Here is a 162429-nt window from a genome sequence, read left to right as displayed (position 1 = left end):
TATAAGTTAGTAGAAAAACCGAAAAATGCTGAAGGAAAGTATGAAGAAGGAACGCAAGAGGTAATCTACGTATACGAAAAAGTAGAAGGAAATGTTGTAACGAAATACGTGGATAAGGATGGAAACGAGTTAGTTCCGGGAACGAGTACAACGGATCAAGTAGGAAAAGACTACAAAACAGAGTCAAAGGAGATTCCGGGCTATAAGTTAGTAGAAAAACCGAAAAATGCTGAAGGAAAGTATGAAGAAGGAACGCAAGAGGTAATCTACGTATACGAAAAAGTAGAAGGAAATGTTGTAACGAAATACGTGGATAAGGATGGAAACGAGTTAGTTCCGGGAACGAGTACAACGGATCAAGTAGGAAAAGACTACAAAACAGAGTCAAAGGAGATTCCGGGCTATAAGTTAGTAGAAAAACCGAAAAATGCTGAAGGAAAGTATGAAGAAGGAACGCAAGAGGTAATCTACGTATACGAAAAAGTAGAAGGAAATGTTGTAACGAAATACGTGGATAAGGATGGAAACGAGTTAGTTCCGGGAACGAGTACAACGGATCAAGTAGGAAAAGACTACAAAACAGAGTCAAAGGAGATTCCGGGCTATAAGTTAGTAGAAAAACCGAAAAATGCTGAAGGTAAATATGCAGAGGGAACGAAGGAAGTAACCTATGTATATGAAAAGGTAGGAGAATTGAATTCCTCAAAGGAACCGAAAGGTTCAATCGACCCAAAAGGGCCAATGAAAGATGAATCTCTGAATAAAGAAAAGCATATGTTACCAAACACAGGAGCTAAAGAAGATTCCTTATTCTGGGCAATTTTATGTATCATATCAGGATTATTAATGATTTCTTATAGGACTAAAAAGAATTTCTAACATACGAAAGTTGGAAATATTACTTGTAAATCATTTTTATGATGTAGCAATATAGTTAATTTATTATAACTTAAGGATATGAATTCAATAATAAGTTGAATTCATATCCTTTTAATTTTAAAGTAATTCGAAGGAAACAGAATGGAACATCTGGCTTTTATGATTATAAAAATTGTAATTGATGAAACAAAAGTCCACCTTTTTGAATAAAAGGGATTTTAGTGAAACTATCCAGATAAAAGGACAGAAATTTTATTAAAAGAAAAATAAGTTGAACGTTGGTTTGATATCTAGTATAGTAGTTTAATTTTTAAATTAATAACAGGAATAGAGTTTCTTTTAAATGTATTACTACTGTGTTTTCTGCTGCTGAAATTAAGAAAGGTAATGTTAATGAAACAATATTGGCATAAGCTATCGTTTCTCCAAAAAAATGTATTACTAACGGTATTAGTAATTTTGAGGCTTGTTGGAAGTATGGGGGTGTTGAGTTTTAATATGTTTCAAAATAGTATGATGTCTATATTTGAGGAGCAGTCTTTTGAAACAGGAGATACAGTATTAAATCAATTAATAGTAGATACATATTAAATAGCAGCATCAATGGTGGAAATAGATTTTATGATGGAGCAAAAAGCTTAAATAGCTTTGATAAAAGCGCATCAGAATTTACTCGTATTTTAGAATCGTTGACAGGTAGAAATGATATAAAAGAGACAACACTGAGAGAAATTAAAGATTTGATTGCATCAAGGAACTTATTAAAAAACAACTTAGCTTGGTGTCCGCTATGTTTAAATCAATGGAAAGAAGACGCTTATTATTCATTGATTTGGATGCTGAAAAATATATAAATTTCGAGATATTGTCGTATGGATATCTTTATATCTTGGTGCAAACTGATAACCCAAAACCCCCATATGGAGTAGTGTCTGTACTTAATAAACCATATAGTTTCGTAAAGTAGATAAATCATCCATAAATGTTCACAAAGTATCGTTTGATAAATATATGTTACTTAAAAACTTCAAGTATAATGGCCCTTCTTGGTGCTTTTTAGAGGTTGATTAAGTTAAAATTCTTAGTTTCTTAAGCATTGGAAAACTTATGATTGATTTTTATTATTCTTATAGTTGAAGTCACATGTATGATATGGACCATAATTTTGCCATTGTGGCAAGGTCATGGTTCTTTTTGTTTGTGGCAAAGTTATGGTTCTTTCAATTCCCTTCTCAATGCATCTTGTGTGTTATCCCCTAACGATCACAATTTTATCCCGCTATTTGCTAGGTAGTAAAACTCCCACATCAAAATTCGGCTGAAGCAAAGAAGTTAGGTGGGTGTCGGACTGCCCATAAACACCCGATTGGTGAGGGCTGATAATCAGTGGGGGATGGAAAAAAACCACTGATTAAAGTTTCATTTTATTTAAATCTTCATATATTTTGTGTTTTTGTCTATATCTATTGTAAGATTATATAGAGTTCTCCTAATAAGCTGTTATAATGACTTTTTTTAGGAGTTTAATACTTATAAATCTTAAATTGTTTTTTCAGATAGTTTTTTATCTAACTAAGTTATCTTGAAGTAGAGGTGAACCATCGGTGAGGCAGGTGTTAGTAATTAAGAATGAACGGTCTTTAGCAAAGAAAATCGTAAGCGGTTTAACCGAAGAAGGCCATTTCATTTTAAAACTTCACAATGAAAACGAAGGTTTAAATATAATATATGAACAAGATTGGGATATTATCATATTAGATTGGGATTCATTAAGCATATCCGGGCCAGAAATTTGCAGACAAATACGACTTGTTAAAATGACACCGATCATTATTGTGACTGACAATATTTCTAGTAAGGATTGCGTGGTAGGGTTACAAGCAGGAGCTGATGATTATATAAGAAAACCATTTGCGAAAGAAGAACTAGTAGCAAGGGTGCAAGCTATTTTAAGGAGAAGTGACTGTAACCAGCAACATGAGACAACCTTTTTTCAGTTTAAAGATCTCTTTGTTGATGCATCTAGCAATATTGTGAAAAAAGGTGGTAAAAATCTCTCGCTTACGAAGCGTGAGTACGATTTACTTGTATTTTTAATTAAGAATAAAAATACAATATTGAGCCGTGAAATGCTTTTGAACCAAGTTTGGGGACATAACGTAGTCGTAAATCCAAATGTAGTAGACTTATATATTGGGTATATAAGAAAAAAGTTAAAGTGTGAGAAGAAAAACAGATATATTCAAACGATACATGGCAGAGGATATTCAATGGTTGAATGATAAAAATAAGATAATAGAAAAAACGAGTAAAACGTTTCATTTAGTTTTACTCGTTTTTTTCTTTAAATCAATAATCAAATAGTTTTTGAGAAGTATGAAAAAGATGTAAAAAGTATATTTCTATCAGGCGAGGGATTATGAAAATACTAGCTATTAATGAGCCGGTTTTGTAGGGAAAACCATAGCTAGTCAACATGCCGGACTTCAAATGTTACTTTTGCCATTTAATTTATGCTTGGTTTTTTTTATTCGCACCATTCACAAGATTTTCACAGAATTAATGATTATACTAATTAACAGGATGTTCAATTGAAAATGATTATCAATATTGGTTTAGGCGGATAGCAGTTACTATCTAATTCAACCTATGGACATTATCATTTTCGAAATAAATTACATAATAAGGAGTATACGTATGAAAAAAACTATGCTTTTAAAATTAGTAAGTATTCTAGCAATTTTCACTTTAATGTTAGTAGCTTGCTCAGATTCAGGTAAAGAAACTTCGAAAGCTACTAAAGATAATAGTAGTGATAAGCCAAAAACGGTTGAAATCACTGATGCACATGGAAAGGTTACTGTTCCTGTAAATCCAAAGAATGTAGTTGCTTTAGATAATAGAACGTTTGAAACTTTAGCTGATTGGGGAATTAAATTAGCGGCTGCTCCAAAGGATATCATGCCTGCTGATTCAGCATATAAAAAGGATGAAAAAGTTCAAAATATTGGGAATCACCGTGAACCAAATCTTGAAATTATTGCAGCTGCAAACCCTGACCTTGTAATCGTTGGTCAAAGATTTGCTGATCATTACGAAGAAATCAAAAAATTAGTGCCAAATGCAGCTGTTATTGATCTTAATTTTGATGTTTCTGAGAAATCTACTACGCCTGGAAAAAATTTAGTAGATGGACTTAAAAATTCTACAACTACTTTAGGAAAAATCTTTGATAAAGATAAAGAAGCTAAACAATTAGTAGCTGATTTCGATAAATCTATTGAAAAAGCAAAATCTGCTTATAACGGAAAAGATAAAGTTATGAGTGTTATCGTTACTGGTGGGAATATTGGTTTTGCTGCTCCACATTCTGGTCGTGTTTGGGGACCAATGTATGAAATTTTCGGTTGGACACCAGCATTAGAAGTTTCGAATTCTACTGCAGGTCATAAAGGTGATGACGTTTCTGTTGAAGCTATTGCACAAACAAATCCTGATTGGCTTTTCGTATTAGATCGTGATGCTGCAACATCTGATGCAGCTAAGTCAGCTCCTGCTAAGGATGTTATTTCTAAATCACCAGCTCTTCAAAACACAACTGCTGTTTCTAAAAAACAAGTTGTTTATGCACCAGAAGATACTTACACAAATGAATCAATTCAGACTTATGTAGAGTTATTTGGAAATCTTGCAAAAACTTTAGCTAAGTAGTGTAAAGGGGTACGAAACAGTGTCAAAAAATATGATTTCTAGGGTTGAGAATATTTCTCAACCCCAGTTTTATAATCACAATAAAATATGGACAAAACCTTTTATAATAGCAGTTATAGTTGTTATAATTTTAGGGATTATATCACTGTTTACTGGAGTTTATGATATACGTGGACAAGAGGACGGAATGGAGATGTTTTTCATCACTCGTGTTCCGAGAACAGTTGCATTAATGCTTACTGGAGCTGCAATGGCGATGGCAGGGCTCGTCATGCAATTAATTACACAGAATCGTTTTGTTGAACCGACTACAACGGGGACGATTGAATGGTCAGGCTTAGGCCTGCTTTTTGTGTATTTATTATTTCCTGCCCCGACTTTAGTTCAAAGAATGACTGGTGCAATCATTTTTTCTTTTATAGGAACTATGATTTTCTTTCTATTTTTAAGAAGAGTTAAGCTTCGTTCGTCTTTAATTGTCCCGATTATTGGATTGATGCTCGGAGCAGTTATTTCTGCAGTGTCTACTTTTATGGGACTTCTTTTTCAAATGACGCAAAGTATTGAAACTTGGTTCGTAGGTTCATTTGCTAACATTCAGGTAGGAAGATACGAATATTTATGGCTGATTGTTATCATTACTTTGCTTATTTTTATGTATGCGAATAGATTGACGTTAGCTGGGCTAGGAGAAGATGTCGCAACAAGCCTTGGAGTTAATTACAATCGAATTGTTCTTTTTGGGACTGCTCTTATCTCTGTTGCAGTTGGAATTGTTGCAGCTGTTATTGGGCACTTACCTTTCTTAGGATTAATTGTGCCAAATATTGTTTCCATGTTTAGAGGTGATGATCTTAGAAGTAATTTACCTTGGGTGTGTGTAATCGGAATGGGGACAATAACTGCTTGTGACATCATTTCTCGAACAATTATAAAGCCTTTTGAACTACCTGTTTCTTTAATACTTGCAACAGTGGGAGCGGTTGTGTTTATTACTATTTTATTGAGACAAAGAAAACCAAGGAGGCTACGATGATCACATTAGAATATAAAAATAAAGAAAATGTCGAAATCGATTCTAGCCTTCATAATGAAAGTAGGTCAGCTAGCGCTTTTCGTTCTAAGAAGGAAGCAAGACGTTATTGGATTTTACTGATTACATTGATTGCTTTAGGCCTTCTTTCTTCATATGGACTTTTAGTGTATAACAATCCAGTTCCGATAGATTCACCTTCTTTTATCCCAGTTGTTAAGAGAAGGATAGTAGCTATTGTTGCAATGATTATTGCTGCAGTTTGCCATAGCTTATCGACAGTTGCTTTCCAATCTATTACGAATAATAAGATTATTACTCCTTCACTTTTAGGTTTCGAATCACTTTATTCAGCAATTCAAACGAGTACAGTATTCTTCTTTGGTGCTAGTGCATTGATCAATTTTAATGGAATTGGATCATTTTTATTTCAAGTCGTTGTTATGGTCTTCATGAGTTTGATACTTTATGGATGGTTGCTTTCCGGTAAATACGGGAACTTACAACTTATGCTTTTAGTTGGAATTATTATTGGTACCGGGCTAAATTCTGTGTCAACTTTCATGAGAAAACTACTTGCGCCTTCAGAATTTGATATTTTACAAGCGAGATTATTTGGTTCTGTTAATCATGCAGACCCTGCATATTTTCCTATTGTAATTCCAATGATCATAATTGTAGCGTTATTAATTTTTACTCATTCTAAGAAGTTGAATGTTTTGTCACTAGGAAAGGATGTTGCTACTTCTTTTGGGGTTAAATATCAACCTAGTGTCATTTATACGCTTGTATTAGTAGCTATTTTAATGTCCATTTCAACAGCTCTAATTGGGCCGCTTACTTTCTATGGATTTTTAGTAGCAACTTTGAGTTATCAGGCGGCAGCAACGTATGATCATAGATATATTTTCCCAATGGCTTTTGCGATAGGATTTTTAATAATGACGAGTGCATACTTTTTAATGTATCATGTATTCCATGCTCAAGGTGTAGTTTCAGTTATTATTGAATTGTTTGGTGGAATTATATTCTTAACTATAGTTTTAAGGAAGAGGGCTTTATGATAAAAATTGATAATGTTAAAAAGTTCTATACGGATAAGGTAAAAATAGGACCTTTGGATATTGAAATACCAAAAGCAGGCTTTACTTCTTTAATCGGACCAAATGGTGCTGGAAAGTCAACGACACTTTTAATGATTGGTAGACTTTTAGATATGGACGAAGGTCAAATCCAGGTAGCAAATATGGATGTTTCTGAATCTAAATCAAAAGACTTAGCAAAAGTTTTGACTATATTGCGACAAGAAAATCATTTTGTAACGAGGCTTACTGTTAGACAATTAGTTGGATTCGGGCGCTTTCCTTATTCAAAGGGAAGATTAACGAAAGAGGATGAAGTTATAATTTCTAAATATATTGACTTCCTAGATTTAACTAATTTAGAGAATAGATATTTAGATGAGCTTTCTGGTGGGCAAAGACAAAGGGCATACGTAGCGATGGTATTGTGCCAAGAGACTGAATATGTACTTTTGGACGAGCCGCTAAATAATCTGGATGTTGCTCGATCTGTCCAAATGATGGAGCACTTGAGACGTGCGGCTAATGAATTTGGAAGAACAATTTTGACTGTCATGCATGATATAAATTTTGCGGCTAAATACTCTGATAAAATTTGTGCGATGAAAGATGGACAAATTGCTGCTTTTGGAACAGTAGAAGAAGTTATGGACTCAACACTTTTGACAGATATTTTTGAAACAAGAATAGAAATTATCAAGGGTCCTTATGGGCCGATCGCCGTTTATTAGTTAGAAAATGTATACTGTAGCTGCTGCCTGTATTTTATAGGTAGCAGCTTTTTTTATTGTCCATGATGTTCATTTGTGATGCTTTGAGCGCTCGCAATATGAGGTTGTACTTATAAAAAAGTTTTTTTACACATTGTGAATGCTATTCTCTCATTTTTAAAATGTCGTAATCGAAAGGTCTGATTCATATTATGCTTACAGTGCGATTTTCGGTGTGGTGATATACTATTTATGAGTGTTTGTATTGTCGGTTTTTGTCGGTAAGTCGATATATTTCGAAAATCGCTGATATAATTGGAGTTGCGCTGATATATTTCGAAAATCGCCGATATAATTGGAGTTGCGCTGATATATTTGAAAAATCGCTGATATATTTTGGAGGGGGATAAAAATGATTGTGAAAGAGCGGAAAAAGCCCGTACATTTGCTTCAATTAGAAGCTTTACTTAGAAGATTGCCTGCCCATCATCCAAAAAGGAATGTGGTGGTTGAAAGTCTAGCGAAATTTATGGCTGGCTATAAAGGAGAGCAGGCAATTGAATATCCGCTTAGTTTTCTATCTGAAACAAAATATAGCATTTTACATGACATCAGATTGTTTGATCAGAAACATTATTTCCAAATTGATGCCCTCATAGTTTCCTCATGTTTTCTTCTTTTTCTTGAAATAAAAAATATCATTGGTACGTTAATTTTTGATACAAAGTTTAATCAACTCATTCGAACCGCAGATGGTACTTCTGAAGAAGGTTTTCCAGATCCGCTTTTGCAACTGAAACGGCAAGAGATGCAGCTGAAAAAATGGCTGAGTTTGCATGGTTTATATAATATTCCGATTGAATCTCTCGTTGTAATTAGTTCTCCTCGTACAATTATTAAAACTTCAGATGAAATGCTTCCTAATAAAATTATCCACGGTGCAAATTTACCTAATAGAATCAAACAAATGGAAGGTCAATATAAAGAAGACGTAATTGGTAATGTAGATAGACTCATAAATCAAATTATGAATAAGCACATTCCGCAGCGACAAAATATTCTTGCTCAATATAAAGTGAAAAAAGAGGAATTGCTAAAGGGCGTGCAGTGTGAGGAATGTTTTGCAATGGCAATGTTAAAAGAAAAACAGGGATGGCGTTGCTCAAACTGTAATAGTACGTCTAAACATGCTCATTTACGTGCTTTACAAGACTACACATTTCTGTTTGGAACAATAACTACTAATAGTAAATTGAGGGACTTTCTTAATATGCAATCTAGTTCTGCGGTCAAAAGACTCCTCCAAACAATGAACATCCCCCATACCGGCACTAATAAAGGACGAAAATATGATTTAACTTCTTTCCAATTATAATTTTGCTATAATAAATACGTACTTATACGAAGGGGAGTTTAAAGAGAAAATGAAGTCATTTAATATTGATCATTTTATCGCAAGCGTTTTACAATGGATATTAAATATAGCGTTAATTATATTATCCATTGTCTTATCTATTTTTTTAATTAATGAGACGATTACTTTTATTCAATACATATTTTCAGCGAAGAAGTATACGTCATATAAGTTAGTTGAAAGTATTATTGTCTATTTCTTATACTTCGAGTTCATTGCATTAATTATTAAGTATTTTAAATCGAACTATCATTTCCCGTTACGTTATTTCATCTATATTGGAATTACAGCGTTAATCCGTTTAATTATCGTATCTCATGAGGAACCGATGGAGACGTTATTATACGCAGGAGCAATTCTTGTTTTAGTCATTGCGTTATACATATCGAATATGAGAGATTTGAGAAAAGAGTAGTAGTGCAGACATAAGTTTGCACTACTTTTTTATTTGCAATTTTCCACCCTATAATTAGGGGGCTGTAATCAAATGAATAGTGTCAGGACATTCTAATTTATAAGTTACTTTGTTGTCTTCAATATCTTTTGTGATCTTTTGACATGTATTGTTCGAATATTGAATCTCTTGATTTTCATTATGTTTCTCACTTGTTTTTGTATAGTCAACATCATAATAGACGGAGGTAGATTCCTTTTCTTTTTTTACAGTTAAATCAATAATAATAGGCTCGTTCTTGGTATTAAATTTAGTAATTCTAACGGAATCGTCTTTATTTGAATTATAGTTTTTTACGAAAGTATCTAATTTCTCTATGTTATAAATTTTATCGTTTTTTTCAATAACATCACCACGTTTTTTAGAAGCCTCAAAAGTATATGTCTCTTTTTTATTATTTTTTTTCTCGTTATTAGTACAACCAATAAGAGTAAAAGTAAATAAGGCTAGCGAGATTACAGATAACGCATGCTTTTTATATTGCATTCTCATAGATTCATCTCCTTTTCTTAATTTTTAGAAAAACATTCACAATAATATTTTAGCCTACATGGATCTAGGGTAGGTTAAGGGTAATTTGTTTTTTTATTAACTTACCGTAAATATCTGCATTTTTTTCATTTTTTCGTTAATAAGTTGTAAATTTCGACATTAAATTTTTATATTAGTTTATGATGTTTTTGTAACAAAAAATCTAAAAAGGAGTGATGTGATTCATGTTTAACAAATTTTTTGGGAATCCAAGGGTAAAAAAGATTTGTGGGATTGGGGCATTAGCAACTTTTATAGGTTTTTCGTCTTTAGGGTCAGTTAGTGCAGGTAGTTATGTTGATAAGTATAAACAGTATAATGTTGGATCTAGTGGTGGTTCTTATACAAATAGTGCTGGTTTTTCTGGCGGTGGTAGTGGGAATCTATCAATGATAAGTACTATTAGTAAAGACAAACGTTTAATAGCGATAAAGTTACGCACCAGTATTGAGTCTGGTGACCCTTATATACAAAGTTTTTGGGCGCAAAGTAAAACGAGTTCCAATGTGCACTATCCTTTAAGTGCTTATAATAAAATGTTACGAAATAATCCAGAACCATTTTTGGGACTTAATTTACCCAATGTAACATCTTCTAACTTGCATATAAATACAGATGCTCGTAGTTCTGGAGCTGGTAATGGAGTTCAATACAGATATGTGCAGATCTTTAAATATTAATTTAATATTATGAAAAGGTGGGGATCTAAATGAAATTTAATAAAAAGTTACTAGCTGTGATTTTATTTGGTGGATTAGCTACTAGTATGTGTTTAGTCAGTGGAATGGAAGACAAAGTACAGGCTAGCGAAGAAAAAGTAGAAGCATATGCTTTGAATACAGATAAGGAATTATATAAGTCGGTATCTAAAGATGTAAAGCTTCCTAAGAAAGTAATCTTTAGAGATGAACAGAAAAATCAAGGTATGTTAGAAGAAATAAATTATGGCATTACTAATTTTATGGACAATAGAGCTGGAGAATATATAGCAACATCTCTATCTGAGTCTTCAGAGGGAACAAAATTTTATACTCACAGATACGAGAATAACGATGCTTCTCAAAGAATAACTTTTAATGTAATAGGGACTGAAACAAATATTGATACAACGGGTTATGATACGGAAATTGTAAGACTGAGTAATGGTATAGAAGCAACCTATGCAGAAGGTGATGCAGCTCAAGTCCTGGCATTCAATAGTCCAAAAGATAATTTATATTATGCTTTAATAGGTGAAAAAGATGTAGGTAAGTTTACTACTGAAGAGTTGATTGGAATTGCTAACTCGATAGAATAATAAAAAGAAACAAATTAGAGAAAGAATACCCTGGATTGTGGGTGCTTTAAAAAGGCCTATAATTCAGGGTATTTCTATTTTTATAAGATAGTTTTATTTTTTAACGAGAAGGTCTGTAGAACTGTAATTTAAAACTGGTCTAATCTATGTGGATTTTTTAAAAGTTCAATTAAATTTCTTGTTTGTACTGGTTTATCGCATTAATTATTAAGTATTTTAAATCGAACTATCATTTCCCGTTACGTTATTTCATTTATATCGGAATCACGGCGTTAATTCGTTTAATTATCGTATCTCATGAGGAACCGATGGAGACGTTATTATACGCAGGAGCAATTCTTGTTTTAGTTATTGCGTTATACATATCGAATATGAGAGATTTGAGAAAAGAGTAGTAAAAAACCCCTATATTTAGGGGTTTTTGCTTTATATAATATGAAATCCGATTAATAAAATAACGATGAACGTGATAGCAAATACACCCCACCATAACGTGTGAGTTTGTCCTCTTCTTTTTCTTGCTACGAGAATTTCCATCGACATAATAAGGATAAGAGCGAATACTGCTTTTATCATAGAAATGACAGGGAAGTTTTTAATAACTACCATTCCGATTCCTGAACCTAACATAAGAACATAAAATGCACGTTGACCCCACAGTGTAAATTCTTGTTTGTTAAGCATGTAACTCATAATAAATAAGATGATAAGAATTGCCCATGATCCCGCGTGAATTTGATAAAAAGTATTAAGCATTACAGTTCACTCCCGTATGTATGTTGTTTTTTTGAAAATAGGATTACGAATCCGATAGAAAGCATCGTTATCATGCCGCCTACTATGAAAGATATTGCCCCTTGTGATGTAAATATCATTGTGAAAAATATTGGTCCGATAATTCTTCCTAAACTGTCAAATGAATAATTTAAGCCTGAAATGGTACCGTGGTCGCTTTTTATTTGTTTTGTTAAAAAGGATAGGGTACATGTTCGTACGAGTGCGTTTCCAGCTGTGAAGATGGATAAACAAATACCAGCCCATAGTAAGTTTGTAATGAATGGGATTAAAAATAAGCCTGTTGCAGCGGTGTATAATGCACCTGCAAACAATCCATTTAGGCTTCGTGCGATGTATAAGCCAGTTAAATTATCAATTAGTAAACCTGTTAAGAAAAAACTAATGGAATATCCGAGTATACCAATTAGCAGTACAGGACGCCGACCTGCTCGATCAGAAATCTTTCCCCAAAGTGGAGCAGTTAAGAATGAAGCAAGCGAATAAGAAGATAACAGCATTCCTAAATGATGTGACGGCACATGTAAATTTGTAATGATTTCCGGTAGAACAGGGATAATCATACCGAATCCTAAAAAGATGAAAAATTGAACAACCATTAACGGAACTATATTTCCCTTCATCATATCCTCCTTTCCTCTTATTGTTTAAGTGTCATATGACTAAATAGTCATATGGTTATAATAATGGTTTATTAAAAGTAGTACAATCGATATAATAAAATTGAAACAAATTATTCATAATTTCAAAGTCCAGTTAGGAGAATTAAGAATGTCTATTCGTTATGCATTACTTGGACTACTTTCAAAAAAAGAACAAACTGGTTATGACTTGTATCATACTTTTCAAGAACAACTCATTTATTTTTGGAATTCAAGTCATTCACAAGTGTATAAAGAATTATCAAAAATGGAGCAGGATAACCTGGTTACGTTCGAATATATTTATCAAGAAGGAAGTCCAAATAAAAAAATATATTCTTTGACGAAAGAGGGCGAAAAGGCTCTTGTTGAATGGATTATTCATTCGAAAACGAAGCCTCAACGTATAAAGGATGAGTTTTTATTAAAAGCCTCAAGTTTTAATGTTATTTCAGTAAGTGAAGCTATTTCACTATTACAGAAGATAATTGATAGAGAAACACATGTAATGCGGGAAACTCAAAAATGGAAAGATTATAGTTTTCCGGATCAGTCGTCTATTCGTAAACAGGTGATCGGAGAGTATATTACTGTTGAATATGGAATAAGGTATTCAAAAATGTACATCGACTGGTGTGAATGGGCAATTGAAGTGTTAGAAACATTACGAGAAGAAGAGTAAGAGAAAGTAGTGCAGACATAAGTTTGCACTACTTTTTTATATCTTGACCTTAAAGTTACTTGAAAGTTTACAATGAAATTAGGGCGTTTGAAATTGAAAAAAATTGAGAAATTAAATGAAGAGATTTCTTTTACTTGGAGGTTATAGAAATGAGTCAGGAATTGAAATTGCGTCCATTAGAGCGAGAAGATTTAAAGTTTGTACACGAACTGAATAATAATGCACATATTATGTCGTATTGGTTTGAAGAGCCGTATGAGGCATTCGTGGAGCTGCAAGACTTATACGATAAACATATACATGATCAAAGTGAACGCCGATTTATCGTTGAAAAAGATAATGAAATGGTTGGGTTAGTTGAGTTAGTGGAAATCGATTATATTCACCGTAGAACGGAATTCCAAATTATTATTGATCCGAATTATCAAGGATATGGTTATGCAGCGGAAGCGACGCGTTTAGCGATGGATTACGCTTTTTCTGTACTAAATATGCATAAGATTTATTTAGTGGTGGATAAGGAAAATGAAAAAGCGGTACATGTTTATAAAAAGGTTGGATTTATGGTAGAAGGTGAACTGTTAGATGAGTTTTTCGTTGATGGTAACTATCATAATGCGATAAGAATGTGTATGTTCCAAAAGGCATACTTTGGCACAAAATAACTGATTGGAAGAGCTATAGATAATATTTTATCTATAGCTTTTTTGTCATGCGAACAACAGTGTTTTTATTGCTAAACAATAAATTATTATTGACTTATGATATTACCAGGCTTATTATGATGGTAATAAGATCAGTGAGAATTAAAGGAGAGTATATGATGAAAAACAAATACGTAGTAGCTATTTCTTTCATGATTTTAGCGATTATTTCTTTAACTATACATGCTTCAAACAGTAAGGTAGGAGCGAATGGATTCCTTGAAGAACCTTTCTTTTTCCTAGTACCGATAAGTTATGTATTGTTCCTAAGTGGTATTGGTGTATTATTATTTGGATTTATTACTTCGAAGCTGAAAAAGAGCAATAGATAGGGGCTACCAATAGGGACAAAACACTCACCACGAAATAGAAACATACGATATGGAAGAAAAATCATAAGTGAGTTGAATCATGATGAATCATTATTTTTATAGTGGTAGACAAGTGGGAGCAGCTATTACTTTGGCTGGGGCACAGGGAACTATTCATGCTGTGAATCAAGTGATTCAAATGCAGCAACAAGCACAATTTGCAAAAATGATGCAGGGGCAGTACATGCCGTATTCACAGTTTCCAATGCAAATTGTACATTATAATGTGTATCCAGCTAGTTTCTTTTCCATTCCATATGGCGGGACTTACTTCTTATAAAAAAAAGCGACTAATAAGAGTCGCTTTTTTATATTCCGCCTAGCTTCATTCCAAGGAATGCGAAGAGGATACCCACTATGTAAGTAGCGCTTAAGTATAAAAGGAATGTGCTAAAGTTTTTACGATTGAGAAGCTGAACAGATTCTAGTTTGAACGTCGAAAATGTAGTGAAGGCACCCATAAATCCAGTACCTAATAATAATTGCCAACCTGTAGTGACTCCGTTGCCAATTATATATCCGAGTAAAAACGCTCCTGTTATATTAATGAGAAATGTAGCGATTGGAAAGGAAATCTTATTTCTTTTTTTAAACCAATTGCTAATTGCAAATCGTGTAATCGCACCGAAAAATCCTCCTGTGGCTACTAATAAAGCTTCTATCATAAGTGATCACCTTCCGTAAGATGTTTCTTAAGTAAGAAATCACCTAGTGTATAGCCAAGTCCAGACATAATGAGGCCACCAAGTATGCTGCATGATACATATAAGAAGGCTATGCCCCACTCAAAATGATTAATCAATTGAATAGTCTCTACACTAAATGTTGAAAACGTCGTAAAAGAACCGATGAATCCAGTCCCGATGCCTGTGATTACATCTGAAGGTAAGATGTTGAGCTTAGCGATATACGTAGTCAGCCATGCTAATAAGAAGCATCCGGCTAAGTTAATAAGTAATGTAGCTAGTGGAAATGTATGATGCCAAAATTCATGAATAGTAAGACCTAAATAATAACGAGAAAGGGCTCCTAATATACCGGCAATGCCGACGATAATATAAATCAATTTTCTCACCTCTTTAAATAGCTTGCTCAAAAAAATAGACTCCTACCAGTAGTTATACTGGTAGGAGTCATTAGCTAAGCAGCGTTTATGGCGAACTCCATCGCCTATGATTATTACATATAGTGTACTAAACATTACGCTTGATTTCCAGTGAAGGAGTCGGAGTTTTGATCATTTAAAGGCAAGAATAATTATTTATAAACTAAATATAATGATATAAGGTTTTTGTTGTGATAAAATATTTCGTATGTTGTCATTCAGTTTTAGTTAACTGAAAATAAAGATAATTAAGTTGTGTGTTTTAGAAAAGGGGCGTTTATTTGAAGAAATTATTAAAAATAGTACTTATATGTATTTTAGTAGGGGTGGGAGTGGTAGGTGTTTTTTTAGCGTATATGACACTTACTAAAGAACAGCCTGCTGATGTTATAAGTTTGCAGGTGGAAAATAATAAAGAGCGCGTATTAGCGACAGGAAATGAATTTAAAGTTACAACATTTAATATTGGATATGCTGGATTAGATAAGGATCAAGATTTCTTTATGGATGGGGGAAAGGGATCTGGTTCAAGTAGTAAAGAGCAAACGGAAGTTAACCTAAAGAATATGCTTTCGTTTTTACAAAATGAGAATAGTGATTTTGCGTTATTACAAGAAGTTGATATAAAATCAATGCGGTCTTTTGATGTAAATGGGCATGAATTTTTGAAAAAAGGATTACCTGATTATGCTTCGTCGTTCGGAAAGAACTACGATACAAAATGGGTTCCCGTTCCAATTACAAGTCCAATGGGATATGCGGAGGCTGGATTAAGTACATTTTCTAAATATACAGTTCAAACAGCGAAGAGATTCCAGCTCCCTGGAATGGAGCCTTGGCCGAAGCGTTTATTCGATTTAGATCGAGCGATTGTTGAACATACAATCCCTGTTAATAATGGAAAGCATGTTAGACTTGTAAACTTACATTTGTCTGCGTACGATGAAGGCGGGAAAATTAGAAAACAGCAAGTAGAATATTTAAAAGCATATATGAACAAGCATTATGAAAAAGGTGATTACGTAATAATGGGCGGAGATTGGAATCAATTAGTTTCTGACGTTCAATTAAGTGATCCGAAGTTTGTGAAGGAGCGTCCTGACTGGTTAGTAGAGTTACCGAAGGACTTTACTGATGGTGGCTTTAAATGGGCTGTAGATCCGTCTGTGATGACGGTGAGAGACGATGTGAAGAAATATGTAGAAGGTGAAAACTTCGTCACGATTATTGATGGCTTTATCGTTTCACCGAATGTTGAGATTGTAGATGTGCAAGGAAAAGATTTAAAGTTTGAGAATAGTGATCATAACCCAGTGAGTGCGGTATTTAAGTTGAAGTAATTAAAGGCAGAAGGTGGGACTGTATATATGGAATGGTTAAAGAAAACTTGTTTTTCTAACCTGGAGAAAGAATCACAGAAAAATCATTTATTGCTGTTTATTACGATTTGTAGTTTCTTCCTTGGAATCATCGCGATTGGGTATTACGGATATATTTTTACAGAGAGAGCAATCGCGTTTTGGGTTTGTGGTATTTCTGTCGTTGTATTTGGAACGCTTTTTACTTTTATAAAAAGTATGGAATCAATGTATAAATACATCATGACGTTTATGTTGCTTATGATGTCTTTCATTATGGTACAAGCATTTAATGAAAGCCCGGCTGTATTTCAAATGGTTTATTTTACACTAGCGGTTTCACTTATTTATTTAAGTGAGCGTCTCGTTGTAATTCTCGGCGGAGTGGCAGTTGTTCTTACATTTATCCTTTGTAGTTATTGGCCGGAGCAATTTTTTGCTTATACAGCTGCATCTGAAGCTGCAAACTTCGCAAGCTTGTTAGCGATCGTAACAATCGCTATGTGGGGCGTCACGAAAATTGGTTCTAACCTACTGGCTCGTTTAAGTGATGAGAAGCAAGAAGTAATGAGAAAAGCTCAGGAGTTAGAAGAAACGCAAAGACTTATTGAGGAAACAGTTGTGAAACTAGATAGTAATTTCAATTGTTTAAGAGAAAATATGAATACATCGATGGAGTCGATGAGTGACATTAATTTTGCTTTTGAAGAGGTGGCAGTTGGTACACAATCACAATCAGAGATGATGTCACGTTCAGTAGAAGTATTGAACGATATGGAAGGAAATATTGAACAAATCATTTCTCAAGTAAGAAATGCATCCATTCGTGTGGATGAAAGCTTAGAGATTTCAAAGGATAGTGTACATACTTTAAGAAACTTTGAAGCAAATATGAAAAGTTTAAATGATGTTGTTTCACAATCAGGAGTTATATTTAGAGATTTAATGATGCAATCGAAGCAAATTAATGAGATTGTAGATGTAATAACGAATATTTCAAGTCAGACGAGTTTACTAGCTTTAAATGCAAATATTGAAGCTGCAAGAGCAGGCGAACATGGAAAAGGATTTGCGATTGTAGCGAATGAAGTATTAAAGCTTGCAGAAGAATCGAATCGTTCTGCGGGAAGAATTCAAGGGATTTTGAAGGAGTTTAGTAATCAAGCAAGTAAGGTAGAAGTGCAGGTAGAGAAATCAGAAAGAGTACAAGAAGAGTGTAACGAAATGTTAGCAAGTGTTTTAACAAATGTAACGGATTTAGGAAAGTTTATTGATGCAATTAATGATGTAATGAGAGAAATTGTTGGTCATCAAGAAAATTTCCAAGTTAAAACGACGAATATCGTAAAGGATGTTACACATGCTTCTAATGTAATTCAGCAAACTTCTGCGGCGACAGAAGAAGTGTTAGCAAGTGTGGAAGAAGAAAAACATCGAAATGATACATCGGTGAAGACATTACATACTGTTAGCGAGCAAGTGAAATTGTTAGAAGATATTTTAGAAAAGTAATATCACTTAAAAAGAGCACAACGTGTGCTCTTTTTTCATTTAAAAGAAGACTTGCTCGGATTTTAATTGCTTTTCTGCTCGTTTTCTGCCAAGCTTAAGGAGATAAAATTCAGCTAATAGCGGAATTAAAATACTTCAAAGAAAGAATTAAATAGGTGACGCATATGATCGAAGTTAAGACTTCTGAACTTAGTGATGGAGAATTTAATAGAGGTGTATTTGCAACTCGTGATATTAAAAAAGGTGAGTTGATACACGCAGCGCCAGTTATCTCTTATCCGAATGAACAGCATGAACACATTGAGAAAACATTACTTGCTGACTACGCATTTGAGTATGGGATTAATCATACGGCAATCCTTTTAGGATACGGTATGTTATTCAATCATTCATATACACCGAATGCAACGTATGATATTGTCTTTGAGAACCATACGTTTAACTTCTATGCTTATAAAGATATAAAAGCGGGAGAAGAAATCTTAATCAATTATAATGGTGAAGTGGATAACGATGAACTGCTATGGTTTGATAAAGAAAAAGAAGAGAACGAAAAGTAATTTAAAATAAGTAATGAAAAGGATGCTTTTACATAGGTAAAAGCATCCTTTTTGTTGATGAAAATAAAGTAAAGATTACAAAAAAATACCACTTTATTTTCATGTGGTATAGTAAGATACTGAAGGGTAGTGTTTTGAAAAAGTAATATATTTTACAAATTGTTGTCTTTCTGATGACATGTCAAGTTTAGTAGCCCATTTGGGTTGCTTTATTATGCAATATATATTTTAATATGAGTGGCACCTCTTATAAATTAAGAGGTTAATAGGTGTCTCGAATTGATTTTGGGTACACTGTATCCACCACTTTAGGTTCGTTCATGTATGTGGGGATATTATGGGCCCGTATAACGGGATAAAAAGAATATAGAAATAGAGGAATCGTAAAATGAATATGCAAGAGGTTTATGAATATTTAAGTACGGTATTGCCTGAAGGTCATGTGAAACAAGATGAAATGTTAAAGAATCATACGCATATTAAAGTTGGTGGAAAAGCAGATGTGTTCGTTGCACCGACAAATTATGATGAAATTCAAGAAGTTATTAAATATGCTAACAAATATAATATTCCAGTTACGTTTTTAGGGAACGGATCGAATGTCATTATTAAAGACGGTGGAATTCGCGGGATTACAGTAAGTTTAATTCATATTACAGGTGTTACTGTAACAGGAACGACAATTGTAGCACAGTGCGGTGCAGCAATTATTGACGTATCACGTATTGCGTTAGACCATAACTTAACGGGTCTTGAGTTCGCCTGTGGTATTCCAGGCTCAGTTGGCGGAGCATTATATATGAATGCAGGTGCATACGGCGGTGAAATTTCGTATGTATTAACAGAAGCTGTTGTAATGACAGGTGATGGAGAGCTACGTACTTTGACGAAAGAAGCATTTGAATTTGGATATCGTAAGAGTGTATTTGCGAACAACCATTACATTATTCTGGAAGCGAGATTTGAACTTGAAGAAGGTGTATATGAAGAAATTAAAGCAAAAATGGATGATTTAACGTTTAAACGTGAGTCAAAACAACCTCTAGAATATCCTTCATGTGGTAGCGTATTTAAACGCCCACCAAATAACTTTGCTGGTAAATTGATTCAAGAATCAGGGCTACAAGGTAAGCGAATTGGTGGAGTGGAAGTTTCTTTAAAACACGCTGGATTTATGGTAAATGTTGATAACGGAACAGCACAAGATTACATCGATTTAATTCACTTCGTACAAAAAACAGTTGAAGAAAAATTTGGCGTGAAGTTAGAGCGTGAAGTAAGGATTATTGGAGAAGATAAAGAATAATATATACGTATGAAGTTGCGAATTATTTTAAAATAATATTTGGGTATTGTTGACAATTTGTTTTCAATTCAATATAATGGCTAATAATTTAACAAATAACATACGTTGAAAGAGCCCAGTAGCAGTTTGTCACTGTTAACGAGAGAGCTAGGGGATGCTGGAACCTAGCACAAACAAACTTGCGAATTACACTCTGGAGTATCTTAGGTAATGCTAAGCGGATTGGCAATCGATATTATTGCTAAGAGTGGTATGAGTAGCTATGCTATTTATACAAACTGGGTGGTAACACGGTGAATAATCGTCCCTATGTCATAGACATAGGGATTTTTTGTTTTTAAAAAATAAAGGGGATGACAAAAGATGAATATCATTGATGAATTAGAATGGCGCGGTGCTGTTAATCAGCAGACTGACGAAGAAGGTTTACGTAAGCTAGTAGAAGAGAAAAAGATTTCGCTATACTGCGGAGTTGATCCGACTGGTGATAGTATGCATATCGGACATTTGATTCCATTTATGATGATGAAAAGATTCCAGTTAGCCGGCCATCATCCAGTTATTTTAATTGGCGGCGCAACAGGAACAATTGGTGATCCGAGTGGACGTCAATCAGAACGTCAACTGCAAACGTTAGAAGTAGTTCAGCATAATGTGGATGCATTAACGGCGCAAATGAAAAAGCTATTTGATTTTGGCGGAAATAGCGAAGTGAAGATGGTAAATAACTACGACTGGACACATGAAATAAATATTATTGAGTTTTTACGTGATTACGGGAAAAACTTTAGCATTAATAGCATGTTAGCAAAAGACATCGTAGCAAGTCGTTTAGATACAGGAATTTCTTTCACAGAATTTACGTACCAAATCTTGCAAGCGATGGACTTTCATCATTTATACACGAAAGAAGATGTTCAACTGCAAATTGGCGGTAGTGACCAATGGGGAAATATTACGAGTGGTTTAGATTTAATTCGTAAGTTAGAAGGGCACGAAGCAAAAGTATTCGGATTGACGATTCCGTTACTATTGAAATCAGATGGTACGAAGTTTGGTAAATCAGCAGGTGGTGCAGTTTGGCTTGATCCTGAAAAAACAACACCATTTGAATTTTACCAGTTCTGGGTGAATACCGATGACCGTGATGTCGTTAAATACTTAAAATACTTTACGTTCTTAACGAAAGAGCGCATCGATGAGTTGGCAGCGAAGGTAGAAACGGAGCCTCATAAACGTGAAGCACAAAAAGTATTAGCGGAAGAAATGACGAAATTCGTTCATGGAGAGGAAGCATTGCTGCAAGCTGTGAAAATTACAGCAGCGTTATTTAGCGGAGATATTAAATCGTTAACAGCTGATGAAATTGAGCAAGGCTTTAAAGAAATGCCAACATTCCAGTCTTCAAAAGAGACGAAAAACATCGTAGAATGGCTAGTTGATTTAGGAATTGAACCTTCTAGACGACAAGCGCGTGAAGATATTAATAACGGAGCTATTTCTATGAATGGCGAAAAAGTAACGGATGTAGGTACGGATGTTACGGTAGAAAATTCCTTTGATGGACGATTTATTATTATTCGTAAAGGGAAGAAGAACTACAGCCTTGTGAAGTTAGGATAATGAAGAAGGTGGAAAAATTATATCGGCGATTTTCGAAATATATCAGCGATTTTCCCGATATATCGATTTACCGACAAAAAGCGTCAATAAAGCTGTTCCGAACGGGACAGCTTTCATCATAAAAAAGTCAGTATATTTAGATAAATTTAAAGGGTATATAATTTTTTTGCCGAATAAATAAGTTAGAGAAAATTTCGGATAAAAATAGCCCGAACCATGCAGGGCATGATTCGGGCTTATATTCAGATTAGTAAGCTAAGCTGAATAGACCTTTAATGTGTGATAAGTAACGAACGTTACTTGCTTCTTTCATTAATGATGCTGGTAAACCTTTAAGTGGAGTATTGCTTGCTCCAATTGTAGCAACAGCATCTTTACGGCCTAGACTAGCAAGTGTTCCAGAGTTTACAGGTGCGAACTCTTCGAATGCTTTGCCTTCTAGTGCAGCGTATAAGTTGTATCCAATTAACTCACCCATTTGCCAAGCGATTTGTGCAGTTGGTGGGTATGGACGTCCGTCTGGAGCGAAGACAACAGCGCTGTCTCCAGCAACGAATACGTTTTTGTGAGAAGTAGATTGTAGGTATGCATCAACTGTTGCACGACCACGGTTTACTTCAAGACCTGATTCACCGATTAGTGGGTTACCTTGAACGCCGCCCGTCCAAACGAATGTGTTAGCAACAAGTTTTTGACCGTCTTTTAAGTCGATTTCATTGCCAGCAACGTTTGTTACAGGAAGACCAGTTAAGAATGTAACGCCGCGTGCTTCTAGGCTAGTAGTTGCACGTTCGATTAAGTGGTCTGGTAATACTGGAAGGATTTTTGGACCTGCTTCAACAAGAAGAAGTTTCACTTCTTTTGGATTTACGCCGTGGCTTTTTGCAAGTTTAGGCATAATGTCAGCAAGCTCACCAACTAGCTCAACGCCAGTTAATCCGCCACCACCGATTACGATTGTAGCATCAGCTTCGTTTTTCGTTTTCGCGTATTCACGAATACGGTCTTCAACGTGTTTGTAGATTTTGTTTGCATCAGCAGCAGATTTTAATACCATGCTGTTTTCTTCTAGTCCTGGAATACCGAAGTAAGCAGTTTTACTTCCTAAAGCAACTACAAGTGCATCGTAAGATAAAGTAGTGCCGCCAGCTAATTTGATTTCTTTGCTATCAACTGAGAATGACTCAACTGTTGCGATTTTAAGATCGATATCTTTACCTTTGAAAAGCTTTGTAAGTGGCATTGCAACTGCTTGCTCAGACACGTTACCAGCTGCAAGGCGGTGTAGTTCAGTGATGATTTGGTGTGTTGGGTATTGGTTAATCACTGTAACTTGTGCTTCTGATTTGCTGTAATATTTACGTACGTTTAAAGCGGCAAGAAGACCGCCATAACCAGCGCCTAAGATGACAATTTGTTTTGACATAGTATGATATCCCCCGTCTTTACTAATTGTTGTTATAAGTTAACTTATTTATTGTTACGTTCTGCACTAATTTGAAGATATGCGTTCACAAAGCGGAACATTTTTTGTGCTTGTGGATCTTTTAGTAATTTTAAAAGACCGAATAGGCCGATAACTTCGTTGCTTTCGTCAGCACGATCTTTCGCTTCGATTGCAGTAGCAGCCATGCTTTTCACTGTATCTTTTACAGGTTCTACAAGCTCTGTGATTGCACCAACAGTGTCGCTTTTTAATACTTCATCAGTAGCAACAGTTTGAGCGAAGTCATAAGACTTAGTTAAAATGTTAACAAGCTCAGTTAATTTTGGAAGCTGTTCTACTAGTGTTGTTAATGATTCTTGTACCTCAGGTTTTAACAACTGATCAAGTACATCAAGTTGTCCTTGGCTAGCAGAAATTTGTACAGTTTCTTGTTCTGGCTTTGTTTGAGTCATAGTTTCTGGCATCTCCAATTCTCCTTTACGATAGCAATACTCTTATTTTTGATAAGTAAGATAGTAAACGGTTACGAAACTTTATACAAAGTTTCACAAAACACAATAAAATGCCTTTAAATTTATGACAGCAACTAAGCTGCAAACATAAATCTAAAACCATAACGTCTTACTTATTATTTATGAACTGTCCGATACATGGCTTGTCCGCATAATGGAAAAGCTCCGTTACCGGAAAGTGTATATAATATATATCCTATATTATATACTATATACACCTATGTTAACATAAAAATGATTCCTAATTATTTGATATTGAGTGTATAACGTAGTACTGACAAGGTGTGAAAGCGTATAAAATATTTTGTTTCAGTTAGAAATGTACATATATAATAAGAAAAAAAGAAAAAATGAACAAATTCATGTTCGTTTTTTCCTTTTTCCTATTATTCACCTTCCGCAATTAGCATCGATGTCTTACCTTCTTTTTCAAGATGGCATTCGCCCCAAGAACAAAGAGAATCAAGAATGGACTCTAAAGACCAACCGTAATCAGTAAGGGAATATTCTACTTTTGGTGGGACTTGATTGTATACTTTTCTTTGAATAACGCCGTCGTCTTCTAATTCACGTAATTGCTGTGTTAACATTTTTTGTGTAATACCAGGCATTAAACGTTTTAGTTCACTCGTTCTCTTTGTACCTTTCGTTAAGTGACAAAGGATAACAACCTTCCATTTTCCGCCGATAACTTCTAAAGTCGCCTCTACAGGAATATTGTATTTCTTCATGTAAAGCCCTCCTTTTTTGAGTAAAGTAAGCTAAGTCATACAAATGTTACTTTTTAGTACCTATAGCACTTTAAAGTACGTACTTTTTATCATGTTAAATATGTTTCATAATAGCACATGTAAGAGGCAAATGAGTAGTACGGTACTGAAAAGTGACTATGTTACTTTTTGGTGCCTATCGTACTTTAAAGTGCGTTCTTCAAAAAAAGAATGAAACCATTCATAATAGCATTTGTGGAGATTAAATATATTTTTTAGAAAATAAAAGGGCCTTTTTATCGCACTATTATGATTGGATTTCTTGTAATAAGGAGGAATTCAATTGAGTTCATATACAGTACCATCTTCGGAAGTTCAGACGAATCGAAGAAGTATGTTTGCTTTATTAGCACTAGCAATTAGTGCGTTTGGGATTGGGACAACCGAATTTATTAGTGTTGGTTTATTACCATCCATTTCAAAAGATTTAAATGTTTCGGTTACAACAGCTGGTTTAACTGTTTCCCTATATGCGTTAGGGGCGGCAGTAGGAGCTCCTGTTTTAACAGCGTTAACGGCTAGTATGTCGAGAAAGACATTATTAATGTGGATTATGGTTATTTTCATTATTGGTAATGGTATTGCGGCAGTAGCAACAAGTTTCACTATATTAATTATCGCAAGAATTGTATCTGCTTTTGCACATGGTGTGTTTATGTCGATAGGATCTACAATTGCGGCCGCAATCGTCCCAGAGAATAAACGTGCTAGTGCCATTGCGATTATGTTTACTGGATTAACAGTTGCGACTATTACAGGTGTGCCAATTGGAACGTTTATCGGTCAACAATTTGGCTGGAGAGCGTCATTTATGGCGATTGTCGTAATTGGAATTATTGCTTTTATCGCAAACAGCATACTCGTCCCATCTAATTTAAAAAATGGTGTACCTGTATCGTTTCGTGATCAATTTAAATTAATTAAAAATGGAAGACTATTACTTGTGTTCATTATTACTGCACTTGGATATGGCGGTACATTCGTAACATTTACGTATTTATCACCGCTATTACAAGAAGTAACAGGATTTGAAGCAAGTACCGTTACCATCATTTTATTAGTGTATGGAATTGCCATTGCGATAGGGAATATGGTCGGCGGAAAATTATCGAATCATAATCCGATTCGAGCGCTATTTTACATGTTCTTTATACAAGCGATTATATTATTTGTTTTAACATTTACAGCGCCATTTAAAGTAGTTGGATTCATCACAATTATTTTCATGGGACTATTCGCATTTATGAATGTTCCGGGGCTACAAGTATATGTAGTTATATTGGCAGAGCGCTTTGTTCCAAGTGCGGTTGATGTTGCTTCAGCAATTAATATTGCCGCATTTAACGGAGGAATCGCTTTAGGTTCTTATATAGGTGGCCTTGTAACGAATTCTTTAGGATTAATCCATACTGCTTGGGTAGGCGGCCTTATGGTAGTAGCTGCTGTGATTTTAACAGCGTGGAGCATGGCATTAGAAAAACGAGATCAAGTAAAATAAAGGAGAAAAATAAAATGAAAAACTTACAAAGTAAAGCAGTATTAAATAACGGTGTAGAAATGCCTTGGTTCGGTTTAGGTGTATTTAAAGTAGAAGAAGGACCAGAACTTGTAGAAGCTGTAAAATCAGCGATTAAAGCAGGATACCGCAGCATCGATACAGCTGCAATTTACGGAAATGAAAAAGCTGTAGGTGAAGGAATTCGTGCAGGTATTGAAGCGACTGGCATTGCAAGAGAAGAATTATTTATTACTTCAAAAGTATGGAACGCAGATCAAGGATATGAAGAAACAATTGCTGCATATGAAGAGAGTTTAAAGAAATTAGAACTAGATTATTTAGATCTATATCTTGTTCACTGGCCTGTAGAAGGAAAATATAAAGATACATGGAGAGCGTTAGAAACACTTTATAAAGAAAAGCGCGTACGTGCAATTGGTGTAAGTAACTTCCAAATCCATCACTTACAAGATGTAATGAAAGATGCAGAAATTAAACCAATGATTAACCAAGTAGAATACCACCCTCGTTTAACACAAAAAGAACTACAAGCTTTCTGTAAAGAACAAGGTATTCAAATGGAAGCATGGTCACCATTAATGCAAGGTCAATTATTAGATAACGAAACATTACAAGAGATTGCTGAGAAACACGGCAAAACGACAGCTCAAGTGATTTTACGTTGGGATCTTCAAAATGGAGTAATTACAATTCCAAAATCAACGAAAGAACACCGTATTATTGCAAATGCTGATGTATTTAACTTTGAATTAACGAAAGAAGAGATGGAAAAAATCGATGCGTTAAATCAAAATCACCGCGTTGGTCCAGATCCTGATAACTTCGATTTCTAAGATTAAAGTAAGAAAGAAGAGTGCGTAAAGCACTCTTTTTTTGTGCATAAAAATATTTTCTAATTAAATACTACTTAGTATTAAGTTTGTTATAAGGGGCTGTAAACATGAATATAAAGCAATCGTTCAAACTTTTAGCTATGTTTTTAAGTATTTTATTTGTGTTATTCCCACTTCAAAAAGCATTTGCAGAAGTTATGGACCATACAAAGTATCAAATGGATTGGAGTTATAGTAAGTCTAAGAAGAAACCAATCCGAACAGAGCTTATTAAAACGGCAGATGGCAAAATTGCTTTTTGCTTAAATGTAGATTTAAAATCTCCAAGCGGTCAAGATTTACCGGAAATGGGGAAAGTGGATATTAACGTATACCGTGTATTATTGAATGGATATCCACAAAAGAGCCCGCAAGAATTAGGTGTTTCTGATTGGAGAGAAGCACATTATGCAACGCAGCTTGCAGTATGGAATGCGTTAAAACAAATCGATATTAATGATTTAGATTTCCGTAATAAAAATGTAGAAAAAGTAACGAAAGATATCGTTGCAAAAGCAAGCGCTAGTGAAGAGTTACAAGAAATTACGATGAGTGTAACTCCTACAGAAGAACAACAAGCAGTATTAAAAAATGATTTCTTTGAAACAGGTTTATATACAGTAGAAACAAATGCAAAAAGCGGAACGTATAAAGTGCAAGCAACAGGTGCACCAGCGGGCGCGAAATTTGTAAATGAAAAAGGTGAAACAAAAACAGAATTTAATGTAGGAGAAAAGTTCCGCATTTTAATTCCGAAACAAACACCAGCTGGTGGCTTTAGCTTTAAAGTAATGGGGAAATTAACGAAGCTACAAGGGATTGCACATAAAGGTACACCAACAATTCAAAATGCAGTTGTATTACTTGAGCGTAGTGAAGAAGAAACAAGTCCGGAGTTATCAGTGAGTTGGAAAAAAGGAAATGGTCATGATAATAATAAACCACATACTCCAAACGAACCGCATAAACCGAATCAATATAAAAGATAAGGATGAAAGCATTGGTATGAACCAATGCTTTTTATATATGAAATTTAAAATTATATCAAGATAATTATTAACTAAATAAAACACTGTTTTTATTTGATAAAAGTTATTTGGAAATAACAAAATATAATAAAATCCAAACGTTAAGATTAATAGATTAAATTCACAAAATTGTAACATTATTCTAATTGAAAAGTCTATCAAACGAAGTGTAAAGCGTGTACAATTCAGTTGAAAAAACTACCTATAGATGGTCATATATGAAGAAATTGTAAGATTCTATTACTATTTAGATGTATAGATGACAAGACTAAAACATATCATTTACTATACCCTTTTTATGTAGAAAGAGAACTCATCACACGAGGAAAGAAGTGAAGAGGATACAGTACATCAAAATTTTATAATGTAAGAAAGCGAATAAATAGGAAGAAATGCGGTAGTAATTGATATAGGTGCGCGAAGTGTTAGTCTATTCATTACATGTTTTTATAAAAATAATAGGATTACTTATTAAATGAATATATATAGGATAGTTTCTCTAAATAAAGGAACAGGGGACACAGATTATGTCGAAGAAAAAGACGAGTAGGGTATTAGTAGCTGGTATATGTATATCTACATTATTATCACCAGTAGCTTTTGAAGCATCAAAAGGATATGCGGCGCCTTTGGAAGAGAATAAGGGCGGGAAGTTAGAAGAGAGTAATTTTGAGCAGAGAGTATTTCATCTGCTGGGGAAAGGTAGTGTAGATGCAGAACATGAACGCTTAAGAGTTAGTTGGAAACTTTCTGCCAATGAGCCGACTGGAATTTATGCGGCGCCAAATGAAGAGATTACAATTGATATAAAAGGAACTCAGTCTATTCAAGCTTTCATAGGAACGAGATCTTATGATGAAAAGGATCCAGAAGAGTTTGATTTAAAACCAGGGAAAAACGTTATTTCATCTCCAAGAGGCGGCATTTTATATTTTTATAATATGAATAATGAAGGGGAAGTAATAGCTTCCGTTACGAATGGCGGTAGCCACTTTCCTTTGTTTATCTTAGGTAAACATACGAAAAAAGATTGGGATGAAATGTTAAAAAAATATAAGGATCCCTATGCAGTTGAATTAAAAGGTGAGAGAAGCTTAATTACTACTACTTACGATTCTGTGCAGAAATATATGAAGGATACGGATCTAACAGATTTAATGAAATTGCATGATAAGATTATTCGTTTGGAAAATGCAGTGGCAGGATTATATGAGGACGGTGCTGGGGTTGCAAAGTCTCCAACTCATTATGTTCAGTTTGTTGAAAAACGGAAGCCTGCTGAAGGGAACTTTATGTTTGCGACACATTATCATACAGGGTATATTCCAACGGCGATGAATAGAGTTTTAGATTTAGAAGTACTTGAGAAGGATGGATGGGGACCGTGGCATGAAGTTGGTCATTTACATCAGCAAGAACCTTGGAAGTGGTCTAAAGTAAGGGAGGTCACAGTAAATATTTACTCATTAGCCGTTCAAAAGGCGTTAGGGAATCAATTAGAAATGGATGAGCACTATAAAAAATCATTTGAGTATTTAGAGAAACCTATAGAAGAAAGAGTAATTGATGAAATTAATCCACTTACGATGTTTTGGCAATTAAATATTGTTTATGGGGAACATTTTTATCCTAAATTACATCAAGCTTATCGCTTGTTATCTGAAGAGGAAATGTTTGCTTCCGATGAAGAGAAAAAGCAAATGTTTGTTTATATGACATCAAAAGTTGCAGGACAAAATTTAATTCCTTTCTTTGAAGAATGGGGATTGACGCCAAATGATGAGACTAGAGAGCGAATAGAAAAATTAAATTTACCTAAATTAGAAAAAGAAATATGGAAAGCTACAGATAATAATAATATTTATGAAAAGCAAGTTACACCGTATGAAATTCCATACGGCGAAGCATCTAATGTAATGCAAGATCTTGTGGTGGGTACAGATTTTGATGAGGATTTAGCAAGGAAGCTTGTTCGAAATTTAGGTGGGAATGTAAAAGTAACGGGTAAGATTATGTGGCCTAAATTAGAGAATGGAAAACAAGGAGTGTTAGTAGAAATTGAGGATAGTAAAGGGAATAAAAATTTAATAACTGTTCCAGTTAATGCTCGTTATGGAGATGCTATGGTAGTTAAAGGTTTTGGTAATGAAGTGAATTCTGTTATAACGCTTCTTCATGATGAAAGGAAAATTGATATTGATTTCAGAGTTAATGCACTCCATCATCGATTTGAAAATGAAAAATATGTAGAGATTACAGTATACGATAAAGAAGGTAATGAAAAGAAAAATATTTCTGTAGAGGGACAAGAAAGTTCAAAAAAAATCGCTGCGCAGTTGAAAGGAATGAAATTACAATATGGAGATATTGTGAAAGTATTTCATGCAGAACCGGATCGTTTTAGTTGGTATCAAAATGACAAGCCAGTAAATCCAGTAGAAAATAGGAATAAAAAAGAAAAGTTCTTCAAAATCACTCCGCAAGGGTTTGAATTAAAAGATGGTTTACAAGAAGTAACGGCAGTACCGCAAAAAGTAGTAATCGGAACAGATGTTGAGAAATTAGAAGCGAAAGATTTTGTTCAAGTGAAAGATGGAGAAGTAGTCGGTTTTGTAGAAAAACCGGATACAGCGAAAATCGGTGAACAAAAAGTAAAGGTAGAAACGAAAGATCGTTTTGGAAATAAGAAAGTGATGGAAGTACCATTAGAAGTTACATATGGAGATAGTATTGTTTATAAAGGATATAACGATGACATTGCTTCAGTGGTAACGTTAAAGCATGATGAGAAAAAATTCCATGTGACTGATATGGATAGCCAAATTCATAAGTATTTTAATCAAGAGCTATACATGGGGATCACGTTATATGATGGAAAAGGAAATGAAAAAAAACATGTAACGGCAGAAGGGCAAGAAACTTCTAAGAACTTTGCAGAACAAGTAAATGGAATACAGTTTGAGTATGGAGATGTGTTGAAAGTATTCCATGCAGAACCAGATCGTTTGAAATGGTATCAAAATAATACTCTTACTGGTCAAGGTGAGAAAAAGGGAATGAAAGAACTATTCTTCAAAGTGACAGAAAAAGGTTTTGAACGAATGGATACACAGCAAGAAGTAACAGCTGTACCGCAAAAAGTAGTAATCGGAACAAACGCTGATAAATTAAATGCAAAAAACTTTGTTCAAGTGAAAGGTGGAGAAGTAGTCGGTTTTGTAGAAAAACCGGATACAACAAAACTCGGTGAACAAAAAGTAAAGGTAGAAACGAAAGATCGTTTCGGAAATAAGAAAGTAACGGAAGTACCATTGGAAGTAATCTATGGCGATAGTATAGTCTATCAAGGTGTGTCCAATGTAACACGTTCGATTGTTACATTAAATCATGACGAAAAGAAATTACATGCAATATTTACAAATGATACGATTCATTATCGTTTTGTAAATGAACAATATATAGGTCTTACGATTTATGATAGAGATGGAAAAGAGAAAAAACATGTAATAGCAGAAGGGCAAGAGACTTCAAAGGATTTTGCTGAGCAAGTAAATGGAACTCCATTTGAGTATGGAGATGTTATTAAAGTGTATCATGCAGAACCGAGTCGTCTAAAATGGTATAAAAAGAGTAAATTAGAAGAGCAATTAGCTTCAACAGAAGTTTCATTTAAAGTTACTCAAAGTGGATTAGAACAAGTAAAGGGAACTTTATAATAAAAAACGCGCATAGATACACTATCTATACGCGTTTTTCTTTTTATTACTCAGCTTCAGATACTACTGTGAAGCGTTCATTTACATGTTTTGGATTTTCGATTTCATCAAGTGTTGCTACTGCGAAATCTTCGTAACTTACGTAGCTATCACCTTTTGAATTAACAAGAAGGTTGTCTTTTCCAGCTTTGTAAGAACCAGTACGTTTTCCTAATGCAAATAGTGCAGAAGGGCTGATGAATGTCCAAGTAATATCGTTAGTTTGTTGCAGAATTTCTAAGTTTTTACCTTGGTTTTGAGCTGTTGCAAGGTATTCATCTGGGAAACCTGGTGTCTCAAATACACGTGTTGTTTTCTCTTCGTCTACAAATAAGCTTCCAGCGCCGCCGACTACAAGTAATTTTGTGTTAGGTGCACCTTTCATCGCTTCAATAAGTACGTTTCCTGCATCTACGTGAAGGTGTTCTTGTCCTGCTGGAGCACCGAATGCATTTACAACTACATCGAATGCTTGTAAGTCGTTAGATGTAAGAGAGAATACATCTTTCTCTAAAACTTTTACGTTTTCTTCTGTAATTTTTGCAGCGTTTATTACGATTGCAGTTACTTCATGTCCGCGATCTAATGCCTCTTTTAAAATGCGACTTCCTGCTTTACCAGTTGCTCCAATAATTCCGATCTTCATAATAAATCCCTCCAAAGTGTTTTGTTAACGTGTATATCTGAAACTGAATGAATGTGTTGTAATTAGGTTTGTTACAACCTGATGTAATCATTATAGTTACAGGTTGGTGTATTTGTCAAATAGTTTAATGAAATAAGTTTGAATTTAGTTTGTTCATTTTTCTAAAATAATGATGTTACGTTTGGTAACAATTTCATGTTAGAAAACCTAACATTTTTTTGTCGAAAATTGTTGATTGTTTAAAGTTTTTAGAATATAATTTTCTTATTGTTAGGAAGAGGGGGCAATGCAATTATGGATTTTTTAGCTAAGGTAATTGGGGATGTGAATAATGTCCTTTGGTCATATATCATTATTGCGATGTTAATTGGGTTAGGACTCTACTTTTCATTTCGTGTGAAATTTGTCCAAGTTCGTTACTTCGGTGAAATGATTCGATTGCTTGGGGATGGGGCAAGCTCGAAAACGAGGAAAGCACAAAAAGAGAAGAGCGGTGTATCATCGTTCCAGGCTTTTTGTATGAGTACTGCTTCTCGTGTAGGTACTGGTAACTTAGCCGGAGTAGCTATTGCAATCTCAGCAGGTGGACCAGGAGCAGTATTTTGGATGTGGTTAATCGCGGTAATTGGGGGTGCTTCTGCATTTGTAGAGAGCACATTAGCGCAAATTTATAAAGTAAAAGATGGGAATACGTTCCGTGGTGGCCCAGCGTATTATATGGAAAAGGGTTTAAATAAACGCTGGCTTGGAGCTATTTTCTCTGTATTAATAACAGTAAGTTTCGGATTGATTTTTAACGCTGTACAATCTAATACTGTAGCAGCTGCTTTTGATGGGGCATTCAAAACAGATAGTAGATTAGTAGGTCTTGTAATGGCTGGTCTACTTGCAGTTATTATTTTCGGCGGAGTAAAACGAATTGCTCGCGCGGTTGAAATGATCGTTCCAGTAATGGCAATCATTTATGTAGCAGTGGCATTATTCGTTGTTGTAACAAACATTACGGCAATTCCGTATGTATTTAAAGAAATTTTCTTACATGCTTTCGGAATTAAAGAAGTAGTAGGCGGAGGATTAGGAGCTGCGATTTTACTAGGGGTAAAACGTGGATTATTCTCAAATGAAGCTGGTATGGGTAGTGCGCCGAACGCGGCTGCGACTGCAAACGTAACGCACCCGGTTAAACAAGGCTTCATTCAAACTTTAGGGGTATTTACAGATACATTATTAATTTGTAGTTGTACAGCATTTATCATTCTTTTATCAGATGTGCACAATGCAGCTGATTTAAATGGTATTCAATTAACGCAACAAGCGTTAAGTCAACATATCGGTCCATGGGCTTCTATATTTGTAGCAGTGGCAATCTTCTTGTTTGCATTCAGTTCATTAGTAGGTAACTACTACTATGGTGAAACAAATATCGAGTTCTTAAATGGAAGTAAAGTACTATTAAATGCATACCGCATTGCTGTACTTGGTATGGTTATGTTAGGTTCTGTAGCAACAATTCAAATCGTTTGGGATTTAGCAGATTTATTCATGGGTATTATGGCTGTTATTAACTTAGTGGCAATCGTATTCCTTTCTAAGTACGCTTTTGCGGCATTATCAGATTATGTAAAGCAAAAGAAGCAAGGAAAAGATCCAGTCTTCTATGCGAATTCAATTCCAGGCCTGAAAAATACAGAGTGCTGGGAAGAGCAAGTAGCAGAGAAAGAAAAAGCGATATAATGAGGTGAGCATCAAGTGAAACTTGATGCTCATTTTTTTGTTTTATTTAGCTATTTGTTAGAAGCAAAAGACGAACATTAATGGATGTTCCATAATAAAATGTAATTTTTTAAAGAAAAGTGCGGATATGAGATGTGATTTATGTTAGAATGGAAAATGCCTTTGAAACAAGAGGTTTTATGATTTTTCCTATCCGATTGAAGGTTTTGAAGGAGAAATGGAAAGTTCGGATTATTTCTCGTTTCGAGTGGTCAGACGTTCAACGTTAATGAAGAGTTAAATGGAGGATTTTATTAATGAAGTTTGTTATGTTTCTTGTAGGATTACTCGTTGTATTTGTACTCGGTTTTCTTATAAGTGCCGATCGAAAGAAGATTAAGTATAAACCAATCGCAATTATGCTTGTTATTCAGCTGGCGTTAACGTATTTCTTATTAAATACACAAGTTGGTTATATTTTAGTAAAAGGAATTTCAGATGGATTTGGCGCACTTCTTGGATATGCGGAAGCTGGAATCGTTTTCGTATTTGGTGGTCTTGTTAATAAAGGAGAGGTTTCATTCTTCTTAACAGCACTATTACCAATCGTATTCTTTGCCGTTTTAATTGGAATTCTGCAACACTTTAAAATTTTACCGATATTTATTCGTGCTATTGGTACTTTGTTGAGTAAAGTAAATGGTCTAGGAAAACTAGAATCATATAACGCAGTAGCAGCTGCTATTGTTGGGCAAGCGGAAGTATTTATTACAGTAAAAGATCAATTAAGTAAAATCCCAAAACACCGTTTATATACATTATGTGCATCTTCCATGTCGACAGTATCGATGTCAATCGTCGGTTCTTACATGAAAATGATCGAACCAAAATATGTAGTAACAGCACTTGTATTAAATTTATTTAGTGGTTTCATTATTATTCATATTATTAACCCGTACGATATTACAGAAGAAGAAGATACACTGAAATTAGAAAATAAGAAAAAACAATCGTTCTTTGAAATGCTGAGCGAGTACATTATGCTTGGTTTCACAATCGCGATAACAGTAGCAGCGATGTTACTTGGTTTCGTAGCATTAATTACAGCAATCAATAGCTTGTTTGATTCCATGTTCGGTATTACATTCCAAGCTATTTTAGGATATATTTTCTCACCATTAGCATTCGTAATGGGTATCCCGCAAGCAGAGATGGTAACAGCGGGACAAATTATGGCAACGAAATTAGTATCAAATGAATTTGTTGCGATGCTTGATCTTGGAAAAGTAGCTGGTGACTTATCAGCTCGTACAGTTGGTATCCTTTCTGTATTCCTTGTATCATTTGCGAACTTCTCATCAATCGGAATTATCGCAGGTGCAACGAAAGGTATCGATGAAAATCAATCAAATGTTGTATCATCATTCGGTCTACGCCTTGTGTACGGTGCGACATTAGTAAGTATTCTATCAGCAATTATCGTTGGTGTTATGTTATAGAAAAAGATGGCCTTAGCTCATAGCTAGGGCTATTTTTTATGGTAAATTTGCATGAAAAAACCAATTAATTAGGAATATATTAACATATAAAAATCTTTTAAAATTTATATTGCATTTCATCTAGATAACGCTTACAATTTGATTTGTAGGTGGTATCAATTTCAGACTTTCAAGTATGGTAGGAGAGAAGAGACTACCTTTTATAAATTGCAATTTATGTAAACGCTTACTGATTTTAGATGACAGTTGAATAGTATTTAGGGGTTTTAAATTTTTTTAACATCAATGGTCAGACGTCATTCGTTATACGACCAATAACTCGTGGGAGAAGTGGAGGATTCACATATGAAAATAGTAATGTTTCTAATCGGTTTACTTGTAGTATTTGTACTAGGGTTCCTTATCAGTTCAGATCGCAAGAAAATTAAATATAAACCAATTGCACTTATGCTTGTCATTCAATTGGTACTTGCGTATTTCTTACTAAATACAAAGGTCGGATTTGTATTAGTAAAAGGGATTGCAGATGGGTTTGGCGCTATTTTAAAATTTGCGGAAGCAGGGGTTAATTTCGTATTTGGTGGTCTAGCAAATGATGGACAAGCACCATTCTTCTTAACAGTATTATTACCAATTATTTTCTTAGCAGTACTAATTGGGATCTTACAACATATTAAAATTTTACCGATTATCATTCGTGCAGTCGGTTTCCTATTAAGCAAAGTTAACGGTTTAGGAAAACTAGAATCATATAATGCGGTAGCAGCTGCAATTGTTGGTCAAGGGGAAGTATTCATTACAGTAAAAGATCAATTAAGCAAACTACCGAAAAATCGTTTATACACACTTTGTGCATCTTCTATGTCAACAGTATCGATGTCAATCGTCGGTTCTTATATGAAAATGATTGATCCAAAATATGTAGTAACAGCACTTGTACTAAACTTATTCAGTGGATTCATTATCGTTCATATTATTAATCCATATGATGTAAAAGAAGAAGACGACATTTTAGAATTACAAGAAGATAAAAAACAAACATTCTTTGAAATGTTAGGCGAATATATTATGCTTGGTTTCTCTATCGCTGTAACAGTAGCGGCGATGTTAATCGGTTTCGTAGCATTAATTACAGCAATTAACGGTGTATTCGATTCAATTTTCGGAATCACATTCCAAAGCATTTTAGGATACATTTTCTCACCATTAGCATTCGTAATGGGTATCCCAACATCAGAGATGCTAACAGCAGGACAAATTATGGCAACGAAATTAGTAACGAACGAATTCGTTGCAATGCTTGACCTTGGTAAAGTAGCTGGTGACTTATCAGCTCGTACAGTAGGTATTTTATCTATCTTCCTTGTATCATTTGCGAACTTCTCATCTATCGGGATTATCGCAGGTGCAACGAAGAGTATCGATGGCAAACAAGCAAACGTTGTATCTTCATTCGGATTAAAACTTGTATACGGTGCAACGTTAGTAAGTATATTATCAGCGATTATCGTTGGGGTTATGCTGTAATAAAAACAAACGAAGTCGTTTATCTCTCGCCTAGAGGGATGAACGACTTTTTTATTTTGGTATGATAAATAATATAGAGAGGGGGAATTAGGGTGAAAGAATCGGATAGTTTAAGGGAGTTTGATGAGATTATAGAGAACATTAATCATTTAACTGGAGAAGATGCTAGAGCGCTTTTGAAGTTTATACATGGATATTTAAGCATAGTAGAAGAAGGAGATGGGACTTTTACTAATAGTAACTTTGTTGAAAAGGTTTCAGGGCTTTATAAGAAGGATTTGGCGAGGGTTATTCAGCTTAGAGAAGAAATAAAAAAATCACCTTAATACATTCATTAAGGTGATTGAAATACTATTCAGCTGGAGGCGTAAATGTACGTTTCTCTAATTCAGCATCTAGCATAAATAGTGCGTTTGAATCGCTTGTAATACGTTTTAATTTTTGGATGATGCTATCGAATGAAGATTCTTCTTCTACTTGCTCATCGACGAACCATTTTAAGAATGTAATTGTTGCATGCTCACGCTCATCCCAAGCGATATCAGATAAGTTGTAAATACGCTTCGTTACTTCACGCTCGTGCTCAAGTGCCACTTCAAAAGCGTTCAGTACAGATTCGTATTTGTTATTTGGATTATCAAATCCAGTAATAATAGCGCGTTCACCGCGGTCATTAATGTAGTTGTAAAGCTTCATTGCGTGGAAACGTTCTTCTTCAGCTTGTACAAGGAAAAAGTTAGCGAATCCATCATAGCTCTCAGCTGTACAGTAAGCAGCCATTGCCATATAGGCGTGGGCAGAGTAAAATTCAAAGTTCATTTGATCGTTTAATGCGTCGTGCAATTTTTTAGATAACATAAAATCCCCCTTAGTATTGTGACAAGAACATTATATCATAATTGATAATATTCTCATTTGGATACTTCGAACCTTTTCGAAAGCTTTGTGACGTGTGCCTCCATAATGTCTTGTAAATCTAAATCATATTTTTGTGAAAGAATAATAAGATTAGATAGTACATCACCAAGTTCTTCTTTTAACTCTTGTTTTAGTTCTTCTTCTGTTTTCACTTTTTCGTCAGGACGATCACGGCCAATTTCGATTGCGCGAACAACGCGTGAAACTTCTCCAACTTCCTCTGTTAAGAAATTTAAGCGAATAAAGGAATTATACTGTGACCAGCTTCGTTTTTCGTAAAATTCCTCCACCCATCTTTGAAATGCGACGATATCCATTTCTTTCTCATCCCTTCAATATGTTGTACAATATTCATTGTACCATAACAATATATAGTTTCGGGGTGTAGGAATGAGAAAGATTTGTGTGTTTGCAGGCTCCAACTTAGGGGAGAGAGCAGAATTTAAAGAGCAGGCAATAGCGTTAGGGAAAATGTTTGTTGAGAACGATTATGAGCTTGTATACGGTGGTTCTTGCGTTGGATTAATGGGAGAAGTGGCAAACGAAGTTCTTCGCTTAGGCGGACGTGTAACAGGTGTTATGCCGCGCGGTCTATTCCGAGGAGAAATTGTTCATACAGGGCTAACAGAATTAATTGAAGTAGAAACGATGCACGAGCGCAAAGCGAAAATGGCAGAGCTTGCGGATGCTTTTATTGCACTGCCAGGCGGATATGGAACGTTTGAAGAGCTATTTGAAGCAGTATGTTGGTCACAAATTGGTATACATAATAAGCCAGTTGGTTTATTGAACATAAAAGATTTCTACGGACCAATTCTGCAAATGGTTGAACGTGCCGCAGAAGAAGGATTCATGAATCCATCGAATAAAGAGTTAATCGTTGCCGCTGAAACGGCAGATGCACTCATTCAGAAGATACAAAATTACGAGCGTCCTGTTTTAGGAACGAAGTGGAAGCAATTATCATAATACAATTTTATAGAGATTTTTGGAAACACATGTCATTTTATCTTCAAAAGGCATGTGTTTTTAATTTGGTTAAATATGTTAATGTTAAGGTGTAATGTTTTGGGAAAAGGAGAAATAGATGGAGGAGTTCGTATTTTTAAGGCCGGTTTTTAAATGTATTTTAGCAGCATCTATTCTTGTTATGCTAATTGTTTCAACACAGAAGAAAGAGCTTATTAATGCGTTTTCGCTTTGGTTTATTTCGATACTATGTATCGGTGTTTCCGCGATCACGTTGTTTATGTCTGGGTTTATTGTTGATGAGTATAATTTAGGTGGAGATGCACAATCGTTTTGTATGTTTATTGCGATTGGTTGTATTAGCGGTTTGAATTTAATTATTTACTATAGACGGAAACAATAAGGAAGGCATTCCGTATTATTTTGGAATGCCTTTATCATTTTGATTACTTTGTTTTTTATACAAGTACCAGCCACCCCAGCCGCCACCAATTGCTAAGACAATGAGGAAAGCATAGTCTTTAACCTCGATACGTATATTGAAAATATTAGCTATAAGTAAGACAATCCCAACTGTTATTAACGCAAAAAATGCTCTAATTAAGTAGTCTTTCAACTGAACCACTCCCGCCATTTAAGTAGTAAATGATGAATATGGAAAAGCTTTTTTGGATCTATTTTACTAAAGGGTGTTACCTATATTTTAGCATAAAAGAGATTGTAATATATTGATGAAAGTGGGGGATGGGGAGGTGCTAATCTGCTAATATTGTCGTGATTTGTCGGTAAGTCGATATATAGGAAAAATCGCTGATAAATTTGATGGAATCGTCGATATAATTAGAAAATCGTTGATATAAATTTCATGTACCAACAAAAGCGACCATTTCATAGAAAAAAGCGACTCTGAACGAGCCGCTTCCGCTTTTAAGTAATATCCAGCTCCAGCGGCTAGAACAGTCGGTTGTTTCACTCCTTCATTCGAGGCAAAAAGCGCCTCGTAATCAGGAGTTCCAACACCCTCCTGTTCTGAACGAGCCGCTTCCGCTTTTAATTATTATTGATTCAAGAACGCGCGTAGCATCCAAGCGTGTTTTTCTAGTTCTGTGTAGATGCCTAGTAGTAGGTCAGATGTCATTTCGTCGTCAGAGTTTTGAGCGATTTCCATGCCTTTTTTCAGTTCGACTAGCATCATTTCGTAGTCTTTCATGATTGCTTCGACCATCCCTTCTGCAGTTTCTCCGTATGCTGCTTCTTGAATAGAAGATATTTCTAGGTATTCTTTCATTGTTGCTACTGGTTTACCACCAATTGCTAAAATGCGTTCTGCAATTTCGTCGATGTGAGTAGCTGCTTCTGTGTAAAGTTCTTCGAATTTCTCATGTAATGTGAAGAATTGAGGTCCTTTTACGTACCAATGGAAGTTGTGTAGTTTTGTGAATAAAACGCTCCAGTCTGCTACTTGTTTGTTTAATACTTCGATTACTTGTTTGTTCATTATGATCAATCTCCTTTTGAGTTGTTATGTGATATCAATTACTAATTTATAATTATTATAATCTAGTAATTCGTATAAATCAACCCTTTTGCTGGAATTAATTTGAACAAATTATGAACTGTGTAAATAAAAATCCCTATTACTGTAGAGTAATAGGGATTTTGTTTGATATATAGCTCTTGTTCTGAACGAGCTGCTTCTGCTTTAAATGATATCCAGCTCCGGTGGCTAGAATGTGAGGGGGATGAAGCTTTTAAGTAATATCCAGCTCCAGCGGCTAGAATCTCCGGTCATTTCGCTCTCTCGCTCGAAGCAAAAAGCGCTTCAAGGTCGAGAGCTTGAAGCGCTTTTAACTGTTATACAGCTTTTTTATTTTCTTCTACATCCTGTCCATCCCAGCACTCTGTATTTTGTAAGCCAGGGATAGAGCTTGCAACGAAAACAGGATCTTTTCCTTGTTTCTTTTGATTCATATAGTCTACTAATGCTGCGTAGGCGAACTTGCTTAGGAATGAGATGGCAATTAAGTTTGTGAATACCATTAGTCCCATGAATAAATCAGCTAAGCTCCAAACAGTCTGAAGAGCAGCGATTGATCCGAAGAATACCATTCCGACAACGGCAACGCGATAAATCATTAACCAAGTTTTGCTTTCTTTAATGAATGCGATGTTTGTTTCACCATAATAGTAGTTTCCTAGTAAAGAACTGAACGCGAATAGGAAAATAATAATCGCTAAGAAAGTGCTTGCCCATGGTCCGATTTGTGAACTTAATGCACTTTGTGTTAATTCAATACCTTGTAAATTTGTTCCTTTGTAAAGTCCAGAGCATAATACGATAAATGCTGTTGATGTACATACTAAGAATGTGTCTACGAAAACACCTAATGCTTGAACAAGTCCTTGTTTGACAGGGTGAGATACATCTGATGTTGCGGCTGCGTTAGGAGAGCTACCCATACCTGCTTCTGTTGCGAATAAACCGCGCTGAATTCCGAACTTGATTGCTGCTCCAATACCACCAGCGATGGCTTGGTCTAAACCGAATGCACCATTAAATATTTCCATAAAAATGCTTGGTAACATAGTAAAGTTGTTAATAACAACAAAAATAGCCACACCAATATAAATGATTGCCATTGGAGGAACAATCATTTCCGTAATACGTGAAATGCTCTTAATACCACCGAAAATAATAACTGCAACTAATAAAGCTAATAGAGCTCCTACGATCGTTCGCTCTAGTCCAAAAGCATTTTCAAATGCTATTGTTACTGTGTTTGCTTGTACAGAGTTGAAAATTAATCCGTACGCAACTGTAATAAGAAGTGAGAACCAAACACCCATCCAGCGTTTGTTTAATCCTTTTTCCATATAATATGCTGGGCCACCACGGAATCTGCTTCCATCTTTTACTTTATAAATTTGCGCGAGCGTACATTCTACGAAACTAGTAGCTGCTCCAAGGATAGCGATAAACCACATCCAAAATACTGCGCCAGGTCCGCCCATTGAAATAGCTAAAGCTACACCAGCTAAGTTTCCGATACCGATACGTGCAGCTGCACTTAAGCAAAATGCTTGGAACGGGGAGATACTATCTTTCTTTTTTTCTTTTCGATTAAATCCTTTACTAATTAAACCGACCATCTCACCAAAATGAGTAATTTGGACAAACTTCAATTTAAAAGAGAAATAAAGACCGAAGCCGATTAGCATTGCAATAAGAATATATGACCATAAAATATTATTCGTTACCTCAAGGAATCTGCTAAAGATATCAACCATATAATACACTTCCTTTTTTCCGTAATAAGAAAATTATATGCAAAAAATATACGAGAATCAATTTTTCTAAAAAATCACGTTACTTAAATCTATTTTATGTTATGATTATGTTACATAATAATATTTTTAGAATTATTTACATTTTAAAAAACTAAATGTAAAGCGAGAAAGAGGGGATGATTTGAAAGAAGAATCTTTATGAAAAGTAAGCCTTGAGAGTTTGAAAATGAGAAGTAATATATGTTTTATCATTACATCTTTTAGTATCTTTTTAGGAGCCACTTATTATTACAATAAAAGATTTCCAAATCACAGGTATCCTGAATGGTTAGAATTTCTAAAATGGATTGGATGAATAAAAGACAGAAAAACAGAAAATTCGAATAAAAAATGTTGTGGAGGAGCTAAATATGAATATTAGAGAAAGTGAACTTCCGGGTATTGGTTACAAATTTCAAATCGTTACGAAAGGTAACGAAAAGATGGTAATTGTCATTCATGATGACGGGCGTAGAGAAATGTATCATTTTGATTCAGATCATGAAGAAAGTATCTCAAGTATTTCATTACGCGACTCAGAGGCAAGACAAATTGCAGCAATATTAGGTGGAATGGTGTATAAGCCTAGAGCATTAGAAAATGTTGAAATGGTCTTTGAAGGGTTGGCGATTGAGTGGTTTAAAGTAGAGAATGCAGCGCCAGCAATCGGAAAAACAATTGGTGATCTTGAAATAAGAAAAAACTATAGCGTAACGATCATTGCAGTTATGAAGAAAAATATGAAAAAGCTATTTAATCCAGGACCAGATGCGGTAATAGAAGAAGGCGATATGCTTGTAGTTTCTGGTGAGAGAGAAGAAATTAAAAAAATTATTAATGAGTTACTTTCGAATAGGGGGACTGACTAGATGGATACGTTAATTTTTGAAGTTGGTACAGCTTTAGTTTTAGTGGCAATTGCGGCAGTAATTGCTGGAAAGTTTAAATTCTCAGTAATTCCATTTCTAATTGTTCTTGGGATGCTAGTGGGACCACATGCGCCGACAATAGGTGTGATCGATTTCAAATTTATTGAAAGTGCAAATGTAATTTCGTTTCTTGGACGGATTGGCGTTCTGTTTCTTCTGTTCTATCTAGGACTAGAGTTTTCAATGAAAAAACTAATTAAATCTGGACGTTCTATTGCGATTGGTGGAACAATCTATATTTTAATTAACTTTTCACTTGGGTTATTATACGGATTTATCATGGGATTCCCTCTACTAGAAATCTTAATTATTGCGGGTATTATTACGATTTCTTCTAGCGCTATCGTAGCTAAAGTGTTAGTAGATTTAAGAAGAACTGGTAATAATGAGACCGAATTAATTTTAGGAATTATTATGTTCGAAGATATATTCCTTGCTGTATATTTATCAGTTGTTTCTGGTTTAGTTCTAGGGGATCATGCTTCCTTTTTAGGTGCCCTTACTTCAATTGGAATTGCTTTAGGATATATGCTTCTATTCTTTATTGTAGCTAGAAAGGCGACGCCGTTATTAAATAAATTGCTTAATATTAGTTCAGATGAAATTTTCATTATTGTAGTATTTGCTTCGTTATTCTTTATTGCAGGCTTCTCAGAAACAATTCACGTTGCCGAAGCAATTGGAGCACTTCTTTTAGGGTTAGTTTTCTCTGAGACAGAGCATAGTGACAGAATTGAACATCTCGTCGTTCCATTTAGAGACTTTTTCGGAGCTATTTTCTTCTTCAGTTTCGGATTAAGTATTGATCCGTTTTCATTAGGAGGGGCAATATGGTTAACGTTAGGTGCTGTCCTTCTTACAATCATCGGAAACTTTGTAGCGGGGATGATTGCTGGGAGACAAGCTGGATTATCTCATAAAGCATCAACAAATATTGGATTAACAATTGTTTCAAGAGGAGAATTCTCCATCATTATGGCCAATATTGGTATCGCGGGTGGTTTAATGTCAGTACTGAAACCATTCTCAGCATTATACGTGCTTATACTATCGATCTTAGGTCCACTTCTGACGAAAGAGTCAAAGAATGTATATAAATTGTTAAATAAAATCTTTAAGTGGGATATGAAGAAAAGCTAAATTTTTAAAAATCAAAGTACAAAATATGTATGAAAAAGGGATCTATGTCGACATAGATCCCTTTTTTATTGGCATTTTTTTAAGGATGAAAGAATACGTTTAATATTTACCATATTGTGGCATACATATAGAAAAAGGTGCTTGGAAAGGGGAATAAAGAGAAATGGAACTCCAGTTTCAAAATGTATATCAACAGGTGGAGAATTGGTATGTGTTGGATTCGGAGCTTCCTTGGGATGTCAAAAGGCTTAGGGATGATTTGTTTTCACTTATTGAAATATGTAAAACGCCAGTTATTTTTTGTGATACGTGTGATGCGAATTATGTACTTCGATCATTAGGGGAAGAGGAGGAAGAGTTTCTATTCCCGATAGGTGGTTTTTATCATAAAGAAAAGCAATTAATTTTTGTTTGTATGTGGGAAGAGTATGAGCAAGTGCTCAAAACATTGCTACATGAATTTCGTCATGCGATGCAGCATAAGAGTGAAATATTGTATGTCGGAAGTGAAACTTACGAAGAAAGATGGATTGAGAAAGATGCGAGGAAGTTCGCGGAGAGGAAATTAGGTGAATATAAAAATAGAAAGTTAATGTAAAGCATAGTGGAGAAATGGCGCTGTGCTTTCTTTGTTTCTTACTAAAAATAAGTAATTGACTTTTATGAAGTTTAGTTCTAAACTAATGATATAAAACGAGCGAGGTGATGGAATGAAAACCGAAGATAGACTAGGTTTACTATTATGGTTTCGTTTATCACGTTTTTACAACAAAAGTATTCGTGAGACGAATCAGCATTTGAAGAAATGGAATGTATCTGCCGCGCAATTTGATGTACTAGCTCAAGTTGGAGGGCATGATCGTTTAACGCAGCAAGAGCTTGGAAATAAGCTATTTGTTACGAAAGGAAATATTACGCAGCTTTTAAATAAAATGGAACAGCTTGAGTGGATTCGTCGTGAACAAGAAGGTACTACGAAATATATTTCGTTAACAGAAAAGGGAAGAGTTTTATATGAAGAAATCATCCCGCCTCAAGAAACATTCCAAGCGGAACAGTTTCAAAATTTAAATGTAGAAGAACAACATCAATTATTACAATTACTAAAAAAATTACAGTGAGAAAAATTTTTGAAATAAATCTTGAATTCGAGATAATATGAGGTGAAGGATATGTTTAGAAAAGTTGATCATAAAAATATGGGAAGAGCAAATCACGGTTGGTTAAATACACATTTTCATTTTTCCTTTGCGAATTACTATAATCCAAATAACATGAGCTTTGGAGCATTACGTGTTATTAATGATGACCTAGTAGCACCGCAAACTGGTTTTGATATGCATCCACACCGCGATATGGAAATCATTTCGTACGTTGTAGACGGTACTTTAACACATGAAGATAGCATGGGGAACCGCGGAACAATTGAGCGAGGACATGTTCAATATATGAGTGCTGGCACAGGTGTATTTCATAGTGAGCATAATTTAGGAAATGAAACACTACGTTTATTACAAATCTGGATTTTACCAGACCGTGCAGATCATAAGCCAAACTATGGTGAGTTTAAATTTGATTGGAGTAAGCGTGAAAACGAATGGTTCCATATGGTATCTCCATTAGAAGGAGAGGCACCAATTCAAATTCATCAAGATGCGAATTTATATTCTTTATCGTTAGAAGCAGGAAAAGAAATTCATTTTCCGGTGAAAGAAGGTCGTCAGTTGTATCTTGTTCAAATTGAAGGAAGTAGTGTAATCAATGGTGAGACACTTGTTATGCGTGATGCAGCAGAAGCGATTGAAGAAGATATTCATATTGAAGCGAAAGAGCAATCACACTATTTAGCAATTGAATTGAAAAAGCAATAAAATGTTTGTAAAAAAGAGGATGTCCGATAGGATGTCCTCTTTTTTTGAGTGGAATTGTCAGAAAAAACTTTCTCAAATTATGGAAAAAGGTATTAGCTAAAAAAATAAGAATTGTATAAAAGTGTCAAAAATCTTTAGGGAATGGGGAATGTTATAGTGAAAAAGCAAGTCATTTCATCAGCATTAGCGTTAACTGTTATCGCCGGGGGATTTGGAACATTTGGAGCAACGACAACGAAAGCGGAAGAACAAAAAATTCAATATCATCAAGAATTTAAAACGCCTGCATACATAGGTGAAGAATGGAAAGCACCGGAAGGACTAGATAAAAAAGAGACAGTCTTTCAATATTTAGAGAGTAAAAAAGACATGTTTAAATTAGCAGGAAATATTGATAAACATTTCAATGTCGTTGGGGAAGAAAAAGATGCTGAATCTGGCACAACACACGTGAAGCTAGTTGAGAAACATAATAACATTCCTGTATATGGTTCAGACCAAACTGTTACACTAGATAAAGAAAATAATGTAAAAGCATTCTTCGGACAAGTTATTCCGAATTTAGAGGATAAAAATATTCCTGAGTTTGCAAGCATTAGTGCGGAACAAGCAGAAACGATTGCAAAGGCAGATATTGAAAAAGAAGTGGGTAAAGTAAAGAATTATGACGGTGTGAAAAAAGATTTATTTGTTTATGAAAAAGATGGAAATTACTATCTTGCATATTTAGTAAAAGCGTCGATTTCAAAACCAGCTCCAGGATATTGGCATTATTTTGTTGATGCAACGAATGGAAATGTGATTGAGAAATATAATGCTGTAGATCACATTACAGGATTTGGTTACGGAGTACTAGGAGCTAGGCAATCATTTGAAATTGCTCAAGATGAGAAAACAGGAGCATTCCATTTATTTGATGGTAAACGTGGACAAGGTGTTCATACATTTGATGCAGAGAATATGGATGAAAACTTGTTTAATATATTCTCCCAATGGTTCGGACATACAGGTGTTGAAGTAGAAAGTAAGAATAAGTTCTTTGATGACAAAGCAGCGGTTGATGCGCATGTAAATGCAGGAAAAGTATATGATTACTACAAAAAGACATTTAATCGTAACTCGTTCGATGATAAAGGTGCGAAGCTTATTTCCTCGGTTCACGTAGGTGAAAGCTGGAATAATGCAGCTTGGAATGGTGTGCAAATGATGTATGGTGATGGCGATGGTACGACATTTATTCCATTATCTGCTGGATTAGATGTTATCGGTCACGAATTAACGCATGCTGTAACGGAACATACAGCAAATCTTGTTTATAAAAATGAGTCAGGTGCGTTAAATGAATCGTTATCTGATATTATGGGTGTCATGGTTGAGAAGAAGAGCTGGGATTTAGGTGCTGACATTTATACACCTGGAAAACCTGGTGATGCACTTCGTTCTCTGAAAGATCCAGCGTCTATTCCAAATCCATTAAAACCAGGTGAAGGTTACCCAGATCATTACAATAAACGCTACACTGGAACAGCTGATAATGGCGGCGTTCATATTAACAGTAGTATTAACAATAAAGCTGCCTATTTAGTATCTGATGGCGGAGAGCATTACGGTGTGAAAGTAACTGGAGTAGGACGTGAAGCGACAGAGAAAATTTATTACCGTGCTCTTACGAAGTATTTAACTGCAAACTCTGACTTTAAGATGATGCGTCAAGCGGCACTTCAGTCAGCTGAAGATTTATATGGTAAAGATTCTAAAGCTGTACAAGCTGTAACGAAAGCTTATGATGCAGTAGGCGTAAAATAATAAGAGAAAAAGACCTGACTAGGATGTCAGGTCTTTCTGTAGTTAGTCGCGAATACCTAATGCAATTTTCGCCATACGTGACATGCGTTCTTTAGACCAGGGCGGATTCCAAACGACATTTACTTCTATTTCATTGACTTCAGGTACGTTCGTTGATAATACTTTTTTTACGTCTGATACAATTTGCCCAGCCATTGGACAGCCGATAGAAGTCATCGTCATCGTAATAACAGCATTATTATTTTCATCTGCTGTAACGTCATAAACTAATCCAAGATTAATAATGTCAACACCTAGTTCAGGGTCAATAACAGCTTCTAAATTGGCATATAATTTATTTTCAAATGCTTCTTGTGACATAAGTAGCACCTCCTGCATTTTAATGATATCGATTCTCATTATAACGGAAATGTGTATAATATGCAGGGAATGAGCTCAAAAAAATATCCCTTTTGGAAGAGGGATATTTTTTTAAGGCTATTCAGTTTTGAAATGAGATACGAGTTGATCTAATTCCTCAACTGTTTGTTTCATTTGTTTAGCTGTTTGTGTCATCTCATTCATCGTAATGACTTTTTGCTCAGCAGATTGTGCTGTTGCCGCTGTTTCACTAGATACTTCAGTCGAAATAGAAGCGATGTTATTCAGTGAAGCGTTCATTTCTTCAGCACTTGCAGCCATTTCTTCAGCAGTTGCTGAGATGTCTTGCATTTGAGTAGAAACTTTATTTACTTGCTCCACAATCGTTGTGAAAGAATTGCCAGCTTCACGAATAACATGAATGCCTTCAAATGCTTCAGAACGCCCTTGTGACATCATAGAGCTAGCAGTTTCAGTATCTTGTTGGATTTGATGTAGTAATTGGTTAATATCTGTTGCCGCTGTTTTAGATTGTTCAGCAAGTTTTCGAACTTCGTCAGCTACGACAGCGAAACCTTTTCCTTGTTCACCAGCACGAGCTGCTTCGATAGATGCATTTAAAGCAAGTAAGTTTGTTTGTTCCGCGATATTAGAAATAGATTGTACAGCTGTATCAATATATTTCGTGTGAGTGATTAGACGTTCGACCACTTCTGATGTAGCATTTACAGCATCATGTATCGTTGTCATTTGTGACACAGATTTTTGAATAACCGAACTTCCGTCGTTAGCGTGTTCAGATGTAGCTACAGCAAGTTCAGTTACAGATGAAGCAGATTCAGCAATGCGCTGAACACTTACTGCCATATCATCCATTGCAGTTGAGCTTTCTTCCATGCTAGAGGCTTGCGATTGAATACTTTCATTTAAATTGGACATCGAGCTTTGAACTCGTATCGTTGCCTCGCGTGATATATTCGTCTTTTCTAGCATATTTTCAGAAGCGTTTTGTACTTCTACAGATGTTTTTTGAACACGATTAATGATGTGTTGTAGGTTTTCTAACATTTTATTAAATGATGTTGCGATCGTACCAATTTCATCATTACTATTTACTTGTAGGCGGGCTGTTAAGTCACCTTCTTGAGATGATAATTCTTTTAGTTTACTATCAATTTGTTGAATTGGTTTTACAAGTTTACCAGAGAACCACCATGCAAGAATCATAGCTACAATAATACAAATAACAAGTGATAAGAAAACAACATATTCAATTTGTAGTGAAGATTGATCAATTTTTTTAATAGATTGATCACGTAACTTAGCTTGTTCATTACTGTAATTTGTGAAGTCACCAATTACTTTATAAACAGTACCATTTTCTGCATAAGCTACTTGCAGGGCCTCTTCCCACTTTTGTTCTTTTGCAAGAGGGAAAACTTTTTCTTCAATATATTTTCTCCAAGTTGATCCTGATTCCATTGTATTTTTTACAGATTGAGAAAGGTTAGGATTTGAAAGAAGCTCATCTTTCTTATCTTCAAGAAGTTTACTCATTTCGTTAAATTTGTCAAATTCAACTTGATCATGTTGTAATAAATAACCTCTTAAAGCAGAGAGCTGTACTTGATAAGCATCCCCGCGTTCTTTTAATTGTGTTGCCAGAGGAGAAATTTCTTTTTGTAATGCTTCAGCTTGACGAGATTGATCACTAGCAAAAAATAAAATAAAAGCTAAGGCGATGCCAAATAAAGCACAAATCGTTCCCATCATGAACATTAGTTTTTTTCGAATGCTAATAAAACTCATATGATAAAAGCCTCCTTTATGAAATCATAGTATTAGAATTAATTAATGTAAAAAATTGAAAGAAAGCTTTACTCCATTTGGAATAAAGCTTTCTTCTTTCCTTTAGGAATTATAGCAGACGGAATGGGAGATAGAAAGAAATATTTTAAGTTGAAAAAAGAGAGAGTGTAAATCCCTCTTTTTACTAGTTTAGAACTCCTAAAAATATAAATGAAAGTTTCGCTTTAAATGTTTGTTTTGAAATGAGAAACGAGAACTTCAAGTTCTTGCACAGTCGTTTTCATTTCAGACGCTTTTTTAGCAACGACACTCATTTTGTTTACTTGGTCACCAGCTGAAGTTGCTGTTTGTGATGTTTCGGCGGCAACCTCATTTGAAATAGAAGCGATGTTATTTAAAGCTGCATTCATTTCTTCAGAACTTGCGGCCATTTCTTCAGCAGTTGCAGACACTTCTTGCATTTGTGTAGAGACTTTATTAATGTGGTTAACAATTTCTGAGAATGAAGATCCAGCGGTACGAATGACTGTAATGCCTTCAGAGGCCTCTGACTGACCTTGCGTCATCATTTCATTTGCTATTTTTGTATCTTCTTGAATTCGATGAAGTAAATGGTTAATATCAGTAGCTGCTAGCTGAGATTGTTCAGCAAGTTTTCGTACTTCATCGGCAACAACAGCGAAACCTTTTCCATGTTCACCAGCACGAGCCGCTTCAATGGAAGCATTTAAAGCGAGTAAGTTTGTTTGTTCCGCGATATTAGAAATGGATTGAAGTGCAGTATCAATATGATTTGTATGTGTAATAAGTCGTTCTACTACTTGTGATGTAGCGTTAACAGCTTCATTAATGGTATGCATTTGTGTAATAGATTTCTCAATGACTTTATTCCCACTATCAGCTTTTTCAGAAGTTGTAACAGCTAGGCTAGCAACAGAAGAGGCAGATTCTGCAATACGCTGAACACTCGTTGCCATATCGTCCATTGCAGTTGAACTTTCTTCGATGCTGGAAACTTGTGAACGAATATTATGCTCAAGAGTATTCATAGTCTCTTCGGTTTTTGCAGTGTTTTCCATAGAAGCAGTTGTTTCGATAAACACATTTTCAGATGCTTCTTTTACACTTGTTGATGTTTGTTGCACTTGTTTTATGATACGTTGTAAATTAGCGAGCATTTGATTAAAGGAATTGGCGATATCACCAATTTCATCTTTACTCGTTACGTGCAATCTAGCAGTTAAATCACCATCTTGCGAAGCTAATTCTTTTAATTTCTCATCAATTTGTCGTATCGGTTTAACGAGTTTACCAGAGAACCACCATGCTAATAAAATAGACGTTACTGTACATGTAATGAGTGAGAAGAAGATAATATATTGAATAAGGGATGAAGAAGACTCCACGTCAGCAATTAATGCGTCACGTTTATCATTTTCTTCATTTGCATATTTCGTAAAACGACTTAAAAGGTCGTTTACGTAATCGGTTTGTGCTAAAGCAATTTTAGATGCTTCGTCCCATTTTCCTTCGCGAGCGAGAGGGAGAACTTCATTATCTATGACGCTCCGCCATTTACCCCCCATTAAAATCGCTTCTTTCATTCCTTCTGGGAGTTTTTTATCACTTGTTACTTTTTCTCTCGTATCAGCTAGTTTTTTTCCTTCACGGTTGAATTTATCTAATCCTTTTTGATCATGTGATAGTAAATATTCTTGTAAACCAGCAACTTGTGCTTGGAACCAATCGCCACGTTCTTTTAAAATGGTTGCTCTTTTAGATACATCATTTTTTAACGTTTCAATTTCGCTCGCTTGGCTCATGGCGAATGAAAGAATAACAATAAGAGCGATGCTAAATAAAGAAGAAATGCTTAAGAGTGTGAACAGTAGTTTTTTTCGAATACTAACATATTTCATCGTTACCCCTGCCTTTTAAAAACTGTTTATTATAATTTATAAATATTGAGAGCAGAATTAATAAAAATATCATTATGAAGTTATTAATCTGTTCAATGAAAATTATAGCAGATAATGGAATATGACAGATTCATATGAGTAAATGTTCTTAAAATGTATACATTTGTATATCAAAAAATTCATAAATAAAAATGAGAAATGCTATTGTAATTTGAAATAACATCATGTATACTTCTAATTAGTTGATAACGATTATCAGTATCAACTAAAGACATTACTCTTCGTTATGTTGGTCATACCCCTTTTTGACGACGTAAGTCAGAGACGAAATGTTGAAATATCTTGTGTCCTATTCTACAGAATTATGGTAATCTCCAACCTCAACTTATATGCGTGAGCATGCAAAAAGGATCCTATCCGTGAAGGGATCCTTTTTTGCATGCTGTTGCAATTAATGTATAGAGACCCGGTACACGCTCTTCAATTCCTTCCGGTGCAGTAGAAGGGAAGACCCATCTTTGATGAGGCCCGTGTTCTTCAACTAGTTTTTCAATTTTAAAATGTTCTTCTGCAAGTGTTGTAATAATTTCTCCTAGCGTCCAGCGGCGGATGGTTGTTTTAGGTAACGATTCTTTCTGTGCTTCTGTAAGAAGGATGCTATAAGCAACATCATCTTCAATCAATTCTTCATCGAAATAATTTCCATTGGCCCGAAATGATGGGTGGTCTACTCCTAATAATTTCGTGTAAACAGGGTGATAGTCACGAAGAATCAGCGTTCCATCTTCTTTAAGCAAGGTAGCAATTTTTTGAAAGAGTGGTTTTAAATCTAAAAAATAATGGAGTACACCAAGTTCCAGCAATACGATATCAAATGATTGTGAGAGCTGTACATGTAATACATCAGAAACGACATACTCGATAGAGACACCGGCTGCGTCAGCAAGTTCATTTGCATATTTTGCATTACTTGCTGAAATATCAACAACTGTTACTTTGTGAACCGAACATTAAAGTTTATTGAAAAATATTATGGTGGTATCATGCCGAAAGGAAGTATTGATGTAGAGCTGAAAGATAAAGTAGAAGGATTATATAAACATGTAGGAGAGGCGATTGAGCAAACTAAATTTAAGGTGGCACTAGAATCAGTATTTGATGCAGTACGTTTTGCAAATAAATATTTTGATGAGAGGCAGCCTTGGAAACAAAGGGAAGATGATTCAGTTTCATGCGAAGAAACGATTTATAATTGTGTGTATCTCATCGCTAATTTTGGAAATCTCCTGGAACCATTTTTACCATTTTCAAGTGAAAGAATTAGAAACACATTATCGATTGTGAACCGAAATTGGGAGCCTCAACATACGTTGCCGAATAAAATTGATAGTGTACAGCCACTATTTGAACGAATCGATGTAAAACAAATTGAGTGTGAGTTAGAAAAGCTATATGGAGCAATAAAGTGAGAGAGAGAAAAAGACCTTTCAAGTAAATGAAAGGTCTTTTGTTATGCAGTAGGATTCTCTTTCTTATCCTTTAAGAAGAAAAGCACGGCAAGGATTACGAGAATAATAGCTGCAATATCATATGTTATTTTGAATGTAGTATTAAAGTTTAAGTACTCCACTAAAGGGGGTTTGACTGCCCCAGCATATATGCAAATAGGAATGATGAGCACATCGTAAAATTTCTTTTCTTTCATATATCTTATTAGGAAGAAGATACACATAATGGCAAAAAAGGCTACGCTTAAAATAGTCATTTATACCCCCAAATAGATTTGAAATTATACCACATTATAACTTTATTTCCATTTATACGCAAATTAATATTTTTAAGCATTATACAAGCGATTACGTTTTTTTTCTTTCCTAGCTGTAAGAAGTTGAGGAGTGAAAATCCCAAGTAATATAACGATAATCCCAATCCACTGCATGAAGGTTACGACTTCATGTACAAGTGTAATAGAAGCGATAATGGCTGTTGGTAATTCAGCTGCTCCTAGTATTGTACCAAGTCCTGTACCTACTTTCGGTACGCCAATTGAAAAACAAATGACAGGTACGACAACGCCGAATAATCCGAGGAAGAAAGCATATTTCCATAGGCCAGCTTGCAAAGCACCATCTGTTAAAAAGGTTGGCGGGAAGAATAGGCATACGATTAGAGTAGCGCTTGTTGTCATAAGAAAACTTTTCGTATAAGGCGGAACTTCTGTAGCGACACGCCCGCTTGCAAAAACATAGAATGAAAAAGAAACAGCGGCTAATAGACCAAAGATAATCCCTTTCGTGGAAAAGCTTTGTCCGAGACCTTCAAAGACACCGCCCGCAAACAATGTACCAGTAAATAAAATAATGATAGATATAACTTTTTCACGGCTTGGAAATGTTCGATTTGCAATTGCTTCAATGACTACACCAATCCATGTGAACTGGAAAAGTAGGACGACAGCAATCGATGCTGGTAGTTCTTCTACAGAAATAGCGTAGAAGATACCGGTCATACTCATCGTTGTACCAACTGTTAGTAAGGAAAAGAATTGCTTTTTTGTTACTTTATGACGTGAAGCGAAAAGAACGAGAAGGAGAAGACCAATCCATCCGAAGACATATTGTCCTCCTAATAGTTGATGTGCTGAAAATCCATTAATGAATCCTAGTTTGAAAATAGTTGAAAGTACGCCGTAGCTACAAGCTCCGAATAAAACGAGTAATGAATACTTAAATTTTTCCATGAAAATCCTCCTTTTAAATAATAAAAAACGCCCGCTATCCAAATAAGGATAACGGGCGAACGAAACAGAGTCATATACTCTACAAAATTCCGCCACTCATACGAAGTATGAATTTGGGGTATGAAATTGTAGTAGGTTTTTACATTGCTTTTGGGAATACGATAGAACATTTTACACCTTGAGGCGTGTTTTGTATCCCATAAGGAAATTGATGTTTATCTAGTATTTGTTTTACAATGTATAACCCAAGACCACTGCCTTGTACTAAGCCATGTTTGTCAGGGTTTGCGCGATAGAATGGCTCAAATAAATGGGCAAGTTTATCTTCATCTATTTGTGAACCTGTATTTAAAACTTCTAATGCGTAACCGTTTGGCTTTTCATAAAGCTTTATATATACATGCTGATGGTCAATTGTATAATGAATTGCATTTGAAATAATGTTAAAAATGGCAGTTTGAATAAATTTAGGATCAGCTAAAACTTGTACATCTTGTTTAATGTTAGATTGAACATTTAACTGCTTGACTGATACGAAATAATCTACTTTCTTCATAACATCCTCAATAATATTAGTCAATGAGATAACTTTTAAATCAGGTTTAAATTGAGGGTTTTGTATTTTGGATAATTCCGACATTTTTTCCGTTAATATGTTAATGTCTTGCATCATTTCATAGGAACGTTTTAAATATTTATCTCGATCTTTATAAGCTCCAATTCCGTGAATCATGCCATCTAGTTGTCCCATAACCGCTGCGATTGGTGTTTTTAATTCATGGGAAACCATAGACATAAATTCTTTACGAGATTGTTCTAATTGTTGCTCCTTTTTGAGTTCATTTCTTAAATCTTGATTGCTTGCATGTAAATTTTTCACTATATTTGGTACTTGTGAAGCAGCTACTTGTAAATCAAAATCTGTTTGATCAGTATTTTTGTTAAGTAGCTTTTTATCTGAGAAATCAAGATTCATAATATCTTTTAAAGCATCACTCATATATTGAAAAGGTTTAGCAATTAGTTTTGCATAAATTAAAGATCCGAGCAAAGATAATGCAAGCATTGTCGCGCCAATATGTGGAGCTAACTGCTGCAGTGCGTCTGTTAATTTTGGATCATCTTGTGCATCATTTGCTTTACTTGCTGCATTTTGTTTATGTAAGGCATCATTAGTAGCGACTTGCTTTTCCGTTTCTGTAGATGGAGCAGAAGCGCTATTTTTCCCCGAAATATTTTGAGTATGTTCTTTTGCTTTTGCAGTTTGGCTAGGCTGCAAAAGATGATTGATAGCTGTAGAGAGAGCGTTATAATCTATAATAGAAGATTGAAAATTAAACATGTCTCCCTGTGATACAGCTTTATTTTGATTCGTTTTACTTTGGTCATTTTGTGTATTTGAATCCGCTTGTTCTGTAGACAACGGTCCATTTTCTTTCGCAAAACGTTCTTTATCGTAGTCTGAAGCTAAGAAGTAAATAATTTGATAAAGACAAAGTGATAAAAGAATACAAAATAATAAGGTTTTGATGAAAATATTTTTGGTGATGTTGTCTGTGCTACGATTCGATTTTGTAGCCAATGCCTTTCACCGTTTTAATATAAGGAATTCCTAATTTTTTTCGTAAGTTTTTAATATGTGTATCTATAACTCTTACATCACCATAATGTTCATAGCCCCATACCTTATTCAACAAATCACTTCTTGATAATACTTTTCCTCGATTTTGCAGTAAAGTATAAATAATTTCAAATTCTTTTGTTGTCAATTCAATTTGATTACCATGAACATAAGCGGCATATGCTGTAGAATTTAACATCAATTCATGGAATTGTAGTATAGTTGCAGCTTCGGCTTCCTTCGTTGCTGCCCTTCTTAATACAGCTTCTACACGTTTAATAAATACGGTGTAATGGAACGGTTTCGTAATATAGTCATCAATACCTAATTCAAATCCTTTAATTTCACTTTCTTCATTATGTAAGCCTGTTAACATAATGATTGGTACATCAGATTGTCCTCGCATAATTTTACAAATACTATAGCCATCTATATCTGGTAACATCACATCAAGGAGGACAAGATCGTATGAATTTTTTTGGAAAAGAAGTATACCTTCTGTTCCAGCACCAACGACATCAACAGTAAAGTTTTGTGCCATTAGAAATTCACGAATCAGTTCTTGTATATCTGGGTTGTCTTCAATCACCAGTATATGCGTCATAGTAACACCTCCTAAATAACGCTTTTTACTGCAATATTCGAATTCATCATTTTTCGGATGACTCAAATTGTTTATACATATAATAAGCCCCCGCCATAAAATAATCATGAAAGTAGCAAGGGGAGTTGTTTAGTGAAACTGAATATTTAAGAATTACAGTAATTCTATTATAGTATGTATTTTAAAATTTATAAAATATTATAACTGTATAATTTTAATATCCATGTTTATCAATGTTTGGATGTTACTTAACACAATCTATTCCTATTATATATGTAAATACAGTTGTTTTGCTACTGTAAATGAAGAAATAAAATAAGCCAAGACATAAAATTCTTGGCTATACGTAAATCGCGCTTTGAGGTTATTTTACAGTGACAGTAGCTTGCTGGGGAATACGCTCAAATAACCAGTGTATATCATTGTTATACATACGAATACAACCTAGTGTTGTCCACTTACCAATTGCCTGGTTATTGTTCGTACCATGAATCGCATAAGTTGTTCCGTAAGTTCCTGCCATGTTTAGTCCGAGCCAACGGTCACCAAGTGGATTACGTGGATCGCCGCCTTTAATTTTGCCTGTGTAATAAGGACGATTTTTAATTTTATTTACGATTTGGAAAGTACCTTTAGGTGTAGGAGTAGATGCTTTTCCAGTAGCGACAGTAAAACTCTTTATGAATTTTCCGTTTTGATAATAATCCATTTTATTTAACTGTGTATTCACGATAAGCTGATCACTGGTTGTAGCTGCCTCAGCATTTGTGAATGGGATAGTTAAAAATCCTAATGATAATAGTGCGCTTAATAATAGTTTTTTCATTATGTTCTCCTTTTTACTATTGTGGTAGTCTTACATACAATGAATTTGCAACCCTCGTAACACTTTATTTACATTTTCATCTAATGTCTCAAAGAAGGTAGTAATTTTGGTATTGTGTTTGTTGTTTTTATCAATAAGTAATCTTTCATTTAATAAAAGTTCACCATGTAGTCCAAAACTTTGAACTTGAATATTTAATTCATCTTCGGTTTCAGAAATAATTGGTAAGAAGTAGTGAAAAGCTTTCGTTGGAATGATGTAGCTTTTGCCAATCATGCTTTCTTGATTTGAATTAATCCATTTTTTCGTAACAATCTTAATGTTCTTTTTTGAAACGATAAAAGATAGTGTTGTAGACTTTGTTAAACTTACGTCAAATTCATTTGTTTCACATATGTGCAAATTAAAAACGGTTTCATTTTGGTGAGATTCAACATTTGTATTAATAAAATCGTGCATTTTATAAGCTTCCATTTCGTATTCACCCTTTTTTCAATTTCGAAAAGCGATTAATATTTATTCAAATTAATGTTTAGTCATATATTGGTTAAATTTTTCAACAAATTCCGATATAATCTTACAATACGTATATGAAGCTAATATGAAGTTCGTATGAGTTTGTAGTGGTTTTTTATTAAGAACAAAATATAACGATTTTCAAGTGTTAAAAAATGGATAAAAAATGCATATTAAGGCCCTGGTTTCTCACGTTATATACTTGTTCAGTTGTCTGAAAATGAAAGCAAATAAAGAACGTAAAAGTTTAGTGAGAGCCTTACAAAAATGTAATAAAAATGTAAGCTATTGTGATAGTTATTTCGACAATTTTTTTATACAATATTAGTAAGAAGTTGCACGTGATTGAAAGGAGAGATGACATGGAATGGATTCATGAATTATTTCAGCAATACGGGTACTATGTTGTACTTGTCGGTTTGCTGTTAGAATATATTGCACTTCCGTTTCCGGGAGAGCCAACGTTAGCATATGCGGGATTTTTAGCACATAAAGGTGATTTAAGTTTACCGATTTTAATCATTCTATCCTTTATTGGGACAAGTGTAGGAATGACGATTCAATACTTTTTAGGAAATAAATTAGGTATGCCCTTTATTCAAAAGTATGGGAAATACGTATTTTTAACACAAAGAAAAATCGACTTAACAAGAATGTGGTTTGATAAGTATGGATATTTCCTAATCTTTATCGGTTTCTTTATTCCTGGTGTACGTCACTTTACAGGATACTTTGCAGGAATTATTAACTTACCATTCCGCCGCTTTGCAATTACAATTTATTCAGGTGCTCTATTTTGGGTATCATTCTTCTTAATCGGTGGTTACTGGTTAGGTGGCAATTTACATGATATTTTTGGAGCGCTAGAAGGTCATATCGGTAAAATCATTTTTGGAGTGATTGTGATTGTAGCAATTACGTTAGGAGTTCGTTTCCGTAAACAGTTAAAACGAGCATTATTACAAAACGCAAGTTAATATGGAATCCATTCTATGTCAGAATTTAGGAAGGCAGTGCAAATGCACTGCCTTTTTTATTTGATGTTCCAATCGATTTTTAACTTTCCTTTTAATTGATTTCCGCTAACTATAATGTAATAAGTGCCTGTCTTAATTGCTGCGAAATGATACGTATTAGGGCCAGCTGGAGCTAAATAATTTTCTTCCTCTTGAAATTCACTAGCCATTTTTATGTCCCCTATGTAGCCATTCGAATTTTCAGCTTGTGATTCAATAGTGAATTCTAATATGTCACCTCGTTTTAGTTCAATCGGGACTTTATGTTCACCACTAAAATGTTGAAAAGATGCTTCGAAAGAGTTATCGGTTTTTGTTTCGACCCATTTTTCTTTTGATGTTCCAACCCTTGCTATATCTACTAAGTTAATTGTGATAAATATAATAAACATAATGCTTGGTACGAAATACTGTATCCACTTAAATTTTGTTGCTATGACTGTGCATAAATAGAAAGAAAGAGAACATACTGCTCCGATTGATCCGAGGAACAAGAACTGTATTAGATCAGCTTCTTTAAATATTAAGAAGGGAAGAAAAAATAAATAGCCGCAAAAAATATAAAGTAATAATGTCTTCAGTCTTGTATATGTTTTTAATTTCAATTTATCTATGCAAATAGAACAAAAAATTGCATATACCGCAAGGACAGGAACGAAGGGAACATATAGTAGCTCTCGTAATCCAGCTAAGAAACTATATAATGTTGGTTGACTAGTTGTTAAGAGAAGCATGCTAATAAGTAATAATAAAAAGAAAGTCGCTGTAAGTTTAGTAAGAATATAGGAAAAAGTAGATGTTTTATTCATAGGTCACTTCCTTTGTTTAATATTTCACATTCATTATATAGGTTATTTCCATCATAATATATCTTTATTTTTGTCAATTATTAACGTCAAAATGACAATTATAATTGACGAAAATAAGGATATTATTTACAATTTTAATTAAATAAATGAAAAAGAGGGAAGATATGAAGCTTCAAAATCGGGTGAGGGAACTACGAGCAAAGTATCGTTTATCACAAGGGGATTTAGGGAAAGCGATTGGATCATCAAGACAAACGATTAGTTTAATTGAGCGCGGGGATTATGCACCATCTATTGTATTGTCGCTAAAAATCGCAAAAATTTTCAATGTACCGGTGGAGGAAATATTTGAGTTAGTGGAGGGGAAAGAGGATGATGAAGAGTAAACTGGGAGAACAATTTATTAGTTTTTGCAAACTCATATTAAGTATGGTAGGTGGCTTTTTTGCATCCTATATAGCTTTAGACTTACTCTCGGATGAACCGAGAAAATTATCACCCAATATATTAATAGGTGTATGTACTCTTTTTGGAATGATAATGATGTATTACACTTGGAAGAATACACGTATGTTAGCGGAGGCACGTGATGAAGAAGAGAGTGTACAAGGTAGAAAATTAGGGATTGTAATTATGTATTTACGTATAGGTGATATAGTTACGCAGGCCTGGTTTGTATATGCAGTTATTGCATGTAGACGTGCATTCATGCATGATGCAAATGTTTCCTTCGCAATTTGGAACATGGTAGCTGCTACTGCTTTTACGATTATTATAGTGATCATTGGGATTATGGCGAGAAATCGTTATAACAAGCTTTACCCTGAACAAGGTGTAACGTATATGGAATCGATGGAGATGTGGAAGAAAAACGCAGATGAAGGATTAAAGCATATTGTGCATGAAGCTGGATATAAAGCGTACGAATTTACGAATAAAGTATTGGCATATGTGTGGTGGGCTGCCGTTATATATACAGTTGTTAGTGATATCAATTTCGTGTTGCTTGGTTTAATCTCTTTTATTTGGATATTACATATCGGAAAATTCATGTACGAAATGCATAGAAAAATGATTTACTAAGGGGAGAAAAAGGTGGATATTTTAAGAAGGCCAGCTGGCTCACTGACAGTGGCGCTAATCCTGTCCATTTTATACGGAGTAATTCGAACGGAGAAATTAGAAATAATGTTGGATGTATGGACATTATTTGGAATCTTTTTATTAGTGCTAGCTATTCATGAGCTAGGACACGTAGTATTCGGCTTGATAGGTGGTTTGAATTTTAAATTTATGACAGTAGGGCCGATTACTTTTCAAAAAGAGAAGGGGAAAGTACGCGTTCGAGAAAATAAATTGTGGGCGTACTTTGGAGGCGTGGCGATGTTAGTTCCTCCTTGTATAGAGGCACCGAATCTTTCGAAAAAATGGGCGTGGCTCACTTTAGGTGGACCGATTACGAGTTTACTATTTGGTATTACTTTCGGTTACATATATATGGTGAGTTATTATCAATATCTTTTATATTTTTCTGTTTTACACTTTGTGATTTTTGCAGCTACAATCGTACCGATAAAAGGAACGTTTTTGAGTGATGGTATGCAATTTCTCATTTTAATTAAAGATGATGAAAAAGCGAAGCAGCATTTATATAACATTCAAGTATCAAGTGAGTTATTTAGTTATAAGAGGCCGAAAGATTGGGATGAGAGATTGGTAGAACTTAGCGAAGACAAACTAAAAGAAAATAAAAGTATAAGAGAGATTATGAGCGGACTTATGCTCGTCTTTTTAGCTCGTGCTGATCGAGAAGGAATGGAAAGAGCGATACCGTATATAGAACCAATTGTTCAACAACCTGTAACGAAGGAAAATAAATATTTCATTAGTAGTTTTCATAGTTGGTACCTTTTATATAAAGCCCTTTATGAGATGGATAGTCTTTCTTTGCAAGAAGCAAAGGAACATGGGAAGGCTATTACGAAAATAGACTTACATGGGTATTATCGTACACAAGGAATTATTAAATATTTAGAGGGCGATATGGAAGCATCTCGTACTTATATGAGGAAAGCTGATAAAGAATTGAAGAGCGCTGAGAAGAGTGAGATGGGATATTTACAATTAGAGAGAGAATGGTTTGAGCAGCTAAAGAAGAGAGTATCTTACGATGGGTGAGGTATCCTCTTTTTTCTATGTCGTCTTATGCCGTTCCATAAAAAGTCTGGTGCGAGTAAAATAAGGTGTGAGGAGCAAAGCTTGGAGGAATTCTAGATGGAAATTTTAACGATTATTTTAATCGTCTTGCTCATTTATGTTGTTTTTAAAGTGGCATATGTAGCATTAAAGATACTTGCGATTTTATTAGTTATCTTTTTAATCGTAGAGCTCGGCAGTAAATTGCTTGGGGGATAGGTATGTTGTGCGTTTCGAGTGTCGAAGGTTGTCGTTAAATCGATATCTTGTGTCGAATCGCCGATATAATGAAAAAATCGTTGATATAAGTGGAGAAACGATCGATATATTTGAAAAATCGTTGATATAATCCGGTTAGTACTGGCTGGGGTATATGGGAAAGAAGTTGCTGTGAGGGTAACTTCTTTTTATTGTAGTGGCGGGGTATAGAGCATAAATAGATTGCCGAAAATTGTCGGTAAGTCGATATCCTATGTCGAATCGTCGATATAATGAAAAAATCGCCGATAAAAGTGTAGAAATCGTCGATATATTTGAAAAATCGCTGATATAATCTGGTTGGTACTGGGTGGGGTATATGGAAAAGAAGTTGCTGTGAGGGTAACTTCTTTTTATTGTGATGCCGTGGTATGCAAAACAACATAAAAAAGCTGGAAGAATATCTTCCAGCTTACGAGTTACTTTCAATTTGGCGACCGTTTTCTTCTTCATTGTCTTGTAATAGGTTGAATACATCTGCTAGACAGAATGCAATGAACCAAGTCCATAGACCGTGGAAGAAAGCTGAGCTTAATTGAAGTGGTAATGTATAGTTAGTCATTGAGTAGGAAATACATCCACCAACGATTCCGATCATTGTTAATAACATTGTTTTTTGCGCATTTTCTTCTGGATTGAAGAGGAAGAAAATGTATCCACCTAAAATTGAAGCGCTTACAAGTGTTTCGATTCCATTAAAAATGATATTCTCTCCAAGCTGAGTGTTTGTCCAGAAGCAGATTGTTCCGCCGATAATAGCAAACAGGACAGCTATTGTATATCGTATATATTGATTCATATGTTCATCTCCCTATGTAATAAGATGATTTGGAAGTCAAAAAGGTAGGTATAGTATATTGAAGTGAATTTTAGTTGTACGTATCTTTTTATAAAAAGATCATTGAAGAGTGATCGGTTTTTTAAACCGTTACGTGTATGGTGATTGAAATATACCTGACTGCTCGTTTCTTTTTGTTTGTAAAATATGAGAAACTTCCAAGTCTATATACTCTTTTTTTGTGAGTCTGTTTTCATTATAACACATTTAGAGAGATAATAATAGAATTATCTGATTTTGTAATAAGTGTAAAAAATAAAAAACGCAAAGAAATACCATTAACGGTGCGGTTTAGTGGAAGAAGGAGTTTCATTTATTTTGATGAAATATGTAATCAAGGTGAGATCTAAGAAAGAGGTTTAAATACTATAAAAAATGTTTTATGGCATGAATGTAAGGGAGGAGAGCTAACTTGGAGTTCACAACAGAAAGATTAATAATTAGACCTTTTAAAAGTACTGATTTACAGGATGTATTTGCTATTTATAATAGTGAGGATACATGTAAGTTCCTATTACATAATAAGTGGACTCATGAAGACATGCAGGAAAGATTTAATAAGAAGCTAGCAAACAATGCACTTACTAAAGAATCAATATTAAGTTTGGCGGTTATATACAAAACGAAAGTAGTTGGTGATTTATCCGTATGGTACACAAATATGAAAGACACTGTTGAGATTGGTTATAGTTTTTCAAGTGAAGTAGCTGGGAGAGGGTTGGCAACAGAAGCAGTAAGTAGTTTGGTATTTAAATTATTTCATGAATGTAATGTACATCGTATACAAGCTAATCTTGATGCACGTAATACAGCTTCACAAAAATTGTGTGAACGAATAGGCATGAGAAAGGAAGCCCATTTCATACAAGATTTTTGGAATAAAGAGGAGTGGACAGATAGTATTGTATATGGAATGCTATCCTCCGATTTGTAGTAATAAACTTAGTGATTGTATTATGCTAAAGGGTGCGTGAGTTGAATAACAAAGGGCATCACATATTATATGTGATGCCCTTTCATGTATTGACCTTTTTTATATGCGTTTGAAACGGCCGACAATTTCAACTGTTTCAGTAATGTTCATAAATGCTTTGTTATCCACTTGACGGATAATACGTTTCATTTCGCCTAACTCATAGCGAGTCACGACAGTGTAAATCATTTTTTTCTTATGGTTTGTATAGCCGCCGACAGCATCTACCATTGTCACGCCACGTATGCCGTGATGTAGTAGGGCGCTTTTTATTTCCTCGCCTTTTTCTGTAATTGTCATTATCGTTAATTTAATATGTTTCGTATGCACAGCATCGATCACTTTGCTGACTACAAATCGACTGATTAACGTATAAAGTGTAATATCCCATCCGAAAATAAATCCTGCTACAACAAGTAAGATTAAGTTGAATCCGAAAATAATTGCTCCAATGGAAACATCTCGATATTTCGCTACAATCAATCCAACAACATCAAAGCCACCTGTTGAAGAAGCAAATCGGAATATGATTCCGGAAGCTGCTCCGCAGATTACACCACCGAATACAGAAGAAAGTAAAATATCGTCTGAAACTTGGTGTACAGGGATAATGTTCATCGCTAACGATGATACAGCTACAAAGTACGCTGTTAAAAAGGTTGTCTTCTTGCCTAAGTAAAAGTGACTTAAAATAAGAAGAGGAATGTTTAGTAAAAAGATAAGTGCACCGATATTGTAGTGCATTAAATAACCGATAATCATCCCTACGCCAGCGAATCCACCGCTAATCATATTATGCGGGATAAAGAACATATTCATAGAAATTGCATACAAAATAGAAGCTACGAAAATAACAACCAACTGTATGATAAATTCTAAGTGAAATGTTTTAGCTGCTGGGAAGGATAAAAAGGCGGTGTCGGGAACGTAATCGGCGTCTCCTAGTTGACCCATAGTATGTTTCATCTCCATATTCATTTTTGATTACAAGAAGAGAATAAAGGTTTTTTCAAAAACTGGCAATAGTTTTATTATAATGCAAAAATTTTATAAATTTCTAATAAATCAAGCCTATTCATTGATGTGTGTGAATATACTAAAGAAAGCGAATACAATGTTTCTCAATTATTATTTTCTTGAGAAAATATGCAAAATACTTTTTTTGACGATAAAAGGAAATAGAGAATGTTTGCCGAATGTGCTAAAATGACCTTATTAAGGATGTGAAGCGATGGAATTTTTATTGCAGGATGCAATTCTATATATATCGTTTGTAACGACAGCACTTTGTTTATTAGAAGTTTTCTTCCTTGCTAACGTTTCTCGTTTTGTGCGTCAGCAAGCATCGAGCGGTAGACAAAGAGCTTTTGCGTTAGTTGATACATGTGAAGATAGTGCAGGGAATGTACCGCTATTTTCTATTTTTTATAAATATGGAATGATTCGTTCTGTACGTAGACAAGAATCAAGTGAAGAGAATGACGAGGTCGGTCCGTATACACCAATGTTTCGCTAAATAATTACGAAACATTGGAGGAATGAACATGTTAAAATCATACCGAGCTGTGCTCGTTAGTTTATCATTATTACTTGTTTTTGTTTTATCTGGTTGCAGTAATGCAGCCCCAATTGATGCACATAGTACGGGAATTTGGGATCATTACTTTGTATATCCAATCTCGTTTATGATTCAATTTGTTGCTCATCATATACCGGGAGCTAGCTTTGGGATTGCTATCATTATTATGACGCTCGTTATTCGTTCAGCAATGATTCCATTAGCTGTTTCGCAATATCGTAGCCAAGCGAAAATGAAAAAAATGCAACCTGAATTGCAGAAGCTAAAGCAGAAATACGGTGATGTAAGCAAAGATCTAGAAAAACAAAAACAGTATCAAAAAGAAATGTCAGAACTAATGAAATCAGGCGGTTGGAATCCACTTGCTGGTTGCTGGCCACTATTAATACAAATGCCGATTTTCTCTGCTTTGTATTATGCGATTAGCCGAACAGAAGAGATTCGCACATCTACATTTTTATGGGTGAACTTAGGACATGCAGATCCTTATCATATATTACCGATTATTGCAGCGTTAACGACATTTATTCAGATGAAAGTTTTCCAATCGAATAGTACACCTGGAGAACAAGTACAGATGCTAAAGATGCAGCAAATTATGATGCCGGCAATGATTCTATTTATGGGATTCGCGGCGCCATCCGGACTTGTGTTGTACTGGATAACAGGTAACTTATTTACAATGATGCAAACAATCGTATTAAGAAAAATAATGGAACGTGAAGAGTTACAATTACAAAAAGCTTAGAGAAACACCGCTCGTGATGAGCGGTGTTTTTTTGTTAAGTCGTTAAGGAAATGTTAAGAAACCCTCATTACGATAGGCATTGTATACGAAAGTGTACATGCATTAGAAATATGAAGGAGGAAATTTCCTATGAAGAAGAAAACAGTTGGGTATTTAGCGATTGCAGGTGCTTTATCATTCGGAATCATTGGAGGAGTCGGTATTCCAGCATTCGCAGCAACGAATAATCCAGCAGCTGAGCAAGCGACAAAAACGGCGAAAAAGGATTTAGATGACGCTACAAAACAAAAAGTAAAAACGATTATGGATGATACAAAGAAGCAGTTAGAGGAGCTAGGTGTAAAGCTTCCCGAGAAAGAAAAACGTAAAGAAATGTTTGCGGGATTAGATGAACAGGCGAAAGAAAAAGCGAAGTCGATTTTAGAGCAAGAAAAGTCCGGGAAATTAACACGTGAACAAGCGCAAGAGGAATTAACAAAACTAGGTGTAAAAATGCCGGAGAAGGGTAAACATGGAGAAATGTTTGCGGGATTAGATGAACAGGCGAAAGAAAAAGCGAAATCCATTTTAGAGCAAGAGAAATCTGGAAAATTAACACGTGAACAAGCAAAAGGGGAATTAACGAAGTTAGGCGTGAACATGCCGGAGAAGGGTAAGCGTAAAGATATGCTTGCTAATTTAGATGAACAGGCGAAAGAAAAAGTGAAGTCAATTTTTGAACAAGAAAAATCCGGCAAATTAACGCATGAGCAATCAAAAGAAGAATTAACAAAACTAGGTATAAAACTCCCAGAGAAAAAGAAGCATGAAGATATATTTGCAGGATTAGATGAGGCAACTAAAACAAAAGCAAAAGCAATTTTAGACAATGAAAAGAAACAATTAGAGGCATTGAATGTGGAGCTTCCGCATCACAAGTTTTTTATGAACAAAGAAGATAAATAATCGAATTACGTAGCTTTCGTATGGGCAACCGGAAGGTACGTGCGAGGACCGATTTCCGTCAGCAGAAATCGGTCCTTTTTAACGATTTAATAAAATTCTTTTCATTGTTAGTATGTATCCGAAGACGCAGTAGAAGATTGCAAAGCCGATAAATACTTCTGTATATTGATATTTACCTAATATGTAGAAGGAAACAGCTGGTATAATAGCTACCGCTAAAATGCTATAACCAGGATATTTGTGCCTGAACATGATAGCGAATAGAACAGAAAGAAATGTAGCGATAATACAAAAAACAGCAATCATTATTGGTGCACCTCCTATATGGATTATACCATTTTTAGGGAATTAGAGAAGTGGCGTAACTTCTGTTATAATATAAGAAGAGAAATATTTCGTATGTTATATAAAAAAATATATTGATTTTTTCTAACAATTCAATATAATGAACAATAACTACAAAATTCGACATCAAGAAGTGATGATGAGGACACGATCAATTTTTTACGATTCTCAGAGAGGGAAGCCTTTGGCTGTGAGCTTCCTAATACGAAAAAATGGATTACCACCTCTGAACTGCAGCAGTGAACGAACATCTAGTAATTGCTTGCCGGCAAAAACCGTTATTTTAGACTTGAGAAATTGGTGAAGTGTGTTACTTTGCGAATTGAAACAAGGGTGGAACCACGAATATAACACTCGTCCCTTTTTTAGGGAGGAGTGTTTTTTTATTTCATTTTTGCATCACACTAGGATTGGAAGGAGGTAATAACAGTAAATAAGAATCTATAAAAAACTATAAAAATTTACAATTACAGGTTTTATATTTTACAGAATTCAACCTATAATATTTTCAGGTGATGAAAAGGGGGGAAAAGGATGAAAACAACACGTACTTGTAAAATCAATTCTATTACAAAAGAACAAACGGAAGATTTAATTACTTTGATCCGTACGTTCGAAAGTGCAAAACGATATAGTTTTAATCGTTTGATTGAGGGCGAAAACGAGAAAGAATTGATAAAAAAACTACAACCTAAATATTTGTTAAATAAACGTTTTTGTGAAGATGCGATTTTACAAGCGCAAACGATCCTTTTCTCTCAAAAAGAACTTCTTCCTGTTTACCTAGAAAACAATCAAAAAAAGTTAGAAAAGACATTACAAAAAATAGATGATTATGAACGCGGCAAAAAAAGACCTAAACAAGTTGCATTAGAAACTTGTTTAATTGGATTAAGAAAACGAAAACAAAAATTAGAACAAAAAATTGAAACGTATGCAAAACATATTAAAAATAAAACATTACCTCCTATTATTTTTGGTGGGCGGAAAAATTTCTATGAAAGAATGAAAAACAAGATATCCAATCAAGAATGGAAAGATTTGCGGACACGACAATTATATTCTCGCGGAGATAAAAGCAAAAAAGGGAATTTGAACATGCGCATTACAGTTGATGATTGTGGGCAAGGATGGTTAGAAATTGCAAATCCATTAGGACGAACAAATGGAAAAACAAAAAGCCCACGAATCAAAGTTCCGATTATCATTCCATATCATTTTTATCATCAAATCACAAATGTCGTTATGGGAAAGCAAATCGGTGTAAATCCAAAAGGAAAACCGATTATAGAGCATCAAAAATATAGTGTAGAAATCATTCGTAAACAAAATGAATTTTATGTAAATATTACGTTTGATGAAACAGAAATAGGTCGTGTACTAGATTTCAAGGAAACACCACAATCAGATGTAATTGCAGGAATTGATGTGAATCCGGACCGTATTGCAGTTAGTTTATGTACAAAACAAGGTAATTTTAAAGGTTCAAAAAATTTTTATCTACCCCATCTGAATGCGTTTTCAACAAACAAACGCGCAACGATAATTGGACAAATCGTACAACAAATTAAAACATGGTTATTGGAAAACAATGTAGGTGGAATTGTTTTGGAAGATTTAAAGTTTCAACAATCTCATGATACTGATAAATACAGTAATCGTAATTTCCATCAATTTACGTATAAAAAGATGTTGAACAGTTTAATTCGTATGGGTCTTCGTAACGGATTTTCTGTTAAAACAGTAAACCCTGCTTATACAAGTGTGATTGGAAAATTAAAATACAGTAAAAATTTCGGTATTAGCGTTCATGAAGCAGCCGCCTTCACAATCGCAAGACGTGGATTGGAATTGCAAGAACAAGTACCAAAAGAGATTATATTATTATTAAAAAACCAAATTACAACAAAACTGCGTATTCTTGTTGCTTCCATGGAAGAAAGTAAAAAGAATACGAAAAAAGTATATAAAAAATGGTTACAAACAATTCAAACGTGGAAAGAATATCACAATTGGAAATTGTGGAGCATTCTTCACAAAACTGTTTATAGGAGCAATCAACAATTCGTATTTAAAATTTAAATGAGAAGGGGGGTACTGGTTTATTTCTTATAACCTCTTGCATACTACTGACTTGGATGAATGGTAGTATGCAAGGACAGATCGTTCCTAACAGGAACCTGCCGTCATTCTTTCACAATAGGTGGATGAAAAGGTCACAACCCTTACGGACAGGAAAAAGGTGAGATTCCTTTTCGGTAGTTGGCATTTGACTTGGTTCGCCAACAATTTATAGATTTTTATAAGAATTTTAAACCAGGGGACGTTATGAGCTTAGGACAACAACTTAAAAGATTACGAGAGTCAAAAGGGTTTTCACAGGAAGATGTTGCTAAGAAAATTGGTGTGACAAGGCAAGCTGTGTATAAGTGGGAACATGATAAAAGCTGTCCGGATATTGATAATTTAATTTTGCTTAGCGAAATGTATAATGTCACATATATGATAAAAAGTGAGAAGAATCAGTTATATTTCCTAGGAAAGAGTACAACATGCAACTGAATTGTTTTATAATAATTTCGAGATATTAATAGTATGTTAAAAAGTCCAAACAAGCATAACCCCGTTCTAAAGCTAGGACGGGGTTCAAAATCTAAGTTTTATTAAGCGTAAAGTTTTTTCAAATATTTTTACTTCAGTAAAACATTACTTACTTGTTACCAAGTTCTTCTGCTAAACCAATTAAAATGCCTTCCGTTCCACGAATGTAGCAGAGTCGATACGAATCCTTGTACTGAACTATTTCGCCAACGAGCTGAGCACCATGATTCTTAGTAAGTCTGGATACTATTTCGTCAATGTCCTCAACGGTGAACATGACGCGTAAATAACCGAGGGCATTTACAGGAGCTGTTCGATGATCTGCTATAGTAGGTGGTGTGAGAAATCGCGAAAGTTCAATTCGGCTATGGCCATCTGGGGTTACCATCATAGCAATCTCCACGCACTGAGAACCGAGTCCGGTTACGCGACCAGCCCATTCACCTTCGACAGTAGCGCGTCCTTCTAGTTTTAATCCAATCTCTTCGAAGAAAGATATTGCGTTATCAAGAGATTCTACAACGATGCTGATATTGTCCATTCTTAGTAATCTGTTGCTTGCCATAGTCTTTATCCCCTTTATATGTATAAATTTATTATCTAACCATCCTCATAATTATACTAAAATCTCTTCTAAACAAAAAACGCATTGTTAATAAACAATTATTCGTAAACCCTATATTATTGAAATATACGTGAACTATATTTCGTCAATTTGCTATTTGATAAAAGAAGTTTGGCTTTCCTACAAAATATTCCTATCCTAAACGCTATTATCTAGAATGAAGTATATTGAACTAACAGCATAAATTAAAAAAAATCAGCTTAAATCAACAATATTTTAACTTTAAATTCAAAACAAAAAGGGGATCTCTGTTAATATATAACAAAAGGGGGGGCTACCAAGGTGACTAGAAATGAAAAGGAAATTTTATTATTGAATAGTGACAAAAACTTTAATTCATTACTTGAAATAATTGAATCCGTACCTAGTAGAAAAAGGGGTATTTCCGTTGAAAATCAAGAAAGGGATAAGAGTTTCCGTGATGTATTAATGCATCTGTATGAATGGCATGCAATGCTGGAGAGATGGTATAGAGAAGGATATTCCATTTATACCAGCACCTGGTTATAAATGGCGTACTATAGGGTTACTCAATATGCGAATTTGGGAAAACTATCAAAATGTAACATTAAATCAAGCAATAAAAAAATTGAAGTTAAGTCATGAACGAGTGATGGAACTAATTAAATCACATACAAATGAACAAATCATGACAAAAAAACAATATAAATGGACAAAAACAAGTAATTTATATAGCTATTTTGCAGCGAACACTTCTAATCATTACATTTGGGCTATAAAAAAATGTGAAATTATTGCAAAGTCTATAAAAGAAGTGGAAGAGGAACAGAAACAGATTGTAAAATAATGTACTCAAACTAACTGTGAGTTTCTTTAATTACAATCTTCCACGATCGGACATAATTGTTTAATAAACAGTAAAGGGGTTATGCATATTAGTCATGAATAATATGCATAACCCCTATATTTTTATGATTGATTTTTATAAGGTAACTTAAATAGTGTTCTATTAATATAGGAAGGAAATAGATTCATATAATTCGTTTTAAGTTTTACTAGTAGAAATTAGCTCATCTGCACGAAAGGCTCAATTTTCGCCATAAATGATTGATGTAGTGCCTCGACACCTGTTACTAAATGAAGGCGGTCAATAACGACAGACACTTTAATTTCTGATGTACTTACCATTTTAATATGAATATCTTCTTCTTTTAAAGTAGTGAACATATTCGCAGCAACACCTGGATTAGAGACCATACCAGATCCTACAATTGATACTTTTGCTAAATGATTTTCATATTCTACTGATTCATAGTGAAGTGCCTCTTGTTTTTGTTCCAACACTTCTAATGTTTCTCTTAAATCATTAGAATGGATGGAGAAGGAGAGGTGAACAGTTCCTTCATTTGTAATACTTTGGATGATGATATCTACATTAATATGTGCCGCTGCTAATGTAGAGAAAACTGTTGAAAGTGCACCTTGTTCTAATCCTTTCATTGTGACGCGTGTAATATTATCTTCAAATGCAATACCTTTAACGATTGATTGTTGTTCCATGTTACATTCTCCTTTTATAATTGTTCCGTTTTCTTGTTCCATACTTGAGCGAACTTCTAACATGACATTATGATTTTTAGCAAACTCAACCGCACGTGGATGTAATACACCAGCACCGAGGTTTGCAAGTTCTAACATTTCGTCATAAGAAATTTCATCTAATTTATAAGCATCTTTTACAACTCGTGGATCCGTTGTATATACGCCTGTTACATCCGTGTAAATATCACATTTTTTTGCGTTCAGTGCAGCAGCTAATGCAACAGCAGTTGTATCAGAACCACCGCGTCCAAGTGTTGTAATTTCATGGTTTTCACTCATTCCTTGGAATCCAGCTACAATAACAATCGTACCTTCAGTAAGATAAGATTGAATTCGATCTGTATGAATGTCAGTAATCCGTGCACTACTATGTACAGATTCTGTCGTAATACCAGCTTGCCATCCTGTTAATGAAATCGCGTTATAACCTTTTGCTTGTAGTGCCATCGTTAATAATGAAATAGTCACTTGCTCTCCTGTCGATAGAAGCATATCCATTTCGCGTTTACTCGGATTTTCTGAAATCGCGTTAGCAAGTGCGACAAGTTCATCTGTACTTTTCCCCATTGCTGAAACGACAGAGACAATACGATGTCCTCGTTCATATTCTTCAATAATTAAATTTGCTACATGTTGAATGCGCTCAACACTTCCGACAGAAGTGCCACCAAATTTTTGTACAATCGTTTCCATTACGAATTCCTTCTTTCATCCATTTTTAAGAATAGATTAGGACATATATAAATCCCAATAATCCTGTAGTTACCAGAGAAAAACAAAAAACACCATCTCAAATAAGTGAGGATGGTGCTGTTACAGGAAAAGGGAAACAGAAAACGGAGCTAATAAAAAAACCGCCAAAAAAGGAATATCATAAAAATGATATCTCTTTTTTGTAGATAGCTCTTCATACGTACACGTCTGTACATATGACAGTTCTGTTTCTATTCGAAAACAGCCCCAATCGATACATACAGAGAAATATATCGATTTCGGCAATACTTCCTTTCATCTAATTTCATAGACATCTCTGTGTCTCCATTAGAATACTCATAAGGATTGCAACCTCTATCTCACGTTTTAGGCGAGAGTGTTTGATTTATGAAGTTGTTGGTAACATTTGTTTTATAATAATTTAAATTTTTTGGGGAATCAAGTGTTTTGTATAAATTTTAAAAATTCTTTCTTTTTACGAAAAAGTTTGTGAAAAATGTAGCAAATTAAATTCATTGCATGTACATTAAAATTATAGTGCATTGGAGGTGGAAGAATGAAGGGGAAAAAGCCTATTTATGTTTCGGCAGAAATGAACACAACAATGGAGAAATTATGGGAATACACGCAAGAACCACATATACATACAGAATGGGATGCTCGCTTTACTGAAATTTCGTATTTAGAGAAAAAAGAAGGAGAACCACAGAAGTTTTTATATAAAACAAAAATCGGATTTGGACTTGAAATAGCTGGAGAAGGTGAATCGATAGGAGAGATAAGAAAAGAAACAGGAGAACGTATTTCTTCTTTAAAATTTTGGACGGATAATACATTATCACTTATTCAAATAGGGCGTGGTTATTGGAAGTATACACCTTGTAAAGAACATATTCATTTTGAGACGCAATATGATTATGATACGAGGTATGGTCGTATAGGGAATGTAATAGATTTCTATATGTTTCGGCCGTTATTAGGCTGGGCAACTGCTTGGAGTTTTGATACTTTAAAATTATGGTTAGAAAAGGGACTTCATCCTAGATTACTAATTAGAAGAACAATGACATATTGGCTCGTATGTTTATTAATTGCCTTTGTATGGATGTATCAAGGGATAGTGCCCAAACTAGTGTTTACTCATTCAGAAGAAGTAAAAATGTTGTCTGTAATAATTGGTTCAACTGCGCATAGTATTTTTTTAGTTAAAATAATTGGATTGCTAGAAATTATTTTTGGTGTCCTATGGCTATTGCCATTTCAAAAGCGAAAAGTATTTGTCGTACATATTTTTATGTTAATAGCTTTAACGATAGTGGCAGGATTTACGAATATCGCAAGCTTTACAGAGCCGTTTAATCCAATTACATTAAACGTTCTACTAATGGGGTTATCAATTGTCGGTTATATAAATAGCACGAATTTACCAAGTGCAAAAAATTGCAAGAGGAAAAGAAAGGAATAATGTATGGCTAATATGTATGAAAGACTATTAGGGGATTGTTATACAAAACTTCATCCGAAATTACAGAAACGCTATGAAATTACGGAAGAAAATAGCTTTACTGGAGAAGGAAATATGGATGAAATTTACGGAGGTTCTTTTTTCGTAAAATTCATATTAAAAATTGCATCGAAGTTTAGAATGTTTTTCTCTGAGCGGGGGAAGGAAGTGCCATTTACAATACATAATACCGCTGAGCGAGATGAAAATGGAAATGAATTTGTACGATGGAATCGTACTTTTTATTTTCAAAATAAAAAAAGATATTTTAACGCTGTTATGCAGTGGGATGAAGAGAATAATGAAATTGTGGATTATTTTGGTGAACCACACATACTTGTTTCTACTCTGAAATTTCATATTGATGAAGTGGGGGCAATGCATATTTCTTCAAAGAAACAATGGTTTTACATGTTTGGAAGAAAAGTCCCGTTGCCTAGATTCTTATATGGAGAGGCCGACATTGTAGAAAGTTATGATGAAACAAGGCAATGCTTTCGAATTCATGTACAAGTACGAAATCCGTTAATTGGTTCATTATTTTCATATAAGGGGACATTTGTGGAAAGGAAATAAATGATATGAAAAATATAATAGTTGGACTTGCTTGTTATATTATTTTTCTAATATGTGAGTGGTCAAATGTAAACCCAGTTGAAGCAATTATTTTATTATCTATTTTGTTATTTATACCGATGTCATTTTGCATCATTGATAAGAAAACAAGAAATGGATCATATATGTTTTTTTATAAATTTATATCGTTGTTATATCCAATCGCAGCAATTAGTGCAATGTTAGCTTTCGTAACAAACCACTATTTTTTTGCGTTACTTTGGTTTGTATATACAGGAATTGTTACATTATTTGGTGTGAGTAGATTATTAGAAAGAGGATGGAAACCGCTAGAAGAGACAGCTATCGATAGTGCGTTTATATATTTGTTTTTAGGTGGATTCTGGTTTTTTGCTTCTGTAGCAAAGCTTTCCATTATGCATTTTAGTTTTGACATTGTTTTACTCACAGCTGCACACTTTCATTATTCGGCATTTCTATTGCCATTATCAGCTGGTTTAATAGGGCAGAAGAGAGAAAAGAGCAGTAAAGTATATGATGCGATTATGTTTATCATCGTTATTTCACCTATGACAGTTGCAATAGGAATTACATATTCAAGAGTATTTGAATTTTTTGCAGTGTTCCTATATTTATGTGCGATTTATGGTTATGGGATTTATGTTTGGCGCACGAAATTTAATGCTATCAGCGCAAAAATTCTCTTAGTCATATCGTCTAGTACACTCATGGTAACAATTATGTTCTCACTCATATATTCGTATGGGAATTTAAAACATGTAATGACGATTACAATTGCTCAAATGGTTTGGATTCACGGTGTTGTCAATGGAATTGGAGTAGCGTTGCCGGCATTTGTCGGCTGGATGATTGAAAAGAGTGTTCCGAACTATAAATATTACGGGAAACCAATGAGCAGATTAAGAGGAAAGGCGACAGTTGGTGAAGCATTTTTACATAACAAAAATGTAATAGATAGTAAGGCATACAACGGTTTAGTTGATAATATGAATGATTTTCATAGTGAGGCATTTGACGTGACGAAGATTCCTTTAAGTATTATTCGCTTTTATGAAAATACAAAAGAGTACGAGTTACAATCACATATTAAGTGGACTCGCTGGTTCCGCCCAGTAGCATTTTGCTATGAGAAAATGAGTAAACGTGTAAGGCAAATACATTTAGGAATGGGTGACAAGTGGGAAACGATGCATGGCTCTATCGTCGGGGTAACAGATGAGAAGGATGGAAGAGAGAATGTAAGGGCTTGGCTAAGAAAAAATGAAGCAGAAGAATCTATTTTTGTAGCTCTTTACTCAAAACATACATATGAGAACGAGACGTATATGAATATTGCATTACCTTTGCCATATTCGAATATGACAGGGATTTTAAAAGTATGTAATAAGGGTAATGATCTAATCATTACTAGTAAGCTGAGAAGGAATGGTAAGGGAGATGAGGGGATTTATTTACATACTCGCTACTTTACAATCCGTTTACCGTTAGCAGAGACGTTTATTATAAAAGAGGGCACAAATCAAATGTTAGAAGCTAACCATAAAATGTGGATATTTGGAGTTAAGTTTTTAGAAATTGATTATGAGATAAAGAAAATAGAGAAGAAGTAAGAAAAGCTTGGAAAGATTCCAAGCTTTTTTACGTATGGGTAATTGTTATAGCAACTTGTTTATCTAAGTCTCGATCCCAAACACGTTGAATTTCAAACGTACCTGTTTCAAAAAATAGTGGGAATCTTTCTTTAAACCAATCTTGCATAGGAAGATTTAATGCTGTATCGATTGGTACCCATAATAATTCACCTTCAGGAGGGTCCACAAGAAGCTCACCTTTAAATGAATCTGTCCAATAGTTAAATACCATATATCGAACGTTTTCTTTCGGATTTACGTATTCATCTAACCCCTTAAAAGTTAAATTTGAAACAAGTAATCCAGTTTCTTCTTTTACTTCTCGTTTAGCAGCGTGAACGATACTTTCTGGGAAAGCTACTTTTCCGCCAGGAGCGATGTAGCCAGGGAAGCCTAGATGATCGGGGCGCTGTATTAGCAGTACTTGGTTATCCCGCTGAATCATACACATCGTGTAAATACGGTGTTCTATATCTTTCCAATTGTTGCTCATATGACTCTCTCCCTTATAAAATCTTATAGTTTTTAACTATAGTTAAATATGACAAAAAATACAATAATAATACAAAATTATACAAATTAAAATTGACTATTACTAATTTTCAGCACTATAATGAGTCTGTTACATAAATACATTGTACTTGAGAGGGGAATATATTCTATGAAAAATAGAATAATCGCAACAGGAATAATCGCAGCTAGTATATTATCTTATTCATCTAGTAGTTTCGCGCAAACAAAAAAATTTCCAGATGTCCCAGCTAAACATTGGGCAGAAGATTCTATTTACTATTTAGTAGAGAAAGGTGCAGTTACAGGTAACGAAAAAGGAATGTTTGAGCCAGGAAAAGAAATCACTCGTGCCGAAGCAGCTACAATGATGGCTAAAATTTTAAACTTACAAATCGATACAAACGCTAAACCATCTTTCGGTGATTCTCAAAACCAATGGTATACTCCATTCATCGCAGCTGTAGAAAAAGCTGGCGTTGTTAAGGGGAAAGGAGCGGGCGTATTCGATCCAACTGGGAAAATTGACCGAGTTTCAATGGCAGCGATGCTTGTTGAAGCATATAAATTAGAGGCAAAAGTAAAACAACCAGTACAAACAAAATTTGCAGATTTAAATGATAGTTGGGGGAAAGATAAGGCCAACATTTTAGTAGAATTAGATATTTCACAAGGTGTAAATAAAACAGAGTGGTTACCTAATAAAACTGTAACGAAAGCAGAAGCAGCGAAGTTTATTACAAAGACGGACTCGCTTAAAATAGGTAATCCTTTAGTAGAAAAGGTAGTTATTATTGATCCTGGTCATGGAGGAACAGATCCTGGGAAAGCGACACAAGGATTACATGAAAGTGATATTGTATTAGATACATCTAAAAGATTACAAAGTTTAATAGAGAAACAAACTCCATTCCGCGTGATGTTAACACGTGAAACAGATATTCGTTTTGATGAAAAACAAGGAGAAGACCTTAAAAAGCGTGTGGATTTCGCAAAGGAACATAATGGAGATATTTTTGTAAGTATCCATGCAAATGCTTCTCAAAAACATGATGGACATGGAACGGAAACTTTTTATTATAAAGGATCTGAAAAGAAAGAATTAACTGAGCGTGAAAAAGATAGTTATATGTTAGCTGATAAAATACAAAAGAGATTAGTTGAAGCTCTAGATACAAGAGATCGTGGTGTGAAACCAGAAGACTTTTATGTATTAAGAGAAAATGAGATGCCGGCAGTATTAACGGAGCTAGCATTTTTAGATAACAGCGCGGATTATGAGAAGTTAGCTTCAGAATCTGGAAGACAAATAGCTGCTGAAGCAATTTTTGCCGGTATTTTAGATTATTATGAGTGGAAAGGTTTTGATGTTTCAAAATCTCGTTTAACGAAATAATAATGTTGATTGATGAGCCCATCTTCTATACAGAGGTGGGCTTTTTATGTAAGTTTGTGTAATTTTGTATCGGAATAAAAAGATATATCGTATTATGTTAATTATAAATAAAATAATGGTAGATTAGTTTATTTTTATCACGTATACTTTTACTGTTGACTATTTAAGAGTTTGTTAGTTTAATAGGGAAAATTATAAGATAAAGGGAGGCAAGTTAACACGGGACAAGCATATAAAAAACGTGTTAAAAAATTTATGAAAAAAGTTATTTCTAATGTGTTAGCAGTGACAGTCGCGCTTCAAGTAGTGATGGCTCCAGCAACTTCGTTTGCATCTACAAAAGAATTTCCAGACGTTCCGAAAAATCATTGGGCACTTGAAGCAATTACTGATTTAACGTCAAAAGGGATTATTGCAGGTTATGATAATGGTAAATTCGGGTTCGGAGATGTTGTAACTCGTGAGCAAGTAGCAGCATTAATGTATCGCGCCTTAAAACCAGAAGCAAAAAGTGATTATAAAAATCCATACTCTGATATTAGCGCAGGAACGACAATGTTCCCAAAAGAAATTTTAGCATTAACAGATATGGGGATTTTCGTAGGTGATGATAAAGGGACGTTTAGACCGAAAGAATCATTAACTCGTGCTGAAATGTCTGTTATTTTACAAAGAGCATTTCAATTAGAAGTAAAAGCACCACATACATTTAATGATATAGATGCATCACATTGGTGGGCAAAAGAAGCAATTAGTGCATTGCAATCTAATGGTGTATCAATAGGGAATGGGCTTGGAGGATTTGATCCATCAGGTGTATTAACGCGTGAAAGCTATGCACAACTATTATATAGAGCAATGCAAATTAAAAAAGATGTTCCTGTTGAACAACCATCATATATTAATCTAGATGTGACATTACCATCTAACGTAACTGCGCAAGAGATTGATAATTTTATTAAAAAATCCCATGCAGATAGTCCGCTTATTGGAACGGGACAAGATTTTATTCAAGCACAAAATGAGTATGGTGTGAGTGCACTATATTTAGCTGCACATGCAATCTTAGAATCTGGTTACGGGAAATCAGAAATTGCATATCGTAAACATAATTTATTTGGTTTAAGAGCATATGATCGCGATCCATTTGCATACGCAAAATATTTACCATCATACAAGGACAGTATTTCTTACAATGCTGATTATGTAAGAAAGAATTACTTAGAAAAAGGTGCTGATCATTTTAATGGTTACACATTGCCTGCTATGAATATTAAGTATGCAACAGATAAAGAATGGGCTGGCAAAATCGCTAATCTTATGGAGCGTATTAAACCGTTTAACAAAAAAGATTATGAAAATGTAAAACGATTACCAAAGAATCCTAATACATTGAATGTAGAGGCATTAGGAAAAGAAATTCCATATAAAGATTATGTAAAAGATGCAACAGCTACTGTTCAATTAGTAGGCTCTTACTACCAAGTACCATATCCATTTGGCTATACAATTAAGAGTGTACCAAATATTACACAAAATGAAGTTGGAAAATTAGAAAGTGGCAAGAAAGTAAATGTATATCGTGAAGATCCAAACGGTTGGGTGGAATTTTCATTTGAAAATGCTCAAGAAAAATATTGGACATTGAAGAAGAACTTAAAATTATAAATAAAAAAGGTGTTTTCATTTATGAAAACACCTTTTTTATATTTTTACCAATAATTTAACAGTTTCATATATAATTAAAAGTATTGAAGATTGAATTTTCTGTTTTATATTTAATGTTAACTTAATTTGAAAAGAGGAGAGAGGTATGCAAGGAGAAATAGAAACGGAGAAAAATTTAAGTTATGTCGGTAAATTGTTATTGCCGGTTAAAGCGTCACCACATTTTAAATTCTTATGGATCGGGCAATTGCTTTCGACTTTAGGTAGTTCGATAACGATGGTTATTTTGCCAGTCGTTGTATATTCATTGACTGGATCAACAGTTGTAATGGGAATGACTATGGCAATGTACATGCTTCCTAATATTCTTGCGTTACCGTTTGCTGGATTAGTCGTAGATCGAATGGATCGGGTGAAAGTAATGTTATTTACAGATATCATTCGCTGTATATTAATGCTATTACTTGCAACACTTATATTTATGGACGTATTAACAATTCCACTTCTATATGTCCTCGTAGCATTATATGGGCTTATGGAAGGCATATTTCAGCCAGCGTATGCGTCCGTAAGAGCGAAAGTATTTGTACCAGAAATTCGAAATGCAGCCAATGCATTAACTCAAATGAGTAATCAAGGCATACGACTAATTGGACCAGCTCTTGGAGGCTTGATCGTTTCAGTTGCCTCTGCCGGAATAGGATTTGGACTGGATGCAGTAACGTATTTGCTATCATTTTTATGTTTATTATTTTTAAGAGAAATAAAGTTTAAAAAAGTAAAAACGATTGAAAAAAGAAAGATCGATTACAAACAAGAGTTTATGGAAGGTGTTTTCGTTTTAAAAAGTCACCCGTGGCTATGGATTACAATTTTAGTTTTTTCTTTCATCAATATTTGTTATGCAGGAATTATCGTCGTATTAATTCCATGGCTATTTAATGTTCATCATCATTTTGAAGCATATGTGTATGGATTAGGAATGGCATCTTCTGGCGTTGGAGCTGTAATTGCCGCGCTAATATTTGGCGGGAAAGAGCGTTGGCATAAGCGAGGATTACTTGCTTATGGTGGTGTTTTAATAAGTGGTTGTGCACTGCTAATAATGCCGTTTATTGCTTGGGCACCTGCTTTAATCGCATTAATGGCAATTGAAGGGTTCGGTATGATGATATTTGGACTTATTTGGGAAACAAGTTTACAAGAGCTTGTGCCAGAAGAAGCCTTTGGGAGGGTAGCAAGCCTTGATATGTTAGGATCTTTTGCTTTATTACCATTAGGATATGTAGTTGTTGGCTGGTTAGCAAATGTAATAGGTGGTGAGATAACGATAATTACACTAGCTATTTTAGTACTTATAACAATTGGACTAGCGTTGGCTGTGCCAAGTATTAGGCGGTTTGATTAATTATGTAGGTTAAAAGGGGGATATGGTATATGAATATAGAAAATCTACATGATTTACTAGTACATGAGTTAGGATGTAAATACACTTTGCAAGAAAAGGTCTTTGAAGCAAAAAATTTCACAGTCTATATCGCTACCCATAGAGAAAATAGTCTAGCTTATAACGTACTCGTATTAATAAAGCATCTTTACAATGAAAATCCCTTCGTACATATTTGGCATAAGAAAATTAGTATGGAAGCAACAGAGCTGGAAATTACAAAAGAAGTGACAGAAGCAATTCAATTTGGTTTTGTAAATAAAGAGTAAGCTCTAATCAAATTAGAGCTTACTCTTCATTAAATACAAATGTTTCTTTCATTTGTTTACTCTCATTTACTGGATGGCCGTTGTAAGAGAAGTTCTTTTCTTCCCAAGTAATGATGACTTTGAAATTATGGCTATTAGGGTCTAATGGAAATGCCATGTAGTCAGAGCTTGTATGACTTTTTGAAATGTTATTATTTAAAGTAATAGGATTAATGGTAGCTTTAGATGCAGGGGTGTTATCAAGTATTTCCACTGATACATTAGATACATCATTACCGATGTTTTTTACGAGTAAACTATAAGTATCATATACACCTTGTTTTGTCTGCACTGCTTGCTTGCTTGTACTATGAGATTTATCAATTTCGATATACCACTGTTTAGACTTTGACGCGATTGGTAGTGATTGAAATGTATATGCACTAGCTTGTATTGGTAGCGCTAAGCATATAAGCGTAAAGAGAGTTAATATTTTTCGTTTCATTTTTTAAGAGCTCCCATTCTGTAACAGATTTATTTGTTAGTATCTTCTCTTCGCGAGAGGATATACCATATAATGTAAGTGGGGTGTGTATATCGGGCTAGGAATCATCATCTTACAAAAAGTAATATACTAAAAATTCTATATAAACTGTTTATTTAATGTAATTAAATATGCTAGAATAAATTTGAAAACGTTTCCTTATATGGAAATAAGAAAGCGTTTTCTATAAAGGGGGGATCGTAGTGATTACATTTTTAGTATCAATCGTCGTATTGATAATTGGTTATTTAACATACGGAAAGTTTATTGAAAAGATATTTGGAGTCAATTACAAAAGAAAGACACCAGCCTATGTAAATCAAGATGGAGTAGATTATGTACCTATGGATAGGCGAAAGAATTCTATGATTCAATTATTAAATATTGCAGGTACTGGACCTATATTTGGACCAATATTAGGTGCTTTATATGGACCGGTTGCATTTGTTTGGATTGTAATAGGGGCTATTTTTGCAGGGGCTGTTCATGATTATCTTACAGGGATGATTTCTATTCGAAATAAAGGAGCACATATTCCTGAATTAGCAGGGAAGTTTTTAGGAAATGCAATGAGACACATTGTAAATGTTTTTTCACTGTTGCTGTTAGTATTAGTAGGAACTGTGTTTATTACAACACCAGCATCATTACTTGATATTGTATTGCAAGGGAAAGTGTCAATAACTATTATTTTATCCGTTATTTTCGTATATTACATTTTATCTACAATCTTGCCGATTGATAAAATTATTGGAAAGATTTATCCGGTATTAGGTGCATTATTGCTAATAAGTGCTATTGGCATAGGGGGAATGATGATAATAAAAGGTTCTCCTATCCCAGAATTAACGTTTGAAAATATGCATCCAGATAATGCGCCGATTTTTCCATTATTAATGCTGACAATTACATGTGGTGCTTTATCAGGATTTCATGCAACACAATCACCAATTATTTCACGGACACTTCAAACTGAAAAGCACGGCAGATATGTATTTTTCGGCATGATGATTGCAGAAGCGGTTATTGCGATGATCTGGGCAGCGGCCGCGATGAGTATTTTCTCATACGGTGAATTAAATGAGTTAATTAAATCAGGTACACCAGCTGCGGTTGTAAGCGAAATCTCGAAGACAATGTTAGGTGCTGTCGGCGGAACGATCGCTGTTATCGGAGTAATTGTATTACCAATTACATCTGGTGATACCGCATTCCGTGCGGCACGTTCTATCATTGCGGACTATTTTAACTTTGAGCAAACGAAATTGAAAAACCGCTTAATTATTGCAATTCCGTTGTTTGTAATTGCATATGGTTTAACGAAAATTGATTTCACACTATTATGGAGATATTTCTCTTGGGCTAATCAATCGACTGCAGCAATTGCGTTATGGATTGGAACAATGTATTTATTCATAAAAGGAAAGCCGTATGTTGTTTCCTTAATTCCAGCGATATTTATGACGCTTATGACTGTTATTTATATTTTAAATGCGAAAATTGGTTTTAATATCCCGTTAAACACATCTTATATTATAGGTGCAGTTATTACCGTTATATTAACTGCTATATTCTTTATGAAAGCCATGAAAAATAAAAATGAGAATATTGAAGTAGATGTGCAATTAGAGAAGGAAGCTGTGTAGAGATTTTTCTACACAGTTTTTTCTAATGTGAAAAAATTTCCAATAATATGTTAAAATAACAATGTCATACAACAAGGGGGATTTGTTTTATGGAAAATGGAGTTCTTGCTAAAGTAGATGTAACGAAAAGAATTGAATCAAAATCTAAGTACAATAAGAAACTTGAAAAATATCAAAGGCGCTTATTAGCGTTGCAGCAAATTGTAAAAGAAGAAAAAATTGCAGTTATGCTCGTTATGGAAGGCTGGGATGCGGCTGGAAAAGGCGGAGCAATTAAACGAGTGACGGAACATCTTGATCCACGTGGGTTTCAAGTAAATCCAATTGGAGCACCAGCACCTCATGAAAAACGATACCACTACTTGCAACGTTTCTGGCGGAAGCTACCTCAGTATGGGCAAATTACTATTTTTGATCGCTCATGGTACGGCCGTGTGTTAGTGGAGCGTGTTGAAGGTTTTGCTACAAAGGAAGAGTGGACGAGAGCGTATGACGAGATCAACGATTTTGAAAAACTATTAACAGATGATCATTATATAATCGGGAAGTTCTTCTATCATATTAGTAAAGATGAACAATTAAAGAGGTTTAAAGATAGAGAGAACAATCCTTTGAAAAGATGGAAAATTACAGATGAAGATTGGCGTAACCGTGAAAAATGGGACGAGTATGTTGAAGCAATAGAAGAAATGTTTGAAAAAACAAATAAGCCAAATGCGAAGTGGCAAATTATTGCGAGTAACGATAAATTATACGCTAGATTGAAAACGTTGAAAGTAATTATTTCGTTAATTGAGGATTACCTGTTAGAACATAATATAGAATTACCTTCGTATTATTATGAGATGAAAGAAGGTAAGACAGAAGATTTTGAAACGAATTAAGATGTAGTTGTAAAATAATATAAAGTAGAGCCACCCTGTAATTTTGAATGACAAAATTACAGGGTGTTTTTTATTTAGAAGCATTTATCATTAAGTGCTGTTAAAAATTAGAAGATTATTATTTGAAATGGAGGAGCAACAAAATATAAATAAATTTAAGAGTTATAAATTTGGGGATTTTGTTGTTCTATAGTACATTAACAAGGGGGACTAGTTTTATAGAGAGGGTGAGGAAATGATAGATACAGCAGATGCTTTAATAAGTAATCGTATGTATACAGAAGAAGAGCAACAAAAATTATACAAAAGAACGTTAATAATCGTAAGTATTTCACAAATGTTCGGCGGAGCTGGGTTAGCTGCTGGAATTACAGTAGGTGCACTTCTTGCTCAGCAAATGCTAGGGACAGATGCATTTGCTGGATTACCAGCTGCTATGTTTACGATGGGATCGGCGGTAGCGGCTTTCTTTGTTGGAAAGTTATCGCAAAAACATGGACGCCGCATAGGGCTTGCATCAGGTTTTATGGTAGGTGGATTTGGAGCGATTGGAGTTGTATTAGCAGCTTTAACAAATAGCATTATTCTTTTACTTATTTCTTTACTCATATACGGTGCCGGTACAGCTACAAATCTACAAGCTCGTTATGCTGGAACGGATTTAGCGAATAAGAAGCAAAGAGCAACTGCTATTAGTATTACAATGGTAATGACGACTTTTGGTGCAGTCGCTGGTCCGAATTTAGTAGGTGTAATGGGAAGGTTTGCTCATTCAATTGGAATTCCTGAACTTGCTGGTCCGTTCATATTATCAGCAGTGGCGTTTATACTGGCGGGTCTTGTCCTATTTGTTATGCTACGTCCAGATCCGTTACTTGTTGCTAATATGATAGAAACATATAAACAAGAGCATACATATAAAGGGCAACCAGTAACAGAAGAAGCGACAGAAAACAAACGAGGTATTACAGTTGGAGCTATCGTAATGATACTTACGCAAATCGTGATGGTTGCAATTATGACGATGACGCCAGTTCATATGGGGCACCACGGTCACGGTTTAAGTGCTGTAGGACTTGTGATTGGTTTTCATGTCGGTGCAATGTACCTTCCATCTCTCGTTACGGGAATGCTAATTGATAAAATTGGTAGAACTACGATGAGTATAGCTGGCGGAGTAATTTTACTAGCAGCAGGTGTCATAGCTGCGCTAGCACCGAGCGATTCTTTAATACTATTAATTGTTGCTTTGGCTTTACTTGGATTAGGATGGAACCTTGGTTTAATAAGTGGTACGGCTCAAATTGTTGATGCAACTATACCTTCGACACGTGCAAAAACACAAGGAAAGATAGATGTATTTATTGCACTAGCGGGAGCTTCAGGTGGAGCGATGTCAGGAATGGTAGTAGCAAATTCAAGTTATGCGGCATTGTCATTAGCCGGGGGCGTTTTAGCTTTCATGCTTATCCCTGTTGTGATATGGTCCCGAAAAGGATAACGAAATTGAAGTGAGGTTCTAGTTACTAACTAGAACCTCTTTTTTATATGTTTAGCTTAAATCCCATTCCACAATAAGCCCTAAATGCGTAAGACCACCACCGAATCCGTATAGTAAAAGTGTATCTCCATTATTTAATTTTCCTCCTTTTCTAGCTAAATCTAGAGCGAGTGGAATAGAAGCTGAAGATGTATTTCCCATGTATTTTACACTCGTTAAAGTTTTTTGGATTGGAATTTCGGTTTTCTCACAAATAGATTCAATCATTCGTAAGTTAACACTGTGTGGTATGAACCAGTCTATATCATCTATTTGCATATTTGCGGTATGTAATAGTTCTTTTATACCTGCTGGCACTGTGCGTGTTGCCCATTTATATACTTCTCTTCCATTTTGAACGATTTTTTCATTTGTTTGCAGTGGGGTGTCATTCATAGTAGTAGATAAGTTTGTTCGGTATAGATGAATACCACCGTGCCCATTTGTGCCCATATGATACGCAATAAAGCTCGGTTTGTTTTCATCTCTTTCTAATAAAATAGCTCCAGCACCATCGCCAAATAAAATACACGTCGTTCTATCGGTGTAATCAGTAACTTTTGATAATGTCTCTGTCGCTACGACAAGTACTTTTTTATGCGATCCAGAAGTAATCAAGCTATTACCGACGTGCAAGCCATATGTGAAACCAGCGCAAGTGGCATTTAAATCAAATGCCATTGTATGAGGTATGTTGAAGTATTGTTGTATTTGGCAAGCAACACTAGGGAAAACGTAATCAGCAGTAGTAGTAGCGACAATGATACAGTCGATATCTTCTAAGTTCTTTTTAAATGTTGTACATAAATTTTCAATGGCTTTAATGGCTAAGTGTGAGGAGTATTCATCTTCGCTAGCAATTCTTCTTTCCTTCATTCCTGTTCTTTGTACAATCCATTCATCATTTGTATCAATCATTTTTTCTAAATCATGATTAGAGAGTATTTGATTTGGAACATGAGTACCAATTGCAGTAATACGGGATTTAGAATTCATAGGAACAGCTCCTAACTTTATTTTTATAACCTGATACTAACACTGGGTTATAAAAATGTCGATAAAGACTTTTATTTTATTGAAACTAGAATGCTTAACTTACTATGAAGGAATTTGGCGAGTGGTGTAAAAATAGTATACGAGAAGTTTTAAAAATTGATAATGAAGAGAGTTGGGCTCTTTGAAAAGAATTTTGTATATATTTCCTGTTGTCATTATTTGCAGCTTTATTCTTATTGTTTTACCAGAGAAGTCTTACGCTTGTGAGTGTATGAAAGTATCACCAGAAGAGAGGTTACAAAAAACTAATGTAGTGTTTGAAGGTAAGGTATTAGAAGTTCAAGAGAAGGGCGGAAAAATGGAAATATTATTTGAAGTGAAGAAAATTTGGAAAGGGACAAGCTCTTCGCAAGTTATTATATATACAAGTTTTAGTAGCTGTACGTTTCCTTTTACGGAGGGAGGAGAGTATTTAGTCTTTTCTTCTTATAGAGGAGAAGGACAGTTAGAGACATCTATGTGCAGTGGAACGAAGAGATTAGATGAGGCAGGGGCGGACAAAGTAGCTTTAAGTCAAATTGCAAAAGAGTCTGTTCCAACGAAGGAAGTCGATTTAAAGGATGACATGTTGAACGGTTTAAGTTGGTGGCAAGTTGTTACTCTTTCTGTAGGTCTGTTACTGATAGTAGCTCTTGTGATTTTTAGTGTAAGAAGAATGCGCAAAAAATGACGATTAAAGTAAATATATAAAGAATTTCTTTCTGTTTCTATAGGTGGTTTAACCTTGTGAAAGCGAATTACTTATGCTACACTTTATGTAACTTAAAATGAACGGAGGGGCTTCCTTTGATCTTAATCAGATTACGTCTCAAGACTTTGTGCCAATAATTGAATAGCGCTCAAAGGCTCTGTCTGTGTACAGAGTGAACGGGATTGGTCTGCCTATTTTAAAGGAACCCTTTATTAAGCTTATATGTGAAAAAGAGGGAGGGACGAATACGCCCTCTTTTTGTTTTGCCTTTATAAATAGAATGGGATCGTATAGGTGAACACTTATTGTGGATACGTATATGACCTTGGGACTTTTTGACTATGAGATAGGATGAAAGCGTAGCTTTCTTCTATTTCTTTGGTGAACCCTTATCCGTTTACGAAAACACAGGCAGTGACCTGTGTTTTTTATTTTACGTAATCGAAATGGAGGAATAAATATATGGAAGAATTATTACAAAGAGCAGTTTTAGTTGGAGTAAATTTAGGTAATGAAGATGATTTTGCATATTCGATGGAAGAGCTAACGAATCTTGCAGAAGCTTGTGATGTAGAGGTAATTGGACAAGTGACGCAAAATTTACAACGAGTAAATCCATCCCATTATATTGGAAAAGGAAAGATTGAAGAAGTAGCAGCCTATGTAAATGAAGTAGATGCAAATATGGTCATCTTTAATGATGAATTATCGCCTTCACAAATCCGAAATTTAGAAGCGGATTTAGATTGTAAAGTAATTGACCGTACCATATTAATTTTAGATATTTTTGCGCAACGTGCGAAAACGAAAGAAGCGCAGTTGCAAGTAGAAGTAGCCCACCTTCAATATATGATGCCACGTTTAATCGGTCTTCGTGAATCGTTAGGAAGACAGAGCGGCGGAGTTGGTACGAAAAATAAAGGTGTCGGTGAGAAGAAATTAGAGTTAGACCGTCGTAAAATTGAAGAACAAATTTCAGTTTTAAATAAAGACTTAGAAGCACTTGTTGCCCAGCGTCAAACGCAGCGAAAGCAACGTAAGAAAAATGAAATTCCTGTTGTAGCATTAGTAGGTTATACGAACGCAGGAAAATCAACGACCATGAATGCGATGCTTGAAATTTACAATGGTACAGAAGAAAAACAAGTGTTTGAAAAAGATATGTTATTCGCGACGTTAGAAACATCTGTGCGAAATATTGATTTGCCAGATAACAAATCATTCTTATTAACAGATACAGTTGGATTTGTAAGTAAATTACCACATCACCTTGTGAAAGCATTCCGTTCAACGTTAGAAGAAGTAGCGGAAGCGGACCTACTTATTCACGTTGTAGATTACGCAAATCCAAATTATGAACAGTTAATTGATATTACAAATGAAACGTTAAAGAAAATTGGAGTAGAAAATATCCCAACCATTTATGCTTATAACAAATCAGATATGGTAGATGTTGAAATTCCGAAAGTACAAGAAGACCGCGTTTATTTATCAGCGAAGAAACATGTTGGAATTGAAGAACTTGTCGAAATGATTCGCTCACACATTTATAAAGAGTATACGAAGTGTGAAATGCTAATTCCGTATGATCAAGGGCAGGTAGTTTCTTATTTCAATACTCATGCGCACGTTCTATCTACGAGTTATGAAAACGAAGGTACGAAACTAGAAGTAGAATGTAAGACGAGTGATTACGAAAAGTATAAGCGTTTTGCGATTTAATAAAAAAGGCGATTCTAACATATGTTAGGATCGCCTTTTTCTTATTCTGTAATAGAGGCCCATTTATAAGAATAAATTCCTGCAAATGGACGAATAACAACACCCTTTACTGTTGGACGCTCTAAATATACAAGACCTGATTGGAAGATTGGAGCAATGGCTGCATCATCTTCAAGTAAGATTTTCTCAGCATCTTGGAACGCTTTCCAACGTGCTGGTAAGTCCATTACTAAAGTAGAGCTCGTTTTCTCAATTAATTCGTCGTATTGTTTGTTTGAGTAACTCATCTTATTAAACGGTCCGTCTGTGACGAACATATTTAAAAATGTTGTAGGATCAGGATAATCTGGTCCCCAAGTAGAAAGTGAAATTTCAAAATCGCCATTTCCTTCACGATCTAAAAATGCTTTTACTAGAAGTGGGTGTAATGTGATTTTTAGTCCAGGTAAGTTTTTCTCTAGTTCACCTTTTAAAAATTCACTAATTTTTTTATCGTTAGACTCATCAGTTGTTATGATTGAAAGGGAAGTGTTTTGTAAGTTTGTTTCTTTTTTCGCAGTTTCCCATAGTTTCTTAGCTTCTTTCACATTTGTTTCTACTTTTACATGACTTGTACTGCGAAAATCTTTATTGTCAGGTCCTTTTACGAATCCTTTCGGAACGAATGCATTCGCAGGTATAGAACCATTGTTTAAAATCGTTGTTGCCTCTTGTTTTTGACCGCATGCTGTTAAAAACATAGATAATGTGATCGAGAGCGCGACGATTCCTTTAGTTTTTTTCTTCATAGCTGTCATCCTTCCCTTCATCTCTGCCTTAGTATAAAAGAAAATATAGAAAATTTCTATAAATAAACCCGATAAAACATATAGAAAAAATATATTATGTAAAAAGTGATATTTCTGGAAAAAGAAACGAAACCAGTATAGAATAGAAATGTTTCAAAAGTCAGAATTTATTACACCTACTGTAATAAATATATATTTTGTACAGGAAGGAGAGATTCATATATGCAGGCAGTTTCGCAAAAGAACACAGTAGAAACACCGACAATATATCGAATATTATTTGCGATTAGCTTCGGTCATTTTTTAAATGATTCGATGCAAGCAGTTGTGCCCGCGTTGTTTCCTATTTTGGAAAAAACGATGAATTTATCCTATATGCAAGTAGGGTGGATTGCGTTTGCGTTAAATATGACATCATCGATTATGCAACCGGTTTTTGGTATGTATTCGGATAAGAAGCCGTCACCATTTTTATTACCGCTCGGTATGTTTTCGAGTATGCTTGGGATGATTGGACTCGCGTTTGCACCGAATTTTATTATTGTTATTATTTCTGTTTTATTTATCGGATTAGGTTCCGCAGTCTTTCATCCAGAAGGTGCCCGGGTTGCTTATATGGCGGCAGGGACGAAACGAGGTTTAGCGCAAGCGATTTATCAAGTGGGAGGAAATACAGGTAATTCTCTAGCTCCTATTTTTACAGCGTTAATTTTCGTTCCGCTTGGGCAAATTGGTTCTTTAGGTTTTACAGCCTTTGCAGCGGTAGGGATTGTATTATTAATTTTCGTATCAAATTGGTATAGGAATGAATTAGCGACTGGCGCTGTGAGGAGAAAAAAGAGGGCTGCGCTTGAGGCGGAAAATGCGATTGTAAGTACACATATTAAATTTGTTATTTTACTTCTTGTTTTCCTTACTTTTGTACGCTCTTGGTATGGTGCTGGTATCGGGAATTTTTATCAATTTTACTTAATTGAGCATTACGGTTTATCTATAAAAAATGCCCAGTATTTCGTATTCGCATTTATGATTGCCGGTGTATTAGGAACTTTCTTTGGTGGTCCACTAGCAGATCGATTTGGAAAGAAAACAATTATTGTATTTTCAATGCTAGGTTCGGCGCCACTTGCACTTTTACTACCTCACGTTTCGCTCGCGTGGGTCGTACCGTTATTTCTATGTATCGGTTTTATTAGTTCAAGTAGTTTTAGTGTAATTGTTGTATATGCGCAAGAACTTGTACCTGGAAAAGTAGGAATGGTATCTGGATTAATTGTAGGGCTTGCATTTGGACTCGGAGCTTTAGGATCTGTAGTTCTAGGGAAATTGGCTGATATATATAGTCTACAATTCATTATGTTACTATGTAGTTGTTTACCATTAATTGGACTTACTTCATGGTTATTACCAAGTGATAAGAAAACGATAGAATAGGGGATGCACTATGAAATTATGTGAAAATGTAACAGAATTAATAGGAGATACACCTGTCGTCAGATTATCTAAATTTATTCCAGCAGACGCAGCAGATGTGTATGTAAAACTAGAAATGTTTAATCCATCGCGCAGTGTGAAAGACCGTGCTGCCTATAATTTACTGCACGTTGCAGAAGAGAATGGTCTTATCAAACCAGGAGATACAATTATTGAACCGACAAGTGGAAATACAGGGATAGGCTTAGCAATGAATGCAGCAGCTAAAGGGTATAAAGCGATTTTAATTATGCCAGATAATATGTCAAAAGAGCGTATAAATTTATTAAAAGCATACGGCGCAGAAGTAGTTTTAACACCAGCAGAACAAAGAATGCCAGGAGCAATTGCGAAGGCATTAGAACTGCAAAAGGAAATTCCGAATAGTTTTATTCCGCAGCAATTTGAAAATCCAGCAAACCCGAATATTCATCGTTATACGACTGCACTTGAAATTTATGAACAAATGGATGGAGAGCTTGATGCATTTGTAGCAACGGCTGGAACTGGTGGAACTATTACAGGGACTGGGGAAACATTAAAAGAGAAACTACCAAACTTATATATTGCAGTAGTAGAACCGAAAGGATCTCCCGTTTTATCAGGCGGTGTGCCAGGTCCTCATAAACTAGTAGGAACAAGTCCGGGGTTTATCCCGAAAAATTTAAATACAGAAGTGTATAACGAAATTATTCAAATTGCAGATGAAGAGGCTTTAACGACAATGAGAAACTTAGCTAGACAAGAAGGTTTATTAGTAGGGCCGTCTTCCGGAGCTTCTGTTTATGCCGCAATTATGATTGCAAAACGTTTAGGTACTGGTAAAAAAGTTTTATGTGTTGCACCTGATACAGGGGAACGTTATTTGAGTATGGGATTATTTGAATGAAATTAATAGAAACCCCTTAATGGTGAAAGAGAGCTATTAAGGGGTTTGTTGTAGGTTATTTAGAGAGGAGAAGCACAATGAAATTATTAAAACCAATATACGAATATAGCGAACAAATTACGGAGTATCGCGATGCGTTTTTACATGCTGATGAACAACCACATGGCAGTAGTTCTCTACAAAATTTTGATTCTCTCGATGAATGGTTTAAAAAAGTGAGAAAGCAGGAACTAGGAGAAAAATTACTGGCTAATCGAGTACCATCTAGTCAGTTTTTAAGTTTTGAAAAAGGAGAACTTATAGGTTTTGTAAATATTAGACATCGATTAAACGAAGAATTATTACGAGAAAGTGGTCATATTGGATATAGTGTACATCCAGATAAACGTCGCCAAGGTTACGCGACAAAACAATTGAAACTTGCACTAGATGAAGCAGAAAAATTAGGATTGAAGAAAGTGTTAATAACTTGTGATAAATCGAATGTCGGCTCTGCTAAAACGATTCAAAAGGTTGGCGGTGTGTTAGAAGATGAAGTGGTTTCTTCTCATAAAAGTGAAATTGTTCAGCGTTATTGGGTAGAAATATGATGTAGTAGGAATTTGAAAAGTTAATATCAAAATAGATAAATAAAAAAGTAATGATATACTGCAATTATAGGGGGGAATGAAGTGGGATTAAAAGAGAAAGCAATAGAAATGTCGGAGATTTATAGGCAAAATCCGAAAGTGGAGGCTATCCTTTTAGCGGGTTCAGTAGCTAGAAAGTTAGAAGATGAACATTCAGATATAGAATTACATATTTTATGGTCAATGCCGCCAGAGGATGACGATCGTAAGGGACCTATTCATCGTATTGACGGGACAATTTTGTCATATTATCCTTACGAGGAAGAAGAATGGTCGGAAACATATTTGACGAAAGAAGGAATTAAATTAGAGATTAGTAACTTTTTAACAGAAACAGTAGAGAAAGTTATTTCTGATGTGGTGAATCAATATGATATAAGTTATGAAAAGCAATGTATCGTATCATCCGTTCATGACGGTGTTAGTTTGTATGGGAGAGAGAAAGTGAATGAATTAAAAGATAGAGTGGTAGCATATCTAGAAAATCTAGCGAAACGGATGATTTCAGAAAATCTTTGGTTAAGCAATCGCTGGCATAATCGAGAGGCGCTTTTAAAACGAAAAGACTGGCTTATGCTATATGATGTTATTTGTGAAGCACAAAGAAATATATTTGGAGTCTTATTTGGTTTAAACCGAATGTATGTGCATCATCCTGCCTTTAAATGGATGCCAAATAATGTGGACCGAATGAGTATTAAGCCTGAAAACTTATATGAGCGTATGGCGAATGCATTAATAGGAAAACCAGAGTATAGTGTACAGGAGTTAGAAGTGTTAATCCAAGAGGTATTACAGTTAGTAGAACACCATGCTCCAGAATTACATATTGCCGAACAGCAAAAACGTATTCAATATGCGAAGTAAGAAAGAAGGGATGTAACAATGCGTTACATCCCTTCTTTTTTTATTTAATTAATTTACCTAGTACGGGTAATCGTTGAATCTTATCACCGAGAATATGTGAAGCAAGTCCGCTCGTTAAGACGAATAAAAGGTAAACAATCCCTCCTACAGCGCCGCATATAACAACAATGAGAAGTGATTCCATATAAGATTGTCCAGGAATTAACCATGTTAAAATTGCTTTTAATGCCATCACAACAGCAGACATTGCTGCTGAGTAAATTGTAATAAGAAATACTGTTTTTGCTGTTTCACCAATTTTAAATTTCGCAAACTTAACGATGCAGTACAACATAATAACATTGGAAACGAGGTATCCAAGAATGGTTCCAAGTACAGCACCGTGTCCGCCAAATAAATGTAAGAGCGGTGTATTTACTAAAACTTTAACGAGAATACCGACTGAGAAAGCGATCATCGTTTTTCTTTGATAATCGATTCCTTGTAATATGGCAGCTGAAACTGTGAAAATCGCACTTAATATAGCAGAAGGTGCAAATGAAATTAAATATTGTGATCCACCAAGTGCAATTTCAGGATTTACATAAACCATACGGAATGCATCGTAAGCGATGCTAGCAAGGCCAAATGCAGCCGGGATGGTGAAGAATAACAATACTTGAAATATCTTTGAAATTTGTTCTTGTAATTCTTCTAGTTTCCCGCTTGTATAAGATTTCGTTATAGCAGGAATGATTGTTAAGGAGAATCCAGTTGCAAGTGAAGCTGGAATCATAATTAACTTTTGGGCATAGTTCGTTATATAAGCGAACACGGCATTCGCTGTTTCTAAAGGCTCTCCCATCGCTCTCAGGGCATCAGCTACAGTATATTGATCTACTAACGTGTAAAGCGGAATTGCGATGCCGACAAATACAATTGGGATTGCATATCGAAGTAATTCTATATAAATATTTTTTATTGAGATATTGGATGCTCTTGATTTTAATTCGCCTTCGGGAGGTTTTAATCCATTATATTTTTTCCAGTACACCATTAAAATAGAGACGCTTGCCAGTGCTCCGATAACAGCTCCAAACGTAGCAACTGCAACAGAAGAGGCTATGGAACCTCCTAATAGTTTTGAGACGATGAAACTACCAACTAAAATGAAAACAACGCGCGCAATTTGTTCTACGACTTGAGAAACAGCGCTTGGTTTCATATGTTGAAATCCTTGGAAATAACCACGTGTAACACTCATTGCTGGTACGATAATCAGTGCGAAACTTAATGCTCGCATCGTAAGTGTTACGTCAGAGATAAATTGTGGATCTGGCGTTTTCGAGCGAATAATAAATTGTGATATGTACGGTGCTCCAATAAATAAAACTAAAAACCCTAAAAAGCCCATAAACAGCATTAATTTTACGCTAGAGTTGTATAATTTTTTGCTTGTACTATAATCACCAAGCGCATTATGCTTTGCAACGAATTTGGAAACGGCAATAGGAATACCGGCAGTTGAAAAGCTTAATAAAATTCCGTACCAAGAGTATGCATATCCATATAAAGCGACCCCTTGTGTTCCGACTAATAGTTGAAAAGGGAAGAAGTATATAAAACCTAATATACGTGAAATCATTGTCGCACCGCTTAATAAAGCAGTTCCTTTTAAAACTTTTGAAGTAGACAAAATTCTTTCCTCCTACTCGTGCTGTCTTGCATTCATCGTATACTACTATAAACTTATTAGAGAAATTAATGTAGTATAGAACATAAATATTCTAATATTATTCATTTAAAAGTCACATTTCGAATTTAAAAAAAGAATGTAATACATAAAAATTCAAAATATAAGTTGACACTATTTTTAATGTGTGATAAAAATGATAGTAATCAATTCGGAAAATAATATTTGGGCAATGAAAGGGTATAGTAGTGAATATCTCCCTATTTCAGAGAGCTGGTGGTTGGTGTGAATCAGCATATAGATTATTCATGAAGTTCGTCCTGGAGCATCTTTCATAAATCTCACATTGTGAGGAAATGAAAGACGGTAGTTTATACCGTTATCAAATAAAGTGGTGAAGATTGTTTCACAACTAGGGTGGTACCGCGATATTTATCGTCCCTACGTATTTACGTAGGGACGTTTTTTATTTAGGTCCTAACTTTGTTGTGCTTCATAACTAGGGTGGTACCGCGATATTTTATCGTCCCTACGTATTTACGTAGGGGCGTTTTTTATTTAGGTCCTAACTTTGTTATATCTTCATAACTAGGGTGGTACCGCGATATTTTTGTCGTCCCTACGTATTTGCGTAGGGGCGTTTTTTATTATTAGGGAGGAAGTGAGCGTATTAGAAAAGAGTACGGATAGAACAATATAAATACTGAATTGTAAAACAGAAAAAGATAAAGAGAGGAGATTAACAGATGAATTCACAGCAATGGACATCGAAATTAGGTTTCGTATTAGCTGCAGCAGGTTCAGCAATTGGTCTAGGGGCTATTTGGAAGTTCCCGTATATGGCCGGAATTGGAGGGGGCGGCGCGTTCTTTCTTATTTTCATCGGTTTCACATTATTAATTGGTTTACCACTATTATTAGCTGAATTCGTTATCGGAAGAAGTACACAAAAAGAGGCTGTTGATGCGTATAGAGAAATCGCACCAAAAACATTATGGCCATGGTTAGGGAAATTAGGGATTGTAACATGTTTCATATTACTTTCTTTCTACAGTGTTGTAGGAGGCTGGATTTTATTATATTTATGGAATGCAATTACAGGTAGACTATGGGAAGGAAATGGAGCATACGAAGCTACGTTTGGTGAAATCATTTCCAATCCGTATTTAGCAGTAGGATCACAGCTATTATTCATCCTTATTACTATTTTCATTGTAAGTAAAGGTGTACAAAATGGTGTTGAAAAAGTAAATAAATATTTCATGCCAGCGCTATTCGTTTTATTCTTTGTATTAATCGTTCGTGCACTTACGTTAGATGGTGCAGGAGAAGGGGTTCGTTTCTTCTTACAACCTGATTTCTCAAATGTAACATCAGAAGTAATTTTATATGCGATGGGTCAATCGTTCTTCTCATTATCGGTCGGTGTAGCAGTAATGGTAACGTATAGTTCATACTTACCGAAGGAAGAAAGTTTACCGCGTTCGGCATTTTCAATCGTTGGTTTAACACTTGTCATTACATTACTTGCAGGACTTGCAATTTTCCCAGTTGTATTCGCATTTGGATTAGAACCATCGCAAGGACCAGGACTATTATTTATCGTATTACCTGCTATTTTCAGTAAAATGGCGTTCGGAAAAGTGTTCTTCGTTATTTTCTTATTGCTGTTCTTCTTCGCAACGATTACATCGGCTATTTCTATGCTAGAAATTAGTGTTGCGTCGTTAACATCAAAAGGTAAAGGGAAACGCGAGAAAATGGCCTTAATTGTAGGGTTATTAATCTTCGTTGTTGGAGTACCATCAGCATTATCATTTGGTATATTAGGTGATTTGAAAATTTTCGGAAAGACAGTCTTTGATTTAGCGGACTATGCAGTTAGTAACGTACTAATGCCACTTGGTGTTTTATTAGTTTCCATCTTTGTTCCATTAAAAATGAAGAAAGATGTATTAATGAAAGAACTTGGTGTAAGTAAAAATAAGGGCTATAAATTATTCGTATTATGGTTATTCTTACTTCGCTTTATCGCACCAATTGCGATTATTATCGTATTCTTAAATGTACTTGGCATTATTTAAAAAGAAAGGTAGCGTATCGTTTTATGATACGCTACCTTTTTATTTTGCACTTTTTTGTAATTCATTTACTGTTACGAACTGATAGCCCTTCTTAGATAAAGAGTCTAGAATACCTTCGATAGTCTGTAAATTTACATTAGACTCATCATACATAGAGTGCAGTAAAATGATAGAACCTGGTTTTACATTTTTAGAAACGTAGTCAATTTTATCTGCCGCAGATTTATAAAAAGTATCAGGTTCAAGATCCCATGTAATCGTTTCGATATTATTTTTATTTAAATAATATGGTAGTCCAATTAATTTTTTTCCATTAGGTGGTCTAAAATCAATTTCGCCTGTAAATCCTATTCGGCGGATTAATGAATTTGTTTTTTCTATTTCTTCTTTAATAAAAGAAGGTGTTTTAAAAACCATTCTGTTATGAGAATATGTATGGTTTCCAACTTGGTGTCCAGAGTGTACAATATCTTCTCCTAACGATAGGTTTTTCTCTAATTCATTTCCGATTAAAAAGAAAGTAGCTTTCGCATTGTACTTATCTAGTAGAGGTAATATTTGTTTTACATTGTTAGTAGGGCCATCATCAAAAGTTAAAGCAATCACTTTTTCATTTGTTTCTACTCGATTTGTTAAATCTCCAAACAATTGAAGACTTCTTGCGTTCATCAACTTATACGTTCCGAACAATGCTACAGTAATAATGAATAATGTAACGATTGTAATGATTATTTTCTTTTTCATAAAGCAACCTCACTATAGTTTTTGATTGGACTAAAAAGTATTATATCAAATTAAGTAATTTCACGCTGTAAAAAGGATGTGGATGCAAGGGGAAGGAATTTATTATATAATGTAATGAAAAAGGTATATTAGGAGGTGTTTAAATGGCGATTACAATTCAATTGCCGGACACTGCAGCGTCTCATGCAAAGCCAAGTATGGAAATGGCGATACTTTGCGTGAGGTAGACAAGTAATATACAATCGCCTAAATGAGCTCGTATCATTTTTTATATTTGGCTTTGCACCTTATTGAAATGAAACATAAAAAATAAGGGGCGAGCAGAAATGAAATACGTAAAAGCTAAGGCAGTTTTACCAGAAAGTTTAATTACTGAAATTCAAAAGTATATACAAGGTGAAACAATTTACATTCCAAAACAAGAAACAAAACATTATAAATGGGGTACACGATCTGGAGGAAGAAAACAACTAGATGAAAGAAACAAAGCCATTAAAGAAGCATTTAAAAGTGGGATTTCCATTCATCAACTTGCAGAGGAGTATTTTCTTTCCGGAGAAACGATTAAAAAGATTGTGTACTCTAAATGAAGATAAAAGAGTCTCGTTCAAATATTATTTTGAACGAGACTCTTTTTGCTTTACCCGTATTGGATATATGGGGTGTGAATGGGCATGATAATAGAAAAAAATGAATCACAATTGTATCGTATAGAAATGTGAATAGAAATAAAAATGTTATATTACATATTACAGAAAGGTGAACGATTATGAATCATCTTGGGCAAATAACGATAGAACTTTTTGTTGGTTTTTTTGTTTTATTGATTGCTACTAAAATATTAGGGAAAACACAAATATCGCAGCTAACACCTTTTGATTTTATTTCTGCCATTGTAATCGGAGAACTCGTTGGAAACACCGTATATGATCCTGAGGTGAGAGTGTGGTCTATTTTATACGCTGTTTTTGTATGGGTAATTTTAATTTACGCAATAGAAGTAATAACACAAAAATTTAGAAGGACAAGAAAGTTCTTTGAAGGATACCCTTCTATTATCATTCGTAATGGGCATATTGACAGAGAACAATTAAAATCGAATCATTTGGATATTAACCAATTACAACAAATGCTTAGGCAACAAAAAGATATATTTTCGATTCGAGAAGTTGAATATATGATATTAGAACCTAACGGAAACATAAGTGTATTGAAAAAAAGTAAATATGAATCTCCCACTATAAATGATTTAAGCTTAAAACATAAGCCTGTATACTTACCAATTTCATTAATTAGTGATGGGAAAGTAGTGAAGGATAATTTGAGGGAAGCAGGTTTTGATGAAGGATGGCTGTATAAACAAATAAAGAAAAAAGGGATTACTAAATTTGAAGACGTGTTATATGCAGAATGGAAAACAGACGAGGGTTTCTTTTGTCAGGAAATGAAGCGGTAGAACATAATCAGAATATGTAATATTCGTTTCTAAGTTATCTTTTACATATCAAAAAGCTGAATCTTTGTATACAATAAAACTAGATCAACAATTTGTATGGAGTGATAAAGATGGAAGCTTTTATTAGAAGTGATCAATACAATTTTATAAAATCACAAGCTTATATTTTAGCAAATGGGCATGCAACGGCAAATGATAGAGGTGTAATTCAAGCGTTAAAATCACTAGCGATTGAAAAGATAATACATGTATTTGAGAATTTAACGGATGAACAGAAAGAGTTAATTGATACGGTATTAACAGTTCAAAATAGAGAAGATGCAGAATCGTTTTTACTGAAAATAAATCCGTATGTCATTCCGTTTCAGGAAGTTACAGCGCAAACATTAAAAAAATTATTTCCTAAAGCGAAAAAGTTGAAACTTCCTGATATGGAAGAAATGGACATGAAAGAAATATCTTATTTAAGCTGGATTGATAAAGGATCAAGCAGGAAATTTATTATAGCGAAAAATGATAAAAATAAGTTTGTTGGTCTGCAAGGAACGTTTCAAAGTTTAAATAAAAAGAGCATTTGTTCTTTATGTCACGGACATGAAGAAGTAGGGATGTTTTTAGTTGAAATTAAAGGTGATATACCAGGAACTTTCGTGAAAAAGGGAAACTATATTTGCAAAGATGGTGTAGCTTGTAATCAGAATATGAAATCACTTGATAAATTACAGGATTTTATTGAGAGATTGAAGAAATAAAATGGAAGACCTCTAGTGCTTAAACTGGAGGTTTTTTATTTTTTGAAGAAGTAGATTAAAAATTTAACTGTACTATGATTATTAGAGGATAATTAGTTCAATAGATAAACGGAAATCAAAAAATAAACCCTATGACCATATCTCCCAATCAGTTTTAGAACGATTATTTGAAAAACTGAACCACTTACATCACAACTTCAATGAAACAAAAACCTATATGTTATTATTTTCCGTAACACTAATGTCATATTATAAGATAAGGTGATCGAATATTTAATAGGGAGGCGTTTCTATTGAAAATCGGCGAGCTGTCTAAAAAGACAGGTGCAAGTGTCCGATCTATAAGGCATTATGAGAAAAAAAATCTAATTACCGCTGTACGCCTTGAAAATGATTATCGCGAGTTTGATGATTCTGCCGTCAAACGTATCCGAATTATCCAACTTTATTTGGGGCTGGGTCTGACAACGGAACAAATTGAAGAAATATTGAAATGCGAGGATAATGGTCCGGAAGACTATGAATTTTGTGAAGAAATGCTGGAAACTTATCAAGTGAAGCTGGATCAAATCAACAAACAAATCAGTGTATTGGATGTTGTAAAGCATCGGTTGGAAAAACAAATCATGCAAATGACGGATAAAAGAAGAATGAGAAATGGAAATGCCCCTAGTTGAAACAACGGAATAATTGAAGATCCCAGTCCGCGATCATGGCGGGATCCGGGATCTCTACAGACGACTATGATGTTATAAAGACGGTTTCTTTAGCAGTTCGGTCAAGCGCGAGAATCCGTCGGTTCCGTAGCCTTCGTTGATGGCCTGCTGGGTTACGGCCATTGCAGCACTCAGAACGCTGACGTCGAGGCCGTGGTGTTGAGCAGCATGGATGATGTGTTCCATTCCTGCCGAGGCTGAGATGATATTGGACTTGTCACCAGGGTAGTGACCGGAGTCTACTTCACTTGCCAAATAAGCCATGATGTCGGGCAAGATGTCTATGATACCCTGGGCATAGACAGCGAACTCCTTTGCCGGAATATTCTCGGCAGTGGCAAGTGCGAGAGCGTGAGCGTAACCGCTCATGGATGTCCAAAAGAGATCGAGTAGGGCCACATCATATGCCGCCGCCCGGCCAGGATCCGCCCCAAGATAAGAAGTAGTGCCACCTATGCTTGCTAAGGTCGGTTGGTGGACCTTAAAGATGGATTCTGGTCCACTATACAGGACGGAAGCCGCAGGTGTCCCGATGGTCGGAGTAGGGGTCATAATTGCCCCATCGAGGTAATCGACTCCGTGTTGGGCAGCCCATGTGGCCATTTCACGGGCACGTTTGGGCGAGTCGGCAGTGAGGTTCACCAGTGTCCGTCCCTTCAGGGCATCTCCCACGGGGCCAAGGACTTCATGGACGACATTATAGTCCAGAACACAAATGATCACCAGGGGGCTTGCAGAGACCGCGCCGGTGACTGAATTTGAAAGGGTCGCCCCCTGAGAAATAAGGTAATCAGCTTTTTCGGCAGTTCGGTTCCATAATGTCGTAGGGTGACCGTTCATCAGGAATGCACCAGCTAGCGCCTGGCCCATCGGACCTAAGCCGATAACTGTAACAGGTGAACGGTGCGGGTTCTCCATCACAGATACATCTGTATCTGATACTTGACTGATATTTTGTTTTTTCTCACTTTGGTCATTTTTCTTCAATGAAAATGCCTCCTTTCAGATGTTCAAACTTAATTCTAAAGTATGACACCAGTGTCAGAGTCAACAAAAATATTTTGGTTATAATATTTAAACAAACCAGTTATAAGTAATCTATTATTCCATTAAAGGGCGAGATTGCGGAAAAGTAGTGAAAAGTGATACATATTATCCATGACTAATATGTATCACTCTTTATTATTTATGGCTTTTTACGATTTAGGTCTTGATAATGAAATAAAGTTTGATAAAAGATATATTTTGAAACATTTGCTTATTTTGAAGGAGGTAAATATGAATTACATTTCATCGAAAGAAGAAATGTTAAAAGCGAAACGGTGGTCTAAAGATATGATAGCAGCGGGTCGTGGTCATACCGTTGCTCTGAAATGTGATAATACTGTGGAAGCGACGGGGTGGCGTCGTACTATTGGCCTTAAACCGGATGGAACGGTAATAGCGGTGGGATGTGTACATACAGTCGGCCTGAAATCAGACGGCACGGTGGTAGCAGAATGTGATAATACATATGGTCAATGCGATGTAAGTAGCTGGCGTAATATCAGATTGCCTAGCAAATAGTTATTTTACAATAAATCACTAGTAATATTATTCTATTTTAGGAATAATTATGGAATAGGATATGTAGATAAGAATCCCTTTTAAAAAGAGGTTCTTATTTTTTTCCGTAAAATGAGTGTCTAAATGGAATTTTTTAAAGCCACAGTAGACGATATAATTTATAAAAAACATAGGAGAGGTGAAGAATTGTTTAAAAAGCTTTTATTTTCTTTACCAGATATTTTACTTGTGTGCATTGTTTTCTACATAACATATACAAAATCTTTTAGTTTTGGACAGACGTTAGTAATTTCAATTGCAATCGGAATCATTGGTGGCCTTGTTATAAGAATTTGTAAGGATGTATTCACGTATATAAGATGGACAATGAAACAGAGGAAATCTTGAATAGGTTGTATCGATATTAGGAGGAGATGAAATGACTAAGAAAAAGAGTAGAGTGAAAAATGAAATATTACTTTGGACATTAACAGCGGTTGTTCTCATCATTGTATGGTACTTTTTTCAAAGATAAAAACGCATCGCACTTTGAAAAGAGAGCACGATGCGTTTTTATTATTTTTTTTGCCAATTTTCTTTTATAAAGTCTTCACGGCCAGATTCTTTTTGCTCAGTAGCATATTTCTCTGGGTTCTTTTTATAGAAATGTTGATGGTATTCTTCAGCCTCATAAAAAGGTGCAGCCGGGCGAATTTCAGTTACAATTGGATCTTTAAACATACCGCTTTCTGCAAGAGATTGTTTTGATTTTTCAGCAAGCTCTTTTTGTGTTTCGGTATGATAAAAAATAGCGGTGCGATAAGATGGACCACGGTCAAAGAATTGTCCGCCATCATCAGTTGGATCGATTTGTGGCCAATATAAATTTAATAATTTTTCATATGGAAAAATAGAAGGATCAAATGTAATTTGTACAACTTCTAAATGACCAGATGTACCCGCTTTTACTTGTTCATATGTTGGGTTTTCTACATGACCACCTGCATAGCCGGAAAGTACTTTATGAATACCAGGAAGTTCATCAAATGGCTTTACCATGCACCAAAAGCAACCGCCTGCAAATGTTGCAAGTTCGTATGTTTTTTCGGACATTGCTGTAATCCTCCTAAATATATATGTTTTATATAGTATTATATAAATTGTTTTATTGCGCAATAAAAAAGATTTGAAAATATATGCTTTTTTATAAATAAGATCCTCCGCTAACATCAATTAATTGTCCAGTAACCCAGCGGCTGTCTGGTGAAGCGAGAAATGCCGCGGTATCGGCAATGTCTTCTACTTCACCTAAGCGATTGAAGGCAGAAATAGTAGTGGCATACTGTTTCATCATTGGATCGCTCAAGAGTTCCGCATTCATATCTGTTTTGATAAATCCTGGAAGTATTGCATTCACAGTTATTCCTCGTGCTCCGAGCTGTTTTGCTAGTGTGAAAGTCATTGTATTAATAGCACCTTTCGTCATACTATATGCAATGAAATCAGGTAAAGAAATTCGTGTGGCAGCGGATGAAATATTAATAATTCGGCTATTGTCACGTAAACGAGATAGAGCTTGTTGGATGATAAAGAATGGTGCTTTTGCATTTACTGAAACCATTCTATCAAAAAATTGTTCAGTCGTTTCTTCAATAAAAGCACCAGGACCAATTCCAGCGTTGTTTATTAAAATATCAAATTTAGTACTACCAGTTCTGTTTTGTAATTCGTTATCTAAAGAACTATAAAGAGCTTCTACACCATGTAAAGATTCAAGGTTTGCACCGATGGAAAAAGCTGATCCGCCATTTGACTGGATTTCATAAACGGTTTCTTCAGCCTCTTCTTTTCGATTACCATAATGAATAGCAACTAATGCACCGTCGTTTGCTAAACGTTTTGCAATAGCACGTCCAATTCCTCGGCTTGCTCCTGTAACTAATGCTACTTTTCCTTTTAACATAGTTTTCTCATCTCCTCATAAATTTTAAATGTTTTTAAGTTATTTTTCTTTATGTAGTAATGCGGACATACTTAAGTAATATATGAGTATGTGTAAGAAGTTCATTCCTGTTTTGTTTTGAGAAAAAATAAATAGACTTCGCATAAATTGATTGAATTTTATTTTTTTTAGAAAAACATGTTGACAATGAAAAGAACAACGTCCTATAATACGTTTAACAAATGAAAGTTAATTAAGAATTTTCTAACTTTAAATGTTGTATATGCAAAGAAGAGGAAAGTAGATGATTATGATCGTTTCAGAGAGCTACTCCTAGGCTGTGAGAGTAGTAACAATCGAATCATTGAAGATCACCTCGGAGCATCGCTTGCGAAAGGGAAACTGAGTAGAGGGCGGCGGCATCGTCTCCGGTAAAAGGACGGGGGTCTAATTGGACCTACAGAGCTTATATTTCGTGAGAAGTATAAGGAAGCTGAGTGGTAACGCGAAACTCTCGCCTCAGCAATCGAAGCTACTAAATTGTAGTAGTTGATTGCTGAGGCGAGAGTTTTTATTTTAAAAAAATAGAATAAGAGAATGCGTAGAAGAGGAGAGTAAATGATAGGCATTGTTTCAGAGAGCTGCCCCTAGGCTGTGAGGGTGGTAACAATCGAGTCTTTGAAAATCACCTCGGAGTACTACTTTTGAAACTAGTAAAAAGTAGCGGAGTTGTTTCCGATAGAAAAACAAAAGTCTAATTGGACTTGCAGAGCTTACATTTCGTGAGAAGTGTAAGGAAGCTGAGTGGTACCACGATTTTCCTCGTCTCAGCAATGGATTGCTACAAGTATGTAAGTAATCGATTGTTGAGACGAGTATATTTTTAATATTTATATACTGAATATTCTGTCAAAATACTCATCTCAGCAATCGATATAGAAATAGATTGCAAAAATAGAGAGAAAAAAAGAGGAGCGATGTGAGATGGGAAACCAGTACATTTATATGAATGGGGAATTTGTAGAAAAGGAAAAGGCAGTTGTTTCAGTATATGATCACGGTTTTTTATACGGAGACGGTGTATTTGAAGGAATTCGTAGTTACGGTGGAAATGTATTTTGTTTAAAAGAACATGTAAAACGATTATATGAATCGGCAAAATCTATTTTACTTACAATCCCATTGACGGTTGAAGAAATGGAAGAAGCGGTTTTACAAACGTTGCAAAAAAATGAGTATGCGGATGCCTACATTCGGTTAATTGTCTCAAGAGGAAAAGGTGACTTAGGGCTCGATCCTAGAAGTTGTGTGAAACCGAGCGTTATTATCATTGCAGAACAATTAAAGTTATTCCCTCAGGAATTTTACGATAATGGATTAAGCGTTGTATCTGTTGCATCAAGACGCAACACGCCAGATGCATTGGACCCACGCATTAAGTCAATGAACTACTTAAATAACGTACTTGTAAAAATTGAAGCGGCGCAAGCAGGAGTGCTAGAGGCACTTATGTTAAATCAACAAGGATATGTTTGTGAAGGATCTGGAGATAATGTTTTCGTTGTGAAAGATGGAAAGGTGTTAACACCTCCTTCGTATTTAGGAGCGTTAGAAGGTATTACGAGAAATAGTGTTATTGAGCTATGTGAGCGACTTCATATTCCGTGTGAGGAAAGACCCTTTACTCGCCATGACGTATATGTAGCAGATGAAGTGTTTTTAACAGGAACGGCAGCAGAATTAATTCCAGTTGTAAAGGTGGATTCAAGAGAAATTGGAGATGGGAAACCAGGAAGTGTAACGAAACAATTAACAGAGGAATTTAAAAAGTTAACGAGAGAAAGAGGAGTACGTGTTCCAGGACTGGCGGAAAGCTTAATGTAGGTAGGGAGAGGAGTTAATTGAAATGGAGCAGTATACAACACGTGAGAAATTACAGTGTGAAGAAGTGACAGGTGCCGGACACGTTATTCAATGTTTGAAAAAATTAGGCGTAACGACTGTTTTCGGTTATCCAGGCGGAGCGATTTTGCCAGTATACGATGCGTTATACGGAAGTGGATTGAAGCACGTTTTAACTCGTCATGAACAAGCTGCCATTCATGCGGCAGAAGGATATGCGAGAGCTTCTGGAAAGGTCGGGGTAGTCTTTGCTACCTCTGGCCCAGGAGCGACAAATTTAGTTACGGGTTTAGCAGATGCTTATATGGATTCGATTCCTTTAGTTGTCATTACAGGGCAAGTTGCAAAACCTCTCATCGGAAAAGACGGATTTCAAGAAGCAGATGTTGTCGGGATTACAGTACCTGTTACGAAGCATAATTATCAAGTTCGTGATGTGAATCATTTGTCACGCATTGTACAAGAAGCTTTTTACATCGCCGAAAGCGGGCGGCCAGGACCAGTATTAATTGATATTCCAAAAGATGTCCAAAATGAAAATGTAACAAGTTTTTATAATGAAGTAATTGAGATTCCAGGATACAAAATAGAGCCTATGCCAGACAGTATAAAGCTTAGAGAAGTAGCTAAAGAAATTTCAAAAGCTAAACGCCCACTTCTTTATATTGGAGGAGGTGTCATTCATTCGGGTGGATCTGATGAACTCATCAAATTTGCGAGGGAGCATCGTATTCCTGTCGTTTCCACTTTAATGGGACTGGGTGCATATCCGCCGGGAGATTCGTTGTTTTTAGGAATGCTTGGTATGCATGGAACGTACGCTGCAAATATGGCTGTAACAGAATGTGATCTACTACTTGCTTTAGGTGTTCGCTTCGATGATCGTGTAACAGGAAAATTAGAACTTTTTTCTCCGCAGTCGAAAAAGGTACATATTGATATAGATTCTTCGGAGTTCCATAAAAATGTAACTGTGGAATATCCGGTTGTTGGAGATGTGAAAAATGCGTTACATATGTTGTTACATATGCCGATTGATACACAGACAGATGAATGGCTTACGAAAATCGAGGGATGGAAAGAGGAATACCCTCTTTCCTACAACCAAAAAGAAAGGGAGTTAAAACCACAGCATGTTATTAGTCTAGTAAGCGAATTAACGAACGGTGAAGCGATTGTTACGACAGAAGTAGGACAGCATCAAATGTGGGCTGCGCATTTTTATAAAGCGAAAAATCCACGGACTTTTCTCACATCTGGCGGACTAGGAACGATGGGGTTTGGTTTTCCGGCGGCAATTGGTGCTCAGCTTGCGAAAGAGGAAGAACTCGTCATTTGTATTGCAGGCGATGCTTCTTTTCAAATGAACATTCAAGAACTACAAACAGTTGCTGAAAATAATATTCCTGTAAAAGTATTTATTATAAATAACAAATTTTTAGGGATGGTAAGGCAATGGCAAGAAATGTTTTATGAAAACCGATTGTCAGAGTCGAAAATTGGATCGCCAGATTTTGTGAAAGTGGCAGAAGCTTATGGAGTGAAAGGATTAAGAGCGACAAATTCAACCGAGGCGAAACAAGTGATGTTAGAAGCATTTGCTCATAAAGCCCCTGTCGTAGTTGATTTTTGTGTAGAAGAAGGTGAAAACGTATTTCCGATGGTTCCACCAAATAAAGGGAATAACGAAATGATTATGAAGAGGTGGGAAGAATGAGTCATACTTTTTCATTAGTTATCGATAACGATCCAAATGTCTTATTACGCATAAGTGGAATTTTTGCTCGGCGTGGTTATTATATTTCTTCATTAAATTTAAATGAAAGTGAAATGGAGTTAACGGCAGTTTGTACAGAACAAGAAGCAACATTACTCATCGGTCAGTTGAAAAAGTTAATCAATGTACTGCAAGTAAACAAATTATAAGGAGTGTATGGAGTATGAAAACATATTATGAGCAAGATGCAAATGTAGAGCTATTACAAAGAAAAACTGTTGCGGTAATTGGTTATGGATCTCAAGGTCATGCGCAGGCACAAAATTTACGCGATTCTGGTGTGGAAGTGGTAGTTGGTGTTCGTCCTGGTAAGTCTTTTGAAGTAGCAAAAGCAGATGGGTTTGAAGTAATGTCTGTTTCAGAAGCAGTTCGAACCGCGCAAGTTGTACAAATGTTATTGCCAGATGAACAGCAAGCGCATGTGTATAAAGCAGAAGTAGAAGAGAATCTCCGCGAAGGACAAATGTTACTTTTCTCACATGGATTTAATATTCACTTCGGACAAATTAACCCGCCAAGCTACGTAGATGTAGCAATGGTCGCGCCAAAAAGCCCGGGTCATCTCGTTCGCCGTGTATTTCAAGAAGGAAATGGAGTACCGGCATTAGTCGCAGTACATCAAGATGCAACAGGCACAGCATTACATGTAGCACTCGCGTACGCAAAAGGTGTAGGGTGTACACGTGCAGGTGTAATTGAAACGACATTCCAAGAAGAAACGGAGACGGATTTATTCGGAGAGCAAGCTGTACTTTGCGGAGGGGTAACTGCACTTGTGAAAGCTGGTTTTGAAACATTAACAGAAGGTGGATATCGTCCTGAAATTGCATACTTTGAATGTTTACATGAATTAAAGTTGATCGTTGATTTAATGTACGAAGGTGGTTTAACGAATATGCGCCATTCTATTTCAGATACAGCAGAGTTCGGGGATTATGTAACAGGATCGAGAATTGTTACAGATGAAACGAAGAAAGAGATGAAACGAGTACTTACAGAAATTCAGCAAGGTGAATTCGCGAAGAAATGGATTTTAGAAAATCAAGCAGGGCGTCCAACGTATAATGCGATGAAAAAAGCAGAACAAAATCATCAGTTGGAAAAAGTAGGAGAAGAGCTTCGTGAAATGATGAGCTGGATTCATGCACCGAAAGAATTAGTAAAGAAATAGAGTAAGTGATTGTAAGTGAAAAATATGTAAGAGGGGATTTGACAAGATGAGAAGTGACATGATTAAAAAAGGTTTTGATAAAGCGCCGCATCGTAGTTTATTAAAAGCAACTGGTTTGAAAGATGAAGACTTTGATAAACCGTTTATAGCGATCTGTAATTCTTTTATTGAAATTATTCCAGGTCATAAGCACTTAAATGAGTTTGGGAAGCTTGTTAAAGAAGCAGTACGTGCAGCAGGTATGGTTCCATTTGAATTTAATACAATTGGAGTAGATGACGGTATTGCGATGGGGCATATCGGTATGCGCTATTCGCTTCCGAGTCGAGAAATTATTGCAGATTCAGTAGAAACGGTTGTAAATGCCCATTGGTTTGATGGCATGATTTGCATTCCAAACTGTGACAAAATCACACCCGGTATGATGATGGCTGCACTTCGTATTAACATTCCAACTGTTTTTGTTTCAGGTGGTCCGATGGCGGCTGGAAAAACATCTAAAGGAGACGTTGTTGATTTAAGTTCTGTTTTCGAAGGAGTAGGGGCTTATCAATCTGGGAAAATTTCAGAAGAAGAATTAAAGGATATTGAAGATCATGGCTGTCCATCTTGTGGTTCTTGTTCTGGTATGTTTACAGCGAACTCTATGAACTGTTTATGTGAAGTGTTAGGTTTAGCTCTTCCTGGTAACGGAAGTATTTTGGCTATTGATCCAAGACGCGAAGAATTAATTAAACAAGCAGCAGAAAAATTAAAGATTTTAATTGAAAGAGATATTAAACCGAGAGACATTGTAACGGAAGAAGCAATTGATGATGCGTTCGCGCTTGATATGGCAATGGGCGGTTCAACAAATACAGTGTTGCATACATTGGCGCTCGCGCAAGAGGCTGGATTAGATTACGATATGAACCGTATTGATGCCGTTTCAAGACGTGTACCACATTTATGTAAAGTAAGCCCTGCTTCCAATTGGCATATGGAAGACATTGATCGTGCAGGCGGGATTAGTGCAATTTTGAAAGAGATGAGCCGAAAAGAAGGGGTACTTCATTTAGACCGTATTACTGCTACGGGGCAAACATTAAGAGAAAATATTGCTCATGCAGAGATTAAAGATAAGGAAGTGATTCATTCTCTTGAAAACCCTCATAGTGAAGAAGGTGGATTACGTATATTAAAAGGAAACCTTGCGAAAGACGGAGCAGTTATTAAAAGCGGGGCAACTGAAGTAAAACGATTTGAAGGGCCTTGTGTTATTTTTAATTCACAAGATGAGGCGCTTGCCGGCATTATGCTTGGGAAGGTTAAGAAAGGAGATGTAGTTGTTATTCGTTATGAAGGACCAAGAGGCGGTCCTGGTATGCCGGAAATGTTAGCGCCAACGTCAGCGATTGCTGGCATGGGATTAGGTGCGGATGTTGCGTTGTTAACCGATGGTCGTTTCTCTGGTGCTTCACGTGGTATTTCAGTAGGGCATATTTCGCCAGAAGCAGCTGCGGGCGGAACGATTGCACTTCTTGAACAAGGGGATATCGTTTGTATCGATGTTGAGGAAAGGTTGTTAGAAGTGAGAGTTAGTGACGAAGAATTAGATAAGCGTAAAAAAGAATGGAAACGACCAGAACCGAAAGTGAAAACGGGCTGGCTTGGACGTTATGCACAAATGGTAACATCGGCGAATACAGGTGCAGTCCTAAAAATCCCGAATTTTGATTGAGTCAATATAAAAGAGATAAGGATGATATGAAATGGTGCAAAAGGTAAAGGAGAGAGTGAAAATTGAAGATATCTTAATGGCCCATACTTGTATGAAAGATATCGTTATTAAAACACCGTTACAACGTGATACAGTTTTATCTGAGAAATATGATTGTGACGTTTATGTAAAACGCGAAGACTTACAATTAATTCGCTCTTTCAAAATTCGTGGTGCGTACAATTTAATTCAAAGTTTATCAAAAGAACAATTACAAAACGGTGTTGTTTGCGCAAGCGCTGGTAATCACGCACAAGGGGTAGCTTATACGTGTAATTTATTGAAGATTCCGTCAAAAATTTTCATGCCAACAACAACACCTAAGCAAAAAGTATCACAAGTTCAATTTTTCGGTGGTGATTTCGCAGAGATTGTATTGGTTGGTGATACATTCGATAGCTCTTTTCAAGAAGCACAGCGTTATTGTGAAGAAAATAGAATGACATTTGTTCATCCGTTTGATGATCCGTACGTAGTTGCTGGTCAAGGGACAGTGGCAGTTGAAATTATGCATGATATGGAGAAACCGGTTGATTATATCTTTACAGCAATTGGCGGTGGTGGATTAGCATCAGGTGTTGGTACATATGTGAAAGGTGTTAGTCCTGCTACACAGGTCATTGGGGTAGAGCCAATGGGAGCTGCATCTATGAAAGAGGCTTTTCTTCAAAATGATAATGTGGCATTGGAGAAAATAGATAGTTTTGTTGATGGGGCAGCAGTTAAAAAGGTAGGAAAGTTAACATTTGAAACTTGTAAAGATGTAATTGATGACATTGTTTTAGTACCAGAGGGAAAGGTTTGTACGACGATTTTAGAACTATATAAGAAAAATGCAATTGTAGCTGAACCGGCGGGTGCATTATCTATTGCAGCGCTTGATTTATATAGAGATGAAATAAAAGGTAAAACAGTTGTTTGTACGCTAAGTGGTGGAAATAACGATATTGATAGAATGCAAGAAATGAAAGAACGATCTCTTATTTACGAAGGGTTAAAGCATTATTTCATCATTGAATTCCCGCAGCGTTCAGGTGCGTTAAGAGAATTTCTTGATAAAGGATTAGGGCCAGAAGATGATATTACTCGCTTTGAATACATTAAGAAACATAATAAAGAAAATGGTCCAGCATTAGTCGGCGTAGAATTAAAACATAAAGAGGATCATGAGCAATTAATTACTCGTTTTAAAGAAAATAATATTCAATTTATGGAGCTTAATAAAAATCCTGTTTTGTTTGATTTACTTATTTAATAGAAGGAAAGAGTTAGCATCTAAACAAAAAAGATAGATACAAGCGGGGAAATATAATGCTTGTTCTATCTTTTTTTAAGTTAAACTAGATACTCATTAAATTCAAGAAGGATAAAGCTAGTTAACCAAAAGAGTATCGCAATACGAATGATTACATACATAGTAAATTCAAAGGTAGTAAGCTTTCGTTCACGTTTTATTTTTTTTAGAAGTCTAACAGAAAAAAATGAACATAAAAGTAGAACGGCTATAGATACTTTATAAATATTCTCTAACAAACTTACATTTTTTAATAAGTCTTTCAGCATGTTCATCACCTATTCTGTAAAGTATGTTACAGAGAAATAAATCTTGCGGTGTCTAGTTTCGTTTGTTTTTTATGTTCCCTGTATCATCAATTTCTACGTCAGTTGAAATTGTTTGTAAATATTGTAGAGCTTTTTTCTTTTCGTCCGCATTTACAGGGGAGATTTGGTTGTTGCGAATGATGTAAGGATTGAATGACATTTGGACATCCTTTCCTTTAAAAGTTAAAGTTAATACGCCGGTTTCGGCGCTTTTCCCGCTCACGTAACTTGGGAATAAAAAGTTTCCTAATGAGTAAGCGATAGGAACTTTATTATAATACTCAAATCCTTGAAGCCAATGTGGGTGACTTCCGACAATCGCGTCAGCTCCTGCTTCAACCATTTTAGGTACATATTGTTTTTGGTATTCTACCGGACGATTTGATTTTTCAACGCCCCAATGCATATAGACAATTAAATAGTCTGCATCTTGCTTTTGCTCTTTAATTGTCTTGGTTACGAGATTTAAATCATATCCGTTCGCAACACCAGGTTTATTGTCACCAGCTACCCAATTCGTATCAGGCATAAATCGAACGAAGGAAAGGAATTTGAACTTTTTCCCTTTTACAGTCATTTCACGTGCTGTATATGCATCTTTTGCATTTTTTCCGGCTCCGATGTAAGGGAACTTTAATTTTTCTACGTGAGAAATCGTGTCTAATAATCCATCTTGCCCATAATCAAGTGTATGGTTATTCCCAATATTTACGATATCATACCCAGTGTTTTTAATCGCTTTAAGCGTGGATGGATCACTTTTAATCCAAAACAGTTGTCCAGGAGCTTTCTTTTCTCTCATTGTAAATGCTGACTCTAAATTAACGAAAGAAATATCAGCTTTTGTTATTTCTTCTTTTACATGCTGGAATGGATAATCAGCCCCGTTTTTTTCGATTACAGGACGTAATTGCCAATCGAACATAGTATCACCAGAGAAGGTGAGTGTGATTTCCGGATTTTCTATTTTCTTTTCATTTGTTGAAGCGGTTTTACTAGATTTGTTTTGCAAATCGGGTTTGTCTTTCGCTTTTGAAGTAAAAGAGTAGTTAATTAATAAAACAATTGGTGTAATGCAAAAGGCTATTAACAGAAATCGTTTTAGTAAAGTTTTCATAAATACCGTCCCTTTTGAATTTATACCGCAATTTGTAGGCAATAAAACTTACGTTAATTAAAGAATCACATTATGTATAACTACAAAAAATTGCGGTTTATGTTGTGAAAAACATTTGTTAATATTCCCAATATTAAGTTAACATATAGATAACCTGTAAATCAATGAATAAACCAAAATATAGAAATAAAGAATTTGAAGGGTGAAGAATGAGAAATGGTTATATTAGGAGCGGTTGTAAATGGGATTTGTATTATATTTGGTACTTTACTAGGTAAATTATTTAGTAGGATTCCAGAAAGTATGAAGGGAACAATTATGCATGCAATTGGTTTAGCGGTTACTGTGCTTGGACTTCAAATGGCATTGAAAAGTGAAAATTTTCTTGTTGTCATACTAAGTTTAGTAATTGGTACCGTCATCGGGGAATGGCTACAATTAGAGGGAAAGTTAAAACAGTTAGGAGATTGGCTAGAAAATAAAGTTGGATCGAAAGGGAAAGGGAGCATATCAGAAGGTTTTGTAACAGCTACACTTATTTTTGCAATTGGCGCGATGGGGATACTGGGTGCACTCGACAGTGGTATTCGTGGCAATCATGATATTTTATTTACGAAGGCGATTATCGACGGATTTATTTCTATTATATTAACGACAACTCTAGGGATTGGCGTAGTATTTTCAGCGATTCCAGTCATTTTATATGAAGGTGGTATTGCAGTTTTTGCAACACAAATTAATAGTGTTGTCCCGAAAGAATTAATGAATCAATTTATAGTGGAAATGACAGCTACAGGCGGTATTATGATAGCCGCTATTGGATTGAACTTACTCGGATTTATTAAAATTAAAGTCGCAAATTTACTTCCAGGTATATTAGTAGTTGGAATCATTGTTTCACTTATTTATAGTTACAATTTAATAGTAAAGTAGGGGATGGAGATACAGATGGAGGAATTTCAATTTACAAAACGTGTGCATAACATATTGAAGATTGCAGCAGAAGAGGGAGAAAGTAATATCATTCAACCAGTTCATTTATTTATTGGCATGTGTAAAGAAGGTACTGGCGTATGCAGCGAGTTGTATATGTATTTGTTTCGTAACGTAGGTACAGATTTTTTTGAAAAGCTTTCAATACAAAAACAAAATGATTTAACGAATCAAGAGTATAAAAAAATAGGGCATTATAAGTTATCATATAAGACGCTAGAAGTTTTACAAATAGCGAAAAAACGTATGGAACGTTTTCAGCAAGTATTAATGAACGAAGGACATGTTATATATGCACTCTTTCGCGCGGATACGTTTATTAAAAATCCACAAATACAAAAAGAGATATTACGTATTGTAGATGAGCCAAGAGATTTAGCGGTTGATTTAAAATGTTTTGTTCCTGCTTATACTCATTTAACTTGTCATGTTAGAAAGGCTAACTCTTCTGATTTTGGGAAATTAGTAAGTTTTGTTAGTGAGGAATTTGGTGAACGTTGGTTACATTCGATAGAGTACGGATTTCGTACATATAAAGAAAATGTACCTATTTATATAGCAGAACAAGAAGAAGTGATAGTAGGTTTTGCTTGTTATGATGTAGTGAGAGGAAAGAAAGGATTGTTTGGTCCAATGGGCACGGCGAAACAAAATCGTGTGAAAGGTGTAGGGAAGCAATTGTTACATTGTAGTCTGCATAGTATGAAGCAAGAGGGTTATGAATATGCAATTATTGGGCAAGCGGGCCCAATTGAGTTTTATGAGAGATGTTGTAATGCACGTTTAATACCGATTATGGATCATTAACCAACTTCATTTAGGTGGAGTTGGTTTTATTATGAAAAAATGTGGGAATGTAGTGATTTTTATTAGAAAATAGCGGGTTTTGTAGTAAATCTTACAAATAAAGCAAATTACTAAACTTTTTACAAGAAAGGGTGTAGAATGGGTATCTAAAGAAAGAAGGTGTGAAAATGGCCAGCTGGAAACGAAATTTAATGATTTGTTGGCTAGGTTGTTTTACCACTGCAGCCGGTATGAGTTTAGTAATTCCTTTTTTATCTTTTTATATTGAGGAATTAGGGGTAACTGGCACTTCTAGTATTGCACAGTGGTCGGGACTTGCATTTGGTGTAACATTTTTAATGGGTGCGATCGTATCACCAATATGGGGAAAGCTTGGTGATATACATGGACGGAAATTGATGCTAATTCGTGCGAGCCTTGGTATGGCGATTATTATGACGCTAATGGGGTTTGTAACGGATGTGTATCAGCTAGTCGCACTAAGATTTTTGATGGGAGCAGTATCTGGTTTCCTTTCAACAGCGATGACATTTATTGCAGCAGAAACTCCGCAAGAGCATTCAGGTTGGGCGATCTCCACAATTTCAACTGGTGGCGTGAGCGGTTCTTTACTTGGACCGTTACTTGGAGGTTATTTATCTGAGTTAATTGGAATGCGTCATGTTTTTCTTGTTACAGGAGCTTTTTTATTCCTTTCCTTTCTCATCGTTTTTTTCTTCCTACATGAAGAAAATCACTCTGCTCAAGCAAAAAAAGTACAAACGAAAAAAGTATGGACGATGGTTCCAGCTAAACATTTGATTATTAGTTTGTTTGTCACAACATTTATTATTCAACTTGCTAATATGTCTGTTCAGCCAATTGTTACATTGTACGTGAAAAATTTAGTTGGTCCTCAAACAGCGCATATTGAAACAATTGCAGGTGCCGTTATGTCAGCGACAGGATTAGCGGTTATTTTGGCAGCACCAAGATTAGGACGATTATCAGATCATATCGGTCCTCAAAAAACGTTAGTTGTAGCGTTGTTTGCTGCAGGAATTATCTTTATCCCGCAAGCATTTGTAACCTCAGCTTGGCAACTATTAATTCTTCGATTTTTATTAGGAATCGCACAAGCAGGATTATTACCTTCCGTACAAACTCTACTAAAACAACATACACCAACCCATGTAACCGGACGAATATTTGGGTATAATCAATCGTTTCAGTTTTTAGGAAATATGATTGGACCAATACTTGGTGGACAAATTGCAGCGCATGCTGGTTTTCAATATGTTTTCTTCTCTACATCATCACTATTGTTTATTGCGTGCATTTGGGTTTATTTTCATAATAAGAACGAAGGGGTATCAGAGAAACGACATTTGGAAGTTAGTTAACTAAGTGAATAAAAAAGGATGAAGCAATGATTGCTTCATCCTTTTCTTTAAAATGTAAGACATAGGTAGCTTAATGTACCAAGATCATAACTACGGTGAATGACTTCACCGCTATTTTCACCACTTCCCATAGCGATAAATAAAGGAACAAAATGCTCTGCTCTTGGTACTGCTAATTGTGCATGAGGCGCATTGTTTTCCCAATTAAACAACGCATCTTTATCGTTAGTCTGCATATGTTTTATAATCCAATCATCAAATTCAATTGCCCATTGTTCGGGTGTAGTTTGATTCCATTTCAGTGCTCGTAAGTTATGAACGGTTACACCGCTACCGATTATTAAAATATCTTCTTGTCCAAGTCCTTTTAATGCTTCTCCAATTTTAAATTGTTCTTTTGCAGAAAGGAATGGATTTACTGATATTTGTACGACAGGAATATTTGCTTCTGGATACATGCGATGCAAGAGTGTCCATGAGCCATGATCTAAACCTCTCGTCATATTATGATGGACTGGAATACCTTTGTTTTTAAACTTTGTTTCTAACATGGATGCAATGCTAGAAGAACCTTTTGCACGATACTTAATTTCGTATAACTCTGGAGGAAAACCTCCAAAATCATAAATTGTTTCATATTCGTTATCTGATGAGGAAATCGTTAATACTTCACTTTCCCAGTGAGCAGTGAAAATAACAATTGCTTTCGGTTTATATGTTTCTCCAAGTGTTTTTAAGAAACTTGTATAATCTGTATCTTGAATAGCAAGCATTGGTGATCCATGTGCTAAAAATAATGACGGCATCATATTGAAAACCTCCTGAAAATAAATTACTTTATGTAAGTAACTATATAATTTTACTTTTAGTTCGTCAAGAAATTATTATTGAAACAAGTCTGAAAAATAGATTATTTGTTATAATGAAAGCAAGTACATATAATATGTAATAAGAAAAATGAATATAGATTCATTTTTTGAAAATAGATACATAATAGATTTGGGGGCTGACGAAATGAACGTACAGGAAAGTTTCGTTACGGCATTGGATGAATCAGAAATTTATTTACGCAAGTGGTTACCAGAATGTGAACCGAAAGGGATTATTCAAATTGCACATGGTATGACAGAACATGCAGGTGTTTATACAGATTTTATTGATGCTTTATTAGAAGCAGGCTATGGTGTTTATGCGCATGATCATAAAGGCCATGGGAAAACAGTAAAAAGAGAAGAAGACTATGGTCATTTTGAACCAAATGTAGGTTGGAGTAAGGCTGTATCTGATGTTATTTTTGTATCAGAAACGGTAAGAAAAGAGCAGACATGCCCGTTATTTTTACTTGGCCATAGCATGGGTTCTTTTTTATCAAGACGTGCTGTACAACTGAAAGGTGAATTATATGATGGATTCCTTATTTCAGGAACTGGTGGAAACCCAGGGTTCTTAGGAGTCATTGGTCATAAAGTAGCGACAATTGAGATGAAATTACGCGGGGCAAAAACGAAAAGTCCGATGCTAAACTTTTTATCATTCGGAAACTTTAATTCGAACTTTAAGCCAAATCGTACAAATTTTGATTGGTTATCTTCAGATAATGATCAAGTTGATAAATATATTGCCGATCCGTTATGTGGGTTTATTTGTACGACGAGTTTTTATCGAGAATTATTTTCTGGTGTATTAGAAGTAAATAAATTAGAAGAATACAAGAAGACGCCAAGCAATCTTCCGATACATATCTTTTCTGGAGACCGTGATCCTGTTGGAGATATGGGGAAAGGCGTAAAAGAAGTATATGAAAACTATAAAAAATGTGGTGTGAAAGATGTAACGCTGCGTCTATATGAAAATGGAAGACATGAAATGTTCCATGAAGTAAATAGAGAAGAAGTATTTAAAGATTTGATTTCGTGGTTAGAAGAACATAATAAATGAGAATGAAAGCTAAGTCCAGACTGTTTATAGTTTGGACTTTTTGTTTGTAGGTGTTGCAAGTATTTACTGATGTAGTGTTCATATCATTTTTACATATTTGAAGGTAGGTTATATTCTATATAATTAAATAGATAGAAAGCCTTGTGCAAATGAGGAGATAAATGTATAAAATTAATAATCAAACTTTTTATAAAGCAACAGAGGCCAATCATAATAGTAGTATAATAGTGAATGAGGTGTTAATAGAATGGAAGATAAAACATTAGGTTTACTATTAGATGTTGTTGGGGAATTATTTTCAGATGAAATTTCAATTGCTGTATCGAATACGAAAGAATATATATACTATCGGCCAAGTAAACGAATTGATTTAAAGATTAGCGCCGGGGATCCTATAAAGGAAGGAACGATTGCTCATAAAGCAATGGTGACAAACCAAAAAACCTCTGAGTTTATGAATCGGGATGTTTTTGGTATTCCTTATCATGGGATGGCCGTGCCATTTTCAAACAATGGAAAGCTTGAAGGCTGCGTGACAGCTATTTATCCTGCTTTAACCGACGGAAAGGCAGTCGTTACTTTAAAAACAATGGACGGCTGGGTTCCGGTTCCTTTTTCAAAAGTCATGTATTTAGAGGCGAAAGATAAAAGGACGTATGTAAATGCAGAAGAGTTAACAGGAACACATAAATACTCGCTACAAGAATTCGAATACTTACTTCCGAAAGATTCATTTATTAGATGCCACCGTTCATTTATTGTAAATGTTAATCATATTAAAGCGATTTATCCTGATACGCATTCTACTTTTGTACTTTCGATGGACAACGGAGAGAGGGTACCAGTTAGTCAATCATACGCTAGTTATTTTCGGAAGCTTCTAGGATTCTAAATTATTCTGCTTTAGAGACTAGATTCGCTGTTTTATCTGAATTTTTGCCATTGTATACTGAAATCCCTATTTGGATACTGTTAAAGTGTAAAATAATTATGAATATTCACAGGGAGAGGGATTACATATGGAGAATAATTTGGATAGAATTAGGGATCAACGTCTGAAAGATCGCGTAGTTACACCTGAAGAAGCAGCTTCATGGATTGAAAGTGGAATGACTTTAGGCTTAAGTGGGTTTACACGTGCAGGTGATGTGAAAGCAGTCCCATTTGCGCTTGTAAATCGAGTTAAGAATGATACATCTTTTAAAGTAAATGTTTATACTGGTGCTTCTTTAGGTTCTGATGTAGATAAATTATTTGCGGAAGCAGGAATTTTAGGGAAAAGATTGCCTTTCCAAGCTGATGCGACTATGCGCAAAGGAATTAATAACGGAGATTTTTTATTTGTGGACCAGCACTTATCTCATACAGCAGAGTTACTTCGCGCTGACGTTATGGATGTAGATTTTGCTATTTTGGAAGCGGTTGCGATTACTGAGGATGGCATGATTATTCCGACGACTTCAATAGGAAATTCTTTAGCGTTTTCTTTAAATGCTAAGTCTATCATTATTGAAATGAATATGGCCCAATCCGCGCAGCTAGAAGGGCTACATGATTTATATGAACCAGGTAAACAAGGAGAAAGACTTCCAATTCCACTCGTAAAAACAAATGATCGAATTGGGACGATTGGCATTCCGATTGATGTTGAAAAAGTGAAAGGGATTGTATTTACGAATCAATTGGATTCACCATCAACAATTGTTCCTCCAGATGAAGAAACTGTTATTATGGCACAGCATTTAATAGAATTTCTTCGAAAAGAAGTCGAAGTAGGCCGATTAACAAATCGTTTAGCACCGTTACAATCGGGAATTGGTTCAGTGGCTAATGCAGTTCTTCATGGAATGTTAGATTCGGAGTTTGAAGATTTAGAAGTGTATTCTGAAGTTTTACAGGATGCGGTCTTTGATCTTATGGATGCTGGAAAAGTCAATTTTGCTTCATGCTGTTCGATCACACTTTCTGAGGAGAAAATGCAAAAAGTATTTTCCAACTTTGAAAAATATCGTGACAAATTAATGATGCGCCCGCAAGAGATTTCCAATCATCCTGAAATTATTCGCCGCCTCGGATTAATCTCGATTAATACTGCTTTAGAATTAGATATATACGGAAATGTGAACTCTACTCACGTTTTAGGTACAAAAATGATGAACGGTATCGGTGGTTCTGGTGACTTTGCAAGAAATGCACGCCTAGCTATCTTTGTTACTAAATCGATTGCGAAAGGTGGTAACATTTCAAGTATCGTTCCTTTCGCCTCACATATAGACCATACGGAACATGATGTAGATGTTATCGTCACTGAGCAAGGATATGCTGACTTAAGAGGACTTGCGCCAAGTGAAAGAGTGGAACTCATTATTGAGAATTGTGCACATCCAATGTATCGTGATCAACTACGAGCTTATTATGAGGAAGCGAAAACAAGAGGTGGACAAACTCCTCATATTTTAGAGAAAGCTTTTTCTTGGCATACGAATTATGCTAAAAATGGAACGATGCTTGAAGAGGTAGTAGAAACTGTATAGAAATATAAGAATGATTCTTAGAATAATATGCTATAAAGATTGAAAGAAAAGAACGCCAATTTTCAGGAATGGCGTTTTTTTCTTTTAAAAAATTATTATCTATTATGAAGAATTATAAAAGTAATCTCTTATTTACGGAAATAAGAGGTTTTTTAAATTACTTTTCGAATCATTTTATAGTGTATATATCGAAGATGAGGAGAAAGAATCGTGAAGATAAGAAAAGCGTTATTAAGTGAAGCAAATGAATTAAGTGAACTTGCACTACATTCAAAAGCAACGTGGGATTATAGCGAAGAATTTATACTTGCTTGTAAGGAAGATTTAACAATTACAGAAGAGTACATAAAAAATAACTTTGTATATGTTTTAGAAAACGATAATACGAAGATTGGTTTTTTCTCATTTTTACGTAATGAGAAAGCTCTCGATTTTCTATATATTCATCCTCGTCATAAAGGGAAAGGCTACGGGAAAATACTTTGGGACTATGTAATAGAAAAAGCAAATGAACTAGGGTTAAAAAGTTTTACGATTGATAGTGATCCGAATGCAAAAGGATATTACCTGAAAATGGGAGCACAGTTAATCGGAGAAACACCATCCACTGTTTTTAAGGATCGTTTACTGCCCCTTTTGAAATATGATGTGTAAAACAATTAATAGTAGGAGAAGCTGAGAATGGATCATGTAAAGAGAAAGCAAATATATGAAGCACTAATAAGATCGTGGTCGATTGAAACTAGCTCAAAGTGGACAATTGAAAATCCAGCAAAGGGACAATGTGGTGTTACAGCTCTAGTCGTTTAAGACATATACGGAGGAGAGATTAAAAAGACAAAAGTAAGAAAGGCGTGGCACTTTTATAACTGTATAGATGGACAGAGGTTTGATTTTACAGAGGCGCAATTTAATGAAAAACTGAATTATATGGATATAGAATCAAATCGAGAAGAAGCATTTGCAGATACAAATGAAAAACAATATAGCATTTTGAAGAAAAAGATAACGAAAGAATTCAAATTATCTTTTGACTCTTAATCTTTAATAAGTTACTATAATGGTGGTAACTTATTAAAGGGGACTTCATAGAGTTGAAAGGGGAAATACTTTTGAAAACAACTTATGTAAACGCTACAATCGTAACGATGAATGAACAAAATGAAGTGATAGAAAATGGATATATCATTGTAGAAAATGATCAAATTATAGATGTAAAGAGCGGAGAATTCACTAATGATTTTGAAGTAGATGAAGTAATTGACATGAAAGGAAAGTGGGTTTTACCAGGGCTTGTCAATACACATACACACGTTGTAATGAGTCTCTTAAGAGGTATTGGTGATGATATGTTATTACAGCCGTGGCTTGAGACAAGAATTTGGCCACTTGAAAGTCAATTTACTCCCAAAATTGCGGTTGCTAGTACGGAACTAGGATTACTTGAAATGGTGAAAAGTGGTACAACATCATTCTCTGATATGTTTAATCCAATTGGAGTAGATCAAGATGCAATTATGGAAACGGTATCAAGGAGCGGGATGCGAGCTGCTGTTTCAAGAACTTTATTTAGCTTTGGAACGCAAGAGGATGAAAAGAAAGCAATTGAAGAAGCTGAGAAATATGTGAAGCGTTACTATAACGAAAGTGGTATGTTAACTACGATGGTTGCACCGCATAGTCCATATACATGCAGTACAGAACTGTTAGAAGAGTGTGCACGTATTGCGGTAGAAAATCAAACGATGGTTCATATTCACCTTTCGGAAACAGAGCGTGAAGTACGTGATATTGAAGCGCAGTACGGAAAACGTCCAGTAGAATATGTAGCAAGTTGCGGATTGTTTAAACGACCGACAGTTATTGCACACGGTGTAGTATTAAATGACAATGAGCGTGCATTTTTAGCGGAACATGACGTTCGAGTAGCTCATAATCCGAATAGTAATTTAAAACTAGGGTCTGGTATAGCGAATGTAAAAGCGATGTTAGAAGCAGGAATAAAAGTAGGAATTGCAACAGATAGTGTTGCATCTAACAATAATTTAGATATGTTTGAAGAAATGCGCATCGCAACATTATTACAAAAAGGTATTCATCAAGATGCAACAGCTTTACCAGTTGAAACAGCTCTTACACTTGCGACAAAAGGAGCTGCTGAAGTAATCGGCATGAAACAAACAGGATCACTTGAGGTTGGTAAATGTGCGGATTTTATTACGATTGACCCGTCTAATAAGCCGCATTTACAACCAGCGGATGAAGTGCTATCACACCTTGTATATGCTGCTAGTGGAAAAGATATAAGCGATGTAATTATTAACGGAAAACGTGTCGTTTGGAATGGCGAATGTAAAACGTTAGATGAAGAGCGTATTATATTTGAAGCAAGTCGATATAAACGAGGTTTGCAAAGATAAGTATTTTCAGGATGTGGAGAAAGTCTTCTCCACATCCTGTTTTTGTGTGTGAACCTTTTTGGTGCCAACATTGATAAAAAGAGGGAAAGGATAGATTTTTTATGAGGGGGCTTAAAAAATGATTGTGAGTAGCGTGTATCTGTGTAAGTAGAAGAGTTAATTCTGCAAAATCATTTCCTTCGTGTGATTGAAGTAACAATTCGTTTTGGTTTTATTAAGGAATTTTGAAAAAATATGACATATTAGCGGGAATGAAAATAGAAAACTATTGAAATTTATAAAATAAAAACAGCCCCAAATTTTTAATGAGGAATTGCAGCTGTTAAATTCCGAGAAGCAGATGAATTGTATGGCGGAAATTTAGTTGACTCTGATATTCAGGAAGGAGCCATGTGCGGAAAACTCCCTTCAAAATCAGAAGAGTCATTTTTCAATAAAAAAGATTTAAATGCTGCGTGGACTGGTATTTCTAATGGGTTTGTAGATGGTGCAGTGGATGCGTGGGAAGGACTGATATCCTTAGGTGATAAAGAAACTTGGCTTAATATGCGAGATGCAATTGTAAACTATAGGGAGACTATTCCTGCTGCATGGAACACCGTATCAGATACATTTATGAATAAATTTTGGAATGGGGATCTGGAAAGTAGAGAGCATTATGTAGCTTATGGTATAGCAACGTTAGGGCTCGGGCTTCTGGGGGATAAGGGTCTTAGTAAAGCAGGACAAGTTGGGAAGGTAGCTGCTATTACAGGTTTTACTAAAGGAAAATCACTTGTAATTAATTCTCCGGCATATAGAAATGCATTACATATATTAAACAATTATGAATTCAAAGCTGGAAATCATCTTTCATATGCGGGAGTCGGTAGTACACAACAATATTTACAGAAAGCAGCTACGTATACTTATGAAGGCGCGAATGGTCCAAAAACAATTCGTTTGCGAAAAGGAGACTTAGCAGGAGACAAGCACCCAGTTACAGGAATTCCATACGATGCTGACGGATTTCCTATTTTTGAATCAAAAGGTGAGGTACTATTAAAAGAGGCAGATTTCAAAAAGTCTAGAACAACACAGTCTAGAAAGTGTAGTAAGGCATTATATGAACAAATAATGGAAAATCATGAATTAGCTTTAAAATTCACAGAGGAAGAAATTCAATTATTTAAAATAGGTAAAACGCCAGAGCATTATACATGGCATCATCATCAAGATGCTGGGAGAATGCAACTTGTAGATTATCAGACTCATCATGATACCGGTCATACAGGTGGATATAAGATTTGGGGAAAAGATAGCGATAAATAGGGAGGTACTTAGTCATGAGTCACATTACATGGATCAATGCAAATGAGAACAAAATAACAAATAACCAAATTAAACAATTAGAACAATACTTTAATATTAAATTTCCTAATGATTTTATAGAGTGTGTACAAAAATATGATGGTGGATATCCTACGCCAGATACTTTTAATATTCCAAATCAAGATGAAAATTCACTCAATAATCTTTTAACCCTAGATTCTAATAAAAAATATTCCATTCTAGAAACATATAATAATACGAAAGATAGATTACCTGATAAAATTTATCCTTTTGCTAGAGATCCATTCGGTAATCTTTTATGCTTCGATTATCGAAATACGAGTGATTCACCATCAATCGTATTCTGGGATCATGAGGAAGAAGACATAGAGGAAGCAATATATCCTGTTTGCTCAACATTTACAGAATTGCTTGCTAGTCTACGTGATTTTGAAGAAGAAGATTGAGGAAGCAAAAAAACGGCCTAGAATTCTAGACCGTTTTTTTATGATTTACTAATTTTCCAACCATCATCCGTTTTCTCTAATTCAATTACGATTACCTTTTTAGGATTATCTTTATATACAGCATCGACAGTTACTGTAGCAATTTCATTTTTCTCTTCGACTTTTCGGATTTTATAGCTTTTAAGATCCTTGCTAACTGATTTCATTAGGTTTGCATTTCCGCCCACAAAAGCAACGATTTTCTTCGCTTCAGGAGTGAATAACTCTCTGAAATCTTTTGCGTTTCCTTCTTTTTTCATCTTCTTCAGGATCATGATTATTTTCACATGCTGTAAATACGTTGTGAGAAGATACACGAGTAATTAAAATTAAAGATGGATTGTCAGTTGGATATTTGGGGTTTATAACCAAAAAATTCACCTTATTATTTTATATGTGTTTTTTGTTAAAAATCAAAAATATTCCAAGATAGTCCGTACCCTTTTAAAAAAGAAAGCTTTTTTCTTGAACGAATAAATATTCAAAAGAATGTCGCATCTTTCTGGTAGTATTTCTGCTATAATATATAACGTTTTATAATATTATATTTTTAAGGAGAACAACTTATGAAGTGGAAAAAGAGCCATTTAATGGTAATGGCACTTGTTATATCTTTATTATTAACAGCTTGTAATAATAAGGAAAATAAAAGTGATGCAGAGTCAAAAAAACAAGTATTAAATGTAACAGTATCAGAAGAGATTCCTTCTCTTGATACCGCGAAAACGATGGATGGTACGTCAGCGCACGTTATGCAAAACATATTTGAAGGGTTGTATGTATTAGATGATCAAGATCAGCCTATTCCAGCGGTAGCAAAATCGTTTAAAAGAAGTGAAGATGGTAAAAAATATACATTTGATTTGCGTAAAGATGCAAAATGGTCAAATGGTGACAATGTGACAGCTCATGATTTTATGTTTGCGTGGAAACGTGCAATTGCTCCTGAAACAGCGTCTCAATATGCGTCCATGCTCTTTTATGTGAAAAATGCGAAAGAGATTAATAAGGGGACGATGTCTCTTGATGAACTTGGGGTTACGGTTATAAACGATTATAAGTTAGAGGTGGAACTAGAACAGCCAATTCCTTATTTTTTACAGTTGTTAGCACTACCTATATACCTACCACAGCATGAATCATTTTTGAAAGAACAAGGAAAGAACTATGCATTGGAACCTAGTAATCTCTTATATAACGGTCCATTTGTATTAGAGAACTGGAAGCATGAACAAGAGTTTCAATTAAAGAAAAATGATATATATTGGGATGAAAAGAAAGTGAAGTTAGACGAAATAAACTTTCATATTGTAAAAGACACAATGACAGCTGTTAATTTATACGAAGCTGGTAATTTGGATAGGGTACCTATTAATTCTCAATTTGTAGACAAGTATAAAGGGAATAAGGAATTACATATGTCGAGTGATTCTGGAATTGCTATGCTACGTTTTAATGAAAAAAATAATGCATTAGCAAATAAAAAGGTACGTCAATCTATTTCATTAGCGTTAAATAAAGAGGACTTCGTTGCTCACTTTATTAATAACGGAGCAAGACCTGCCAGTGGATTAGTACCAGCTGGTCATATAAATGAAGAGACTGGTAAAGATTTTAGAAAAGAAAACGGAAATCTTTCTTCATATGATTTGCAAAATGCGAAAAAGATTTGGAAAGAAGCGAAAAAAGAGCTTGGGGTAGAACAAGTAAACCTCGAGTTATTAACATTTGAACAAGATAATGCAAAACGTATGGCAGAATATATAAAAGGTGATTTAGAAAAGAATTTACAAGGACTAACGATACAAATTAAACAACAGCCATTTAAGCAAAAATTACAGTTAGAACAAACAGGTGATTACGATATAACTATGGCAAATTGGGGACCTGACTATAAAGACCCAATTAGTTATTTAGAATTATTTACGACAGGTAATCCGAATAATAAAATGAATTACTCTAATTCTCGTTATGATGAATTAATAAAGAAAGCGAAAACTGATTTTGTACTAAAACCAGAGAAACGATGGGAAGCATTGCTAGAAGCTGAGCAGGTATTATTAGAAGATGCAGCTGTAGCGCCGCTGTATCATATTGGTTCAGCATATGTACAAAAGGATTACGTAAAGGGAATTGAAAAGCATCAATTTGGTGGTGTTTATACTTATAAGAATGCTTATATCGCTAATGAATAAATACAAAAAACCTTACTTTTTAAAAGTAAGGTTTTTTACAGAGGAGCAGGGAAATCCTTTGGTAGTGTTCCTAGCATATAAAGAAGGGAAGTGCAAAATTGTAGTTACACATTCATAAGAAGTTGCAACAAATAATATTGAGCAGTTTGTTTAAGTAAAAAAAAGAATAGAAATATAGCATACAAGGAATAAGGGAATGTAGTACAGATCAGCATACAAGCATTTTCTTTTTGTAACTATGTTTGTTTTTAATTATATATAAAAAATATTAGATTATATATTTTGTCCTTGGTATACTTAAAAGGTAATTTGGAGTATTAAGATGAATTGATAGAGAAGTTTGTTTGTAATTATTTGAGTATTATAAAAAGGATGAGAGCTTAAGTGTTCGATTGGAACAGGGCTTTTTCTATATGAATTAATGGGTATGTATAATACTTGGAGGGATATTAATTTGGGGATATCCGTGATTTGGTTTAGAAGTTAATGTTAAGGAATAAAGGGGAAAATTAGTATGAATAAGAAAGTGAAAAATTTAAAATATTTTATGGTTATATTAGCTTGCATTGCAATTTTTGGGACAGTTTTACCTAATGCATTAGATCCAAATGAATCATTAGCAGGGAAAATTTCAATTGCAACTTTCGGTACAATTGGAGCTTGTTTACTATTCTCTATTATGTATTTTATTGTAAAAAAAGCTATTTTAAGAGGTGGGAAATAAGATGGGACAAAATTTAGAGTTAGAATTACTTCCAATAGGTTCTGTTGTAATGTTTAAAGATTGGGAACATCCATTAATGGTTTATGGAAGAAGACAGATGGATTCTGAAACAAAAACAACATGGGATTATGTATGTTGTTATTTCCCTCATGGTAATATTTCTTCAGAGTACAATTTCTTTTTGAATCATGAAGATATCTCTAGTGTGTTACATCTTGGTTTTATTAATGAAACAGAATTAGAGTTTCAAAAATTATTTAAAAAAGAAATTGAAGAAAAACAGTGATTCTTTTTAGGTGTTGGTGTTTTTGAAATAGTTAAAGAATGGATCTTAATTCACATATACATAAAAAGGGGAATTTCTATGAAATCATTACGTTTATTTATGATTCTCACTCTTGTTGTATTGTTAAGCGCGTGCAATACAGCAACACAAGTTACAAAGGTTCAAAAAAATGGCGAAACGACTTTAAAAATTGGTTCTCTGCAAGGGTATTACGATGTACAAACGCTTAAAGCTGAAAAAGGAAATGTGGAAATCCCTTATGAAGCAGCTGTTGAAGAAGGTACGATTTTATTACAAGTTACAAAAGATGATAAGGTTATTTATGAAGAAGAAATCACTTCTCAAAAAGAAGGTTTGCTTTCTTTTGAAGCTCCAAAATCCGGATCATATGATTTAATTGTACGGGTGAAGGGTGAAAAAGAGAAAGCGAAAGAAATTCAAATACATACTAAGCTATGAAAAAACGGCAAGTGGAATGCACCCGCTTGCCGTTTCCATTTTCAGTTGATTTTGTTACAACATATGTTTATTAATTTAAGAGGTGATCTTTCGAAATTCCTCATGAAGTTAAAATAAGAGATGAACAAAAAATATGTTACAACTTTGGCATGGTAGTAACGGAATTTATAACTCTCTTTTACATAATAAAAAGACTGGGTTTGATACATTTTTATTCGAAAGAGATGTAGATGGTAAAAAGCAAGTAGTAGTATTTAGGGGGAGGGACATAAGGTGATGTTCTTTTTGGAGAAGATGTCTTAGACCTTACTACAGATATTGATTATATATGGGGGAAAATAAGTTGAAAAGCATTGAAGTTCTAAATACATACATTGAAGGGATTTCTGTTGCAATCCCTACGTGGTTAAAGCATCTAATTGAGGCAGAGGAGATACATCAAAACTATGAGAATGTACAAGTACTTGGTGCATTAAAAACAGATGCAGTGTTGTACTATGTACACCGTACGCTGCAAGTGTTAGATGGACTGTCTTTAGATGAAGAAGCATATCGTATTATTGAAAAGGTACTAACGTATAGTGAGCTTGCAAAGGTAGGATCTTTAAAACAGCGGGAGCAATGGAAGAAAAAAGGGATTAATCTATTGGTACATAACGAGGGTTCTGCTGATATCTTTAGTGATATTCAGTTTATTGAACGTGTAGAGACAAACTTAAACTCTACTGAATATTTGTTTATTCAAGATTTAATTAGAACACATGGATTAATCGGGCAGTATATACGCGGGGAGGCTCGTTTGGACTCTCATGTTGATTTAATTAACACATATAAAGAAGAATACGGAGACGTTAGGTTAAAGGAGATTCTATACTATCTTAACCAATGCATTATTGAGGGCGTATCAAAAGCTTTGTGGAGTGAAGTGAAGAACGATGTGAAGATTACAATTGATGGTCTGTTTGATGGTTATATGGAGCCATTTACTTCTCGTATACATAGACTCACGCCAAAACATAAGGAGTCAGCATTTGAAAAAGATATAATTATGGGGAGCGAGAAGAGTGACGTTCAAACATTCTTATCTGATAAGGATTTGTGGTATGTAGAACCGTCTATGCATGCTCTTAGCTTTGAGGATATTTGGACAGTTTTTGTTATGTTAAAGAATGAGATAGGCACTAGAAAAGTTCAGCATATACATTTCGAGAAATTGATGCAGCAGCTACATTATGATTTCAAAGGTGAAAAAAAGGACAATGTGTATCGTAAGCGAGTTATTGAGAAGTATTTACGGGAGTACCGTGAGAACGAGAAGCCAAATACAACGCATGTTTCTTTTCAGGTTAAAGTCGATGAAGATATGAAGACTGCGTATGTGTCGTTTCGGTTTTCTGCTGTAGGTGAGGCGTTAATTACCTTCTGTGTAGAGGCAGAAAAGATAGATATGATGCATGCTCGGGCAAATGTGCTGCTGTTTGATTTCTTCGGGTTACGAAAGGATGCATATGATAGATTCCATAACGAAGAAGTGTATTTGGAGCATATGAATAGCTCGGCTGATGATAAACGAATTATTCTTGATTATATAAAGGGAGATACGATTGTAGATGTCGGAGCCGGTGGTGGTGTCATGCTAGACATGATTGAAGAAGAGACCGAGGATAAACGAATCTACGGTATCGATATTTCCGAAAACGTGATTGATACGTTGAAAAAGAAGAAGCAGAACGAGGGGCGTTCTTGGAACGTCATTAAAGGGGATGCAATCAATTTAAGCAGCTCATTTGAAAAAGAATCGGTTGATACGATTGTATATTCTTCTATCCTTCATGAGCTGTTCTCTTATATCGAGTATGAAGGTAGGAAATTTAATCATGAAGTAATTAAAAAGGGGCTGCAGACTGCTTATGAGGTGTTAAAGCCAGGAGGCCGTATTATCATTCGTGATGGCATCATGACCGAAGATAAAAGGTTAATGCGGGTGATTCGTTTTAAAGATGCAGGCGGAATGAAGTTCTTAGAGCAGTATGTCCAAGAATTTAAGGGGCGTATAATCCAGTATGAGGTACTTGCAGACAATACAGTCAAAATGCCTGTTAATGATGCAATGGAGTTCTTATATACGTATACTTGGGGCGAGGATTCCTTTGTTCATGAAGTGCAGGAGCAGTTTGGAATTTTTACGCCAAACGACTATAAGGACTTCGTAAAGGGTATCTTTGGAGATAAAGTAAATATCGTTCAAGCTATGAACTATTTGCAGGATGGATATACAAACCATCTTAGCGAGAAAATCGAGTTTACAGATGAGTCTGGGAATGCTGTTGCGCTACCAGATAGTACGTTCTTTATGGTTTTAGAAAAGAGGTAATGATGTTGAAAGACTTTAAAAATACTATTTTAAAAAACTTAATTTAAATTTGATGAGTTGAAGAAAGCAGAGATGTTAATATAAATACCCCTTTAGATAATTTAGTCTAAAGGGGTATTTATATTAAAAAAAGAGATTCTGTAATTGGTGAAGAGGAAGGTAGAAACATTAGATCAACAGTAGGGTAGGAAGAGAATGATTTGTGATACATCTCACACCATAAATACATATATAACTTTACAATTAGAATATCAATTGATGGGAGGGTTAATATTGATGAATCTTGATTTTAATAATAATCCATTTATTGTAATATGGGAGTTGACAAGAGTATGTCAATTAAAATGTCTGCATTGTCGTGCAGAAGCACAGTATCATCGTCATCCTCTAGAGCTAACATTTGAAGAAGGAAAGAAACTAATTGATGATATATATGAAATGGAAAATCCAATGCTTGTATTTACTGGTGGAGATCCATTAATGCGTCCAGATGTATATGATATTGCGGAATATGCAGTGAAAAAAGGTGTTCGAGTATCTATGACACCAAGTGCCACCCCGAACGTTACGAAAGAAAAGATTCAAAAAGCAAAAGAAGTAGGACTTGCTAGATGGGCATTTAGTTTAGATGGACCAACAGCTGAAATACACGATCATTTTAGAGGGACAGAAGGGTCATTTCAATTAACGATGAATGCGATTCGTTATTTGCATGAATTAAAAATTCCTATTCAAATTAATACTGTTGTTTCTAATTATAATGTGGATGTACTTGAAGAGATGGCAGTGTTAATAGAAGAATTAGAATGTGTACTCTGGAGTATATTTTTCTTAGTTCCAATAGGGCGAGGCAAGGAAAAAGATATGATTTCACCAGCTCAACATGAAAGGGTATTCCGTTGGCTATATCAACTTAGTAAAAAGGTTTCTTTTGATATTAAAACAACAGCTGGTCAGCACTATAGACGTGTTGTGATCCAAGAAAAAATGAAAGAACATAAAAAGGAAAAACAGGTCATTCAATATCAGGATGTATTGATGAATGGGATGACGGGGCGAGTTAATGGGCTTGGGCGTGCTCCAAAAGGGGTGAATGATGGAAACGGTTTTGTATTTATTTCTCATATTGGAGATGTATATCCAAGTGGGTTATTGCCGATTAAAACCGGGAATATTAGAACAAATTCGCTAGCTGAAATCTATCGAAACTCCCCTGTTTTTCAAAATCTTCGTAATCCTGACAAGTATAAGGGAAAGTGTGGTGTTTGTGAGTTTCGATATGTTTGTGGGGGATCTCGTTCTAGAGCATATGCAATGACGGGGGATTATATGGAAAGTGAGCCTTTCTGCGTATACGTACCAAAAGCATTGCGGAAACAGAAAAAGAACATAAAAAAAGGGACATGAGTAAAAGCTTACTCATAGCCCTTCTTTAATGTTTTATAATGGAGAGTACTTCGCATCCTTCATTAAAAATTCACTACCTATATCTGCTGTATTGAAACAAGTTTTTTACACATGAATTCTATTAAACCGATTTTAATAAAGAATAAAAATTCGTATCATAGGGAATGTCATCTTGATACATATAATTTTTTAGAACTCCTTCTTTTTCAAAACCTAATTTTAATAGCACTTTATTAGAAGCTTCATTTTCAAGAAATACAATTGCCCCAATACGCTTTAAATGAATGGTATGGAAACCGTATGATATAACTTCAGAAACAGCTTCAGTTGCATATCCTTTTCCCCAGTGTTTAGGTAAAAAGGCATAACTTAAATTGGCCCGTTTATGCTCAGAAGACCAATCGTGAAAACCAATTGTTCCAATGAGTTCTTTCTTGTTTTTTAATTCGATTCCCCATTTTATACCGCTTCTTGCATTGTAACTCAACTTAAAGTTATGAATGATTTGTTTCACTTGATCAATATCCTGTAATGGTTTTTGGCCATAATAGCGCAGTACGTCAGTATTAGAAAAGCATTTTAGTATACTTGGTGCATCTTCTTCGGTAAGTTCTCGTAGAATGAGTCGGTCGGTTTTCAATATAGGAAACATGCTTTCACTCCATTTCTTTTGAAACTAGAATGTGTTGTTATTATATAATCTAGTCTGAAAATAAAGATTATTCAAGAGGGAAGTATGGCTTTAATTTATGATAAAATTGATTGTGGAATATATTTCAAAAAGAGGTTTGTATATGGAGAAAAATTCAATTTTAATTGTAGATGATGATCAAGATATTGTTCGATTTATGAACGTGAATTTAATGCAAGAAGGTTTTAAAGTTTTTAGTGCTCATAACGGAGAAGAGGCTTTAGAAATTATAAATAATAATAGCATTCAACTTGCTATTTTGGATATTATGATGCCACAAATGGATGGGATAGAATTGTGTAGACGGATTAGAGAGAAACATAGTTTACCAATTATATTTTTAAGCGCCAAATCATCGGATGTAGATAAAGTTGTTGGATTTAGTACGGGAGCAGATGATTATATTGTGAAGCCGTTCAGTACAATTGAATTTATAGCGAGAGTGAAAGCTCAATTAAGAAGGTATACATATTTCAATCAACATGCTGCCCAAGAAATAGAAAAGAAAATAAACATTAGAGGTTTAGAAATAGATGAAGTGTCTAGAACTGTAATGTTATATGGAGAAACAATCAATCTTACGAGAACTGAATATGATATTTTGTACTTAATGGCAGCTGCAAAAAATCGTGTATTTACTATTGAAGAAATATATGAGAGCGTTTGGAAAGAAAGGGCCTATGAAAGTAATAATACAGTAATGGTTCATATTGCAAGATTAAGAAATAAAATTGAAGAGAATCCAAAAGAGCCGAAGTTTATTCAAAATGTTTGGGGAGTCGGATATAAAATTGAAGATTAAATCATTACAAGGCATTAGAGCTAAGTTTTTTATCGCATTCATATGTAGTATTATGTTAGCAACTGTAAGTATAATAGCGTTTCAAATTGTAGTTGGAAATATATATAGTCAAGTTACCGGATTAGAGGAAAAATATTCATTTTTATATGTAATAGCTTTTTTAACTTTTACTACAATATACTTTGCATTCATGACAAAAACAATGATGAAAAGATTATCTGAAATTAACAAGAGTGTGAAGCAAATAAGTAGTGGTAATTTGGAAATACATATACCTATTTCAAAAAATGACGAGATTGGTGAATTAGCAGCGAATGTTAATAGAATGGCTAAAAGTTTAAAAGAGTCTATCGAAAATGAAAAAAAATCACAGGAAACGAAAAATGAAATGATTAGCAATATTTCTCATGACTTACGAACACCTGTAACATCTCTAATCGGTTACGCGGACCTGTTAGGAAATCAGCTTCATTCAAATAGAGAAGAATGTGAACAGTATGTAAGTATATTAAAGCGAAAAAGTTATGAATTAAAAAATCAAGTAGATGATTTATTAGAATATTGTCAAATAAATTATAGAGAGATTGAATTACATAAAAGTGTAGTAAATATGAAAGCGTTCATTGAACAAATCATGATTGATTTTGTACCACAACTAGATGATGCTGATATGAGCTTTTGTATTAATGGTGATAAGGAGTTACATGTGGAAATGGATGTAGCGCTTATGGTGAGGCTGTTCGAAAATGTAATTAGTAATAGTATTATGTACGGGAAAGACGGAAAACAGATTTTGGTTCAAATTTCTAAAAGAGACATGAATGTTGAAATAGAAATTAAAAATTTTGGACAATGTATTCGGAATGAGAACCTTCCTTACGTTTTTGAGAAGTTTTATCGTGGTGAAAAATCACGTAGCTTTCATACGGGTGGAAAAGGAATGGGACTTGCAATTGCGAGAAGTATAGCAGAGCTTCATAAAGGGGATATCACTGTGCGTAGTAACGAGAAAGAAACTGTTTTCACCACCTTTTTACCGCATTATAAAGAATTGTAAGAAGGTCGTAAGTATTTCTTTTATATGTCGTAATATTCACTTCGTATCATGTAGAACAAAGATATGAGAGTGAGGGTACAATATGTGGAAGAAATATGTATTAGTAATTTTAGTTGCGTTTTTAATTATAAGTTGGAGTGTAGTTTATTTAGCTAAAGGTGTTATATCAGTCATTTTTTGGTGGAGTATACAAACCTTTAGCTTAGTAGCAATCTTTATTTTGATTGGGGCATTATTACTATTTGTGTGGAAAGGCATTTTTAGAAAACGAATAGATAGAATATTACTCTTCATAGTTCTTTTCTCTATAATTGGAGCTTGGCCTTTAGGGTGGTTTGCTAACATAGGAGGACTTGCTTATCCAGCAGATGTACATTCTATGAATCCTAAAGCAGTAGTTCGCTTTCCTTTGAATGAACGAGCATTAGTGGGATGGGGTGGTGATCGATTAGAAACGAACTATCATGTTATAAAACCAAATGAACGCTGGGCATATGATATTCTTATTCCGCCTGCTGAAGTGAAAAGTAGTAAGTTAGAGGGTTATGGAATATATGGAGCGGAAGTAATGGCACCAGCTTCTGGAACAGTTGTATCTATCAATAATGATGAAAAAGATGTAGTTCCAGGAGAGGATGATTTTCAGTCAATGGCGGGGAATCATATTTATTTACGACTAGATGAATCAGGGACATTTATGGTTCTGGCCCATTTAAAGAAAGGATCAATTAAAGTGAGGGAAGGCCAACATGTAAATGAAGGAGAGGTTCTTGCCCAAGTCGGTAACTCCGGAAGTTCAAGTGAGCCGCATTTACATATTCATCATCAAAGACAGGATCCATCCAAGGTGAGCATATTTCTTTCGGAAGGATTACCACTGTACTTTCGAACTGAAAAAGATGTGATAATGCCGGAAAGAGGTACATACATAAGTGGTAATGAAAAAGGTATTCCAGTTTTATTGGAATACCTTTTCTTATTACCCTACAAAAGTTTGATACAGTAAGAAAATATTTAAAATGATAACAAGTGCAGCAATGATCCAAGCGATAAAGGTCGTTATGCGGTGATTAACGAGCGCACCCATAATTTTTTTACTACTTGTAAACATAATAAGGGGTACTAACGCAAAGGCAATACCGAATGATAAGACGACTTGACTCATGACTAGTGCGTAAGTTGGATTTACACCTAAAGCGATAATTATTAATGGTGGAATCATTGTAATAAAGCGGCGTAAGTATAACGGAATATGCATTCGAATGAAACCTTGCATAATAATATCACCTGACATTGTACCGACAGAAGAGCTAGATAGTCCTGCTGATAAGAGCCCAATTCCAAATAAAGCAGCTGATACTGGACCGACTAAAGTACTGAAATGGTTAAAAGCAACATCAAGATCTTCGACATGCAAGCCGTTTTTAAAGAATAGTGCAGCTGCTACTATTAACATACTTGCGTTGATTGCTCCAGCGATAACCATTGCAATAATAATATCAATAAACTCGAAGCGGAAAATCTTTTTCTTTTGTTCATCATTTGTTCCGACTACGCGGCGCTGCGTTAAGGCGGAATGTAAATAGATTGCGTGTGGCATAACTGTCGCACCTAAAATTCCTGCTGCAAGTAATATACTGTCTACACCTTGGAATTTTGGAATGAAGAGCCCTGAAAGTAGAGGACTTAATTCCGGTTTTGCATAAAAGACTTGTACACCAAAAGCGATAACAACGATGAAAATCATTCCTGTTATGATAGCTTCTAATGGACGAAATCCTCTGCGTTGAAACTCAAGAATAATAAATGATCCGACTGCTGTAATTAAAGCGGCAGGTAGCATCGGAATTCCAAATAATAAATACAATCCGAGTGCTGCCCCGATAAATTCAGCTAAATCAGTAGCCATAATAACGAGTTCACCTTGTATCCATAAGCCGATGGAAACAGGTTTTGGAAAGTTCTCTCGAGCTATTTCAGGAAGGTTTCTGCCTGTCGCGATTCCTAATTTAGCTGATAAAGTTTGGATTAATACAGCCATTAAATTAGAAGCGAGAATTACCCAAAGTAATAAATATCCATATTGTGATCCAGCGGCAATATTTGTCGCGAAATTGCCAGGATCAATATAAGCGACTGAAGCGATGAAAGCAGGACCTAAGAATGGTAATAGTCTTTTTAAGCCTTTCGTTTGTCCGCTTAATGCTAAATGCGCTGATTGAACAGTTGTACTTTGAGAAGGGACATGTTCATCTTTTGATATATCTTTATTCATAGTAGTTTTCCCCTTTGAAATGTTAACTTGATGAAATTATTGTAAGTATTCTTATTCTTTATTTCAATACATTTAAATGTACTATGTTATATTTTTATTTGAACACAAATGTTTCCTTAGAGCAAATTATATGCCTTTATACAATGAATGGTGTGGTGTTATTAAAAATTGGGAGTTTATGGTGTGATGAGGCGGGGAAACATAATGAATTAAAGGGCTGTTTTTGAAATTTATGTGAACATAAAGCCGATAATACAGCATATTAATTGATGGAATTGCATTTGTATGATATATAATATATTGGGATTACAACATAACCACAGTGTTTTGGTGTGTAATCTTGTTTTTTATTTTTGTTAACTGATAGAAAATAGTATAAAGAGAAGGAAATGGGATTCATTTTCTTATTATATATGTTTTGATATGAACGTTAACTTATACATGATTTTAAAAATTAGATAGGTGGTAGAAATACATTGGCAACTACAAAACCATACAGAGTATTACTATATTACATGTACACAACAATTGAAAACCCAGAAGAATTCGCGGCAGAGCATTTAGAATTTTGTAATTCACTTGAGTTAAAAGGAAGAATCCTTGTAGCAAAAGAAGGTATTAACGGAACTTGTTCTGGTACTGTAGAGCAAACAGAGAAATACATGGAAGCAATGAACAACGATCCACGTTTTGACGGTATCGTATTTAAAATAGATGAAGCGGATGGTCATGCATTCAAGAAAATGCACGTGCGTCCTCGTCCAGAGTTAGTTACACTTCGTCTAGAAGATGACATTAACCCACACGAAATAACTGGAAAGTATTTAGAGCCAAAAGATTTTTATGAAGCAATGAAACAAGAAGATACAGTTATCATTGATGCACGAAATGATTATGAGTTTGATTTAGGTCACTTTAAAGGTGCGATTAAACCTGATATCGAATCATTCCGTGAATTACCAGATTGGATTCGTGAAAATAAAGAAGTACTAGAAGGCAAAAAGATTTTAACTTATTGTACAGGTGGAATTCGTTGTGAGAAGTTTTCTGGTTGGTTAGTTCGTGAAGGTTATGAAGATGTAAGTCAGCTTCACGGCGGTATTGTAACGTACGGAAAAGACCCAGAAGTACAAGGTGAGCTTTGGGATGGACAATGTTACGTGTTCGATGAGCGTATCGCTGTACCAGTAAACCAAAAAGAACATGTTATCGTTGGTAAAGACCACTTTACAGGTGAACCTTGTGAGCGCTATGTAAACTGTGCAAATCCAGAATGTAACAAGAAAATTTTATGTTCTGAAGAAAACGAAGCGAAATATTTACGTGCATGTTCTCACGAATGTCGTGTAAGCCCACGTAACCGCTACGTAATACAACATGAATTAACGGAAGAACAAGTAGCTGCTGCATTAGAGAAAATCGAAGCAGGGAAGTAAGCTATAATAGTGTAAAAAAGTACTCCAAACTAAAATTTGGAGTACTTTTTTATGTGTGTTTTTTGTCAGTTTTTGTCGGTAAGTCGATATATTTGAAAAATCGCTGATATATTTTGAGTTGCGCCGATATATTTGAAAAATCGCCGATAAAAATTTCGTTTACTAAAACGTGTACCACGTATTTAAAATTTGAGAATAACCTTCTTTACTTCTTATCATCTTTCTCTCTCACAGCAGAAAGTACAGTTTGTTTTACCCACGCTTTTCTTCGTTTATGTTGTAAGCCCCATTGGTATAAACTTTGTGCACCTAAAATAAATGAAATGACGATGCCGCTAATCGCTATTAAAAGCGCGAAAAATTCAAGTGGCGACGATATTTTGTTTGAATCGGTGTTTCTTAACAAATCAATCATAGTAAAACCTAACATTTGGCCTACTACAGAGTAGAGCGTTAAAATTAATAGTAAAAGGCTATCTTTTTTTGAAGCGACATTTTCTTGATATTTAAACAAACTATCAAGATTTTGTTTTGCATTCGAGTATAGTACTTCAATGTTAAAAAGCTTTCTTAATCGAAAGAAAATATCTTCACTCTGTGATTGAGATACTAACTCTAAAGAAAAGTAATTCGCCGTAAACGAATTGATTGAATAAATTAATTGTTCTATTTCATTTGTATCTTGTTCAATATTTAACTCCGCATAAGCGTTTGCCATTTTTAATAAAACAACTTTATGAAATAGATTTAATAACAAAGCGTAATAAAACTCCCCATACATTTGACTTGCAAGTTTAGTGATTGCTTGCTCACCTTCATTTGTTATACATGTAAAAATGTGTTCTTCCATAATAAAGTAGCGATTTGGAGCCCATCTTTGGTAAGCGTGTTGTTTTAAATAATCATGAATGTAAGGAAGGTTATTTGCACTCACATATGGCTTACCCTCACTTGTTAATCCGGAAAGACTGGAAGTACGATAAACATCCACTTCATTCAGTTCCAAATTTTCTTTTATAGATAATAAAGTTTGTACATACATTCTTTGGTCTTCAAAGAAAGGAAAGGTTTGAAAGTAAGAGCTTCTTAATCTCTTTTTCTCAAAGAAATCTGTTACACCATGAAATAAATAACCAAAAATGAATCGCTCCACTTGGGAGTACTTTTTTTCATTACACTCAATACAAATCGTTTCGTTTGTATCATTTTTAGTTTCAAGTACACGGAAGCGGGCGGCGAATTCAATTGCTTCTGATAATGTCATGTTTGGAGCGGTTTCTACTTCCGTCCGAATTGTTAAGAAGCCAAGCTCATAAGGACAAAGTGTCACGTCAATAGAATGAATCTTAAATGGAACGGAAATAAGATTTGTTGTTAAATGTCCAGTTAAGTTAAGGTCTTTAGAATAGCGCTGCAATCCTTTTTGATGTTCTGAGTGAGGAAAGAGTATTTTATTTGTAAATGAAAGATAATATGCTTCCATATTCTGATGTGAAACTTGAAACTTTCCATAGTATGTATTTTCATTTTCAAGATGATCGAGTCGAAAAGGGCGAAAGTCATTTTTCTGTAAGAAGGGGAACATATTTTGTTCATATCCAGTTTTAAAAGAAAACGGGAATATAAATTGAAATATAGCTGTTGTTACATCCTTTTCCTCGATTGTTTGTATTGCCTCCATTTACATTGTTTCCTTTCCATATATGCTATAAAAACAACATGCCCAAATTTATTTGAAAATAACCACTGTTTTACACTTGGTTAAGTATGAAAATTCAGCTTATTTAGTAGGGGACATGTATAATGTTATGTATACGAAAAGTTATAAAATTGTATTTTGAAAAGGGGGATGTTTTATGCGTATTTTAGTATTAGGAGCTGGTGGCGTCGGAGGATTTTTTGGTGGCCGATTAGTCGAAAAAGGGGAAGATGTTACGTTTCTTGTTCGCAGTAAAAGAAAACAGCAATTAGAGGAAAAGGGGCTTGTTATTCGTAGTGTTAATGGTGATTTTTCCTTCCAACCTAAATTAATAACGAAAGAAGATCGAACTTCTCCATTTGATGTCATTTTATTTTCAACAAAAGCGTATCACTTAAACGAGGCAATGCAAGATTTGAAGCCGTTTGTAGGCGAAAATACAATCATCATTCCACTGTTAAATGGTATTGCCCATGTATCACTATTACAAAAGGAGTTCGGCGAAGAAAAAGTAATTGGCGGTTTATGCTTTATCGAGACAACGCTCAACGATCAAGGAGAAATTGTACAAACGAGTGCTGCAAACAGACTTGTATTTGGAGAAATGAAGCCTCAAAATTCAGAGAGAATACAGCATATTTCTAAAGCATTTACAGGTACGAAATCTAGTTTTGTATTAAGTGAAAATATTATGCAAGATATGTGGCATAAATATTTATTCATCACTGTAATGTCAGGTGTGACAACATTAATGCGGGCACCAATAGGACCAATCCGTGAAAGCAAAGGTGGACGCGATTTTATCCGAAACTTATTTGAAGAATGTATGCAAATTATGAGATGTATAGGAGTTCCAATTAAAGATAATATTGTCCAAGAACATATGAAAACAATTGATAAAATTTCGTATAATATGAAGTCATCGATGCAACGTGATATGGAAAAAGATTCGTCTATTGAAGGCGAGCACTTGCAAGGATACTTACTAGATGTAGCAAAACAATTTTCTATAGAAGCACCATTATTAGGAGCGGTATATCAAAATTTGAAAGTGTATGAAGAAATGACCTTGAACAGATCTGCAATAGAATTGGATGTATGAAAAAATAAAAAAGAAAGCAATATATAAGTGTATTGCTTTCTTTTTTATGACAAATTATTCGTTTCTTTTTGTTCTTTCTGTCGTATTTATTTCTTTATCACGTTTCCAATATAATTGATTAATTTCATTTGCTAATGCATCTAAATAGGAATCGGAAAAAATAGGTTTCTTTTCTTTAGACATATGGGGCTCCTTTATCGATTTTTTAGTATTCATTATGTATATTTACCAGAGGATTATGCGCAATCATTTTAATTTTTTCTTTTTCAAAATTTTTGTTTACATTTTGAAAATAAAGGAGTATTATAATCCACAGTTTCAATTTTCTAAATCGCTGAAACCGCATGGTGCGGGGGACCCGTTCTTATGGATTAGTTCTTAATCCAATGGGGTGAATCCTTGAAAAAGGTAGGGCTACTCATAGGCCCGAATCCGACAGCTAACCTCGTAAGCGTTATATTGAGAAGGAAGGTGGAGCTTGTGCGACAAAAAAATAATGTCTACAAGTCTATTTCGTTATGGCTTGTAGACATTTTTTGTTTTCTGAAGAAATAGTTTATCCGCTGTAACTAGCAGAAAAGTTCGTACAAAATTATTGGAGAGTGGACAGCATTGGTTTCATCTATTAAAAGATTTTTAATTGGAAGACCGTTAAAATCAACTGAGTTAGGAGAACAAAAGCTTAATAAAACGAAGGCACTAGCAATCTTATCTTCTGACGCTTTATCATCGGTTGCTTACGGTCCAGAGCAAATTTTAATTGCATTAGCAGGCGTTGGAGCGATAGCATATTGGTATTCCATTCCGATAGCTATTGGGGTATTAGTATTATTGACAGCCCTTATTTTATCTTATCGTCAAATTATTTTTGCTTATCCGCATGGCGGGGGCGCGTATGTTGTATCAAAAGAAAATTTAGGGATGAATCCAGGGTTAATTGCTGGAGGATCTTTATTAGTCGATTATATTTTAACTGTTGCAGTAAGTGTGTCTGCAGGTACAGACGCACTCACATCAGCTTTTCCTAGTTTACATGCACATAATGTAATCATTGCGATTATATTTGTTATATGTATTACCATCTTAAATTTAAGAGGCGTAACAGAATCAGCTTCTGTTTTAGCATATCCTGTTTATTTATTCGTTTTAGCACTATTTATATTAATTGGTGTAGGGATATATAATATTTTAACGGGTCACGTTTCGCAGGCTCTACACACGCCGATTGGAACGCCGGTTGCGGGAATTAGTTTGTTTTTACTGTTAAGAGCATTTGCTTCAGGAAGCTCTGCTTTAACAGGTGTTGAGGCGATATCTAATGCAATTCCAAATTTTAAAGATCCTGCACCTAACAATGCAGCGAAAACATTGCTTGCAATGGGTGCATTACTTGCAGTTTTATTTTCAGGAATTGTGTTCTTAGCTTATTATTACGGAATTTCTCCAAGTAAAGAAGTAACAGTTGTTTCACAAATTGCTGAACAAACATTTGGACGTAATTTCATGTACTATTTTATACAAGGTACAACGGCTTTAATATTAATTCTTGCTGCTAACACAGGATATTCTGCGTTTCCGTTATTAGCAGTAAACCTTGCAAAAGATAAGTTTATACCGAGAATGTTTACGATTAGAGGAGACCGCCTAGGTTACTCAAACGGAATTATTATACTTGGAATTGCATCGATTATTTTAATTGTAGCTTTCCAAGGGCAAACAGAGCATTTAATTCCATTATACGCAGTAGGTGTATTTATTCCATTTACACTTTCTCAAACGGGTATGGTATTAAAATGGCTTCGTGAAAAACCTGAAGGATGGGCTTTGAGATTAACGGTCAATTTAATTGGTGCAGTCATTAGTTTTATCGTAATGAGTATGTTCTTTTTAACTAAGTTCGCACAAGTTTGGTCAATCCTTATTTTCTTACCTGTTATTATCTTCTTGTTCCACCGAATTAAGAAGCATTATGATGCAGTAGGAGACCAACTAAGTTTAAAAACTTGTGAACGGATTGTACCGATTGAAGGAAATGTAATTGTCGTTCCAGTAGCTGGTATGACGCATGTAGTAGAAAATTCATTAAACTATGCGAAGTCTCTTTCTGCAGATCAAGTTATCGCTGTATATGTTGCTTTTGACAGAGAAGAGGAAAAGAAATTTGAAGAGAAATGGAAGAAGTGGCAACCTGAAGTAAGGCTTGTTACATTACATTCTCATTATAGAAGTATTATTCAACCGCTAACAAAGTTTATTGATACAGTACAATATAAAGCGAGTGAATCAAATTACCGAGTTACTGTCGTTATACCACAGTTCATTCCGAAAAAAGGTTGGCATAACATTCTTCATAATCAATCTAGTTTACTTATTCGTGCGTATTTACTTTATAAAAGAAATGTTGTTATTACGACAGTTCCATATCATTTGAAAAAGTAAGAAGGTCTTTTAAGGATAGCTTTACGTAAGTGAAGCTATCCTTTTTGTGTATACGCTATGCATAATTGCATATGGGTTATAAAAATATATTAATATAATTTTTGCGTCTTGGAGAAAGTAGAGATTTTTGTTGTGATATATGGATATTTCAATTGAAAAAGTGAAGTGGATTATATTTTGAAATAAAGACATGAAGGCTTGAAAATAAAGGGAATGAAAATACTTCTTTACGTTATATAAATAGCTGTGTTTAAATGACCTTACAGTACAAAACTTACATGAAAACAAAATGGAATTTCATATTTACGTACGTTATTTAGTTTAAGATGAATAATATTTTTATGTAATATATTCACTGTATGAATGTGGAAAATAAGATAAAATAGAAAATTTATGCAATGTTATTCATACTAAGTATATATGAAAAGTTTTATAACAATAAGTAAGTACTGTAGCAATAAAATTTTGGAGAGGTGGTTCGTACATGGATCGCGATGAGAACGTTCTCTATTTTAACCATCTCAAATTATGTGTAAGAAAATAGAATAATAAAATGCGATAGTAATAGTTGCTAATACATAGGAGGAGTTAAAGTGAAAAAGACTTTAATTACAGGGTTATTGGTTACAGCAGTATCTACGAGTTGTTTTATTCCTGTAAGCGCTTACGCTAAGGAGGGGCAAACAGAAGTGAAAACAGTATATGCACAAAATGTAATTGCTCCAAATACATTATCGAATTCAATTAGAATGTTAGGATCACAATCACCACTTATACAAGCATATGGATTAGTTATTTTACAACAGCCAGACATTAAGGTAAACGCGATGAGTAGTTTGACGAATCATCAAAAATTTGCAAAGGCAAATGTAAGAGAGTGGATTGATGAATATAATCCGAAGTTAATCGACTTAAATCAAGAGATGATGAGGTATAGTACTAGATTTAATAGCTATTATAGTAAGCTCTATGAACTAGCAGGGAACGTAAATGAGGATGAACAAGCAAAAGCAGATTTTACAAATGCATATGGAAAATTACAATTGCAAGTACAAAGCATCCAAGAAAGTATGGAGCAAGATTTATTAGAGTTAAATCGATTCAAAACGGTATTAGATAAAGATAGTAGCAACTTATCAATTAAAGCTGATGAAGCAATAAAAACACTACAAGGATCAAGTGGAGATATTGTGAAATTAAGAGAAGATATTAAAAGAATTCAAGGAGAAATTCAAGCAGAATTAACGACTATTTTGAATAGACCTCAAGAAATTATTAAAGGTTCTATTAATATCGGTAAACAAGTGTTTACAATTACAAATCAAACTGCGCAGACGAAAACAATCGATTTTGTTTCTATCGGTACTTTAAGTAATGAAATTGTAAATGCTGCAGATAGTCAAACGAGAGAAGCAGCTCTTCGCATTCAGCAAAAGCAAAAAGAGTTATTACCACTTATTCAAAAATTATCACAAACTGAAGCAGAAGCGACTCAAATTACATTCGTAGAAGATCAAGTAAGTAGCTTTACAGAATTAATTGATCGTCAAATTACAACATTAGAAACGTTATTAACGGATTGGAAAGTTTTAAACAATAATATGATTCAAGTTCAAAAGAATGTTGAAGAGGGTATGTATACAGACAGTAGTTTACTTCAAAAACATTTCAATCAAATTAAAAAAGTAAGTGATGAAATGAATAAACAAACAAATCAATTTGAAGATTATGTTACAAACGTTGAAGTACATTAAATAGAAAAAAATTAGCGATATAGGGAGAGAAGAAAAATGACAAAAAAACCTTATAAAGTAATGGCTCTATCAGCACTTATGGCAGTATTTGCAGCAGGGAATATTATGCCGGCCCATACGTATGCAGCTGAAAGTACAGTGAAACAAGCTCCAGTTCATGCTGTAGCAAAAGCTTATAATGACTATGAAGAATACTCATTAGGACCAGAAGGCTTAAAAGATGCAATGGAAAGAACAGGTTCAAACGCTTTAGTAATGGATCTGTACGCTTTAACAATCATTAAACAAGGTAATGTTAACTTTGGAAATGTATCGACTGTTGATGCTGCTTTAAAAGGAAAAGTGATTCAGCATCAGGATACAGCTAGAGGAAATGCGAAGCAATGGTTAGATGTATTAAAGCCACAGCTTATTTCAACGAATCAAAATATCATTAACTATAATACGAAATTCCAAAACTATTATGATACTTTAGTTGCTGCGGTTGATGCAAAAGATAAAGCGACACTTACGAAAGGGTTAACTAGATTATCAAGTAGTATTAATGAAAATAAAGCGCAAGTAGATCAGTTAGTAGAAGACTTGAAGAAATTCCGAAATAAAATGACGTCGGATACGCAAAACTTCAAGGGTGATGCAAATCAAATTACATCTATTTTAGCTAGTCAAGACGCTGGAATCCCACTTCTGCAAAATCAAATTACAACGTACAATGAAGCAATTAGTAAATATAATGCAATTATTATCGGTTCATCAGTTGCGACAGCTCTAGGGCCAATTGCAATTATCGGTGGTGCAGTAGTTATTGCTACAGGTGCAGGAACGCCACTAGGAGTCGCATTAATTGCAGGGGGCGCAGCGGCTGTAGGCGGTGGTACAGCTGGAATCGTATTAGCGAAGAAAGAGCTTGATAATGCACAAGCTGAAATTCAAAAAATAACTGGACAAATTACAACTGCTCAATTAGAGGTAGCAGGATTAACAAACATTAAAACACAAACGGAGTATTTAACAAATACAATTGATACTGCAATTACAGCGTTGCAAAATATTTCAAATCAATGGTACACAATGGGATCAAAATACAATTCTCTACTTCAAAATGTAGATTCAATTAGTCCAAACGACCTTGTTTTCATTAAAGAAGATTTAAACATTGCGAAAGATAGCTGGAAAAACATTAAAGACTATGCAGAAAAGATTTATGCTGAAGATATTAAAGTAGTAGATACGAAAAAAGCATAATCGAATACGAATCGTTAGAGCGTTAAGTGTTGATGAATGATTTGAAGCTCCTGTTCAGTTGTGAGCAGGAGCTTTTTATACCCTTATAAAGAAAATAGGTGAAAAGTATGCAGAAACGATTTTATAAAAAATGTCTTTTAACGTTAATGATTGCTGGGGTGGCAACGAGTAACGCATTTCCTTTACATACTTTTGCAGCAGAACAAAATGTAAAAGTACTACAAGAAAATGCGAAAGATTATTCTCTTGGTCCAGCAGGATTCCAAGATGTAATGGCACAAACAACATCGAGCATATTCGCAATGGACTCATATGCAAAGTTAATCCAAAATCAGCAAGAAACGGATTTAAGCAAAATAAGTTCGATTAATAGTGAGTTTAAAGGAAACATGATGCAGCACCAACGAGATGCAAAAATTAACGCGGCGTATTGGTTAGATCGTATGAAGCCGCAAATTATGAAAACGGATCAAAATATTATTAATTACAATAATACTTTTCAAGCATATTATAATAGCATGCTAATTGCGATTGATCAAAAAGATAGCGTAAAGTTGAAAGTGGATTTAGAAAAATTGTATGCGGATATTGTAAAGAATCAAAATGAGGTAGATGTATTATTAGCAGATTTGAAAGCCTTTCGTGATAGAATGGCGAAAGATACAAATAGCTTTAAAGAGGATACAAATCAACTAACCTCGATTTTGGCAAGTACGAATGCTGGAATCCCCGCTCTAGAGCAACAAATTAATACATATAATGATTCAATCAAAAAGAGTAATGATATGGTCATTGCTGGTGGTGTACTTTGCGTAGCGTTAATAACATGTCTTGCTGGCGGACCTATGATTGCCGTTGCGAAAAAAGATATTGCAAATGCAGAACGAGAAATCGCTAATTTAAAAGATAGAATTTCTGGAGCGCAAGCAGAAGTCGCAATTTTGACAGATGTAAAAAATAAAACAACAAATATGACTGAAACGATTGATGCAGCAATTACAGCACTGCAAAACATATCAAATCAATGGTATACAGTAGGGGCAAAGTATAATAATTTACTACAAAACGTAAAAGGAATTAGCCCAGAAGAATTTACGTTTATAAAAGAGGATTTACATACAGCAAAAGATAGCTGGAAAGACGTAAAAGATTATACAGAAAAATTACATGAAGGCGTAGCGAAGTAAACAGTGGACTAGTTCTGCTGTTTATTTTTTTATCCTGTTTTTTTGTGAGAGTTGAACTTGTAATTTGATATATAAGTTAACTATGTGTTTTATCAATGGGGATTTAGGGTAATGTTTAGCCAAATTGATACTAATAACATAAATAAACTTCTGATCAAGCTTTTTATATGTAATGTTTTAATGAAAAAAGCTATACTATAAGCAAAACTAAAATTTGGAAAGGGAATGCCATAACATGGAAAATCATTTATTGTTTATCCTTACAGCAATGCTAATTATAATAATGCCTGGTCCTGGTTTCGCACTAGTTACAAAAAACACCATCTCGTATGGCACAAATGGTGGAATAAAGACTGTCTTAGGCACGATATCTGGAATGATAATTCATACAATAATGGCTACGTTAGGACTCTCGGCCATTCTAATGAAATTTTCTATGTTATTTATATTTATTAAATATGCTGGGGCTTTGTATTTAATTTACTTAGCTGTAAAGTCAATTAAAAGTGCTTTTTCTAAAAAAGAAGATATGCAAGTTTCGTTGGAAATGAACGCTAAGGATATTGGGACGATTAAAAGTTTTAGACAAGGATTTACAACGGCAATCTTAAACCCAAAAACGGCTGTATTTTTCCTAAGCTTTCTCCCACAATTTATTGTGAATAATCAAAGCCAGTTCTTCCAATTTCTTTGGTTAGGACTCACATTTACGACTTTGACCGCAATATGGTATTTGCTTTATATCACGCTAATACGTCAATTAAGAACTTTTTTAAGAAAAGAACGAGTGAACCGTACAATAGAGGGTATTACGGGCGCAGTATTATTAGTATTTGGGGTTAGATTATTTTTCCAAAAATAAATATGTATATGAAAAGAGAAATAATCAATAGTGGTTATTTCTCTTGTTTATTCTAATAATATTTCACACTTACATACTAATTTGAGTTTTAAAAATGAGTTCCTCAATAATCCGACCTGTTTGCTTAATAAAAAAATTCTACATTATGGGAGCCGAGTCGCCCGTAAACGCCCAGTTTGTGAGGGATGATAATCAGTAGGGGAGGGACAAAATCCCCATTGATTAAATTTTTATTGTATATACTAAGCGGAGTAGAAGTTCAGGTATATAAAATTCAGTAGTCGAAATTTCTTGCATAAAGCTGTATAATGCTTGTAACGAAAAGGAAATACAGGAAAGGATATGTAATGAGTTACTATGGATAAAGATAAACAACAATTAAGCGTTGAAGTGGCAAGGTTATATTATCAATCAGATTATAGTCAGCAAGAAATTGCAAATAAATTAAATATTTCAAGACCGACAATTTCTAGGTTATTAAAGTATGCGAAAGAAAAAGGATTTGTTCAAATTAGTATAGCTGATCCATTTGCTGATTTAGATAACGTTGGGAATTTACTGAAAGAAAAATATAACTTGTTAGAGGCACATGTCGTATTTTCTCCAGTGCCAGAATATGCAACGATTACAGAGTATATAAGTAAATATGCAGCTGAGTATATGGAAAAGACGGTTAAAAACGGTGATATCGTTGGGGTAAGTTGGGGAATGACGATGTATGAAATCGCTAGAAAGATCGTACCGCAACATGTAAAAGGTGTAGAAGTTGTCCAGCTAAAAGGCGGTATTAGTCATTCGAGTGTAAATACATATGCGAATGAGACGATAGCTTTATTTGCAGATGCTTTTCAAACGACGCCAAGAAATCTACCGCTTCCAGTTATATTTGATAATGCAGTGACAAAAGAATTAGTAGAGCAGGATCGACATATTCATCACATTATCGAAATGGGGAAACAAGCGAATATTGCAATTTTCACTGTAGGAACAGTGCGAGACGAAGCGCTATTATTCCGATTAGGTTATTTCGATAAAGATGAAAAGAGTTTACTCAAAAAACAATCGGTCGGTGACATTTGTTCACGTTTCTTTGATGGAGACGGAAATATTAGTAGCGAAGAGATTAATCAGCGGACAATTGGAATTGAGTTAGAGGAACTGAAATTAAAGAAACGTTCTATTTTAGTTGCTGGTGGTAATAGAAAAATAAAAGCAATTGATGGAGCGTTACGTGGCGGATATGCAAATGTATTAATTATCGATCAGCATACAGCAAAGGAATTGTTACATTATCAAAAAGGTTAGAAATAAAAGGCTTTCTCAAGATATTAATTTTGAGAAAGCCTTTTATTTTGTTATGTATGAATTATGGGGTGCTTTTTGAATACAAATTGCCTTTTTTAAAATAATTATGGATATTGAGATACATACTACCAATGTTAATATAAAAGTTTTGATTTTAAATAGGAAGTGTTTCTTAGTTAGAATGAGCTTTATTTACTACAAGAAAATTCCCTTTTTAAAAAGAATGAACAAAATTTCAAAAGTGTATTTACATTTGTTCAACTAAGAGTTAGAATGAAGTTGTTAAAAGATATGAGGAGTGAAGATAATGAACATTGCAAAGTTAATTGACCATACAATTTTAAAAGCTAATACTACTAAAGAAGATGTTATGAAAATAATCGAAGAAGCAAAGGAATATAAATTCGCTTCTGTTTGTATTAATCCTACATGGGTAAAGCTAGCTGCTGAAGAATTAGCTGGACATGATGTAGATGTTTGTACTGTAATCGGTTTCCCATTAGGAGCAAGCACGACTGAAACAAAAGCATTTGAAACAAAAGATGCGATCGCAAAAGGTGCAACTGAAGTTGATATGGTAATCAACGTAGGCGCTTTAAAAGATGGCGATAACGAACTTGTTGAAAAAGACATTTATGAAGTAGTACAAGCAGCAAAAGGAAAAGCTCTTGTAAAAGTAATTATTGAAACTTGCCTATTAACAGATGAAGAGAAAGTACGCGCTTGTGAATTATCAGTAAAAGCTGGTGCCGATTTCGTAAAAACTTCAACTGGATTCTCAACTGGCGGAGCAACTGCTGAAGATATCGCATTAATGCGTAAAACAGTTGGACCAAACGTTGGTGTAAAAGCATCTGGTGGTGTTCGTACACGTGAAGATGCAGAAAAAATGGTAGCTGCTGGAGCTTCTCGCGTTGGAGCAAGTGCTAGTGTTGCAATCGTACTAAATGATGCAAAAGGTGCTACAGATAACTACTAATCATTAATGAAGTCAAAAGCAATAGATACACAAAGTAAAGTGTATCTATTGCTTTAACAATTAAAAGAAATGTAAGCGGATACGAATGGGAGGAGACGGCTTATGAAATACTTAATCGGTGTTTTTGGCCTCGTATTGATTTTAGGTATCGCTTGGCTTGCTAGTAATGATAGAAAGAAAGTCAAATATCGCCCAATCATAACGATGGTTATATTACAATTCATTTTGGGGTTTCTATTATTAAATACAAGTGTCGGGAATATATTAATTAGCGGAATAGCAGATGGTTTTGGAGAGCTGTTAAAATATGCCGCTGACGGTGTGAATTTCGTATTTGGGGGATTAGTAAATCAAAAAGAGTTTTCATTCTTTTTAGGTGTATTAATGCCAATTGTATTTATTTCAGCTTTAATCGGTATTTTACAGCACATTAAAGTATTACCTATTATTGTGAAATCTATCGGTCTAGCATTAAGTAAAGTAAATGGAATGGGGAAACTAGAATCATATAATGCTGTTGCTTCCGCGATTTTAGGACAATCTGAAGTGTTTATTTCAGTTAAGAAGCAACTAGGGTTATTGCCAGAGAAAAGAATGTATACATTATGTGCATCTGCAATGTCTACCGTTTCCATGTCTATCGTTGGATCATACATGGTCTTATTAAAACCGCAATATGTTGTAACCGCTTTAGTGCTTAACCTATTCGGTGGTTTTATTATTGCTTCTATTATTAATCCTTATGAAGTTACGGAAGAAGAAGATATGTTAGAAGTACAAGAGGAAGAGAAAAAGACTTTCTTTGAAGTATTAGGGGAATACATTATTGATGGATTTAAAGTTGCGATTACAGTAGCAGCTATGTTAATTGGTTTCGTTGCTCTTATCGCATTCATTAATGCCGTATTTAAAGGTGTAATCGGTATTTCATTCCAAGAAATTCTCGGTTATGCATTTGCACCATTTGCATTTATTATGGGTGTACCTTGGCATGAAGCAGTTAATGCCGGAAATATTATGGCAACAAAATTAGTATCGAATGAATTTGTCGCTATGACAGATTTAGCACAAGGAAACTTTAATTTCTCAGATAGAACGACAGCGATTATATCTGTATTCTTAGTTTCATTTGCAAACTTCTCTTCAATTGGAATTATTGCAGGGGCAGTTAAGAGTTTAAATGAAAAGCAAGGGAATGTAGTCGCAAGATTTGGTTTGAAATTACTTTTCGGTGCAACATTAGTAAGCTTCTTATCAGCAACAATCGTAGGCTTATTATTTTAATAGATTCATATCATATAAAAAGGAATGGTGATTGTAATGAGAATGGTAGATATTATTGCGAAAAAACGTGACGGTAAAGAATTAACAACTGAAGAAATCAAATTCTTTATTAATGGTTATACAGACGGAAGTATTCCTGATTATCAAGTAAGTGCACTTGCAATGGCAATCTTCTTTAAAGATATGACAGATCGCGAACGTGCAGATTTAACGATGGCAATGGTGGAGTCTGGAGAAACAATCGACTTATCTGCAATTGAAGGAATTAAAGTAGACAAACATTCAACTGGTGGTGTTGGTGATACAACAACATTAGTATTAGGGCCATTAGTAGCTGCTTTAGATGTACCAGTAGCAAAAATGTCTGGTCGTGGTTTAGGACATACGGGCGGAACAATTGATAAATTAGAAGCAGTAGAAGGATTCCACGTTGAAATTACGAAAGAGCAGTTCATTGATATTGTAAACCGTGACAAAGTAGCTGTTATCGGACAAACAGGAAACTTAACACCTGCAGATAAAAAGATTTATGCATTACGCGATGTAACAGGAACTGTTAACTCAATTCCTCTAATTGCAAGTTCAATTATGAGTAAAAAAATTGCAGCTGGTGCTGACGCAATCGTACTTGATGTAAAAACAGGTGCTGGCGCGTTTATGAAAACAGAAGAAGATGCAAAAGAATTAGCACATGCAATGGTACGTATCGGAAATAATGTAGGACGTCAAACTATGGCTGTTATTTCAGATATGTCACAACCACTTGGTTTTGCAATTGGTAACGCTCTAGAAGTGAAAGAAGCGATTGATACGTTAAAAGGTGAAGGTCCAGAAGATTTAACAGAATTAGTACTTGTATTAGGAAGTCAGATGGTTGTACTTGCGAAAAAGGCAAATACATTAGAAGAAGCGCGTGAAATGTTAATTGAAGTGATGAAGAACGGAAAAGCAACTGAGAAGTTTAAAGAGTTCTTAAACAATCAAGGCGGAGATAGCTCAATTGTAGACAATCCAGAAAAAATGCCACAGGCGAAGTATGTAATTGATGTACCTGCTAAAACTTCAGGTGTTATTTCTAACATTGTTGCAGATGAAATCGGTATCGCAGCTATGCTACTTGGTGCTGGCCGTGCAACAAAAGAAGATGAAATTGATTTAGCAGTAGGATTAATGTTACGTAAAAAGGTTGGCGATGCAGTAAAAGAAGGCGAGCCATTCGTAACGATTTATGCAAATCGCGAAAATGTAGAAGATGTAAAAGCAAAAATTTACGAAAACATTTCTATCGCTGAAACAGCAGTGGCTCCTAAATTAGTTCATACGGTTATTACTGACTAATCATAATTACACTTACTTTGAGGGGGAAATAATATGGATAAGAAAAAATATATTGAAGAAGCAAATAAGATGTTATCAAAAGCATATATTCCGTATTCAAAATTTCCTGTTGGGGCGGCATTAGTTACGAAAGAAGGTAAAATCTATACTGGTTGTAATATAGAAAATGCTTCTTATGGTTTATGTAACTGTGCAGAAAGAACAGCAATCTTTAAAGCAGTATCAGAAGGTGAGCGCGACTTTAGTTACTTAGTTATTACAGGAGAAACGGAGGGACCAATTTCACCATGTGGTGCTTGTAGACAAGTAATTGCTGAATTCTGTGATCCGAAAATGCCTGTATTACTAACGAATGTAAAAGGCGATGAAAAAGAAGTGACTGTTGAGCAGTTACTGCCTGGTGCTTTTACAAATGACGATTTAAAATAAGTTAAAAGCCATTTTGCAATTACTAATTGCAAAATGGCTTTTTGTTTGGAACATACAATGTAATATTTACTTTAGTTGGGCTATTGGCTGTACGAGTAGCATTGAAATCATATTTAAACCAATTGATTGATTTGGCACAGTTAAGTAGAATGTTTTTCTTACTCGCATTTGCGATGAGTATGTCGTGGTGAATTGCGATGTATCGTTCGTATGCTAAATTAGAAAAAACAATAAAAAGAGCTGGAATTTCTATATAGGAAATCCAGCTCTTTTTATGTTTTATTGAAACTTTTTTGCGCGGAACTCATTTGCTTAATTTTAAACGTATTTGAGCATCTTGTAATGCAGCTGGTGTAACGTTAAGACCATTTTGATCAACAATTTTTGTGTTTAATAAAATGGAATCTAAGCTTCCACGAAATGTTTGTGTATAGTTTTGATGCAACATTTGTTGTTCTTGTTTTTCATCAACTGTTAATCCAGTTGCTTTTTCTTTTTTTGATAATTCGTTAATACGGAATAAAATGTTTTTCATTTATTTCACCTCTAGTTAGATTTAATTACATTAGCTACTTACTAATGTATAGTTATTGTAACCTATCTTTTAACAAGTGTCAATGCCTATAAAATGCCTTGTTTTGTAATTGTATGGAGTGAGAGAAGATGTAAATGACTACTAATACTTGAAATAGAAAAGATGTTAATATACAATACCGTAGTAAGGTATATAAAGTTCGTTATTTTACATTATGAAAGTAATAAGCAAAAAGGTATGCAGAAGAGTTAAATATAATTTTAAAAAGGTAAGTTCACATGAGTTGAACTTACCTTTTTATATGTACTACCAATAAAGAGCAGCATCATAAAGCCCGATTAAAATGAGTAAGATACCGGCTATACGTTGAATGCTTTTTCCTATTTTTCGACTCTTTTTAAGTAGTGCTCCATTTAATCCAAGATAGGAGATGATAAACATGAATATAACGATAGGGAGAGCCGTTCCTACCGAAAAGAATGACGGAAACAAGTACCCGTACGTATATGATAAAGATAAAGGGATTAACGTTCCAAAAAATAGAACAAACATAGTCGGACAGAAAGCTAAGGAAAAGAAGAATCCGAGTAAAAATGAACCAACTTCATTTTGGTTTCGTATAAATTTGATCGAGAAGAAATATCTTCCTTTTATAATACCTGACAACAGTAGCCCCATTAAAACTAATAAAGGTCCCATCATTTTTCGTAACCATGGGAAATACAAAGTCAATATTTGCTGAATCTCTTTTCCTAAAAACCATACTAATAATCCAAGTGTAGTAAAAGCTATTATTTTTCCTAAAATGAATAACAGTATATGCTTCCATGCATATCTCTTTTGTAAAGATTGATTTCCATAAAGTGTAATAGCACTAATGTTTCCTGTTAATTGGCAAGGAGCAAGTGTACCTACAATGCCTAATAAAAATGCAAATAAAAGAGGTACTGATTTCGTAGCATTCGCGACATCTATTAAAGGAGACATGAGTTGATAGCTCCATTCACTAATTGTTGAAAACACGTTATATTCACCTTTCTAATTAAATTGTAATGTTCCCTCTTTAGTAAGTTGCTTCCACGTTTTACCCTCATCTGTAGAGAGGAACACATTTGCTTTCATTGTAGCAAATACGATTTCAGCTGCATTTTGAGGATTTTGCGATATATACATAATTGCATCTTTAGAATCTAAAAGTGGAATTTGTATGTTTGTTTCTTCATTTGTTGCAATTGATTTCTTCGTTACGATTTGCGTATTGATAGGGGCGTAAATAACATCTTCATTACTTAATGTAACTGCGGTCGATTCAAGTGATTTAGAAAATAGTTCAAACGTATTCCCATAATCCGTAGATAAATATACACCGTCTTTAGTACTTACCGCCACTACACTAGATTGATCCGGATGTACGGAAAAGGAATGAACCGTACTTGAAAGACCTTTTAACTTACTATTTTTCCAATCTTGTCCGTTGTTCGTACTGAAATAAAAACCTTGTTGTAATTTAGAATTTGGACGCTCATTGTATAAATAAATTGCTTCCGTATTATATCCGACAGCGAGGTTATGAAAATCAGATTCTCCGTAAAACGCTAGCTTTTCAAGGGTATTACCGCCATCAGAACTTTTCATTAATCCTAAAGGGTTCTTTAAATTTGCACCTGGTTCAGGATGACCGCTGGCAAAAAATCCATTTTTCGTTGCTTGAAAGCCCATATAATCGTGTAGCTGTGTAGCAGTTTCTAACCATTTTCCATTTTGATAAACTTTTATACCACTGTGAGTGGCGATAGAAACCCCCGGCACATTTCCTACATAGCCAATTCCGTGAATGTGTTCGATTTTTCCAGATGTAATTTCTTTATAGAAGTTTTGCGGAGTCGTATTTACTGTTTCTGTATTTTTTTGCTGAGATTGCATCGTTTCTTTCTTTACTGTTGTTGTTTCGACGTTGCTAGAACATCCTGAAATGATTAATAAAGAAGTAATTGCTATCGCTGTTGCCACATAATGCTTCAAATTTGTAGGCTCCTTTCCTATATATAAGATTTTAAGTATATGGAATAAATGTCAAGAAATTGTGGAGTGGTATGCAAAATGTAGATTGGAAGGGCACTAGTAATGAGGATTTTTCTTTCTCTATGAGCACTATTAATTGACGAAAAATTATAACAATAATAAAATGAATTGATTAGATAATTAGTTTTTGAATCATACATAGAAAGCTAGGGGGATTATTATGAAATCAACATTTTTTGCTCAAAATAGAGAACGACTAGTAAACACATTACCAGATGAATCTATTACTATTTTATTTGCTGGACAAGCACCTCATATGTCAGCGGATGCACATTATAAATTTGTGCCGAATCGAAATTTTTACTATGTAACAGGAATCGATGAACCAAATGTTATTTTCATGTTGAAGAAGTTTGGAAATAGTGTTGAAGAAACACTTTTCATTGAAAAGTCAGATCCAGTAATGGAAAAATGGGTCGGAAAAACAGTTTCTAACGAAGAAGCAGAGAAAATTTCAGGTATAAAAAAAGTTATATATTTAGATAGCTTTGAAAAAACAATGTCAAATATACTTTTTACAGAAAATGTAAAACATCTATATTTAGATTTAGAGTGTCGTGAGTGGAAAGGTACGGAGACAAAAACATTAGCATTTGCTAAACATGTAAGAGAACAATATCCACACGTAACAATTGGTAATGTATATCCGAACATTTGTGAATTGCGAGTATTTAAAACAGATGAAGAGATTGAAATTATTAAAGGAGCAATTGCTGTAACGAAAGACGGTATTTACAACGTACTTAAGCATGCAAAAGCAGACATGATGGAATATGAATTAGAAGCTCAGTTTGATTTCACACTGAAGTCATCTGGCATTAAGCATCATGCGTTCAATACAATTTTGGCAAGTGGGAAAAATGCTACAGTTCTTCATTATGAAGATAATGATGCACAAATTCAAAATGGTGATTTAGTATTACTAGATTTAGGCGCTCAAAAAGACTACTATAACGCTGATATTAGTTATACATTCCCGGCAAATGGAACATTCTCTAGTCGCCAAAAACAAATTTATAATATTGTATTAAAAGCATTAAAAGAAACAACAGAGATTATTAAGCCAGGTTTGAAGTTCGCTGCATTAAATGAACATGCTAAAAAAGTACTCGCAGAAGGGTGTAAAGCAGTTGGTTTAATTCAAGAAGATGAGGAACTGTCTAAATATTATTATCATGGAGTCAGCCATTTTCTTGGTTTAGATACGCATGATGTAGGTACATACAAAGATAGAGTTTTAGAAGAAGGTATGGTTATTACAATTGAACCTGGTCTTTATATTGAAGAAGAATCAATTGGTATTCGTATTGAAGATGATATTCTTGTAACGAAAGACGGACATGAAAACTTGTCAAAAGATATCATTAGAGAAGTTGAAGAGATTGAAGAGTTTATGAGAGAAAATAATGTGAATGTAAAACAAGATGAGGTTGTTACGAAATAATAATCAGGAAAGGCGCTCAATTTTGGGCGTCCTTTTATTTTGCCCATTTTAAATCTCCTTATTTTCTTGAAAATCATCTTCTAGAATGATTTTGAAAAAGAAAAGGAGGGATTTTCCATGATGCGATATATATTAACAGCGGTTACAGTCTCAGTAATATTTTTAATTGCTGCATGTTCTGTGACGACAAATACAACAAATGACCATAAAAATAGGAATGATAAAAAAACTAAACAAACTGAAACGGCTACAAAACCATTGGAAATTGTTAAGGGACCAGAAGTTACTTTAATAGCGAAAGAAGAAAAGCAAAAATTAAGTAACGGTGTTATTGTTCCGGTCTGGACATTTAATGGCTCATCTCCTGGTCCGGAAATTCGGGTAAAAAAAGGTGAAAAGGTGAAAGTGACATTAAAAAATGAACTATCTGCACCAGTATCTATTCACTGGCATGGGTATCCTGTCCCAAATGACATGGATGGAATTCCAGGTGTGACGCAAGATGCAGTCGAACCAGGAAAAAGTTTCACTTACGAATTTGAAGCGAACGTACTAGGAACGTACTGGTATCATTCACATCAAGATTCTGTAAATCAATTAGATAGAGGATTATATGGTGCTTTCGTTGTAGAAGATACAAATGAAAAGTATGATAAAGATTACACATTAATGTTAGATGAATGGATAACGGATAAAGAAGAGATGAATAAACAGTTAAAAGAAATGACAAAAGAAAAAACAGAAAAAGCAGACGGTAATAAATCTAGTAAGGGTAATGAAAATACGAAAAAGAATGATGATAAGAACAGCACGGATCATTCTGGTATGGACATGGACAGTGATAAAAAAGACTCTGGCAATATGGCAGGAATGGACCATGGAAATATGAAGATGGAAGGTCATGATATGAGTATGTATGATTTATTCACAATCAACGGAAAAAGTGGTGATTTAGTAGCGCCATTGAAAGTGAATAAGGGAGATAAAGTTCGTCTTCGACTCGTTAATGCCGGTTATCTATCACATAATATACATGTTCACGGTCATGACATTAAAGTGATTGCAACAGATGGTCAACCAATAAACGACCCAAAAGTTATAAAGGATAAAGTAATTTCAATCGCACCGGGTGAACGTTATGATGTTGAGTTTACTGCTAATAATCCTGGAAAATGGTATGTTGAAGACCATTCAGAAAATAAAGGTGCAAAAGGAATGAAGGCTATTATTGAATATGATGGTAGCAAAGAGATGAAAGATATAGCAGATGAAAAAGAAAAATTATCGAAATTAGATATGACGAAATATGGTGCTAAAAAATTAGGTGGTTTCACGTTAAATCAGCAGTATACTGCCACATATAATATGGACTTAAATACGCAAATGAATGGAAATGAAATGGTATATACAATTAACGGGAAGGTGTTTCCGGATATTGACCCAGTTCAAGTGAAAAAGGATGATTTAGTAAAAGTGAAATTGGTAAATCGTTCTAAAATGGATGATCACCCAATGCATTTACATGGTCACTTCTTCCAGGTGTTGAGTAAAGATGGAA

General features: G+C 34.8%; 154 protein-coding genes, 11 pseudogenes, 3 riboswitches and 5 other annotated features (1 of these 173 only partly in view). Of the genes and pseudogenes, 115 read left to right on the top strand and 50 right to left on the bottom strand.

Translation table 11 applies throughout. The annotated features are described in order from the left end of the window. From ACVWY7_RS09000 to psiE, 10 genes and pseudogenes are all read left to right on the top strand, one after another. The coding region (locus ACVWY7_RS09000; RefSeq protein WP_456523755.1) for a MucBP domain-containing protein at window positions 1-879 on the top strand (879 nt) is incomplete at its 5' end. Window positions 880-1266: 387 nt separating this feature from the next. Further along, window positions 1267-1452, top strand: a pseudogene (locus ACVWY7_RS08995) (methyl-accepting chemotaxis protein); the annotation flags it as partial. 116 nt (window positions 1453-1568) lie between these two features. Beyond that, a complete protein-coding gene (locus tag ACVWY7_RS08990) occupies window positions 1569-1733 on the top strand; it encodes a TniQ family protein (protein ID WP_429661723.1) in 165 nt (54 codons plus the stop codon). A 750-nt stretch (window positions 1734-2483) separates the two neighbouring features. Continuing rightward, window positions 2484-3161 (top strand): response regulator transcription factor, encoded by a 678-nt coding sequence (locus ACVWY7_RS08985; protein WP_001250250.1) that lies wholly within the window; start codon window positions 2484-2486, stop codon window positions 3159-3161. A gap of 415 nt (window positions 3162-3576) precedes the next feature. Continuing rightward, the gene (locus ACVWY7_RS08980) at window positions 3577-4590 is read left to right on the top strand and encodes a siderophore ABC transporter substrate-binding protein (RefSeq protein ID WP_000753442.1); all 1014 of its coding nucleotides are present in this window, start codon (window positions 3577-3579) and stop codon (window positions 4588-4590) included. A gap of 19 nt (window positions 4591-4609) precedes the next feature. Further along, entirely contained in the window at window positions 4610-5626 is a 1017-nt protein-coding gene (locus tag ACVWY7_RS08975; RefSeq protein ID WP_073524331.1) for an ABC transporter permease, read from the top strand. Continuing rightward, window positions 5623-6687: an iron chelate uptake ABC transporter family permease subunit gene (locus ACVWY7_RS08970; protein WP_000631235.1), complete on the top strand. Its 1065-nt coding sequence runs from the start codon at window positions 5623-5625 to the stop codon at window positions 6685-6687. Before ACVWY7_RS08975 ends, ACVWY7_RS08970 begins: the two co-directional genes overlap by 4 nt. Further along, entirely contained in the window at window positions 6684-7436 is a 753-nt protein-coding gene (locus ACVWY7_RS08965; protein WP_000590068.1) for a siderophore ABC transporter ATP-binding protein, read from the top strand. Before ACVWY7_RS08970 ends, ACVWY7_RS08965 begins: the two co-directional genes overlap by 4 nt. Window positions 7437-7827: 391 nt before the next feature. After that, window positions 7828-8790: a nuclease-related domain-containing protein gene (locus tag ACVWY7_RS08960; RefSeq protein WP_456523754.1), complete on the top strand. Its 963-nt coding sequence runs from the start codon at window positions 7828-7830 to the stop codon at window positions 8788-8790. A 49-nt stretch (window positions 8791-8839) separates the two neighbouring features. Continuing rightward, a complete protein-coding gene (gene psiE / locus ACVWY7_RS08955) occupies window positions 8840-9244 on the top strand; it encodes a phosphate-starvation-inducible protein PsiE (protein ID WP_000834704.1) in 405 nt (134 codons plus the stop codon). 54 nt (window positions 9245-9298) lie between these two features. Here psiE and ACVWY7_RS08950 read toward each other — a convergent pair whose 3' ends face one another. Further along, on the bottom strand, window positions 9299-9775 hold the full coding sequence (locus ACVWY7_RS08950) for a DUF4362 domain-containing protein (RefSeq protein WP_144508284.1): 477 nt from the start codon (window positions 9773-9775) through the stop codon (window positions 9299-9301). Window positions 9776-9999: 224 nt separating this feature from the next. Between ACVWY7_RS08950 and ACVWY7_RS08945 the strand changes: the two genes are divergently transcribed. The 3 genes and pseudogenes from ACVWY7_RS08945 to ACVWY7_RS08935 form a co-directional block, all read left to right on the top strand. After that, window positions 10000-10494, top strand: coding sequence for a hypothetical protein (locus ACVWY7_RS08945; protein WP_000482098.1), 495 nt, complete (start codon window positions 10000-10002; stop codon window positions 10492-10494). Window positions 10495-10523: 29 nt separating this feature from the next. Then, complete coding sequence (locus ACVWY7_RS08940) at window positions 10524-11111, top strand: DUF4367 domain-containing protein (protein ID WP_000671225.1); 588 nt, start codon at window positions 10524-10526, stop codon at window positions 11109-11111. A gap of 191 nt (window positions 11112-11302) precedes the next feature. Beyond that, window positions 11303-11506: pseudogene (locus ACVWY7_RS08935) on the top strand (phosphate-starvation-inducible PsiE family protein); the annotation flags it as partial. 31 nt (window positions 11507-11537) lie between these two features. On the opposite strand, the gene ACVWY7_RS08930 reads toward ACVWY7_RS08935, so the two are convergent. Together ACVWY7_RS08930 and ACVWY7_RS08925 are read right to left on the bottom strand one after the other, a co-directional pair. Further along, window positions 11538-11867, bottom strand: a complete 330-nt coding sequence (locus tag ACVWY7_RS08930) for a DUF1516 family protein (RefSeq protein WP_000935275.1) — start codon at window positions 11865-11867, stop codon at window positions 11538-11540. Next, entirely contained in the window at window positions 11867-12529 is a 663-nt protein-coding gene (locus tag ACVWY7_RS08925; protein WP_000677989.1) for an MFS transporter, read from the bottom strand. The genes ACVWY7_RS08930 and ACVWY7_RS08925 overlap by 1 nt, the downstream gene beginning before the upstream one ends. Before the next feature lie 148 nt (window positions 12530-12677). On the opposite strand from ACVWY7_RS08925, the gene ACVWY7_RS08920 reads away from it, so the two are divergent. From ACVWY7_RS08920 to ACVWY7_RS08905, 4 genes are all read left to right on the top strand, one after another. Continuing rightward, window positions 12678-13229 (top strand): PadR family transcriptional regulator, encoded by a 552-nt coding sequence (locus tag ACVWY7_RS08920; protein ID WP_000027914.1) that lies wholly within the window; start codon window positions 12678-12680, stop codon window positions 13227-13229. A gap of 149 nt (window positions 13230-13378) precedes the next feature. Next, complete coding sequence (speG, locus tag ACVWY7_RS08915; protein ID WP_000076824.1) at window positions 13379-13894, top strand: spermidine N1-acetyltransferase; 516 nt, start codon at window positions 13379-13381, stop codon at window positions 13892-13894. A 119-nt stretch (window positions 13895-14013) separates the two neighbouring features. After that, complete coding sequence (locus ACVWY7_RS08910; RefSeq protein ID WP_131371133.1) at window positions 14014-14265, top strand: DUF3955 domain-containing protein; 252 nt, start codon at window positions 14014-14016, stop codon at window positions 14263-14265. Window positions 14266-14344: 79 nt separating this feature from the next. Beyond that, window positions 14345-14584, top strand: coding sequence for a DUF3947 family protein (locus ACVWY7_RS08905; RefSeq protein WP_000980967.1), 240 nt, complete (start codon window positions 14345-14347; stop codon window positions 14582-14584). A 28-nt stretch (window positions 14585-14612) separates the two neighbouring features. Here ACVWY7_RS08905 and crcB (ACVWY7_RS08900) read toward each other — a convergent pair whose 3' ends face one another. Next, a complete protein-coding gene (gene crcB / locus ACVWY7_RS08900) occupies window positions 14613-14969 on the bottom strand; it encodes a fluoride efflux transporter CrcB (RefSeq protein WP_000568573.1) in 357 nt (118 codons plus the stop codon). Beyond that, entirely contained in the window at window positions 14966-15370 is a 405-nt protein-coding gene (crcB, locus tag ACVWY7_RS08895) for a fluoride efflux transporter CrcB (protein ID WP_000639322.1), read from the bottom strand. The genes crcB (ACVWY7_RS08900) and crcB (ACVWY7_RS08895) overlap by 4 nt, the downstream gene beginning before the upstream one ends. 54 nt (window positions 15371-15424) lie before the next feature. Next, a riboswitch (Fluoride riboswitch) is annotated at window positions 15425-15484 on the bottom strand. 206 nt (window positions 15485-15690) lie between these two features. Between crcB (ACVWY7_RS08895) and ACVWY7_RS08890 the strand changes: the two genes are divergently transcribed. From ACVWY7_RS08890 to tyrS, 5 genes are all read left to right on the top strand, one after another. Beyond that, on the top strand, window positions 15691-16749 hold the full coding sequence (locus tag ACVWY7_RS08890) for an endonuclease/exonuclease/phosphatase family protein (protein WP_073524321.1): 1059 nt from the start codon (window positions 15691-15693) through the stop codon (window positions 16747-16749). A 27-nt stretch (window positions 16750-16776) separates the two neighbouring features. Beyond that, window positions 16777-18279 (top strand): DUF4077 domain-containing protein, encoded by a 1503-nt coding sequence (locus ACVWY7_RS08885; protein WP_073524319.1) that lies wholly within the window; start codon window positions 16777-16779, stop codon window positions 18277-18279. 164 nt (window positions 18280-18443) lie between these two features. Next, entirely contained in the window at window positions 18444-18839 is a 396-nt protein-coding gene (locus ACVWY7_RS08880) for an SET domain-containing protein (protein WP_000573649.1), read from the top strand. 388 nt (window positions 18840-19227) lie between these two features. After that, on the top strand, window positions 19228-20145 hold the full coding sequence (gene murB, locus ACVWY7_RS08875; RefSeq protein ID WP_001057090.1) for a UDP-N-acetylmuramate dehydrogenase: 918 nt from the start codon (window positions 19228-19230) through the stop codon (window positions 20143-20145). A 96-nt stretch (window positions 20146-20241) separates the two neighbouring features. Next, window positions 20242-20457: a binding site (T-box leader), on the top strand. Between the two features lie 51 nt (window positions 20458-20508). Further along, a complete protein-coding gene (gene tyrS, locus ACVWY7_RS08870) occupies window positions 20509-21768 on the top strand; it encodes a tyrosine--tRNA ligase (RefSeq protein ID WP_001021104.1) in 1260 nt (419 codons plus the stop codon). A gap of 247 nt (window positions 21769-22015) precedes the next feature. Here the strand turns inward: tyrS and ACVWY7_RS08865 are convergent, their stop codons facing one another. From ACVWY7_RS08865 to ACVWY7_RS08855, 3 genes are all read right to left on the bottom strand, one after another. Beyond that, on the bottom strand, window positions 22016-23194 hold the full coding sequence (locus ACVWY7_RS08865) for an NAD(P)/FAD-dependent oxidoreductase (protein WP_000043204.1): 1179 nt from the start codon (window positions 23192-23194) through the stop codon (window positions 22016-22018). Between the two features lie 44 nt (window positions 23195-23238). Then, on the bottom strand, window positions 23239-23679 hold the full coding sequence (locus ACVWY7_RS08860) for a DUF1641 domain-containing protein (protein ID WP_001115309.1): 441 nt from the start codon (window positions 23677-23679) through the stop codon (window positions 23239-23241). Between the two features lie 434 nt (window positions 23680-24113). Then, window positions 24114-24458, bottom strand: coding sequence for a winged helix-turn-helix transcriptional regulator (locus tag ACVWY7_RS08855; RefSeq protein WP_000760469.1), 345 nt, complete (start codon window positions 24456-24458; stop codon window positions 24114-24116). 373 nt (window positions 24459-24831) lie between these two features. Here ACVWY7_RS08855 and ACVWY7_RS08850 point away from each other — a divergent pair, with 373 nt between their 5' ends. From ACVWY7_RS08850 to ACVWY7_RS08835, 4 genes are all read left to right on the top strand, one after another. Beyond that, on the top strand, window positions 24832-25995 hold the full coding sequence (locus ACVWY7_RS08850; protein WP_175556161.1) for an MFS transporter: 1164 nt from the start codon (window positions 24832-24834) through the stop codon (window positions 25993-25995). A gap of 14 nt (window positions 25996-26009) precedes the next feature. Beyond that, window positions 26010-26849 carry an aldo/keto reductase gene (locus tag ACVWY7_RS08845; protein WP_456523753.1) on the top strand — a complete coding sequence of 280 codons (840 nt, stop codon included), beginning with the start codon at window positions 26010-26012 and terminating at the stop codon, window positions 26847-26849. Window positions 26850-26956: 107 nt separating this feature from the next. After that, on the top strand, window positions 26957-27877 hold the full coding sequence (locus ACVWY7_RS08840) for a thioester domain-containing protein (protein WP_001022522.1): 921 nt from the start codon (window positions 26957-26959) through the stop codon (window positions 27875-27877). A gap of 566 nt (window positions 27878-28443) precedes the next feature. Further along, complete coding sequence (locus tag ACVWY7_RS08835) at window positions 28444-31632, top strand: putative mucin/carbohydrate-binding domain-containing protein (protein ID WP_456523752.1); 3189 nt, start codon at window positions 28444-28446, stop codon at window positions 31630-31632. A 46-nt stretch (window positions 31633-31678) separates the two neighbouring features. Here the strand turns inward: ACVWY7_RS08835 and ACVWY7_RS08830 are convergent, their stop codons facing one another. Continuing rightward, window positions 31679-32317, bottom strand: coding sequence for an NAD(P)-dependent oxidoreductase (locus ACVWY7_RS08830; RefSeq protein ID WP_456523751.1), 639 nt, complete (start codon window positions 32315-32317; stop codon window positions 31679-31681). Window positions 32318-32611: 294 nt separating this feature from the next. On the opposite strand from ACVWY7_RS08830, the gene ACVWY7_RS08825 reads away from it, so the two are divergent. The 4 genes from ACVWY7_RS08825 (at window position 32612) to ACVWY7_RS08810 (ending at window position 37382) form a co-directional block, all read left to right on the top strand. Then, complete coding sequence (locus ACVWY7_RS08825; RefSeq protein WP_000346400.1) at window positions 32612-34051, top strand: alanine/glycine:cation symporter family protein; 1440 nt, start codon at window positions 32612-32614, stop codon at window positions 34049-34051. Window positions 34052-34347: 296 nt separating this feature from the next. Further along, complete coding sequence (locus tag ACVWY7_RS08820; RefSeq protein ID WP_000673854.1) at window positions 34348-35529, top strand: NupC/NupG family nucleoside CNT transporter; 1182 nt, start codon at window positions 34348-34350, stop codon at window positions 35527-35529. Window positions 35530-35874: 345 nt separating this feature from the next. Beyond that, the gene (locus ACVWY7_RS08815) at window positions 35875-37056 is read left to right on the top strand and encodes a NupC/NupG family nucleoside CNT transporter (RefSeq protein WP_073524313.1); all 1182 of its coding nucleotides are present in this window, start codon (window positions 35875-35877) and stop codon (window positions 37054-37056) included. A 92-nt stretch (window positions 37057-37148) separates the two neighbouring features. Continuing rightward, window positions 37149-37382: a hypothetical protein gene (locus tag ACVWY7_RS08810; RefSeq protein ID WP_456523750.1), complete on the top strand. Its 234-nt coding sequence runs from the start codon at window positions 37149-37151 to the stop codon at window positions 37380-37382. Window positions 37383-37407: 25 nt separating this feature from the next. Here ACVWY7_RS08810 and ACVWY7_RS08805 read toward each other — a convergent pair whose 3' ends face one another. After that, the gene (locus ACVWY7_RS08805; RefSeq protein WP_046955624.1) at window positions 37408-37914 is read right to left on the bottom strand and encodes a ferritin; all 507 of its coding nucleotides are present in this window, start codon (window positions 37912-37914) and stop codon (window positions 37408-37410) included. A 53-nt stretch (window positions 37915-37967) separates the two neighbouring features. Continuing rightward, the gene (locus ACVWY7_RS08800) at window positions 37968-38291 is read right to left on the bottom strand and encodes a MazG nucleotide pyrophosphohydrolase domain-containing protein (RefSeq protein WP_000355764.1); all 324 of its coding nucleotides are present in this window, start codon (window positions 38289-38291) and stop codon (window positions 37968-37970) included. A 73-nt stretch (window positions 38292-38364) separates the two neighbouring features. Between ACVWY7_RS08800 and ACVWY7_RS08795 the strand changes: the two genes are divergently transcribed. Next, entirely contained in the window at window positions 38365-38943 is a 579-nt protein-coding gene (locus ACVWY7_RS08795) for an LOG family protein (protein WP_073524311.1), read from the top strand. Window positions 38944-39061: 118 nt separating this feature from the next. Then, window positions 39062-39346, top strand: a complete 285-nt coding sequence (locus ACVWY7_RS08790) for a hypothetical protein (protein ID WP_000390891.1) — start codon at window positions 39062-39064, stop codon at window positions 39344-39346. 15 nt (window positions 39347-39361) lie between these two features. On the opposite strand, the gene ACVWY7_RS08785 is transcribed toward ACVWY7_RS08790, so the two are convergent. From ACVWY7_RS08785 to ACVWY7_RS08775, 3 genes are all read right to left on the bottom strand, one after another. Further along, window positions 39362-39559, bottom strand: a complete 198-nt coding sequence (locus ACVWY7_RS08785) for a hypothetical protein (protein ID WP_000656318.1) — start codon at window positions 39557-39559, stop codon at window positions 39362-39364. Between the two features lie 441 nt (window positions 39560-40000). Continuing rightward, the gene (locus tag ACVWY7_RS08780) at window positions 40001-40441 is read right to left on the bottom strand and encodes a Dps family protein (RefSeq protein ID WP_001041886.1); all 441 of its coding nucleotides are present in this window, start codon (window positions 40439-40441) and stop codon (window positions 40001-40003) included. A 356-nt stretch (window positions 40442-40797) separates the two neighbouring features. After that, window positions 40798-42231, bottom strand: coding sequence for an alanine/glycine:cation symporter family protein (locus tag ACVWY7_RS08775; protein WP_456523749.1), 1434 nt, complete (start codon window positions 42229-42231; stop codon window positions 40798-40800). A 410-nt stretch (window positions 42232-42641) separates the two neighbouring features. On the opposite strand from ACVWY7_RS08775, the gene ACVWY7_RS08770 reads away from it, so the two are divergent. The 6 genes from ACVWY7_RS08770 to nprB all read left to right on the top strand — a co-directional run bounded on the left by ACVWY7_RS08770 (window position 42642) and on the right by nprB (window position 48016). Then, window positions 42642-43139 (top strand): cation:proton antiporter regulatory subunit, encoded by a 498-nt coding sequence (locus ACVWY7_RS08770; RefSeq protein WP_001026065.1) that lies wholly within the window; start codon window positions 42642-42644, stop codon window positions 43137-43139. Next, entirely contained in the window at window positions 43140-44339 is a 1200-nt protein-coding gene (locus ACVWY7_RS08765) for a cation:proton antiporter (RefSeq protein WP_000380209.1), read from the top strand. It begins immediately after the preceding gene. 163 nt (window positions 44340-44502) lie between these two features. Next, on the top strand, window positions 44503-44937 hold the full coding sequence (locus ACVWY7_RS08760) for a DUF3920 family protein (RefSeq protein ID WP_000422821.1): 435 nt from the start codon (window positions 44503-44505) through the stop codon (window positions 44935-44937). Window positions 44938-45049: 112 nt separating this feature from the next. Next, the gene (locus ACVWY7_RS08755; RefSeq protein ID WP_000845475.1) at window positions 45050-45460 is read left to right on the top strand and encodes a MarR family winged helix-turn-helix transcriptional regulator; all 411 of its coding nucleotides are present in this window, start codon (window positions 45050-45052) and stop codon (window positions 45458-45460) included. A gap of 51 nt (window positions 45461-45511) precedes the next feature. Further along, window positions 45512-46210: a pirin family protein gene (locus ACVWY7_RS08750; RefSeq protein WP_073524306.1), complete on the top strand. Its 699-nt coding sequence runs from the start codon at window positions 45512-45514 to the stop codon at window positions 46208-46210. A gap of 156 nt (window positions 46211-46366) precedes the next feature. Beyond that, window positions 46367-48016 (top strand): neutral protease NprB, encoded by a 1650-nt coding sequence (nprB, locus tag ACVWY7_RS08745; protein ID WP_000745144.1) that lies wholly within the window; start codon window positions 46367-46369, stop codon window positions 48014-48016. A gap of 42 nt (window positions 48017-48058) precedes the next feature. On the opposite strand, the gene ACVWY7_RS08740 is transcribed toward nprB, so the two are convergent. From ACVWY7_RS08740 to ACVWY7_RS08725, 4 genes and pseudogenes are all read right to left on the bottom strand, one after another. Then, the gene (locus tag ACVWY7_RS08740; RefSeq protein ID WP_000076425.1) at window positions 48059-48376 is read right to left on the bottom strand and encodes a metal-sulfur cluster assembly factor; all 318 of its coding nucleotides are present in this window, start codon (window positions 48374-48376) and stop codon (window positions 48059-48061) included. 117 nt (window positions 48377-48493) lie between these two features. Further along, window positions 48494-50185 (bottom strand): methyl-accepting chemotaxis protein, encoded by a 1692-nt coding sequence (locus ACVWY7_RS08735; protein ID WP_000008437.1) that lies wholly within the window; start codon window positions 50183-50185, stop codon window positions 48494-48496. Window positions 50186-50409: 224 nt separating this feature from the next. Continuing rightward, entirely contained in the window at window positions 50410-52104 is a 1695-nt protein-coding gene (locus ACVWY7_RS08730) for a methyl-accepting chemotaxis protein (protein ID WP_000878463.1), read from the bottom strand. Window positions 52105-52517: 413 nt separating this feature from the next. Continuing rightward, a pseudogene (locus ACVWY7_RS08725) lies at window positions 52518-53099 on the bottom strand (class I SAM-dependent methyltransferase); the annotation flags it as partial. On the opposite strand from ACVWY7_RS08725, the pseudogene ACVWY7_RS08720 reads away from it, so the two are divergent. After that, window positions 53100-53573: pseudogene (locus ACVWY7_RS08720) on the top strand (class I tRNA ligase family protein); the annotation flags it as partial. 41 nt (window positions 53574-53614) lie between these two features. Here ACVWY7_RS08720 and ACVWY7_RS08715 read toward each other — a convergent pair. The 6 genes from ACVWY7_RS08715 to ACVWY7_RS08690 all read right to left on the bottom strand — a co-directional run bounded on the left by ACVWY7_RS08715 (window position 53615) and on the right by ACVWY7_RS08690 (window position 58369). Beyond that, complete coding sequence (locus tag ACVWY7_RS08715) at window positions 53615-53869, bottom strand: hypothetical protein (RefSeq protein WP_000154151.1); 255 nt, start codon at window positions 53867-53869, stop codon at window positions 53615-53617. Window positions 53870-53941: 72 nt separating this feature from the next. After that, window positions 53942-54844 (bottom strand): EamA family transporter, encoded by a 903-nt coding sequence (locus tag ACVWY7_RS08710; RefSeq protein ID WP_073524300.1) that lies wholly within the window; start codon window positions 54842-54844, stop codon window positions 53942-53944. Window positions 54845-54983: 139 nt separating this feature from the next. Next, on the bottom strand, window positions 54984-56426 hold the full coding sequence (locus ACVWY7_RS08705; RefSeq protein ID WP_000201982.1) for a sensor histidine kinase: 1443 nt from the start codon (window positions 56424-56426) through the stop codon (window positions 54984-54986). Next, complete coding sequence (locus ACVWY7_RS08700) at window positions 56404-57069, bottom strand: response regulator transcription factor (RefSeq protein WP_000148833.1); 666 nt, start codon at window positions 57067-57069, stop codon at window positions 56404-56406. Before ACVWY7_RS08700 ends, ACVWY7_RS08705 begins: the two co-directional genes overlap by 23 nt. A gap of 364 nt (window positions 57070-57433) precedes the next feature. Further along, a complete protein-coding gene (locus ACVWY7_RS08695; RefSeq protein ID WP_000735056.1) occupies window positions 57434-57895 on the bottom strand; it encodes a L,D-transpeptidase in 462 nt (153 codons plus the stop codon). A gap of 30 nt (window positions 57896-57925) precedes the next feature. After that, window positions 57926-58369 carry a DUF3978 family protein gene (locus tag ACVWY7_RS08690; RefSeq protein ID WP_000388753.1) on the bottom strand — a complete coding sequence of 148 codons (444 nt, stop codon included), beginning with the start codon at window positions 58367-58369 and terminating at the stop codon, window positions 57926-57928. Window positions 58370-58773: 404 nt separating this feature from the next. On the opposite strand from ACVWY7_RS08690, the gene ACVWY7_RS08685 reads away from it, so the two are divergent. Beyond that, window positions 58774-59388: a DedA family protein gene (locus tag ACVWY7_RS08685; RefSeq protein WP_000454750.1), complete on the top strand. Its 615-nt coding sequence runs from the start codon at window positions 58774-58776 to the stop codon at window positions 59386-59388. Window positions 59389-59444: 56 nt separating this feature from the next. Here ACVWY7_RS08685 and ACVWY7_RS08680 read toward each other — a convergent pair whose 3' ends face one another. Further along, window positions 59445-60236, bottom strand: coding sequence for a hypothetical protein (locus ACVWY7_RS08680; RefSeq protein WP_431174849.1), 792 nt, complete (start codon window positions 60234-60236; stop codon window positions 59445-59447). A 164-nt stretch (window positions 60237-60400) separates the two neighbouring features. Here ACVWY7_RS08680 and ACVWY7_RS08675 point away from each other — a divergent pair, with 164 nt between their 5' ends. The 4 genes from ACVWY7_RS08675 to ACVWY7_RS08660 all read left to right on the top strand — a co-directional run bounded on the left by ACVWY7_RS08675 (window position 60401) and on the right by ACVWY7_RS08660 (window position 62651). Then, complete coding sequence (locus ACVWY7_RS08675) at window positions 60401-60622, top strand: helix-turn-helix transcriptional regulator (RefSeq protein WP_000776174.1); 222 nt, start codon at window positions 60401-60403, stop codon at window positions 60620-60622. Beyond that, complete coding sequence (locus ACVWY7_RS08670; RefSeq protein WP_000978067.1) at window positions 60609-61319, top strand: DUF3169 family protein; 711 nt, start codon at window positions 60609-60611, stop codon at window positions 61317-61319. The genes ACVWY7_RS08675 and ACVWY7_RS08670 overlap by 14 nt, the downstream gene beginning before the upstream one ends. Window positions 61320-61331: 12 nt before the next feature. After that, window positions 61332-62414, top strand: a complete 1083-nt coding sequence (locus tag ACVWY7_RS08665; RefSeq protein ID WP_456523748.1) for a hypothetical protein — start codon at window positions 61332-61334, stop codon at window positions 62412-62414. Window positions 62415-62510: 96 nt separating this feature from the next. Beyond that, entirely contained in the window at window positions 62511-62651 is a 141-nt protein-coding gene (locus ACVWY7_RS08660; protein WP_000404786.1) for a DUF3985 family protein, read from the top strand. A 451-nt stretch (window positions 62652-63102) separates the two neighbouring features. Here the strand turns inward: ACVWY7_RS08660 and ACVWY7_RS08655 are convergent, their stop codons facing one another. Further along, on the bottom strand, window positions 63103-63489 hold the full coding sequence (locus tag ACVWY7_RS08655; RefSeq protein WP_001077770.1) for a DUF3938 domain-containing protein: 387 nt from the start codon (window positions 63487-63489) through the stop codon (window positions 63103-63105). Between the two features lie 451 nt (window positions 63490-63940). Here ACVWY7_RS08655 and ACVWY7_RS08650 point away from each other — a divergent pair, with 451 nt between their 5' ends. Next, complete coding sequence (locus ACVWY7_RS08650) at window positions 63941-64462, top strand: GNAT family N-acetyltransferase (protein ID WP_000397310.1); 522 nt, start codon at window positions 63941-63943, stop codon at window positions 64460-64462. A gap of 99 nt (window positions 64463-64561) precedes the next feature. Here ACVWY7_RS08650 and ACVWY7_RS08645 read toward each other — a convergent pair whose 3' ends face one another. Beyond that, window positions 64562-65455, bottom strand: a complete 894-nt coding sequence (locus ACVWY7_RS08645; protein ID WP_000530036.1) for a YitT family protein — start codon at window positions 65453-65455, stop codon at window positions 64562-64564. A gap of 277 nt (window positions 65456-65732) precedes the next feature. Here ACVWY7_RS08645 and ACVWY7_RS08640 point away from each other — a divergent pair, with 277 nt between their 5' ends. From ACVWY7_RS08640 to ACVWY7_RS08630, 3 genes are all read left to right on the top strand, one after another. Next, complete coding sequence (locus tag ACVWY7_RS08640; RefSeq protein WP_000394930.1) at window positions 65733-66017, top strand: hypothetical protein; 285 nt, start codon at window positions 65733-65735, stop codon at window positions 66015-66017. Between the two features lie 28 nt (window positions 66018-66045). After that, window positions 66046-66828 carry a membrane protein insertase YidC gene (yidC, locus tag ACVWY7_RS08635; RefSeq protein WP_000920537.1) on the top strand — a complete coding sequence of 261 codons (783 nt, stop codon included), beginning with the start codon at window positions 66046-66048 and terminating at the stop codon, window positions 66826-66828. 129 nt (window positions 66829-66957) lie between these two features. After that, entirely contained in the window at window positions 66958-67773 is an 816-nt protein-coding gene (locus ACVWY7_RS08630; protein WP_000730827.1) for a hypothetical protein, read from the top strand. A 78-nt stretch (window positions 67774-67851) separates the two neighbouring features. On the opposite strand, the gene ACVWY7_RS08625 is transcribed toward ACVWY7_RS08630, so the two are convergent. Further along, window positions 67852-68079, bottom strand: coding sequence for a hypothetical protein (locus ACVWY7_RS08625; RefSeq protein ID WP_000562232.1), 228 nt, complete (start codon window positions 68077-68079; stop codon window positions 67852-67854). A 166-nt stretch (window positions 68080-68245) separates the two neighbouring features. Continuing rightward, window positions 68246-68483: a binding site (T-box leader), on the top strand. A gap of 169 nt (window positions 68484-68652) precedes the next feature. Here ACVWY7_RS08625 and ACVWY7_RS08620 point away from each other — a divergent pair. Both ACVWY7_RS08620 and ACVWY7_RS08615 read left to right on the top strand, forming a co-directional pair. Next, window positions 68653-70200, top strand: coding sequence for an IS200/IS605 family accessory protein TnpB-related protein (locus tag ACVWY7_RS08620; RefSeq protein WP_456523747.1), 1548 nt, complete (start codon window positions 68653-68655; stop codon window positions 70198-70200). A 246-nt stretch (window positions 70201-70446) separates the two neighbouring features. Then, window positions 70447-70641: pseudogene (locus tag ACVWY7_RS08615) on the top strand (helix-turn-helix domain-containing protein); the annotation flags it as partial. Between the two features lie 187 nt (window positions 70642-70828). Here ACVWY7_RS08615 and ACVWY7_RS08610 read toward each other — a convergent pair. Then, entirely contained in the window at window positions 70829-71284 is a 456-nt protein-coding gene (locus ACVWY7_RS08610; RefSeq protein WP_000157933.1) for a VOC family protein, read from the bottom strand. A gap of 342 nt (window positions 71285-71626) precedes the next feature. Between ACVWY7_RS08610 and ACVWY7_RS08605 the strand changes: the two are divergent. Further along, window positions 71627-72152 (top strand): annotated as a pseudogene (locus ACVWY7_RS08605) (ClbS/DfsB family four-helix bundle protein). A gap of 218 nt (window positions 72153-72370) precedes the next feature. On the opposite strand, the gene ACVWY7_RS08600 reads toward ACVWY7_RS08605, so the two are convergent. Next, on the bottom strand, window positions 72371-73600 hold the full coding sequence (locus ACVWY7_RS08600; RefSeq protein WP_000448014.1) for an aspartate kinase: 1230 nt from the start codon (window positions 73598-73600) through the stop codon (window positions 72371-72373). A 199-nt stretch (window positions 73601-73799) separates the two neighbouring features. After that, window positions 73800-73986: riboswitch (Lysine riboswitch) on the bottom strand. Window positions 73987-74177: 191 nt separating this feature from the next. On the opposite strand from ACVWY7_RS08600, the gene ACVWY7_RS08595 reads away from it, so the two are divergent. From ACVWY7_RS08595 to ACVWY7_RS08585, 3 genes are read left to right on the top strand one after another with little or no spacing between them, the layout of a single operon-like run. Then, window positions 74178-75086, top strand: a complete 909-nt coding sequence (locus ACVWY7_RS08595; protein ID WP_000676647.1) for a DoxX-like family protein — start codon at window positions 74178-74180, stop codon at window positions 75084-75086. Between the two features lie 3 nt (window positions 75087-75089). Continuing rightward, window positions 75090-75701: a DUF4166 domain-containing protein gene (locus ACVWY7_RS08590; RefSeq protein ID WP_000002623.1), complete on the top strand. Its 612-nt coding sequence runs from the start codon at window positions 75090-75092 to the stop codon at window positions 75699-75701. A gap of 5 nt (window positions 75702-75706) precedes the next feature. Further along, window positions 75707-77332 (top strand): YndJ family protein, encoded by a 1626-nt coding sequence (locus ACVWY7_RS08585; RefSeq protein WP_105989797.1) that lies wholly within the window; start codon window positions 75707-75709, stop codon window positions 77330-77332. Window positions 77333-77360: 28 nt separating this feature from the next. On the opposite strand, the gene ACVWY7_RS08580 is transcribed toward ACVWY7_RS08585, so the two are convergent. Then, complete coding sequence (locus ACVWY7_RS08580; RefSeq protein WP_000070001.1) at window positions 77361-77846, bottom strand: 8-oxo-dGTP diphosphatase; 486 nt, start codon at window positions 77844-77846, stop codon at window positions 77361-77363. Between the two features lie 168 nt (window positions 77847-78014). On the opposite strand from ACVWY7_RS08580, the gene ACVWY7_RS08575 reads away from it, so the two are divergent. The 4 genes from ACVWY7_RS08575 to ACVWY7_RS08560 all read left to right on the top strand — a co-directional run bounded on the left by ACVWY7_RS08575 (window position 78015) and on the right by ACVWY7_RS08560 (window position 82643). Then, window positions 78015-79259, top strand: coding sequence for an N-acetylmuramoyl-L-alanine amidase (locus ACVWY7_RS08575; protein ID WP_456523746.1), 1245 nt, complete (start codon window positions 78015-78017; stop codon window positions 79257-79259). Window positions 79260-79514: 255 nt separating this feature from the next. Next, complete coding sequence (locus ACVWY7_RS08570; RefSeq protein ID WP_000756006.1) at window positions 79515-80927, top strand: S-layer homology domain-containing protein; 1413 nt, start codon at window positions 79515-79517, stop codon at window positions 80925-80927. A gap of 145 nt (window positions 80928-81072) precedes the next feature. Next, entirely contained in the window at window positions 81073-82335 is a 1263-nt protein-coding gene (locus ACVWY7_RS08565) for an MFS transporter (protein ID WP_001161143.1), read from the top strand. Between the two features lie 29 nt (window positions 82336-82364). After that, on the top strand, window positions 82365-82643 hold the full coding sequence (locus ACVWY7_RS08560; protein WP_001019605.1) for a hypothetical protein: 279 nt from the start codon (window positions 82365-82367) through the stop codon (window positions 82641-82643). Between the two features lie 19 nt (window positions 82644-82662). Here the strand turns inward: ACVWY7_RS08560 and ACVWY7_RS08555 are convergent, their stop codons facing one another. After that, window positions 82663-83127, bottom strand: a complete 465-nt coding sequence (locus ACVWY7_RS08555) for a hypothetical protein (RefSeq protein ID WP_105989796.1) — start codon at window positions 83125-83127, stop codon at window positions 82663-82665. A gap of 242 nt (window positions 83128-83369) precedes the next feature. On the opposite strand from ACVWY7_RS08555, the gene ACVWY7_RS08550 reads away from it, so the two are divergent. The 3 genes from ACVWY7_RS08550 to ACVWY7_RS08540 all read left to right on the top strand — a co-directional run bounded on the left by ACVWY7_RS08550 (window position 83370) and on the right by ACVWY7_RS08540 (window position 87197). Further along, window positions 83370-84812, top strand: a complete 1443-nt coding sequence (locus ACVWY7_RS08550) for a carbon starvation CstA family protein (protein ID WP_000627653.1) — start codon at window positions 83370-83372, stop codon at window positions 84810-84812. 89 nt (window positions 84813-84901) lie between these two features. Next, window positions 84902-85696, top strand: a complete 795-nt coding sequence (locus tag ACVWY7_RS08545) for a polyphosphate kinase 2 family protein (RefSeq protein ID WP_456523745.1) — start codon at window positions 84902-84904, stop codon at window positions 85694-85696. 235 nt (window positions 85697-85931) lie between these two features. Beyond that, window positions 85932-87197 (top strand): MFS transporter, encoded by a 1266-nt coding sequence (locus tag ACVWY7_RS08540; protein WP_088118673.1) that lies wholly within the window; start codon window positions 85932-85934, stop codon window positions 87195-87197. Window positions 87198-87248: 51 nt separating this feature from the next. Here ACVWY7_RS08540 and ACVWY7_RS08535 read toward each other — a convergent pair whose 3' ends face one another. Then, a complete protein-coding gene (locus tag ACVWY7_RS08535; RefSeq protein ID WP_456523744.1) occupies window positions 87249-88232 on the bottom strand; it encodes a beta-ketoacyl-ACP synthase 3 in 984 nt (327 codons plus the stop codon). A 181-nt stretch (window positions 88233-88413) separates the two neighbouring features. Here ACVWY7_RS08535 and ACVWY7_RS08530 point away from each other — a divergent pair, with 181 nt between their 5' ends. After that, complete coding sequence (locus tag ACVWY7_RS08530) at window positions 88414-88962, top strand: hypothetical protein (protein WP_000822219.1); 549 nt, start codon at window positions 88414-88416, stop codon at window positions 88960-88962. Window positions 88963-89445: 483 nt separating this feature from the next. Continuing rightward, window positions 89446-90705, top strand: coding sequence for a GTPase HflX (gene hflX, locus ACVWY7_RS08525; protein WP_000391878.1), 1260 nt, complete (start codon window positions 89446-89448; stop codon window positions 90703-90705). 41 nt (window positions 90706-90746) lie between these two features. Here hflX and ACVWY7_RS08520 read toward each other — a convergent pair. Next, window positions 90747-91412: pseudogene (locus ACVWY7_RS08520) on the bottom strand (ABC transporter substrate-binding protein); the annotation flags it as partial. 303 nt (window positions 91413-91715) lie between these two features. Between ACVWY7_RS08520 and ACVWY7_RS08515 the strand changes: the two are divergent. The 4 genes from ACVWY7_RS08515 (at window position 91716) to ACVWY7_RS08500 (ending at window position 95351) form a co-directional block, all read left to right on the top strand. Further along, window positions 91716-92927 (top strand): MFS transporter, encoded by a 1212-nt coding sequence (locus ACVWY7_RS08515; RefSeq protein ID WP_001149426.1) that lies wholly within the window; start codon window positions 91716-91718, stop codon window positions 92925-92927. A gap of 10 nt (window positions 92928-92937) precedes the next feature. After that, window positions 92938-93855, top strand: coding sequence for a cysteine synthase A (gene cysK, locus ACVWY7_RS08510; protein ID WP_105989795.1), 918 nt, complete (start codon window positions 92938-92940; stop codon window positions 93853-93855). 77 nt (window positions 93856-93932) lie between these two features. Beyond that, window positions 93933-94445: a GNAT family N-acetyltransferase gene (locus ACVWY7_RS08505; protein ID WP_073522808.1), complete on the top strand. Its 513-nt coding sequence runs from the start codon at window positions 93933-93935 to the stop codon at window positions 94443-94445. A gap of 81 nt (window positions 94446-94526) precedes the next feature. After that, entirely contained in the window at window positions 94527-95351 is an 825-nt protein-coding gene (locus ACVWY7_RS08500) for a DUF4037 domain-containing protein (RefSeq protein ID WP_073522810.1), read from the top strand. Window positions 95352-95391: 40 nt separating this feature from the next. Here ACVWY7_RS08500 and ACVWY7_RS08495 read toward each other — a convergent pair whose 3' ends face one another. After that, on the bottom strand, window positions 95392-97026 hold the full coding sequence (locus ACVWY7_RS08495) for a putative polysaccharide biosynthesis protein (RefSeq protein WP_073522812.1): 1635 nt from the start codon (window positions 97024-97026) through the stop codon (window positions 95392-95394). Window positions 97027-97246: 220 nt separating this feature from the next. Further along, window positions 97247-97469, top strand: a binding site (T-box leader). A gap of 300 nt (window positions 97470-97769) precedes the next feature. Here ACVWY7_RS08495 and ACVWY7_RS08490 point away from each other — a divergent pair. Next, entirely contained in the window at window positions 97770-99107 is a 1338-nt protein-coding gene (locus ACVWY7_RS08490) for a sodium-dependent transporter (protein WP_001088195.1), read from the top strand. 39 nt (window positions 99108-99146) lie between these two features. Here ACVWY7_RS08490 and ACVWY7_RS08485 read toward each other — a convergent pair whose 3' ends face one another. Further along, entirely contained in the window at window positions 99147-99851 is a 705-nt protein-coding gene (locus ACVWY7_RS08485; protein ID WP_105989794.1) for a polysaccharide deacetylase family protein, read from the bottom strand. Window positions 99852-100177: 326 nt separating this feature from the next. On the opposite strand from ACVWY7_RS08485, the gene ACVWY7_RS08480 reads away from it, so the two are divergent. The 4 genes from ACVWY7_RS08480 (at window position 100178) to ACVWY7_RS08465 (ending at window position 102736) form a co-directional block, all read left to right on the top strand. Further along, window positions 100178-100441: a CD3324 family protein gene (locus ACVWY7_RS08480; protein ID WP_342718995.1), complete on the top strand. Its 264-nt coding sequence runs from the start codon at window positions 100178-100180 to the stop codon at window positions 100439-100441. 179 nt (window positions 100442-100620) lie between these two features. Next, window positions 100621-101307 (top strand): DUF421 domain-containing protein, encoded by a 687-nt coding sequence (locus ACVWY7_RS08475; protein WP_001015967.1) that lies wholly within the window; start codon window positions 100621-100623, stop codon window positions 101305-101307. 110 nt (window positions 101308-101417) lie between these two features. Then, a complete protein-coding gene (locus ACVWY7_RS08470; protein WP_105989793.1) occupies window positions 101418-102059 on the top strand; it encodes a FusB/FusC family EF-G-binding protein in 642 nt (213 codons plus the stop codon). A gap of 293 nt (window positions 102060-102352) precedes the next feature. Further along, entirely contained in the window at window positions 102353-102736 is a 384-nt protein-coding gene (locus ACVWY7_RS08465) for a MerR family transcriptional regulator (RefSeq protein ID WP_072192809.1), read from the top strand. Window positions 102737-102808: 72 nt separating this feature from the next. On the opposite strand, the gene ACVWY7_RS08460 is transcribed toward ACVWY7_RS08465, so the two are convergent. Continuing rightward, window positions 102809-103693, bottom strand: coding sequence for an NAD(P)-dependent oxidoreductase (locus tag ACVWY7_RS08460; protein WP_283092050.1), 885 nt, complete (start codon window positions 103691-103693; stop codon window positions 102809-102811). A 360-nt stretch (window positions 103694-104053) separates the two neighbouring features. On the opposite strand from ACVWY7_RS08460, the gene ACVWY7_RS08455 reads away from it, so the two are divergent. Then, window positions 104054-104341: a hypothetical protein gene (locus tag ACVWY7_RS08455; protein ID WP_142395580.1), complete on the top strand. Its 288-nt coding sequence runs from the start codon at window positions 104054-104056 to the stop codon at window positions 104339-104341. Window positions 104342-104527: 186 nt separating this feature from the next. After that, window positions 104528-104728 carry a hypothetical protein gene (locus ACVWY7_RS08450; protein WP_078439579.1) on the top strand — a complete coding sequence of 67 codons (201 nt, stop codon included), beginning with the start codon at window positions 104528-104530 and terminating at the stop codon, window positions 104726-104728. 168 nt (window positions 104729-104896) lie between these two features. Here the strand turns inward: ACVWY7_RS08450 and msrA are convergent, their stop codons facing one another. Together msrA and ACVWY7_RS08440 are read right to left on the bottom strand one after the other, a co-directional pair. Next, window positions 104897-105433 (bottom strand): peptide-methionine (S)-S-oxide reductase MsrA, encoded by a 537-nt coding sequence (msrA, locus tag ACVWY7_RS08445; protein WP_001291879.1) that lies wholly within the window; start codon window positions 105431-105433, stop codon window positions 104897-104899. 91 nt (window positions 105434-105524) lie between these two features. Beyond that, the gene (locus ACVWY7_RS08440; RefSeq protein ID WP_105989792.1) at window positions 105525-106283 is read right to left on the bottom strand and encodes an SDR family oxidoreductase; all 759 of its coding nucleotides are present in this window, start codon (window positions 106281-106283) and stop codon (window positions 105525-105527) included. Window positions 106284-106541: 258 nt separating this feature from the next. Next, window positions 106542-106787, top strand: a binding site (T-box leader). A gap of 68 nt (window positions 106788-106855) precedes the next feature. Further along, window positions 106856-107095, top strand: a binding site (T-box leader). Window positions 107096-107246: 151 nt separating this feature from the next. Here ACVWY7_RS08440 and ilvE point away from each other — a divergent pair. From ilvE to ilvA, 6 genes are read left to right on the top strand one after another with little or no spacing between them, the layout of a single operon-like run. Further along, the gene (ilvE, locus tag ACVWY7_RS08435; RefSeq protein WP_000528138.1) at window positions 107247-108146 is read left to right on the top strand and encodes a branched-chain-amino-acid transaminase; all 900 of its coding nucleotides are present in this window, start codon (window positions 107247-107249) and stop codon (window positions 108144-108146) included. Between the two features lie 22 nt (window positions 108147-108168). Continuing rightward, complete coding sequence (gene ilvB, locus ACVWY7_RS08430; protein WP_000438876.1) at window positions 108169-109881, top strand: acetolactate synthase large subunit; 1713 nt, start codon at window positions 108169-108171, stop codon at window positions 109879-109881. Continuing rightward, window positions 109878-110090, top strand: a complete 213-nt coding sequence (locus ACVWY7_RS08425; protein ID WP_000019905.1) for an ACT domain-containing protein — start codon at window positions 109878-109880, stop codon at window positions 110088-110090. Before ilvB ends, ACVWY7_RS08425 begins: the two co-directional genes overlap by 4 nt. Before the next feature lie 14 nt (window positions 110091-110104). Further along, window positions 110105-111112, top strand: a complete 1008-nt coding sequence (ilvC, locus tag ACVWY7_RS08420; RefSeq protein ID WP_000861160.1) for a ketol-acid reductoisomerase — start codon at window positions 110105-110107, stop codon at window positions 111110-111112. A gap of 46 nt (window positions 111113-111158) precedes the next feature. After that, a complete protein-coding gene (ilvD, locus tag ACVWY7_RS08415) occupies window positions 111159-112832 on the top strand; it encodes a dihydroxy-acid dehydratase (RefSeq protein WP_001255798.1) in 1674 nt (557 codons plus the stop codon). A 31-nt stretch (window positions 112833-112863) separates the two neighbouring features. Further along, window positions 112864-114126, top strand: coding sequence for a threonine ammonia-lyase IlvA (gene ilvA, locus ACVWY7_RS08410; RefSeq protein ID WP_000250354.1), 1263 nt, complete (start codon window positions 112864-112866; stop codon window positions 114124-114126). Between the two features lie 80 nt (window positions 114127-114206). Here ilvA and ACVWY7_RS08405 read toward each other — a convergent pair whose 3' ends face one another. Then, window positions 114207-114434: a hypothetical protein gene (locus ACVWY7_RS08405; RefSeq protein WP_000910236.1), complete on the bottom strand. Its 228-nt coding sequence runs from the start codon at window positions 114432-114434 to the stop codon at window positions 114207-114209. 52 nt (window positions 114435-114486) lie between these two features. Next, a complete protein-coding gene (locus ACVWY7_RS08400) occupies window positions 114487-115590 on the bottom strand; it encodes a CapA family protein (protein ID WP_000854493.1) in 1104 nt (367 codons plus the stop codon). A gap of 216 nt (window positions 115591-115806) precedes the next feature. On the opposite strand from ACVWY7_RS08400, the gene ACVWY7_RS08395 reads away from it, so the two are divergent. From ACVWY7_RS08395 to ACVWY7_RS08385, 3 genes are all read left to right on the top strand, one after another. Continuing rightward, window positions 115807-116523, top strand: a complete 717-nt coding sequence (locus ACVWY7_RS08395; protein ID WP_000236047.1) for a DUF554 domain-containing protein — start codon at window positions 115807-115809, stop codon at window positions 116521-116523. A 15-nt stretch (window positions 116524-116538) separates the two neighbouring features. Further along, a complete protein-coding gene (locus tag ACVWY7_RS08390; protein ID WP_000390875.1) occupies window positions 116539-117390 on the top strand; it encodes a GNAT family N-acetyltransferase in 852 nt (283 codons plus the stop codon). 167 nt (window positions 117391-117557) lie between these two features. Continuing rightward, on the top strand, window positions 117558-118772 hold the full coding sequence (locus ACVWY7_RS08385; RefSeq protein ID WP_046197701.1) for a multidrug efflux MFS transporter: 1215 nt from the start codon (window positions 117558-117560) through the stop codon (window positions 118770-118772). Window positions 118773-118819: 47 nt separating this feature from the next. On the opposite strand, the gene ACVWY7_RS08380 is transcribed toward ACVWY7_RS08385, so the two are convergent. After that, complete coding sequence (locus ACVWY7_RS08380; protein ID WP_000982928.1) at window positions 118820-119581, bottom strand: DODA-type extradiol aromatic ring-opening family dioxygenase; 762 nt, start codon at window positions 119579-119581, stop codon at window positions 118820-118822. Between the two features lie 205 nt (window positions 119582-119786). Between ACVWY7_RS08380 and ACVWY7_RS08375 the strand changes: the two genes are divergently transcribed. The 8 genes and pseudogenes from ACVWY7_RS08375 (at window position 119787) to ACVWY7_RS08340 (ending at window position 127442) form a co-directional block, all read left to right on the top strand. Next, window positions 119787-120710, top strand: a complete 924-nt coding sequence (locus tag ACVWY7_RS08375) for an alpha/beta fold hydrolase (RefSeq protein ID WP_001102562.1) — start codon at window positions 119787-119789, stop codon at window positions 120708-120710. Between the two features lie 247 nt (window positions 120711-120957). After that, entirely contained in the window at window positions 120958-121602 is a 645-nt protein-coding gene (locus ACVWY7_RS08370) for a LytTR family DNA-binding domain-containing protein (RefSeq protein WP_073522839.1), read from the top strand. A 127-nt stretch (window positions 121603-121729) separates the two neighbouring features. Next, window positions 121730-123244: an acetyl-CoA hydrolase/transferase family protein gene (locus ACVWY7_RS08365; RefSeq protein ID WP_000429801.1), complete on the top strand. Its 1515-nt coding sequence runs from the start codon at window positions 121730-121732 to the stop codon at window positions 123242-123244. A gap of 210 nt (window positions 123245-123454) precedes the next feature. After that, a complete protein-coding gene (locus tag ACVWY7_RS08360) occupies window positions 123455-123898 on the top strand; it encodes a GNAT family N-acetyltransferase (RefSeq protein ID WP_105989791.1) in 444 nt (147 codons plus the stop codon). Between the two features lie 27 nt (window positions 123899-123925). Then, window positions 123926-124285: pseudogene (locus ACVWY7_RS08355) on the top strand (YunG family protein). A gap of 53 nt (window positions 124286-124338) precedes the next feature. Continuing rightward, window positions 124339-125664 (top strand): bifunctional S-methyl-5'-thioadenosine deaminase/S-adenosylhomocysteine deaminase, encoded by a 1326-nt coding sequence (locus ACVWY7_RS08350; RefSeq protein ID WP_139242233.1) that lies wholly within the window; start codon window positions 124339-124341, stop codon window positions 125662-125664. Window positions 125665-125979: 315 nt separating this feature from the next. Then, window positions 125980-126975 (top strand): annotated as a pseudogene (locus ACVWY7_RS08345) (HNH endonuclease); the annotation flags it as partial. 14 nt (window positions 126976-126989) lie between these two features. Then, entirely contained in the window at window positions 126990-127442 is a 453-nt protein-coding gene (locus ACVWY7_RS08340; RefSeq protein ID WP_000018397.1) for an SMI1/KNR4 family protein, read from the top strand. A gap of 38 nt (window positions 127443-127480) precedes the next feature. On the opposite strand, the pseudogene ACVWY7_RS08335 reads toward ACVWY7_RS08340, so the two are convergent. Continuing rightward, window positions 127481-127811: pseudogene (locus tag ACVWY7_RS08335) on the bottom strand (DUF4878 domain-containing protein). Between the two features lie 236 nt (window positions 127812-128047). On the opposite strand from ACVWY7_RS08335, the gene ACVWY7_RS08330 reads away from it, so the two are divergent. The 6 genes from ACVWY7_RS08330 to ACVWY7_RS08305 all read left to right on the top strand — a co-directional run bounded on the left by ACVWY7_RS08330 (window position 128048) and on the right by ACVWY7_RS08305 (window position 134926). Continuing rightward, window positions 128048-129676, top strand: coding sequence for a peptide ABC transporter substrate-binding protein (locus ACVWY7_RS08330; RefSeq protein WP_000871404.1), 1629 nt, complete (start codon window positions 128048-128050; stop codon window positions 129674-129676). A 514-nt stretch (window positions 129677-130190) separates the two neighbouring features. Then, window positions 130191-130400 carry a hypothetical protein gene (locus tag ACVWY7_RS08325; protein ID WP_001036919.1) on the top strand — a complete coding sequence of 70 codons (210 nt, stop codon included), beginning with the start codon at window positions 130191-130193 and terminating at the stop codon, window positions 130398-130400. 1 nt (window position 130401) lies between these two features. Next, entirely contained in the window at window positions 130402-130686 is a 285-nt protein-coding gene (locus ACVWY7_RS08320; protein ID WP_000531359.1) for a DUF4176 domain-containing protein, read from the top strand. Window positions 130687-130764: 78 nt separating this feature from the next. Next, complete coding sequence (locus ACVWY7_RS08315; protein ID WP_000838921.1) at window positions 130765-131145, top strand: BA_1872 family lipoprotein; 381 nt, start codon at window positions 130765-130767, stop codon at window positions 131143-131145. A 343-nt stretch (window positions 131146-131488) separates the two neighbouring features. Beyond that, window positions 131489-133519, top strand: coding sequence for a class I SAM-dependent methyltransferase (locus ACVWY7_RS08310; protein WP_000835413.1), 2031 nt, complete (start codon window positions 131489-131491; stop codon window positions 133517-133519). A gap of 276 nt (window positions 133520-133795) precedes the next feature. Beyond that, a complete protein-coding gene (locus ACVWY7_RS08305) occupies window positions 133796-134926 on the top strand; it encodes a TIGR04053 family radical SAM/SPASM domain-containing protein (protein ID WP_105989790.1) in 1131 nt (376 codons plus the stop codon). 121 nt (window positions 134927-135047) lie between these two features. On the opposite strand, the gene ACVWY7_RS08300 is transcribed toward ACVWY7_RS08305, so the two are convergent. Then, entirely contained in the window at window positions 135048-135578 is a 531-nt protein-coding gene (locus ACVWY7_RS08300; protein WP_000483980.1) for a GNAT family N-acetyltransferase, read from the bottom strand. Between the two features lie 142 nt (window positions 135579-135720). On the opposite strand from ACVWY7_RS08300, the gene ACVWY7_RS08295 reads away from it, so the two are divergent. From ACVWY7_RS08295 to ACVWY7_RS08285, 3 genes are all read left to right on the top strand, one after another. Continuing rightward, window positions 135721-136419, top strand: a complete 699-nt coding sequence (locus ACVWY7_RS08295) for a response regulator transcription factor (protein ID WP_073522848.1) — start codon at window positions 135721-135723, stop codon at window positions 136417-136419. After that, entirely contained in the window at window positions 136409-137476 is a 1068-nt protein-coding gene (locus tag ACVWY7_RS08290; protein WP_142395578.1) for a sensor histidine kinase, read from the top strand. Before ACVWY7_RS08295 ends, ACVWY7_RS08290 begins: the two co-directional genes overlap by 11 nt. Window positions 137477-137558: 82 nt before the next feature. Then, entirely contained in the window at window positions 137559-138482 is a 924-nt protein-coding gene (locus tag ACVWY7_RS08285) for a M23 family metallopeptidase (RefSeq protein WP_105989788.1), read from the top strand. Here the strand turns inward: ACVWY7_RS08285 and ACVWY7_RS08280 are convergent. Next, window positions 138456-139751, bottom strand: coding sequence for an Nramp family divalent metal transporter (locus ACVWY7_RS08280; RefSeq protein WP_105989787.1), 1296 nt, complete (start codon window positions 139749-139751; stop codon window positions 138456-138458). The genes ACVWY7_RS08285 and ACVWY7_RS08280 overlap by 27 nt on opposite strands. A gap of 476 nt (window positions 139752-140227) precedes the next feature. Between ACVWY7_RS08280 and trhO the strand changes: the two genes are divergently transcribed. Then, window positions 140228-141187, top strand: a complete 960-nt coding sequence (trhO, locus tag ACVWY7_RS08275) for an oxygen-dependent tRNA uridine(34) hydroxylase TrhO (RefSeq protein WP_000246229.1) — start codon at window positions 140228-140230, stop codon at window positions 141185-141187. Window positions 141188-141392: 205 nt separating this feature from the next. Here trhO and ACVWY7_RS08270 read toward each other — a convergent pair whose 3' ends face one another. Continuing rightward, entirely contained in the window at window positions 141393-142868 is a 1476-nt protein-coding gene (locus ACVWY7_RS08270) for a hypothetical protein (RefSeq protein WP_456523743.1), read from the bottom strand. 175 nt (window positions 142869-143043) lie between these two features. On the opposite strand from ACVWY7_RS08270, the gene panE reads away from it, so the two are divergent. Next, complete coding sequence (panE, locus tag ACVWY7_RS08265) at window positions 143044-143988, top strand: 2-dehydropantoate 2-reductase (protein WP_456523742.1); 945 nt, start codon at window positions 143044-143046, stop codon at window positions 143986-143988. 54 nt (window positions 143989-144042) lie between these two features. Here the strand turns inward: panE and ACVWY7_RS08260 are convergent, their stop codons facing one another. Beyond that, entirely contained in the window at window positions 144043-144171 is a 129-nt protein-coding gene (locus ACVWY7_RS08260; RefSeq protein WP_456523741.1) for a hypothetical protein, read from the bottom strand. A gap of 139 nt (window positions 144172-144310) precedes the next feature. Continuing rightward, window positions 144311-144457: riboswitch (cyclic di-AMP (ydaO/yuaA leader) on the top strand. Window positions 144458-144600: 143 nt separating this feature from the next. On the opposite strand from ACVWY7_RS08260, the gene ACVWY7_RS08255 reads away from it, so the two are divergent. The 11 genes and pseudogenes from ACVWY7_RS08255 to ACVWY7_RS08205 form a co-directional block, all read left to right on the top strand. Beyond that, on the top strand, window positions 144601-146427 hold the full coding sequence (locus ACVWY7_RS08255) for an APC family permease (RefSeq protein WP_000254876.1): 1827 nt from the start codon (window positions 144601-144603) through the stop codon (window positions 146425-146427). 593 nt (window positions 146428-147020) lie between these two features. Further along, the gene (gene nheA / locus ACVWY7_RS08250; RefSeq protein WP_000751853.1) at window positions 147021-148181 is read left to right on the top strand and encodes a non-hemolytic enterotoxin NHE subunit A; all 1161 of its coding nucleotides are present in this window, start codon (window positions 147021-147023) and stop codon (window positions 148179-148181) included. A gap of 36 nt (window positions 148182-148217) precedes the next feature. Further along, a complete protein-coding gene (gene nheB / locus ACVWY7_RS08245) occupies window positions 148218-149426 on the top strand; it encodes a non-hemolytic enterotoxin NHE subunit B (protein WP_000162975.1) in 1209 nt (402 codons plus the stop codon). 107 nt (window positions 149427-149533) lie between these two features. After that, window positions 149534-150613: a non-hemolytic enterotoxin NHE subunit C gene (gene nheC, locus ACVWY7_RS08240; protein ID WP_073522865.1), complete on the top strand. Its 1080-nt coding sequence runs from the start codon at window positions 149534-149536 to the stop codon at window positions 150611-150613. 235 nt (window positions 150614-150848) lie between these two features. After that, window positions 150849-151475, top strand: a complete 627-nt coding sequence (locus tag ACVWY7_RS08235; RefSeq protein ID WP_000427452.1) for a LysE family translocator — start codon at window positions 150849-150851, stop codon at window positions 151473-151475. 357 nt (window positions 151476-151832) lie between these two features. Next, entirely contained in the window at window positions 151833-152780 is a 948-nt protein-coding gene (locus ACVWY7_RS08230) for a sugar-binding transcriptional regulator (protein WP_000356561.1), read from the top strand. A gap of 307 nt (window positions 152781-153087) precedes the next feature. Beyond that, entirely contained in the window at window positions 153088-153759 is a 672-nt protein-coding gene (gene deoC, locus ACVWY7_RS08225) for a deoxyribose-phosphate aldolase (protein ID WP_001017435.1), read from the top strand. A 102-nt stretch (window positions 153760-153861) separates the two neighbouring features. Beyond that, complete coding sequence (locus tag ACVWY7_RS08220; protein ID WP_000876181.1) at window positions 153862-155043, top strand: NupC/NupG family nucleoside CNT transporter; 1182 nt, start codon at window positions 153862-153864, stop codon at window positions 155041-155043. A 36-nt stretch (window positions 155044-155079) separates the two neighbouring features. Then, a complete protein-coding gene (locus ACVWY7_RS08215) occupies window positions 155080-156381 on the top strand; it encodes a pyrimidine-nucleoside phosphorylase (protein ID WP_001995447.1) in 1302 nt (433 codons plus the stop codon). Between the two features lie 33 nt (window positions 156382-156414). Next, a complete protein-coding gene (locus tag ACVWY7_RS08210) occupies window positions 156415-156810 on the top strand; it encodes a cytidine deaminase (protein ID WP_000358541.1) in 396 nt (131 codons plus the stop codon). A 62-nt stretch (window positions 156811-156872) separates the two neighbouring features. After that, window positions 156873-157067, top strand: a pseudogene (locus tag ACVWY7_RS08205) (CcdC protein domain-containing protein); the annotation flags it as partial. A 47-nt stretch (window positions 157068-157114) separates the two neighbouring features. On the opposite strand, the gene ACVWY7_RS08200 reads toward ACVWY7_RS08205, so the two are convergent. The 3 genes from ACVWY7_RS08200 to ACVWY7_RS08190 form a co-directional block, all read right to left on the bottom strand. Beyond that, window positions 157115-157345 carry a DUF896 domain-containing protein gene (locus ACVWY7_RS08200; protein WP_000789781.1) on the bottom strand — a complete coding sequence of 77 codons (231 nt, stop codon included), beginning with the start codon at window positions 157343-157345 and terminating at the stop codon, window positions 157115-157117. 306 nt (window positions 157346-157651) lie between these two features. Further along, the gene (locus ACVWY7_RS08195; RefSeq protein WP_000493099.1) at window positions 157652-158368 is read right to left on the bottom strand and encodes an urease accessory protein UreH domain-containing protein; all 717 of its coding nucleotides are present in this window, start codon (window positions 158366-158368) and stop codon (window positions 157652-157654) included. Window positions 158369-158383: 15 nt separating this feature from the next. Beyond that, a complete protein-coding gene (locus ACVWY7_RS08190; protein ID WP_000683833.1) occupies window positions 158384-159367 on the bottom strand; it encodes a F510_1955 family glycosylhydrolase in 984 nt (327 codons plus the stop codon). 220 nt (window positions 159368-159587) lie between these two features. Here ACVWY7_RS08190 and ACVWY7_RS08185 point away from each other — a divergent pair, with 220 nt between their 5' ends. Beyond that, window positions 159588-160871: an aminopeptidase P family protein gene (locus tag ACVWY7_RS08185; RefSeq protein ID WP_073522879.1), complete on the top strand. Its 1284-nt coding sequence runs from the start codon at window positions 159588-159590 to the stop codon at window positions 160869-160871. A 117-nt stretch (window positions 160872-160988) separates the two neighbouring features. After that, on the top strand, window positions 160989-162429 hold the 5' portion of the coding sequence (locus tag ACVWY7_RS08180) for a multicopper oxidase family protein (protein WP_073522881.1). The gene runs 215 nt beyond the window's last position; 1441 of the gene's 1656 nt are visible here — the first part of the coding sequence; it begins with the start codon at window positions 160989-160991; its stop codon lies off the right edge, out of view.

This window comes from Bacillus sp. TE9106W (assembly GCF_054062215.1).
This window is presented reverse-complemented; position numbering and strand designations above follow the sequence as displayed.

What these genes read in the sequence shown, in the direction of transcription:
- ACVWY7_RS08980 (WP_000753442.1), top strand. Translation starts at nt 3,577, where the DNA reads ATGAAAAAAACTATGCTTTTAAAATTAGTAAGTATTCTAGCAATTTTC.
- ACVWY7_RS08970 (WP_000631235.1), top strand. Translation starts at nt 5,623, where the DNA reads ATGATCACATTAGAATATAAAAATAAAGAAAATGTCGAAATCGATTCT.
- ACVWY7_RS08965 (WP_000590068.1), top strand. Translation starts at nt 6,684, where the DNA reads ATGATAAAAATTGATAATGTTAAAAAGTTCTATACGGATAAGGTAAAA.
- ACVWY7_RS08960 (WP_456523754.1), top strand. Translation starts at nt 7,828, where the DNA reads ATGATTGTGAAAGAGCGGAAAAAGCCCGTACATTTGCTTCAATTAGAA.
- psiE (WP_000834704.1), top strand. Translation starts at nt 8,840, where the DNA reads ATGAAGTCATTTAATATTGATCATTTTATCGCAAGCGTTTTACAATGG.
- ACVWY7_RS08950 (WP_144508284.1), bottom strand. Translation starts at nt 9,775, where the DNA reads ATGAGAATGCAATATAAAAAGCATGCGTTATCTGTAATCTCGCTAGCC.
- ACVWY7_RS08945 (WP_000482098.1), top strand. Translation starts at nt 10,000, where the DNA reads ATGTTTAACAAATTTTTTGGGAATCCAAGGGTAAAAAAGATTTGTGGG.
- ACVWY7_RS08940 (WP_000671225.1), top strand. Translation starts at nt 10,524, where the DNA reads ATGAAATTTAATAAAAAGTTACTAGCTGTGATTTTATTTGGTGGATTA.
- ACVWY7_RS08930 (WP_000935275.1), bottom strand. Translation starts at nt 11,867, where the DNA reads ATGCTTAATACTTTTTATCAAATTCACGCGGGATCATGGGCAATTCTT.
- ACVWY7_RS08925 (WP_000677989.1), bottom strand. Translation starts at nt 12,529, where the DNA reads ATGAAGGGAAATATAGTTCCGTTAATGGTTGTTCAATTTTTCATCTTT.
- ACVWY7_RS08920 (WP_000027914.1), top strand. Translation starts at nt 12,678, where the DNA reads ATGTCTATTCGTTATGCATTACTTGGACTACTTTCAAAAAAAGAACAA.
- speG (WP_000076824.1), top strand. Translation starts at nt 13,379, where the DNA reads ATGAGTCAGGAATTGAAATTGCGTCCATTAGAGCGAGAAGATTTAAAG.
- ACVWY7_RS08910 (WP_131371133.1), top strand. Translation starts at nt 14,014, where the DNA reads ATGGTAATAAGATCAGTGAGAATTAAAGGAGAGTATATGATGAAAAAC.
- ACVWY7_RS08905 (WP_000980967.1), top strand. Translation starts at nt 14,345, where the DNA reads ATGATGAATCATTATTTTTATAGTGGTAGACAAGTGGGAGCAGCTATT.
- crcB (WP_000568573.1), bottom strand. Translation starts at nt 14,969, where the DNA reads ATGATAGAAGCTTTATTAGTAGCCACAGGAGGATTTTTCGGTGCGATT.
- ACVWY7_RS08885 (WP_073524319.1), top strand. Translation starts at nt 16,777, where the DNA reads ATGGAATGGTTAAAGAAAACTTGTTTTTCTAACCTGGAGAAAGAATCA.
- ACVWY7_RS08880 (WP_000573649.1), top strand. Translation starts at nt 18,444, where the DNA reads ATGATCGAAGTTAAGACTTCTGAACTTAGTGATGGAGAATTTAATAGA.
- murB (WP_001057090.1), top strand. Translation starts at nt 19,228, where the DNA reads ATGAATATGCAAGAGGTTTATGAATATTTAAGTACGGTATTGCCTGAA.
- tyrS (WP_001021104.1), top strand. Translation starts at nt 20,509, where the DNA reads ATGAATATCATTGATGAATTAGAATGGCGCGGTGCTGTTAATCAGCAG.
- ACVWY7_RS08865 (WP_000043204.1), bottom strand. Translation starts at nt 23,194, where the DNA reads ATGTCAAAACAAATTGTCATCTTAGGCGCTGGTTATGGCGGTCTTCTT.
- ACVWY7_RS08860 (WP_001115309.1), bottom strand. Translation starts at nt 23,679, where the DNA reads ATGCCAGAAACTATGACTCAAACAAAGCCAGAACAAGAAACTGTACAA.
- ACVWY7_RS08855 (WP_000760469.1), bottom strand. Translation starts at nt 24,458, where the DNA reads ATGAAGAAATACAATATTCCTGTAGAGGCGACTTTAGAAGTTATCGGC.
- ACVWY7_RS08850 (WP_175556161.1), top strand. Translation starts at nt 24,832, where the DNA reads ATGTTTGCTTTATTAGCACTAGCAATTAGTGCGTTTGGGATTGGGACA.
- ACVWY7_RS08845 (WP_456523753.1), top strand. Translation starts at nt 26,010, where the DNA reads ATGAAAAACTTACAAAGTAAAGCAGTATTAAATAACGGTGTAGAAATG.
- ACVWY7_RS08840 (WP_001022522.1), top strand. Translation starts at nt 26,957, where the DNA reads ATGAATATAAAGCAATCGTTCAAACTTTTAGCTATGTTTTTAAGTATT.
- ACVWY7_RS08835 (WP_456523752.1), top strand. Translation starts at nt 28,444, where the DNA reads ATGTCGAAGAAAAAGACGAGTAGGGTATTAGTAGCTGGTATATGTATA.
- ACVWY7_RS08830 (WP_456523751.1), bottom strand. Translation starts at nt 32,317, where the DNA reads ATGAAGATCGGAATTATTGGAGCAACTGGTAAAGCAGGAAGTCGCATT.
- ACVWY7_RS08825 (WP_000346400.1), top strand. Translation starts at nt 32,612, where the DNA reads ATGGATTTTTTAGCTAAGGTAATTGGGGATGTGAATAATGTCCTTTGG.
- ACVWY7_RS08820 (WP_000673854.1), top strand. Translation starts at nt 34,348, where the DNA reads ATGAAGTTTGTTATGTTTCTTGTAGGATTACTCGTTGTATTTGTACTC.
- ACVWY7_RS08815 (WP_073524313.1), top strand. Translation starts at nt 35,875, where the DNA reads ATGAAAATAGTAATGTTTCTAATCGGTTTACTTGTAGTATTTGTACTA.
- ACVWY7_RS08805 (WP_046955624.1), bottom strand. Translation starts at nt 37,914, where the DNA reads ATGTTATCTAAAAAATTGCACGACGCATTAAACGATCAAATGAACTTT.
- ACVWY7_RS08800 (WP_000355764.1), bottom strand. Translation starts at nt 38,291, where the DNA reads ATGGATATCGTCGCATTTCAAAGATGGGTGGAGGAATTTTACGAAAAA.
- ACVWY7_RS08795 (WP_073524311.1), top strand. Translation starts at nt 38,365, where the DNA reads ATGAGAAAGATTTGTGTGTTTGCAGGCTCCAACTTAGGGGAGAGAGCA.
- ACVWY7_RS08790 (WP_000390891.1), top strand. Translation starts at nt 39,062, where the DNA reads ATGGAGGAGTTCGTATTTTTAAGGCCGGTTTTTAAATGTATTTTAGCA.
- ACVWY7_RS08780 (WP_001041886.1), bottom strand. Translation starts at nt 40,441, where the DNA reads ATGAACAAACAAGTAATCGAAGTATTAAACAAACAAGTAGCAGACTGG.
- ACVWY7_RS08775 (WP_456523749.1), bottom strand. Translation starts at nt 42,231, where the DNA reads ATGGTTGATATCTTTAGCAGATTCCTTGAGGTAACGAATAATATTTTA.
- ACVWY7_RS08770 (WP_001026065.1), top strand. Translation starts at nt 42,642, where the DNA reads ATGAATATTAGAGAAAGTGAACTTCCGGGTATTGGTTACAAATTTCAA.
- ACVWY7_RS08765 (WP_000380209.1), top strand. Translation starts at nt 43,140, where the DNA reads ATGGATACGTTAATTTTTGAAGTTGGTACAGCTTTAGTTTTAGTGGCA.
- ACVWY7_RS08760 (WP_000422821.1), top strand. Translation starts at nt 44,503, where the DNA reads ATGGAACTCCAGTTTCAAAATGTATATCAACAGGTGGAGAATTGGTAT.
- ACVWY7_RS08755 (WP_000845475.1), top strand. Translation starts at nt 45,050, where the DNA reads ATGAAAACCGAAGATAGACTAGGTTTACTATTATGGTTTCGTTTATCA.
- ACVWY7_RS08750 (WP_073524306.1), top strand. Translation starts at nt 45,512, where the DNA reads ATGTTTAGAAAAGTTGATCATAAAAATATGGGAAGAGCAAATCACGGT.
- ACVWY7_RS08740 (WP_000076425.1), bottom strand. Translation starts at nt 48,376, where the DNA reads ATGTCACAAGAAGCATTTGAAAATAAATTATATGCCAATTTAGAAGCT.
- ACVWY7_RS08735 (WP_000008437.1), bottom strand. Translation starts at nt 50,185, where the DNA reads ATGAGTTTTATTAGCATTCGAAAAAAACTAATGTTCATGATGGGAACG.
- ACVWY7_RS08730 (WP_000878463.1), bottom strand. Translation starts at nt 52,104, where the DNA reads ATGAAATATGTTAGTATTCGAAAAAAACTACTGTTCACACTCTTAAGC.
- ACVWY7_RS08715 (WP_000154151.1), bottom strand. Translation starts at nt 53,869, where the DNA reads ATGACTATTTTAAGCGTAGCCTTTTTTGCCATTATGTGTATCTTCTTC.
- ACVWY7_RS08710 (WP_073524300.1), bottom strand. Translation starts at nt 54,844, where the DNA reads ATGGAAAAATTTAAGTATTCATTACTCGTTTTATTCGGAGCTTGTAGC.
- ACVWY7_RS08700 (WP_000148833.1), bottom strand. Translation starts at nt 57,069, where the DNA reads ATGACGCATATACTGGTGATTGAAGACAACCCAGATATACAAGAACTG.
- ACVWY7_RS08695 (WP_000735056.1), bottom strand. Translation starts at nt 57,895, where the DNA reads ATGAAAAAACTATTATTAAGCGCACTATTATCATTAGGATTTTTAACT.
- ACVWY7_RS08690 (WP_000388753.1), bottom strand. Translation starts at nt 58,369, where the DNA reads ATGGAAGCTTATAAAATGCACGATTTTATTAATACAAATGTTGAATCT.
- ACVWY7_RS08685 (WP_000454750.1), top strand. Translation starts at nt 58,774, where the DNA reads ATGGAATGGATTCATGAATTATTTCAGCAATACGGGTACTATGTTGTA.
- ACVWY7_RS08680 (WP_431174849.1), bottom strand. Translation starts at nt 60,236, where the DNA reads ATGAATAAAACATCTACTTTTTCCTATATTCTTACTAAACTTACAGCG.
- ACVWY7_RS08675 (WP_000776174.1), top strand. Translation starts at nt 60,401, where the DNA reads ATGAAGCTTCAAAATCGGGTGAGGGAACTACGAGCAAAGTATCGTTTA.
- ACVWY7_RS08670 (WP_000978067.1), top strand. Translation starts at nt 60,609, where the DNA reads ATGATGAAGAGTAAACTGGGAGAACAATTTATTAGTTTTTGCAAACTC.
- ACVWY7_RS08660 (WP_000404786.1), top strand. Translation starts at nt 62,511, where the DNA reads ATGGAAATTTTAACGATTATTTTAATCGTCTTGCTCATTTATGTTGTT.
- ACVWY7_RS08655 (WP_001077770.1), bottom strand. Translation starts at nt 63,489, where the DNA reads ATGAATCAATATATACGATATACAATAGCTGTCCTGTTTGCTATTATC.
- ACVWY7_RS08645 (WP_000530036.1), bottom strand. Translation starts at nt 65,455, where the DNA reads ATGGGTCAACTAGGAGACGCCGATTACGTTCCCGACACCGCCTTTTTA.
- ACVWY7_RS08640 (WP_000394930.1), top strand. Translation starts at nt 65,733, where the DNA reads ATGGAATTTTTATTGCAGGATGCAATTCTATATATATCGTTTGTAACG.
- yidC (WP_000920537.1), top strand. Translation starts at nt 66,046, where the DNA reads ATGTTAAAATCATACCGAGCTGTGCTCGTTAGTTTATCATTATTACTT.
- ACVWY7_RS08630 (WP_000730827.1), top strand. Translation starts at nt 66,958, where the DNA reads ATGAAGAAGAAAACAGTTGGGTATTTAGCGATTGCAGGTGCTTTATCA.
- ACVWY7_RS08625 (WP_000562232.1), bottom strand. Translation starts at nt 68,079, where the DNA reads ATGATTGCTGTTTTTTGTATTATCGCTACATTTCTTTCTGTTCTATTC.
- ACVWY7_RS08620 (WP_456523747.1), top strand. Translation starts at nt 68,653, where the DNA reads ATGAAAACAACACGTACTTGTAAAATCAATTCTATTACAAAAGAACAA.
- ACVWY7_RS08610 (WP_000157933.1), bottom strand. Translation starts at nt 71,284, where the DNA reads ATGGCAAGCAACAGATTACTAAGAATGGACAATATCAGCATCGTTGTA.
- ACVWY7_RS08600 (WP_000448014.1), bottom strand. Translation starts at nt 73,600, where the DNA reads ATGGAAACGATTGTACAAAAATTTGGTGGCACTTCTGTCGGAAGTGTT.
- ACVWY7_RS08595 (WP_000676647.1), top strand. Translation starts at nt 74,178, where the DNA reads ATGAAGGGGAAAAAGCCTATTTATGTTTCGGCAGAAATGAACACAACA.
- ACVWY7_RS08590 (WP_000002623.1), top strand. Translation starts at nt 75,090, where the DNA reads ATGGCTAATATGTATGAAAGACTATTAGGGGATTGTTATACAAAACTT.
- ACVWY7_RS08585 (WP_105989797.1), top strand. Translation starts at nt 75,707, where the DNA reads ATGAAAAATATAATAGTTGGACTTGCTTGTTATATTATTTTTCTAATA.
- ACVWY7_RS08580 (WP_000070001.1), bottom strand. Translation starts at nt 77,846, where the DNA reads ATGAGCAACAATTGGAAAGATATAGAACACCGTATTTACACGATGTGT.
- ACVWY7_RS08575 (WP_456523746.1), top strand. Translation starts at nt 78,015, where the DNA reads ATGAAAAATAGAATAATCGCAACAGGAATAATCGCAGCTAGTATATTA.
- ACVWY7_RS08570 (WP_000756006.1), top strand. Translation starts at nt 79,515, where the DNA reads ATGAAAAAAGTTATTTCTAATGTGTTAGCAGTGACAGTCGCGCTTCAA.
- ACVWY7_RS08565 (WP_001161143.1), top strand. Translation starts at nt 81,073, where the DNA reads ATGCAAGGAGAAATAGAAACGGAGAAAAATTTAAGTTATGTCGGTAAA.
- ACVWY7_RS08560 (WP_001019605.1), top strand. Translation starts at nt 82,365, where the DNA reads ATGAATATAGAAAATCTACATGATTTACTAGTACATGAGTTAGGATGT.
- ACVWY7_RS08555 (WP_105989796.1), bottom strand. Translation starts at nt 83,127, where the DNA reads ATGAAACGAAAAATATTAACTCTCTTTACGCTTATATGCTTAGCGCTA.
- ACVWY7_RS08545 (WP_456523745.1), top strand. Translation starts at nt 84,902, where the DNA reads ATGGAAAATGGAGTTCTTGCTAAAGTAGATGTAACGAAAAGAATTGAA.
- ACVWY7_RS08540 (WP_088118673.1), top strand. Translation starts at nt 85,932, where the DNA reads ATGATAGATACAGCAGATGCTTTAATAAGTAATCGTATGTATACAGAA.
- ACVWY7_RS08535 (WP_456523744.1), bottom strand. Translation starts at nt 88,232, where the DNA reads ATGAATTCTAAATCCCGTATTACTGCAATTGGTACTCATGTTCCAAAT.
- hflX (WP_000391878.1), top strand. Translation starts at nt 89,446, where the DNA reads ATGGAAGAATTATTACAAAGAGCAGTTTTAGTTGGAGTAAATTTAGGT.
- ACVWY7_RS08515 (WP_001149426.1), top strand. Translation starts at nt 91,716, where the DNA reads ATGCAGGCAGTTTCGCAAAAGAACACAGTAGAAACACCGACAATATAT.
- cysK (WP_105989795.1), top strand. Translation starts at nt 92,938, where the DNA reads ATGAAATTATGTGAAAATGTAACAGAATTAATAGGAGATACACCTGTC.
- ACVWY7_RS08505 (WP_073522808.1), top strand. Translation starts at nt 93,933, where the DNA reads ATGAAATTATTAAAACCAATATACGAATATAGCGAACAAATTACGGAG.
- ACVWY7_RS08490 (WP_001088195.1), top strand. Translation starts at nt 97,770, where the DNA reads ATGAATTCACAGCAATGGACATCGAAATTAGGTTTCGTATTAGCTGCA.
- ACVWY7_RS08485 (WP_105989794.1), bottom strand. Translation starts at nt 99,851, where the DNA reads ATGAAAAAGAAAATAATCATTACAATCGTTACATTATTCATTATTACT.
- ACVWY7_RS08480 (WP_342718995.1), top strand. Translation starts at nt 100,178, where the DNA reads ATGAAATACGTAAAAGCTAAGGCAGTTTTACCAGAAAGTTTAATTACT.
- ACVWY7_RS08475 (WP_001015967.1), top strand. Translation starts at nt 100,621, where the DNA reads ATGAATCATCTTGGGCAAATAACGATAGAACTTTTTGTTGGTTTTTTT.
- ACVWY7_RS08470 (WP_105989793.1), top strand. Translation starts at nt 101,418, where the DNA reads ATGGAAGCTTTTATTAGAAGTGATCAATACAATTTTATAAAATCACAA.
- ACVWY7_RS08460 (WP_283092050.1), bottom strand. Translation starts at nt 103,693, where the DNA reads ATGGAGAACCCGCACCGTTCACCTGTTACAGTTATCGGCTTAGGTCCG.
- ACVWY7_RS08455 (WP_142395580.1), top strand. Translation starts at nt 104,054, where the DNA reads ATGAATTACATTTCATCGAAAGAAGAAATGTTAAAAGCGAAACGGTGG.
- msrA (WP_001291879.1), bottom strand. Translation starts at nt 105,433, where the DNA reads ATGTCCGAAAAAACATACGAACTTGCAACATTTGCAGGCGGTTGCTTT.
- ACVWY7_RS08440 (WP_105989792.1), bottom strand. Translation starts at nt 106,283, where the DNA reads ATGTTAAAAGGAAAAGTAGCATTAGTTACAGGAGCAAGCCGAGGAATT.
- ilvE (WP_000528138.1), top strand. Translation starts at nt 107,247, where the DNA reads ATGGGAAACCAGTACATTTATATGAATGGGGAATTTGTAGAAAAGGAA.
- ilvB (WP_000438876.1), top strand. Translation starts at nt 108,169, where the DNA reads ATGGAGCAGTATACAACACGTGAGAAATTACAGTGTGAAGAAGTGACA.
- ACVWY7_RS08425 (WP_000019905.1), top strand. Translation starts at nt 109,878, where the DNA reads ATGAGTCATACTTTTTCATTAGTTATCGATAACGATCCAAATGTCTTA.
- ilvC (WP_000861160.1), top strand. Translation starts at nt 110,105, where the DNA reads ATGAAAACATATTATGAGCAAGATGCAAATGTAGAGCTATTACAAAGA.
- ilvD (WP_001255798.1), top strand. Translation starts at nt 111,159, where the DNA reads ATGAGAAGTGACATGATTAAAAAAGGTTTTGATAAAGCGCCGCATCGT.
- ilvA (WP_000250354.1), top strand. Translation starts at nt 112,864, where the DNA reads ATGGTGCAAAAGGTAAAGGAGAGAGTGAAAATTGAAGATATCTTAATG.
- ACVWY7_RS08405 (WP_000910236.1), bottom strand. Translation starts at nt 114,434, where the DNA reads ATGCTGAAAGACTTATTAAAAAATGTAAGTTTGTTAGAGAATATTTAT.
- ACVWY7_RS08400 (WP_000854493.1), bottom strand. Translation starts at nt 115,590, where the DNA reads ATGAAAACTTTACTAAAACGATTTCTGTTAATAGCCTTTTGCATTACA.
- ACVWY7_RS08395 (WP_000236047.1), top strand. Translation starts at nt 115,807, where the DNA reads ATGGTTATATTAGGAGCGGTTGTAAATGGGATTTGTATTATATTTGGT.
- ACVWY7_RS08390 (WP_000390875.1), top strand. Translation starts at nt 116,539, where the DNA reads ATGGAGGAATTTCAATTTACAAAACGTGTGCATAACATATTGAAGATT.
- ACVWY7_RS08385 (WP_046197701.1), top strand. Translation starts at nt 117,558, where the DNA reads ATGGCCAGCTGGAAACGAAATTTAATGATTTGTTGGCTAGGTTGTTTT.
- ACVWY7_RS08380 (WP_000982928.1), bottom strand. Translation starts at nt 119,581, where the DNA reads ATGATGCCGTCATTATTTTTAGCACATGGATCACCAATGCTTGCTATT.
- ACVWY7_RS08375 (WP_001102562.1), top strand. Translation starts at nt 119,787, where the DNA reads ATGAACGTACAGGAAAGTTTCGTTACGGCATTGGATGAATCAGAAATT.
- ACVWY7_RS08370 (WP_073522839.1), top strand. Translation starts at nt 120,958, where the DNA reads ATGGAAGATAAAACATTAGGTTTACTATTAGATGTTGTTGGGGAATTA.
- ACVWY7_RS08365 (WP_000429801.1), top strand. Translation starts at nt 121,730, where the DNA reads ATGGAGAATAATTTGGATAGAATTAGGGATCAACGTCTGAAAGATCGC.
- ACVWY7_RS08340 (WP_000018397.1), top strand. Translation starts at nt 126,990, where the DNA reads ATGAGTCACATTACATGGATCAATGCAAATGAGAACAAAATAACAAAT.
- ACVWY7_RS08330 (WP_000871404.1), top strand. Translation starts at nt 128,048, where the DNA reads ATGAAGTGGAAAAAGAGCCATTTAATGGTAATGGCACTTGTTATATCT.
- ACVWY7_RS08325 (WP_001036919.1), top strand. Translation starts at nt 130,191, where the DNA reads ATGAATAAGAAAGTGAAAAATTTAAAATATTTTATGGTTATATTAGCT.
- ACVWY7_RS08320 (WP_000531359.1), top strand. Translation starts at nt 130,402, where the DNA reads ATGGGACAAAATTTAGAGTTAGAATTACTTCCAATAGGTTCTGTTGTA.
- ACVWY7_RS08315 (WP_000838921.1), top strand. Translation starts at nt 130,765, where the DNA reads ATGAAATCATTACGTTTATTTATGATTCTCACTCTTGTTGTATTGTTA.
- ACVWY7_RS08305 (WP_105989790.1), top strand. Translation starts at nt 133,796, where the DNA reads ATGAATCTTGATTTTAATAATAATCCATTTATTGTAATATGGGAGTTG.
- ACVWY7_RS08300 (WP_000483980.1), bottom strand. Translation starts at nt 135,578, where the DNA reads ATGTTTCCTATATTGAAAACCGACCGACTCATTCTACGAGAACTTACC.
- ACVWY7_RS08295 (WP_073522848.1), top strand. Translation starts at nt 135,721, where the DNA reads ATGGAGAAAAATTCAATTTTAATTGTAGATGATGATCAAGATATTGTT.
- ACVWY7_RS08285 (WP_105989788.1), top strand. Translation starts at nt 137,559, where the DNA reads ATGTGGAAGAAATATGTATTAGTAATTTTAGTTGCGTTTTTAATTATA.
- ACVWY7_RS08280 (WP_105989787.1), bottom strand. Translation starts at nt 139,751, where the DNA reads ATGAATAAAGATATATCAAAAGATGAACATGTCCCTTCTCAAAGTACA.
- ACVWY7_RS08270 (WP_456523743.1), bottom strand. Translation starts at nt 142,868, where the DNA reads ATGGAGGCAATACAAACAATCGAGGAAAAGGATGTAACAACAGCTATA.
- panE (WP_456523742.1), top strand. Translation starts at nt 143,044, where the DNA reads ATGCGTATTTTAGTATTAGGAGCTGGTGGCGTCGGAGGATTTTTTGGT.
- ACVWY7_RS08260 (WP_456523741.1), bottom strand. Translation starts at nt 144,171, where the DNA reads ATGTCTAAAGAAAAGAAACCTATTTTTTCCGATTCCTATTTAGATGCA.
- nheB (WP_000162975.1), top strand. Translation starts at nt 148,218, where the DNA reads ATGACAAAAAAACCTTATAAAGTAATGGCTCTATCAGCACTTATGGCA.
- nheC (WP_073522865.1), top strand. Translation starts at nt 149,534, where the DNA reads ATGCAGAAACGATTTTATAAAAAATGTCTTTTAACGTTAATGATTGCT.
- ACVWY7_RS08235 (WP_000427452.1), top strand. Translation starts at nt 150,849, where the DNA reads ATGGAAAATCATTTATTGTTTATCCTTACAGCAATGCTAATTATAATA.
- ACVWY7_RS08230 (WP_000356561.1), top strand. Translation starts at nt 151,833, where the DNA reads ATGGATAAAGATAAACAACAATTAAGCGTTGAAGTGGCAAGGTTATAT.
- deoC (WP_001017435.1), top strand. Translation starts at nt 153,088, where the DNA reads ATGAACATTGCAAAGTTAATTGACCATACAATTTTAAAAGCTAATACT.
- ACVWY7_RS08220 (WP_000876181.1), top strand. Translation starts at nt 153,862, where the DNA reads ATGAAATACTTAATCGGTGTTTTTGGCCTCGTATTGATTTTAGGTATC.
- ACVWY7_RS08215 (WP_001995447.1), top strand. Translation starts at nt 155,080, where the DNA reads ATGAGAATGGTAGATATTATTGCGAAAAAACGTGACGGTAAAGAATTA.
- ACVWY7_RS08210 (WP_000358541.1), top strand. Translation starts at nt 156,415, where the DNA reads ATGGATAAGAAAAAATATATTGAAGAAGCAAATAAGATGTTATCAAAA.
- ACVWY7_RS08200 (WP_000789781.1), bottom strand. Translation starts at nt 157,345, where the DNA reads ATGAAAAACATTTTATTCCGTATTAACGAATTATCAAAAAAAGAAAAA.
- ACVWY7_RS08185 (WP_073522879.1), top strand. Translation starts at nt 159,588, where the DNA reads ATGAAATCAACATTTTTTGCTCAAAATAGAGAACGACTAGTAAACACA.